This is a genomic window from Pseudomonas sp. Con_6, from assembly GCF_059379395.1.
In genome coordinates, this window is sequence record NZ_CM182011.1 from 6501394 (window position 1) to 6729025 (window position 227632).

Genomic DNA, 227632 nt, shown 5'->3' on the forward strand with positions numbered 1-227632 from the left:
ATGAACACCGCATCGAATCCTTCATCGCGCAGGCGCCGGGTGACGACCGCGCCGGAGGTAATGATTCTGGCCCAGGGCAGCTTGCTGTAATGCTCGCTGAACTTTCCGGTGTATTTGCACGGGATGTAGTTCTGGTAGGCGTCGTGTTCCAGGATCACCAGGTTCGGCAAGGTGCGGATGAAAGCGACCTGGCGGATCTCCTTCTTGAAGCGCAGGAAGAACAGGATGCGGTCATACTGCTCGACCTTGACGTGCTCGCGGAAGTAGGCGCGCAGGTTGTCCTGCTCGGCATCGCTCAGCCAGCGGATGTCGCAGTCGCACTCGGCCGCGATACCGTCGTAGAGACGGTCAAGGATTGCACGTTGGTCTTTCTGAACCAGAAAAAGGACTTTCACCGTTGTTCTCTCTTGTCGGCACGCGTTACGACCCAGAAGAGTTCGTGCCGGCGAACTGCCTTGCGAAAAAATTCGTTCTCACCGAAGGCTGGCCATTTCCGGCCCGCCAGGTAACGTTGCAGCAAGCGTCGCAGACGCCGCTTGAGCGGCAGGCGAGGCTGAAGGTCGTGCATCATGCCTAACGACATGGCCTTTTGCCACTGGCTTTGTGTGGAGACTGGCCGTGCCCATGGCCGCAGCGCCACGCCGCTGTCGAAATACGGCGGAAGCGCCACGCCGCTGCCGGCATCGCCCATGGGCCAACGGTCGTTGTCATGCAGGTGATTGGCGTAGTGCATGAGCACGTCTGGCTGCCACAGGGTCTGCGCCAGTGCCTCGAGCACCGCGTCACGGGCACAGACATGGTCGGGATGAGGATCGAGTGTCGGCTCGGGCAGGACGATGCTCGCCGGGCGGATGCGCTCGATCAGTTCGCACAGGTCCTGCACCAGGTTCTGCCAGGACGGGGTGCCGTTGGCGTCGCTCTTCAGCGCCACACTGTTGAAACGACGGAACAGGCGGGTATCCAGCAAGTCCGCCTCGCGGGAGCCGACGGCCTGCTCCGGGTCGGCCTTCATTGCCGGCAATTGCAGGCAGAAATAGCCAAGTTGCACACAGCGCGCCTGGGGCACGCCGGCCCAGAGTGGCACGCTGAGACTGTCCCAGGCCCGCAATTGGCCCTTGAGGCGGGCAGCGGAAACCGGGTCCAGACCCATGTCACGGTAGTGCTCGGCCTCGATTTCACCGGCGGTCAGGGTCACGATCCAGCTTTCCTGCGCCTCGGCATAGGTAGCGAAGGCAGCCAGTTCGGCATCGTCGGCATGCGGCGCGATCACCAGCAATGGCCCGGCCAGGTAGTCGGGATGGCGGCACACGAACAGCTCGGCGTCGTCGTCCAGGCGACAGTATTGCCCCGCCAGGCGCAAGCGCCCCTCACCCAGGGCCTGGGAATGGCCGGTCAGGTTCAGGTAGCGAATACCTGCCACACAACGCTCGAAGACCTGGCAATCGTCTTCGTCACCGTGGATCTTCACCGCCGGGTCGAAAAAGCGACCCAGCCAGCCGGCACGCAGGCGAACCTTGAGGACCAGGGTATCTTGCGCATCCAGCCGGCACGCCTCGGGCACCGTCACGCAGCCATCGCGCAGCCCCACGGCATGGCGCTCATCGGCATCGAGCCGGTAGTCGTAGTCAGTGGCAGGGGGATAGAACAGGTGATCGGCGAACCACGCCTCATGCGCGACCCAGGCCAGCAATGCGAGCACCAGCGCAAGCCACCAGGCCACCAGCACCCCGACCACCACCAGCAGCGCCAGGCCAAGCAATAGCCCAAGCCGCTTGTTGCGCCGATGGCGCTTGAGCAACTGCTGCTTGCGATTCAAGACTGGAACACCGGCACGGGGTTGCACCATCGATCCTTGTACTCGCGATCGGAACGGCCAAAGGAGAAACGCAACGGTTTGTTGCGCGCCCTGGCGTCTTCCCAGGCGGCCTGGGTGTTAAGGAAACTGAGCACGCTGCCCGGACTGAACTCGCGGGTCTCGGGATCTACCCCACCGTTGACGTACTCAACACTGATCCAGTCTGGCGCATCGACCCTGTACACCAGCTGAATGGCGATCGGTGCGTCATTGAGGAACACAACCGAACCGATCAACAGCGAGCGAAGGCGCTCGATCGCCTCGGCCATGCGCTCGGCACCGGTGGCCGGGAACCCCCAGCGCCGCTGGAACAGATCGCAGTACATCGCCGCGATCTCGGCGCTGGTGAAATCAGTGACCGGCCGCACCGTACCGCCCGCCTCCTCCAACAAGCGCAGTTCACGCCGCTGGTTGTAGCGGAACTTCTTCGACAGCTCTTCCGGCTGACGGGCCATGGCCAGTGCTTCGGCTTGAGCCTTCAGACCGCTGAAGCGGCCCTGGTTGAGCTCGGACAGGTAACGCGCGGCATGGCGCAGTGGTGCCTGAGCATCGGCAGCGGCCGGCAGGATGATCTCGGCATTACCAAGGTCGAACAGACCTTTCTTGCCCTTGCGTTTGAGAACGTCCTTGGACAGGGCCAGGTACCGCCCCCAGGTCGGGATCGCCGCCTTGATCTCGCCACCCTGTTGCCAGGCCAGGTAGCGCACGGGGATGTCAGCCATCTCCGCCAGTTGCGCGACCACCAGCGGATGGGTGGCAACACTGCCACCAAAGCGCAACCAGGCTTGTTCGTAGGTACGCGCGTCGATGACGCTCCAGCCACGCTCGCGCCAGCCTTGAATATGGTTGAGCATCAAGCCTCCGCGGTCAGCGCGACGACATGGGGCAAGCGCCAGAAGACCTCGCGGACCGCCTCGTCGGAAAAGCGCTGGCGCAGGCGTTCGAGCATGCGCGAGCGACATTCGTCGAGCTGTGCCTCGTCCATGCTGGCGAGCACTTGCAACGACTGCGCGAGTCCGGCGGCATCCGCCAGCGGGAACAGCACGCCGACGCCTTCCACCACTTCCGGAGCACCACCACAGGCGGTCGCCGAGACAGGCACGCCGGCCACCATGGCCTCCAGCAGGACCATGCCGAACGGCTCGTGGTCCGAGCTCAGGGCAAAGGCATCGAATGCAGTGAAATAACGGCGAGCATCGGGCACCTGGCCGAGAAAGTCGACCTGCCCGGCAATGCCCAGCTCGGCAGCCAGGGCCTTGAGCGAAGCCGCCAGGCGGCCCTTGCCGAGTATCGCCAGGCGAGCACCTTCCGGCAGATTGGGCCGCGCCTGGGCGAAGCCGCGCAGCAGGGTGGCCTGGTCCTTGTCAGGATGCAGGCGACCGACGTTACCGACGATCCATGCCTGCGGGTCCAGCTTCAGCGCGGCACGGGCCTCGGCAGCGGGTACCAGTTGGCCTTGCAAGGCTTCGATATCGATACGGTTGTACAGCGTCTGGATACGCTCGGCCGACCACTTCTTCAGCGCGCCGCGCATGTCGTCGCGTACTGCATCGGAGACACCGAGCAAGCTCAGGCGCTTGCGGAACAGGTTGGCCAGAAGCTGGCGACTGCCACGCTTGTAGTCATCGAACGCATGATGCACGCCGATGACCGGCAGACGGGTGCCCAGCAGGGCGATGTAGACGGGCTTGAAACGGTGGGCGATGCAGAAGCTGAACGCGCGCGTCGCGGCGATCTTGCGCAACGCGGCGATCGCACCCAGCTTCAGGCCACGAATGGCGCTGGAGCTGAATTCGAGGAACAGCACCTCATCGCTGGCGCAGCCTTCGGCCACGCGCGGATCGGCCTTTCCCGTGAGAAAAACCGTGGTGACCTTGTAACCGCTGCCGGCGAACAGGCTGGCGTACTGACGGGCACAGTCGAGAAAGGGCCCGTCATAGCCATGGCAGAACTGCAGGACGCGCTTGTCAGTCGAGCGTGTCATAGGCTTTCGCGCCGTCCTTCACCACCAGGATGTCTTCCATGATCAGGTACTGGAGGTCGGAACCGAAGAACATGTTCAACGCATCGGTCGGCGAGCAGATCATCGGCTCGCCACGACGGTTCAGCGAAGTGTTCAGCGACACGCCGTTGCCGGTCAGGCCTTCCAGGGCCTTCATCATGTCGTAGTAGCGCGGGTTGTACTCGCGCTTGAGCACCTGGGCGCGGGAGGTGCCGTCCTCGTGGACCACTTCCGGCACGCGGGTCTTCCACTCTTCCGCCACTTCGAAAGTGAAGGTCATGAACGGCGCCGGGTGATCGACCTTGATCATCTGCGGACCGACGGTGTCCAGCATGGACGGGCAGAAAGGCCTCCAGCGCTCGCGGAACTTGATCTGCTCGTTGATGCGGTTGGCCACGCCCGGCACGCTCGGGCAGCCAATGATGGAGCGACCGCCGAGGGCACGCGGACCGAACTCCATGCGGCCCTGGAACCAGGCCACCGGGTTGCCGTCGACCATGATCTGGGCGATGCGCTGTGGCATGTCGTCGATCTTGCGCCATTTCGGTGCACTCGGATGACGGGCACAGGCAGCGATCACGTCTTCGTTTGAGTAGGACGGGCCGAGGTAGACGTGCTCCATCTTCTCCACCGGCACGCCACGGGCGTGGGACACGTAGGCAGCAGCACCGACCGCAGTACCGGCGTCGCCGGAAGCCGGCTGGACGAACAGCTCGGTGACATCCGGACGGGCGATGATCTTCTGGTTCAGCTTGACGTTCAGCGCGCAGCCGCCGGCGAAGGCCAGCTTGCCGGTTTCCTTGAGGATGTCGCCCAGATAGTGGTCGATCATCTGCAGCGCCAGCTTCTCGAACAGCGCCTGCATGCTCGCGGCGTAGTGGATGTACGGCTCGTCGGCGATGTCGCCTTCGCGCTTCGGACCCAGCCACTCGATCAGCTTCGGCGAGAAGTAGAAGCCCTTGCCCTTCTCTTTATAACGGCGCAGGCCGATGACGTTGGCGTACTCGGTGTTGATCACCAGTTCGCCGTTTTCGAAGCTGGCCAGACGCGAGAAGTCGTACTTGCTGGCGTCGCCGTACGGCGCCATGCCCATGACCTTGAACTCGCCGTCGAGCATCTCGAAGCCGAGGAACTCGGTGATCGCGCCATACAGGCCACCCAGCGAATCCGGATCGAAGAATTCCTTGATCTTGTGGATCTTGCCGTTCTCACCGTAGCCGAAGAAGGTGGTGGCGTACTCGCCCTTGCCGTCGATCCCGAGGATCGCGGTCTTCTCCTTGAAGCCAGAGCAGTGGTAGGCGCTGGAAGCGTGGGCCAGGTGGTGCTCGACCGGCTCGATCTTGATCTTCTTCGGATCGAAGCCCAGTTGCTCCAGGCACCAGACGATCTTCTTGCGGTAGCGCTTGTATCGACGGTTGCCCATCAGGATCGCGTCGAGGGCGCGGTCCGGGGCGTACCAGTAGCGCTTGGCGTAGTGCCAGCGCGCCTCGCCGAACAGGCTGATGGGGGCGAACGGGATCGCGACTACGTCGACATCAGATGGCTTGATGCCAGCCTGTTCGAGGCAGAACTTCGCCGATTCGTAGGGCATGCGGTTCTTTGCATGTTTGTCGCGCACGAAGCGCTCTTCTTCAGCGGCGGCGATCAGCTTGCCGTCGATGTACAGGGCCGCGGAAGGATCATGGCTAAGGGCGCCGGACAGGCCAAGAATCGTCAATGCCAAGGGTCTAGCCTCTTCATTCGGTAAAAATGCGCCCCGGCCTCATGGGCGGGCGGCGGCGAAAGGGCGGGATTATAACGCAAAGCGGGTGGGCAATAGGAGGTGCTGACCTCAAGGGCCTCATCGCTGGCAAGCCAGCGCCCACAGGTACTGCATACACCGTCCCTGTGGGAGCTGGCTTGCCAGCGATGAGGCCCTCAAGAACAACACAAGAGCCAGGATTACTCGGCGATCAGCCAGTCCATCCGCCAGCTACCGCCCGTCTGTCCCAGGCACTCGGCCAGCCACGGCAGGAAGGCACGCAGCTCCTCCTCCAGCCCCCATGGCGGGTTGGCGATGGCCAAGCCAGAGCCATTCAGGCAGTCCGGCGTGTCCTGAGGATGCACGTACAGCTCCACCCGCAGCAGCTTCGGCGCGCCAGTGCTGGTCAGGTCCTGGTAGAAACGCACCAACTGGCGCTGATCCTTGATCGGGTACCAGATCGCCGCGACGGTCTGGCGCATGCGGCCGATCGCCTCTTTCATCGCGGTGGTGCAGCGTTTCAGCTCGTCCGGTTTCTCGAACGGCGGGTCGATCAGCATCACCGCGCGCTTCTCCTGCACCGGCAACAGCGCCCGCGGCACATGCCAGCCCTCGCCCAGGTGCACGGCGACGCGCGGGTCCTTCTTCATGTTGTCCTTGAGCAGGCGCCCGTCTTCCGGGTGTTTCTCGTTGAGCAGCACGCGGTCCTGCTGGCGTGCCATGCGTCGCGCCAGTTCGGGCGAGCCCGGGTAGTAGCGCAGCTCGCCGTCGGCATTCAGGCGCTTGACGATACGCAGGTAGTCCGCGGCGATCTCCGGCAGGTCGTCGCGCCCCCAGAGCCGGCCGATACCTTCGATCCACTCGCCGGTACGGGTCGCCTGGTCACCCTGCAGGTCGTACAGGCCGAGGCCGGCATGGGTATCGATGTAGGCGAACGGCTGCTCCTTGCGCGACATCAGCGCAATGAGACGGGTCAGCACGATGTGCTTGAAGACGTCGGCATGGTTGCCGGCATGGAAGGCGTGACGATAGTTCATGGCAACTCCTGAAGGACCGGGAAGTTTACCCGTTCAGGCGCGCGGCGTCAGGTTGCACCCGCTGAAACGAACCGGGGCCGCGTTGCGGCCCCAGAACGCTAGACGGAAATTACTTGTTGGCGTGGTAGTCCGCGTCGGCTTTCTCGAAGCGCGCAACCATGCTGGACGACGCACGACCGGCCTTGCTCACCAGCACGATGGCGATGGTAGCGAAGATGAAGCCGGGGATGATCTCGTACAGGCTGGTGCCCGAGTAGTTCTTCCACAGGATCACGGTCAGGGCACCGACCACGATGCCGGCCAGCGCACCATTGCGGGTCATGCCTTTCCACAGCACGGAGAGCAGAACCACCGGACCAAAGGCGGCACCGAAGCCGGCCCAGGCGTAGGCGACCAGGCCCAGCACGCGGTTTTCCGGGTTGGCGGCCAGAGCGATGGCAATCAGGGCAACAGCCAGAACCATCAGGCGGCCGACCCAGACCAGCTCACCTTGGGAGGCGTTCTTGCGCAGGAAAGTTTTGTAGAAGTCTTCGGTCAGGGCACTGGAGCAGACCAGCAGTTGGCAGCTCAGAGTACTCATGACCGCGGCCAGGATGGCCGACAGCAGAACTCCGGCGACCCACGGGTTGAACAGGATCTTCGCCAGCTCGATGAACACGCGCTCATGGTTCTCGGTCACGGGACCGGCCACTTCAGGGTGAGCCGAGAAGTAGGCGATGCCGAAGAAGCCCACGGCACAGGTACCGGCCAGGCACAGGATCATCCAGGTCATGGAGATGCGACGGGCCTTGGCGATGGATTTCACCGAGTCGGCTGCCATGAAGCGCGCCAGGATGTGCGGCTGGCCGAAGTAGCCCAGCCCCCAGCCCATCAGCGAGATGATGCCAACGAAGGTGGCGTTGCGGAACATGTCGAAGTTGGCCGGGTTCTGCGCTTCGATGGCGAGGAAGGTGGTATCCACGCCGCCAGTGGCCAGCAGAACGAAGATCGGCGTCAGCAGCAGGGCGAAGATCATCAGGCCGGCCTGCACGGTATCGGTCCAGCTCACGGCCAGGAAACCGCCGACGAAGGTGTAGGCGATGGTCGCGGCAGCACCGGCCCACAGCGCGGTCTCGTAGGACATGCCGAAGGTGCTTTCGAACAGGCGGGCACCGGCGACAATGCCGGAAGCGCAATAGATGGTGAAGAACACCAGAATCACAACCGCGGAGATGATCCGCAGCAGGCCGCTATGGTCTTCGAAACGACTGGCGAAGTAGTCCGGCAGGGTCAGCGCATCGCCGTTGTGTTCGGTCTGTACTCGCAGGCGACCGGCGACGAACAACCAGTTCAGGTAGGCACCGACGGTCAGGCCGATGGCGATCCAGGCTTCCGACAGACCGGACATGTAGATGGCGCCCGGCAGACCCATCAGCAACCAGCCGCTCATGTCAGAGGCACCGGCGGACAACGCGGTGACCACGCTGCCGAGGCTGCGACCGCCGAGGATATAGTCGGAAAGGTTCTTGGTGGAGCGATAGGCCATGAAGCCGATCAGCACCATTGCCGCGATATAGATCACGAAAGTGATCGTGATGGGATTACTTGCAGTCATGTATTGCGCCCTGGCGTTTGTTTTTATGTAGCAACAACCCTCGTGGGGGTTGCACCCAGGCGGCGAACCCTATGCCACAACCCAAATACGGTGCAACCTTTTTTACAAAGGCAGTTGCACCTTGTACGAAAAATCCCACAACAACGCCTTTTTGCTCCTTTTTGGCACAAAAAAATCAGTTTTCATAAGTAAATGCACACTAAAAAGCCATTTCCGTCGTATGGGTTTCCCGCCTCGGACGAGTTGCACCTCCGCCCGTAAAAATTTGGGTTGCACTAGGTTGCACCCGGAAACGCGCACGGCTAATCTTGGCGCCAGCTTAGCCACAGCCCAGTGGCAATAAAGAGGATAAGAAATGGCGACGACCACCCTTGGGGTCAAACTCGACGACCCGACCCGTGAGCGACTCAAAGCAGCTGCGCAGTCCATCGACCGCACGCCGCACTGGTTGATCAAACAAGCGATCTTCAATTATCTGGAGAAGCTCGAGGGTGGCGCCACCCTGACCGAACTCAACGGTCAGCCCGGCAACCTGGCCGATGACGCGGGCGACGTGCAGCCCGACCACAGCCATCAGTGCTTCCTCGAATTCGCCGAAAGCATCCTTCCGCAATCGGTCCTGCGCGCTGCCATCACCGCCGCCTACCGTCGCCCCGAGCAGGAAGTGGTGCCGATGCTGCTGGAGCAGGCGCGCCTGCCGGCCGCCCAGGCCGAAGCCACCAACAAGCTGGCCGCCGGCATCGCCGAGAAGCTGCGTAACCAGAAGAGCGCCAGCGGTCGTGCCGGCATCGTCCAGGGCCTGCTGCAGGAGTTCTCCCTGTCGTCCCAGGAAGGTGTGGCCCTGATGTGCCTGGCCGAAGCCCTGCTGCGCATCCCCGACAAGGGCACCCGCGATGCCCTGATCCGCGACAAGATCAGCACCGGCAACTGGCAGCCGCACCTGGGCAACAGCCCGTCGCTGTTCGTCAACGCTGCCACCTGGGGCCTGCTGCTGACCGGCAAGCTGGTCTCCACCCACAACGAATCCGGCCTGACCTCATCCCTCAGCCGCATCATCGGCAAGAGCGGCGAGCCGATGATCCGCAAGGGCGTCGACATGGCCATGCGCCTGATGGGCGAGCAGTTCGTCACTGGTGAGACCATCGCCGAAGCCCTGGCCAATGCGAGCAAGTTCGAAGCCAAGGGCTTCCGCTATTCCTACGACATGCTCGGCGAAGCCGCACTGACCGAGCACGACGCGCAGAAATACCTGGCGTCCTACGAGCAGGCCATCCACTCCATCGGCAAGGCCTCCCATGGCCGCGGCATCTATGAAGGCCCAGGCATCTCGATCAAGCTTTCCGCCCTGCACCCGCGCTACAGCCGCGCCCAGTACGAGCGCGTGATGGACGAGCTGTACCCGCGCCTACTGTCCCTGACCCTGCTGGCCAAGCAGTACGACATCGGCCTGAACATCGACGCCGAGGAAGCCGACCGCCTGGAGCTGTCCCTCGATCTGCTCGAGCGCCTGTGCTTCGAACCGCAACTGACCGGCTGGAACGGCATCGGCTTCGTCATCCAGGCTTACCAGAAGCGCTGCCCGCATGTGATCGACTACGTCATCGACCTGGCCCGCCGCAGCCGTCACCGCCTGATGATCCGCCTGGTGAAAGGCGCCTACTGGGACAGCGAGATCAAGCGCGCCCAAATCGAGGGCCTGGAAGGCTACCCGGTGTACACCCGCAAGGTGTACACCGACGTGTCCTACATCGCCTGCGCACGCAAACTGCTGTCGGTGCCGGAAGTCATCTACCCGCAGTTCGCCACCCACAACGCCCACACCCTGTCGGCCATCTACCAGATCGCCGGTCAGAACTACTACCCAGGCCAGTACGAGTTCCAGTGCCTGCACGGCATGGGCGAACCGCTGTACGAACAGGTCGTGGGCAAGGTCGCCGATGGCAAGCTGAACCGTCCGTGCCGCGTGTACGCCCCGGTCGGTACCCACGAGACCCTGCTGGCCTACCTGGTCCGCCGCCTGCTGGAAAACGGCGCGAACACCTCGTTCGTCAACCGCATCGCCGACCACTCGATCTCGATCCAGGAGCTGGTCGCCGACCCGGTCGCCACCATCGAACGCATGGCCACCCAGGAAGGCAGCGTCGGCCTGCCTCACCCGCGCATCCCGATGCCACGGGACCTGTATGGCAGCGAGCGGGCCAACTCCGCAGGCATCGACATGGCCAACGAGCATCGCCTGGCCTCGCTGTCCTGCGCCCTGCTGGCCACCGCGCACACCGACTGGAAAGCTGCGCCGCTGCTCGGTTGCGCCGCCAGCCAGGAAGCTGCCGCACCGGTGCTCAATCCGGCAGATCATCGCGATGTGGTCGGTCATGTCCAGGAAGCCACCGTCGGCGACGTCGACAACGCCATCCAGTGCGCGCTGAATGCCGCACCGATCTGGCAGGCCACCCCACCAGCCGAGCGCGCCGCGATCCTCGAACGCGCCGCCGATCTGATGGAGGCCGAGATTCAGCCACTGATGGGCCTGCTGGTCCGCGAAGCGGGCAAGACCTACGCCAACGCCATCGCAGAAGTCCGCGAAGCCGTCGACTTCCTGCGCTACTACGCGGTGCAGGCACGCAACGACTTCAGCAACGACGCCCACCGCCCACTGGGCCCGGTGGTGTGCATCAGCCCGTGGAACTTCCCGCTGGCGATCTTCAGCGGCCAGGTGGCTGCGGCCCTCGCCGCCGGCAACCCGGTACTGGCCAAGCCCGCCGAACAGACCCCGCTGGTCGCCGCCCAGGCGGTGCGCCTGCTGCTCGAAGCCGGCATTCCGGAAGGCGTGGTGCAACTGCTGCCAGGCCGCGGTGAAACCGTCGGCGCCCGCCTGGTAGGTGACGAGCGCGTCAAGGGCGTGATGTTCACCGGTTCCACCGAAGTCGCGCGCCTGCTGCAACGCAACATCGCCGGTCGCCTGGATACCCAGGGCCGTCCGATCCCGCTGATCGCCGAAACCGGTGGCCAGAACGCCATGATCGTCGATTCCTCGGCGCTGACCGAACAGGTGGTGATCGACGTGGTCTCGTCGGCCTTCGACAGCGCCGGTCAGCGTTGCTCGGCCCTGCGCGTACTATGCCTGCAGGAAGATTCCGCCGACCGTGTCATCGAAATGCTCAAGGGCGCCATGGCCGAAAGCCGCCTGGGCAACCCGGAGCGCCTGTCCGTGGACATCGGCCCGGTGATCGACGCCGAAGCCAAGGCGGGCATCGAGAAGCACATCCAGGGCATGCGCGAGAAAGGCCGTTCGGTCTATCAGGTGGCCCTGGCCAACAGCGACGAATGCAAGCGCGGCACCTTCGTCATGCCGACCCTGATCGAGCTGGAAAGCTTCGACGAGCTGAAGCGCGAGATCTTCGGTCCGGTACTGCACGTCGTGCGCTACAACCGCAAGGACCTGGACCAGTTGATCGAACAGATCAACGCCTCCGGCTACGGCCTGACCCTCGGCGTGCATACCCGCATCGACGAGACCATCGCCAAGGTCATCGACAATGCCCATGCCGGTAACGTCTACGTCAACCGCAACATCGTCGGTGCAGTGGTCGGCGTGCAGCCATTCGGTGGTGAAGGCCTGTCCGGTACCGGTCCGAAGGCAGGTGGCCCGCTGTACCTGTACCGCCTGCTGTCGACCCGTCCGGCCGATGCCATCGAGCAATCGTTCCAGCGCGGCGACGCCGGCAATACCCCGGACAGCCGTCTGCGCGAAGCCCTGCTCAAGCCGCTGGAAGCCTTCAAGGCCTGGGCCGCCAGTGCGCAGAACAACGAGCTGGTGCAGACCTGCGAGCGGTTCGCCCGCCAGTCGCAGAGTGGTATCACCCGCCTGCTGGCCGGCCCGACCGGTGAGCGCAACAGCTACACCATCCTGCCGCGCGAGCATGTGCTGTGTCTGGCGGACAACGAAGGCGACCTGCTGACCCAGTTGGCTGCGGTGTTCGCGGCGGGCAGCTCGGCGGTGGTCCTCGACGGCGAGCCGGGCAAGAGCGTGCGTTCGCGTCTGCCGAAGGAGCTTCAGGCGCGGATCAAGCTGGTGGCCGACTGGAACAAGGAAGACGTGCTGTTCGACGCCGTCCTGCACCACGGCGACTCCGACCAGTTGCGCGGCATCTGCGAGCAGATCGCCAAGCGTCCGGGTGCGATCGTTGGTGTTCATGGCCTGTCCTCGGGTGAAACCGCGGTGGCGCTGGAGCGTCTGGTGATCGAGCGGGCGTTGAGCGTGAATACCGCTGCGGCCGGTGGTAACGCGAGTCTGATGACGATCGGCTGATAGCAAGCGGGAAAACGAAGCGGGGCGGGTTTTAGGAACTCAATCAAGAGTTCCGCAAAGCCCGCCCCGCTTCATTTTTAAGCGACCCGCTGGAAACGGACAGCTATCGGAAGGCGATCGACAAGTTCATTGCAAATACGATGAAGAAAAACATCCAGAGAGTGACCCCGAGCATCATCCAGCCATTATTGGCCCTGGTGGAACGCGAGTTTGACTCTCCCCGGGGGTCGCATTCGACAACATTGATAGCTAGCTGAATTCTGCACATGACCCAAAGGCTCGCTACCAACTGCAGTATCACTTCGATCATGCCCCTGAGATTGATAAGCGCGTCATGTTTCAAGTCCCCAATAGGCAGGGGAGTCAATAGACCCGACCCGACGCTGACAACCATGATCAGCCACATGGCAACTCCCAGCAGCCTGGGTGACCAGTCGTACTGACTTCTCGAATGCTCAAGGCTTTGATCGACCCGACGGAGCAAGGGGAATACGAAAAATACCGGAAGAATGCTGCGCAGCACGGGGCTCACATCGTCTCCCGTAGCGCTCCTGTACGTCGCCCAATTCCTGTAAAACCAGTAGAACGCATAAAGTCCGGTGGTCAGGAGCGTCATGTAGATCAACTTTCTGATCGAAATCACGTAGAACAACGGTTTTGCTGACTTTTCCTCAACCGACTTGGATAGGGAAACAGTGTTCGTAGACATGGTTGGCGCCTTGTTGTAATGGGCCGGCCATCAAATACCCTCAATAAAGCAAATGATGTAGTCCAAATCGACAGACTAGTAAGGAACCTTCGGAACCTACGGCAGGCCAAATTTCCACTAGGGCTACGTAGCAATGCGGCGGCTCGCTCCCATAAGCTTTGCAGTCAGACGTCCCAAGTTGCACAGGGCGGGAAGCACTTCAACAGGACTACCCCACCAGCAGCACCCACCCCGACGTCACCATCGATATCCACAACCAGTTCACCACCGTGAACTGCGCATTCGCTGTGCCCTCCGGATCCCTCTCGCAAAAATTGATGGCACGCTGGACTGCTCCAAGCACGAGCAACGACAGCGCAAACATGAGCGCGGCGCACTTGGCTACCCCGGGCATGGGCAGCGACACCACACCCAGAACGATGCACAGAATCGACGTCAGCAACATCCCGCACGCCAACCACCAGGGCGACCAGACGTAGTTGCGCCCCGACGCACGGATACGCAGGTCGACCCGGCTCAACAGCGAATACAGGAAGAACTCCGGCCACAGCATGTACAACACCGCTATGCCGCCGCCGGCCCGGTAATGGATGTCCCAGTTGCGCTGGTACCAATAAAACCCGTAGAGGCCGCCGGTGAGCAGTGTCATCAGGATCAGCTTTCGCACAGCCACCACGAAGAAGGCTGGCTCATGAGCGCCTGCAGGGGAAAAGGTGCTTGTAGACATGAAAAGGACCGTCGTGTTGGGGCGCTCCATGAGAACGTTTAGCGGGGGTTGCAAGCTGCCGGCTCTGCTCCCGATCAAGAGAGCGAAGTTTCCCGCAAAGGATGAGAACTGGACTACAAAGCTGAACGTCTAGTGAGAAAGTGCATGAAGGACGCAATTCCTGCCCCCAGCATGCCCATCCCCTCCCCCCCATCATCATCCCCATCAATCATGCTGGCGCCCCCTCCCCCCCCTTCCTAGACTCGCCCCATCCCGAATCAAAGGACCGCCGCCATGACCGAGACCCTGCTCAGCGCCCGCAACCTGGCGTTCGAACTCTACGAAGTGCTGGATGCCGAAGCCCTGACCCGCCGCGAGCGCTTTGCCGAGCACAGCCGCGAGACCTTCGACGCGGCGCTGTCCACCGCGCGCAGCATCGCCGAGAAATATTTCGCCCCGCACAACCGCAAGGGCGACGAGAACGAGCCGCGCTACGAGAACGGCGCAGCGGTCCTGATTCCTGAAGTGAAGCCTGCCGTGGACGCCTTCCTCGAAGCCGGCTTCCTCAATGCCAACCGCGATTTCGACGTCGGCGGCATGCAGCTCCCTACCCTGCTCTCGCAAGCCTGCTTCGCCCACTTCCAGGCGGCCAACGCCGGGACCACGGCCTACCCGTTCCTGACCATGGGCGCCGCCAACCTGATCGAGAGCTTCGGCACCGAGGAACAGAAGCGCCTGTTCCTACAGCCGATGATCGGCGGCCGTTTCTTCGGCACCATGGCCCTGACCGAACCCCATGCCGGCTCGTCCCTGGCCGATATCCGCACCCGCGCCGAACCCGCCGCCGACGGCAGCTACCGCCTGCGCGGGAACAAGATCTTCATTTCCGGCGGCGACCATCCGCTGTCGGAAAACATCGTGCACATGGTCCTGGCCAAGCTGCCGGACGCACCGCCCGGGGTGAAGGGCATTTCCCTGTTTATCGTGCCCAAGGTCCTGGTCAATGCCGACGGCAGCCTCGGCGAACGCAACGACGTAACCCTGGCCGGGCTGTTCCACAAGATGGGCTGGCGCGGCACCACCTCGACCGCGCTGAACTTCGGCGACAACGGCCAGTGCGTCGGCTACCTGGTTGGCAAGCCGCACCAGGGCCTGGCGTGCATGTTCCAGATGATGAACGAGGCACGCATCGGTGTCGGCATGGGCGCCGTGATGCTGGGCTATGCCGGCTACCTGTACTCCCTCGACTACGCTCGCCAGCGCCCGCAAGGCCGTCTGCCGGACAACAAGGATCCGTCCACCGCCGCCGTGCCGATCATTGCCCACAGCGATGTGAAACGCATGCTCCTGGTGCAGAAGGCTTATGTAGAGGGCGCCTTCGACCTCGGGCTGTACGCCGCGCGCCTGTTCGACGACACCCAGACCGCCGAGACGCCCGAGGCCCGCCAGCAGGCCCACGAACTGCTCGACCTGCTCACCCCCATCGTCAAATCCTGGCCTTCGGAGTTCTGCCTCAAGGCCAACGAGTTGGCGATCCAGATCCTCGGCGGCCACGGCTACACACGCGAGTACCCGGTAGAGCAGTACTACCGCGACAACCGCCTGAACCCGATTCATGAAGGCACCCACGGCATCCAGTCCCTCGACCTGCTCGGGCGCAAGCTGGCGCAGAACGGCGGTGCCGGGCTCAAGCAACTGGTGCGACTGATCGCCGGCACCTGCGAGCGGGCCCATCAGTTCCCCGGCCTGGACGCCCTGCGTCAGCCACTGGAGCAACTGCTGAACCGCCTGCAAGGCGTGACCCTAGGCCTGCTCGGCGACCTGGCGACCGGCAAGATCAACGCCGCCCTGGCCAACTCGGCGCTGTACATGAAAGCCTTCGGCCATTGCGTAGTCGGCTGGCGCTGGCTCGAACAGGCGATCCGCGCCGAGGCAGGCCTGGCCACAGCGAACGAGGCCGACCGCGACTTCTATCGCGGCAAGTTGCAGGCGGCGCGATTCTTCCTCACCTGGGAAGTACCGCCCTGCCATAATGACCTCGCATTGCTCGAAGCACGCGACGACACCTGCCTGGGCATGCATGAGGAGTGGTTCTGAACCAGGGCCACCGTCACCGGAGGCCCGTTCATGTTCGATTTCACCGCGCCGCTGCGCCAGCGCTTCACCAGCCTGCGCTGCGGCGGCGAGTTCTTCTCCCTGCGCCATGTGCGCCAGTCCCATCAGCACCTGTCGGTGCGCAAGAATGTCGCCGAGCCGCCCAGCCTGGGCCGTGACGAAGGCGCCATGCTCACCGTGCGGGTCAGCGGCGTAGAAGCCTACGCGGCCACCGCCGACCTGTCCCAGGCCGGCCTGCAACGCGCGCTGGACCGCGCCGAAGCCTTGGCCCGGCAGATCGCCGCACACTCGCTGCTGGACCTGCGCGACCAGCCCATCGCTACCGCTCGCGCCGACTACTGCTCGCCCAATCTGGAACAGGCGTTCCCCTCCCTCGCCGACTGCTACGACCTGCTCAACCGCGAGTCTGCCTCGGTGCCAAGCGACGAGCGCCTGGTCAGCTGGCAGGCCAGCCTGGGGCTGAGCGATGTCGAACAGATCTACTTCAACAGCGCTGGCGCCGAGCTGCGTCAGGCGCAACGCTTCGTCTTCCCTGGCATGAGCGTCACCGCTTTCGGCAATGGTGACAGCCAGACCCGCACCCTTGGCCGCGAGAACTTCGGCCAGCAGGGCAGCCTCGATGTGATCCAGCGCTGCGGCCTGGTCGGTGCCGGCGCACGGATTGCCGACCAGGCCCTGCAACTGCTGCTGGCGCCCAACACGCCGGGCGGTGTGCGCGACCTGCTGCTGATGCCGGATCAGATGATGCTGCAGATCCACGAATCCATCGGCCACCCGTTGGAAATGGACCGCATCCTCGGCGACGAGCGCAACTACGCCGGCACCAGCTTCGTCAAGGCGCAGGACTTCGGTCACCTGCAATACGGCTCGACGCTGCTCAACGTGACTTTCGACCCGGAAATCCGCGAGGAACTGGCCAGCTATGGCCATGACGACGACGGCACTCCAGCGACACGCCAGTTCCTGATCCGCGACGGCCTGCTGGTGCGACCGCTGGGCGGCGCGCTGTCGCAGTTCCGCTCGGGCCTCGACGGTGTCGCCAACAGCCGCGCCTGTGGCTGGAACCGCGCGCCCATCGACCGCATGGCCAACCTCAATGTCGAGCCGGGGGACAAGTCCCTGGAGCAACTGATCGGCGGTATCGAGCAAGGCATCCTGATGCGCACCAACCGCTCCTGGTCCATCGACGACGCACGTAACAAGTTCCAGTTCGGCTGCGAATGGGGTCAGTTGATCGAAAACGGCGAACTCAAGGGCGTGGTGAAGAACCCCAACTACCGCGGCATTTCCGCCAGCTTCTGGCGCAACCTCAGCGCCGTCGGCGATGCCAGCACCTTCCAGGTCCTTGGCACGCCGAACTGCGGCAAGGGCGAGCCGAACCAGGTGGTGCGGGTCGGCCACGCCTCGCCCGCCTGTGTGTTCAGCCAGATCGACGTATTCGGAGGAGACGCCTGATGGCCGACCGCTTCCTGCACACTTTCCAGACCCTGGTCGACTGGCTGCGCGAGCAGGTCCGGGCCCCCGAGCACTTCACCCTGAGCTACGCCGGCGAGCACTCCCGGTTCATTCGCTTCAACCACGCCAAGGTGCGCCAGGCGGGGGATGTCCAGCAGTCCGACGCCAGCCTCAAGCTGATCGCCGATGGCCGCCAGGCCGACCTCAACCTGACCCTCAGCGGCGATGCCGAACTCGACCTGCAACGTCTGGCCGAAGCCCTGGAACAACTGCGCCAGACCTTGCCACTGATTCCCGCCGACCCTTACCTGCTGCTCAACGAAAGTGCCTGGGACAGCCGACACCAGCAGGATCAGGCCCTGCCCGACAGCGCCAGCGTGCTGCGGCAGATCGAAGCCGGCGCCGGTGATCTCGACCTGGTCGGCATCTATGCCGCCGGACCGGTCTGCCGCGGCTTCGCCAGTTCGTTCGGCGCCTTCGGCTGGCACCAGGCGAACAGCTTCAACTTCGACTGGAGCCTGTTCCACGCCAATGGCCAGGCGGTAAAGGCCAACTATGCCGGCCAGAAATGGGATGACGCCCAGTTCGCAGCGCGTCTGGTTCAGGCACGGCAACAACTCGACTATCTTGACCGCCCGCTGAAGACCCTTGCCCCCGGGCAGTACCGCGCCTACCTGGCCCCGTCGGCCCTCGACGAGATCGTCGGCATGCTTGGCTGGGGTGGTTTCTCGGCGCAATCCATCGCGACCAAGAACAGTCCGCTGCAACGCCTGTACGACGGCGAAGCCGCACTGAGCCCGCTGGTGAGCCTGGACGAGCGGGTCAGCGGCTCGCTGAGCCCGGCGTTTTCCAGCGAGGGCTATCCACGCAGCGACTTGCACCTTGTCGACCGCGGCGCGGCGCGGGAACAACTGACCAATGCCCGCAGCGCTGCGGAATTCCAGCGCGAGGCCAACGGTGCCGAAAGCTGGGAGGCGCCTACCGCGCTGAACATGTCAGCGGGCGACCTGCCTTTGGATCAGGTACCGGAACGGCTGGGCACCGGTTTGTACATCAGCAACCTGTGGTACCTGAACTACTCGGACCAACCGGCCGCGCGGCTGACCGGCCTGACCCGCTTCGCCACCTTCTGGGTGGAAGATGGAGAAATCCAGGCGCCGGTGAGCACGATGCGTTTCGACGACAGCGTCTACAGTCTGCTGGGTACGCAACTCGAAGCATTGACGCAGGAACGTGAGCTGATGCTGTCCACCGGCACCTATGGCCAGCGCCAGACCGCATCGAGTCATTTGCCGGGGGCACTGGTCAAACGGCTGACCCTGACCCTTTGAGGGTGTCGCTGACGGCCTCATCGCGGGCAACACACGCACACAGGGTTCGGCGGTGTACGCAATCCTTGTGGGAGCGGGCGTTGCCCGCGATGAGGCCCGACCAGACAACATCATTGTTCCTGCTGCGGATAAAAGGACACCCATGCCAGACCGCACACCGCTGGACCCCACCACCGCCCGCTGGATTCCCTGGGTCGTGGCCATCGCCTTCTTCATGCAGTCCCTCGACGGCACCATCCTCAACACCGCCCTGCCGGCCATGGCCCGTGACCTGGCAGAAGACCCGCTGCGCATGCAGTCGGTGATCATCGCCTACATGCTCACCGTGGCCCTGCTAATCCCCGCCTCGGGATGGATTGCCGACCGCTTCGGCACCAAACGGATCTTCTTCGGCGCGATCCTGCTGTTCAGCCTCGGCTCGTTGCTCTGCGCCCTGGCCGGCAGCCTCGGCATGCTGGTGGCGGCACGGATCATCCAGGGCCTGGGCGGCGCGCTGATGCTGCCGGTCGGGCGCCTGGTAGTGCTGCGCGCCTACCCGCGCTCGGAACTGGTGCGGATCATGAGCTTCATCACCATCCCCGGCCTGCTCGGCCCGCTGATCGGTCCGACCATGGGCGGCTGGCTGGTGGAAATCCTCAGCTGGCACTGGATCTTCCTGCTCAACCTGCCGGTCGGCGCCCTCGGCTGCTACGCCGTGTGGAAATACATCCCCGACCTGCGCGGCTCGGCGCGCACGCGCTTCGACAGCGTTGGCTTCCTGCTCTTCGGCGCAGCGATGGTGCTGATCACCATCGCCATGGAAGGCCTGGGCGAGCTGCACCTGCCGCACCTGCGGGTGATGCTCCTGCTGTTCGCCGGCATGGCCTGCCTGGCCGCCTACTGGCTGCGCGCCGGGAGCATCGACAACCCGCTGTTCTCGCCCAGCCTGTTCCGCGTGCGCACCTTCTCCGTGGGCATCCTCGGCAACCTGTTCGCGCGCCTGGGCAGCGGCGCCCTGCCGTTCCTCGTCCCCCTGCTGCTGCAGGTGGCGCTGGGCTACTCGCCGGCCGAAGCGGGGATGAGCATGATCCCCCTGGCCGCCGCGGCGATGCTCGCCAAGTCCATCGCCCGGCCGCTGATCGAGCGCTTCGGCTACCGCACCATCCTCACCGGCAACACGCTGTTGCTGGGGATCATGCTGGCCAGCCTCGGCCTGGTCGACGAAAACACGCCGCACGCGGTGCTGCTGGTGCAACTGGGGATGCTCGGGGCGATCAACTCGATGCAGTTCACCGCGATGAACACCGTGACCCTGATCGACCTCGACGACGCCAGCGCCAGCAGCGGCAACAGCCTGCTGTCGGTGGTCGCGCAGCTGTCGCTGAGCCTGGGCGTGGCCTGCGCCGGGGCCCTGCTCGGCGGTTTTACCGCGGCGGGCAGCGCCGAGGGCGTGGAAACCACCCTCGGCGCGTTCCAGCTGACCTTCGTCACCATCGGCCTGATGGCCATGCTGGCGGCGGCGATCTTCCTGCAACTGGCGAAGACCGATGGAAGGCGTGCCCCTCGTCAGGAAGCCGAGATCGAGCCTTAGGGCGAATGGCCATGAGGCTGGTACACTGCGCGACATTTTGTTTTGCAGGCCCGCCTCGTGACCACCAACGCCACCGCTTTCGCCACCTTGCCGCTGTCCGCCGCCATGCTGGCCAACCTGGACGCCCTCGGCTATACCGAGATGACCCCGATCCAGGCACAGAGCCTGCCGGTCATTCTCAAGGGCCAGGACCTGATCGCCCAGGCCAAGACCGGCAGCGGCAAGACCGCCGCCTTCGGCATTGGCCTGCTCAACCCGATCAACCCGCGCTACTTCGGCTGCCAGGCACTGGTGCTGTGCCCGACCCGCGAGCTGGCCGACCAGGTGGCCAAGGAACTGCGCCGCCTGGCCCGCGCCGAGGACAACATCAAGATCCTCACCCTGTGCGGCGGCGTGTCCCTCGGCCCGCAGATCGCCTCGCTGGAACATGGCGCGCACATCATCGTCGGTACCCCGGGCCGGGTGCAGCAGCACCTGAGCAAAGGCACCCTGGTGCTGGACGGTCTCAACACCCTGGTCCTCGATGAAGCCGACCGCATGCTCGACATGGGTTTCTTCGACGCCATCGCCGATATCGTCGGGCAGACCCCAAAGCGCCGGCAGAGCCTGCTGTTCTCCGCCACCTACCCGGCCGGGATCAAGCAACTGGCCTCCTCGATCATGCGCGATCCGCAGCAGGTAAAGGTCGAGGCGCTGCACAGCGACAGCCAGATCGAGCAGCATTTCTACGAGATCGACGCCGAAGATCGCCTGAGCGCCGTCACCCGCGTGCTCGGGCATTTCCGTCCACAGTCCTGCGTGGCGTTCTGCTTCACCAAGCAGCAGTGCCAGGAGCTGGTGGATCACCTCAAGGCCAAGGGCATTGCCGCCGAGGCGCTGCACGGCGACCTGGAACAGCGTGACCGCGACCAGGTCCTGACCGTGTTCGCCAACCGCAGTACCTCGGTACTGGTAGCTACCGACGTGGCCGCCCGCGGCCTGGATATCGATGCACTGGACATGGTGATCAACGTCGAGCTGGCGCGGGATGCGGAGATTCACGTGCACCGTGTCGGGCGTACCGGTCGTGCTGGCGAGAAAGGCCTGGCAGTGAGCCTGGTGGCCCCGGCCGAGGGCCATCGCGCCCAAGCCATCGAGGCCCTGCAGAAATCCCCGCTGCGCTGGGAACAGCTGGACAGCCTGAAGAGCAAGGGTGGCGAGCCGCTGGTGCCGCCGATGTCGACCCTGTGCATCGCCGCCGGGCGCAAGGACAAGCTGCGTCCGGGGGATATCCTCGGCGCACTGACCGGCGATGCCGGGATTCCAGGCAAGCAGGTGGGCAAGATCGCCATCTTCGATTTCCAGGCGTTCGTGGCCGTGGAGCGCGCGGTGGCCAAGCAGGCCATGCAGCGGCTGAACAGCGGCAAGATCAAGGGTCGCTCGCTCAAGGTCCGGATCATCTAAGAGCGACGCGTAGCCCTGTGGGAGCGGGTTTACCCGCGATTACGATGGTGAATCCACTACCGCAATCGCGGGTAAACCCGCTCCCACAGGGTCCGCGTCGCTTCAACAAAATTTGTTGCTCCAGAGAAAAATCATGCACTCCACCGATGTGATCATCATCGGCGCCGGCGCCGCCGGCCTGATGTGCGCCCGCACCGCCGCCCTGCGCGGCCGCCGGGTCGTGCTGCTGGACCACGCCAACAAACCGGGCAAGAAAATCCTCATGTCCGGCGGTGGCCGCTGCAATTTCACCAACATGTACACGGAGCCGGCCAACTTCCTCTCGCAGAACCCGCATTTCTGCAAATCCGCCCTGGCCCGCTACACCCAGTGGGACTTCATCGAGATGGTCGCCAAGCACGGCGTGCCGTACCACGAGAAGAAACTCGGCCAGCTGTTCTGCGACAACAAGTCCAGCGACATCCTGCAGATGCTCCTCGATGAGTGCGACAGCGCCGGCGCAACCCTGCGCACGGACACCCGCATCGACAACATCGAGAAGCTCGAACACGGCTACCTGCTGAACACCAGCGCCGGCCCGTTCCAGTGCCAGTCGCTGGTGATCGCCACTGGCGGCCTGTCGATCCCGACCCTGGGCGCCACCGGCTTCGGCTACCAGGTCGCCCGCCAGTTCGGCCACAGCCTGCTACCGACCCGCGCCGGCCTGGTACCGTTCACCATCACGGACCAGCTCAAGGCCCTGTGCACCGAGCTGTCCGGCACCTCGGTAGACTGCATCGCCAGTTGCAACGGCCAGAGCTTCCGGGAAAACCTGCTGTTCACCCACCGCGGCCTCAGTGGCCCGGCGATCCTGCAGATCTCGTCGTTCTGGGAAGCTGGCGACACCGTGGCAATCAACCTGCTGCCGGACCACGACGCCCTCACCTGGCTGCAACAGCAGCAGGCCGAGCGCCCCAACAGCGAACTGAAAACCCTGCTTGGCGAAGTGTTCACCAAGAAGATGGCCAACCTGCTGGCCGACGCCTGGTTCGTCTCCAAGCCGATGAAGCAGTACACCCCGGCGGAACTGGCCCAGGTCGCCGACAAGCTGGGCAACTGGCAACTGGTTCCCGCCGGTACCGAGGGCTATCGCACCGCCGAGGTGACCCTGGGCGGCGTCGATACCCGCGAGGTGTCGTCCAAGACCATGGAGTCGCTGAAGAGTCCGGGGCTGTACTTCATCGGCGAAGTGCTGGACGTCAGCGGCCACCTTGGCGGTTTCAACTTCCAGTGGGCCTGGGCCTCCGCATACGCCGCCGCGCAGTTCGTCTAGAATCAGCGTCCATCACGGAACGCATTTTGCTGGTACGTGACACCGCGACGGTTTGACGTCGCGGTGACCGCTCACTCAGACCCCGCCCAGCAGGCCTGCCCGTCACCATGCCGTCTTCTTCTTTCAGCCAATCGTTGCGTCGTTTGTGGGCGCTGGACAAGTTCAGCTACAGCATCCGGGTTCTGATCGCCCTTACCGGCAGCATGGCGCTGTGCTGGTATCAGGACCAGATGAACCTGCTGATCCCGCTGTTCCTCGGTATCATCGCCAGCGCCCTGGCCGAGACCGACGACAGCTGGCAGGGGCGCCTCAACGCCCTGGCAGTAACCCTGGTGTGCTTCACCGTGGCCGCGCTGGCGGTGGAGCTGCTGTTCCCCTACCCGTGGATCTTCGTCACTGCCATGGCCCTGGCGGCCTTCTGCCTGACCATGCTCGGCGCCCTTGGCGAACGCTACGGGGCGATCGCGCAGGCCACGTTGATCCTCTCGGTGTACACCATGATCGGCGTCGACCAGCGCGGCGGCGAGGTGACCGACTTCTGGCACGAGCCGCTGCTGCTGGTGGCCGGCGCGGCCTGGTACGGCCTGCTCTCGGTGCTCTGGCAGGCGCTGTTTTCCAACCAGCCGGTGCAGCAGGCGCTGGCCCGGCTGTTCCGCGAACTGGGCATCTACCTGAAGCTGAAGTCCAGCCTGTTCGAGCCGATCCGCGGCCTCGACGTCGAGGCCCGGCGCCTGGAACTGGCGCAGCAGAACGGCAAGGTGGTGGCGGCGCTGAACACCGCCAAGGAAATCATCCTGCACCGGGTCGGCGGTGGCCGGCCCAGCTCCAAGGTCAGCCGTTATCTCAAGCTGTACTTCCTCGCCCAGGACATCCACGAGCGCGCCAGTTCCTCGCACTACCCGTACAACGCCCTGACCGAAGCCTTCTTTCACAGCGATGTGCTGTTCCGCTGCCAGCGCCTGCTGCGCCAGCAGGGCAAGGCCTGCCATGAACTGTCGGCGTCCATCCAGTTGCGCCAGCCGTTCGTCCTGAGAACCGGTTTCGCCGAAGCCCTGGAAGACCTGCACGCCTCGCTTGAGCACCTGCGTATCCAGAGCAACCCGGCCTGGCGCGGCCTGCTCCGCTCGCTGCGCGCTCTGGCCGCCAACCTGGCGACTCTCGACCGCCTGCTCAGCGACGCCAGCAACCCCGACAGCCTGGCCGACAACACCGACCCGAGCCTGCTCGACCGCTCGCCGCGCAACCTGGCGGACGTGTGGAGCCGCCTGCGCCAGCAACTGACGCCGACCTCGCTGATCTTCCGCCACGCCCTGCGCCTGCCCCTGGCACTGGCCGCCGGTTACGGCATGGTGCACCTGATCCACCCGACCCAGGGCTACTGGATCATCCTCACCACCCTGTTCGTTTGCCAGCCCAACTACGGGGCGACGCGACGCAAACTGGTGCAGCGGATCATCGGTACTGCCATCGGCCTGACGGTCGGCTGGGCGCTATTCGACCTGTTCCCCAACGCGCTCATCCAGTCGCTGTTCGCCGTGGCCGCCGGGGTGGTGTTCTTCGTCAACCGCACCACCCGCTACACCCTGGCAACGGCAGCGATAACGCTGATGGTGCTGTTCTGCTTCAACCAGATCGGCGACGGCTACGGCCTGTTCCTGCCACGCCTGTTCGATACCCTGGTGGGCAGCCTGATCGCCATTTCCGCGGTGTTCCTGTTCCTCCCGGACTGGCAGGGCCGGCGCCTGAACAAGGTGCTGGCCAACACCCTCACCTGCAACAGCGTGTACCTGCGCCAGATCATGCAGCAATATGCCCAGGGCAAGCGCGATGACCTCGCTTACCGCCTGGCCCGACGCAACGCGCACAACGCCGATGCGGCGCTGTCCACTACCCTGGCCAACATGCTCATGGAACCGGGGCATTTCCGTAAGGAGGCGGACGTCGGCTTCCGCTTCCTGGTGCTCTCGCACACCCTGCTCAGCTACCTCTCGGCCCTCGGCGCGCACCGCGAAAGCACCCTGCCCGCCGAGGCCCGCGAACAGCTGATCGACGCCGCCGGAGAGAAACTGGCGCAGAGCCTGGAAGAGATCGCCGGCGGCCTGGCCGGCAAGCAGCCGGTGGCAATCCACAGCGACGCCGAGGAAGCCCTGGCCGGCGAGCTGGAGCAGATGCCCGAGGAAATGGACGAGAACCTGCGGACGGTACAGACCCAGCTGGCCCTGATCGCCCGCCACCTGGGCCCGCTGCGCACCCTCGCCGCGCACCTGATCAAGGGGACGCCGCCGGCCTGAGGCCATAGCTGTCGACGATCCGCGCGTAGCTGCCGTCGGCCTTCATCTCGGTGATGGCCTGGTCGAAATCGGCAACGATCTGCTCGTGCCGGGGGTGCTTCAGGCTGACCAGGATATGCAGGTCGTTCTCGCTGACCGGCTTGCCGAAGAACTCCACCATGTCCTTGACGTTGCTGTGCTCGCGCTGGAGAAACCAACTGGCGACGTACTCGTCTTCCACCGCCAGACTCACCCGCCCGGCAGCCAACATGCCGATGGCCACGGAAAAACTGCGCACCGGCACTTTTTGCAGGCGCATATCGTTATCGAAGTCGTCGGAATAGGCGTAATCGCGAACCACAGCGATGGAATGCGGGTAAAGATCGGAGAGGCTTTCAAACTGGATCGCGTCGACCTTGCGCTTGAGCAAGCGGATGCGATTGGTGAGATAACCGCCGGAGAACTGGCCGATGCGCGTGCGCGAATCGTTGTACCAAGCGTTGACCAGCACATCGTAGCGGCCATCGTTGATGCCCATCAGGGCCCGCGCCCAAGGCACCTGCTCGAACTCGCTGATATAGCCTGCACGCTTGAGCGCCGCCTTCACGATGGCAGTGGCGAGCCCACCCTGTTCCAGGCTGGCATCGGTAAAGGGCGGCCAGGCATCGGCGACCAGGCGCAGGGTTTCGGCGTGAACCGGGGTAACTGACAACATTCCAAGCAAACACAAGACTCGGAGCAAGTGCCGCATGCTCAAATCCTATAGCGGAGGCTTTCCGCGTTCTGGTTTGACCGCTGGGAATTTCAGTGCCAACAAATTCAACCGCGATGGCCAGATTACACAAACATCCGTCCGTGTGGCATCAGTAGATAATAGCCATGTGCCTCTATTCTTGCCGGTTTTGCGGGCTCTTTGACTTTCGGCCGCGTATTACACCGGGCTATGCTCGGGGTCGAACCCTTTGAGAGAGTTGCCCATGTCCATCGACTGGATCTGCAAGCACCACAACGACCTTGGCAAGGAACAGCTGTATGCCGTGCTGCGCCTGCGCAACCAGGTATTCGTGCTGGAACAGAAATGCCCGTATCAAGACCTCGACGGCCAGGACCTGGCCGGTGATACCTGCCACCTGATGGCCTGGCGCGATGACCAGTTGCTAGGTTACCTGCGCTTGCTGGACCCGATTTCCCAGGGTGGCGACGTGGTGATCGGCCGGGTGGTGGTGTCCGAGGCCGGACGCGGCCATGGGCTGGGGCATGAGCTGATGGTCCGCGCGCTGGAGCAAGCCCAGGAGAACTGGCCGGATGTGCCGGTGTACCTCTCGGCGCAGGCGCACCTGCAGGGGTATTACCGCAAGCATGGCTTCGAGGTGGTGGGTGAGGCTTACCTGGAAGATGGGATTCCGCATATCGGGATGCGACGGGGATAGGCCAGTTTCGAAAGCACCACTTCCCCCTGTGGGAGCTGGCCTGCCAGCGATGAGGCCCGACCAAGCAACATCATCGCCCATGCCGGCCATTCGCTCGCAAGCCCGCTCCCACAGGATCCAATGCAGGCCGAAGAATCGCGGGGTATCAGGGATATCCCAACACTTCGCGGATCGTGCGCAGATGCTGGATGATCCACCCCTTGTCGATCGCCCCCCAATCGCGGATCCGGTAATGCCCGGCGTGATTCCGCGCCCCCGCCTGCTGCTCGAACTCACAGACGATATCCAGGTCCGCCAGCGCCGCGATGGTGTCCTGCGCGGTGCGCCGGGGCATGCCGGTGGCGGCCATCAAGGCCGGGACGCTGCTGGCGGTCTGGCTGTCAATCAGCCAGGCGACGTACAGGCGACGGTAGAAACTGCTCTTGGTCTTGCTCACTTCCATGCGAAAAAATCCCTTTGGTTCACTGATTGCCCAGCAAGTCTCGCCAGGTCAGGTAGACACGCAAATCGAATTCAAGCTGGTGGTAACCAGGCTGCATGTATTCACAAAGTTGGTAGAAAGCCTTGTTGTGATCGGCTTCCTTGAGGTGCGCCAGCTCGTGCACCACGATCATCCGCAGGAACTCCGGCGCTGCCTCGCGGAACAGCGAGGCAATGCGGATTTCCTTCTTCGCCTTGAGCTTGCCACCCTGCACACGTGACACTGCGGTATGCAGGCCGAGGGCCCGATGGGTCAGGTCGAGGCGGTTGTCGAACAGCACCTTGTCCAAGTTCGGCGCATTGCGCAGGTGTTCCTGCTTGAGGTTCTGGGCGTAGGTGTACAGCGCCTTGTCACTCTGCACCTCATGCCGGCCCGGATAGCGCTTCTCCAGGTAATCGCCCAACTGACCACGGGCAATCAACTGGCGCACCTGGTCTTGCAGCGCGGGCGGGTAGGCTTGCAGGTACTTGAGAACGGTCATGGCTGCGGCGGATAACGGGGCAAAGCCGGCAGTGTACCGAACTACAGGGTGCACCAGTCAAAAAACGCCGGGAAACGCCCCGCCTCGTCGGCGGTGATCGGCCGCGCCACCAGGAAGCCTTGGACGTACTGGCAGCCATTCTCGCGCAGCCACTCGGCCTGGGCCAGGGTTTCCACGCCTTCAGCGATAACGCTGATGTTGTACTGCTGGCATAGCTCGATGACGCAGCGCACCAAGGCCACATTGGCCTGTGACTCCGGCAGCAGCGCCACCAGGTGCCGGTCAAGCTTGAGGGTATCGATAGGCAGATCGCGCAGCAGGCGCAACGAGCAGTCACCTGCGCCAAAGTCGTCCAGCGCCACCCGCACGCCCAGCTCGCGCAGCTTGTGCAACTGACGCAGGGCGGCGTCGAGGTTATCAGTCAGCGAGGTCTCGGCAATCTCGACCTCCAGTTGGCTGGCGGACAACCCGGCGCTGGCGATGACCTGGGCCAGTTCGTCGACCAGATTGGGCATGGCGAACTGCACCTTGCTCAAGCTGATACCGAGGGTGATCTCGTCGGGGAAGTGCCCGCACCAGCGCCGCCGCTGTTCGGCACCCTGGCTGTAGATCCAGCTGGCGAGGCGGCTGATCAGCCGCGCTTCCTCCAGCAACGGCAGGAACAGCCCCGGCGGCACGTCGCCGACGCTGGGGTGACGCCAGCGCAACAATGCTTCGAAACCGCGCAGGCGACCGTCGCTGAACGCCACCTGGGGCTGGAACACCAGGGTGAATTCCTGGTTATCCACAGCGGCACGCACGCTGTCTTCCAGCATCAGCCGGGAACGGGCGCGGCCGTTGAGGTCTTCGTCGTAATAACGGTATTGCTGGCGCCCGGCCTGCTTGGCGGCGTACATCGCCGTGTCGGCCGCGCGCAGCAGATTGTCGAGGTTGGCACCACAATCGGGGTAGATGGCAATGCCGATGCTGACCCCGAGAATCACCTCCAGCCCGTCGATGTGCTGGCGGATGGACATGCGCTCGATGCATTTCTCGGCGAATCGCGCGGCCTGCTCCGGATAGTCGAGGTCGTCCAGCAGCGCGGTGAATTCATCGCCGCCCATGCGCGCCAGGATGCCGTGGCCGCCCAGGCAGTCCTTCAACTGCTCGGCGACCCAGTGCAGCACCTGGTCGCCGGTCTCGTGGCCCAAGGAGTCATTGACCCGCTTGAAGCCGTCGAGGTCGAGGTAAATCAACGCGTGATGCTTGTCCGAATGTTCGCTGCGCACCAGTGCACTTTCCGCCGCCTGGTAGAAGCCGCGACGATTGAGCAGGCCGGTCAGTGGATCGGTGACCGCCTGCTGCTCCAGTTGCTGGTGCAGGCTGCGCACCACCGACATATCCAGCACAGTCACCACCATGGCCCGCTGCTCGCCGGGCAACGCCGCGCAGGACAGCGCCACCGACAAGGCCTGGCCGTTGCTGGTGCGCAGCACAGCGTCGTGCAGGCGGTAGATATCCCGTTCCAGATAGGCCTGGTAGAAGGCCGATTCGCGCCACTGCGTGGCGGCCGGCGACAGCACGAACTCCAGCAGGCAAGCGCCCTGCAACTGGTCCACCGACGCCGTGAGCAGGCGCGAAATGGCCGGATTGGCGAAGCGGATGACACCGTCCTCGGCCACCACCAGGATGCCCTCGGCGGCGTTTTCCAGGACCGAGGCGTTGAAGGCGCGGGCCGCTTCCAGGTCGCGGGTCAGACGCTGCAAGGCGCGGCGGTTGCGCTGCTGGTCGAGCAGGGCCTGCACCTTGGGTTTGAGAATCTGCGGATCGAAAGGTTTGAACAGGTAGTCCACCGCACCGCTGGCGTAACCCTTCAGTACCGCAGCCTGGCTCTGTTCGTTGGCGGTAAGGAAGATGATCGGCGTCAATCGCGTGCGCTGGCTGCCACGCATCAGGCGGGCGACTTCAAAGCCGTCCATTTCCGGCATCTGCACATCCAGCAGGACCAGATCGACCTCATGTTCGAGCAAGGTGCTCAGGGCTTCGATGCCAGAGCTTGCGGTCAACACCTGCCAGTCCTGGCGTGCCAACAGCGCCCGCATGCTGATCAGGTTCTCCGGGTAGTCATCAACCACCAGTAGCGTTGAGCCGCCCTCTTGTACGGGGGTTTGAGCGCATTCCATGCTGCTTCTCTTTTGGCAACCGCGTCAGTTGTCCGAATGAAAATCTGCCGGTTTTCACTCTAGACCCGAGTGTTACAAATCTAAAGCTGGCCAAAGGCCAATAGATCGTTCGCCGACTAACGGTCTAGTCGAATGGCGAATTGATATCGGACCAGATGGATGTGATGGAGTTCACAAAACTCGGTGAGGGTAGTCGTCGTGGCCTGAGGTCGCCATTTTCGCAGCGACATCGGTCCATGTGGGGACCGCTCCCACAGGGTCCGCGCTGGATCCATGAGGCATGTGGTTCCATAAAAAAGGTTCTTCACGGTATATCGGGAAACTTGGGGGTTGAATGTTCGGTGTCGGTGTCGGTGTCGGTGTCGGTGTCGGTGTCGGTGTCGGTGTCGGTGTCGGTGTCGCGAGCTTATCCATTGCGGGCGGTGACGCCACCGGCCCCTTCCGCCTTTACGGCGGGTCCATTTTGTTGCGGCAAAATGGACGAAAACCGCTCGCTCCCACAGCCGGCCCTGCGCTTCGCTCCGGGTCCCCTCCTTCCGGCGCCTTGCGTGGGCCCGCGGTCTACGACTTGCTTCGCAAGTCTTCACCTCGCGCTTCGGCTTCGCCGAAGGGTGCTGCGCACCTGCCCCCGCAAGACACCTCCACTCGGCCGGCTGAGGTCGCAATTTGCGGCGCCTGAACCTTCGCGCACATAACAGCAAAAGCAAGAGCGCGGCGTCTTGTTATGTTGGGCTACCGATGCCGATCTTGTTTTCGAAGATGGGTCTTTCGTGTCGCCACCCGTAACTCGCGACGTCAGGAGGCCGAGCGGAGGTGCCTGCCGGGGCTGTGCGCAGCACCTTCGGCGCAGCCGAAGACGCGAGGTGAAGACTTGCGAAGCAAGTCGTAGGCCGCGTAGCCCCGGCAGGCGCCGGAGGGAGGGGACCCGCAGCGCAGCGCAGGGCCGGATGCAGGAGCAAGCGGTTTTCGTCTATTTTGCCAAGACAAAATGGACCCGCCGTAGAGGCGGAAGGGGCCGGTGGCTTCGCCGCCCGCAATGGATAAGCTCGCGATACCGATACCGCCACTAAACCCAAAGCTTCCCGGTATTCCGTGATGAACCATAAAAAAGGGACCGCTTTTGGCGGTCCCCCTTTCTTTACGCAACCCGGACTCAGTTGACCTTGGCGGCCAGCTCGCCCTTGGCGTAGCGCAGGTACATCTCGTCCAGCGACACCGGCTTGATCTTCGAAGCGTTGCCGGCGGTGCCGAAGGCTTCGTAACGGGCGATGCAGATGTCACGCATGGCTTCGACGGTCTTGGCGAAGTATTTGCGCGGGTCGAACTCGGACTTGTTCTGCTCCAGGAAGCGACGGATCGCACCGGTGGACGCCAGACGCAGGTCAGTGTCGATGTTGACCTTGCGCACGCCGTGCTTGATGCCTTCGACGATTTCCTCGACCGGCACGCCGTAGGTCTCTTTGATGTCGCCGCCGAACTCGTTGATGATCGCCAGCCAGTCCTGTGGAACCGAGGACGAACCGTGCATCACCAGGTGGGTGTTCGGAATGCGCTGGTGGATCGCCTTGATGCGGTCGATCGCCAGGATGTCGCCGGTAGGCGGCTTGGTGAACTTGTAGGCACCGTGGCTGGTACCGATGGCGATGGCCAGGGCGTCGACCTGGGTCTTCTTGACGAAGTCCGCGGCTTCTTCCGGGTCGGTCAGCATCTGGCTGTGATCCAGGATGCCTTCGGCGCCAACGCCGTCTTCTTCACCGGCCTGACCGGTTTCCAGGCTGCCCAGGCAACCCAGCTCGCCTTCCACGGAAACGCCGCAGGCGTGGGCGAATGCCACGGTCTGCTGGGTCACGCGGACGTTGTACTCGTAGTCGGACGGGGTCTTGCCGTCTTCACGCAGCGAGCCGTCCATCATTACCGAGCTGAAGCCCAGCTGGATCGAGCGCTGGCAGACGTCGGGGCTGGTGCCGTGGTCCTGGTGCATGCACACCGGGATGTGCGGGAATTCTTCGATAGCGGCCAGGATCAGGTGGCGCAGGAACGGCGCACCAGCGTATTTGCGGGCACCGGCGGAAGCCTGGACGATCACCGGGGAGTCGGTCTTGTCGGCCGCTTCCATGATGGCGCGCATCTGCTCGAGGTTGTTGACGTTAAAAGCCGGAACGCCGTAACCGAATTCGGCGGCGTGGTCCAGCATCTGGCGCATGCTAATGAGTGCCATTGTGTATCTCTCTCCCGACAAGCGTCGTTATTTCGTGCAAGCCTGCCGCAACGGCGGATTGCTGTTCAAGTTGTGTGGGCCGCCGCAAGGCCGGCCCGGCCAGTCACGGTGCCTTGCAGCCCCGCCCTATCAGATCGTTGGTCGCCACCCAGTACACCAGGCCCTCATCGCCCTTGGTGTGCAAGGCCAGCACGCCATCGCTGTACAGCGCCCCGGAACCCGCCGGCTCAGGTTTGAGCCGGTAGACCTGGTCGCCGCCGCCAAGGCGCACGTCCATGTCGTTGCCGACCTGGCGCCAGAGCACCTGGGCCTTGCTATCGCAGACCCAGGTGGTCCAGTTGTCGGCCACCGGGGGCTCGGACTTGAAGCTTGCGCATCCGGCGAGCACTGCCATGGCCACCACGGCCAGAACACCTTTCATCCAATCCCTCCAGCAGACCACAAAGCGGGTGACAGGTTGTCGCGAACCGATCAAGGGCATCCCTTGGCCCGGCGTTGGTGTTCGTCGTCGTACTTTTCCAGGCCGTCAGGGCCGAGGCGCTTGTTGATCACCGGCGCGGTCTCGGCCTGCCATTCGGACTGGTAGCAACCGCCCTTCTCGGCGGCGGGCGTACCGGGAGCGGCGTCCGGCGTGCTGGAGCAGGCGCCCAGCGCGGCGGTCATGACCAACAGTGACAGTCGCTTGATCATTGCTTCGCTCCCTTTCCCTGGTGCCGGACGCTTCAGGCCTTGGCCCGCTGTTCCAGCACTTCGACCGCTGGCAGGACCTTGCCCTCGACGAATTCGAGGAAGGCGCCGCCACCGGTAGAAATGTAGGAGATATCGGCTGCCACGCCATATTTGTCGATGGCCGCCAGGGTGTCGCCGCCACCGGCGATGGAGAATGCGGCGCTGTCAGCGATGGCCTTGGCCAGGGTCTTGGTGCCGTTGCCGAACTGATCGAACTCGAAGACGCCGACCGGACCGTTCCACAGGATGGTCTTCGACGATTTCAGCAGTTCAGCGAACTGCTCGGCAGTTTTCGGGCCAATGTCCAGGATCATGTCGTCGTCGGCCACATCAGCCACGGATTTGACGGTCGCTTCGGCGTCTTCGGCGAAGGCCTTGGCCACCACCACGTCGACCGGCAGCGGCACGTTGACCTTGGCCGCGATGGCCTTGGCGGTGTCGACCAGGTCGGCTTCGTACAGCGACTTGCCGACCTTGTGGCCAGCAGCAGCGAGGAAGGTGTTGGCGATGCCGCCGCCGACGATCAGCAGGTCGCAGATCTGGCTCAGGCTGTTCAGCACGTCCAGCTTGGTGGAAACCTTGGAGCCGGCGACGATGGCCGCCATCGGCTTGGCCGGGGCCTTCAGGGCCTTGCCCAGGGCATCCAGCTCGGCAGCCAGCAGCGGGCCGGCTGCGGCGACCTTGGCGAACTTGGCGACGCCATGGGTCGAACCCTCGGCACGGTGCGCGGTACCAAAGGCGTCCATGACGAACACGTCGCACAGCGCGGCGTATTTCTGCGCCAGCTCGTCGGCGTTCTTCTTCTCGCCCTTGTTGAAGCGCACGTTCTCGAACAGGACGATGTCGCCGGCCTTCAGCTCGACGCCATCCAGATAGTCGGCCACCAGCGGCACTTCACGACCGAGGGCCTTGCTCAGGTAGTCGGCGACCGGTTTCAGGCTGTTCTCGGCAGAGAACTCGCCTTCGGTCGGACGACCCAGGTGCGAGCAGACCATCACCGCCGCGCCCTTCTCCAGGGCCAGCTTGATGGTCGGCAGCGAAGCGAGGATGCGCGCATCGCTGGCAACCACACCGTCCTTCACAGGGACGTTGAGGTCTTCGCGGATCAGTACGCGCTTACCTTGCAGGTCGAGGTCGGTCATCTTCAAAACGGTCATGAATGCAGTCCTTCAGGGCTGTTTGGCGGTGGTGCGGTGGGTGTCAACGACGCGCAGATAATGGTCGGCGACGTCGAGCATACGGTTGGCGAACCCCCATTCGTTGTCGAACCAGGCCAGCAGGTTCACCAGGCGTGGGCCGGAAACTCGGGTCTGGCTAGCATCGACGATGGCCGAATGCGGGTCATGGTTGAAATCGCAACTGGCATGGGGCAGCTCGGTGTAAGCCAGCAATCCCCGCAGCGGGCCGCTGGTGGCGGCTTCGCGCAACACCTGGTTGACCTCGGCGGCCGTGGTATCGCGACGCACCTGCAGGGTGATGTCCAGGCACGACACGTTGACCGTCGGCACCCGCACGGCTTTGGCCTGGATTCGCCCGACAAGTTCCGGAAGCAGGCGCTCGATGCCGCGGGCAAGACCGGTGGACACCGGGATCACCGACTGGAACGCCGAACGGGTGCGGCGCAGGTCTTCATGGTGATAGGCGTCGATCACCGGCTGGTCGTTCATCGCCGAGTGAATGGTGGTGATCGACACGTAGTCGATGCCGAAGGCCTGGTCCAGCACGCGCAGCAGCGGCACGCCGCAGTTGGTGGTGCAGGAGGCGTTGGAAACCAGGGTCTCGGCGCCGGTCAGGCAGTCCTGATTGATGCCGTAGACCACGGTGGCGTCGACATCGCCTTCACTGGCCATGGGTTGCGAGAACAATACCCGCGGCGCGCCGGCGTCGAGGAAACGCTGGCCGTCGGCACGGGTGTTGTAGGCCCCGGAGCATTCCAGCACCAGGTCGACGTCCAGCGCCGCCCAGTCGATGCCCTCGGGAGTGGCGCTGCGCAAAACCTTCACGCAGTCGCCATTGATATGCAGACAGTCGCCATCGACCTTCACCTCGCCGGGGAAACGCCCGTGGGTGGAGTCGAAGCGAGTCAGGTATTCGAGACTGGCCTGGTCGGCCAGATCATTCAGCGCGACGATCTCGAAGCCCGCCTTTGCCCCGCGTTCGACCAGTGCGCGCAGGACACAACGACCGATACGGCCGTAACCATTGAGTGCAACTTTGTAGGGACGCGGTTGGGGCATTGGGGGACTCACGGACAGATCCATCGGTACAACCTGCAGAATTCAGGGTTCCATTCGCGGGCAAGCCCGCTCCTGATGGAGCGGGCTTGTCGGGACGAGCGGACTGCAGGTCCTTACATCAGTCTTCCAGCAGCTCTTCGGCGGTACCCAGGATGTTTTCCAGGGTGAAGCCGAATTCCTCGAACAGCGCGCCGGCCGGAGCCGATTCACCGTAGGTGGTCATGCCGATGACGCGGCCTTCCAGGCCGACGTACTTGTACCAGAAGTCGGCATGGGCGGCTTCGATGGCGATACGCGCGCCAACCTGCACCGGCAGTACCGATTGCTTGTAGGCAGCGTCCTGGGTGTCGAACACGCTGGTGCTCGGCATCGACACCACGCGGACCTTGCGGCCCTGCTCGCTCAGCTTGTTGAACGCCTGGACGGCCAGGCCCACTTCGGAACCGGTGGCGATCAGGATCAGCTCAGGCTCGCCGGCGCAGTCCTTCAGGACATAGCCACCACGGGCGATATCGGCGATCTGCTGGGCGTCGCGGTCCTGATGCTGCAGGTTCTGACGCGAGAAGATCAGCGCCGAAGGGCCGTCCTTGCGCTCCAGGGCGAACTTCCAGGACACCGCCGATTCGACGGCGTCGGCCGGACGCCAGGTGTCCAGGTTCGGCGTGCTGCGCAGGCTGGTCAACTGCTCGATCGGCTGGTGGGTCGGGCCGTCTTCGCCCAGACCGATGGAGTCGTGGGTGTAGACGTGGATCACGCGCTGCTTCATCAGGGCCGACATGCGCACGGCGTTGCGGGCGTACTCCATGAACATCAGGAAGGTCGCGCCGTAAGGCACCAGGCCGCCATGCAGGGCGACGCCGTTCATGATCGCGGTCATGCCGAACTCGCGCACGCCGTAGAACATGTAGTTGCCGTTGGCATCTTCGGCGCTGACGCCCTTGCAGCCTTTCCACAGGGTCAGGTTGGAACCGGCGAGGTCGGCGGAGCCGCCCAGCAGTTCAGGCAGCAGCGGGCCGAAGGCATTCAGGGTGTTCTGGCTGGCCTTGCGGCTGGCGATGGTCTCGCCCTTGGCAGCGACTTCCTGGATGTAGGCGGCGGCCTTCTCGGCGAAGTCGGCTGGCAGCTCGCCGTTCAGGCGGCGCTTCAGCTCGCTGGCCAGCTCAGGGAACGCGGCGGCGTAGGCGTCGAAGCGCTTGTTCCACTCGGCTTCGAGCTTGGCGCCGGCGTCGCGGGCATTCCACTCGGCGTAGATGTCGGCAGGGATTTCGAACGGACCGTGGTTCCAGTTCAGTTCCTTGCGCGCCAGGGCGATTTCGTCGTTGCCCAGCGGAGCGCCGTGGCAGTCTTCCTTGCCCTGCTTGTTCGGCGAGCCGAAGCCGATGATGGTCTTGCAGCAGATCAGGGTCGGCTGCGCGCTCTTGCGCGCGGTCTCGATGGCGGTCTTGATCTCGTCGGCGTCGTGGCCGTTGACGTTGCGGATCACCTGCCAGTTGTAGGCTTCGAAACGCTTCGGCGTGTCGTCGGTGAACCAGCCTTCGACTTCGCCGTCGATGGAGATGCCGTTGTCGTCGTAGAAGGCGATCAGCTTGCCCAGGCCCAGGGTGCCGGCCAGCGAAGCGACTTCGTGGGAGATGCCTTCCATCATGCAGCCGTCGCCGAGGAACACATAGGTGTTGTGGTCGACGACGTCATGGCCTTCACGGTTGAACTGGGCGCCCAGCACCTTCTCGGCGATGGCGAAGCCCACGGCGTTGGCCAGGCCCTGGCCCAGCGGGCCGGTGGTGGTCTCGACGCCCGGGGTGTAGCCGAACTCCGGGTGGCCCGGGGTGCGGCTGTGCAACTGGCGGAAGCTCTTCAGGTCGTCGATCGACAGGTCGTAGCCGGTCAGGTGCAGCAGCGAATAGATCAGCATGGAACCGTGGCCGTTCGACAGGACGAAACGGTCGCGGTCGGCGAAGGCCGGGTTGTTCGGGTTGTGCTTCAGAAAGTCACGCCACAGGACCTCGGCGATATCCGCCATGCCCATTGGGGCACCGGGATGGCCGCTGTTGGCTTTCTGCACGGCATCCATGCTGAGGGCACGAATGGCGTTGGCACGCTCACGACGGCTGGGCATCGCTTGTCTCCTGGAAAACTGAAAAGGGAGTGACGGAAAAAAAGGCGGCCATTTTCGCCCAGGCACACCTCCCGGGGCAATCACGGATGGTCGAACTGGAACGATTTTCCTGCGATTGCACGGCGATTCCGTGGTTTGACCGACGAAACAGCCGAAAATGCCGGCCGCGTCGGCAGTTTTCGCTCCGCCCATCGCGCAATATCAAAACTTTTTGATATTGGTCTTGCGACGCCGGTTGGCCATGACTAGACTGCCGGCCCATGAACATTCGCGTACCCGTTCCCGAGCAGCAGCAAAGCGAACGCCTGGCGGCCCTGTGCAAGGCCGGCGGTGATCCCCTGCGCCTGAACGTGTTGCGCGCCCTGGCCAACGACTCGTTCGGCGTGCTGGAACTGGCGCAGATCTTCGCCATCGGCCAGTCCGGCATGAGCCACCACCTCAAGGTGCTGGCCCAGGCCGAGCTGGTGGCGACCCGCCGCGAAGGCAACGCGATCTTCTACCGCCGCGCCCTGCCCGACAGCCTGAGCCTGGGCGGCAAGCTGCACGCCGCGCTGCTCGAAGAAGTCGACGGCTTGCCGCTGCCCGGCGAGATGCAGGTGCGCATCGGCCAGGTCCAGCAGCGCCGCGCGGCCACCAGCCAGGACTTCTTCCTGCGCGTCGAAGAGAAATTCCGCGCCCAGCAGGACCTGATCGCCGGCCTCGCCCAGTACCGCGAAAGCCTCCTCGCCCTGCTCGACAAACTGAGCTTCGAACCCGGCGCCACGGCGCTGGAAGTCGGCCCGGGCGATGGCGAATTCCTCCCCGAACTGGCCCGCCGCTTCGCCCAGGTCACCGCGCTGGACAACAGCCCGACCATGCTCGACCTGGCGCGCCAGGTCTGCCAGCGCGAACGCCTGGCTAACGTAAACCTGCAACTGGCCGATGCCCTCAGTACGACTGACGCCCAGGCCGATTGCGTGGTGCTGAACATGGTCCTGCACCACTTCAGCGATCCGGCCGCCGCGCTCGTGCAACTGGCCGGACGTGTCAAACCAGGCGGCAGCCTGTTGCTTACCGAGTTGTGCAGCCACGACCAGGGTTGGGCCCGCGAAGCCTGCGGCGACCTCTGGCTGGGCTTTGAACAGGACGACCTGCTTCGTTGGGCGTGCGCTGCGGGACTGGCTCCCGGAGACAGCCTCTATGTGGGCTTACGTAATGGTTTCCAGCTCCAGGTCCGCCATTTCCAGCGGCCGACTGGCAACAATCACCCTTTTTAAATTCAGGAACCCGTCGAGATGAGCGAATACTCCCTTTTCACCTCCGAGTCCGTATCTGAAGGTCACCCGGACAAGATCGCCGACCAGATTTCCGACGCGGTGCTGGATGCCATCATCGCGCAAGACAAATACGCCCGCGTGGCCTGCGAGACCCTGGTGAAGACCGGTGTCGCCATCATCGCCGGCGAAGTCACCACCTCGGCCTGGGTCGACCTGGAAGACATCGTCCGTAACGTCATCACCGACATCGGCTACAACAGCTCCGACGTCGGCTTCGACGGCGCCACTTGCGCAGTGATGAACATCATCGGCAAGCAGTCCGTGGACATCGCCCAGGGCGTCGACCGCAGCAAGCCGGAGGACCAGGGTGCCGGCGACCAGGGCCTGATGTTCGGCTACGCCAGCAATGAAACCGACGTGCTGATGCCTGCGCCGATCTGCTTCTCCCACCGTCTGGTCGAGCGCCAGGCCGAAGCCCGCAAGTCCGGCCTGCTGCCATGGCTGCGTCCGGATGCCAAGTCGCAGGTCACCTGCCGTTACGAAGGCGGCAAGGTGGTCGGTATCGACGCGGTGGTCCTGTCGACCCAGCACAACCCGGAAGTCTCGCAGAAAGACCTGCAGGAAGCGGTGATGGAGCTGATCGTCAAGCACACCCTGCCGGCCGAGCTGCTGCACAAGGGCACCCAGTTCCACATCAACCCGACCGGCCAGTTCATCATCGGCGGCCCGGTGGGTGACTGCGGCCTGACCGGTCGCAAGATCATCGTCGACAGCTACGGCGGCATGGCCCGTCACGGTGGTGGCGCGTTCTCCGGCAAGGACCCGTCCAAGGTCGACCGTTCGGCGGCCTACGCCGGTCGCTACGTGGCCAAGAACATCGTTGCCGCCGGCCTGGCCGAGCGTTGCGAAATCCAGGTCTCCTACGCCATCGGCGTGGCCCAGCCGACCTCGATCTCGCTGAACACCTTCGGCACCGGCAAGATCTCCGACGAGAAGATCGTCCAGCTGGTGCGCGAGTGCTTCGACCTGCGTCCGTACGCCATCACCACCATGCTCGACCTGCTGCACCCGATGTACCAGGAAACCGCTGCCTACGGTCACTTCGGCCGTACCCCGCAGCAGAAGACCGTGGGGGACGACACCTTCACCACCTTCACCTGGGAACGTACCGACCGCGTCGACGCCCTGCGCGCCGCTGCCGGCCTGTAACACTCGGTAATCGCTGTCACGAAAGCCCCGGCCAGTGCTCTGGCCGGGGCTTTTTTGTACCTGGGAAAAATGTCCTGACAAAGCTGAACGGGCAGTTTGCGCAGGCCTTTCTAGGCTGGGGTTGTCTTCCCCGGAGCAAGGACGCTCGCCATGCCACGCCTCATCGCCCTCCTGCTGTTCTCCCTGACCCTGCCCGCGTTCGCCAGCGTCTGTCCCGACTGGCCGCAAGAGACAGCCACCGAACGGATCGGCGCCTTGCAGTCGCGCATCGACCAGTGGGACATCGACTACCACAGCCTCGGCCAGTCATCGATCAGCGACGAACTCTACGACCAGTACCGCGCCCGCCTGGAGCGGCTGCGCACCTGCTTTCCCGGCAACGGCGCGGAGGCTGGCAACCCGCTGGCCAGTGCCGCCGGACCTGTGCGCCACCCCGTGGCCCACACCGGACTGGGCAAACTCGCCGACGATCAGGCAGTCGCGGCCTGGCTGAATGGCCGCAAGCAGCTGTGGATCCAGCCGAAGGTGGATGGCGTGGCGGCCACCCTGGTGTATCGCGGCGGCCAGCTGGTGCAGGTGATCAGCCGTGGCGACGGCATCCATGGCCACGACTGGAGCCGGCATATCCCGGCGTTCCCCGTCGCCCTGCGCGAACTGGCCAAGGCCCGCGACCTGACCCTGCAGGGTGAACTGTTCTGGCGTCTGGACGGGCATGTCCAGGCCGAAGCCGGGAGCCTCAACGTACGCAGTCGCGTCGCCGGGCTGATGGCGCGACAGGTCATCAGCCCTGAAGACGCGGCAGCCCTGGACCTGTTCGTCTGGGCCTGGCCCAACGGTCCTCAGGACTTGCGCCAGCGCTTCACCCAACTGACCGCTCTCGGTCTGCCCAACACCGAGCATTTCAGCCAGCCCGTCGCCAGCCTCGAAGAGGCCGCGCACTGGCGACAGCACTGGTACCGCTCGCCCCTGCCCTTCGCCAGCGACGGCGTGGTCCTGCAGCAGGGCCGGCAACCGCCAGCGATGCGCTGGCAGGCTGGCTCGTCGCACTGGAGCGCGGCCTGGAAGTACCCGTTCGCCAAAGCGCTGGCGCAGGTGCGCGGGGTGGACTTCCGGGTCGGGCGGACCGGGCGGATCACTCCGCTGGTCCACGTCGAGCCGGTCCGCCTTGACGATCGCCTGGTGCGCCGGGTCAGTGTCGGCTCGCTGCAACGCTGGGAGGAACTGGATATCCAGCCGGGCGACCAGGTGCTCATCAGCCTGGCGGGGCTGACCATTCCCCAGGTCGACGAGGTGCTGCAACAGGGCTCGCGCGACGAGCCAGTAACGCCGCCGCAAGCGGGCGACTATCACGCCCTCAGTTGCTGGCAGCCGAGCCAGGGTTGCCAGGAACAGTTCATCGCCCGGCTGGAATGGCTGGCGGGCAAGCAGGGCCTGGACATGCCAGGGGTCGGGACGGGCACCTGGCGCAAACTGCTGGAGGCCGGGCGCCTGGACAGCCTGGATGGCTGGGTCGGGCTGCTGGCGGACGATCTGGTGCAAATCGACGGTATTGCCGAGCGCAGCAGCCAGCAACTGTACGGCGCATTCCAGGCGGCCCGGGCACAACCTTTCACACGCTGGGCCCGGGCGCTGGGGGTACCGGCGCCGACGCGGCTGGCGCTGGGAGATTCCTGGGCGTCGCTGGCCGGGCGCAGCGCAGAGCGATGGCAGGAAGAACCGGGGGTGGGGCCGCTGCGAGCACGGCAACTGGTAGCATTTTTCGAGCACCCGCAGGTCCGCAGTCTTGCTGCTCGTCTGGCTGAACAGGCAATCGAGGGTTTCTAAATCTCGTGGATCAGGGCAGCATCACAGGTTCTGCCTGCCCGATGACGGAGCCTCAAATGAAATCGACTTCCCTGCTTGCCCTGTTCAGCGCCTGCGCCCTGCTGGCCGCGCCTGCCTTCGCCATCGAGGAACAGCCAGGCCTCACCGGCTGCGCTGCCAAGCAGCAGAGCATCAGCGCACAGATCGAGCAGGCCCGCAGCCATGGCAACGCCGAGCAACAGGCCGGCCTGGAAAAGGCCCTGAGCGAAGTGCAAGCACACTGCACCGACGCCGGGTTGCGCAAAGAGCGCGAACAGAAGGTGCTGGATGCCCGCCACGAAGTGGCGCAGCGCAAGAAGGACCTGGACAAGGCCATGAAGAAAGGCGACGCGGAGAAGATCAACAAGCGCAAGGACAAGCTGGCGGAGGCCAACAAGGAACTGCAGTCGGCGTTGCAGGAGCTGGATCAGTAACCAGGTCCGACGCCATCGCGGGCAACGCCCGCTCCCACAGGTTCTAGGTCCGCCGCGATCCTTGTGGGAGCGGGCGTTGCCCGCGAAAGGACCGCAAAGCGGTCCCGGAACATCAATGGTTACGAAATTCCGTATGACAGGCTTTGCACGCCGCCTCGACCTTGTCCATCGGCGCCTGCACCGTTTCGGCCTTTAAAGGCTGGGCCTTGCTAGCCACCACCAACTCCCCCGTCGCCCCTTCCAACTGCCGCGCCAGTTCCTGGAAGCGTGCCTGTTTCTCCCAGACATCCGCCCGCGCGCTGGTATCATCCGTCTCCTTGACCTGTGGGAAATGCTTCCACGGCTCGTGGGACAGTGCATCAAGCTTCACCGCACCATCGGCGAACTTCTGCCCATCGAAGGCCAGGCGCCCGCGGAGCATGCCGCCCATGTCCTCGCTGGTCTTGAGCATTTGCTTGAAGATCGCCTTGCGCTGGCCCAGCGGCGAGTTCGGATCGACGCCGCCACAGGCGGTCAAGGTCAGGCAGGCCAACAGTACGACGGAACAACGTTTGAGCATCATGGTCATCGGCTCACGGTAAAAAAGGCGGCCAGTATCCTCGCCTGACCGGCAAAGACCAATACCCCCATGAAAAACATGGATTGTGCGCTTGCTTTCATCGGCGGCGCCGGTCCCCAAGGAAATACCCGCATGAACATCCCCCTGCGCCGCCTCGGCTGGATCCTTTCCCTGTTCGCCCTGCTCGCCGGCTGCAATGGCGGCGCCCCGGAGAAATCCAAACCGCACCCGATCGCTACCTACACCCATGCCACCTGGCAAGACCTGCCGACAGTCACCGACAGCGACCTGGTGGCTGGTTTCGAGGCCTGGCGCAGCGCCTGCCAGCGGCTGAAGAACGATGCGGTATGGGGCCCAACCTGCGCCGCCGCAGCCAACGTGCCGGCGGATGCGCGCAAGATCGGTGAATTCCTCGGTGCCCAGCTGGAGGTCTATAGCCTGCGCTCGGCGGAAAACAGCACCAACGGCCTGATCACCGGTTACTACGAACCCGTGTATCCGGGCAGCGAAACCCGCACCGAACGCGCCCATGTGCCGGTCTATGGCATCCCGGACGACCTGATCGTGGTCAACCTCGACAGTGTCTACCCCGAGCTCAAGGGCAAGCGCCTGCGTGGCCGTCTCGAAGGCCGGGTGCTCAAGCCCTACGACACCGCCGAAGTGATCCAGCGCCAGGGCCTGAATGCCCCAGTGGTGGCCTGGCTGACAGATCCGATGGACCTGCAGTTCCTGCAGATCCAGGGTTCGGGCCGGGTTCAACTGGACAGCGGCCGACAGCTACGGCTGGGTTACGCCGATCAGAACGGTCACCCTTATCGCCCGGTGGGGCGCTGGCTCGTCGAGCAGGGCCAGTTGAATAAGGAAGACGTGACCATGGGCGCCATCCATGCCTGGGCCCAGGCCAATCCGGCGCGGGTGCCGGAGCTGCTGGCGAGCAACCCGAGCTATGTGTTCTTCAGCACCCGCCCGGACAGCAACGAAGGCCCGCGCGGTTCGCTGAACGTGCCGTTGACTGCGGGCTACAGCGTGGCGATCGACCGCAAGGTGATTCCGTTGGGCAGCCTGTTGTGGCTGAACACAACGCGCCCGGATGGCAGCCCGGTGGTGCGGCCGGTGGCGGCGCAGGACACTGGTGGCGCGATTACCGGCGAGGTGCGTGCTGACCTGTTCTGGGGGACTGGCCAGGCGGCGGGGGAACTGGCGGGGAACATGAAGCAGCAGGGGCAGATCTGGTTGCTGTGGCCGAAGGGGATGGCGTTGCCTGAGATGCCGCAGACCGAATCCAAATAAGCCGGCTTGACGCGGACCTTGTGGGAGCGGGTGAACCCGCTCCCACAAGGTCCGCGTCGAGCATTCGATCTATGTTGGACTCCCACAGAGTTCGCGTATCAGACTGACGCCACAAAGAAACTCACGATCAACCCCACCCCCACGAACCACACCAGCGACCTCAACGCCGCCCAGTCCGCCAGGTAGCAGATGATGTAGAGCAACCGACTGGTGATGAACAGCACCGCCAGCACATCCTGGGTCACCTGCTCGGCATTGCCCACCACATCGGCAATCAGCACCGCAGCGATAAAGGCCGGAAGAATTTCGAAGCTGTTCAATTGCGCCGAATGAGCGCGTCGCGGCAAGCCTTCCAGGGTTTCCTGGAACGCCCGTGGATCATGGTTCTGCCGCAGGTTGAAGCGTCCACTGGCCACCTTGGCCAGGGTGGTGCACAGGTAGGGCAGAATCAGCGCGATCAGCACGCACCAGAAAGCGACAGTCATGGTCAGGTCCTTCTCAGTTGGAAAACAGGGGGCGGTCAGAGCTTCATCACCAGCATGCCAACCAGCACCAGGGCACAGGCTAAGAGCCTGGGCCCGCCGAAAGGTTCTTTGAGGTAGCGCATGCCCATCAGCACCACGAGGATCACGCTGACCTCGCGCAGCGCCGCCGCCTCCGCCACCGAGCCCAGGTGCATGGCCCAGAGCACCAGAGCGTAGCTCAGCAAGACGCAGACGCCGACCGCCAGCCCGAGCTTCCACTGGGTGCGCCAGAACATCACGAACGGCCCGCGTCGCGCCACGCTGGCGATCACCGGGAATGGCAGGGAGCAAGCCAGGGTCAGCCACACCAGGTAGTCCAGCGGCTGCGCCCAGCGGCGAATAGCCTGGCCATCGAGCCAGGTGTAGCAACCGATGCACAGGCCGATCAGTACCACCACCGGCAGCATGCTCCAGGGCAGGCGGTCACCACCGCCCCCATGCCAGAGCAGGCAAGCCATGCCGCAAGGAATCAGGAGGATGCCGAAGATCTGCTGACCACTCAGGTGCTCGCCGGCGAACATCAGAGTCAGGGCCAACACCACCAGTGGCGACAGTCCGCGCATCAACGGATAGACCAGACCCAGGTCGCCGACCTTGTAAGCCTGGATCAGCAGGAAACGGTAGAGCAGTTCGCACAGCGCCGACGCCAGCAGCCACGGCCAGATTTCCGCTGGCGGCAGGTCGACGAAACCCACCATCACCACAGCGAACACCAGCGCCACGCTGTCCATGCTGGCGATCATCAGCAAGCGCTCGCCACTGAACTTGACCAGGGTGTTCCAGGTTGCATGCAGCAGTGCCGCGACGAGCACCAGGGAGGTCGCTACCACGTTTCGATTCCTTCGCCATCCACGGACCGTGTCCGTGCACCAGACGGCGGAGTTTCAACCACTCGCAACAAAACAGCCAGCACGCTGTCAATCGCGACATTGAAAAAAACTGTGTCCCAAAGCGATCAAAAGGCCATCAAACCTTATGTCCGCCGCAAGCGGGCACAGAATCGGAAGCCAATACAGGAACCAGGATGCTCGAGTTAGTTGCCGCGTTTATCTGCCTCACCACTCTCCTCACTTACGTGAATTACCGCTTCATCGGCCTGCCGCCGGCCATCGGCGTGATGGTCACCGCCCTGCTGTTCTCCCTGATGCTCCAAGGCCTGAGCCTGATCGGCTTCCCCGGCCTGGAAGAACGGGTCGAAGGCCTGATGAACCAGATCGATTTCAACGACCTGCTGATGCACTGGATGCTGTCGTTCCTGCTGTTCGCCGGCGCCCTGCACGTCAACCTCGGCGACCTGCGCAGCTACCGCTGGCCGATCGGCCTGCTGGCCACCCTCGGCGTGCTGATCGCGACGGTGGTCATCGGTTACCTCGCCCACTGGGTGTTCGCCCTGTTTGGCTGGAACGTCAGCCTGATCTACTGCCTGCTGTTCGGCACACTGATCTCGCCGACCGATCCGATCGCGGTGCTCGGCGCGCTGCGGACCGCCAATGCCTCAAAGCCGCTGAAGACCACCATCGTCGGCGAGTCGCTGTTCAACGACGGCACCGCGGTGGTGGTGTTCACCGTCCTGCTGGGCATCATCCAGCTCGGCGAAGCGCCCAGCGTTGCCGATACTGCGGTCCTGTTCGCCCGCGAAGCCATCGGCGGAGTGATCTTCGGTGGCCTGATCGGCTACGCCACCTACCGCATGATCAAGAGCATCGAGCAGTACCAGGTCGAGGTGATGCTGACCCTGGCCCTGGTCATCGGTGGTTCGGCGATGTGCTACGAATTGCACGTGTCGGCGCCAATCGCCATGGTGGTCGCCGGCCTGATCATCGGCAACCTGGGGCGCAACCTGGCGATGAATGACATGACCCGGCGCTACATGGACGGTTTCTGGGAGTTGATCGACGACATGCTCAACGCCCTGCTGTTCGCCCTGATCGGCCTGGAACTGCTACTGCTCCCGTTCAACTGGATGCACCTGGCGGCCGGTGGCGTGCTGGCGGTGGCGGTGCTGGCTTCACGGCTGCTGACCGTGGCCCCGGCCATCATCCTGCTGCGGCGCTGGCGCAGCGTGCCGAAAGGCACCGTGCGGGTACTGACCTGGGGTGGCTTGCGGGGCGGGGTGTCGGTGGCCCTGGCGCTGTCGCTGCCGATGGGGGATGAGCGGGACCTGTTGCTGAGCATCACCTACATCGTGGTGCTGTCGTCGATCCTGGTGCAGGGGTTGACGGTGGGGCGGGTTGTGAAAGGGGTCAGCGAGCAGCCTGCAACCTGATAGACCGCTATCGCTGGCAAGCCAGCTCCCACAGGGTTCAGCGGCGCCGCGGACACTGTGGGAACTGGCTTGCCAGCGATGAGGCCCTCAAGTCAGTCACTCGACGGCGCTGTCCGGGAACTGGTCCTGGATGTACTTGATCTCGGTCCGCCCATGGGCCGCCGGCAAGCCGTCCTCGCCCAGGTTGACAAAGACCATCTTGTCCACGGTCAGGATCGCCTTGCGGGTGATCTTGTTGCGCACTTCGCACTTGAGCGTGATCGAGGTGCGGCCAAACTCGGTGGCGGTGATGCCCAGCTCGATGATGTCGCCCTGGCGCGAAGCGCTGACGAAGTTGATCTCGGAAATGTACTTGGTCACCACGCGCTGGTTGCCCAGCTGGACGATCGCGTAGATCGCCGCCTCTTCGTCGATCCAGCGCAGCAGGCTGCCACCGAACAGGGTGCCATTGGGGTTGAGGTCTTCGGGTTTTACCCACTTGCGGGTATGGAAGTTCATGCGTGCTCCTAAATCGGCCTGGCATGTCAAGAATGGGCCTTCGCGACCCTGCCACTACAGGTTAGCCCCTTTTCCCCGCGCCTTGACCATGACCTTTGTAGGCCCTTTGTCGCAAGCAGCATTTTTGTCCTTGGGCCGTCACGAAAGCCCGGCTATAATCCCCGCGTTTTTATCCGGCGCCGACCCTCTGCGGTCGACGCTCCCGCCACCCGACCGAGGGGCGCTGCAGCAGGTTCGATCCTGTCAGGCTCGGTCGGGGCGTTGTCCGCAGACCACGCGGACGCTCAACGCACAACGGCGCCCATTCGCACACTACGAATGGAGGCTCTAATGAGCGCTGTAAACACGCCTGCAGGTTTCACCGACTACAAGGTCGCCGACATCTCCCTGGCCGCCTGGGGCCGTCGCGAAACCATCATCGCCGAGTCGGAAATGCCTGCGCTGATGGGCCTGCGCCGCAAGTACCAGGAAGAGCAGCCACTCAAGGGCGCGAAAATCCTCGGCTGCATCCACATGACCATCCAGACCGCCGTGCTGATCGAAACCCTGGTTGCCCTGGGTGCCGAAGTGCGCTGGTCGTCCTGCAACATCTTCTCCACCCAGGACCAGGCCGCTGCCGCCATCGCCGCCGCCGGCATCCCTGTGTTCGCCTGGAAAGGTGAAACCGAAGAAGAATACGAGTGGTGCATCGAGCAGACCATCCTCAAGGACGGTCAGCCATGGGACGCCAACATGATCCTCGACGACGGCGGCGACCTGACCGAGATCCTGCACAAGAAATACCCGGCGATGCTGGACAAGATCCACGGCGTCACCGAAGAGACCACCACCGGCGTGCACCGCCTGCTGGACATGCTGGCCAAGGGCGAGCTGAAGATCCCGGCGATCAACGTCAACGACTCGGTCACCAAGAGCAAGAACGACAACAAGTACGGCTGCCGTCACAGCCTGAACGATGCCATCAAGCGCGGTACCGACCACCTGCTGTCGGGCAAGCAGGCCCTGGTGATCGGCTACGGTGACGTGGGCAAGGGCTCCGCCCAGTCGCTGCGTCAGGAAGGCATGATCGTCAAGGTCACCGAAGTCGACCCGATCTGCGCCATGCAGGCCTGCATGGACGGTTTCGAAGTGGTCTCGCCGTTCAAGGACGGCATCAACGACGGCACCGAAGCCAGCATCGACGCGGCTCTGCTGGGCAAGATCGACCTGATCGTCACCACCACCGGTAACGTCAACGTCTGCGACGCCAACATGCTGAAAGCGCTGAAAAAACGCGCCGTGGTCTGCAACATCGGTCACTTCGACAACGAGATCGACACCGCCTTCATGCGCAAGAACTGGGCATGGGAAGAGGTCAAGCCACAGGTGCACAAGATCCACCGCACCGGTCACGGCGACTTCGATCCGCATAACGATGACTACCTGATCCTGCTGGCCGAAGGCCGCCTGGTGAACCTGGGCAACGCCACCGGTCACCCAAGCCGTATCATGGACGGTTCCTTCGCCAACCAGGTCCTGGCGCAGATCTTCCTGTTCGCACAGAAGTTCGCCGATCTGAACGCCGAGCAGAAGGCCGAACGCCTGACTGTTGAAGTACTGCCGAAGAAACTCGACGAGGAAGTGGCCCTGGAAATGGTTCGCGGCTTCGGCGGCGTGATCACCCAGCTGACCCCGAAACAGGCCGAGTACATCGGCGTGACTGTCGAAGGTCCATTCAAGCCACACGCCTACCGCTACTAACAGCAGCTGCAAGCGGCACGTAGCAAGGCTCAAGCAGAAGCGGTTCGCGCCGCTCCTGCTTTTTTCTTGCAGCCTGCCGCTTGAGGCTTGCGGCTGAAGGAACTTCAAATGACTCAGGAACGCCGTTACAGCTTCGAGTTCTTCCCGACCAAGACCGACGCTGGACATGAAAAACTGCTGGCCACCGCTCGTACCCTGGCCAGCTACAACCCGGATTTTTTCTCCTGCACCTACGGGGCCGGTGGCTCGACCCGCGACCGCACCCTGAACACCGTGCTGCAGCTGGAAAGCGAAGTGAAGGTCCCTGCCGCGCCGCACCTTTCGTGCGTCGGCGACAGCAAGGCCGAACTGCGCGCCCTGCTGGCCCAGTACAAGGCTGCCGGGATCAAGCGCATCGTCGCCCTGCGCGGTGACCTGCCGTCGGGCATGGGCATGGCCAGCGGCGAGCTGCGCTACGCCAACGAACTGGTGGAGTTCATCCGCCAGGAAACCGACGACCAGTTCCACATCGAAATTGCCGCCTACCCGGAGATGCATCCGCAGGCACGCAACTTCGAGGACGACCTGGCCAACTTCGTGCGCAAGGCCAATGCCGGCGCCGACAGCGCCATCACCCAGTACTTCTTCAACGCCGAAAGCTACTTCTACTTCGTCGAACGCGTGCAGAAGCTCGGGGTGAAGATCCCGGTAGTGCCGGGGATCATGCCGATCACCAACTACAGCAAGCTGGCCCGTTTCTCCGACGCCTGCGGCGCCGAGATCCCGCGCTGGATCCGCAAGCAGCTGGAAGCCTACGGCGACGACGCCAAGAGCATCCAGGCCTTCGGTGAAGAGGTCATCACCCAGATGTGCGAGCAACTGCTGCAAGGCGGCGCACCGGGTCTGCACTTCTACACCCTGAACCAGGCCGAACCTAGCCTGGCGATCTGGAACAACCTGAAGCTGCCGCGCTGATCCCCCAAGCGGCGATGATGCCTGTATCCTTCAGCGTCATCGCCGCTTCCGGCCTCCCGGCCTGTCTACCATGCCCTATTTCGCCCGCCTGCTGACCGTTGTGCTGTTGAGCTGCATGAGCCTGCTGGCCCGTGCCGAACAGTTGCGCATCGTCACCGACCCCTGGGCGCCCTATGTGTACGAGGAAAACGGTGAGCCGAAGGGCATCGACTACGAGGTCACCGCAGAAGTGTTCCGCCGCCTCGGCATCGAAGTGCGCTGGGAATTCATGCCGTGGCGCCGCTGCCTGCTGATGATCGAACAGGGGCTGGCCGACGGGGTGATGGACATCTTCCAGACCGCCCACCGTGACAGCCTGCTGTACTATCCGAGCGAGCCGCTGTCGGAGGTCGAATTCGTGCTGTTCCAGGCCAACGCCCGGCCACATCCGGTGAACCGCCTGGAAGATCTCGAAGGCCTGACCGTCGGCACCTCCCCCGGCTACAACTATGGCGACGCCTTCCTCGACTCGACGCTGTTCCGTCGCGAGTCGGCGGCCACCCAGGAAGCCAACTTCGGCAAGCTGCAGCTTGGACGCATCGACCTGCTGATCACCGACCGCCGCGTCGGCCGCTTCATGGTCAACCAGCTTGGCCTGCAGGACCAGGTCACGGAGCTGCCGCTGGTGATCTACCGCCAGCCGCAATACTTCGCGGTACGCCGCAACGCCGGTATGGACCTGCTGGCCCAGCGCTTCGCCGCCGAGCTGCGGCGCTTCAAGCGCGAACCAGCCTACGCCGAGCTGCAAACGCGTTATCACGTTGTCATGCCGGTCTCTACAGAAACCGTTGAGCAGCAGGAACGCAGCACTCCCTGATTGCTCTGTTATACTCGGGCTTTTCCGCCAGGCTTACGCCCGGACGCTGGCCTCGACAGACGACATCCCAACCCCCGGATGCGCACCCTGGACCAGCAGGACCGGACGCGACAGCATCGACCCGATGCCCTTCGCGCCAGGCACGATCATCCCCATCGGGCACAGTCCCCACTAGAACAGGATTTCTCATGTCCTTTGCTTCCCTCGGTCTCTCCGAGGCTCTAGTCCGCGCTATCGAGGCTGCCGGTTATACGCAGCCGACTCCGGTGCAACAGCGGGCCATTCCCGCCGTGTTGCAAGGTCGCGACCTGATGGTCGCGGCACAGACAGGTACTGGCAAAACCGGCGGCTTCGCCCTGCCGATTCTCGAACGCCTGTTCCCCGGTGGTCACCCTGACAAGTCCCAGCGCCATGGCCCGCGCCAACCGCGCGTACTGGTCCTGACCCCGACCCGCGAACTGGCGGCCCAGGTCCACGACAGCTTCAAGATCTACGCGCGCGACCTGAAATTCGTCAGTGCCTGCATCTTCGGCGGCGTCGGCATGAACCCGCAGGTCCAGGCCATGGCCCGTGGTGTAGACGTGCTGGTAGCCTGTCCCGGGCGCCTGCTCGACCTGGCCGGCCAGGGCAGCGTCGACCTCAGCCACGTCGAGATCCTGGTCCTGGACGAAGCCGACCGCATGCTCGACATGGGTTTCATCCACGATGTGAAGAAAGTCCTCGCCCGCCTGCCGGCGAAACGCCAGAACCTGCTGTTCTCGGCGACCTTCTCCAAGGACATCACCGACCTCGCCGACAAGCTCCTGCACAACCCGGAACGCATCGAAGTCACGCCGCCGAATACCACGGTCGAGCGTATCGAACAGCGCGTATTCCGCTTGCCGGCCAGCCACAAGCGCGCCCTGCTGGCGCACCTGATCACCGCCGGCGCGTGGGAACAGGTGCTGGTCTTCACCCGCACCAAGCACGGCGCCAACCGCCTGGCCGAGTACCTGGAAAAGCACGGCCTGACCGCCGCCGCGATCCACGGCAACAAGAGCCAGAATGCCCGCACCAAGGCCCTCGCCGACTTCAAGTCGGGCGCGGTGCGGATCATGGTCGCCACCGATATCGCCGCCCGCGGCCTGGATATCGACCAACTGCCCCATGTGGTCAACTTCGAACTGCCCAACGTCGAGGAAGATTACGTCCACCGTATCGGCCGTACCGGCCGTGCGGGCCGCTCCGGCGAGGCCATCTCGCTGGTCGCGCCGGATGAAGAGAAGCTGCTCAAGAGCATCGAGCGCGTCACTCGTCAGAAGATTCCGGATGGCGACCTGATGGGCTTCGACTTCGCCGCCGTCGAGGCGGAGAAGCCGGAAGTGCGCGAACCGCGCCCGCAGAACAACCCGCGCCGTGGCCAGCGCGCCGACGGCAGCAACGCCGGTGGCCGCAAGGACAAGGGCAAGGACAAAGGCAAAGAGAAAGACGCCAGCAAGGACGCCAAGCCAGCCGGTGAGAAGCCTGCGGAGAAATCCGCTGGTGGCCGCCAGGAACAGCGCAAGCCACGGAACAAGAAGCCGCGCCAGCAGCAGAACGCCCAGCAACAAGGCAAGCCAGCGGTACCGGCGGACCGTGATCCGGAAGAGTTCCTGGATGACGACGTCGATAACTTCGGCAACCGCGCCGACTACGTCAGCCCGTATCAGAACAAGGGTGGCCAGGGTCGCAATCGTCGTCCGGGCTCCCAGGCCGGTGCCGGCAACGGTGGTGGCCAGCCGCGCAGCAATGGCGGTGCTGGTCAGTCGCGCAGCGGTGGCAGCGCCAATGGCGAAAAGCGCAGCGGTGGTGCACGCAATGGCGGTAGCGGCGGAGCCCGTGATGGCCAGCCGCGTCGCGATGGCGGCAACGCCAACCGCAATCGTCGTCCTGCCCGCGAGGAGCGTCAGGAGCCAGCAGTGCGCAGCCCGCGTGAAGGCCAGTCGCAGAACCAGCCGAAGATCATGCACAAGGAATCGAAGATCGATCGCTTCCCGTCCATGGAACAGCTGGAGCAACTGCCGAGCCGTCCGCGTGGTGAGAAGCCGGCGTTGCTGACGCGCAATCGGTAAAGCAGCTTCAAGTTTCAAGCGGCAAGCCATAAGAAAAAGCCGGCCGGTGAAATGGCTGCTTTTTCTTGCAGCTTGAAACTTTCAGCTTGCAGCTCAAAAAAAACGCCGCCCTCAAGGGCGGCGTTTTTGTTGGCGAGGCAGCAATTACTTCTGCTTCACACCTTCCAGCGAGATGTCCAGATCGAAGGTCTGGGAAGCCGGACCTGGGCCTTTGATACCGAAGTCACCCAGGTTGACGGTAGTGGTAGCGTTGAAACCGGCACGCTCGCCGCCCCATGGATCCTTGCCTTCACCGATGAAGGTGGCCTTGAAGGTCACCGGCTTGGTCACGCCGTGGAAGGTCAGGTCGCCAGTCACGTCAGCGGTCTTCTCGCCGGTGGATTTGACGCTGGTGGAGACGAACTTGGCGTCCGGGTACTTCTTCACGTCCAGGAAGTCGGCGCTGGCGATGTGCTTGTCACGCTCGGCGTGGTTCGACCACAGGCTGGCGGTTTTCACATCGACGCTGATCTTGCTCGCTTCAGGCTTGGCGGCATCCCAGGAGAAGGAGCCGTCGAAGTCCTTGAAGGTGCCGTGGATGAAGCTGTAGCCCAGGTGGCTGATCTTCCAGTCGACGAATGCGTGCTGGCCTTCCTTGTCGATCTTGTAGTCGGCAGCCATGACCTGACCAGCCGAGAGCAGAGCGGTACCCAGTGCCAGAGCGGCAAAAGTCTTTTTCAACATTCTTTCGATTCCTTTGAGTGGAGGTTGAACATCAAGCCTTGCGGCCCAGCATGCGCGTCAGGGTCGCATCACGGTCGATAAAGTGGTGCTTCAGAGCGGCCAGCCCGTGCAGGACGGCGAACACCACCAGTCCCCAGGCCAGATAGAGGTGAACCACGCCGGCGATATCAGCCTGATCAGGCAGGCCGGAAATCAGTGCGGGTACTTCGAACAGGCCGAACACCGGGATCCCCGCGCCGTCGGCGGTGGAGATCAGGTAGCCGGCGATCAGCACGCTGAACAGACCAACGTAGAGCAGCAGATGACCGAACCTGGCAGCGACGCGGGTCAGCGTGCCATGGTTGGCCGGAGCCGGTGGTGGCGGGCTGACGAAACGCCAGACCACTCGCAACAACATCAGCGCCAGCACGGTCAGGCCAATGCCCTTGTGCAACTCTGGCGCGGTGTGGCGCCAGGAACTGTAGTAATCCAGGCCGACCATCCAAAGGCCCAGCCCGAACAGACCGAACACCGCCAGGGCGACGCCCCAGTGCAGGACGATGCTGACCACGCCGTAACGAGAAGATGAATTGCGAAGCTGCATGTGCCGGGTTCCCCGTAAGAATTGCTGCCAAGACTAACCGGTTATCTATCGATATAAAGCGGAAAATTTCGCTTTGAACTATCAAAAAAATAGATATTAAGTGTGTCGCAGAGGCGTTAAGGAAACATTAACACTGGGGGAAAGACTGTAGACGTACGTCTGAAGGAATGCGAACGCGGGACCTGTGGGAGCGGGCGAACCCGCTCCCACACTGATCGAGGTGGGCCCGAAGACTTCAGCCTGCCTTGGCCTGACTGTCAGCCGCCGGCTTCTTGGCCGGCTGTGCCTTGGCCTCGGTCTTCCTGGCCGGGGCGTGGGTGGTGGTTTTCTTCGGTGCAGGCTTGCTTTCCGACTTCTTCACCGGCGCCGCTTTTGCCGGTGCCGGCCTGGCAGCAGGTACGGCCTTGGCCGGCTCTTCCTTGGCGACCGGGGCCGGTGCCGCTGGAGCAACCGGTGCAGGTGCTGGAGACGGAGCAGGCGCCGGCGCTACCGCCGTCTCTGCTGCCTTGGCGGTTTCCGCCGCTACCGGCTTGTCATCGCCACCACCGAACAGACGCGAGAAGAAGCCCGGCTTGTCATCCTTGCCCTTGTTCGCCGCTGCTGCCGCCGCCGCGCCGGCCGCTGCCGCAGCCACCGCCGGCTTGGCATCGAACGACTTGCCCGCCGCCAGGTCCTCGACCTGCCCCGCTGCACGCTTGCCACTGCGCAGCGCGCCCTCCAGGGTGCCTGGGTACAAGGCGTCGGTATGCTCGCCGGCGAAGGCGATGCGCTGCACCGGCTTCTCCCACAGGCGCCAGTATTTGCTGATCTGTCCCGGGCCATAGGCCAGGTACGAACCGCCGGTGCCCACATCGGTGCTGTAGCGACGGATCTCATAGCCGGTGAACGCGCCACGGGCCTGTGGATAGAAGGCATGCAGGCGGATCAGCACCTGGTCGACCATCTGCTTGTCGCCGAACGCCTGCATCACCCGGGCGTTGTCGCCGGACAGGTTGATCACCACGTTGGCACCGCCCTTCAGCGCCGGTTCGATCCACAGCATGCCCAGGCCGGCGTTGCTGTAGATCTCGCCGGACATGCGCGCGCGGCTTTCCCAGACCGGGTTCTTGAACTTCAGCATCAGTTGGTCGCGCCAGCCGTAGTTGGTGCCTTTCAAGGCAGCCTGATGGCGGTCGTCCAAAGCCGGGGTCAGCTGGATCTTGGCCAGGGCGCGCAACGGCACCGCCAGCACCAGGTAGTCGGCCTGGTAGCCGACCCCGCCGACCTTGACGGTGACACCGTCCTTGTCCTGGCTGATGGCGGTGACCGGCGAACTGGTCTTGATGGTCTTCAGTTGCTTGACGAAGGCCTGGGCCAGCACAGGGCTGCCGCCTGGCAGGCGTGCGGCGCGCAGGTCGCGGTCGTTGACGCCACGGTAGACACGGGTCTGCTGGGCGAAATACAGCAGCGACAGGCGCGACGGTTCGTCATAACGGGTCCGGATCTGCTGGTTGACCAGTTGTCGCGCGGTGGCCGGCAGTTGCAGCTTGTCCAGCCACGCGGAGACGTTGATCTGGTCGAGGGCGAACAAGGTGCTGTTGGCGGCCGGGTTCTCAGGGTCACTGATGGACGCGGCGAGGTCGTCGAGGGTCTTCTCGTAGCGTTTCAGCGCCTCGGCGGTGGCTGGCTGCTTGGTGGTGAGGTCGGCGGCACTGAAATACTCGCCGTCGATCAGGTAACTGGGCGTCCGAACGAACTCGGGGGCTGGCAGCGTGGTGAGCTTGAAGGCGTCCAGGTACTGGTTGAGCACCGGTTGCGCCTTGCTGTTGCCGACCCATTCACTGGTGGCCAGACCGGAACGGCCGCCGATGCCCGGCTTGGCCTCCAGCAGGGTGACCTGCCAGCCTTTGCTCTGCAACTCATAGGCTGCGGTCAGACCCGCCAGGCCGCCGCCGACCACGATCGCGGTCGGGGCCTTGGTCGCCGCCATCGCCCCCGCGCTGAACAACCCGATAAACACCAGCGCGCAGCCGCGCAGCCAACCAGCAGACATTCGTCGAACTCCGGATATAGGCAGAAAAAACGGGGAAGAATTCCCCGGGAAAGATGGGTTGCAGGATACGTCACGGCACATCAGGTCGCCAGCACGAGCGCCAGGCGGGAATGGCGTGAATAGCAGAGGAACATTGTCCTGCACCCTGGCTTTGCTTAGGCTTACGCGGGTTTACCCAACCCGCGTTGCCAGGAGTACAAGCCCATGGGCCTCAACCAACAGTGGATGGACCGCGACCTCAAGGTCCTGTGGCATCCCTGCACCCAGATGAAAGACCATGAGCAGCTGCCGCTGATCCCGATCAAGCGCGGTGAAGGCGTGTGGCTGGAGGACTTCGAGGGCAAGCGCTACCTCGACGCGGTCAGCTCCTGGTGGGTCAATGTGTTCGGCCATGCCAACCCGCGCATCAACCAGCGCATCAAGGACCAGGTCGACCAACTGGAGCACGTGATCCTCGCCGGCTTCAGCCACCAGCCGGTAATCGAGCTGTCTGAACGCCTGGTAAAGATCACCCCGGAAGGCCTGAACCGCTGCTTCTACGCCGACAACGGCTCGTCCTGCATCGAAGTGGCGCTGAAGATGAGCTTCCACTACTGGCTGAACAAGGGCCGCCCGGAGAAGAAGCGCTTCGTCACCCTGAGCAACAGCTACCACGGCGAAACCATCGCGGCGATGTCGGTGGGCGACGTGCCGCTGTTCACCGAGACCTACAAGGCGCTGCTGCTGGACACCCTCAAGGTGCCGAGCCCGGATTGCTACCTGCGCCCCGAAGGCGTGAGCTGGGAAGAGCATTCGCGGACGATGTTCGCGGCCATGGAGCAGACCCTCGCCGAGCACCATCAAAGTATCTCCGCCGTGATCGTCGAGCCGCTGATCCAGGGCGCCGGTGGCATGCGCATGTATCACCCGGTGTACCTCAAACTGCTGCGCGAGGCCTGCGACCGCTACGAAGTGCACCTTATCCACGACGAAATCGCCGTGGGCTTTGGCCGTACCGGAACGATGTTCGCGTGCGAGCAGGCCGGCATCCGTCCGGACTTCCTCTGCCTGTCCAAGGCTCTGACCGGCGGCTACCTGCCGCTGGCGGCGTGCCTGACTACCGACGAGGTGTACGGTGCGTTCTACGACGACTACCCGACGCTGCGCGCCTTCCTGCACTCCCACAGCTACACCGGCAACCCGCTGGCCTGTGCCGCGGCGCTGGCGACCCTGGATATCTTCGAGCAGGACAACGTGATCGAGGCCAACAAGGCGCTGAGCCAGCGCATGGCCAGTGCCACGGCGCATCTGGTGGATCATCCGCATGTAGCCGAAGTGCGCCAGACCGGCATGGCCGTGGCCATCGAGATGGTGCAGGACAAGGCGAGCAAGAGCGCCTATCCGTGGCAGGAACGGCGCGGGATGAAGGTGTTCGAGCATGCCCTGACCCGGGGGGCGCTGTTGCGGCCGCTGGGTAGCGTGGTGTATTTCCTGCCGCCTTATGTGATTACACCGCAGCAGATCGATTTCCTGGCCGAGGTGGCCAGCGAGGGGATCGATATCGCGACGCGGGACAAAGTCAGCGTGGCGGTGCCGGCAGACTTCCATCCGGACTTCCGGGATCCGGGCTAGGTAATTTCAGTGGTCTCTCGGGCCTCATCGCGGGCAACGCCCGCTCCCACAAGGATCTGCGGTGCATGCGGTTCCTGTGGGAGCGGGCGTTGCCCGCGATGAGGCCCGAGAGGTCAAAGCAGAACTTTTGAACAGTAGAGCCCCCAATGCGCCTCTCCCGCTTTTTCATCGATGCCCCGCTGAGCCTTGGCGAGCACGACCTGCCTGAAGCCCAGGCCCACTACATCGGCCGTGTCCTGCGCATGAGCGCCGGCGACGCCGTGCAACTGTTCGACGGCAGCGGCGAGGAATTCCTCGGCGAGTTGCTCGAAGTCGGCAAGAAAACCGTGCGTGTGCGCCTCGACCAGGCCCTCCCCGGCCAGGCCGAATCGCCCCTGCATATCCACCTCGGCCAGGGCCTGTCCCGCGGCGAGCGCATGGACTGGGCGATCCAGAAAGCCACCGAGCTGGGCGTCAACGTCATCACGCCAATCGTCAGCGAACGCTGCGAAGTACGCCTCAAGGATGAACGCGCCGACAAGCGCCTGGCCCACTGGCGCCAGGTGGCGATCAGCGCCTGCGAGCAGTGCGGTCGCTCCAGCGTGCCGCGCATCGAGGCGCCGGTGACCCTGGCCGAATGGCTGGCCGCCCGCGACGAAGCCCTGAAACTGGTGCTGCACCCGGTGGCCGAGCCGCTGGTCAGCCACGAACGCCCGGCCAGCCTGGCCTTCCTGATCGGCCCGGAGGGCGGCCTGTCGGACGCAGAAGTGACGCAGGCCAAGACCAGCGGCTTCCATTCCGCCCGCCTCGGCCCACGGGTCCTGCGCACGGAAACCGCGCCGGTGGTGGCGCTGGCCGTGGCCCAGCAGCTGTGGGGCGACTTTTCGTAAAAAAACCTAGTTCGACGGCAGGAGTTTTTCCAGGGCCACCAGGTCCGGCACCCGGGCAACCTGCTCGCCCACCTGCACCGCCGCCAGCTCCAGCGCGCCGAGCGGCACGTCAACATAGTTGAGCTGGCTGTCGAGCTTGCAGGAGCGTGGAATGCCCTGCACCAGCAGGGCGAAGAAGCTGCGCGAAGTGCCGCCAAGCGCATTGAGCACGACGATCCGCGCCCGCTCCCCAACCTGGGTCTGACCACCACAGGCCGCCTCGAAGCTCAACAGCGGCAAGCGCAGGCCGCGCCAGTCGATCCAGCCCAGCAGCCAGGCGGGCTGGTCGGGCGCCGGTGCACAGTGCTGGTAGCCGATCAGCTCGGCCACCGCCACGTTGGGCAGCACCAGACTGCGGTCGCTCAGCGGCAGCAGCAGCCCGGTCAGGCTGCTGCGTCGGCCGCTGCGGGTAACTTGTTCAAGCATGGGAATGACTCCAGCGGGCGATGCTCTGCAGCAGCACGGATTCCTGGTATGGCTTGCCCAGGTAGTCGTTGACGCCGATGGCCATGGCCCGGTCGCGGTGCTTCTGGCCGGTCCGCGAGGTAATCATGATGATCGGCAGGTTGTGCAGTTGCGGATCCTGGCGCACCTGGGTGGCCACCTCGAAGCCGTCCATCCGCGGCATCTCGATATCCAGCAGCAGTACGTCGGGCCGGTGCTCGGCCAGCACCGCCATGGCGTCGACCCCGTCCTTCGCCGTCAGCACGTGCATGCCGTGACGCTCCAGCAGGCGTCCGGTGACTTTTCGCACGGTCACCGAGTCGTCCACCACCAGCACCAGCAACGGCCGGGCCGGACCGCTGCCCGCCAGCAGCGGCACGTCCCGCTCCGGTCGCCCGGCCTGCTGCGCCAGGCGCAAGTGCAGGCCGCGCAGTTGCGTCAGGACGTCGAGAATCAGCACCACCCGACCATCGCCGAGCAAGGTTGCCCCGGCCAGGCCCTGCACCGCGGCAAATTGCGGGCCGAGGCTCTTGACCACGATCTCGCGGCTGGCCGACAGGCTGTCCACCTGCAACGCAAACTGCTGGTCATGGGCATGCACCAGCAACACCGGCAGCGGCAGGCTCTGACCGAGCAGGCGTGGCTGGCGCTCGCCCTGCAGCAGCTCACCGAGGTAGCGCAGTTCATACCCGCGCCCGGCATATTCGTAGCGCGGCGGATCGAGGCGATAGCAGGCCTCAAGCTCTGCCGGCGGCACCCGCACCACGCCGTCGATGGCGTTCAGCGGTACGGCGTATTGCTCCTCGCCACAATGCACCATCAGCGCGCGGTTCATCGAGACGGTGAACGGCAGGCGAATCAGGAAGCGCGCCCCCTTGCCCGCCACCGAGCTGATGACCATCGAACCACCAAGCTGCTTGACCTCTTCATGGACCACGTCCATGCCCAGGCCGCGCCCGGAAATCTGGGTGATCTTCTCGGCGGTGGAAAAGCCCGGCTGGAGGATGAACTGCATCACCTCGTGGTCGCTGAGTTCGCTGCGCGGATCGAGCAGGCCGCGCTTGATCGCCTTCTTGCGCACGGCTTCCAGAGGTACCCCGGCACCGTCGTCGAACATCTCGATAACGATATCGGCGCCCTCGTGGAGCAGATTCAGGGCGATCATGCCCTGTTCCGGCTTACCCGCGGCCAGGCGCACCTCGCGACTTTCCAGACCGTGGTCGACGGCATTGCGCAGCATGTGCTCCAACGGCGCCACCATGCGTTCGAGAACGCTGCGGTCCATCTCGCCCTCGGCGTTGCCCACCACCAGTTCGACCTGCTTGCCCAGCTCGCTGGCAGTTTGCCGCACCACTCGCTGCAAACGCGGCACCAGGCGCTCGAAGGGCACCATGCGGGTACGCATCAGGCCCTCCTGCAGCTCGCTGTTGACCCGCGCCTGCTGCGACAACAGGCTCTGTGCCATCTGGTTGCGGGCGCCGAGGGTCTCCTTCAGGTCGAGCAGGTCCGAGGCCGACTCCGACAAGGCCCGGGAAAGCTGCTGCAACTGCGAGTGACGGTCCATCTCCAGCGGGTCGAAGTCTTCGTAAGCATCGCCGTCGATCTGCAGGCGACCCAGCAGGCTGCCCTGGGTTTCGGTGTCGAGGCGACGCAACTGGTCGCGCATGCGCTCCAGCGTGGTTTCCATCTCGTTGAGGGCAACCTGGGCGTCGTTTATCTGCTGCTCCAGGCGCCCGCGCAGAATCGAGGTCTCGGCGGCCTGGTTGCCGAGGTCGTCGAGCAGTTCAGCGTTGACCTTGACCATGTCCAGCGCCGCCCGCTCCGGCGCCGGCGCCGGTGCTTCGGCGGGCGTGCTGTCATTGCCCGGCGCGGCGGCAGCGCTGTCGCTGAGGGCTGCGCTGCTGAAGTTGCGGATGTAATCGATCAGCGCCGTGGCCGCGTGCAGCGGCTGCTGCAGGCGCACCGCATCGAGCATGTGGGCGAGACGGTCGTGGCAGTTCTGCAACAGGCTGAACAGCGCCGGACTCGGCTGCAGTTGCCCGGCGGCGAGGTGTTCGTAGAGGAATTCCAGTTCGTGGGCAAGGTCGCCGATCGGCGCGATTTCCACCATGCGCGCGCCACCCTTGAGGGTGTGCAGGTCGCGCAGCAGGTTCTCCACCTCGACGCTACTGCGCGGGTCGGCCTGCCAGCGGGTCAAAGCCGCAGCAGCGCTTTCGACGATATCCACGCCTTCTTCGAGGAAGATATCCAGCAGTTCCTTGTCGCCCTCCTGCTCCGGCTGCTCGGCCTTGGCCGCAGCACTGGCCGGCTGGGTGTGATGGCGGAACTCGCGCAGGGCGGCGAGGCTTTCCACCACCGAGTCCAGTGTGTGGCCCTGGCTCAGTTGCGCCAGCAGCCGGGCCAGCAGGGTGTGGCTGCCGCGAAGCAAGCTGGCGAGTTCCAGCGACGGGCTGAAGCGGCGGTCCACCAGGCCTTCGTAAAGCAGCTCCAGCTCGTGGGCGAGCACGTCGAGCGGGCCGATCCCGGCCATGCGCGCGCCACCTTTGAGGGTGTGCAGGTCGCGCTGTAGCGAGGACAGCACCGAGGCGTTGTCCGGTTCGTCGATCCAGCGCTTGAGGGCCTGGTCGGCACTGTCCAGCACATCGATGGCTTCTTCGAGGAACAGCGCTACCAATTCATGATCGGTTTCCTCGTCAGCAAGCTCGCGGGTTGCCGTGTCCAGCGCGACGACGCTCGACGTGCCGTCGCCGTGCTGTCGTACCAGGCCCATGGCGGCGGGATCCAGCCCCTGTTCCAGCAGTTCGCGCAGGGCGTGCAGGCGCTCCGGGCAAGGTTCCACCTCCTGGCCGGCGGCAATCTGGTCGAGCATGTTGATCAAGGCTTCATGGGCCTGTTGTGCTTCGTCGAAGAAGCGCGCATCAGCCACCAGGCTGCTTTCTTCCACCGCACCGTAGAGGTCCAGCAGGGCTTCGCACAGTTCGTCGACCTGCCACAGGTTGGCCAGGTGCGCGCTCTGCCCGAGGGTGGTCAGTTCGTCCAGCAGCGAATTGAGTTCGTGGCGCTCGCCGGGATGCTCCTGCCAGCGCAGCAGCAGAGATTCGGCGTCGAGCAGGATGTCCATGCCCTGTTCGAGGAAGCTGGCGATCAGTTGCGGGTCGCGCTTGATGCGCAGGCTCTGGTCCGGCGAGTCGAACAGCGCCTGGAGCCGCGCACTGACCACCTGCTCGACCTGCTCGATCAGGATTTCCGCGCCCTTGATCGGCGCCAGCGGCGTCGTGCCGAGCTGGTCCAGGCCGCGGCGCAGCAGCGGCTCGGCCATTTGCAGGAGGTAGATTTCATCGAGATCGAAGCCCACCTGATGGGCCTTGAACTCACGGGCCAGCAGGTCCAGGGCCGTGGCCAGCTCGGCGATCGGCGTGACCCCGGCCATCGCCGCGCTCCCCTTCAGGGTGTGCAGGGCCCGTTGCAGATCGTCGCTGACCGGCGCCGGCAGGTACAGCTCGGCGCCTTCGAGAAAGGCGTCGAGGCTCGCCAGGTGGGTCTGCGCCTCGTTGCGGAAGATCTCCAGCAGTTGCGGGTCGAGGGCCTCGGCATTTTCCTCGTCGCCGGCGCCATCGTTCATTGCCAGGGCGTGCAGGTGGCTGGCCAGGTGCTCGACATGGGCGTGGGCATGTACCTCGCCGCTTGCGAACTCGGCGACCAGCGGCGGCATCAGCGTCATGGCCTGGCCGATCGCCTTGAGCACATCATCGCGGCTGCCGACGCGGCCTTCGAGCATGCGGTTGAGCAGGTGCTCGCCAGCCCAGGCCAGTTCGGCCAGGACCAGGGCACGGACCATGCGCCCGCTGCCCTTGAGGGTATGGAAGCCGCGACGCAGCTCAATCAGCGCCTCGCGCGGATGCCCTTCGCTGCGCCAGCGGCGCCAGTGCTCGTCCATCTGGCCGAGGACTTCCTCGGCTTCTTCGAGGAAGACCTCGCGCAATTCTCCGTCCACCGGCTCCGGCGCGGCGATGGCCAGCGGCGCCAGTTGCACCGGCCGCGCCAACACCGGGAAGCCAAGCGCCGCCAGGGCCCGACGCGCGCGGGCGAGCAAGGCGTCGACATCGGCCTGCAGGTCGATACTCAGGGCTTGCAGATAACAGTCGAGGCTACCGATGACGTCGGCCAGGTGCTCCAGCTCGATCTCGCCGGGCAGGGATTCGGCCTGCAGCACATGGGCCTGCAGGTAGTCGGTGCAGCGCTGCACCACCGCGGCGGGCTGCGGCAGCATGAGCATGGCCAGGGCGCCGCGGATCTGCCCGAGCAGGTCCGGCAGCGGTTGCAGGCGCTGGCGTTCCCAGCCGGCTTCGAGGCAGTCGGCGATCAGGTCGCGGGCCTGCAGCAGCACGCCATGGGCCTCGTCCAGTACAAGCTGGCGAATCTCGCTGATATCGGTGCCGGCAGGCGGGCTCTGGTTGGCGGACTCCATGGAGCCGACCATGCCGCCGAGGGTCGCCTCGGCGTACTGCAAGGCCCCGGACACGTCCAGCAGCAGTGGCAGCTCCGTGGCACGCTGGCCGCTGACCATGCCCTGCAGGGTCGCCACCTGGTCGAGGATTACCCGGCGCGGTTGGTTGAAGCCGAGCACGGCGAGGGTATCGGCGATCTGCCGCAGTGGCGCAAGCAGCGGTTCCAGTTCTTGCGCCTGTTGCTGATCACCACGGACGAACTGGTCGATACGCTCCTTGATGCGCAGCAGGTCCTCGCTGATCGCCGCCATCACCGAGCGCATGGCATCTCGCCCGGGCATGTCGGAGAGGCGGCCGTGCAGGGCGTCCAGGGACAGTTCGAAACTTTCCCCGGCACCGCCCAGCGCGCTTTCCCCCAACGCCTCGACGCCACGGGCGGCGCGCAGCTGGTTGAGCAGCGGCAGGACCAGCAGCGGCAGGTCGCGGCGGGCGCCGCGCAGGCGTTCGAGGTACAGCGGCAACTGGGTCAGCGCCCGGAACAGAGCGCCCTGAGCCTCGCCATGACCAGCGGCCTTGCCCGCGGCCAGGGCCCGGGCCAGCAGCTCCATTTCCTCGGCCAGCAAGGCTGCGCCCTTGAATTCCAGGAGCACCAGGCAGCCGCGCACCTGGTGCAACGGTTCGATACCGTTGTCCAGGTTGTCGCTTTCACCTGCGACGAATTGCTCCAGCGCTTGGCGCGCCTGCGCGAGACTCTCGTCGATCGCCTCCCTGACCCACGCCAGAGCGACGAAATCTTGCCGGTCAGCCATGTCTGCTCTCATAGAACAAAATATTTCTTACTGATACACACAAAACCTGTGGGAGCGAGCTTGCTCGCTCCCACAGGAAAAATCAGCGCGGCTCCGCTGATGCAGGCAACGTAAAGCCCGACACCGAACGCCGCATCTCGCTGGCCATGCGCGCCAGGTCGCCGATGCTTTCGGCGGTGGCAGTGGAGCCGGACGAGGTCTGCGAGGTGATCTGCTGGATGATCGCCATGGTGTGGGAAATCTGCCCGGCGGACGAGGTCTGCAACTGCGCCGCGTCGGAAATGCTCAGGATCAGGTCGGCCAGGGTCTGCGACACGCCCTCGATCTCTTCCAGGGCCACCCCGGCGTCCTGAGCCAGACGCGCACCGCGCACCACCTCGGCGGTGGTCTGCTCCATGGAAATGACCGCCTCGTTGGTGTCGACCTGGATCGCCCGCACCAACGCCTCGATCTGCCGGGTGGCCGAAGACGAACGCTCCGCCAGGCGCTGTACTTCGTCGGCGACCACGGCAAAGCCGCGCCCGGCCTCACCGGCCATGGACGCCTGGATCGCCGCATTGAGGGCGAGGATGTTGGTCTGGTCGGCAATGTCGTCGATCAGGCCGACGATATCGCCAATCTCCTGGGAAGACTCGCCCAGGCGCTTGATCCGCTTGGCGGTGTCCTGGATCTGCTCGCGGATGTTGTCCATGCCGCGGATGGTGTTGTGCACCACCTCGTTGCCCTTGTTGGCGATGGCCACCGAGCGCTCGGCAACCTTGGCCGACTCGTAGGCATGCCCGGACACGCGGTCGATGGATTCGGCCATGTCGCCCACTGCCATCGACGCATCGGCGATCTGCTGGGCCTGGTGCTCGGAGGCCTTGGCCAGTTGGTGCGCGGTGTTCTGGGTGTCTTCCACGGCGGAGGCGACTTCCTCCGCGCTGAGGTTGATGGTCGCCACCAGGTCGCGCAATTGGTCGATGGAATAGTTGATGGAATCGGCGATGGCCCCGGTGAAGTCCTCGGTGACCGAAGCCGTGACGGTCAGGTCGCCGTCGGCGAGGTCTTCGATCTCGTCGAGCAGGCGCATGATCGCCTGCTGGTTGCGCTCGTTCTTTTCCGCGGTCTCGCTGAGCTGACGGTGGGTCTCGCGGACCATCACCAGGCCGATAAGAATGATCGAGGCCAGCGCCAGCAGGCCCAGCACGTAGCCTCCGACGGTATCCAGGGTGCGTCCGCTGGCCAGGTTCTCGAAACCGTTGGCCAGGCGCGAGGCTTCGTCGAGCAGGGTCTGCGACAGACTGAAGATGTTGCCGGCGGCCTCGCGCACGCGGAACAGCTCCGGCGAAGTCTCGAGGATTTCGTCCACGGAGCCGGCGACAAACTGGAAGAGCTCGGCGATTTCACCCAGACGTGCTCGAGCGTCGGGGTCCTGGACGCGGGTGATCTGCAGGGTCGGGTTACCGCCGAGCATGCCCTCCAGCACCTGGCCGAAACGACTGGCATCGCGGCCGAAGGCATCGGCGGCCTGCACAGAGGTGTCGTCGCCGGCCAGCACGGTGTTCACCGAGCCGAGGATGCGCTCGGCGAGCAGCGCCTGGCGCTGGGCCATGGCCACCTGATTCGCCGGGGCACCGCTCTGCAGGAGGATTTCCACCACTTTCTCGTACTCGACCTGCAACTGCGGCACGGTCTCGGCCAGGGTCGCAGCAACCTGGTGCAGGGACAGCACGGTCTGTTCGCTGGCGAGGATCACGTCGGTGTTTTTGCGCAGGGTCTCCCAGTCACGCTGCACCGCGGCCATCTCATCGCGAACCGCCACCGGCGCCGATGGCAGGCCGGTGCTGTGGTCGCCTTTCTTCAGGTAGCCCCAACGCTGCTCGAAATCGTTGCGCGCCTCGCTCAGCAAACGGAACGCCACGGTCTTGCCGGAGGCCGCTTCAGTGGCGTTCTTGGCGATGCGCTGGGACAACACGCGCAGCTCGCCAGCGTGGCCGATGTATTGCTTGTCGTGGTTGGCCTGGGTATTGAGGTAGGCGAAGTTGGCGAACAGCAGGATGATCGAGAGGATCAGCACGACGAACAGTGCGGCGATCTGCGCGCTGCTGCGCGAACTTTTGACGGCACTGGCGAACTTGGGCTGGGTCACGGGTCTGGCGTTCCTTTACAGCGCGACATCGAGAAAGCCCTGGGCCTGGACCAGGGCGAAGGGGCTGAAGATTCCCCAGCAGTTCTCCCGCTGGAAATGCCCTTGGATATAAGGTGCGGCGCTGCCAAGCAGGGGCGACGGCGGCGCCAGCTCCAGACTGTCGAGGGCGAAATGCTGCAAACCGAGCACTTCGTCCACCAGCAGGCCGGCGAGCAGTTCGTCATGGTCGACCACCAGCACCCGCCTTTGCTTGCGACCGGTGCCTGGTTCCAGGCCGAGGAAACCGCCAAGGTCGGTGACCGGCAGCAACTGGCCGCGCAGGTTGGTGACCCCGGCGACCCACGGTTTGACTCCGGGAATCCGGCTCAGGCGCGGCGCCGTGAGCACTTCGGCGACCTCACCCATGGGCGCGACGAAACAGTGCCCGCCCAAGCGAAAGCCGATGCCGCTCCAGGTTTGCAGCCGGGTTTCCTGAAGGGGCAGGTCGGCGGCCAGCAGCCGGCAGCGCCGGTCGATGTCCAGCAGCAGCTCGAAGGCCGTCAGCGACTCGCCCATGGCCTCGCGGATCAAGCGTTGAGGACGTCGTTGAGGACGCGGATCAGGTCGTCTTCGTCCACCGGCTTGACCAGGTAGCTCTTGGCGCCCTGGCGGGTGCCCCAGACCTTGTCGGTTTCCTGGTCCTTGGTGGTGACGATGATCACCGGGATGTCCTTGGTCGCCGGATCCTTGCTCAACTGGCGGGTGGCCTGGAAGCCGTTCATGTTGGGCATGACGATGTCCATCAGCACCGCGTCGGGCTTCTCCTGGGCAGCCAAGGCCACGCCGTCGGCGCCATTGGCCGCCTTGAGCACCTGGTGCCCGTGCTTTTCCAGCATGCCGCTGAGCTTGTACATTTCGGTCGGCGAGTCGTCGACGATGAGAATTCGGGCCATCTTGTTCCCCATGAAAGGCAAGACGCCGGCGCGCGGGCGCTGGCGTCAGGGTGCGTGTTGTTCTTCGGCGGTGAAACCCGGCACATGGGCACGGATCGCCTCCAGCAGTTCTTCCTTGCTGAACGGCTTGGTGAGGAACTGGTCGGAACCGACGATACGCCCGCGGGCCTTGTCGAACAGACCGTCGCGGGACGAAAGCATGATCACCGGGGTGTCCTTGAAGGCACTGTTGTGCTTGACCAGCGCGCAGGTCTGGTAACCATCCAGGCGCGGCATCAGCACGTCGACAAAGATGATCCCGGGACGGTGGTCGACGATCTTGGCCAGGGCATCGAAGCCGTCGATGGCGGTGATGACCTCGCACCCCGCTTCGCTCAGGAGCATCTCGGCGGTGCGGCGAATCGTCTTGGAGTCGTCGATCACCATCACTTTCAATGCCGCGTCGGGCTGAACCATATTCGCTCTACCATTCCTGTCGGATAGCGCCATGCCGGCCACCTGCCACGCATTTTTAGCACACTCAGGGGGTGCATTCCATCGAGCCACGCCGGCGGCGTTTTTCCCTTGACCGCCGGCGTCGCGAGCGCCACCCTGAGCCACTTTTCATTCGAACCACTGCGGCCCCGCGCCGCCGAGAGGATTTACCCCCATGAGCGTTCGCCTCGGCATTGTCATGGACCCCATCGCGTCCATCTCCTACAAGAAGGACAGCTCGCTGGCCATGCTGCTGGCCGCCCAGGAACGCGGCTGGGAACTGTTCTACCTGGAGCAGAAGGACCTTTACCTGGGTGCCGGCCAGGCCCGCGGGCGGATGCGTCCGCTGAAAGTCTTCGCCAACCCGGAAAAATGGTTCGAGCTGGAAGCCGAGCAGGACAGCCCGCTGGCCGAGCTGGACGTGATCCTGATGCGCAAGGATCCGCCCTTCGACCTGGAATTCGTCTATAGCACCTACCTGCTGGAGCAGGCCGAGGCCGAGGGCGTGCTGGTGGTCAACCGCCCGCAGAGCCTGCGCGACTGCAACGAGAAGCTGTTCGCCACGCGTTTCCCGCAGTGCATGGCGCCGACCCTGGTCAGCCGCCGCGCCGATATCCTGCGTGAATTCGCCGCCACCCACGGCGACGTCATCCTCAAGCCGCTGGACGGCATGGGTGGCGCCTCGGTGTTCCGCCACCGTCCGGGCGATCCCAACCTGTCGGTGATCCTCGAGACCCTGACCCAGCACGGCCAGCAGCAGATCATGGCGCAGGCCTTCCTGCCCGAGATCAAGGACGGCGACAAACGCATCCTGATGATCGATGGCGAGCCGGTGCCCTACTGCCTGGCGCGCATCCCGGCCAGCGGCGAGACCCGCGGCAACCTGGCCGCCGGCGGCCGTGGCGAGGCCCGTCCGCTGACCGACCGCGACCGCTGGATCGCCGCCCAGGTCGGCCCGAGCCTGCGCGAGAAGGGCCTGCTGTTCGTCGGCCTGGACGTGATCGGCGACTACCTCACCGAGATCAACGTCACCAGCCCGACCTGTATCCGCGAGATCGATGCTGCCTACAACACCAACATAGGCGGGCAACTGATGGACGCCATCGATCGCCAGCTGAAGGCACGCTGACCGACGACAAGAGGAAACACCGCGGAGTGGGTTATCATGCCGGTCCTTTGCCACCAGGCTCCCCGCTCCGCCGGTTGTTGACTATCAGATGACGCTGCCCGCCGATATCCCTGCCGACTTCGCTCCGCCCCGCGTCCGCGCGGCGGACCGCTTGGGCTTTACCCTGTTCGTGGCGGCGCTGTTGCACCTGGCGCTGATCCTCGGGGTGAGCTTCAGCTATACCAAGCCGGAGGAGATCCGCCGCACCATGGACATCACCCTGGCGATGTTCAAGAGCGAGGAGAAGCCCAAGCAGGCTGACTTCCTCGCCCAGGAGAACCAGCAGGGCAGCGGCACCCTGGACAAGGCGGAAGTACCGAAGACCACCGAGGTGGCGCCGTTCCAGGACAGCAAGGTGAACAAGGTCACCCCGCCGCCGGCCTCGCGCAAGGAAGACGTGCCGCCTCCACCGGCCAAGGCCGCGGTCACCACCGTCGCACCAAAAGCCCAGAAAGTGCAGCCTGCACCCAAGGAAGCCAAGCCCAAGGAAGCACCGAAGACACCGGCCCCGGATTTCGACAGCTCGCAGCTGTCCGACCAGATCGCCAGCCTGGAAGCCGAACTGGCCAACGAGCAGCAGTTGTACGCCAAGCGCCCGCGCATCCACCGCCTCAGCGCCGCTTCGACCATGCGCGACAAGGGCGCCTGGTACAAGGACGAATGGCGCAAGAAGGTCGAGCGCATCGGCAACCTCAACTATCCCGACGAAGCCCGCCGCCAGCAGATCTACGGCAGCCTGCGACTGATGGTCTCGATCAACCGCGACGGCTCGCTGTATGAAGTGCTGGTGCTGGAGTCGTCCGGCCAGCCGCTGCTGGACCAGGCTGCACAGCGCATCGTGCGCCTGGCCGCGCCTTTTGCACCGTTCACCGGCGATCTGTCGGACATCGACCGGCTGGAGATCATCCGCACCTGGCGCTTTGCCCGGGGCGACCGTCTGTCCAGCAATTAACGACAGCGCAGCTTGTCAGCCCGGCGCCTCACCGCCACACTACCGGGTATGAAAAATTTCAGCCCGACTTACCTCAAGCATCAGTTCCTGATTGCCATGCCGCACATGGCGGACCCGAACTTCGCCCAGACCCTGACCTACATCGTCGAGCACAACGCCAACGGTGCCATGGGCCTGGTGATCAACCGTCCGCAGGAGCTGAACCTGGCCGACATCCTCGAACAGCTGCGTCCCGAGGAGGAACCGTCGCCCTCCAGCCTGAACGTGCCGATCTACATCGGCGGGCCGGTGCAGACCGATCGCGGTTTTGTGCTGCACACCAACGAGAAGTCCTACCAGGCCACCATCCAGCTCGATGACCTGGCGCTCTCCACCTCGCAGGACGTGCTTTTCGCCATCGCCAACGGCACTGGCCCGCGGCAGAGCCTGATCACCCTCGGCTACGCCGGCTGGGAAGCCGGGCAACTGGAGGCCGAACTGGCCGACAATGCCTGGCTGAACTGCCCGTTCGATCCCGAGATCCTCTTCGGCATGGCCACCGAACTGCGCCTCGATGCTGCCGCTGCGCGCCTGGGCATCAACCTGCACCTGCTGACCAGCCAGGCGGGGCACGCCTGATGGCCGAGCTTCGACTGCTGCTGGGTTTCGACTACGGCAGCAAGCAGATCGGCGTCGCCGTCGGCCAGGTCATCACCGGCCAGGCCCGTGAGCTATGCACGCTGAAGGCGCAGAACGGCGTGCCGGACTGGAACCAGGTGGAAAAGCTGATCAAGGAGTGGAAGCCAGACGCCCTGGTGGTCGGTCTTCCCCTGAACATGGACGGCACCCCCAGCGAAATGAGTGACCGCGCGGAGAAATTCGCCCGCCGCCTGAACGGCCGCTTCAATCTGCCGGTCCACACCCACGACGAGCGCCTGACCACCTTCGAGGCCAAGGGCGAGCGCATGGCCCGTGGCGGCCAGCGTGGCAGCTATCGCGACAACCCGGTGGATGCCATCGCCGCCGCCCTGCTCTTGCAAGGCTGGCTGGAGGCCAATACCGCGTCGTAATCCCCCGAATCTTTGGTTTCAAGTCGGGCCAGCCCACTGCCCCGGCGTTTTGAGGAGCAAGCATGAGCCTACCCAATCCCGCCGACCTGATCCGGCAGATGGCCGTCGATCTTCGCGCCCATCTGAGCCGCCGCAACATCACTGAGCCGCGCTTCATCGGTATCCGTACCGGTGGCGTCTGGGTAGCCAAGGCCCTGCTGGACGAACTGGGCAGCGACGAGGCCATGGGCACGCTGGACGTGTCCTTCTACCGCGATGACTTCAGCCAGAACGGCCTGCACCCGCAGGTGCGTCCTTCGGAGCTGCCGTTCGAGATCGAAGGCCAGCACCTGGTGCTGGTGGACGACGTGCTGATGAGCGGCCGGACCATCCGCGCCGCACTCAACGAGCTGTTCGACTACGGCCGTCCGGCCAGCGTGACCCTGGTCTGCCTGCTCGACCTGGATGCCGGCGAGTTGCCGATCCGCCCCAACGTGGTCGGCGCAACCCTGTCCCTGGCCCCCCATGAACGGGTAAAATTGCTCGGCCCCGCGCCGCTCGCCCTCGAGCGCCAGGACCTCGCCTCCGCTTCCGCCCTTTAAGAGTCCCCCGCGATGACGCCAATCGACGCCAAGCGCCCGCTGCAGCTCAACGATCAGGGCCAGCTGCGCCACTTCCTCTCGCTCGACGGCCTGCCCCGCGAGCTGCTCACCGAAATCCTCGACACCGCCGACTCGTTCCTCGAAGTCGGTGCCCGGGCGGTGAAGAAAGTCCCGTTGCTGCGCGGCAAGACCGTATGCAACGTGTTCTTCGAGAACTCAACTCGTACCCGCACCACCTTCGAACTGGCCGCCCAGCGCCTGTCGGCGGACGTGATCACCCTGAACGTGTCGACCTCCTCGACCAGCAAGGGCGAAACCCTGTTCGATACCCTGCGCAACCTCGAAGCCATGGCCGCCGACATGTTCGTGGTGCGCCACGCCGACTCCGGCGCCGCGCACTTCATCGCCGAGCACGTGTGCCCGGACGTGGCGATCATCAACGGTGGCGACGGACGCCACGCCCACCCGACCCAGGGCATGCTCGACATGCTGACCATCCGTCGCCACAAGGGCGGCTTCGAGAACCTCTCGGTGGCCATCGTCGGCGACATCCTGCACTCGCGGGTGGCGCGTTCGAACATGCTCGCACTCAAAGCCCTGGGTTGCCCGGACATCCGCGTGATCGGCCCGAAGACCCTGCTGCCGGTGGGTATCGAGCAATACGGGGTGAAGGTCTACACCGACCTGGCCCAAGGCCTGAAGGACGTCGACGTGGTGATCATGCTGCGCCTGCAGCGCGAGCGCATGGCCGGCGGCCTGCTGCCGAGTGAAGGCGAGTTCTACCGCCTGTTCGGCCTGACCACCGCGCGCCTGGCCGGGGCCAAGCCGGACGCCATTGTCATGCACCCGGGTCCGATCAACCGCGGCGTGGAGATCGAATCCGCCGTGGCTGACGGCGCCCACTCGGTGATTCTCAACCAGGTTACCTACGGCATCGCGGTGCGCATGGCGGTACTGTCCATGGCCATGAGCGGGCAGAACGCCCAACGTCAATTCGAGCAGGAGAACGCCCAGTGACTCTCAGCATCCTCGGCGCCCGGGTCATCGACCCCAACAGCGGCCTGGACCAGGTCACCGACCTGCACGTCGACAGCGGCAAGATCGTCGCCATTGGCGCCGCACCCACCGGTTTCAAGGCCGTACGCAGCATCGACGGCGCCGGCCTGGTGGTCGCACCGGGCCTGGTCGACCTCAGCGTGTCCCTGCGCGAGCCGGGCTACAGCCGCAAGGGCACCATCGCCAGCGAAACCCGCGCCGCCGCCGCCGGTGGCGTGACCAGCCTGTGCTGCCCGCCACGCACCAAACCGGTGCTGGACACCCCGGCCGTCGCCGAACTGATCCTCGACCGCGCCCGCGAAGCCGGCCATGCCAAGGTGTTCCCGATCGGAGCCCTGAGCAAGGGCCTGGAGGGCGAGCAACTGGCCGAGCTGGTGGCCCTGCGCGACACCGGCTGCGTGGCCTTCGGCAACGGCCTGGAAAGCTTCCGCAACACCCGCACCCTGGCCCGGGCGCTGGAATATGCGGCCACCTTCGACCTGACCGTGGTCTTCCACTCCCAGGACCGTGACCTGGCCGCCGGCGGCCTGGCCCATGAAGGCGCCATGGCCAGCTTCCTCGGCCTGCCGGGCATCCCGGAGACCGCGGAAACCGTGGCCCTGGCCCGTGACCTGCTGCTGGTGGAACAGACCGGTGTGCGCGCCCACTTCAGCCAGCTCACCAGCGCCCGTGGCGCGCAACTGATCGCCCAGGCCCAGGCCCGCGGCCTGCCGGTGACCGCCGACGTGGCGCTGTACCAGTTGATCCTCACCGACGAAGCGCTGGTGGACTTCTCCAGCCTGTACCACGTGCAACCGCCGCTGCGCACCCGTGCCGACCGCGACGGCCTGCGCGAGGCGGTGAAATCGGGGGTGATCCAGGCGATTTCCAGCCATCACCAGCCTCATGAACGGGACGCCAAGCTGGCGCCGTTCGGGGCCACCGAGCCGGGCATCAGCAGTGTCGAAGTGTTGCTGCCTCTGGCCCTGACCCTGGTGGAAGACGGCCTGCTCGACCTGCCGACCCTGCTCCAGCGCCTGTCCGCCGGCCCGGCTGCGGCCATGCGTCTGCCAGCGGGTGAACTGCGCGTTGGCGCGGCGGCCGACCTGGTGCTGTTCGATCCGAAGGCCTCCACCGTGGCAGGTGAGCAATGGCGCTCGAAGGGCGACAACTGCCCGTTCATCGGCCACTGTCTGCCGGGCGCGGTGCGCTACACCGTGGTGGACGGCCACATCAGCCACGAGGGCTGAGTCTCTAAAAGCATCGCTGGCAAGCCAGCTCCCACAGGTTCACTGCAAGGCTCAGGCCTGAGGTGATCCCTGTGGGAGCTGGCTTGCCAGCGATTGGGGGCACCGCGGTCTCCGACCAAGGTCGCGCCGCCCGTCCCTCAAGGTTGAAATCCTTCCCCGCACCCCCATATGAGTCTGCACAGGCATTTTCGCCCCGCTGCGTGGAGACTCTCCCTTGACCACCATCGTTTCTGTTCGTCGCCACGGCAAAGTCGTCATGGGCGGCGACGGCCAGGTTTCCCTCGGCAACACCGTGATGAAAGGCAACGCCAAGAAGGTCCGTCGCCTGTACCACGGCCAGGTCATCGCCGGTTTCGCCGGTGCCACCGCCGACGCCTTCACCCTCTTCGAACGCTTCGAAGGCCAACTGGAAAAACACCAGGGCCACCTGATCCGTGCCGCCGTCGAGCTGGCCAAGGAATGGCGTACCGACCGCTCCCTGAGCCGCCTGGAAGCCATGCTGGCAGTCGCCAACAAGGATGCCTCCCTGATCATCACCGGCAACGGTGACGTGGTCGAGCCGGAAGACGGCCTGATCGCCATGGGCTCCGGTGGTTCCTACGCCCAGGCCGCCGCCCGCGCCCTGCTGCAGAAGACCGACCTGTCGGCCCGGGAAATCGCCGAGACCGCCCTGAATATCGCCGGTGACATCTGCGTGTTCACCAACCACAACCTGACCATCGAGGAGCAGGACCTGGCCGAGTGATTCAGCTGTTCTGGCGCCCGGATACACCGCCGGGCTTTTCCACGCTGAATGCATTGCCACGGGACCACCACATACCATGTCCATGACCCCCCGCGAGATCGTCCACGAACTCAACCGCCACATCATCGGCCAGGACGACGCCAAGCGCGCCGTGGCCATCGCCCTGCGCAACCGCTGGCGGCGCATGCAGCTCCCTGCCGAGCTGCGCGCCGAGGTGACGCCGAAGAACATCCTGATGATCGGCCCGACCGGCGTCGGCAAAACCGAGATCGCCCGCCGCCTGGCCAAGCTGGCCAACGCGCCGTTCATCAAGGTCGAAGCGACCAAGTTCACCGAAGTCGGCTACGTCGGCCGTGACGTCGAGTCGATCATCCGCGACCTCGCCGATGCCGCGATCAAGATGCTCCGCGAGCAGGAAATGGTCCGCGTGCGCCACCGCGCCGAGGACGCTGCCGAGGACCGCATCCTCGACGCCCTGCTGCCACCAGCCCGCGCCGGCTTCAACGAAGACCCGGCCCCGACCCAGGACTCCAACACCCGCCAGCTGTTCCGCAAGCGCCTGCGCGAAGGCCAGCTGGACGACAAGGAAATCGAGATCGAAGTGGCCGAGGCCATGGGCGTCGACATTTCTGCGCCGCCGGGCATGGAAGAGATGACCAGCCAGTTGCAGAACCTGTTCGCCAACATGGGCAAGGGCAAGCGCAAGAGCCGCAAGCTCAAGGTCAAGGAAGCGCTCAAGCTGGTGCGTGACGAGGAAGCCGGACGCCTGGTCAACGAGGAAGAACTCAAGGCCAAGGCCCTGGAAGCGGTCGAGCAGCACGGCATCGTGTTCATCGACGAGATCGACAAGGTGGCCAAGCGCGGCAACGTCGGCGGCGCCGATGTCTCCCGCGAAGGCGTGCAGCGCGACCTCCTGCCGCTGATCGAAGGCTGCACCGTCAACACCAAGCTGGGCATGGTCAAGACCGACCACATCCTGTTCATCGCCTCCGGCGCGTTCCACCTGAGCAAGCCGAGCGACCTGGTTCCTGAGCTGCAAGGCCGCCTGCCGATCCGTGTCGAACTCAAGGCCCTGAGCCCGGAAGACTTCGAGCGCATCCTGAGCGAACCGCACGCGTCGCTGACCCTGCAGTACAGTGAGCTGCTGAAGACCGAAGGCCTGAACATCGAGTTCGTCCCGGAGGGCATCAAGCGCCTGGCCGAGATCGCCTGGCAGGTCAACGAGAAGACCGAGAACATCGGTGCCCGTCGCCTGCACACCCTGCTCGAACGCCTGCTCGAAGAGGTGTCGTTCAGCGCCGGCGACCTGGCAAGCAGCCACAGCGAAGCGCCGATCCGTATCGACGCCGAGTATGTGAACAGCCACCTCGGTGAACTGGCACAGAACGAAGACCTGTCGCGCTACATCCTGTAAGCGCAACGCGTCAGGCGGTAAGCTGCTCGCAGCCTACCGCCTGTATCAGGAAGCCCGCCATGTCCCGCCTGCCCACCGCCATCAACCTACACAAAGCCTCCAAGACCCTGCGCCTCACCTACGGGCCGAACGAGGTCTACACCCTCCCCGCCGAATTTCTCCGCGTCCATTCGCCGTCTGCCGAAGTGCAGGGCCACGGCAATCCGATCCTGCAGTTTGGCAAGATCGGCGTAGGCCTCGACAAGATCGAACCGGCCGGCCAGTACGCACTGAAACTGAGCTTCGACGACGGCCATGACAGCGGCCTGTTCACCTGGGAATACCTCGAGCAACTCTGCCTGCGCCAGGACGAACTGTGGGCCGAATACCTCAAGGATCTCGCCGTCGCCGGCAAGTCCCGCGACCCGTCCGAGTCTGTCATCAAGCTGATGCTCTAGTCCGGCACTCTCCTGTTTTAGAGCGCATTTTCTAACTCGATCTGCTTGAATGCGTCGGGCACCGGCCGCCATCTGGCCGGCTTGCGCATTGATGGAAAGTCGGGTAACCAATGGATCTGGCAGGTTCTCTGCATCCTTGAGCAGAGGACGGAGAACGGGCCGGTTGGTCGAGAACGCGAGCGAAAGCAGGCAGTCTTCACACGCGGCAACTACCCGCAAACGCTCACCGCTGCTCACCACCGGCCGCAGGATCGCAATTCGTTATCACTGGTCACCCGAGCAGCAGTACCGGGCTTCGAACAGCTGGTCCGGTACTCGTCTCAGGACAACGGAGCGTCGTAGATGAGCAACAAGAGTAACGATGACCTGCAGCGCCAAGCCTCGGAAAACACCCTGGGTCTGAACCCGGTCATAGGCTTGCGCCGCAAGGATCTGCTGACTTCTGCCCGCATGGTGCTGCGCCAGGCCATCCGGCAACCGCTGCACAGCGCCAAGCACGTCGCGCACTTTGGCATGGAGCTGAAGGACGTGATCTTCGGTAAATCCAGCCTGCAACCGGAAAGCGACGACCGTCGCTTCAACGACCCGGCCTGGAGCCAGAACCCTCTTTATCGCCGCTACCTGCAGACCTACCTGGCCTGGCGCAAGGAACTGCATGACTGGGTCGGCGACAGCAGCATGTCCGAGACCGATATCAGCCGCGCCCATTTCGTCATCAACCTGATGACCGAAGCCATGGCACCGACCAACACCATGGCCAACCCGGCGGCGGTCAAGCGCTTCTTCGAGACCGGCGGCAAGAGCCTGCTCGACGGCCTGTCCAACCTGGCCAAGGACATGGTCAACAACGGCGGCATGCCGAGCCAGGTGAACATGGACGCCTTCGAGGTCGGCAAGAACCTCGGCACCAGCGAAGGCTCGGTGGTGTACCGCAACGACGTGCTGGAACTGATCCAGTACAGCCCGATCACCGAGCAGGTCCACGAGCGTCCGCTGCTGGTGGTGCCGCCGCAAATCAACAAGTTCTACGTCTTCGACCTCAGCCCGGAAAAGAGTCTGGCGCGTTTCTGCCTGCGTTCCACCCAACAGACCTTCATCATCAGTTGGCGCAACCCGACCAAGGCACAGCGCGAGTGGGGCCTGTCCACTTACATCGATGCACTGAAGGAAGCGGTCGACGTGGTCCTGGAAATCACCGGCAGCGACGACCTGAACATGCTCGGCGCCTGCTCCGGCGGCATCACCTGCACCGCGCTGGTGGGCCACTACGCGGCGCTGGGCGAGCGCAAGGTCAACGCCCTGACCCTGCTGGTCAGCGTGCTCGACACCACCCTCGACACCCAGGTCGCCCTGTTCGTCGACGAGCAGACCCTCGAAGCGGCCAAGCGCCACTCCTACCAGGCCGGGGTCCTGGAGGGCCGCGACATGGCCAAGGTGTTCGCCTGGATGCGCCCCAACGACCTGATCTGGAACTACTGGGTCAACAACTACCTGCTGGGCAACGAGCCACCGGTGTTCGACATCCTGTTCTGGAACAACGACACCACGCGCCTGCCGGCCGCCTTCCACGGCGACCTGATCGAGATGTTCAAGAACAACCCGCTGACCCGGCCCAATGCCCTGGAAGTCTGCGGCACGCCGATCGACCTGAAGCAGGTCACCACCGACATCTTCTGCGTCGCCGGCACCGCCGACCACATCACGCCGTGGCAGTCCTGCTACAAATCGGCGCAGCTGTTTGGTGGCAACGTAGAGTTCCTGCTGTCCAACAGTGGACACATCCAGAGCATCCTCAACCCGCCGGGCAACCCCAAGGCGCGCTACATGACCAGCAAGGAAATGCCCGCCAACGCCAACGACTGGCAGGAAAGCTCCAACAAGCACACCGACTCCTGGTGGCTGTACTGGCAGAACTGGCTGGGCGAGCGCTCCGGCGAGCTGAAGCCGGCGCCGGGCGTACTGGGCAACAAGGCGTATCCGGCCGGCGAAGCGTCGCCGGGCACCTACGTCCACGAACGTTGAAACCACCGCGCCGCCGGCCTCACACCGGCGGCGTGCCATTAGCCAACAGGGTCCGCGCATGCCGCAACCGTACATCTTCCGAACCGTCGACCTGGATGGCCAGACCATCCGCACCGCGGTTCGCCCCGGCAAGCCGCACTTGACGCCGTTGCTGATCTTCAACGGCATCGGTGCCAACCTTGAGCTGGTCTTTCCCTTCATTCAGGCCCTGGATCCGGACCTCGAAGTCATTGCCTTCGACGTGCCCGGGGTCGGCGGCTCGTCCACGCCCAAGCACCCGTACCGCTTCCCCGGGCTGGCCAAGCTCACCGCACGCATGCTCGATTACCTCGACTACGGCCAGGTCAACGCCATCGGCGTGTCATGGGGCGGTGCCCTGGCCCAGCAGTTCGCCCACGACTACCCCGAGCGTTGCAAGAAGCTGGTGCTGGCGGCCACTGCCGCCGGGGCGGTGATGGTCCCGGGCAAGCCCAAGGTGCTGTGGATGATGGCCAGCCCGCGGCGCTACGTGCAGCCGTCCCACGTGATCCGCATCGCTCCGCAGATCTATGGCGGCGCCTTCCGCCGCGACCCCGAACTGGCCCTGTCCCACGCGGCCAAGGTCCGTTCGGGCGGCAAGCTCGGCTACTACTGGCAACTGTTCGCCGGCCTCGGCTGGACCAGCGCACACTGGCTGCACAAGATCCAGCAACCGACCCTGGTGCTGGCCGGTGACGACGACCCGCTGATCCCGCTGATAAACATGCGCTTCCTGGCTTGGCGAATTCCCAATGCCCAGCTACACATAATCGACGATGGACATTTGTTTCTGATTACCCGTGCCGAGGCCGTGGCGCCGATCATCATGAAGTTCCTCCAGCAGGAGCGCCAACGCGCCGTCATGCACCCTCGGCCCGCCCCGAGCGCCTGAACCGCACCTCATCGCCCGCACGTCCGGCAGGAGCGCCGGAGTACGCGGACGCATGGTCGAGGTGGAGTCGCTCATTTGCCCTGGTTCAGTTTGTCGATGGCTCGACGACGGAGTGTTGCCTGATGAAAGACAAACCAGTGAAAGCGGTGGTCAGTACCCCCGCCACCACGATCAACATCCAGAACGCGATCACCGGCCTGCGTGGTCGCGACCTGGTCTCGACCCTGCGCAACGTCAGTCGCCATGGCCTGCGCCATCCGCTGTACACGGCGCGGCACATGCTCGAACTGGGCGGCCAGTTGGGCCGCGTGCTGCTTGGCGACACCCTGCACCAGCCCAGCCCGCGGGACAGTCGTTTCAGCGACCCGGCCTGGAGCCTCAACCCGTTTTACCGACGTGGCCTGCAGGCCTACCTGAGCTGGCAGAAACAGACCCGCCAGTGGATCGACGAAAGCCAGCTGGCCGAGGACGATCGCGCCCGCGCGCATTTCCTCTTCACCCTGCTCAACGACGCCGTGTCGCCGAGCAACACCCTGCTCAATCCGCTGGCGCTGAAGGAGCTGTTCAACTCTGGCGGGCTGAGCCTGGTGCGCGGTCTCGGCCATCTGCTCGACGACCTGCGCCACAACCACGGCATGCCGCGCCAGGTGGCCCGGGATGCTTTCGAGGTCGGCGGCAACCTCGCCACAACCCCGGGCGCGGTGGTGTTTCGCAACGAGCTGCTGGAACTGATCCAGTACCGCTCGATGAGCGAGAAACAGTACGCCCGGCCGCTGCTGGTGGTGCCGCCGCAGATCAACAAGTTCTACATTTTCGACCTCAACCCGACCAACAGTTACGTGCAATACATGCTGAAGAACGGCCTGCAGGTGTTCATGGTCAGCTGGCGCAACCCGGACCCGCGGCATCGCGAGTGGGGCCTGTCGAGCTATGTCAGCGCGCTGGAAGAGGCGCTGAACGCCTGCCGCTCCATTACCGGCAGCCGCGACGTCAACCTGATGGGCGCCTGCGCCGGCGGCCTGACCATGGCCGCGCTGCAGGGCCATCTGCAGGCCAAGCGGCAACTGCGCCGGGTGCACAGCGCCAGCTACCTGGTCAGCCTGCTCGACAGCCAGATGGAAAGCCCGGCCAGCCTGTTCGCCGACGAGCAGACCCTGGAAGCAGCCAAGCGCCGCTCCTACCAGCACGGCGTCCTCGACGGCGCCGAGATGAGCCGGGTATTCGCCTGGATGCGGCCCAACGACCTGGTATGGAATTACTACGTCAACAACTACCTGCTGGGCAAAACTCCGCCGCCGTTCGACATCCTCTACTGGAACAACGACAGCACGCGCCTGCCCGCAGCCTTCCACGGTGACCTGCTGGATTTCTTCAAATACAACCCGCTGGCCCATCCGGAAGGGCTGGAAGTCTGCGGCACGCCGATCGACCTGCAAAAGATCACGGTCGACAGCTTCCACGTGGCGGGCCACAACGACCACATCACGCCGTGGGACGCGGTGTACCGCTCGGCACTGCTGCTGGGTGGCGACAAGCGCTTCGTGCTATCCAACAGTGGCCACGTACAGAGCATCATCAACCCCCCCGGCAATCCCAAGGCGCACTACGTGGTCAATCCCAAGCTCAGCAGCGACCCGCGTGCCTGGTACTACGACGCCGAGAAGACCGACGGCAGCTGGTGGCCTCTGTGGCTGGACTGGATCCAGGCGCGCTCCGGATCCCTGCGTGAGACCGGCACCACCTTGGGCAGCGCCAGCTACCCGGCCATGGAACCCGCACCCGGCCAATACGTGCTGGTGCGCTGATCAGAGGACTGGATGAAGACCCGCGACCGCATCCTCGAATGCGCCCTGCTGCTGTTCAACCAGCAGGGCGAACCGAATGTCTCGACCCTGGAGATCGCCAACGAACTGGGCATCAGTCCCGGCAACCTCTACTACCACTTCCACGGCAAGGAGCCGTTGGTGCTGGGGCTGTTCGAGCGTTTCGAGGAAGAGCTGACGCCGTTGCTCGACCCACCGCTGGAGGTGCGCCTGGATGCCGAGGACTACTGGCTGTTTCTGCACCTGATCGTCGAGCGCATGGCGCAGTACCGTTTCCTGTTCCAGGACCTGTCGAACCTCACCGGACGTTTGCCGAAGCTGGCGCGGGGCATGCGCAGCCTGCTCAACTCGCTGAAGCGCACGCTGGCGGCGTTGCTCGCCAGCCTCAAGGCCCAGGGCCAGGTGACCAGCGATACCCGGGCACTGGGGCAACTGGTGGAGCAAATCACCCTGACCTTGCTGTTCTCGCTGGATTACCAGCGGGTACTGGCGCGGGAGGCGGAGGTGGGTGTGGTGGTGTACCAGATCATGATGCTGGTGGCGCCGCATCTGGAAGCGCCGTCGCGGGAGGCGGCGGAGCAGTTGGCCTTGAGATACCTGGAAGGCTGAGAACGCGGACCCTGTGGGAGCGGGTTTACCCGCGATAGCGTCGGTGAATTCACTACCGCAATCGCGGGTGAACCCGCTCCCACAGGGTTCGCGGTGTCAGTTCCAAAGGGCTAAGCAAAACGCCCGGCACTGAGCCGGGCGTTTTGTTTGCAGCCGCCTGTGATCAGGACTGGCTGGATGCTGCCGGTGCTGCTGCCGGAGCCACTGGCGCCGGTGCGCTGCTGGCAGCCGGGGTAGCAGCCGGAGCCGAGGCGCTGGCCGGAGTAGCCAGTTTCAGCGCTTCCTGCTTCGGTGCCGCGGCCTTCTTCACTGCCGGCTTCTTCGCCGCCGCCGGCTTGGCGGCAGCAGGCTTGGCCGCTGCTGGCTTGGCCGCCGGTTTCACGGCTGGCTTGGCAGCAGGCTTCGCAGCCGGTTTGGCAGCGGCGGTTTTCGCCGCAACCGGCTTGGCTGCTGGCTTGGCGGCAGCAGGTTTGGCCGCTGCGGTCTTGGCTGCAGGCTTGGCCGCCGCAGTTTTCGCAGCCGGTTTAACCGCAGGCTTGGCCGCTGCCGCCTTGGTCGCCGGAGCACGCTTGGAGATCGGGGTCACCGAAGCACCGGTGAGTTTCTCGATCTGCTTGGTCAGGGTATCGACCTGCTTGTGCAGCGCCTTGACCTCATTGCGGCTCGGCACGCCAAGACGCGAGATCGCGCTGTTCAGGCGCTTGTCGAAGGCCTCTTCCAGCTCGCTCCACTTGCCCAGCGCGCGATCCTTCACGTCGGTCACCCGCGAGGTCGCCGCCTTGGCGCCATCTTTCGCTGTGTCTTTCGCAGAGTCGACGCCTTTCTTGGCCTGCTTCTCGGCTTTTTCGCCATCCTTGACCAGGGTGTCGAACAGCTTGGAGCCGTCCTGATCGATCTTCGAGTAGATACCCAGGCCCGCCAGCCAGATCTTGCGGGAGTACTTTTCGATTCCCCCGATCCAGGAGCTGCTTTCTTTATCAGTAGTCTTCTTGTCAGCCATCCCGCTCTCCTTAATGTTTGCCCGTAACGCGTTCGAGCAACGCCGTCAGCTCTTCGAGCTTGACGGAAAGTGCCTCCACGTCATGTTTAGACGGAATGCCGATGCGATTCAAGGCGCTGGCTACCCGCGCGTCGAAAGCCTTTTCGATTTTGTCCAGTTGAACTTCGACCTTGCCCTTGACGCTGAGCAGTTCGTCCTTCGCCGAATCGATCTCGCTGTTGGCGGCTTCGACTTCGCGGTCGATGCGTTTCTTGCCACGTTTCTCGACCTGCTCGCCCGCCTTGATCAGGTCCTTGACGTAATCGGCGCTCTCCTGGCCCACGCGGGCATAGGCCCCGAGACCGGCCAGCCAGATCTTGCGGGCATAGCCACGCACTTCACCCAGGCTGCTCTGAACGTCGTCTTTTTTCTTCAGGATCGCTTTGGCCATGCTCTGCACCTCGCACTCATGACGGAATGGAAGAACTACCCACGGATCGGGGATTGAGGGCCAAGGTACGGAGAAAAATTAGAATGGGCACCCTAAAGGGCAGTGGAACAGGCGGGATGCATTGCACACCCCGCCGCGACGGATTCAGGCCAGTGCCTTGTCCAGCGCACGCTCGATCTCGGCCTTGATGGTGCCGCCCATCATCGACAGCATCATGCCCAGCTTCAGCTCGACGCGGATGCTGTCGTCGCCGATCTCCACGCTGCCGTTGGCGCCGCTGCGCTTGACCTCGACCCGGTCGCCCTTCCACTCGGCCTTGAGGTCGTACTCGCGGGACAGCTTGTCGACCAGGGCTTCGGCCTTCTGGCGGGCGGCTTCGCGGCCGAGGCCGTGTTTACGTTCAACGCTGATCTGGGTCATTCATCAAGTCCTGGCTGCAAGGGCATACTCGCGCATTATGCCTACGCCTTGCGCCGCGACACACCCCGCCAAGACAAATGCAGTCGCACGCCCTAGAATGGCGAGTAATTTTTCCCGGTGAAGCGATATGAACGAGCAGCGCAAAGGCGATAACGCCGAACCCACCACTCATTTCGGTTACCAGAACGTTCCGGAAAGCCAGAAGGCCGACAAGGTCGCCGAGGTCTTCCACTCAGTAGCCGCCAAATACGACCTGATGAACGACGTCCTTTCCGGCGGCATGCACCGCCTGTGGAAACGCTTCGCCATCGAGCTGTCCGGTGTGCGCAGCGGCAACCGGGTGCTGGACATCGCCGGCGGCACCGGCGACCTGACCCGCAAGTTCTCCCACCTGGTCGGCCCTGCCGGCCAGGTCGTGCTGGCCGACATCAACGCCTCGATGCTCAAGGTCGGCCGTGACCGCCTGCTCGACCTGGGCGTTGCCGGCAACGTCGAGTTCGTCCAGGCCGACGCGGAGAAACTGCCGTTCCCGGACAATCACTTCGACTGCGTGACCATCGCCTTCGGCCTGCGCAACGTGACCCACAAGGACGAGGCCCTGCGCTCCATGCTGCGCGTCCTCAAGCCGGGCGGTCGCCTGCTGGTGCTGGAGTTCTCCAAGCCGACCAGCAAGCTGATGTCCAAGGTCTACGACGCCTACTCCTTCGCCTTCATGCCGCTGGCCGGCAAGCTGATCACCAACGACTCGGAAAGCTACCGTTACCTGGCCGAATCGATCCGCATGCACCCCGACCAGGAAACCCTCAAGGCCATGATGGTCGACGCCGGCTTCGACCGCGTCACCTACCACAACATGACCAACGGTATCGTCGCCCTGCACCGCGGTATCAAGCCCTGATGCTGCTGGCCGGCCTTCTCGCCAGCGTCGAGCACGGTCTCAACCGTGTCCTGCGCCTGGACAGCACCGCGCTGCCGCGCCTGGCCCCGCTCGATGGCAAGGTGATTGCCATCGACTGCCGCCAGCCGGCCCTGCAACTGTTCGTCCTGCCCAGCGATGAGGGCCTGCTCCTGGCAAGCCAGTGGGCCACGCCCGCCGACTGCACCCTGCGCGCCCCGGCCAGCAGCCTGGTGCAACTGGCCCTCAGCCAGGACAAGACCGCCGTGCTGCACAGCCCGCAGGTAGAGCTGGACGGCGATAGCACCGTGTTGCTGGACCTGGTCGGCGTGCTGCAGGACCTGGAGCTGGACTGGGAGTACGAAGTTTCCCGCTGGCTCGGCCCGGTGGCCACCCAGTTGCTCAGCGGCCACCTGCGCAGCCGCGCGCGCTGGACCCGGCAGAGCCTGGCCAGCCTCAGCCGAACCGCCTCCGAGTACCTGGCCGAAGAATCGCGGACCCTGGTGGGCATACGCGAAGCCGAAGCCCGCTTCGGCGAGCTCGACAGCCTTAAACTCGACATTGAACGCCTCGAGGCGCGCATCGAGCGCCTTGCCCGATCCCTTGAATCCAGCGATAACGCATGAAGCTGCTTGCCGTCCGCCGTCTGTTGCGCATCCAGCGCGTCGTGATCCGCTACCGTCTCGATGACCTGCTGTTCGACCTGCCCCTGCCCTGGTGGCTCGCCTCCCTGCGCCTGCTCATGCCGTGGCGCTGGCTGCCGCGCAAAAAGCTCGACCTGAGCCGTGGCGCACGCCTGCGCCTGGCCCTGCAGGACCTCGGGCCGATCTTCATCAAGTTCGGCCAGTTGCTCTCGACCCGCCGCGACCTGCTGCCGGCGGACATCGCCGACGAACTGATGCTGCTGCAGGACCGCGTACCGCCGTTCGACCCGCAAAAGGCCGTGGCGCTGATCGAGGAGCAACTGGGCGCCAAGGTCGGTGAGGTATTCTCGCGCTTCGACGTCGAGCCACTGGCTTCGGCCTCGGTGGCCCAGGTCCATGCCGCACGCCTCAAGAGCGGCGAGGAAGTGGTGGTCAAGGTGGTACGCCCGGGTCTGAAGCCGGTGATCGCCCAGGACCTGGCCTGGCTGTTCCTCATCGCCCGGGGTGCCGAGCGGGTTTCCGCCGACGCACGTCTGCTGCACCCGGTGGACGTGGTCAGCGACTACGAGAAGACCATCTACGACGAACTCGACCTGCTCCGCGAGGCGGCCAACGCCAGCCAGCTGCGGCGCAACTTCGAGGGCTCGGACATGATGTACGTCCCCCAGGTGTACTGGGACTGGTGCCGGCCGAAGGTGCTGGTGATGGAGCGCATCTACGGCATCCAGGTCACCGACCTTGCCACCCTCGCCGACCAGCGCACCGACATGAAGATGCTCGCCGAACGTGGCGTGGAGATCTTCTTCACCCAGGTGTTCCGCGACAGCTTCTTCCACGCCGACATGCACCCCGGCAACATCTTCGTCAGCACCGTGAAGCCGTGGAGCCCGCAGTACATCGCCATCGACTGCGGCATCGTCGGCAGCCTGACCCCGGAAGACCAGGACTACCTGGCGCGCAACCTGTTCGCCTTCTTCAAGCGTGACTATCGTCGCGTGGCGCAGTTGCACATCGATTCCGGCTGGGTCCCGGCGCAGACCAAGCTCAACGAATTCGAAGCGGCGATCCGCACCGTGTGCGAGCCGATCTTCGAGAAACCGCTCAAGGACATCTCCTTCGGCCAGGTGCTGATGCGCCTGTTCCAGACCGCGCGGCGCTTCAACATGGAAGTCCAGCCGCAGCTGGTATTACTGCAGAAAACCCTGCTCAACATCGAAGGCCTGGGCCGCCAGCTGTACCCGGACCTCGACCTGTGGACCACCGCCCAGCCGTTCCTGGAACGCTGGATGCGCGACCGGGTCAGCCCCAAGTCCCTGCTGCAGAACCTGCACAGCCAGGTCGAGCAGGTGCCGCACCTGGCCAACATGACCCGCGACCTGCTCGAACGCCTGTCGCAGCCGCACCGCAACGACCCGCCAGCGCCTTGGAAACAGCAGGACCACTGGGCCCTGCGCCTGCTCGGTGCGGTGCTGCTAGGCGGCGGCGCCACCCTGGCAGCCGGTGCCGAACCGCTGACCGCCGTATCGTCCTGGCCGGCGTGGCTGATGCTGGCCGCAGGCCTCTATCTGGTGGTTCGCCGATAGCCAGCCGCGTTCCCGGCTGGCACACTAGCCGGCGGTATCGGCGCGGGGCCGTGGCCTGATTTGGGAGTCGAACATGAAAGACTGGCTGGACGAGATCAAGTGGGACAGCAACGGCCTGGTGCCGGCCATCGCCCAGGACCACAAAACCGGGCGTGTATTGATGATGGCCTGGATGAACCGCGAATCCCTGGCCCTGACTGCCGCCGAGCAGCGCGCCATCTACTGGTCGCGCTCCCGTGGCAAACTGTGGCGCAAGGGCGAGGAGTCCGGCCACGTGCAGAAGCTGCATGAACTGCGCCTGGACTGCGACGCCGATGTGATCATCCTGATGGTCGAGCAACTGGGCCACATCGCCTGCCATACCGGCCGCGAAAGCTGCTTCTACCGCGTCTTCGAGGACGGCCAGTGGAAAATCGTCGATCCTGTCCTCAAGGACCCGCACGCCATCTACAACGCAGGACACTGACATGAGCGACACCTTGAGCCGCCTGGCCGAAGTACTGGAAACCCGCAAGGGCGCGGCCCCCGACAGTTCCTACGTCGCCAGCCTCTACCACAAGGGCCTGAACAAGATCCTGGAGAAGGTCGGCGAGGAATCGGTGGAAACCATCATCGCCGCCAAGGACGCCGCTGCCAGCGGGGATTACAGCGATGTCATCTATGAAACCGCCGATCTGTGGTTCCATAGCCTGGTCATGCTCAGCGCCCTGGGCCAGCACCCGCAAGCCGTGCTGGACGAGCTGGAGCGGCGTTTCGGCCTGTCCGGCCACGACGAGAAAGCCGCGCGCCAGCCATCGGCCTGACTGAATACTATTCGAGGAAAGCACCATGGGTATTTTTGACTGGAAACACTGGATTGTCCTGCTGGTCGTCGTGGTCCTGGTCTTCGGGACCAAGAAGCTGAAGAACTTCGGCAGCGACCTGGGCGAGTCCATCAAGGGCTTCAAGAAGGCCATGAACGAAGAAGAAGCCAAGCCGGCGGAGCCAACTGCCCCTGCGGCCCAACCGACCCAGCCGGTCCAACCGCAGGCCGCCCCGCTGAACCAGCCGCACACCTATGACGGCGAGGTCCAGAAGGTCCAGGAACCTGCAAGGAAAGAGTGATTCCATGTTCGGCATCAGCTTCAGTGAGTTGCTGCTCGTCGGCCTGGTCGCCCTGGTGGTGCTCGGCCCCGAGCGCCTGCCTGGCGCGGCGCGTACTGCCGGCCTGTGGATCGGGCGGCTCAAGCGCAGCTTCAACGCGATCAAGCAGGAAGTGGAACGCGAGATCGGCGCCGACGACATCCGCCGGCAACTGCACAACGAGCACATCCTGTCGATGGAACAGGAAGCCCGGCGCATCCTCAATCCGCAAAGCGTGACGCCCGACCCGGCCACCACGCCGGGCAGCGAACCGGTAGCGCCGGTTGCCAGCGCAGCCCCTGAAGCGACGCCCGTGCCTCCCGCGACAGCCGCCGCGGCACCGGTTGCCACGCCGCAGCCCGCACCGAAGCCCACCGAACCGACCCAACCGCCGCGAGCCCCATGAGCGATATCCCGGAAAACGACCAGCCGATGCCCCTGGTGTCGCACCTCACCGAATTGCGTACCCGCCTGTTGCGCTGCGTCGCTGCGGTATTCCTGATCTTCGCCGGGCTGTTCTCCTTCGCCCAGCAGATCTACACCCTGGTCTCGGCACCGCTGCGCGCGCACCTGCCGGCCAACGCGACGATGATCGCCACCGACGTGGCCTCGCCGTTCCTGACGCCGTTCAAGCTGACCATGATCGTCTCGCTGTTCCTGGCGATCCCGTACATCCTCTTCCAGATCTGGGGTTTTATCGCGCCAGGCCTGTACCGTCATGAAAAGCGCGTCGCCGTACCGCTGCTGGTGTCGAGCATCCTGCTGTTCTACGCCGGCATGGCCTTCGCCTACTTCCTGGTATTCCCGCTGATCTTCGGCTTCTTCGCCAGTGCCACCCCGGAAGGCGTGTCGATGATGACCGACATCGCCAGTTACCTCGACTTCGTCATGACCCTGTTCTTCGCCTTCGGCGTGGCCTTCGAGATTCCGGTCGCAGTGGTGCTGCTGGTGTGGATCGGCGTGGTCGACGTGCAGTACCTGCGCAAGATCCGCCCCTACGTGATCATCGGCTGTTTCGTGGTCGGCATGGTCCTGACCCCGCCGGACATCTTCTCGCAGACCCTGCTGGCCGTGCCGATGTGGATGCTGTTCGAGATCGGCGTGCTGTTCGGCGCCCTCGTGCGCAAGCGCAGCGAGGCCCGCCAGGCCAGCAACGATACCCCTGACGACCAGCCGCCAGCGACACAACAGTGAACCTGCTGTTGCTCGAGGAGGCCGACTTCATCGCGGCCGACCGGGCGGTCCTCAGCGACCGCCGCTTTACCCACATGCAGGACATCCACCGCGTCGCGGTCGGCGACAGCCTGCGCGTCGGCCGCCTCGGCGGGCTGATGGGCCAGGCCCGGGTAGAACGCCTGGAAGGCCATGAGGCCGAGCTGTCGCTGAGCTTCGACCAGCCGCCGCCGGCCAAGCTGCCACTGACCCTGGTGCTGGCCCTGCCCCGGCCGAAGATGCTTCGCCGGGTGTTCCAGACCGTCGCCACCATGGGCGTGGCGAAACTGGTGCTGGTCAATAGCTACCGGGTGGAAAAGAGCTTCTGGCAGACGCCCTTCCTCGATCCCGGGGCCATCCGCGAAAACCTCATCCTCGGCCTGGAACAGGCCCGCGACACAGTGCTACCCGAGGTGATCATCGAGAAGCGCTTCAAGCCCTTCGTCGAGGACCGCCTGCCCGCCATCGTCGAAGGCACCCTGGGCCTGGTCGGCCACCCCGGCAAGCACCCGCCCTGCCCCCGCGGTGTCAGCGAGGCAGTGACCCTGGCCATCGGTCCGGAGGGCGGCTGGATCCCCTATGAAATCGACCTGCTGAGCAAGGCCGGGCTCGCTCCGGTCCAGCTCGGCGAGCGCATCCTGCGCGTCGAGACGGCCGTGACAGCCCTTCTGGCCCGTCTTTTCTAGGCACATAACCATACAGTCCATAAGACCATTGGCTAGCCCCTCAGCCCCGGTTTAGACACTTTTGCCACCTTCAGTTTTGTAACGTCAGGCCGATGCAGGATGACCAGAATAAAAACCTGTCCGCCTGATCGAACTGGAGTAACCGCATGTACCGATGGATGGCCCAACACCTGGGAAATGTAAGCGTCAGCCGCAAGTTGGGCATCGGCTTCGGCATCGTCCTGCTGCTGACCCTGGCGATCACCCTCACAGGCTGGTCCGGCCTGAGCGGCGTGATCGATCGCGGCGACAAGCTCGGCGAGATTTCCGAGGTGTACCAGGCCACCCAGGTCCTGCGCATTTCCCGCCAGACCTACGAACACAAGCGTGACGCCGACTCCATCGCCCTGGTGGAAAAGGCCTTGGTATCGCTGGACGCCGAGGTGAGCAAGGTGGCCAGGCTCATCAGCGAAGGCAAGGACCATGAGCGCCTGATGCAGCAGAGCGAGGCGGTGCGCGAGTACCAGCGCAATTTCGGCGAGTTGAAGCAGTCTGCGGATGCCCGCGAAGCGGCGCGCGCCGCGCTCGGTGCCAATGCCGACCAGGCCGCGGCGCTGATCGCCAAGGTCCAGCAGGCGCTGCTGCAAGGCAGCGACATCCAGCTCTTCGGCAGCGTGGTGGACGCGGCGAACCTGCTGCAGCAGGCGCGCTTCCAGGTGCGCGGCTACACCTACAGCGGCGAGGAAAAGTACCAGTCCACCGCCCTGACGGCCATTGACCAGGCCCTGAACCTGATCAAGGCGCTGCCGGAGCGCGTGCCGGCGGAACACCGTGGTGACCTGGGCAGTGCCGCCGAGGCGCTGGCCGCCTACCGCGGCGCCGTGGTGCAGTTCGGCACTGCCCAGGAGCGCAGCGCACAGGCCCTGGCCCAGATGGGCCAGCACGGCACTCGCCTGCTCGACCTGAGCACCGAACTGACCGTCTCGCAGACCAAGATGCGCGACGCGGAATCGCAAAAGGCCAAGTCGACCCTCGGCCTGGCCACCGTACTGGCTCTGTTCTTCGGCATCCTTGCCTCCTGGGCCATCACCCGGCAGATCATCGTGCCGTTGCGCCAGACCCTCACCGCCGTTGACCGCATTGCCGGTGGCGACCTCAGCCACGACCTCAACGAACAGCGCCGCGACGAACTGGGCCAGTTGCAGCGCAGCATGCAGCGCATGACCCTGAGCCTGCGCGAGCTGATCGGCGGTATCGGCGATGGCGTCACGCAGATCGCCAGTGCGGCCGAAGAGTTGTCCGCGGTCACCGAGCAAACCAGTGCCGGGGTCAACAACCAGAAGGTCGAGACCGACCAGGTAGCCACGGCCATGAACGAGATGGCGGCCACCGTGCATGAGGTCGCGCGCAATGCCGAGGAAGCCTCCGAGGCGGCGAAGATGGCCGACAACCAGGCCCGCGAGGGTGATCGGGTGGTGGCACAGGCGATCGCGCAGATCGAACGCCTGGCGGCGGAAGTCGGACGCTCCAGCGAAGCCATGGGCCAGCTCAAGACCGAAAGCGGGAAGATCGGCAGCGTCCTCGACGTGATCAAGTCGGTGGCAGAACAGACCAACCTGCTGGCCCTCAATGCCGCCATCGAAGCGGCACGGGCCGGAGAAGCCGGACGGGGCTTCGCCGTGGTCGCTGACGAGGTGCGCAGCCTGGCGCAGCGTACCCAGCAATCCACCGAAGAGATCGAAGAGCTGATCGCCGGCTTGCAGAACGGCACCCAGCAGGTGGCTGCGGTGATGGACAACAGCCGTAACCTGACCGAGAGCAGTGTCGAGTTGACTCGTAGTGCCGGGGTTTCGCTGGAGACCATTACCAGGACGGTGTCGTCGATCCAGTCGATGAACCAGCAGATTGCTGCGGCGGCGGAGCAGCAGAGTGCGGTGGCGGAAGAGATCAACCGCAGCGTGATGAGCGTGCGGGATGTGTCTGACCAGACGGCGTCGGCCAGTGAGGAAACAGCGGCGTCCAGCGTGGAGCTGGCACGGCTGGGAACGCATTTGCAGGGACTGGTTTCCCGCTTCCGCCTGTAATTTCAGGCCGGCCCCCACAGAACAACACATAACTCATTGATTTAGCAGGGACCTGTGGGAGCGGGTTCACCCGCGATTGCGGTAGTGAATTCACCGACGCAATGGCGGGTGAACCCGCTCCCACAGGGTCCGTGGCGCCCTTAGAGAACCTGGCGCAGGAAGGCCTGGGCCCGCAGATCCTTCGGCGCAGTGAAGAACTCCTGCGGCGGCGAATCTTCCAGCAGCTTGCCGTGATCGAAGAAAAGCACCCGATCCGCCACTTCCCGGGCAAAGCCCATCTCGTGGGTCACGCAGACCATGGTCATGCCTTCCTGGGCCAGGGTCTTCATCACATCCAGCACTTCACCCACCATCTCCGGGTCCAGCGCCGAGGTCGGTTCATCGAACAGCATCACCTTAGGGTCCATCGCCAGCGCCCGGGCGATCGCCACCCGCTGCTGCTGGCCACCGGACAACCGCGATGGGTACTCGTTGGCCTTCTGGCCGATCCCCACCTTCTCCAGCAACGCCTTGGCCTTGGCTTCGCGCTCGGCCTTGCCGCGCTTGCGCACGACCTTCTGCGCCAGACACAGGTTCTCCAGCACGGTCATATGCGGGAACAGGTTGAAATGCTGGAACACCATACCGACTTCGCGGCGATAGGCGTTGATATCGGTCTTCGGGTCTGCCAGTTGCAGACCGTCGATGGCCACGCTGCCGGCATCGAACGACTCCAGGCCGTTCAGACAGCGCAGGAAGGTCGATTTGCCCGAGCCGGAAGGGCCGAGCACCACCAGCACCTCGCCGCGGGCCACCTGGGTGGAAACGTTATCCACAGCCCGCACGACCATGCCGCGGGTGTCGAAGACTTTGGTCAGGTCACGGACTTCAATCACTTTGCGCAAGCCTCCGCTCAAGCCGGCTGGCGAAATGCGACAGCGGCAGGTTGATCACCAGGTACAGGCCGGCGACGCAGAACCAGATCTCGAAGGTCGAGAACGAGGTGGTGATCGCTTCGCGGCCGCTCTTGGTCAGTTCGGTGATGGCGATCACCGAGACCAGCGAAGTGTCCTTTACCAGGCTGATGAACTGCCCGGCCAGCGGCGGCAGCACGCGCTTGAACGCCTGCGGCAGGACCACGTGGCGCATCGATTGGGCGGCGTTGAGGCCCAGCGAACGCGCAGCCTCGCTCTGGCCCTTGGCGATGGACTGCACGCCGGCCCGGACGATCTCGGCCACGTAGGCACCGGTGAACAGCGCCAGCGCCGCCACCCCGGCGAACTCGCGGGACAGGTTGAGCACGGTACCGATGAAGAAGTAGAAGATGAAGATCTGCACCAGCAGCGGCGTGCCGCGCACCAGCTCGACATAGACCGTCGACAGGTCGCGCAGGGTCGGGTTGCTGGACAGTCGGCACAGGCCGGCGAACAAGCCGATCAGCAGGCCGATGGCGCCAGACGCCACGGAGATCCACACCGTGGTCCACAGGCCCCAGGCCAGCGGACCGGCGGCCCAGTGGTGGGTCAGGCCGACCACGTCGCCTTCGGACACGTCATCGCCCTTGGACAATTGCAGTGTGCCCTGCTCGACCTCCAGGACCTGGTCGTTGCCGTCTTCGTCACGCAGGGTCACCCGCGCCGTGTCGCCCTGCTGCACGATGTCCTGCACCGTGCCGTAGGCCGTCGCGCGATGGGCTTCCTCAGCCTGGTAGGCGAAGTACTGCGGTACCCGGTTCCAGCGCCACTCGTAGGAAATCATGGAGGTGGCGAAATACAGACTCAGTGCCAGTCCCACCAGGACCAGCGCGGTCAGCCCGTGCCAGGGCCACTGGGCTTTCTTGTGTTTGATCACGTGAGGCGTTCCGTAAATGAGAACGCGCAGGACATGCCTGCGCGTCGGGTTTCAAGCCTGGCGTGGGGCCGGAGGCCTTATTCCATGTCCTTCAGCCACTCTTTCTTCTTGAACCACTTGTCGTGGATGCGATCGTAGGTGCCGTCGTGCTTGATCTGGTGCAGGAAGTTGTTGATGAAGTTCAGGCTGTCGTGGTCGCCCTTCTTCAGGCCGAAGGCCAGTGGCTCGTAGGTGAACGGCTCGTCCAGGTAGACCAGCTTGCCGTTGCCAACCTTCTCCACCGCGACAACGTTGTACGGCGCGTCGTAGACGAAGGCATCGGCCTTGCCGTTGACCACGTCCATCACGCCTTCCTGCTCGTTGTCGTAGCCGTGGTACTGGGCCTTGCTGATCATCTTCTTGGCGATCATCTCGCCGGTGGTGCCCAGCTTGGAGGTCAGGCGGTATTCAGCATTGTTCAGGTCCTTGTACGACTTGACCTTGTCTGCCAGTTCCTTGCGGATCAGCAGGGTCTGGCCGACGACGATGAAGGGCTCGCTGAAGTTCAGCTTGAGGTTGCGCTCCTGGGTCAGGGTCATGCCGCTGCCGATCATGTCGAACTTGTCGGTCATCAGCGCCGGGATGATGCCGTCATAGGCGGTGGAGACCAGCTCCAGCTTGACGCCCATGGACTTGGCCATGGCCTTGAGGATGTCGACTTCGAAACCGATGATCTCGCCACGCTTGTTGGTCATCTCGAACGGCATGTAGGTCGGATCCATGCCCACCCGCAGGGTGCCGCGCTTGACCGCGTCATCGATCACGCCGGCCTGTGCGGTAGTGACCGCAACGGTGGCCGCGACGCCAGCCAGCAGCATCGAAAGATACTTCTTGAACATCACCAGGTTCCCCCAACAAGAAAACGCTTCGAATTTTATTGTGTGCGCGAAAAGTCCTACAGACCTTGCGGCATAGTCGGGGTGGGATGCTAACGCATGAGCGGCACGGGACCTAGCGTCCGTGAAGACTTTGTTACTTATTGATACCAGAAAGAACAACGGGGCGACGAATGTCGCCCCGTTGCGGGTCAGGCGTTGGCCAGGGCCGGTTGCGGCGCCGGCTCGGGATGCAGCGGCAGCAACGGCGAGTGCGGATCGCTGGCGATGGATTTGCGCCAGACGTCCAGCCAGGCCGGGGTCTGCTCGGCCCAGATCTGCTCGTGCAAACGGGCCAGGGCGACCGGATCGCTGAGCAGGGCCAGGCGGGTGTTGCCATCAAGCCCGGACGGGCCGACCTGCAGAGCCTTGGCAATACGCTCGGCGCGAAGCGCCTCGATCGGTGCGGCTTCACGGTGACGGGCAGTGGCCAGGGCGCACGCCAGGGCATTCTGCTTCGGATCGACCACGGCGCGGACGAAACCGTCCTTCAACGCATGCCAGCGGTTCTCGTGGGTGTACTGGTCGGTCGCCAGCAATTCCTGTGGCGTGGCGTACTCCTCGGGAATCAGGAACAGCTTCTCGTCCTTGGCGCGCAAGCCCAGGTTGACCCGGCTGGAGATCACCGAGACCGGAATCGACAGGGTCAGCGAACCGACGATAGGCACCAGCCACCACAGGAAGCTCGGGTTCAGCCAGGCCACCAGCAATGCCCAGGCTACGCCCAGCAGGGTCTGCGGACCATGACGGCGCACCGCTTCGCTCCACGGCGTGGAGTCATCGTCACGCTGCGGCGAGTTCCAGGTCGCGGCCCAGCCGAGGAACGCGGCGAGGACGAAGCGGGTGTGGAAGATCATCCGCACCGGCGCCAGCAGCATCGAGAACAGCATCTCCAGCAGCATGGACAGGGTGACTTTGATCCGCCCGCCAAACTCTTTCGCGCCCTTGGCCCAGATCAGGATGACGCTGAGCAGTTTGGGCAGGAACAGCAGCACGATGGTGGTGGAGAACAGCGCGATCGCCTTCTCCGGGTGCCACTGGGGCCACAGCGGATAGAGCTGCCGCGGTTCGAGGAAGTACTGCGGCTCCATCAGGGTGTTGGTCGCCAGCAGCGCCGTCGACAGCACCAGGAAGAAGAACCACAGCGGCGCCGACAGGTAGGACATCACCCCGGTAAGGAACACCGCGCGGTGCACCGGGTGCATGCCCTTGACCAGGAACAGGCGGAAGTTCATCAGGTTACCGTGGCACCAGCGCCGGTCGCGCTTGAGCTCGTCGAGCAGGTTCGGCGGCAATTCCTCGTAGCTGCCCGGCAGGTCGTAGGCGATCCACACGCCCCAGCCGGCACGGCGCATCAGCGCGGCTTCGACGAAGTCGTGGGAGAGGATCGCACCAGCGAATGCGCCCTTGCCCGGCAGCGGCGCCAGGGCGCAATGCTCGATGAAGGGTTTCATGCGGATGATCGCGTTGTGGCCCCAGTAGTGCGACTCGCCCAACTGCCAGAAGTGCAGGCCGGCGGTGAACAGCGGGCCGTAGACACGGGTGGCGAACTGCTGCATGCGCGCATACAGGGTGTCCATGCCCGAAGCCTTAGGCGCGGTCTGGATGATCCCCGCGTCGGGGTTGGCTTCCATCAGGCGCACGAGGCTGGTGAGGCATTCGCCGCTCATCACGCTGTCGGCGTCGAGCACCACCATGTAGCGGTAATCACTGCCCCAGCGACGGCAGAAGTCGTCGAGGTTGCCGCTCTTGCGCTTCACGCGACGACGGCGGCGACGGTAGAAGATCCGCCCGAAACCGTTGGTTTCGCGGCAGACATCCAGCCACGCCTGTTGCTCGGCAACGGCGATGTCGGTGTCGTTGGTGTCGCTGAGGACGAAGAAGTCGAAACGGTCGAGGTCACCGGTGGCGGCCACCGATTCGAAAGTCGCACGCAGGCCGGCGAATACCCGTGGTACGTCTTCGTTGCAGATCGGCATGACCAGCGCAGTGCGGGCGCCCTTCTCGATCGGCTCGTTGCCGGCGCTGCTCCCGGAAATGCGGTACTTGTCACGCCCGGTGAGCAGCTCGAGGAAGCCCATCAGCGCGGTCCAGAAGCCTGCCGACACCCAGCAGAAGAGGATGCCGAACAGAATCAGGATGCTGGTCTGCAACGCATACGGCCAGACCTGTGCGGCGGTCTGCAGCAATGGCTGGTGCAGGACTTCGTCGAGGTCGACGAACGACCAGCCCTGGTACGGCAGGATGCCCTTCATATACCAGCCGGCGACCAGGGTCTGGCCGATCATCAGGGCCAGCAGGATATAGCGGCGCATGGAACCGACCCAGCGCCAGCGCGCGGCCGGCAGCTCGCGCTTTTCCGGGGCTGGGGCGTTGGTGCGCCCGGTCAGCCGGCGCCAGCCACGCACCAGGATATTGGTCCGCCATGGCTCGGGAACGACCCGGGTCCGACGGATCGGCGGGGTCGCCTTGAGGCAGACCCGGCCGCTGGCGTCGAGGCCGAGCATCTCGACCTCTTCCATATCGGTCGCCGACAGCAGGTTCAGCCGGCTGCCTACCGAACCCTGGGTGGGTTCGGCATCGGCAGGGGCCGGGTGCGCCGACAGGCGCTGGTGCAACTCGCTGAACGAGTTGCAACTGGCGAGTTCCGCCCGCTGCTCATCGCTCAGAGGTAGGTGGGCCAGATACTCGACGAGTGGTTCCGGCCGTACTGAAGAGTTACTCATCGGCAGGCAACTGATAGCTCCAGGTCTCGGTCAGCACCTGTTCGGTGGTGGCCGGGGCCTCGGTGGTGGGCGCCGCTTCGGCGGCAGGCTGCTCGGCAGGTTGCTCGGCCTTCGCGGTTTTCGCCGCGGCCTTGTCATGCTTCGCAGGTTTTTCCTGTTTCTTCGGCTCTTCCTGCTTTTCAGGCTTGGCCGGTTCGACCGGCACATCGCGAACCAGGGCCGCGCGCATTTCCACGGCCTTGCCCGGATCCTTGACCTTCATCCGCAGAGTCAGGCGCCAGCCCTTGATTTCAGGGTTGTAGCGTAGATTGTTCTCGACCACTTCGGCGTTGTCGCCGACGCTGATCTGGCTGCGTACCGCGGTGTCTTCCGGCAGCTTGGCCAGGGCCGGGCCTTCGAAGTCGACCAGGAAGGCTACGCTGCCGTCCGGCTGGCGAATCAGGTTGGACTGCTTGACGTCGCCGGTGGAACGCATGGTCTGCTTGACCCAGCCGAGGTCCGGCGAGTGGTAGGCCGACTCGTCCATGGTCCAGTGCAGGCGGTATTCGTAGTCGATCGGGGTACCTGGCTCCGGCAGTTTCTCCGGGCTCCAGAAGGCGACGATGTTGTCGTTGGTCTCATCCGCAGTCGGGATCTCGACCAGGTCGACGGTGCCCTTGCCCCAGTCGCCCTTCGGCTCGATCCAGGTGCTCGGGCGCTTCTGGTAGTTGTCATCCAGGTCTTCGAAGAAGCTGAAGTCGCGGTTGCGCTGCAGCAGACCGAAGCCGCGCGGGTTCTCCACGCTGAAGTTGCTCACGGCCAGGTGTTTCGGGTTGTTCAGCGGACGCCACAGCCACTCGCCGTTGCCGGCATGGATCGACAGGCCTTCGGAGTCGTGCAGCGAAGGACGGTAGTTCGGCACGCGGGACGGCTGGTTGCTGCCGAACAGGTACATGCTGGTCAGCGGGGCGATGCCCAGGCGGCTGACGTGGTCACGCAGGAACACCTTGGACTGTACATCGACGATGGTGTCGGTGCCCGGACGCAGGATCAGCTTGTAGGCGCCGGTGGAACGTGGCGAGTCCAGCAGGGCGTAGATCACCAGGTGCTTGTCGGCCGGGTTCGGACGTTCGATCCAGAACTCGGTGAAGCGCGGGAATTCCTCGCCGGACGGCAGCGCGGTGTCGATGGCCAGGCCACGGGCGGACAGACCATAGACCTGACCCTTGCCGACCACGCGGAAGTAGCTGGCGCCGAGCAGGGTCATGATCTCGTCCTGCTTGTCCGCCTTGTTGATCGGGTACAGCACGCGGAAACCGGCATAGCCCAGCTGTTCGGTGGCCTTGGCGTCGAATTGCAGGTCGCCGAAGTCGAAACGGCTCGGATCGTACTTGATCTCTTCGACGGTGGTGGCGGTGACTTCGTTGATCTTCACCGGCGTGTCGAAGTGCATGCCCTGGTGATAGAAGGACAGCTTGAACGGGGTCTTCTCATCGGCCCACTCGGCCTTTTCGGCACGGAAGCGGATCTTCTGGTAGTCGCCGAACTTCATGTCGCGGAAGACGGCCGGCAGGTTGCTTTTCGGTGCTTCGTACTTCTGTCCGGCCAGGTCCTTCGCCTTGGCCGCTACGTCGTCAAGGTTGAACGCCCAAAGCTGGCCGGCGCTGAGCAGGCAGACCAGTGCCGAACCGGCGAGCAGGGCCTTGCGCAACCGACTGGCAGGCGTTCTTGGAGCATCAAAGGGACTAACAATCACGAGCAACCCTCGCCGAAAAACAGATCTAAAGAACCAACGGCCAGCGACACATGCCGGGTTGGCGAGCACTGTTCGGACTCCGAAAGGGCTCAATGATTCCCCAAACGGTTCCGGACAGTTCTCGAGTCAGAGTGAAACAGGCCGTCGAACGCCGGCCCCATGTAGCGCGCGATTATCTAGCAGGCTGCGTTACAACGCATCAGGGCCAACCAACTATTTTTGCTGTAGAACCCCTTGTTTTCCTGCGAACAGGGGGTTTTTTGACGTCATATTTGTAACATAAATGTTACGGGGCCATCATTGACCAGGTGGACCTGCATGTCGGCACCGAAGCGGCCACTGGCGACAGTCCCGTGCTTGAGCCTCGCCTGGGCCAGCAGGTAGTCGAACAGCTCGGCACCAAGGGCCGGCGGCGCAGCGGTGGAAAAGCTCGGACGCAGGCCACTGCGGGTGTCGGCGGCGAGGGTGAACTGGGACACCAGCAGCAGGCCGCCGTCGATGTCCTTGAGGGACAGGTTCATCTTGCCCTGCGGGTCGCTGAAGACCCGGTAGTTGAGCAATTTGTGCAGGAGCTTGTCGGCGTGCTCGGGGGTGTCCCCCGGCTCGACCGCGACCAGTACCAGCAGGCCCTGGTCGATAGAACCGACGATCTCCCCCTCTACCTCCACCCGCGCGCCACGCGCACGTTGCAGCAGGCCCTTCATGCCTCTTCCAGAGGCAGGTCGAGCAGGCGCCGGGCCATCTGGTCGGCGGCACGCACCAGGGCGTCGGTGATGCCAGGCTCGGACGCGGCATGGCCGGCGTCGCGGATCACCTTCAGTTCGCTGTTCGGCCAGGCCTGGTGCAGTTCCCAGGCGTTGTCCAGCGGGCAGATCACGTCGTAGCGACCGTGCACGATCACCGCCGGCAGGTGGGCGATCTTTGGCATGTCGCGGATCAGTTGGTTTTCTTCGAGGAAGGCATTGTTGACGAAGTAATGGCATTCGATCCGGGCGATCGACAGCGCGCGCTGCGGCTCGGAGAAGCGGTCGACCACCAGCGGGTTGGGACGCAGCGTGGCGGTGCGGCCTTCCCAAGTGGACCAGGCCTTGGCCGCGTGCATCTGAGCGATCTGGTCGTTGCCGGTAAGGCGCTTGTGGAAGGCCTGGACCAGGTCGTTGCGCTCATCCGCCGGGATCGGCGCGATGTAGTCCTGCCAGTAATCGGGGAACAGGCGGCTGGCGCCACCAGTCTGGTAGAACCACTCGATCTCCTGCGGGCGGCAGAGGAAGATGCCGCGCAAAATCAGGCCATGCACGCGCTCGGGGTGGGTCTGGGCGTAGGCCAGGGACAGGGTCGAGCCCCAGGAGCCGCCGAACAGTACCCATTTTTCGATGCCGAGGTGCTTGCGGATGCGCTCGAGGTCTTCGACCAGGTGCCAGGTGGTGTTGTTTTCGAGGCTGGCATGGGGGGTGGAACGGCCGCAGCCACGCTGATCGAAGGTAATGATGCGGTAGACCGTGGGGTCGAAGTAGCAGCGGCTCTGGGCATCGCAGCCGGCGCCGGGGCCTCCGTGAATGAACACCACCGGCAGACCTTCCGGGGAACCACTTTCATCGACGTACAGTACATGCGGTGCTTCGACTGCCAGATCGTGCCGGGCGTAGGGTTTGATCTGTGGGTACAAGGTCTGCATTACGCACTCCGTGTGGGAATTATTCTGCCGTTGGGCATCATAAACCTGAAATGCGCTTTGAGCATGCCCCCTTGGGTCAAGTGTTCTTCAGGTAACCATGTGCTGCTCTCAGGGGCCCCATCGCTGGCAAGCCAGCGATGGCGTCAGTCGTATCGCCGCTGAGCCCAGGCCAGAACCTCTTCGAGCAATCCCCGCAATACCACTTGGGTAGGCCCTGCCAGATCCTCCCGATAGGCAAACGGCTCCACCTCCTCCATATAAGTGCTCTGCGCCAGCTCCAGCTGCACCGCATGGATATCCCTGGCCGGATCCCCGTAATGCCGGGTGATATGACCGCCCTTGAAGCGCCCGTTCAGCACATGGGTGTAGTCCGGCGCGCCGGCACACACCGTCTTCAGTCGCTCGGCCAGCTCGGGGTCACAGCTCGCCCCGTTGAACGTCCCCAGGTTGAAGTCCGGCAGTTTCCCGTCGAACAGATGCGGCACATGGGAGCGGATCGAATGCGCATCCCACAACAGCGCATAGCCGAACTTCTCCTTCAACCGCGTCAGCTCGTTGCGCAGGGTGTCGTGATACGGCCGCCAGATGCCCTCCAGATAGCCGGCGCGCTCTGCGCAAGACGGCACCCGCCCCTCCTCGAACAGCGGACTGCCATCGAACAGCGTCGCCGGGTACAACCCGGTGGTCGCGCCTACGTATAAAGGTTGGTCATCCTCCGGCCGGTTCAGGTCGATGACGAACCGCGAATACTCGGCCGCCACCACGCTCGCGCCCATCTCACGGACGAAGTCATACAGCTGCGGAATATGCCAGTCGGTATCCGGCAGGCTGCGCGCCGGCGCCACCAGGCCGTCGCGCACCGCCGGGGTGAGCTTCAGGCCGGCGTGGGGCATGCTGACCAGCAGCGGCAGCGTGCCCTGGTGGAAATTCAGAACCTTGTCCATCGTCGTTGCCTCAATCAGTCAGTTCGATGCCGTGGCGCACCACGCGCTTGTCCAGTTCGCCGCCCAGCCAGTAGGCAAGGTCGGCCGGACGCTCGATCTCCCAGGCGACGAAGTCGGCGACCTTGCCCACCTCCAGCGAACCATGGCTGTCACCCAGCCCCAGCGCCGTGGCGGCGTGCAGGGTGACGCCGGCCAGGGCTTCCTCCGGGGTCATGCGGAACAGCGTGCAAGCCATGTTCAGCATCAGACGCAACGACAGCCCCGGCGAGGTGCCAGGGTTGAGGTCGCTGGCAATGGCGATCTTCACCCCGTGCTTGCGCAAGGCGTCCATCGGCGGCAGCTGGGTTTCACGCAGGTAATAGAAGGCACCGGGCAGCAGCACAGCGACCGTACCGGCGGCGGCCATGGCGATGGCGTCGTCCTCGGTCATGAACTCCAGGTGATCGGCGGACAGCCCGTGATAACGTGCCGCCAGACTGGAGCCGGCCAGCGAAGACAACTGCTCGGCATGCAACTTGACCGGCAGCCCCAGTTCCTTCGCCTTGATAAACACCCGCTCGACCTGCGCCGGGGAAAACGCCAGGTACTCGCAGAAGGCATCCACCGCATCCACCAGCCCTTCGGCGGCCAGCGCCGGGAGCATGACCTCGCAGATATGGGCGATGTAGTCGTCGCTGCGGTCCTTGTACTCAAGCGGCAGCGCGTGGGCTGCCAGGCAGGTCGCGCGCACGGTCAGCGGCAGCGTCTCGCCCAGGCGCCGGGCGACCTTGAGCATCTTGCGCTCGTTGTCGAGGTCCAGGCCGTACCCGGACTTGATCTCCAGGGTGGTCACGCCATCGCGCATCAACGCCCGTACCCGGCGCAGGGCGCTGGCGTACAGCTCGTCTTCGCTGGCAGCACGGGTCGCCCGCACGGTGCTGGCGATGCCGCCGCCCTGGGCGGCGATCTCGGCATAGCTGACACCCTGCAGGCGCTGCTCGAACTCGCCGCTGCGGTTGCCGCCGAACACCGCGTGGGTGTGGCAGTCGATCAGGCCCGGGGTGACCCAGGCACTGCCCAGGTCCACCTGATGCTGCACGTCCAGGTCCGGCAGGGCCTGGCGCGCGCCGATCCAGACGATGCGCCCGGCCTCGGTGACGATCGCCGCGTCCTCGATGATCGAGTAGCTGCCCTGGGCCATGCTCGCCACATGGCAGTGCTGCCAGAGGGTCTTCATGCGCGTTCCTCCGTTCACGACAGGCTTGGCAGCACGCCAGCCGGCAGCAGCGCGGTCAGGCGGTTCTCGGCCAGCAGTTGCACGGCGATCTCGATGTCCGGGGCGAAGAAGCGGTCCTTGTCGTAGTGCGGCACGCGATCACGCAGGACCTTGCGCGCCTGCTCCAGCTTGACCGAGGTCTTCAGCCCGGTACGCAGGTCGATGCCCTGGCAGGCGCCGAGCCATTCGATGGCGAGGATGCCGCGGGTGTTCTCGGCCATTTCCCACAGACGCTTGCCGGCAGCCGGGGCCATGGACACGTGGTCTTCCTGGTTGGCGGAGGTCGGCAGGCTGTCGACGCTGTGCGGATGGGACAGGGCCTTGTTCTCGCTGGCCAGGGCCGCAGCGGTGACCTGGGCGATCATGAAGCCGGAGTTGACCCCGCCGTTTTCCACCAGGAACGGCGGCAGCTGGGACATGTGCTTGTCCATCATCAGCGAGATGCGCCGCTCGCTCAGCGAACCGATCTCGGCGATGGCCAGCGCCATGTTGTCGGAGGCCATGGCCACCGGCTCGGCGTGGAAGTTGCCACCGGAGACGACATCGCCCTGCTCGGCGAACACCAGCGGATTGTCGGAGACGGCGTTGGCCTCGACGGCCAGCACTTCGGCGGCCTGGCGCAACTGGGTCAGGCAGGCGCCCATGACCTGTGGCTGGCAGCGCAGCGAGTAGGGATCCTGGACCTTGCCGCAGTGTTCGTGGGAAGCGGAAACCTCGGTGCCCTCGGTGAGCAGGTCGCGGTAGCAGGCAGCCGCGTCGATCTGCCCGCGCTGGCCGCGGGCGGCGTGGATGCGGGCGTCGAACGGCGAACGCGAGCCGAGCACCGCTTCCACGGTCAGGCCGCCACAGGCGATGGCGGCGGCGAACAGATCCTCGGCTTCGAACAGGCCGCGCAGGGCATAGGCGGTCGAGGCCTGGGTGCCGTTGAGCAGCGCCAGCCCTTCCTTGGCCGCCAGGGTCAGCGGTTCCAGGCCGGCCACGGCCAGGGCGTCCACCGCAGGCAACCATTCGCCCTTGTGCCGCGCCTTGCCTTCGCCAAGCAGCACCAGCGACATGTGCGCCAGCGGTGCCAGGTCGCCGGAAGCGCCGACCGAGCCTTTCAGCGGGATATGCGGGTAGACCTCGGCGTTGACCAGGGCGATCAGCGCGTCGATCACCTTGCGCCGGATCCCGGAGAAACCGCGGCTCAGGCTGTTGATCTTGAGCACCATGATCAGGCGCACCATGGCGTCGTCCAGCGGCGCGCCGATGCCGGCGGCATGGGACAGCACCAGCGAGCGCTGCAGGTTTTCCAGGTCGTGGCTGGCGATGCGGGTCGAGGCCAGCAGGCCGAAACCGGTGTTGATGCCGTAGGCGGTGCGGTCCTCGGCGAGGATCTGCTCGACGCAGGCGACGCTGGCGTCGATCTGCGCCGCGGCGCTGGCCACCAGGCTCAGGCGCGCCGGCTTCTCGTAGATGCCACGCAGTTCGGCGAGGCTGACCTGGCCGGGAATCAAATTGAAGACTTGCATGTTCTGGCTCCTTGTCGTTGTTCAGAGCAGCGCCGGCAGCACGTGCCGGGGCAGTCGGGGCTGTTTGAGCAGCGCGGCAGTGGTGGCGATATCCGGCGCCAGCCAGCGGTCCTGCACGTAGGCCGGCACCTGCTCGCGCAGTAATTGCCAGGCGCGGCCGGTGCCCGCGCCGAAGCGCTGCTCCTTGAGAAATTCGAAGGCCTGGGCCGCCAGCAGGTACTCGATGGCGAGGATCTGCGTGCAGTTCTCCAGGGCCCGGTGCAGCTTGAGCGCGGCACTGGTGCCGAGGCTCAGGTGGTCTTCCTGCAGGCCCGAGGTGACGAAGTTGTCCACCACTGCCGGCTGTGCCAACTGGCGGTTCTCGGCGCACAGCGAGGCAGCGACGTACTGGACGATCATCATCCCCGAGTTGACCCCCGGCTCGGCCACCAGGAACGCCGGCAGCCCGCTGACATGCGGATTGACCAGCCGATCCAGGCGGCGCTCGGCGATGGAGCCGATCTCGGCGACTGCCACGGCCAGCAGGTCAGCGGCCATGGCCACGGACTGGCCGTGGGGGTTGGCCTGGGACATGACCCGGAAGTTGTCCGGGGTGCCCAGCAGCAGCGGGTTGTCGGTGGCCGAGTTGAGCTCGGTCTCGACCTGCCGCGCGGCGTGGGCCAACTGGTCGCGGGAGGCGCCGTGGACTTGCGGGATGGAACGGATGCTCAGGGCGTCCTGGGTGCGGATGCCCTTGCTGCTGGCGATCACTTCGCTGCCTTCGAGCAGCGCCCGCAGGTTGGCGCCGACCTGCTGCATGCCTGGATGGGGCTTGAGGGCGATGATCTCCTCGTCGAACGCGGCGATCTGCCCGCGCTGCGCCTCGAAGCTCATGGCCGCGATGATGTCGGCCCACTCCAGCAGGTGGCTGGCGTCGGCCAGGGCCAGGCAGCTGAGGCCGGTCATGCACGGCGTGCCGTTGACCAGGCACAGGCCGTCCTTGGCACCCAGTTGCACCGAGGCCAGGCCCTCTTCAGCCAAGGCGACGGCGGCATCGACCACCTGCCCGCGATAGCTGACCTTGCCCACGCCCAGCAGGCAGATGCCGACATGGGCCATATGGGTCAGGTAACCCACCGAGCCCTGGGACGGCACTTGCGGGGTGATACCGCGCTCCAGCAGGGCCAGCAGCGCTTCCACCACCGGACGCTGGATCCCCGACTTGCCGTGGCTGTAGTTGACGATGGCGGCGCAGATGATCGCCCGGGTCTGCTCGTCACTGAGCACCGGACCGACGCCGCAGGCATGGCTGAGCAGGGTGTTGCGCGAAAGCTGGCTGAGCTGCTCGCCTTGCAGGGCGACGTTGCACAGCGCGCCGAGGCCTGTGTTCACGCCATAGGCGCGCTCACCACTCTCGACGATGCGCCGGACGATGCCCTGGGCATTGTCGATCCGTGCCCAGGCGCTGTACGACAGTTCCAGGCTGGCGCCGTGGCGGGCCACGGCGACGATGTCCTGCCAACGCAGCGGGGCGTCGGCGATCACGACCTTGTGTTGCGGCATGGCGGTCCTCATACGGTGGCGGCGCGGCGCTGGACGAAGCGGTCGACGTACTCGTCAGCCGGCTCATGGAGGATCTCCCGTGGCGTGCCGACCTGGATCAGGCGACCGTCCTTGAGGATCGCGATGCGGTTGCCGATGCGCACGGCTTCATCGAGGTCATGGGTGATGAACACGATGGTCTTGTGCAGGGTTTTCTGCAGTTCCAGCAACTGGTCCTGCATTTCCGCGCGGATCAGCGGATCGAGGGCGCTGAAGGCTTCGTCCATGAGGATGATGTCGGTGTCCGCCGCCAGGGCCCTGGCCAGGCCGACGCGCTGACGCATGCCGCCGGAGAGCTGGTGCGGGTAGGACTTCTCGTAGCCCTTCAGGCCCACGGTGGTGATCCAGTGCTGGGCGCGCTCGGCGCAGACCTGCTTGCTCTCGCCGCGGACCTTGAGGCCGTAGGCGACGTTTTCCAGCACGGTCTTGTGCGGCAGCAGGCCGAAGCTCTGGAACACCATGCTGATCTTGCGCCGGCGGAATTGGCGCAGGGCCTCCATGTCGTACTGCAGGATGTCCTCGCCATCCACCAGGATCGCCCCGCTGGTGGGGTCGATCAGGCGGTTGAAGTGACGCACCAGGGTCGACTTGCCAGAACCGGACAGGCCCATGATGACGAAGATCTCGCCGGCACCGATGGACAGCGACAGGTCGTTGACCCCCACCACGCAGCCGGTCTTGGCCAGCACCTGCTCTTTGGTGTGGGACTCGCCGATCAGTTTCAGCGCCTCTGCGGAGCGCTCGCCGAAGATCTTGAAGACGTTCTTCACTTCGATCTTGTTCATCGCCGCCGTACTCATCTGCTCACCTCATGCCGCGCCCGGCCGTAGGCCTGGGTAATGCGGTCGATCACCACTGCGAGAATCACGATTGCCAGGCCGGCTTCGAGGCCGCGGCCGACGTTCAGGGTCTGGATACCCACCAGCACGTCCTCGCCGAGGCCGCGGGCGCCGATCATCGAGGCGATCACCACCATCGACAGGGCCATCATGGTGGTCTGGTTGATGCCGGCCATGATGCTCGGCAGGGCCAGCGGCAACTGCACGCCGAACAGTTGCTGCCAGCGGTTGGCACCGAAGGCGTTGATCGCTTCCATGACCTCGCCGTCGACCTGACGGATACCCAGGTCGGTCAGGCGGATCAGCGGCGGCGCGGCGTAGATCACGGTGGCGAAGATCGCCGGGACCTTGCCCAGGCCAAACAGCATCAGCACCGGGATCAGATACACGAAGCTGGGCATGGTCTGCATGATGTCGAGCAGCGGCATCAGCACCGCGCGCAGGCGGTTGCTGCGCGCCGAGAGAATCCCTAGCGGGATGCCGATCAGCACCGAGATCAGCGTCGCCACCAGCATCAGCGCCAGGGTCTGCATGAGCTTGTCCCACAGCCCCACCGCCCCTACCAGGAACAGCAGGCCGACGATCACCAGGGTGGGCAGCACGCGGCGGGTGGCATGCCAGGCGATCAGCCCGACCACCGCCAGCATCAGCCACCAGGGCGTGGCCCGCAGCAGGCCTTCGAGGTTGACGATGGCCCAGAGCAGGGTGTCGGAGATCTGCCGGAACACATCACCGTAGTTGGTCACCAGCGCATCGACCCAGCCGTTGACCCAGTCGGCGATGGAGAAGGTAAAGTTTTCGGGGAACATAGGGTTCACTCATCAGGTGGAAACGGAAGCTCAGAGCGCTGCGTCGATTTTCTTCGCCGCGTCTTCGCTCACCCACGCATGCCAGATTTCAGGATGTTCCTTGAGGAAGGCTTTGGCCAGTTTCGGCGACTCGATACGCTCCTTGGTCATGCGCGCCAGATTCTGGTTGAGCACATCGATTGGCAGGTTGACCTTCTCCAGTACCGCCACCAGCTCCGGGGCACCTTCGTGGAAGGCCTTGGACAGGCCGACCTTGATGCTCACGCTCTTGTCGACACCCGGCTTCTCGTCCAGCTTGACCAGGTCCACCTGGCCCATCAGCGGGGTCGGGGTCCAGTAATAGAAGAGGATCGGCTCGCCGCGCTTGTAGCTCGACAGCACCGCCGCATCCAGGGCCGGGCCGGTGCCCGGGCGGAAGTTGGTGTAGCTGCCTTCCAGGCCGTAGTCCTTGAGCATTTCGCTGTTGTCCAGCTCGCAGGTCCAACCAGCCGGGCAGTTATAGAAGCGGCCCTTGGACGGTTCTTCCGGGTCCTTGAACACCGCCGAGTACTGGCCCAGATCGGCGATAGCCTTGAGGTTGGGCGCCTTGGCTTCAAGCTTGCGCTTGGCATCGCCCTCGATCACGTAGCGCGGCACGTACCAGCCTTCGACCGCCCCCACCACCGGGGCACCGACACCCACCACCTTGCCGGCGGTCTCGGCCTTCTTCCACACCTCGCTGCGGCCCACCCATTCTTCAGCGAAGACCTGGATGTCATTGGTGCTCAGAGCGTTCTCCATGGTGATGGAGTTACCCGGCAGGCTGTCGGTCTGACAGCCATAGCCATTCTTCAGGACGAACTGCATGACGTCGGTCAGCAGCATCCCGCTTTCCCAGTTCAGCCCGGCGAATTTCACCGGCTTGCCGGATTCGCACCAGCCGGCCGCCTGGCTCATTCCGGACAGGCCCATCAGGCCAAGGGCACACAGCGACGCAAGCAGGGTCTTGTTGGTTTTCATTGCATGACGCTCCCAAACAGGAAAGTGGATATCGGCAGTTCAGCGGCATTCCCAGCCATGCGTCCGGTCGTCCCTTCCATGAAACGCCGCGGCGCGGGGGCCGTTTCCACCGCCCCCGCGACGCGGATCAGCCGGTGATCATCGGCAGGTTCAGGCCCTGCTCTTTGGCACAGTCGATTGCAATCTGGTAGCCGGCGTCGGCATGACGCATCACGCCGGTGCCCGGGTCGTTGGTCAGCACGCGGGCGATACGCTCGGCCGCTTCGTCGGTACCGTCGCAGACGATGACCATGCCCGAGTGCTGCGAGAAGCCCATGCCCACGCCACCGCCGTGGTGCAGGGACACCCAGGTGGCGCCGCTGGCGGTGTTGAGCAGGGCGTTGAGCAGCGGCCAATCGGACACGGCATCGGAACCGTCCTGCATCGCTTCGGTCTCGCGGTTCGGGCTGGAGACCGAGCCGGAGTCGAGGTGATCGCGACCGATAACGATAGGCGCGGAAAGCTCACCACGACGGACCATTTCGTTGAACGCCAGGCCGAGCTTGGCGCGCTGGCCCAGGCCAACCCAGCAGATACGCGCCGGCAGGCCCTGGAAACTGATGCGCTCGCGAGCCATGTCCAGCCAGTTGTGCAGGTGGGCGTCGTCCGGGATCAGTTCCTTGACCTTGGCGTCGGTCTTGTAGATGTCCTCGGCGTTGCCCGACAGCGCGGCCCAGCGGAACGGCCCGATGCCGCGGCAGAACAGCGGACGGATATAGGCCGGCACGAAGCCGGGGAAGTCGAAGGCATTGGCCACGCCCTCTTCCTTGGCCATCTGGCGGATGTTGTTGCCGTAGTCGAAGGTCGGGATGCCTTGTTTCTGGAACTCCAGCATGGCCTGGACGTGCACGGCCATGGACTGCTTGGCAGCCTTGACCACGGCAGCCGGCTCGGTCTTGGCGCGATCGCGGTACTGGTCCCAGGTCCAGCCTGCCGGCAGGTAGCCGTTGAGCGGGTCGTGGGCGCTGGTCTGGTCGGTGACCATGTCCGGGCGCACGCCACGCTTGATCAGCTCGGGCAGGATTTCCGCAGCGTTGCCCAGCAAGGCGATGGAAATGGCCTTGCCTTCGGCGGTGTACTTGGCGATACGTGCCAGGGCGTCATCGAGGTCCTTGGCCTGCTCGTCGACGTAGCGGCTGGACAGGCGGAAGTCGATGCGGCTCTGCTGGCACTCGATGTTCAGCGAGCAGGCGCCGGCCAGGGTCGCGGCCAGTGGCTGGGCGCCGCCCATGCCGCCGAGGCCGGCGGTCAGTACCCATTTGCCCTTGAGGTCGCCGTTGTAGTGCTGGCGGCCGGCTTCGACGAAGGTTTCGTAGGTGCCCTGGACGATGCCCTGGCTACCGATGTAGATCCAGCTGCCGGCGGTCATCTGGCCGTACATGGCCAGGCCCTTGGCATCCAGTTCGTTGAAATGTTCCCAGTTGGCCCAGTGCGGCACCAGGTTGGAGTTGGCGATCAGCACGCGCGGGGCGTTGGCGTGGGTCTTGAACACGCCGACCGGCTTGCCGGATTGCACCAGCAGGGTCTCGTCGTCGTTCAGGTGGGTCAGGCTCTCGACGATCTTGTCATAACAGGCCCAGTTGCGCGCCGCACGGCCGATACCGCCATACACCACCAGCTCTTTCGGGTTTTCCGCCACTTCCGGGTCGAGGTTGTTCATCAGCATGCGCAGCGGGGCTTCGGTCAGCCAGCTCTTGGCGGTGAGCTTGTTGCCGCGGGGGGCGCGGATTTCGACGTCACGGAATTTGTTCAGGTTGTTGTCAGTCACGAAAAGGGCTCCTCAAGCGATCCATCCAATCCCAACCCAGGCAGTGGGCCAGCGGTGTTTACGAACAGCGCGGAGGGGACGGCCTATCCACTCATACGCACACATATTTACTTGTACATACAAGCATATGCAATTGGATTGCCAACCCGCGAAACGACTTCATGAAAAAACGCGCGGGATAGCTACAGCCCTTGTGGAACAAGGCCGGGAAATCTTGCAGAGGGCGAGGGAAGAATCAGGCGGGAGGGGCGTGACCCAAGGCAGCATTGCGCCACCCTGGGGCGTTCGGTAACAAAATGTGCGCTAGCGGTGCGTTACCCGGAAACAGCGATGAGTTCGATCAGGCAGCAGCGGCCGGTGATGTCCAGGGTGCGCAGTTGATCGTTGTCTTTCAGATAGAGGCAGTCGTACAGGCCCAGGGTCTGCTCGTTCTCGCCACTGACGCCGATCTGCAGCGCAGCCTGGGCGCTGAACAGCAGCACGGTGCTGGCAGAGGTGAATACCCGGCTGTAGCCGCTGAACCACTGCAATCGCGCGCGATAACGCTGCGGCGCGTAGATCAGGTTGAAGTCGCGGATCGGTCCGCCCAGCAGTCGGCAACTGACCTGGCTTTCACCACTGAACACATAGGCATCGAACGGCAGCAGTGCGCGGCTCGGCTGGCCGTCGACCTGCAGGACCATGCCGTCACCCTGGAGCACGCTGATGATCCGCTGGTAGCCGGCGAAGCTGGAAAAGTCGCCGGACTCGCCGATATCGGCAATCGACAGGCGCCAGCCGAAACCGTCGAGGCCCTGGCCCGCGTCGCGGGTGATCTCTTCGGTGCTGCCACCGCCGTTCTTCCACGGCATGCGCGGGTAGTCGGCGGCGCGTAACAGGGTCAACTCGGTCATTTGCTGAAGCGTCCTTCGAGGCGATGGCGGGAACCGGGATGAATCAACCGCGCGGCGGTGACCGGCTGGCGGCCGGACCAGGTGCGGCGGCGGATGAGCAGGCAGGGCTCGCTGTGCTCGATCTGCAGCAGGCTGCACTCATAGGCATCGGCGAGGATCGCCTCGACCACGTGCTCGCCTTCGGTCAGCGGCGCGACCTGGGACAGATAGGCGTAGGGCGTCTGCTTGGTGAAGTCCTGCTTGAGATAGTCCGGGGCGATCTGCGCGTTGACGTAGCGGTCCTCGATCTGCACCGCGACGCCGTTTTCGTAATGCACGATCAGCGAATGGAAGACCCGCTGGCCTTCGCGCACATCCAGGGCCAGGGCGCGCTCGGAGCCGGCCGGCTCCTCGGCCAGGGTCACCACCTGGCAGCTGTGCCGGTGGCCGCGGGCGGCGATCTCGTCGGCGATGTTGTGCACGTCGAACAGCGCCGAATGGGTCTTCGGCTCGGCGACGAAAGTACCAACGCCTTGCATGCGCACCAGCAGCCCCTCGGCGGTCAGTTCGCGCAGGGCACGGTTGATGGTCATGCGGCTGAAGCCCAGTTCGTTGACCAGCTCGCTTTCCGAGGGCACCCGATGGTGCGGCGGCCAGGTGCCGCTCTCGATCTGCTGCACGATCATCTGCTTGACCCGGGCATACAGCGGCGCCGGCCCCTCGCCCATCTGGGCAACCAGCTTGGAGACAGGAGGTTTCGGCACAGGAAAAGTCCTTGTTCTATTGAATGAACGGTAGCTTGCCGGAGTTTACCCAGCAGGCAAACGTCTGTATATGTATATACAAATAAACAGAACGAGGTGCCGTGTCGATGTCTGTCTTCTTTGCCGAACGTGCGCTGTTGCCCACAGGCTGGGCTGAAAAGGTCAGGATCGAGGTCGGCGCCGATGGCTTGCTGGCATCGATCCAGGCCAACGCTTCGCCGGACGGCGCGGAAAAGCTCGCAGGGCCCTTGCTGCCCGGCATGCCCAACCTGCACTCCCACGCCTTCCAGCGCGCCATGGCCGGGCTGGCGGAAGTGGCCGGCAATCCCAACGACAGCTTCTGGACCTGGCGCGAGCTGATGTATCGCCTGGTCGGCAAGATCAGCCCGGAACAACTGGAAGTGATCGCCCGCCAGCTGTATATCGAGATGCTCAAGGCGGGCTATACCTCGGTCGCCGAATTCCATTACGTGCACCACGACACCCAGGGCCAGGCCTATGCCGACCCGACCGAGCTGTCCCGGCGCATCAGCGCGGCGGCCAGCCAAAGCGGCATCGGCCTGACCCTGCTGCCGGTGCTCTACAGCCATTCCGGGTTTGGCGGACAGGCGCCGAATGATGGCCAGCGTCGCTTCATCAATAGCACCGAGCAGTACCTCGACCTGCAATCACGGCTCAAGCCCCTGCTCGCCGCGCAACCGGCGCAGGCGCTGGGACTGTGCTTCCATTCGCTGCGCGCGGTGACGCCAGAGCAGATCGCCGCGGTACTGGCCGCCAGCGACAAGGCCTGCCCGGTGCATATCCACATTGCCGAGCAGCAGAAGGAAGTCCAGGACTGCCTGGCCTGGAGCGGGCGCCGGCCGATTCAGTGGCTGTACGACAATGTCGAGGTGGACCAGCGCTGGTGCCTGGTACATGCGACCCATGCCGAGGCCGATGAAGTGACGGCGATGGCCAGGAGCCGGGCGATTGCCGGGCTGTGCCTGACCACCGAGGCGAACCTGGGTGACGGGATCTTCCCGGCCGTGGACTTCCTCGCCCAGGGCGGGCGCATGGGGATTGGGTCGGACAGCCATGTGTCGCTGAGCGTGGTGGAAGAGCTGCGCTGGCTGGAATACGGGCAGCGCCTGCGGGATCAGCGGCGCAACCGGTTGTATGGCGCGGAGCAACCGATGGTCGGGCGGACGCTGTTCGATGCGGCGCTGGAGGGTGGGACCCAGGCGCTGGGGCAAGCCATCGGCCAGCTGGCAGTAGGCAAGCGCGCGGACTGGCTGGTGCTGGATGGGGTGGATCCATACATCGCCACGGCAGATGGCGACAACATCCTCAACCGTTGGCTGTTTGCCGGCGGGGATCGACAGGTGCGGGATGTGATGGTGAATGGGCAGTGGGTGATCAGGCAGGGCCGACATGCCGATCAAGAAGAAAGCGTCTCTGCATTTACCGCCGTATTGAAGGAATTGCTGGGCTGAACTCCAGGGCGCTATCACTGGCAAGCCAGCCCCCACAGGGTTAGCGGTGCACGCGATCCTTGTGGGAGCAGGCTTGCCAGCGATGAGGCACTGAAAGTCGATCAGGGTTTGCGGGCCATATCCCGATCCGCAACCCGCCACACCAGCCGCGTCGTGTCATACCCCTGCTGCCGCGCCTTGGCCAGCAGGCTCTCGCGCTCCACCGCCGGTAAGGTCGGCGTCCGCGACAGGATCCACAGGTAGCGCCGGTCCGGATTGCCCACCAGCGCCGTCTGGTAGCCCTCATCTACGTACAGCACCCAGTAGTTGCCCTTCACGCCCCCTGGCACCAGCTTGCTGAACCAGTTATCGAACACTACCCACAACTTGTCGGTCTTGCCCGGCTCCTGCGGCGTGGCGCTGCCACTGACTTCCTGCCATTTGCCGTCGAGGGTCAGGCAGCGGTTGAGCACGCCGACGGTGCCATCGGTGCGCAGGTTGTAGTGCGCCTCGGACTGCGCGCAATCACTCTGGAAATACATCGGCAGCCGGGCCAGCTCGTACCACTTGCCCTGGTAACGCGTGAGGTCGACGTGATCCACCGTCTTCGGCGGCACCGGTCCGACGTCCTGGGTCGCACAACCACCCAGCAGCAACGCCGCAGCCAATACCAGCAGCGAACGACGGATCATTTCAGGCCCTGCCCCGCGTACATCAACACTTTGTCACCTGCGTACTGGACACTGATGAAGGTCTTCTCATCACCCCAGGTACAGCTGGACACACCAAGGGCGCCGGAACATTCCGTCGGGCTCCCCAGCAGGCTCTCGACCTCGGCCTTGGTCATACCGGTCTTGAGCTTGGAATAGTTTTCCTGGTTGAGCTTGCTGCACGCAGCCAGCAACACGCACAGGGACAACAGGGCGAGGGAACGCAACGACATGAAGGGGTACTCCTGGGAATGAAAGTGACAGGGCCAGACCACTGCCGACAGCTTAGAAGGATAAATCTCACTCCGGTTCCCGAAGGCGCCCGCTTTCAGTCCAGCGTAATCACTCACCTTTGGTCGATTTGATTGCGGAACCGATTAATCTTTTTCGTGCGACGGACGACACAGGAGGCGCTGCGGCGGATTGCCGCGCCTCCTCCGTAGATTGCGTGACCTCGAAATGACCAAAAACCTGAAATTCAGCCACAAGATCCTGCTGGCCGCCGCCCTGATTGTGATGGTGGCCTTCACCTGCTTCGTCCTGTTCAACGACTATCGCCAGCGCCAGTCGCTGGAGGTCAGCACCGAAGCCTCGATGCAGGAACTGGGTACCCTGACGGCGGGCAACATCCGCACCTGGCTGGACAGCCGCATCCAGATCCTCGACTCCTTCGCCCAGCAGGTGGCCGTCGACGGCCCCGGCAAGGACGCCCTCGCCCGCAGCCTGGCCCTGCCGGTGTACAACGCCAACTTCGCCCTCACCTACTTCGGCGGCAAGGACGGCGCCATGCAATCGGTACCGGCGGGCAATCGCGCCTCCGACTACGACCCGCGGGTACGCGGCTGGTACAAGAACGCCAGCGCCGCCGGCCAGACCATCGTCACCGAACCCTACATCTCCGCCTCCATGGGCAAGCTGGTGGTGACCATCGCCACCCCGGTGCAGCAGGCCGGGCAACTGCTTGGCGTCGCCGGCGCGGACACCGCGCTGGACACCATCAGCGCCATCATCAACTCGCTGAACTTCGACGGTCATGGCCACGCCTTTATCGTCAATGGCGAGGGCAAGATCCTGATCCACCCCAACGGCGAACTGGCCCTGAAGGCCCTGGCGGAGGCTTATCCACAGGGTGCGCCGGTGATCGGCAAGGGCCTGAAGGAAGTCGAGGTCGACGGCCGCAAGCAGTTCATCAACTTCACCCATGTCGACGGCGTGCCATCGGCGGACTGGTACGTCGCCCTGGTGCTCGACCAGAACGCCGCCTTCGCCATGCTCGGCGAACTGCGCAACTCCGCCGTGGTGGCGACGATTGCTGCGGTGCTGATCATCATCGCCCTGCTCGGCCTGCTGATCCGCGTGCTGATGGAGCCGCTGCACGTGATGGGCCGGGCCATGCACGATATTGCCGAGGGCAAGGGCGACCTGACCCGACGCCTGAACATCCACGCCCACGATGAGTTCGGCACACTGGGCCAGTCGTTCAACCGCTTCGTCGAGCGTATCCACGAGTCGATCCGCGAAGTGTCCTCGGCCACCGGCCAGGTCAACGAAGTCGCGCTGCGGGTGATCAGTGCCTCGAATGCCTCGATCCACAATGCCGACCAGCAATCCAGCCGCACCAGCAGCGTGGCTGCGGCGATCAATGAGCTGGGCGCCGCCGCCCAGGAAATCGCCCAGAACGCCGCCCTCGCCTCGCAGCACTCCAGCGATGCGCGCAACCTCGCGGAAGACGGGCAGCAGGTGGTCGAGCAGACCATTCAGGTAATGAACCAGCTATCGACGAAAATCAGCGACTCCTGCGGCAATATCGAGACGCTGAACGCCAACACCGTGAATATCGGCCAGATCCTCGAAGTGATCGCCGGGATTTCCCAGCAGACCAACCTGCTGGCGCTCAACGCAGCCATCGAGGCGGCGCGGGCTGGTGAGGCGGGCCGCGGGTTCGCGGTGGTGGCGGACGAGGTACGCAACCTGGCCCATCGGACCCAGGACTCGGCGCAGCAGGTGCAGCGCATCATCGAAGAGCTGCAGTCCGGCGCCCAGGTGGCGGTCAGCACCATGACCGAGAGCCAGCAGCAGAGCCAACATAGCGTGGGCATCGCCAACCAGGCGGGCGAGCGCCTGGGCAGCGTGACCCAGCGTATTGGCGAAATCGACGGTATGAACCAGTCGGTAGCCACGGCGACCGAGGAACAGACGGCCGTGGTGGAGTCGATCAATGTCGACATCACCGAGATCAATACGCTGAACCAGGAGGGTGTGGAAAACCTGCAGGCGACGTTGCGTGCCTGTAACGACCTGGAGCATCAGGTCGAGCGGTTGAAGCATCTTGTGGGTAGCTTCAGGATCTGATGATGGCCTTCAGGGCCTCATCGCTGGCAAGCCAGCGATAGGGCCCTGAAGAACAGCAAAAGAGTCAGGTCAGAAGCGGGAGCCGGGCTCCAGCAGGAAGTCCATCTCTTCACTGGTGCTCGGCCGCCCCAGCACCAGGTTGCGGTGCGGGAAGCGGCCGAACCGGGCAATCACCCGCTGATGCTGCTCGGCATAGTCGAGGAAGCCCTCGAACAACCGCCGGTCTGCCGTTGGCTGCGCCGCCAGCAGGTCCTGGTAGCGCTCAACACAGGTGTTCTGCCAGTCCAGCACCTCGGCATGCTCAAGCACCAGCAGGATGAACACGCGCTGCAGCGGCAGCAGTTGGTAGTCCCAGGCCCGGTCCAGGCCCTGCATCACCAGCACCTGCGCCCGGCGGTCGCCGTCGAAGGCGCGCGGGGTGTCGCGATAAATCATCCGCGGCAGCTGGTCCAGCAACAGGACCAGCCCCAGCCAGCCCTGCGGGCTTTCCAGCCACTCTTCCAGACCGCCAGCCAGCGCCTGCTCGACCAGCGGGCCGAAGCGCTCGTGCGCCTCGGCGTCGTGCTGCTTGCCGAACCACAGCGTGCTCTTCTCGTCAGCCACGTCCTGGGGACTGGTGCCCCAACCGAACCACCACTCCAGCAACGGCTGCCAAGGTGCGAGCATGGCCTGGTTACTCCTGGTGATAACCGGTAACGCGCTGGACTTCCTCTTTCGAACCGAGGAAGACCGCCACGCGCTGGTGCAGGCTGTCCGGCTCGATGTCGAGGATCCGCTGGGTACCGTCGGTGGACGCGCCACCGGCCTGCTCGATGATGAAGGACATCGGGTTGGCTTCGTACATCAGGCGCAGCTTGCCCGGTTTGGAGGGCTCACGGGCGTCGCGCGGGTACATGAACAGGCCGCCGCGGGTCAGGATGCGGTGCACGTCCGCGACCATCGAGGCGATCCAGCGCATGTTGTAGTTCTTCTTCAACGGGCCGGTCTCGCCTTCCAGCAGTTCGCCGACGTAGCGCTTGACCGGGGCTTCCCAGTGGCGCTGGTTGGACATGTTGATGGCGAATTCGGCGGTGGTTTCCGGAACCTTGATGTTCTCGTGGGTCAGGACGAAGCTGCCCAGCTCGCGATCCAGGGTGAAGCCTTTGACGCCGTTGCCCAGGGTCAGGATCAGCATGGTCTGCGGGCCGTAGATGGCGTAGCCGGCGGCGACCTGCTTGGTGCCTGGCTGGAGGAAGGCCTTTTCGTTCAGGCTTTCGTTCTGGCTCAGGTACTCGTTAGGGCAACGCAGTACCGAGAAGATGGTGCCGACGGAGACGTTGACGTCGATGTTCGACGAGCCGTCCAGCGGGTCGAAGACCAGCAGGTACGCGCCTTTCGGGTACTTGCCCGGGATCTGGTAGGCGTTGTCCATCTCTTCCGACGCCATGCCGGCCAGGTGGCCGCCCCACTCGTTGGCTTCGAGAAGGATGTCGTTGGAAATCACGTCCAGTTTCTTCTGGACTTCGCCCTGCACGTTTTCGGTGCCCATGCTGCCCAACACGCCGCCGAGGGCGCCCTTGGACACGTTGTGGCTGATTTCCTTGCATGCACGCGCCACCACTTCGATGAGGAAGCGCAGATCGGCAGGGGTGCTGTTGCTACGGGTCTGCTCAATCAGATAGCGACTCAGGGTAACGCGGGACATGTATGGCTCCGGAGGAATGGGAAAAAAATCCCACGCAGTTTACAGGGAGAGCACGGCGCGGGCGAGCAGTAGGACAACCCTGCCCGATCAGACGACACATTCGGCGTCTGGTTCCCGCGCCGGCCCCGGTCATTCCAGGGCGGTCCAGATTTCCCGGGCGTACTCGCCGATGGTCCGGTCCGAGGAGAACCAACCCATCCGCGCCGTATTGAGCACCGCCGAGCGCCACCAGCGGTTGGGCTCGTGCCAGAGCTCGTCGACCCGCCGCTGGGCTTCCCAATAAGCGTCGAAATCCGCGCACAGCAGGAAGCGGTCGTAGGCCACCAGCGAATCCACCAGGCCGACATAGCGCGCAGGATCGTCCGGCGAGAACACCCCTCCGCGGATCGCCTGGAGCACGTCGTTGAGGCGATGCGAGGCGCCGATGATCGGGCCGGCGGAGAAATCGCCGTTACGCTTGCGGCTTTCCACCTGCTGCGCGGTAAGGCCGAAGATGAACATGTGCTCGGCACCGACCTGCTCGCACATCTCCACATTGGCGCCGTCGAGGGTGCCGATGGTCAGCGCGCCGTTCAGGCCGAACTTCATGTTGCTGGTGCCCGAGGCCTCGTAGCCGGCGGTGGAGATCTGCTCGGAGAGGTCCGCCGCCGGAATGATGCTTTCCGCCAGGCTGACGTTGTAGTTGGGCAGGAACACCACCTTGAGCAGGCCGCGCACGGTGGGGTCGTTGTTGACCACCTTGGCGATGTCGTTGGCCAGCTTGATGATCAGCTTGGCCTGGTGATAGCTGGCCGCCGCCTTGCCGGCGAAGATCTTCACCCTCGGCACCCAGTCGGTGCCCGGCTCAGCGCGGATCGCCTGGTACAGGGCCACGGTATGCATCAGGTTGAGCAACTGACGCTTGTACTCGTGGATGCGCTTGACCTGGACGTCGAACATCGCCTCGGGATTGACGGTGATGCCCAGGCGTTCCTGGATGATGCTGGCCAGGGCACGCTTGCTGTGCAGGCGCTGCTCGGCGAATTTCTTGCGGAATGCGGCCTTGTCGGCGAAGGGTTCGAGACCGCGCAGCTTGGTCTCGGGGTTGTCCAGCAGGTCCTTGCTCAGGGCATCCACCAGCATGGCCGTCAGTTGCGGATTGGCCTGGTACAGCCAACGGCGGAAGGTGATGCCGTTGGTCTTGTTGTTGATCCGTTCGGGATACAACTTGTGCAACTCGGAGAACACCGTGCTGCGCATCAGTTTGGTGTGCAGTGCCGACACCCCGTTGACGCTATGGGAGCCGAGGAACGCCAGGTTGCCCATGCGCACCCGGCGGCCGTTGTCTTCCTCGATCAGCGACACGGCCCGCAGCACGTCGAAGTCGTGGATGCCTTTGGCCCGCAGCGCATCTATATGGTAGGCGTTGATCAGGTAGATGATCTGCATGTGCCGCGGCAGCATGCGCTCCATCAGGCCCACCGGCCAGGTTTCCAGCGCTTCCGGCAGGAGGGTGTGGTTGGTGTAGGCCAGGGTCTCCACGGTCAGGCGCCAGGCGGTGTCCCACGGCACTTCGTGCTGGTCCACCAGCAGGCGCATCAGCTCGGCCACGGCGATCGACGGGTGGGTGTCGTTGAGCTGGATGGCGGCCTGGTCGGGCAGGTTGAGCAGGCTGTCGTGCATGTTCAGGTGGCGGCGCAGCAGGTCTTGCAGCGAGGCCGAGACGAAGAAGTATTCCTGGCGCAGGCGCAGCTCCTGGCCGGCCTCGGTGCTATCGGCCGGGTACAGGACCCGGGAAATGCTCTCGGCCCGGGCCACCTCGGCTACGGCGCCGAGGTGGTCGCCGGCGTTGAAGCGCTCCAGGTGCAGTTCTTCCAGAGCTCGTGCCCGCCACAGGCGCAGGGTATTGACGCTCGCGCCACGCCAGCCGACCACCGGGGTGTCATAGGCCACGGCGCGCACGGTTTCCGCCGGCCACCAGACCTGGCGTGGCTCGCCATCGCCGACGCTGATGGTCTCGACGCGGCCGCCGAAGCTGATCGGGTAGATCACCTCGGCGCGCTCGAACTCCCAAGGGTTGCCGAAGTCCAGCCAGTTCTCGGTCTGCTCCTGCTGCCAGCCATCGACCACCGCCTGGCGGAACAGGCCGTGCTCGTAGCGGATGCCGTAGCCGTGGGCGGCGATGCCGAGGGTCGACATGCTTTCCATGAAGCACGCCGCCAGGCGGCCGAGACCGCCATTGCCCAGCGCCGCGTCCGGCTCCAGCAGGCGGATGCGCTCCAGGTCGACATCCAGCCCTTCCAGGGCCTCCCGGGCCACGTCGAGCAGGCCGAGGTTGCTCAGGCTGTCGTAGAGCAGGCGGCCGATGAGGAATTCGAGGGAGAGGTAATAGACGCGCTTCTGGCTCTTGCGATAGATCTGCCGGGTGTGGTCCATCCAGTGATCGACCATATGGTCCCTGGCAGCCAGGGCGATGGCTTCGAACCAGTCGTGGTCGAAGGCGTGTTCCGGGTCCTTGCCGACCGCATAGGTCAGTTTTTCCAGTACGGCGGTGCGAAACGCGGCCACCTCTGCGTCACGAGCGTTCGTTTCCTGAGACATGCGGTGTCCTCGGGCGAGTTTGACGATTGCGGATGGAGATCTGACAGCCTAGACGGTTCGACACAGCGCGTAGGCGCTGGTTCGCCGGTTGCGTTGCAAAAGCGGGACCGGTTGTGGGTGATTTCGCAAATGGTTGTTCACATTTTGATCAACTCCGGTATGATCGCGCGCCCTCCTATACCTATATGCCTGACCCTGATGAAACCGACCCTGATCGCCGCCGCCGAGCTTGACCGTCTCGAAACGTGGCAGAAGTACGCCAGCCATATGTGCGGCGGCTGCATGTCCACCTGCTGCACCTTGCCGGTGGAAGTGAAGTTGAAAGACCTGATTCGAATTGGCGTGGTGGATGAGTTCGAAGTCGGCGAACCGCCGAAGAATATCGCCAAGCGTTTGCAGAAGGATGGCATCGTCGAGCGCTTCAACCAGAAGTCGGGAATCTTCACCCTGACCCGGATGAGCAACGACGATTGCCTCTATCTGGACCGCAAGACCCGGCTGTGCACCATTTACGACAAGCGCCCGGACACTTGCCGCAATCACCCGCGGGTGGGGCCGCGGCCGGGGTATTGCGCGTACAAGCCGAAGCCGGCGAGCCGCTAAAGGCATCGCTGGCAAGCCAGCTCCCACAGGTCCGGCGGTGCACGCAGACCCTGTGGGAGCTGGCTTGCCAGCGATGAGGCCCTGAAAGACAGCACAAGAATTTCAGGAAAAAAAAGCCCCCGGCCTTTCGACCGGGGGCTTTTTCATTTCAAGCCGGGCTTAGTTGGCCTTGGCTTTCTTGGCAGCGCGGGTACGCTCGCCTTCGTCGAGGATCTTCTTGCGCAGACGGATCGACTTAGGAGTCACTTCGCACAGCTCGTCGTCCTGGATGAATTCCAGGGCCTGTTCCAGGGTGAAACGAACCGGCGGAACCAGGGCGATGGTCTCGTCCTTGCCCGAAGCACGCATGTTGTCGAGCTTCTTGCCTTTGGTTGGGTTCACGCCCAGGTCGTTGTCACGGCTGTTCAGACCGACGATCTGACCGTTGTAGATCTCCTGGCCGTGCTCGACGAACAGCTTGCCGCGCGCCTGCAGGGTTTCCAGAGAGTAGGTCAGGGCCTTGCCGGTTTCGACGGAAACCAGAACACCGTTCAGACGGCCGGACATGTGGCCGGACTTCATGGTGTCGTAGCGATCGAAGATCGAGGTCAGGATGCCAGCACCGTTGGTCAGGGTCAGGAACTGGTTACGGAAACCAATCAGACCGCGAGCAGGAATGTTGTACTCCAGACGTACACGGCCCTTGCCATCCGGCGCCATGTTGGTCAGGTCGCCCTTACGCAGACCCATTTCTTCCATGACCTTGCCCTGGGATTCTTCAGGGATGTCGATGGTGACGTTTTCGAACGGCTCGTGCTTGGCGCCGTTGACTTCGCGGATGATCACTTCAGGACGGCCAACAGCCATCTCGAAGCCTTCGCGACGCATGGTTTCGATCAGAACCGACAGGTGCAGCTCACCACGGCCGGAAACCTTGAACTTGTCAGCCGAGTCGCCTTCTTCAACGCGCAGTGCAACGTTGTACAGCAGTTCCTTGTCCAGACGCTCCTTGATGTTACGGGAGGTCACGAACTTGCCTTCCTTGCCGCAGAACGGCGAGTCGTTCACCTGGAAGGTCATGGAAACGGTCGGCTCGTCGACGGTCAGCGGCTTCATCGCTTCGACGGCGTCTGGCGAGCAGAGGGTGTCGGAGATGAACAGTTCGTCGAAACCGCTGATGCAAACGATGTCGCCAGCCTGGGCTTCTTCAACGTCGACGCGGTGCAGGCCGTGGTGACCCATCAGCTTCAGGATACGACCGTTGCGGCGCTTGCCTTCGGTGTCGATGGCGACGACGGGGGTGTTCGGCTTGACGCGGCCACGAGCGATACGGCCAACGCCGATGACGCCCAGGAAGCTGTTGTAGTCCAGAGCGGAGATCTGCATCTGGAACGGACCATCGCGGTCAACGGCCGGTGCCGGCACGTTGTCGACGATCGACTGGTACAGCGGGGTCATGTCTTCGGCCATGGCGGTGTGGTCGAGACCGGCGATGCCGTTCAGGGCCGAGGCGTAGACGACCTGGAAGTCCAGTTGGTCGTCGGTGGCGCCGAGGTTGTCGAACAGGTCGAAGATCTGGTCCAGAACCCAGTCAGGACGCGCGCCCGGACGGTCGACCTTGTTGATCACGACGATCGGCTTCAGACCGGCTTCGAAGGCCTTCTTGGTCACGAAGCGGGTTTGCGGCATAGGGCCGTCCTGGGCGTCGACCAGCAGCAGCACGGAGTCGACCATCGACATCACGCGCTCTACTTCACCACCGAAGTCGGCGTGGCCGGGGGTGTCGACGATGTTGATGTGGTAGCCATTCCAGTTGATGGCGGTGTTCTTCGCCAGAATGGTAATGCCGCGCTCTTTTTCCTGATCGTTGGAGTCCATGACGCGCTCGTCGTTGAGCTCGTTACGCTCCAGGGTGCCGGACTGGCGCAGGAGTTTGTCGACCAGGGTGGTTTTACCATGGTCAACGTGGGCGATGATGGCGATGTTGCGCAGATTCTCAATCACTGTGTGTATCTCGATCTCAGGTATTCGGTGCCGCCGCCAGGGCAGCGGGTTTCAGTAAACGGAGCAGGAAATCCGGTCGGGAGGACGATGGCGAGAACGGTCGCCATCGTGCTTCCTAGGCGGGGCGATAAACGCGCACATTGGCGTGTCCCTCACTGAGCAGGTGATGAGCATGCAGGCGGCTCATGACACCTTTATCGCAATAGAGCAAATATTGACGGTTGGCATCCAGGTGCTTGAAGCGACTGTTCAGGGCGTAGAACGGCACGGCCTGGACTTCGATGCCGTCGAGCTGCAGAGGTTCGTCTTCCTGGGCATCCGGGTGACGGATGTCGATGACGATCTGGCCCGGCAGGGCTTCGCTCAGCTCTTCGACCTGGATGTCCTGGCCCAGTTCGTCGATCACGTTGTCGATGGAAATGAAACGGGCGCGTTCCAGCGCACGGTCCAGCACTTCCATGTCGAACTGCTTTTCTTCGTGGGCGACGCGGTGGCGCTTGGCACAGGTGGTCGGGTTCACCGAAATCACGCCGCAGTATTCCGGCATGTGCTTGGCAAACTCGGCGGTGCCGATTTCGTAGGCCTGGTCGATGATGTCCTGCTTGTGGCTGGCCAGCAGCGGACGCAACACCAGTTTCTCGGTGGCCGAGTCGATCACCGCAAGGTTGGGCAGGGTCTGGCTGGAAACCTGGGAAATCGCTTCGCCGGTGACCAGCGCATCGATTTCCAGACGGTCGGCAACCCGTTCAGCGGCACGCAGCATCATGCGCTTGAGGGTCACGCCCATGTAGCTGTTGTCGACCTTGCCGAGGATCTCGCCAACCACTTCCTCGAACGGCACGCTGACGAACAACACGCGCTGACTGCTGCCGTACTTCTTCCACAGGTAGTGGGCGACTTCCATCACCCCCAGTTCGTGGGCACGGCCGCCGAGGTTGAAGAAGCAGAAGTGGGTCATCAGGCCGCGGCGCATCATCTGGAAGGCCGCCACGGTGGAGTCGAAGCCACCGGACATCAGCACCAGGGTCTGCTCCAGCGCACCCAGCGGGTAGCCGCCGATGCCCTTGTGCTGGTTGTGGATCACGTACAGGCGCTTGTCGCGGACCTCGATGCGCACTTCCACTTCCGGGGTACGCAGGTCGATACCGGCGGCGCCGCACTGCTGGCGCAGCTGGCTGCCGACATAGCGGTCGACGTCCATCGAGGTGAAGTCGTGGTGGCCGCCACGTTTGCAGCGCACGGCGAAGCGCTTGCCGGCCAGCAGATGGCCGAAATGCGCCTTGCACTTGGCGACGATGTCGTCGAAGTCGCCCAGCGGATATTCGTCGACCTGAAGGAAGTGGGCGATGCCCGGCATGCAGGTCAGGCGCTCGGTCATCTCGCGCAGTACTTTCTCGTCCTCGATGCGGGTGACCACTTCGAGGTTGTCCCAGACGCCGTCGACCTTGACCTCAGGGTCGAGTTCGCGCAGCACGGCACGGATGTTACGGCCGAGCTGACGAATGAACCGCTTGCGGACCGGGCGGCTCTTGATGGTGATTTCCGGAAAAACTTTGACGATCAGTTTCATTGAAAACAGCGCGCGAGCGGCCAGTCGAAAAAGGGGGGCGCGGATTATAGCGGAAATTGCTCAAGGTTTGACCAACTTTTGTCCGATCGCTTTATCGCGCACCAATTTGGTTCATTTCGACTTTTTTACGCATCCAAAGAGTGCAGAAAAAATCGAGATTTCTTACAGAAAGGGCTGAAACGCGAGAAAACGGGGCATAAATCCCATTTCCGGGCACTGGCATGCAATTTGCTCCCTTGTGATGCAGGTTGCCCTGGCCGACTATTCGCGCCCGGCATCACCCAAATTGAAGGGCTGCACAGGCACGCTCTACCCCACCCGGAGGACACTATGTCGAAGTCGGTTCAACTCATCAAAGATCATGACGTCAAGTGGATTGATCTGCGCTTCACCGATACCCGCGGCACTCAGCACCACGTGACCATGCCAGCCCGTGACGCGCTGGATGACGACTTCTTCGAAGTCGGCAAGATGTTCGACGGTTCCTCCATCGCTGGCTGGAAAGGCATCGAAGCCTCCGACATGATCCTGATGCCGGTCGACGACACCGCCGTCCTGGACCCGTTCACCGAAGAGCCGACCCTGATCCTGGTCTGCGACATCATCGAACCTTCCAGCATGCAAGGCTACGATCGCGACCCACGTGCGATCGCCAAGCGCGCCGAGGAATACCTGAAAAGCACCGCTATCGGTGACACCGTGTTCGCAGGTCCGGAGCCTGAGTTCTTCATCTTCGACGAAGTGAAGTTCAAGTCCGACATCTCCGGCTCGATGTTCAAGATCTTCTCCGAGCAAGGCTCCTGGATGTCCGACCAGGACGTCGAAGGCGGTAACAAAGGCCACCGTCCAGGCGTCAAAGGCGGCTACTTCCCGGTTCCGCCGTTCGACCACGACCACGAAATCCGTACCGCCATGTGCAACGCACTGGAAGAAATGGGTCAGGTCGTCGAAGTTCACCACCACGAAGTGGCGACTGCCGGCCAGAACGAAATCGGCGTCAAGTTCAACACCCTGGTGAAGAAAGCTGACGAAGTTCAGACCCTGAAGTACGTCGTGCACAACGTTGCCGATGCCTACGGCCGCACCGCGACCTTCATGCCGAAGCCACTGTACGGTGACAACGGTTCGGGCATGCACGTGCACATGTCGATCTGGAAAGAAGGCAAGAACACCTTCTCCGGCGAAGGCTATGCCGGCCTGTCCGACACCGCCCTGTACTTCATCGGCGGCATCATCAAGCACGGCAAGGCACTGAACGGCTTCACCAACCCGTCGACCAACTCCTACAAGCGTCTGGTCCCAGGTTTCGAAGCGCCGGTCATGCTGGCCTACTCGGCTCGCAACCGTTCCGCCTCGATCCGTATTCCTTACGTCGGCAGCCCTAAAGCCCGCCGTATCGAAGCCCGCTTCCCGGATCCGGCTGCCAACCCGTACTTGGCCTTCGCAGCGCTGCTGATGGCCGGCCTGGACGGTATCCAGAACAAGATCCACCCAGGCGACGCAGCGGACAAGAACCTGTACGACCTGCCACCAGAAGAAGCCAAGGAAATCCCGCAGGTTTGCGGCAGCCTGAAAGAGGCCCTGGAAGAACTGGACAAAGGCCGTGCGTTCCTGACCAAGGGCGGCGTGTTCTCCGACGACTTCATCGATGCCTACATCGCGCTGAAATCGGAAGAAGAAATCAAGGTTCGTACCTTCGTACACCCACTGGAATACGAGCTGTACTACAGCTGCTGATCCCGTGACGTACGCGCAAGCGACGTAAGTGGAAAAGGCCTCCTTCGGGAGGCCTTTTTCTTACAGGTTCAGGCGCTCCGGCTGATAGTTCAGCATTTCCCCGTCACCCATGCTGCCCCGCTCACTCAAGCGAGGCTGTCCTATGCGATTTACCCTGTTATTTCCCCTTGTCGCCCTGATCGGGTACAGCGCCCAATCAGTCGCTGTCGAACAGCGCTTTGGCCCAGTCATCCCGGAAGGCGACCTGAACCACTACGAAGCGGCGGCTCCACTCGACATACCACCGGAACTGACCAGGCTTATGCGCGCGGTCGAGCAGCGAAACTCCACCTCTCGCTTGGTGGCTATTTACAAATCGAAGGCTCGCTTGCCTCTCGAGGACCTCAAGCGTGAACAGGAAGTCATCGCCAATGCCGTCGAGGCAGGCAAGCGTCATGGCCTGAGCGAGGAACGCGTGCGCACCTTCTTTGCCGATCAGATAAAAGCCAGCAAATTTGTCCAGTCCTACATTATGACCACCAGGCGATATGAGACGCTGCCTGAGCTCGCCCCCGGAGACGATCTCGCTTCACTGCGCCTCGTTCTCGACCAGATACAGGAAGAGCTGTTGTCCAGCCTCGCCGCCTTCGATAGCGCCAACTACCGGGAGCAATGCCAAGTCCTGGTCGGCAGCGCAATAGATAGAGAAAGGGGATATCCCCTGCCAATGAGGGCCGCAATGCTCCAAGCCACCATCAGCCTGTGCAAAAGGGATTGAGTCCCGGCCTATGCTCTATATTGGTGCGCATAATCATGCGCACCTTCGAACTCCATCCCATTTTGGGTCACAAAATCTCCATCAGCAGGGCTTTGTAGACTTTTTTCGGGCAAACCCAGGCGTATTTCCGGGATTTCCGCTTCTTTTCGGAGCCTTGGTTTGCTTTTTGCATTTTCTCCGCATCAGCGCATTACCAGCGTTCGCGCCCCTGGCCGTTGCCGGGTCCGACATGTGCCAAAAGAGGTCAAAGACGCCACATGACCATCAGCGATGCACTGCACCGACTACTACTGGACAACCTGACCACCGCCACCATCCTGCTCAATGCCGAATTGCGCCTTGAGTACATGAACCCGGCGGCGGAAATGCTCCTGGCCATCAGCGGCCAGCGCAGCCATGGCCAATTCATCAGCGAGCTGTTCACCGAGTCCGTCGAGGCCCTGAACTCCCTGCGCCAGGCGGTGGAGCACGCGCACCCGTTCACCAAGCGCGAGGCCCAACTGACCTCGCTGACCGGCCAGAGCCTGATCGTCGACTACGCCGTCACGCCGATCCTCAACAACGGCCGCACCCTGCTTCTGCTCGAAGTCCATCCCCGTGACCGCCTGTTGCGCATCACCAAGGAGGAGGCCCAGTTGTCCAAGCAGGAAACCACCAAGATGCTGGTGCGCGGCATGGCCCACGAGATCAAGAATCCTCTCGGCGGCATCCGCGGCGCCGCCCAGCTGCTGGCCCGGGAGCTGCCCGACGAAGGGCTCAAGGACTACACCAACGTCATCATCGAGGAAGCCGACCGCCTGCGAAACCTGGTGGACCGCATGCTCGGCTCGAACAAGCTGCCGCTGTTGGCGCCGACCAACATCCACGAAGTGCTGGAGCGGGTGTGCAGCCTGGTCGAGGCGGAAAGCCAGGGCGGCATCACCCTGGTGCGCGACTACGACCCGAGCCTGCCGGACGTGCTGATCGACCGCGAACAGATGATCCAGGCCGTGCTCAATATCGTGCGCAACGCCATGCAGGCGATCAGCGCGCAGAACGAGCTGCGCCTGGGCCGCATCACCCTGCGCAGCCGGGCCATGCGCCAGTTCACCATCGGCCATGTGCGCCATCGCCTGGTGGCCAAGATCGAGATCATCGACAACGGTCCGGGCATTCCTGCGGAACTGCAGGACACCCTCTTCTATCCCATGGTCAGCGGCCGCCCTGACGGTACCGGGCTGGGCCTGGCCATCACCCAGAACATCATCAGCCAGCACCAGGGCCTGATCGAGTGTGACAGCCACCCGGGCCACACCACCTTCTCGATCTTCCTGCCACTGGAACAAGGAGCCGCTTCCTCATGAGCCGTAGTGAAACCGTCTGGATCGTCGACGACGACCGCTCCATCCGCTGGGTTCTGGAAAAAGCCTTGCAACAGGAAGGCATGACCACCCAGAGCTTCGACAGTGCCGATGGCGTCATGAGTCGCCTGGCCCGCCAGCAGCCGGACGTGATCATCTCGGACATCCGCATGCCAGGGGCCAGCGGCCTCGACCTGCTGGCGCAGATCCGCGAGCAGCATCCACGCCTGCCCGTGATCATCATGACCGCCCATTCCGACCTGGACAGCGCGGTAGCGTCCTACCAGGGCGGTGCCTTCGAGTACCTGCCCAAGCCGTTCGACGTCGACGAGGCGGTGTCGCTGGTCAAGCGCGCCAACCAGCATGCCCAGGAGCAACAGGGCCTGGACGTTGCCCCGACCCTGACCCGCACCCCGGAAATCATCGGCGAGGCGCCGGCGATGCAGGAGGTGTTCCGCGCCATCGGCCGCCTCAGCCATTCCAACATCACCGTGCTGATCAACGGTGAGTCCGGTACCGGCAAGGAGCTGGTGGCCCATGCCCTGCACCGCCACAGCCCGCGTGCCGCGGCGCCGTTCATCGCCTTGAACATGGCGGCGATCCCCAAGGACCTGATGGAGTCCGAGCTGTTCGGCCACGAGAAAGGCGCCTTCACCGGCGCGGCCAACCTGCGTCGTGGTCGTTTCGAGCAGGCCGATGGCGGCACCCTGTTCCTCGACGAGATCGGCGACATGCCTGCCGACACCCAGACCCGCCTGCTGCGGGTGCTGGCCGATGGCGAGTTCTACCGCGTCGGCGGCCATACCCCGGTGAAGGTGGACGTGCGCATCATCGCCGCGACCCACCAGAACCTGGAAACCCTGGTTCAGGCCGGCAAGTTCCGCGAAGACCTGTTCCACCGCCTGAACGTGATCCGCATCCATATCCCGCGCCTGGCCGACCGTCGTGAGGACATTCCGACCCTGGCCCGTCACTTCCTCGGCCGTGCCGCCCAGGAGCTGGCGGTGGAACCGAAGCTGCTCAAGGCAGAAACCGAGGAGTTCATGCGCAACCTGCCGTGGCCCGGCAATGTGCGCCAGCTGGAGAACACCTGCCGCTGGATCACCGTCATGGCCTCCGGCCGCGAAGTGCATGTCGGCGACCTGCCGCCGGAGCTGCTGAGCCTGCCGCAGGACGCCGCACCGGTGACCAACTGGGAGCAGGCGCTGCGCCAGTGGGCCGACCAGGCCCTGACCCGTGGCCAGTCGAGCCTGCTCGACAGCGCGGTGCCGAGTTTCGAGCGGATCATGATCGAAACCGCCCTCAAGCACACCGCCGGCCGCCGCCGCGATGCGGCCGTGCTGCTGGGCTGGGGTCGCAACACCCTGACCCGCAAGATCAAGGAACTGGGCATGAAGGTGGACGGTGGTGACGACGGGGAAGACGAAGAGTCCTGATTCGCCCGCCACAAATGAACGCGGGGCCGGCGCCTGTCTTCAACAGGCCCGGCCCCGCGGTCGTTTCAGCCGTACTGCGGCGCGAATGCCCCATTCCTGAACCGAAATGGGCCCCCACGCACCGCCGCAAGGCAAAAACCCTGAAAATCCCCCCTGAAAACCCCGCCATATACGCTGGAAGCCTTGATTTCACTGGGTTTCGCAAAGTTGGCACAGCGCCTGCATTAATACAGACATCTCCAGTTTTGGGGACCTTGGTACAGGCAGGCCGGGGAATCCCCTCTTTTATTCGTGCAGTCTCACCTGCACTCGCCAGCGGTCCTCCACTGACTCGCCCGCCCAGCGGGCCTGCAGTGGACGGGCCGCCACCAGGCTCAGCAACAATCCTCCATCCGTCTTGCGCAGCCGCCAGCTCACCGGTTTCCCGTCGTAGCTCAGTTGGCCTTTCTGACCTTTCCCTTCCGAATCGAACAACAGCGCCACGGTGCCGTCGACCATCTCGCCGTGCAGCTTGGGCTCTTCGTTGAACCACAGGTCCAGGCCACCGGCGACCACCTCGATGCGTTCCAGCACCCGGGGCTCGGGCGCGGTAATGCGGCCGATCATCAGCCCCACCAGCATGCCGAACAGGGCCAGGGAGAACAGGACGCGCGGCCATGATTTCGAACGCGGGTCCGGCTCGTCGGGAGTAGAATGCGCATCATCTTTATGCTCGGAGCCGTGCATGTTTCACGTGATCCTTTTTCAACCAGAAATTCCACCGAATACCGGCAACATTATCAGGCTCTGCGCCAACAGCGGATGCGACCTGCACCTGATCGAGCCGCTGGGCTTCGAGCTGGACGACAAGCGCCTGCGCCGCGCGGGCCTGGACTATCACGAGTACGCCACGCTCAAGCGCCATGCCGACCTGGCCTCGTGCCTGGAGAGCCTGGGGCAGCCGCGTCTGTTCGCCTTTACCACCAAAGGATCGCAGCCGTTCCATGAGGTGGCGTTCGAGCCGGGGGATGCCTTCCTGTTCGGGCCAGAGAGCCGTGGCTTGCCGGCGGAGGTGCTGGACGCCCTGGAAACCGGGCAGCGCCTGCGCCTGCCGATGCGGCCAGGGTGCCGCAGCCTGAACCTGTCCAATACCGTGGCGGTAGCCGTCTACGAGGCCTGGCGCCAGCAAGGCTTCGCCTGATGGCTCATCGCTGGCACAAATCCCACTGCCATAAAAAAACGCCCCGAAGGGCGTTTTCTCAAACCACCACCGCTTACTGCAGCGAAGGCGCTTCGCCGGCTTCCTGCATGCGCTGCATTTCCTGCGCGTACAGGGCGTCGAAGTTGACCGGGGACAGCATCAGCGCCGGGAACGAACCACGGGTGACCAGGCTGTCCAGGGCTTCGCGAGCGTACGGGAACAGGATGTTCGGGCAGAAGGCACCCAGGGTGTGGCTCATCGAAGCCGCGTCCAGGTTCTTGATCAGGAAGATACCCGCCTGCTGGACTTCAGCGATGAAGGCCACTTCATCACCGTTCTTCACGGTGACCGACAGGGTCAGGACCACTTCGTGGAAGTCGCCTTCCAGACCTTTCTGCTTGGTGTTCAGGTCCAGGGAAACGCTCGGCTCCCACTGCTGGCGGAAGATCGCCGGGCTTTTCGGCGCTTCGAACGACAAGTCACGCACGTAGATGCGCTGCAGGGAGAATTGTGGTGCGCTGTCTTCGGCAGCGCCGTTGTTTTGCTCGGTCATGGCAGATCCTTCCTTGCAGGGTCTTTAGAGGGTTTGGGAGTTCAAGCGTTGAGCAGGGCGTCCAGCTTGCCGGCGCGCTCCAGCGCATAAAGGTCGTCGCAACCACCGACGTGGGTTGTGCCGATCCAGATCTGCGGCACCGAGGTGCGGCCGGCCTTCCGGGCCATTTCCGCACGCAACTGGGGCTTGCCGTCGACCTTGATTTCTTCGAAGGCCACATCCTTGCTCGCCAGCAACTGCTTGGCGCGCATGCAGTAAGGGCAGTAGTCGCTGGAGTAGACGATGACCTGGGCCATATCACTTCACCAGCGGCAGGTTGTCGGCTTTCCAGCTGGACACGCCACCGGACAGCTTGGCAGCGGTGAAGCCGGCCTTGAGCAGGTCGCGGCAGATGGCGCCGGAATGCTGGCCCATGTTGTCGACGATGATCAGGGTCTTGCTGGCCTTGTGCTTTTCCAGCTCGCCGGTGCGGGCCGCGAACTTGTCCTGCGGGATGTTGATCGCACCCACGATGTGGCCGGCGGAGAATTCCTTGCTTGGGCGGATGTCGATCACCAGGCCCTTGTCGCCGTTGACCAGTGCGGTGAGCTCGCCGTTGCTCAGGCTGCGGCCGCCTTTGCGGGCTTCGTAGACGATCAGCAGAACCAGCAGAACCAGGAAGAGAGCAACCAGCAGGTAGTGATTTGTCGCGAATTCAATCAGATGAGCAACCATCGGAGGGTGTTCCAGGTCATAGAAAATGGCGGCCAGTATACACAGCAGCCATGGGCCGCCAAACCCCGTCGACAGGGGTTGTCGACAATAGTTCTCATCTTCCCGGTGCAGCCCGTCGGCCCGGCGATACGCGGAATTCGTCACGGCTGGCCAATTTGCCCTAAAATGCGGTCCTTTCTCATCTACAACCGTGAGTAGATATTTGATGACGAGCACGCCCAAGCCTTTGGTCCTGATCATCCTGGATGGTTTCGGTCACAGCGAAAGCCCTGAGTACAACGCCATCTTCGCCGCCAACACCCCGGTCTACGATCGTCTGCGCGCTACCCAGCCGCACGGTCTGATCTCCGGGTCCGGCATGGATGTCGGCCTGCCCGACGGGCAGATGGGCAACTCCGAGGTCGGCCACATGAACCTCGGCGCCGGCCGGGTCGTGTACCAGGACTTCACCCGCGTGACCAAGGCCATTCGCGACGGCGAGTTCTTCGAAAACCCCGTGCTCACCGGCGCGGTGGACAAGGCAGTGGGCGCCGGCAAGGCCGTGCACATCCTCGGCCTGCTTTCCGATGGCGGCGTGCACAGCCATCAGGACCACCTGGTCGCCATGGCCGAACTGGCCGCGCAGCGTGGTGCCGAGCGCATCTACCTGCACGCCTTCCTCGACGGCCGCGACACCCCGCCACGCAGCGCGCAATCCTCCATCGAACTGCTCGACGCCACCTTCGCCAAGCTGGGCAAGGGCCGCATCGCCAGCCTGATCGGCCGCTACTACGCCATGGACCGCGACAACCGCTGGGACCGCGTCAGCGCCGCCTACAACCTGATCGTCGACAGCGTTGCCGACTACAGCGCCGACACCGCCGTGGCCGGCCTGGAAGCGGCCTACGCCCGTGACGAGAGCGACGAGTTCGTCAAAGCCACCCGCATCGGCGAAGCGGTGAAGGTCGAGGACGGCGACGCCGTGATCTTCATGAACTTCCGCGCCGACCGCGCCCGCGAGATCTCCCGCGTGTTCGTCGAGCCTGACTTCAACGAATTCCCACGTACGCGCCTGCCGAAGCTGGCAGCCTACATCGGCCTGACCCAGTACTCGGCGAAGATCCCGGCCCCGGCGGCCTTCGCCCCGGCCAGCCTGCACAACGTGCTTGGCGAATACCTGGCGAACAACGGCAAGACCCAGCTGCGAATCGCCGAGACCGAGAAATACGCCCACGTCACCTTCTTCTTCTCCGGTGGCCGCGAAGAGCCGTTCGAAGGCGAAGAGCGCATCCTGATCCCGTCGCCGAAGGTCGCCACCTACGACCTGCAGCCGGAAATGAGCGCACCGGAAGTCACCGACCGCATCGTCGAGGCCATCGAGCAACAGCGTTACGACGTGATCGTGGTCAACTACGCCAACGGCGACATGGTCGGCCACACTGGCGTGTTCGACGCTGCGGTCAAGGCCGTGGAAGCCCTGGACGGCTGCGTTGGCCGGATCACCGAAGCGCTGGACAAGGTCGGTGGCGAAGCCCTGATCACCGCCGACCACGGCAACGTCGAGCAGATGGAAGACGAGTGCACCGGCCAGGCGCACACCGCCCACACCACCGAGCCGGTGCCGTTCATCTATTACGGCAAGCGCCCGCTGAAGGTCCGTGAAGGCGGCGTGCTGGCGGATGTGGCGCCGACCATGCTGACCCTGATGGGCATGGAGATTCCGGCGGAGATGACCGGTACCTCGATCCTCGTCGAGGCCTGATTTCCCGACGCTGGACTCGCTGGCCAGCGCGGACTTGTGGGAGCGGGTTCACCCGCGATTGCGATAGTAAATTCACCACCGTAATCGCGGGTGAACCCGCTCCCACAGGGTCCGCGTCGCCCAATAGACCCTTGTTCCAGACCAATGCCCCATCGGGGCGTTTTTTTTGGCGCCAGCGGCGGGCATACTAGGCCGGTCTCCATCCCCTGGTTATCACCATTCCATGCTCCGCGCCCTGATCGTTCTAGCCCTGACCTGCCTGCTCGGCCCGGCCTTCGCCGACGAGCGCGCGCAAACCCAGCAACAACTGGACGCCACGCGCCAGGACATCGCCGAGCTGAAAAAGAAGCTCGGAGCGCTGCAGGAAGAGAAATCCGGCGTGCAGAAAGACCTGCGCGGTACCGAAACCGACATCGGCAAGCTGGAGAAGCAGGTAGAGGAGCTACAGAAAGAACTAAAAAAGAGCGAGGGCGAACTGGAGCGCCTCGACACTGAAAAGAAAAAACTCCAGTCCGCCCGCACCGAACAGCAACGACTGATCGCCATCCAGGCCCGTTCCGCCTACCAGAACAACGGCCGCGAGGAATACCTCAAGCTGCTGCTCAACCAGCAGAACCCGGAGAAATTCGCCCGCACCCTCACCTATTACGACTACCTGAGCAAGGCGCGCCTGGAACAACTGCGCAGCTTCAACGAAACTCTGCGCCAGCTGGCCAACGTCGAGAAGGACATCGCCCAGCAGCAGGCCCAGTTGCTGGTCCAGCAAGGCACCCTCGACGCTCAGCGCCAGGAACTGGAAAAAACCCGCGCCGAGCGCCAGGAAATCCTCGCCAAACTCAACAGCAACCTGAAGAACAACGACCAGAAGCTCGCCGCCCGAGAGCAGGAGCAGGCCGAGCTGGGCAAGGTGCTCAAGACCATCGAAGAAACCCTCGCCCGCCAGGCCCGCGAAGCTGAGGAAGCGCGCCAGCGTGCGCTACTGGCCGAGCAGGAAGCCGAGAAGAAACGCCAGCGCGAAGCCGCCCTGGCCGCGCGCGAGGCCCGCGAGCCGCGCAATGACGACGAACCGAAGAAGCCCGTGCGCACCCCGGGCCCGCTGGTTTCCAGCGACGGCGCGGTATACGGTGGCGCATTTTCCGCGGCGCGAGGAAAACTTCCATGGCCGGTCAATGGTCGATTGTTGGCACGTTTCGGTGAAAGCCGCGGCGAGGACTCGCGGGCCAAATGGGACGGCGTGATGATCAGCGCTTCGGCCGGCAGCCAGGTGCATGCGGTGCACGGCGGGCGCGTGGTGTTCGCCGACTGGTTGCGCGGGGCTGGACTTCTGGTCATTCTCGACCATGGTAACGGTTACCTCAGCCTGTACGGTCACAACCAGACCCTGCTCAAGGGCGCTGGTGACATCGTCAAGGCTGGCGAGGCCATCTCCACCGTTGGCAACAGCGGTGGGCAGAGCAGTCCGGCGTTGTACTTCGCCATCCGCCAGCAGGGTCAACCGACCGACCCCACGCAGTGGTGCCGCGGTCAAGGATAGGCTTTACCTCATTTTTAACGCGTCAGCCGCCTGGCGCGAGGCTCCTCACGGGGCACACACAGGATCAGGAGTTCGTTCGACATGCTGCATTCGCCTCGCCTTACTTCGCTGGCCCTGGCCGTCGCATTGGTCAGCGGCGCGTCCCTGGCCATCGCCGCCGAGCCGGCCAAGCCCGCGGCGGCGGTCGCGCCGACCACGGTGACGGCCAAGGCGCCACTGCCGCTGGACGAGTTGCGCACCTTTGCCGAGGTGCTGGACCGGGTCAAGGCCGCCTACGTCGAACCTGTGGATGACAAGACCCTGCTGGAAAACGCCATCAAGGGCATGCTCAGCAATCTCGACCCGCACTCCGCCTACCTCGGCCCGGAAGACTTCCAGGAGTTGCAGGAAAGCACCAGCGGCGAATTCGGCGGCCTCGGCATCGAGGTCGGCATGGAAGACGGCTTCGTCAAGGTAGTGTCGCCGATCGACGACACCCCGGCGTCCCGCGCCGGCATCGAGGCCGGCGACCTGATCGTCAAGATCAACGGTGCTCCGACCCGCGGCCAGACCATGACCGAAGCCGTGGACAAGATGCGCGGCAAGATCGGCGAGAAGATCACCCTGACCCTGGTTCGTGACGGCGGCACACCGTTCGACGTGACCCTGGCCCGCGCCACCATCCAGGTGAAGAGCGTGAAGAGCCAGTTGCTGGAGTCCGGCTACGGCTACATCCGCATCACCCAGTTCCAGGTCAAGACCGGCGAGGAAGTCGGCAAGGCCCTGGCCAAGCTGCGCAAGGACAACAACGGCAAGCTGCGCGGCCTGGTCCTCGACCTGCGCAACAACCCCGGCGGCGTGCTGCAGTCGGCGGTGGAAGTGGCCGACCACTTCCTGACCAAGGGCCTGATCGTCTACACCAAGGGTCGCCTGCCCAACTCCGAACTGCGCTTCTCCGCCGACCCGGCCGACGCCAGCGAAGGCGTGCCATTGGTGGTGCTGATCAACGGCGGCAGCGCCTCGGCGGCAGAAATCGTCGCCGGCGCCCTGCAGGACCAGAAACGCGGCGTGCTGATGGGTACCGACAGCTTCGGCAAGGGCTCGGTGCAGACCGTGCTGCCGCTGAACAACGACCGCGCCCTGAAGATCACCACCGCGCTGTACTACACCCCCAACGGCCGTTCGATCCAGGCCCAGGGTATCGTTCCGGACATAGAGGTCAGCCGGGCCAAGATCACCCGCGAGCAGGATACCGAGAACTTCAAGGAAGCCGATCTGCAGGGCCACCTGGGCAATGGCAACGGCGGCGCCGACCGTCCGTCCAGCAGCAAGTCCGGTGGTTCGGGCAAGAAGGAGCGTCCACAGGACGACGACTTCCAGCTCAGCCAGGCCCTCAGCCTGCTCAAGGGACTGAGCATCACCCGCGACAAGTGATGCGCACCGTCTGTCTTGCCCTCTTCTGTCTGCTGGCCGGTGCCGTTCACGCGGCGCCGGCCACGCAGCAGAAGGCCTACCTCAGCGTGATCATCGACGACCTTGGCCAGAGCCCGGCCAAGGATTCGCGCACCCTGGCCCTGCCCGGCCCGGTGACCATGGCGATCATGCCCGACACCCCTCACGCCACCGACTTCGCCCGTCAGGCCCACAAGGCCGGACGCACGGTGATCCTGCACATGCCCATGGACCCGGCCACCGGGCCCTACGCCTGGCACCCGGGCACGCCGCTGCCGGAACTGGAGCAGCGCCTGAATGCGGCACTCTCCAAGGTTCCCTACGCTGCCGGGGTCAACAACCACATGGGCAGCCGCATGACCGCGCAGCCCGAGGCGATGGCCTGGCTGATGGGCGAGTTGCAGCGGCGTGATCTGTTCTTCGTCGACAGCCGCACCAGCGCCGCTACCGTGGCGGCGGCGAAGGCCCAGGCTATCGGTCTGGCCAGCGTGTCGCGGGATGTGTTCCTGGATGACGAGCGCACGCCCGAGGCGATTGCCGGGCAGCTACGCCTGGCGGTGGAACTGGCGCGCAAGCAGGGCACGGCGGTGGCTATCGGGCATCCTTATCCACAGACCCTGGAAGTGCTGGAACGCGAACTGCCCCGGCTCAAGGCCCAGGGCGTGGAGCTGATCGGCATCCGCCAGATCATCGGCGAGCGCAGCAACCGCGCCATGCCCGCCCATGGCAAGGGCGGGATCTACAGGTAGCGGGAGAAAGTGGCGTCGACGAAGCCGTCTTCGCGCATCTGGTCCAGGCTCTCCTGGAGTTTCTTCACCACCTCGTCCGGCACGCTCTTGTTCAGTGCCAGGTAGAGCTGCGTGCCGTTGAAGCGCAGCACGGTCTTGAACGCGGTCATGCCGATCTGCCGCGCCAGGTAGCGGCCGGCGGGGTCGCCGGTGGCCCAGAGGTCGATTTCGCCTGTGGACAACTTTTTCGCGTTGTCCTGGTCACGCAGGACCAGCACAGGTTTCAGTCCACGCGTCTGCAGGCTTTCGGCGATGGCGTCGCCCTTGTAGGCGCCGATGCGCAGGCCCCTGGCCTGCTCCAGGCTGTCCAGTTGCAGCGTGCTGCCGGCGCGAGCCAGCAGGACCCAGTCGTCCGGGCCCAGCGGGCCGACCCACTTGAACAGCGCTTCGCGGTCCGGCTGGCGGGCAAGGACGAAGACGCCGTGGTTGGGGGTGTCCTTGGCCTGTTGATAAACCCGGGTCCAGGGGAAGCGCAGGGTCATGCTGTAGGGGATGTCGGCGCGGCGGAACATCTCGCGCACCAGGTCGGCGGCGATACCCTGGATTTCAGGTTCGCGGGCGAAGCTCTTGCCGTCGCTGGACATGTTGTAGGGGGGGAAGTTTTCGGTGAGCAGGACCAAGGGGTCGCTGGCTTGGGCGGCGGTGGTCAGGGAGAGGAGAAAGAGGAGTTCGGTCAGCATCGAGAGGGATCTGATTTTTGGGGGGATGCTGATTGCCTCATCGCTGGCAAGCCAGCGATGAGGCCCTGGAGGTCAGCGCACAACGATCCCGCGCTGAGCCATGTAGGCCTTGGCCTCCGGCACGGTGTACTCGCCGAAGTGGAAGATGCTCGCCGCCAGCACCGCACTGGCGTGGCCTTCGAGAATACCATCGGCCAGGTGCTGCAGGTTGCCCACGCCACCGGACGCGATCACCGGGATGCCCAGAGCATCGCTGATAGCCCGGGTCACGCCGAGGTCGAAGCCGCTCTTCATGCCGTCCTGATCCATGCTGGTGAGCAGGATCTCACCGGCACCCAGGCCTTCCATCTTCTTAGCCCACTCCACCGCGTCCAGCCCGGTAGGCTTGCGCCCGCCGTGGGTGAAGATCTCCCAGCGCGGGGTCTCGCCCGGGCCGGAAACCTTCTTGGCGTCGATGGCAACGACGATGCACTGCGAACCGAAATGCGCCGCCGCTTCGCCGACGAACTCCGGATTGAACACCGCCGCCGTGTTGATCGAGACCTTGTCGGCCCCGGCATTGAGCAGGTTGCGGATGTCCTGCACGGTCCGCACGCCACCGCCCACGGTCAGCGGGATGAACACCTGGCTGGCCATGCGCTCGACGGTATGCAGCGTGGTGTCACGACCATCGACGCTGGCCGTGATGTCGAGGAAGGTGATCTCGTCGGCACCCTGCTCGTCGTAGCGACGGGCGATTTCCACCGGGTCACCGGCATCGCGGATGTTCTCGAACTTGACGCCCTTGACGACCCGGCCGTTGTCCACGTCCAGGCAAGGGATGATGCGTTTGGCCAGGGCCATGGCGTTCTCCTCAGCCTTTGTAGCTGTCGCAGAAGGCTTGCGCCTCGGCGACATCCAGGGTGCCTTCGTAGATCGCGCGGCCGGTGATGGCGCCGATGATGCCCGGGGCCTTGGCGTCCAGCAGGGCCTTGATGTCGCCCAGGTTGTGGATGCCGCCCGAGGCGATCACCGGGATCCTGGTGGCTTCGGCCAGGGCCTTGGTGAAGGGCACGTTGCAGCCCTGCATCATGCCGTCCTTGGCGATGTCGGTGTAGACGATCGCCGAGACACCATCGGCCTCGAAACGCTTGGCCAGGTCGATGACCTGCACCGAGCTGACCTCGGCCCAGCCGTCGGTGGCGACGAAGCCATCCTTGGCGTCCAGGCCGACAATGACCTTGCCCGGGAAGGCGCGGCAGGCTTCGGCAACGAACTCAGGCTGCTTGACCGCCTTGGTGCCGATGATCACGTAGCTGACGCCAGCCTTGACGTAGTGCTCGATGGTGTCCAGCGAGCGGATGCCGCCACCGATCTGGATCGGCAGGTTCGGATAGCGCTTGGCGATGGCGGTGACCACTTCACCGTTGACCGGCTGGCCTTCGAAGGCGCCATTCAGATCGACCAGATGCAGACGGCGGCAGCCCCCTTCCACCCATTTGGCGGCCATGCTCACCGGGTCGTCGGAGAATACGGTGGAATCTTCCATGCGGCCCTGGCGCAGACGTACGCAGGCACCGTCCTTGAGATCGATAGCGGGGATAATCAGCATCTGGAAAACCTGTCTATTTCGGTAAACAGCGATGCCCGGGAAGTCAGTTCTTCTCGAGCGCCCACAGGTCGCTCTCGATGCTCTCGAAGCGCTCCTTGAGCTGCGCCTGAACATCGAAGATCGCCCTGTTGTAGTAGTGCGGTGCGATTTCTTTGCCGATCAGTTCAAGGACCTCGGCCACCTCGAACGACCCCAGTTGCAGCTCGAAACGGTCTTCGAGGAAGCGCTTGAGGGTGTCCAGAGCCTCACGCTCCTGCTCGGAGCTGAGGGTCATGACCGGGGTCTTGTTCCGGGAACGGCTCATTACCAGCGCCCATCCCAAGCGGCGAAGTTCTGCAGAAGCTGCAGCCCGTGGGTGTGGCTTTTCTCCGGGTGGAACTGGGTGGCGAAGCGCGACCCATCGGCCAGCACCGCGGCGAAATCCACGCCGTAGTGACCGCGACCGACCACCTGGGTCGGCTTGCCGGATTCGATGTAGTAGCTATGCACGAAGTAGAAGCGCGCGCGGTCGGGGATGTCGTGCCAGAGCGGGTGGTCGACCACCTGGCTGACTTCGTTCCAGCCCATGTGCGGCACTTTCAGGTGCTCGCCATCTTCATGCAGGTCCTTGCCGAAGAAACGCACCTTGCCGGGGAACAGGCCGATGCCGTCGACCCCATCGTTTTCCTCGCTGTGGTCGAGCAATGCTTGCATGCCGACGCAAATGCCGAGGAACGGACGGTCCTGGCTGACCTCGCGGACCAGGGCATCGAAGCCCAGGCGGCGGATCTCGCCCATGCAGTCGCGCATCGCGCCGACGCCTGGGAACACCACGCGATCAGCTTCGCGGATGACGTTGGCATCGCTGGTGATCAGCACCTTGCCGGCGCCCACGTGCTCCAGGGCCTTGGCCACGGAGTGCAGGTTGCCCATGCCATAGTCGATAACAGCGACTGTCTGCATTACAGGCATCCCTTGGTGGAAGGCATCTGCCCGGCCATGCGCTCGTCCAGCTCGATGGCCATGCGCAGCGCCCGGCCGAAGGCCTTGAACACGGTTTCGATCTGGTGGTGGGTGTTGTGCCCGCGCAGGTTGTCGATGTGCAGGGTGACGTTGGCGTGGTTGACGAAGCCCTGGAAGAATTCCTGGAACAGGTCGACGTCGAAGCCGCCAACGCTGGCGCGAGTGTATGGCACGTGCATCTGCAGGCCGGGGCGGCCGGAGAAGTCGATCACCACGCGCGACAGCGCTTCGTCCAGCGGCACATAGGCGTGGCCGTAGCGATAGATGCCTTTCTTGTCGCCGATGGCCTGGCTGAAAGCCTGGCCGAGGGTGATACCGACGTCCTCGACGGTATGGTGATCGTCGATATGCAGGTCGCCCTTGCACTCGATGTCCAGGTCGATCAACCCGTGACGGGCGATCTGATCCAGCATGTGCTCGAGGAAAGGCACGCCGATATCGAATCGGGCCTTGCCAGTGCCATCCAGGTTGATCGAGGCCTTGATCTGGGTTTCCAGGGTATTGCGCTCGACGGATGCCTTACGTTCGACCATCACCAGCTCCGCAAAATCATTGGGCGAAAAAGGCGGTCATTATAGGCCGAGAACGTCGCATCTTGAAACGAAGATGACGTGTGGTGGTGGGGTTTTGCGCCCGATCTTCGGGCTGATGGGGAATTCGAGGGCCTCATCGCTGGCAAGCCAGCTCCCACAGGGTCCGCGGTGCATGCGATCCTTGTGGGAGCTGGCTTGCCAGCGATTGGGCCGCAAGAGCGACCCAAAACCCCGAATCAGTGGAACAAAACGGCCGTCTTCTGCAACGTCACCCAGACACCCCAGGCCAGCGGAATCCCCACTGCCAGCCACGCCGCGATCACCAGCGGCTTGCTCGCCGGCGACGCCGACCACTCCAGCACGGTGCTGCTGTCGGCCCCCTTGTCATGGCCCAGCGCCTGCTCGGCCGCCAGTTGCTCCTCGGTCATGAAGTGCTTGTCGGCCACCGGACGCACCAGGGCGTTGCAGATGAAGCCCAGCACCAGCAGGCCGGCGAGGATGTACAGGGTGATGTCGTAGGCTGCAGCCCGCTCGACGCCGATCTTCAGCTGGTACTCGCGCAGGTAGTTGACCAGCACCGGCCCCAGCACGCCCGCCGCGGCCCATGCAGTCAGCAGGCGCCCGTGGATCGCGCCGACCATCTGCGTGCCGAACAGGTCGGCCAGGTACGCCGGCACCGTGGCGAAGCCACCGCCGTACATCGACAGGATGATGCAGAACGCCGCCACGAACAGGGCGATGTTGCCCAGGTGGCCCATGTTCGGCACCAGCGCATACAGGGCGAAGCCCAGCGCGAAGAAGGCGAAGTAGGTGTTCTTGCGCCCGATATAGTCGGAGAACGACGCCCAGAAGAAGCGCCCGCCGATGTTGAACAGGCTGAGCAGGCCGGTGAAGCCCGCGGCGATCGCCGCGATCTGGCCCAGTTGCGCGGTATCCAGCTCACTGAAGGTCAGGTTGTTGCCCAGCAACTTGCCGGCGAAGACTTCCTGCAGCAGCGGCGAAGCCATGCCGAGGATGCCGATACCGGCGGAGACGTTGAGGCACAGCACCAGCCAGATCAGGGCGAACTGCGGGGTCTTCCAGGCCACGCTGACGTGCACGTGACGGTGGGTAATCATCGCGTTGTTGACCTTCTTCGCCGGCGCGATCCAGCCTTCCGGTTTCCAACCGGTAGGCGGCACGCGGTAGGAAAGGGCGCCGCCGATCATGAAGACGAAGTAGATTGCCGCCATCACCACGAAGCTCTGCCACACGCCCACGCCTTCAGGGCTGGCGAAGTGGTTCATCAGCGCCGCAGCCAGTGGCGCACCGACCATCGCACCGCCACCGAAGCCCATGATCGCCATGCCGGTGGCCATGCCGCGCTTGTCCGGGAACCACTTGATCAGGGTCGAGACCGGCGAGATATAGCCCAGGCCCAAGCCGATACCGCCGATCACGCCCGAACCGATCCACATCAGCCAGATCTGATGGGTATAGACCCCAAGCGCGGAAATCAGCAGGCCGCCGCACCAGCACAGCGCCGAAACCACACCGGCCTTGCGCGGACCGGCGTGCTCCAGCCAGCCGCCCCAGATCGCCGCCGAGCAGCCGAGGAAGATGAAGAACAGGGTGTAGATCCAGCCGAGCATGGAGATCGGCCAGTCACAGGTGGACGAGAAGACCTGGGCGAAGAAGCCCATATCCGCCGAACAAGCGACCGGCGCGGTGATGCCGATGGCCTTGGACAGTGGCAGCCAGAACACCGAGAAGCCATAGGCCATGCCGATGCACAGGTGGATGGCCAGGGCCGCCGGTGGAACCAGCCAGCGGTTGAAACCGGGTCGAGCGACGATGCGCTCCTTGGAGAGGAAGCCTGGCGTGCTGTCGACGGCTCCCGCAGTGATGGTGCTCATTATTATTGCCCTCGTAGATAGATGGTCCCCTCGGGCCACAACCGGAAGCCCCTCGACTTTGGCGCACGCAGGCAGCGAGTCGTTTTTCGGGCAGCCGGCCCTGTCGCGACAAACCGTCGCAGCAAGACCCGGGAACGGTGCAAGAGTAGCATTTAGCTAGCTAACAGAATTCAAACTGACATCACTGATTCTTTCGCAACTGAGACTTTATTCCGCGAAACCTTCGGCTTGGGCAGGGTCGAAACCCCACCACGGAGCAATCGCGGTGGCCAAGGCCGCAAGGCTATACTCTGCGGCTGACTTAAAAGACATCGGACTACAAGGACTCGCCCATGAAAGCGTTCGGCAAAATCCTGGGGCTGGTGGTTCTCGGGCTGTTGCTGATCGTGGTGGCCGCAGGCTTCGCCCTCACCCACCTCTTCGATCCCAACGACTACAAAGACGAGATCCGCCAGTTGGCTCGCGACAAGGCTCATGTCGAGCTGACCCTCAATGGCGATATCGGCTGGAGCCTGTTCCCCTGGCTCGGCCTGGAGCTGCACGAGGCGAGCGTCGCCACCCTGAACAAGCCCACCGAACCCTTCGCCGACCTGCAGATGCTCGGCCTGTCGGTGCGCGTGCTACCGCTGTTGCGCCGTGAAGTGCAGATGAGCGACGTGCGTGTGGAGGGCCTGAACCTGACCCTGAACCGTGACGAAAATGGCCATGGCAACTGGGAAGACATCGGCAAGCCGCTGCCGGCCAGCACCCCGGTGACCAGCACCGAGAGCGCGCCGGGCACCTCTGCGCCGGTCGAAGGCGAGGCCAAGCCGGCCGCCGCCGAGCGTCCTCTGAAACTGGATATCGACAGCCTCACCGTCAACAACGCCCGGGTGCAATACAACGACGCCCGCAGCGGCCAGAGCTTCAGCGCCGAGAGCATCCAGCTGAGCACCGAGGCCGTGCACGACGGCGTCAACATTCCACTCAAGCTGACCGCCTTCCTCAGTTCCGGCCAGCCCGTCCTGCGCGCCCGCGTCGAACTCAAGGGCGAAGCCCGCTTCGATCGCGCCCTGCGCCGCTACCAGCTGGAAGACATGAAGGTCACCGGCGAACTGTCCGGCGAGCCACTGGCGCAGAAGAGCATGACCTTCTCCGCCCAAGGCCAGTTGCTGGCCGACCTGGCGGCCAACGTCGCCGAATGGAACGGTCTGAAGCTCTCCGCCAACCAGTTGCGCGCCCTCGGCGAGTTGCATGTGCGTGACCTGAGCAGCGAGCCGAAGCTCACCGGTGGGATCTCCATCGCCCAGTTCGACCTGCGCAAGCTCCTCGATAGCGTCGGCGTAGAACTGCCGGCGATGAACGATCCGACCACCCTTACCAGCGTCGAGCTGGTCGGCCGCCTGGAAGGCACCAAGACCAGCCTGGCCCTGGAAGACCTGGCCCTGAAACTGGACGCCAGCACCTTCACCGGTCGCCTTGCGGTGGAAGACTTCGCCAAACAGGCCCTGCGCATCCAGTTGAAGAACGACAAGTTCGACGCCGACCGCTACCTGCTGGCCAAGAGCGAAGCCGCCGCCAGCGCCGGTGCCGCCCGCCAGGCCGAAGTGAAGAGCAGCGAAGCCGCCGCCATCTCCGGCCCGGGCACCTCGCCCTTGCCGGACGCGCCGACCCAGGTCGCCTGGAGCAACGACAAGCTGCTGCCGGTGGACCGCCTGCGTGCCCTCGACCTGCAGGCCGACCTGAGCTTCGGCGTACTGACCCTCAACAAGCTGCCGATCCAGAACGCCGAGCTGAAAGCCAACGGCCAGGGCGGCCTGATCACCCTCGAAGCCCTGCGCGGTGGCCTGTACAACGGCACCTTCGACAGCCGTGGCACCCTCGATGTGCGTCCTGCCGTGCCGCAGATCGGCGTCAACGCCAAGATCAGCCGCGTCCCTGTGGAGCACTTCATCAAGCACGACGGCGACACCCCGCCGGTCAAGGGCCTGCTCACCCTGAACAGCGACCTGACCGCCAGCGGCAACAGCCAGAAGGCGCTGATCGACACCCTCAACGGCAACGCCGACTTCGTCATCAACAACGGTGTGCTGGTCAACGCCAATCTGGAACAGCAACTGTGCCAGGGCATCGCCATGCTCAACCGCAAGCCTCTCAGCGGCGAGCCGCGCGGCAAGGACACGCCGTTCCAGGAGCTCAAGGGCAGCCTGGTGCTGCGCAACGGCGTGGCCAGCAACCCGGACCTCAAGGCCCGCATCCCTGGCCTCACCGTCAACGGCAATGGCGATATCGACCTGCGCGTGCTGGGCATGGACTACCGCGTCGGCGTCATCGTCGAAGGCGACAAGCGCGAGATGCCGGACCCGGCCTGCCAGGTCAACGAACGCTTCGCCGGGCTGGAATTCCCGCTGCGCTGCCGTGGCCCGCTGGAGCTGGGCGCACGGGCCTGCCGGGTCGACCAGGAAGGCGTCGGCAAGCTGGCCGGCCAGGCGCTGGGCAACCGCATCAACGAAAAACTCAATGAGAAACTCGACGAGAAGCTGGGTGACAAGGTCAGTCCCGAGCTCAAAGACGCACTCAAAGGCCTGTTCAAACGATGACACCCGAGCAGTTTTCCACCGCGGTCCTCGACTGGTTCGACCGCAACGGCCGCCACGACCTGCCCTGGCAACAGGGCATCAACCCGTACCGGGTCTGGGTTTCCGAGATCATGCTGCAGCAGACCCAGGTCAGTACCGTGCTCAATTACTTCAGCCGCTTCATGGACGCGCTGCCGGACGTCCAGGCGCTGGCTGCGGCACCGGAAGACGAAGTGCTGCACCTGTGGACCGGGCTGGGCTACTACACCCGCGCGCGCAACCTGCAGAAGACCGCGAAGATCGTGGTCGAGCAGTACGGCGGCGAGTTCCCCCGTGATGTGGAAAAGCTCACCGAGCTGCCCGGCATCGGCCTGTCCACCGCCGGCGCCATCGCCAGCATCAGCATGGGCCTGCGTGCGCCGATCCTCGACGGCAACGTCAAGCGCGTGCTGGCCCGCTACACCGCGCAGGAAGGCTATCCGGGCGAGCCCAAGGTGGCCAAGGCGCTGTGGGCCAATGCCGAGCGCTTTACTCCACACAGCCGGGTCAACAACTACACCCAGGCGATGATGGACCTGGGTGCCACCGTGTGCACCCGCAGCAAGCCCAGTTGCCTGCTGTGTCCGCTGGAGCGGGGCTGCGAGGCGCACATGCTCGGCCAGGAGATCCGCTATCCGCTGCCCAAGCCGCGCAAGGAGCTGCCGCAGAAGCGCACGCTGATGCCGCTGCTGGCCAACGACGAAGGCGCCATCCTGCTTTACCGGCGCCCGTCCACGGGCCTGTGGGGCGGGCTATGGAGCCTGCCGGAGCTGGACGACCTGGACGACCTCGAACACCTCGCCGACCAGCACCAGTTGCACATCGAGACCCGTCACGCCCTCGATGGCCTGACCCACACCTTCAGCCATTTCCAGCTGGCCATCGAGCCGTGGCTGGTGCGTGTCGGCCAGTCCGGCGAGCACGTGGCCGAGGCCGACTGGCTCTGGTATAACCTCGCCACCCCGCCGCGCCTGGGCCTCGCCGCCCCGGTCAAGAAGCTGCTGAAACGCGCGGCCGACGTATTGATTGCAGGAGAGTCGCGATGACCCGCACCGTAATGTGCCGCAAGTACAAAGAAGAACTGCCAGGCCTGGAGCGCCCGCCGTATCCGGGGCCGAAGGGCCAGGACATCTACGAGCACATCTCGCAGAAGGCCTGGGCCGACTGGCAGAAGGAGCAGACCATGCTCATCAACGAGAAGCGCCTGAACATGATGAATGCCGATGACCGCAAGTTCATCCAGGGCGAGATGGACAAGTTCTTCTCCGGCGAGGATTTCGAGAAGGCTGAGGGCTACGTTCCACCGAGCGCCTGACCCCCGAAAAACGTAAGCGTCGGTATTAATTAAAAAATTTTTGAAATTGTTGTTGACGCAAACCTGAAAAAGCCTTTTAATGCGCCCCGTTGCCCAGATAGCTCAGTCGGTAGAGCAGAGGATTGAAAATCCTCGTGTCGGCGGTTCGACTCCGTCTCTGGGCACCAAGACAACGCAAAGCCCCTGAATCGAAAGATTCAGGGGCTTTTTGTTTTGCGCCGAAAAAACCCATACCGCGGAGCCTGTGGGAGCGGGTTTACCCGCGATTGCGGTGGTGGCCTCACTGACGTCATCGCGGGTAAACCCGCTCCCACAGGGGGCGCGTCGCATCGCCATGCATTGACCGACATCAATACGCCATCACCCATTCTATGTAAGTTGTCGGATTGGACAGTCGAAGGAACAGAAGGCCCAATCCCATGAGTGAAGAAACCCCCGTACTGCCGCTCCCAGAGCCCGGGGTCAACACGCACCACGTCACACCACACAACCCTGCCACCGCACGCCCGCACCGCCGCCCTCGCAAGCCTGCCCCGATCGTCGAGACCGATATCGAGGCCGACAGCCCAGCCGCCATCGAAGTTGCCCAGGCCCCCCACGGCACCAGCGAGGACAGCTCGTCCGCCAAGCTGCCCCACAACTATCCGTACAGCACACGCATGCGCCGCGCCGAATACGACAAGGCCAAGCACGCGCTGCAGATCGAGCTGCTGAAGGTGCAGAACTGGGTCAAGGAAACCGGCCAGCGCGTGGTCATCCTCTTTGAAGGCCGCGACGCTGCGGGCAAGGGCGGGACCATCAAGCGCTTCATGGAGCACCTCAACCCGCGGGGTGCACGGATCGTCGCCCTGGAGAAGCCTTCCGAGCAGGAAAAGGGCCAGTGGTACTTCCAGCGCTACATCCAGCACCTGCCGACCGCCGGCGAGATGGTCTTCTTCGACCGCTCCTGGTACAACCGCGCCGGCGTCGAGCGGGTCATGGATTTCTGCTCGCCGCTGCAATACCTGGAATTCATGCGCCAGGCCCCGGAGCTGGAGCGCATGCTGTGCAACAGCGGCATCCTGCTGTTCAAGTACTGGTTCTCGGTGAACCGCGAGGAGCAGCTGCGCCGCTTCATCTCGCGCCGCGACGATCCGCTCAAGCACTGGAAGCTGTCTCCCATCGACATCAAGTCGCTGGACAAGTGGGGCGAATACACCGCAGCCAAGGAAGCCATGTTCTTCCACACCGACACTGCCGATGCGCCGTGGACGGTGATCAAGTCCGATGACAAGAAGCGCGCCCGACTCAACTGCATCCGTCACTTCCTGCATTCGCTGGACTACCCGGGCAAGGACTTCCGTGTCGCCCACGAGCCCGATCCGCTGCTGGTGGGCCGCGCGTCGCGGGAGATCGAGGAAGACCTGCGCGATGAGGATGAAGTGGAGCTGCGTGGCCGGGTCAGCGCACTGACGCTGCCGCGCTAGAAGTTGGCGAGCTTGCTGCAGTAGTCGGCCTTGGTGGCCTTCACCGGCTCCGGCTTCGCGCCATCGATGCGCTCGAACTGCAGGCCGCAGGTGCTGTAGCCGCGCACCGTCAGCTCGTAGTCAGCGCCCGCCTTGGGGATGAAGGTGAACATCCCCAGGCAGTTGGTGGTCGAGTTGTAGCTGTTCGGGCGACCGCCATCGAGGAAGGCCAGGGTCATCGGCTTGCCCGCCGCCACCAGCACCTCGCTGCTCACCGCGCCCGCCGGCACCTCCCTGGCGGCGGGCATGCCCAGATGCTCGCCATTGCGATCGGCGAAGCCCTTCTGCGGCACCACGATCACCCCGGCGCCGGGGCTGTACCAGTCGACGCACTCCAGACCCGGCACTCCACGCACCATACCGTCGGCGACCACCCGCAGGCGCGCTGTCTCGCCGCCGCTGGGCGAGACGAACTTCGAATTGAAGGATTTGACCGCAGCGATGTTGCCGCAGCCGCTCAGGACGGCGCTGGCGAGGCATAGCGAGGCGATGGCTTTCATGAGGATCCCTTCCTGTGGTCCGATAACCAGCCTGTGACCGCCCTCCCCGGCTTGGGTTTCCCGGCCAACTGCGATTCAATACGCGCAATTTGACTGACTTCGCAAAAAGGAACACCCCGATGGCCTCGAATACCAAGCAACAGAAACGCGCCAAGCGCGCCGCCGCCAAGGCCCGCGAGAACCGCATGGTGCGCAGCGGCCAGGCGGTCAAGGGAGGTGGCGAACAGTCCAGCGCCAGCGTCCAGCAGGTGTTCGACAAAGCCATGAGCTCGAACAGCTATGCCGGCCTGTTCGACAAGATGAAAAGCGCCCAGGAAACCAGCCTGGAAGCGATGATCGCGGTGTTCATGGTCGACCCGCTGCTGACCCTGGTACTCAAGGGCCACAAGGAAGAGCACGCGACCGACTACATCTGCATGGTCTTCTGCGCCTACCGCAAATGGCTGGATGGCACCGAGGAAGCCGAGGCCATGGCCTGGCTGGAGAGCGAAGAGTTCCAGGATGCCTATGTGGCAGCCTCGGAGCTGGTATCCAAGCAGAAGAAGTTCGGCTGATGCGATCCCTGGGGGAGCTGGCTTGCCAGCCCCACAGAGTCCGAGTGGAGCCCAAATATCCGCCAAACAAAAAGGCCGCGATCGTCGCGGCCTTTTCATTTCAGTTATCCATCACCAATCGCCCAGCCTTCTCGGCCTTGCGCTTGCGTGCCACCAACAGCCCGGCAGCCACCACGGCAATGCTCAGCAAGCCCGTGGAAATCACCTCCGCCCGATGATCCGGACGCACCAGCATCAAGGTCAGCACACCGATGATGAAGAAGATGGTGGCCCAGGTCAGCACCGGGAACGCCCACATCTTGAAGGCGATCTGCTCGCCGCGCGCCATGCGCTGGCGACGCATGCGCAGTTGCGACACGGCGATCACCAGGTACACCAGCAGTGCGATCGCCCCGGAACTGGCCAGCAGGAATTCGAACACCTCGGCCGGCGCCACATAGTTGGCGAACACGGTCAGGAACGCCGCAGCAGTCGACAGCAGCACCGCCCAGTGCGGCGTACCGCTGCGGTTGGTGCGCTGGGCCACCGCAGGGGCGTCACCGCGCTTGCTCAGGGAAAACAACATGCGCGACGAGGTGTACAGCGCCGAGTTCAGGCAGCTGGTCACGGCGATCAGCACGACGATATCGACGATCAGCTTGGCATGGGGCACGCCCACCAGTTGCAGCACGGTCTGGTACGAACCGACTTGCGCCAGCTCACTGGCATTCCACGGCACCAGGGCGACGACGATGAAGATCGACACCAGATAGAACAGCGCGATCCGCCAGATCACCGAGTTGGTCGCCTTGCTGATCTGCCGGCCCGGGTCCTTCGACTCGGCGGCGGCGATGGTGACGATCTCGGTACCCATGAACGAAAACATGGTGGTCAGCATGGCGCCGAGCACCGCGCCGAGGCCGTTGGGCATGAAGCCCTGGGTGTCGAACAAGTGGCTGACACCGCTGACCTGGCTGTTGGGCATGAAACCGAAGATCGCCGCCAGGCCGAGGATGATGAAGCCAATGATCGCCACCACCTTGAGCAGTGCGAACCAGAACTCGAATTCACCGTAGTTCTTCACGCTGAACAGGTTGGTCACGGTCAGCAGCAGGGTGATGACCAAGGTGAAGGCCCAGATCGCCACGCCGGGGAACCAGGCGTGAAGGATGGTCGCGGCAGCGTTGGCCTCCAGCGGGATCACCAATACCCAGAACCACCAGTACAACCAGCCGATGGTGAAGCCGGCCCAGTGGCCGATGGCCCGGTCGGCGTAGGTGGAGAAGGAACCGGTATCCGGCGAGGCCACGGCCATTTCGCCGAGCATGCGCATCACCAGTACCACCAGCGTGCCGGCGGCGGCGTAGGCCAGCAGCACGGCCGGACCGGCGGCAGCGATGGCGTGGCCGGAGCCGACGAACAGACCGGCGCCGATCACGCCTGCGATGGACAGCATGGTCACATGCCGTTGCTTGAGCCCCTGAGCGAGGTCATTGGAATTGTGCTTACCGCTCATAAAACTACCTATGCAAAGAATGGGGGATCTTCCCGCGTTCGAGGCCGCATGCCCTTTTGAGGCGCCTGGGTCCCGTGGGAGGTAGATGGCAATAAGCGGGCCAGGGTGATGAACCGTTTATGTCGAAATACCCCGCAACCACGACACATAAGGCCTGCGGCGCTTTCAGCCAGCCATTGGCCGAAAGGTCGCCAAACTTGCCAGACTTCACCGGATTACTGAAATACCCACTTACAATTAGAAATGGGTGCTCCATAACCAATCACAGGTAACACCTTGTGCAACTTTATGGATCAACCGGGGTGCAACCACACATCCGTGCCAGCCTCCGCACTGGCGCTACCGACAATCGCCGCGACCAAATACGCCTTTCCAGCAGCGGCCAAAACTGGCACCATCGCGCCTTTTTTCATCATGGCTCCGGCCCCGCGAAGCGAAACGGCGGACAGCGACGCGACAGTCCACTGCGACGATGCGACACCTGCCTTTCCCATGGCCGACCACTCTGCTCGACCTTCTTGGCTGCGATCCGAGCGCTATGCTAGCGTGGCGCCTCGCCAGGACGGCCGCCAACAAGCAGAACGCACAGAACATATGAGGACCGCACATGGCCCAGGCCACGCCCGCGCTGGAAATCCGCAACCTGCACAAACGCTACGGTGAGCAGGAGATTCTCAAGGGCATTTCCCTCACCGCCCGTGACGGCGACGTGATCTCCATCCTCGGTTCCTCCGGTTCCGGCAAGTCGACCTTGCTGCGCTGCATCAACCTCCTGGAAAACCCGCACCAGGGCGAAATCCTCGTCGCCGGCGAGGCGCTCAAGCTCAAAGCCGCGCGCAACGGCGAACTGGTCGCTGCCGATGGCAAGCAGATCAACCGGATGCGCAGCGAAATCGGCTTCGTGTTCCAGAACTTCAACCTGTGGCCGCACATGACCATCCTCGACAACATCATCGAGGCGCCGCGCCGGGTACTGGGGCAGAGCAAGGCCGAGGCCATCGAGCACGCCGAAGCGCTGCTGGACAAGGTAGGCATCCACAACAAGCGGCACAGCTACCCCACCGAACTCTCGGGCGGCCAGCAGCAACGCGCGGCCATCGCCCGCACCCTGGCGATGAAGCCCAAGGTCATCCTGTTCGACGAACCCACCTCCGCGCTGGACCCGGAAATGGTCCAGGAAGTGCTCAACGTCATCCGCGCGCTGGCCGACGAAGGCCGCACCATGCTGCTGGTGACCCACGAGATGAACTTCGCCCGGCAAGTCTCCAGCGAAGTCGTCTTCCTTCATCAAGGCCTGATCGAAGAGCAGGGATCGCCGCAGCAGGTTTTCGAAAACCCGACCTCGGCGCGTTGTAAACAATTCATGTCCAGCAACCGCTAACGGAGCAACACGCATGCAGAACTACAAGAAATTCCTCCTGGCCGCTGCCGCCTCGCTGGTGTTCTCGGCCAATGCCATGGCCGCCGAAAAACTCAAGATGGGTATCGAAGCGGCTTACCCACCGTTCAACAGCAAGGACGCCAGCGGCCAGGTGGTCGGCTTCGACAAGGACATCGGCGACGCCCTGTGCGCCAAGATGAAAGTCGAGTGCGAAGTGGTGACCTCCGATTGGGACGGCATCATTCCTTCGCTGCTGGCCAAGAAGTACGACTTCATCGTCTCCTCGCTGTCGATCACCGACGAGCGCAAGCAGGCCGTCGACTTCACCGACCGCTACTACTCGAACAAGCTGCAGTTCATCGCGCCGAAAAAGGTCGACTTCAAGACCGACAAGGACTACCTGAAGGGCAAGACCATCGGCACCCAGCGCGCCACCCTGTCCGGTACCTGGCTGGAAGACACCTACGGCAACGACATCACCCTGAAGCTGTACGACACCCAGGAGAACGCCTACCTGGACCTGACTTCCGGTCGTGTAGATGCCCTGCTGGCCGACAAGTACGTCAACTATGACTGGCTGAAATCCGAAGCCGGCAAGGACTACGAGTTCAAGGGCGAGCCGGTACTGGAAAGCGACGAGATCGGCATCGCCGTGCGCAAGGGTGATCCGCTGAAAGCCAAGCTGAACGCCGCGCTGAAGGAAATCATCGCCGACGGCACGTACAAGAAGATCAACGACAAGTACTTCCCGTTCAGCATCTATTGATTCGCCCCGACCGGGCACCGCCTCGCGCGGTGCCGGTCCCTTGAACAATCCTGCCCATGACTATTGATCTACACGGATTCGGTCCGGCGCTGGCCGCTGGCACGCTGATGACCGTCAAACTGGCGCTGTCGGCGCTGTGCCTGGGCCTGGTGCTCGGCCTGCTCGGCGCACTGGCAAAGACCTCACCGTACAAACCCCTGCGCTGGGTTGGCGGCACCTACTCGACCATCGTGCGCGGCGTACCGGAACTGCTCTGGGTACTCTTCATCTATTTCGGCTCGGTCGCACTGATGGGCAAGCTCGGTGACCTGCTGGGCATTCCCGGGCTGGAACTGAGCGCCTTCGCCGCCGGCGTCATCGCTCTTGGCCTGTGCTTCGGCGCCTATGCCACCGAAGTGTTCCGCGGCGCGCTGCTGGCGATCCCCAAGGGGCACCGCGAGGCGGGCATGGCCCTTGGCCTGTCGAAGGGCCGGATCTTCTCGCGCCTGGTCCTGCCGCAGATGTGGCGCATCGCCCTGCCCGGCCTGGGCAACCTGTTCATGATCCTGATGAAGGACACCGCGCTGGTATCCGTGATCGGCCTTGAAGAAATCATGCGCCAGTCGCAGAACGGCGTGACCACCACCAAGGAACCGTTCACCTTCTACATGGTGGCGGCCATGATCTACCTGGGCCTGACCATCCTCGCCATGACCGGCATACACTTCATGGAAAAACGCGCCGGACGCGGTTTCGCGAGGGCCAACTCATGAATTGGGAAGTCATCATCAAGTGGCTGCCGCGCCTGGCCCAGGGCGCGACCCTGACCCTGGAACTGCTGGCCATCGCCGTCATCATCGGCCTGATCATCGCCATCCCGCTGGGCATCGCCCGTTCCTCGCGGCTGTGGTACGTGCGCGCGCTGCCGTATGGCTACATCTTCTTCTTCCGTGGCACGCCGCTGCTGGTGCAGCTGTTTTTGGTGTACTACGGCCTGGCGCAGTTCGACGTGGTGCGTTCCAGCTCGCTGTGGCCGTACCTGCGTGATCCGTTCTGGTGTACCGCGCTGACCATGACCCTGCACACCGCCGCCTATATCGCCGAGATCCTGCGCGGTTCGCTGCAGGCCATCCCGCGGGGCGAGATCGAAGCGGCGCGGGCGCTGGGCATGTCCCGGGCCAAGGCGATGCTGCACATCATGCTGCCGCGTGCCGCGCGCATCGGCCTGCCGGCGTACAGCAACGAAGTGATCCTCATGCTCAAGGCCAGCGCCCTGGCCAGTACCGTGACCCTGCTGGACATCACCGGCATGGCCCGCACGATCATTGCCCGGACCTACATGCCGGTGGAGATCTTCTTTGCGGCGGGCGTGTTCTACCTGGTGATCTCGTTCGTGCTGGTGCAAGGCTTCAAGCTGCTGGAGCGCTGGTTGCGGGTGGATGCGGCGCAAGGACGGTAAATCGACCCCCACAGGCTCGTGCCTGTGGGGGCGAACTTGCACACTCCGTAGACACCAGGCTGGCCCATGATCCCTTATCTGGAAAACGACCAACTTTTCCCCCGCTTCCAGGCCCTGGACCACTTCCTGCGCCAGCACCAATCCCTCTGGCACCCGCGCCCCTTCACCACCTTGCACCTGCCCTGGGAATCCACCCACCCGGAGCTGGCCGAATGGCTGCGTAACCAGACCCTGACCGACGCCGAATCCGCCCACAACGACCCCTACAGCGTCCCGGCGCCGGCCCCTTATCCACAACTGGCCGCGCAAGCCCGCGACCTCGCCACCGTCGGCGACTTGTCCACAACGTCTATCGCACCCGCCAGCCCACGCCTCAACGTCGACGTACCCGGCCGCAAATGGCAACAGATCGAAGCCTTCGCCGAACACCTCGACTTCGCCCGCCGTCCACGGCACTGGCTCGACTGGTGTTCCGGCAAGGGTCATCTCGGCCGCCGCCTGCTGAACGCGGACCAGCAACTCACCTGCCTCGAATACGACCCGGCACTGGTCGCCGCCGGTGAACAGCTCAGCCAGCACCATCACCTGGCTGCCGAACACCGCCTGCAGGACGTCATGGCCGAAAGCGCCGCCACCTCCTTGAGCGCCTCCCACACCCCCGTCGCCCTGCATGCCTGCGGAGACCTGCATGTGCGCCTGATCCAGCTCGCCAGCGCCACCGGCTGCCAGCAACTGGCGATCGCCCCCTGCTGCTACAACCGCACCACTGGCCCCTACTACCAACTCTTATCCACAGCCGCCCGCGCCTCGACACTGCAACTCGACCTCGACGACCTCGGCCTGCCCCTGAGCGAAACGGTGACGGCCGGCAGCCGAGTGCGTCGTCAGCGGGATCAGTCCATGGCCTGGCGGCTGGGCTTCGACTTGCTCCAGCGCCGCCTGCGGGAAAACGACGACTACCTCCCCACGCCGTCCCTGCCGAGCGGCTGGCTACAAAAGCCCTTCGCCGACTACTGCCAGGACCTCGCTGCCCTCAAGGGTCTCCTTATAAAGGAAGCCCCCGACTGGCCAGCCCTCGAAGCCGCTGGCTGGCAGCGCCTGGCCCAGGTCCGCAACCTGGAGCTGGTGCGCAACCTCTTCCGCCGCCCCCTCGAACTCTGGCTCGTCCTCGACCGGGCCTTGTACCTGCGGGAACAGGGCTACACCGTCCGCCTCGGCACCTTCTGCCCCCACCACCTGACCCCGCGCAACCTCATGCTGCTGGCGGAACAAGCTGTGGATAAGTCTGTGAGCAACTTCACGGCGCCAGGCTGAAAAATCGCCTGCCCGTGGAGAGTCCCGTGCTTGAGCGGTTTTTGCGGACCTGTTAAAGGCTTGAGAAAACAGCCGTTTTCAGCGGCGTCAATGCGGCGGGGGAGCGCGCTTGCATGGGGTGCAAGGGGGCGATGTGGTTTGTGCATAAGCGTTAAAGGGAATTAGGCGGGGGTGGTTCAGATCGGGTTGGGCGGGGGCTGTATCGGCTGCGCGCGAAACTCGCGCTGCGCTGTCGAATAAAGAACCAAGCCCATAAGCGCGCCGCGATCGGTGTGGGAGCGGGTTCACCCGCGATCGGCGGCGCAGCCGCCGTAGAACCTGAATCCCGAATCTGCCTGACACACCTGGGTATCGGCTTCATGCCCGCTCCGATCCCGCTCGCGGCGGTTTGCCATCCCGCCGGCTCAGCTCCCACAAAGCCCCGGATCACCAGCCCTCCCAACCCAACCCCCACAGCGCCGAAAGCCCCGAAATACGGGGCTTCCACGACTCTCACAAGGAATAGGTTTACAGAACCAAACCGATCGCTATAATAGCGCGCCTACCGGCCGGTATAGCTCAGATGGTAGAGCAACTGACTTGTAATCAGTAGGTCCCGGGTTCGATTCCTGGTGCCGGCACCATTCAAGGTTCCATAGAAAGCTTTCAAAATCTCTGGAACCCCCGAAAAACCCGCCTTCTGGCGGGTTTTTTCGTTTTGGCGTTCCGTCGGATTCCGAGGGTAGCCAGCGCTAATAAGGGTACTTTTAAGGATACCTACCAATTCGACATTGGAAAGTACCCTTATGGCTCGCACAACGGCTCCCCTTACCGACAACGCCTGCCGCACTGCAAAGGCTCGCGAACGTGAGTACAAGCTCTTTGACGGCGATGGCCTTTACCTGCTCGTGAAGCCCAACGGTCGCAAAGGCTGGCGGCTCAGGTACGTGAAGCCCGATGGTCGCGAGGGCCTGACCTCACTCGGCAATTACCCGGTGGTCGGGCTGGCTGACGCTCGCCACAAGCGCTTCGAGCTCAAGCAGCAGCTCGCCAACGGCATTGACCCCATCCAATCCAAGCAGCAGGCTAAGGTGCAAGCCGTAATCAATGGCCGTACCTTCGAAAGCGTCGCGCTCGATTGGTATGCCGGGATGGTGCCCAAGTGGGCGCCGGGCCACGCCAAGACTGTGCTCAGCCGGTTGAAGACTCACGTATTTCCTTTGCTCGGTGCCAGGGCAATCGTCGAGCTCGATACCCACGACCTCATGCAGCCTCTAGAAGCAGTGACGAAACGCGGCACCATCGACGTGGCGCTTAGGATCAAGAACTACCTTCAAAGCATCATGCGCGAAGCCAAACGGCTGCGGCTGATCACCGCGAACCCGGCTCACGACCTCGACGGCTCGATCAGAGCACCACGGGTTACACATCGACCCGCACTACCCTTATCGCGGCTGCCAGAGCTGCAAGTACGCATCGACGACTACAAAGGTCGGCCACTCACACGCCTTACCGTGATGCTGTCGCTGCACGTGTTCGTACGCTCCAGTGAGCTGCGCTTCGCCCGCTGGAACGAGTTCGACCTCAATCGCGGCATCTGGGAGATCCCCGACACTCGCCCGGCGCTCGACGGCGTACAGTTTTCCACAAGGGGTACGAAGATGGCCGGGGACATTCACGTTGTACCCTTATCGCCGCAGGCAGTGGCCTTGCTTGAGCAGATCCACGCGATCACCGGCAAGTTCGACCTGGTTTTCGCGGGGGATGCCAAACCGTGGAAACCGATGTCTGAGAACACGGTGAATGCCGCGCTAAGGACGATGGGCTATGACACCAAAGTGGATATCTGCGGCCACGGGTTCCGAGCCATGGCGTGCAGTGCGCTGGTCGAGTCCGGGCTGTGGTCGGAGACGGCTATCGAGCGGCAGATGAGCCACAAGGAACGCAACAACGTGCGGGCCGCCTATACCCACAAGGCCGAGTTCCTCGAAGAGCGCCGGATGATCATGACGTGGTGGAGCCGGTTTCTGGAGGCGAACCGCGAGGACCATGTGACGCCGCATGAGTTTGCCAAGCAAACGGGCGAGAACGTCACGCGGCTTCGCAGTGCCAAGAGGACCGAGTAACCCGCCGCACCACCACCTCAACTAGCTGTGAAGTTACCCACAGCACCGCATGAAGCTCCTCCGCGCGGGTCCTTTCAAACGGGGCTGCAAAGCCGCCCCGTTTGAAAGGACCATACCTAAGAAAAAAACTGCTGGCACAGCTTACGTCTGTGGAAAACCACTGATGTCCACCGGGGGATAGTTTTATCCACAGGCGCTAAATCCCTGATATCGCGCTGCTTGACGAATATTGTCCACAAGCGTAGACCGGGAGTCGCAAGAGCTGTCGATGACAGCACCCCAGGTGACCCGAACCTTAAAGGTCACGCCGCTCCTGCGGTGGTTCACCCGCAAGTACGATTCGCGTCCGGCAGCTCGTACGGTCACTACCCATGTGATGGATGCCAACTCAATATCGTTGCCCCTGCGGCAACCACCCTACACATCTGCTCAGCAGCAACCTATTCGCTTGGCCATTTCGCGTGCGCCAACCTGTGCCCGTCTCTTTCACTGGAAAGAGACGGGCGCTCCTGACACTGCTGCAGCCCTGATCGCACATGGCTCAGCGGCAATTCCCCTCGTGACAATTGACGTGACAAACGCCGATGTCACCAGCAACAGCCATGCAGATGATGGTGCCGCAGACCAGGGAATGGACTGCACCTGACTGACAGTCAGGCATGCCCCGGTCATCTTATCGCTGCGTTCACCCGGCTCAGGATCTCGCGGCACTGGTCTCGTCAGCCAATGCAGCCTCCACCCGCCCACCGGCAACGGTGCTCAGGGGGCCAGATCATGAGATGCCCTTGCTCCCGGTCGTAAGGAGCCGCCAGTCCCGCGTTAGAGGACATCCCCACAGGTCGCAGAGGCCTTGAACCCTGATAACACTCAGCACTCTTGGCGGGATGACGTGGGGCGAGGATCGGAGAGCGGACGATGAGGTAATCGACATGGCATTGGTGGGTAGGCGTGACGGCCGTAATTTTGGCTACGGCAGACAACTGAGCTACGCAGGGCCGCAGGCGCTGAAAGATATGTTCGGACGTGGCCACTACGGCTCGGTCAAGTCGCACTGTGGTCGGTGGCAGGCATTCGTCAAATGGTGCCGTTCCGAACAGGGGCCCGGTATCAATGATGCGCGGCAGATTGACCGAAAGGTGTTGGCCGACTATGCAGCGTATCTGCGCGACATGATTAGGCGCGGTGACGTCGCCGTAAGCACCGCACAAAACCGCCTATCCAGCGTTAACAGGACAATGGCAGCGCTTCGCGGTGATCAGTACGTGAAGTTGCCAAGTCCGAGCAAGGCGTTGGGTATGCAGCGCACTAGGGTTCGCCAGTCGGTGCCGCAGGGCCAAGACCGCGAACAGATTAAACAGATCGTCGATGCGCTTTGCCTCCATCATCAGCAACGGTCCGCCGCGATTGTTCTGTTGGCGCGAGCCACCGGCATGCGTTTGCGTGAGGCTATCTTGGCCGACCTGCCACGGCTAAGCCGTGAGGCTCGAGATATTGGCAAGGTTAACATCCAGGACGGCACTAAAGGCGGCCGTGCCGGCGCTTCAGCGCCCCGTTGGATTGCGGTGGACGAACATGTTCGAGGTGCCCTTGAGTTTGCACGGCAGGTGTCGCCTGCGGGTAGCCCCAATCTGATCGCCCTCGACGAAAGCTACGTGAGCGTTTTGCAACAAGTAATACGTCCCGCACGGGATGTCCTGCACACACATGACCTCAAAGGCTTCCATGAACTGCGAGCGGCTTACGCATGTGAGCGCTATGAGCAGATCACCCATCACCGAGCTCCTATCAACGGCGGTCGCTGCTACGAGAAAGATAGATACCTTGACGGTGATGCCCGAACGCAAATCAGTTATGAGCTGGGACATGGCCGGATCGATGTAGTCGCGGCCTATATAGGTGGCCGGCATGAGTAAGCCATTTGATATGGAGCTGTTCTTGGCTGGCGTGCTGGCAGGCTCGCACGCGAGCCGGAAACGCCATTTGCGCCAAGCAAAAATCATCCAGGCAGAAATCGCAGCTCGCTGGCAGCGAGAAACACCTTGGGCTTGGCAGAGAAAGCATCTGGCTTGGTTTCTGGAACACCACCTGAGCCAACGGAGTGAGGCGACACGGTATTACTACCTCCTGACAATCCGGCTTCTCGCTCAACATCTGCAAACGTCATGGGTTTTCAAGCCCTGAAGGGAACCTGACCCTAAGGAAACTCCGAACAAGTTGCTCATCAGCCGGAAATGGGCGGCTTGGGCACGCCGAAAAGCCCGATTTTCAGCCGCTGATTATTGGATAACCAAGGCAACGCCTTGATTATCTGCCCTCATGGGCGCACCTCTCCCGCAGCAGGCAATAATTGCCGGCGTACCATCCACAGATTCGACAGGGCAAACAGCGTGGTCAGTTGTGCCGTGTTCTTGGCCAAGCCACGGAAGCGGGTTTTCACATAGCCAAATTGGCGCTTGATCACACGGAATGGATGTTCGACCTTCGCTCGTGCCTGCGCTTTGACCTTCTCGATCTTGCGCCTGACTTTGTAGAGCACGCTGCGTTTGCTCAAGCGCTTGTAGGTGCTGCGACGGGCCGCAATCTGCCAGATCACCGGCCGCCCTTCATGCTCCGGCCGTTTCTCCACGCCGGTATAACCTGCATCGGCACAGATAACATTCTCATCGCCATGCAACAGGTGAGCGACCTCCGTTACATCAGCCACATTCGCCGCTGTGCCGTGGACGTGGTGCACCAGGCCCGACTCAGCATCGGCACCGATATGCGCCTTCATGCCGAAGAAAAACTGATTACCTTTCTTCGTCTGATGCATTTCAGGATCGCGTTTGCCTTCCTTGTTCTTGGTCGAACTGGGTGCGTGGATGATGGTGGCGTCGACGATAGTGCCCTGGCGCAACGACAGGCCCTTGTCTCGCAGGTAATTGTTGATGGTTTCCAAAATTCCCGCCGCCAACTGATGCTTCTCCAGCAGGTGCCGGAAATTCATGATCGTCGTGTCTTCGGGGATCGGAGCGCTGAGTGTCAGACGAGCAAACTGGCGCATCGAAGTAATCTCGTACAGCGCCTCTTCCATGGCTGGGTCGCTCAGCGAGAACCAGTTCTGCAGCAGGTGAATGCGCAGCATGGTTTCCAGTGGATACGGCTTGCGGCCACCGCCAGCCTTTGGGTAGTGAGGCTCGATCAACGCCACTAACCCACTCCACGGAACCACCTGTGAACCGCCCCGGGTATCGCGGAGGCTGTTTTGTTTGAGTCAGGCTGCAATTGGGCTTGTTGTCTGACTCTGTTCGTATAGTGCCTCAAACTCAGCCGGCGGCCTATTTCCAATCGGCTCCAGCAGGCGCTGATGGTTGAACCAAGCCACCCATTTCAGCGTTTCCCATTCCAAGCTTTCAACACTTTTCCATGGCCCTCGTTTGTGAATCAGCTCGGTCTTGTAAAGGCCATTGATGGTCTCTGCCATTGCGTTGTCGTAGCTGTCACCGGTATTGCCAACTGACGGCTCAATACCCGCTTCTCCCAGCCGTTCGCTGTAACGAATCGACAGATATTGCGAGCCTCTGTCGCTGTGGTGAACCAGTCGATGAGGCTCAGGCCGACGGGCGTGAAGGGCTTGTTCTAGTGCATCCAGAACAAACTCTGTACGCATGTGTCGGCTGACACGCCAGCCAACGATGAACCGTGAATAGACATCCACGATGAACGCGACATAGGCAAACCCCTGCCAGGTTGAAACGAACGTGAAGTCGGCGACCCAGAGCTGATTGGGGCGTTCAGCAGTGAACTGACGCTTGACCAGATCCCTGGGATTGGCATGGTCAGGATCCGCTTGTGTGGTTTTCACCGTTTTGCCCCGGGTCACGCCGCAAAGCCCCCTCTCACGCATCAACCGCTCCACTGTGCAGCGCGCTACTGCCTGATGTTCGCGATGCATCTGCCGCCAGATTTTCCTGGCCCCATAGACCTCGTAGTTTTCCTGCCAGACACGATGAATCTGTACGGCAAGTGCCTCGTCACGAATCGCTCGGGCAGAGCGCCGTGAGCGATCACGTAACCGTACAGCATGCCGCCGGTAAGCCGATGGAGACACTTGCAACACGCGGCACAGTGGCTCGACTCCAAAGCGCTGTCGATGCTCGTCGATCAGACGCCAGATCACTTCAAACGACGGTCGAGCTCCGCCTGGGCGAAAAAAGCGCTGGCGACCTTGAGGATCTCATTGGCTCGCTTGAGCTCACGAACCTCGCGCTCCAGCTCTTTGATCCGGGGATCAGCCGGGGCACTAGACGTTGCGGGGGAAGAGGCCTTGCGGATCCAGTTGCTCAAGGTCTGGGCTGTACATCCGATCTTGCTGGACACAGCCTCGATGGCTGCCCACTGAGAATCGTGCGACTCGCGGACTTCGTAGACCATCCGCACAGCACGCTCACGGACTTCGGGGGAAAATTCAGGTGGTTTTGGCATAGTGGCTCCAGTTTCTCAAAAGGTGGAGCCTCCGCGATACCCGGGGCGGTTCACCTGCTCCATCTCGGCCAGGAAACGCTCGCGACGGGTTTGCTTGCGCTTACCGGCGTACTCGAAATCGGAAAAGCTCATCTGACTCATGGGATGGAGGGCTTGTAGAGGGCAGTTGGACGGAAGGCTATTTCAGCACAGGTCAGATGGCCTGTGCTGACTTGATCGGAGAATCCCTAATGATCAAGATATACAACTATTGCTGCCCAAAGCAGACTGTCAGCCCAGTAAATAAATTTGTTTCTTTTTCCGCACACTATTATTTTTGGTTGGTCATGTGCGAACCCAAACCCCCAGCTTCTACAAGATACTCGGCATTGTTTCACCATTTTCTCGATATTGAATTTTCGCTGTACAGAACCTCTTCAGATCTTTATTAGAATTCGGAATTCTCACTATGTTTTTAGCTCTCCGTTGTAGCTTGCGATAAATCCAAGGCAAATACTGCTGCGTATTTTGAGAGAGCTACATTTCTATTTTTAATATGCATAACGATTAAGCGAGCGGATGGCAAAAGCGCAGCTTTGGGACCTCCAGCGAACGGGGTGAGCGGTAGTTTAGCGCATTGTTAGCGGCTTATGTGCCAGGATCTGAGTAAAAAATTTCAAACATAATGGATACTGCCTCCTTTGCAATGACTTCCAATTTTTCTCTTTCATCCCACTGCTGATCCACTGTTAGTGCTGGCGCATCGTGCTTGGCGTGTACCAAGCTGTTTCTTAATTTTCGTACGCTTTGCACTCGTTCGCCGAACCCTCTTTCCTCAAGAAGAACGTGCGATAGCTTTTTTGAAGAGTCTGGGTTCGTTTCTCTTATGTGAGCTTCAATTACGGCAAAGGAGATGACGATTACGCTAGCCCATGCGCCAGCGCAGAAACAGGCTTGAGTGTCACTTATTAGTGCGCACGCTTGTTCTCCGACAAGATAGCTGCCGAGTTCCTCATAGTGAAAGATATGACTTTCATACCATTCGCGCCGCGCTTCCCATACATCAGGTCTTGGAATTTCTAAGTGATCCATAGATAATCCGCTAACTATAAATAGACACCAACTTATGTATCATCCCAGGATGGTCGTGGCGTATGCGCACAGCGACAAATACTCAGATGAGGCTGGACAACACTTTACGCAATGCGCTGCCTGGAGCAATCTTCAAAAAAAACTGCGGCGGATTGAAGCGACCAACTTTCTGGCGAATAGAGTCTAAAGAAATCCCTCTCTCCAATACATTCACATTTTTCAAGCCGATAGCGGTCACCTGCTCTCTACCATCCGTATATCGATCAAAATCCTCTCTTGAAATGCAAATGTTTTGGCCATGCATACTCCAGATCTCCTCTGGAGTCGAACTTTCTATAAAATCTATTTGCGCATGTAGACCAATTTCCCCTACGGGAAGCGTCGTATAGATCCAAAGCCTAGAATCAACTGGTAGATTAATAGGCTTAACCCGCAGCTCCACAGTCTTCGCACCAGACTTTATATTTCTCACATGCTGAGGCTTAATAGATAGTAAAGCATCAATCATTATAGGCCTCTTTAATCAGAACCCTGAGCTTTTCAACGCCTATCCGCTCGGGCGAGACCAGATTGGCATTACTAATAAGGCCTAGCTCTTTTGCCCTTGAAAATGAAACTCGTCGATCAAACTCAATAAAATTATCAAACGTGAACACATGGATGTTGCCAGCGCCATCACTAATCTCGAGCAATTCTTGCTTCGAAAGCACACCTTGCCGATCAAACTTAACCGCCGCATCTTCAAGCTTTACGACACCTGAAAATGTAATTCTAGCAAAGCCTATAATCTCCTGAATACTCTTCGTTCCCGAGACGTAGAAAGCGATGATTCCGCCTCGTGAGAAAAAAGATTCTTTGACAGTTGACCTAAAATAAGCTTTCTCTAGTAAAAATAATTGCTGATTACTTGAAAGCAACGACAACTGATTTTTTACATTACCAATTAAACCGTTCGCAAAGTTTTCGCGTATAGGGACTATCACGCAATCCCTGTCAGCACTAATAATAAATCTCGGCCCAATAATAGTTTCAAAATCAAACCATGAAAAAACTTGAGATTCGTTATTTGAATCAGTGACAAATACCCCGGTATTCTGAAGCTCTTTTTTAACCGGAAGGTTTTCCGGAATACTCAACTCACACAGCTTTTTTATGGCCTTAGCGAAATCAGGCCATTTTTTACGATCCAAAAAGCTGTCACTTACTATTTTAACGAAATGATCAGCAGACTTGAAAAAGCCTTTCTTAGCCAGCGTATCTGACGTTAAAACCTGGTCATTGCCCATGTAAAAATCGATGCGATATGGAAATGCGCATTTATATCTCAATGCCATTTCAACGAAATGGTCAATTGCTGCAATTGACTGAGGAAGACTTTCATCCAAAAACAAAGCGGCTAAAGCATGCGAAGTTGACTTGACTGGATTTTGAAAAAAATATACCCCGAACAGTTCATCGTCCAACCTAGCCTCATATAAAACTGGTCCGTTGGTGGTCGGTGATATCGTGTCCAGTACCAAACGTACAGGTTCAGGGATGATGAAGCTTCTTAAAAAATCTTTCAGCTCTTCTGTCAAACTAGAGCTTGAAAATGAAAAGTCTGAGTTTAAGGGCTTATTAGTGTCTAATGTACCACCATCGGTGATCAGCTCATCCGGCGACAGTATCGCACATCCATATTTATATTTTATATTATTGCAAGCTCGCAGTAATGCTTTCTCACGCGTGATAAATCCATCTATCTTCGCAGATATACAATAAGCCAAGTGCCTAAGATCAGATTCGTCATTTGAAGCAGATTTTCCATGAATAGCTCGTGCTGGAAAAATTTCCTGCCTCAAAGCATCTGATATTTCCTGCAAGTCAGCATTGGCCTTTAGCTCCGGGAATGCTCCTGCCAGCCGTAAAACTGGATCGTCTGAGAACTTACTAGCTTGCCTTTCCAGCTCAGCTTTAAACTCTGGAGTTATACAGATGGAAAAACCGCCTTGAAATCCAACCTGCATTATCTTAACTATCTTCTCATAACCAGACCTGCCTTTGGATACGTCTAGTAGGAGGTTCAGATCCAATGCAAATGTCTGCTTCCTAAGCACAGGACCTATCGGTTTCACGCCCGTCGACTCCAAGGCCAACCCACCAAATAGATCATTATCTCGGACTGAGAAACCGCGTACATTTATTATCCGCTTTGTAGTTTCACCGCCTCTGATTTGTTTATGAACCTGAAACCCAAGCTTTTTCCAAAATTCGTTAGCCGGCAAATCTGAAGCAACTCTCGCAACTATCGAATGATATCCATTATCTCTAGCGAATTTTTTCAGCTCATCAATCAACCGCGATCCTAGCCTAAGCTTACGAACGGTATGACAAGAATAGATTTGAAATACCTTCACGCTTGGCATAGTACCGCCAAACATCAGGTAGCCTTTCAAATCCAACTGCGCATTAACCAAGATCCATAGCTGGCCTTTAGATGCCATCTGCTCATATACAGAATTAGCCAAAAACCCAAAAGAAGATTTATTATTGTCGGCAATTTTTGAAATCTGGCTGAGATAGGGAAATACTGCATCAAACTCTTTTAAAATAACGTAATCCATTACTAACCAATCTCTTCTTTGAATTTTTAGTGGTGGCGAAAATATCGTATCACAAAACAGAAAATTTCTCACGCACCTTCAGGCACAAGCCTATAAATTTTTAATCTCTGAGTTACTCACACCTACCTGCAGTACTTAAATATAGATTTATCCCAATGAAAACCGAGAACAAGCCACCTATCAGACTTTCGACCTTTATAGTCTCCAACCATGATGACTCTGAAAATTGAACAGCGAGCAATTCGAACTACAGCAAAGAGGAGTACCTCACAGCAAAGAGGAATACCTAAAGACAAGCAGCATAATTAAGAAGTTTCAACGCACCGTAAGCCACGCCATAGAATGGCGTATGAAACTTAAGGGTAGCCTTAGGGGTATAGCGAGACAATCGAAAAAATTAAGTCCTTTAAACACAATACTTTAAAGCGCCTTTCGACTCCTGGTGCCACAACATATCAAAAGCCCACACCGAGCAAGGGCTTTGACAATTCTAACCAACTTTATTTTTACCCACTTAATACTAACTATCAGTCAATTCAAGGAGACTTAGATAGAAATACCGTCTTCGCTTCATACTCATGAACTCTGTCCGCCACCATTTCCGCGAATCGCGCAGCTACGTGATCGTCACTATCTGCACATGCGTAAAGCGCATCAATTACCGCCATCCGCTCTTTAAGCTCCGCATCATCCTTGATCTCAACCTGACAAGCGGTCAACAACCAAGACATCGTCGCAATGTGCTCACCCAGCGCATCGAACATCGCTGAAATACTGCTGACGACAACGCGCTCATCGATGATTACGGGATTTTCAGTTTTCATGCATCACCTCTCAAAGAAATAGAAGGCTCAACCGCAGTTAGCCTACGTCAACCCCCTATACGCTCGACTGCTTTCCGATACACCTGCTCCCGCTCACGCTTATCCACAGCCACCACGAAGACGATCACTTCTTGATCGATCACCTGATAAACCAAGCGATATCCGCTACTGCGCAGCTTGATTTTGTAACAGTCGGGCAGGTTACGAAGGCGATTCGATTCAATCCTCGGATCCAGCAAAATAGCTGCAAGCTTCTTCTTGAACTGAACCCGTACGGTGTCGCCGAGCTTGTGCCACTCCTTCAGTGCCCTCGCATCGAATTCAAGGCTATAGGTCATCCAGGGAGACCTTCACTCGCTGCGGATCAGCAAGTCGCTCGCGCACTGTCGCCAGCAACGCTTCGTCATCTTCCGTCAGAAGCGCCGGCTTGAAGGGTAGCTGTCCGCGATCTGCCACATATTGCAATGCCTGGCGCATCAGTTCAGAAGGGGTGACGCCAAGTTTTTCCAACTCACGGTAGGCGCGCATCTTGAGATCGTCATCGATGCGAACGTTGATTGAGGCCATGACTCCACCTTATACGTAATGACAAACGTCTTTACAGTGACTTAAAGCGAGCTGATGAGCAACCCCGCTCGGGATTCTCCCGACAGGTAGCTATCCAATCTGGAAGCCCTGCCCAAAGGCCTCGGAACTTAATCAACCAAACCAATGGCTAAACCAGTAACAAACCGGCAACCCCCAAGCGAGCCCCCACCGTGAGCGAACCCCCAACCCTCCCCGCCGGCCTCCACTATGTCGACGACACCACCCCCGGCCTCACCCGCCGCAAGCTCCGTGGCAAATTCGCCTACTTCGACCCACAGGGCGACCGCATCCGTGACCCCGACGAAATCAAGCGCATCAACGCCTTGGCCATCCCCCCGGCCTACACCAGCGTATGGATCTGCCCCGACCCCAACGGCCATCTCCAGGCCACCGGCCGCGACGCCCGGGGTCGCAAGCAGTACCGTTATCACCCACGCTGGCGCGAGATCCGCGACGAGGACAAGTACGGTAGCCTGCTCGCTTTCGGCAAAGCCCTGCCCTCCCTGCGCGAAACCCTGCAACAGCACCTCGCCAAACCCGAACACAGTCGCGAAAAAGTCCTGGCCACCGTGATCTACCTTCTGGACGAAACCCTCATCCGCATCGGCAATGCCCGCTACGCCGAGCAGAACCGCTCCTACGGCCTCACCACCCTGCGCAACCGTCATGTCGATGTCAGTGGCAGCACCATCCGCTTCCACTTTCGCGGCAAGAGCGGCATCGAGCACGAAGTCAGCGTCAACGACCGTCGCCTCGCCCGCATCATCAAGCGCTGCCTGGAGCTACCCGGCCAGCAACTGTTCCAGTACCTGGACGAAAACGGCGAGCGCCACAGCGTCACGTCCAGCGATATCAACCGCTACCTGCAGGAACTGACCGGCGCCGAGTTCACCGCCAAGCACTACCGCACCTGGGCCGGCAGCGCCCTGGCCCTGACCCTGCTGCGGGAACTGGAATGGCAACCGGAAACCACGGCGAAGAAACATGTGGTGTCGATCATCAAGGAAGTCGCCAGCGAGCTGCGCAACACCCCGGCAGTTTGCCGCAAGTGCTACATCCATCCGGCGCTGATCGAGGCGTTCCATGCGGGGGAATTGGCTGGCCTGCGGATGGCGGCCGCGCGCAAGGGACTGCGGGATGAAGAAAGTTTGCTGATGCGTTTTCTGGAAAAGCTGGCTCAGGTCTGAAATCCCGGGGCTGCTTTGCAGCCCTTCGCGAGCAAGCTCGCTCCCACAGAGATCGCCTTTAAGCCCGGAAACCATCTTTATCAGTGATGGCCTCATCGCGGGCAACGCCCGCTCCCACAATGTCCGTGTCGAGACTGGATCTTGCGGACTAGCCGGGAATCCTGTGGGAGCGGACGTTGCCCGCGATGGCATCAGCACGGACACCACCTTTGCCAGCCACGACCTCATCGCTGGCAAGCCAGCTCCCACAGGGTCCGTGTCGTACCTAGTTACTCACTCCCACACGCCCCATCTCCATGCCATCGAGCACCGCATCCACCAACCCCTTCGCCATTTCCGCCGAGTACAGCGACGAGAAGAGCAGCCCGTTCTTAGGCACGTCTTCGGCAAATTCGGTGAGTTGCTGGAGGGTGTCGTAGAGCCCCTTGAGCAACAGGGACGTATGGACCAGGGCATCTTCCGCGTCGATTTCCGCGCGGACAGTGAACATGGGACTGTGACCGGCCTTGCAGTGCCCGAAGGCAACCATGGCCGTTTTGCCAACGAGGGCGGAGGGTGGATCTGGAACGATCTTGTTCATAGTGCAACTCCTTGCTTTTTTTCGCATGAAGCCATCACCGTTCCGCGACCAAACAGATTGGTGACGACTGTGTACAGGTTGGTCGACCGGGAAAAAGCAAAGCAAAACCCGGCAGGCACGAATGCCTCCCGCACACAGCCGCCATAGCACGCAGCCGACGCAACAGCGCCAGCAAGCATTGGAGGGTGTATCCGTTCGCAAGCTTTTATTCGGGCGACCAAACCCGATCGCCAAACCGCAGCGACCGCGAGAGCCTAACGTCCAACCCCGGATGAGGCAAGGAAACCCTGCCATCGGCATCAATCGCCGGGGATGTCACCGGGGAAGTCGCGAAGCTTGTTAGCGCGTTGCGCGGAGTGATTTGTCATTGTCCGTGAGCCGAATAGCTTTTCCTAATCGGTTCAATGGCATCAGTGCCAGCCAATACCAGGCCGTCGCCAAGGTGAGCAAGGCGACGGCAACGCGGCATCTGACGGATTTGCTGGAAAAACGTGTGCCAAGTGGCAGGCGCAGCACGCGCTACCAGATCGCTGCCCCCACGCAACTTTGATCCTGCTCATGTGCCCGCAAAAACCCCGTAATAACGACGAAACACCCAACTGAAGGTATGGCACAATGAAATCACAGGCCTCATTGTGCCTGTCCTTCATTTCTTATTCGTAAAAAGGATTTTCAATGCGTAACAGCATCAAGCTGCTGAGCACTGCCCTGGGCTTCGCCATCCTGACCGGTTGCGCCTCGGTACCCATGGGTTCCACCGAAGCAGACGCGCAACTCAAGGCCTTCGCCGCCCCGCCAGCCGACAAGTCCGGCCTGTACATCTACCGTGACAGCTTCGTCGGCCAGGCGCTGAAGAAGTCGCTGACCGTCGACGGCCAAGTGATCGGCGAAACCGCCAAGGGCGTGTACTTCCACCGCTTCCTGGCACCGGGCAAGCACGTGATCGGTACCGAGTCCGAGTTCAGCGACAACACCCTGACCCTGGTCACCGAGCCGGGCAAGAACTACTACCTGCGCCAGTACATCAAGATGGGTGCCTTCGTGGGTGGCGCGAACCTGGAGCAGATCTCCGAAGCCCAGGCCCAGCGTGACCTGAAGGACTGCTGCAAGCTGGCGGCTTCGAAGTAAGTTCTTCGCTGCAGTGTGATCAGCTTTCGGAAGGCGGCCGCTGGCGGCCTTTCGAAAGTCTTTCCGATACAGAGCGCACTCAAGTACCTCAGCGCTCCCCGCCCAACACCTCACACCCCTTCTTCGTCAACCTGAGCTGCCGATACTTCGCGATCTCCAGCCCATCCAGCAGTTCCATGCACGCCTGGGGCTCATTCAACGGCAACGTCTTCAACTGCTCGAAATCCCGCTCCCACCAGCGACTCGCCAGCAACCGCTCGATCATGTCCTCGGAATAGCGGTAGCGAATGACCTTCGCCGGTACCCCGGCGACGATGGCGTAGGGCGGTACGTCCTGAGTCACCAGCGCACGGGTGGCGATCACGGCGCCGGTGCCGATGTGCACGCCTTCGAGGATCAGCGCCTCATGGCCGATCCAGACGTCGTGGCCAATGGTGGCCATGTCGATAGGCGCGTCGTATTCCCAGTCGGTGTCGGTGTATTGGAACGGGTGGGTGCTGAGCCAGTCGGTGGGGTGATTGCGCTTTTCCTGGCCGAGCACCACGCCATTGCCGATGGAGCAGTAGCGGCCGATACGGCTGACGAACTGCAGCTTGGTGTCACCCCGCAGGTAGCTGTGGGCGCCGATGGAGAGGTCGTGGCAAACGACCTCCACGCTGCCCATGCGCACGTCCTCCTCGACGGTGAGGACGGACTTGCGGTGGAATTTGCTCAAGCGGCTGCCGAGCTTGCAGCCGTTGCGGCGAATCCAGCGGTTCCAGTACCAGTCAGTTAGGGCCATCCATTACTCCAGCGCCGTTACGAAGCCCTTGAGCCTAGCTGCAAGGGCCGGGAATGGTAGCGGCAACTGACCCTCGACAGCCAGCTTTCCAGCCAGGAATCCCAGGCCGCGCCGTCCGTGGTAATGGAGCTTTCATCGAGCATATCCTGCAGCGACGCCTGCAACGCAGTGCCGAAGCGATCCTGCAAAGCGAGAGGAAGATCACCCCTATCGCGCTGAGCTGGGGGGTTCAAGGAACTGAGCCATTTTCCCGGGCGTTCAAGAGTGAATTCGGTGTTTCGCCGAGGAGGTATCGGGAACAGCGAAGCTGACGGCCCCTCCCGATGTCGCGTAAACGTGACAAACACCTTGGAAAGTCACGTTTACGTGACACGCGGCATAGCGCTTCACAACCCCCTCCCCGATAAAACACTTTTACCAAATCCCCGGTTTTTCCCCCGCTCTCCTTCCCCCATCCTTGCGCCGATGTACAGCCCCACGGAAACCCCATGAAAGCGTCGCTCCCAAGCCGTTACGCCTGCCTGGCCGGCTGCCTGGTCTTCACTGTCGCCAGCCTGCCCTTTCTGCCGGCCCACGCCTGGCTCTGGCCCTTGACCCTGGTCACTGCGGCGCTGAGCCTGGTGGGCCTGAACGACCTGCGCCAGACCCACCACAGCGTGCGGCGCAACTACCCGATCCTCGGCAACCTGCGCTACCTGATCGAAACCATCCGCCCGGAAATCCGCCAGTACCTGATCGAGGGCGACGACGAGCAACTGCCCTTCTCCCGCTCCCAGCGCTCGCTGGTCTATGCCCGGGCCAAGAACGAGAGCGCAGAGAAGGCCTTCGGCACACTGAAGGACGCCTATCGCCCCGGCTTCGAGTTCATCGGCCATTCCATGCTGCCCGTGGCGACCCCGGACCCGGCTTCGTTCCGCATCGCCATCGGCGGGCCGCAGTGCCGGCAGCCGTACTCGGCGTCGATCTTCAATATCTCGGCCATGAGCTTCGGCGCCCTCAGCGCCAATGCCATCGCCGCGTTGAACAAAGGCGCGCGGCTCGGGCGCTTCGCCCACGATACCGGCGAGGGCAGCATCAGCCCCTACCACCGCGAACACGGCGGCGACCTGATCTGGGAAATCGGCAGCGGCTATTTCGGTTGCCGCACCGCCGACGGCCGCTTCGATCCGCAGCGCTTCGCCGAACAAGCCCGCGATCCGCAGGTGAAGATGATCGAGATCAAGCTGAGTCAGGGCGCCAAGCCAGGGCACGGCGGGATCCTGCCGGGGCACAAGGTCAGCACGGAAATCGCCGCGACCCGTGGCGTGATGGTCGGCGAGGACTGCATCTCACCGGCGGCGCACACGGCCTTCTCCACGCCGATCGGCCTACTGGAATTCGTCGCACAGCTACGCGAGTTGTCCGGTGGCAAGCCGGTGGGTTTCAAGTTCTGTCTCGGTCATCCGTGGGAGTTCATGGGCATCGCCAAGGCCATGCTGGCCACCGGCATTACCCCGGACTTCATCGTCGTCGATGGCAAGGAAGGTGGCACCGGCGCAGCGCCAAGGGAGTTCAGCGACAACATCGGCGTACCGATGCGCGAAGGCCTGATGTTCGTCCACAACACCCTGATCGGCCTCAACCTGCGCGACAAGGTACGCATTGGCGCGGCGGGCAAGATCGTCAGTGCATTCGATATCGCTAGCGTGCTGGCCATCGGCGCCGACTGGGTCAACTCGGCCCGGGGCTTCATGTTCGCCATCGGCTGCATCCAGTCGCAGAGCTGCCACACCAACGCGTGCCCGACCGGCGTCGCCACCCAGGACCCGCTGCGCCAGCGCGCCCTGGTGGTGCCGGAGAAGGCCGAGCGGGTGCACAGCTTCCACCGCAACACCCTGCATGCGCTGGCGGAAATGCTCGCGGCAGCCGGGCTGGAGCACCCTGGGGAACTGAAGCCGAAGCACCTGGTGCGGCGCATCAGCCCGAGCGAGATCCGCCTGTTGTCCCAGGTGCATCTGTTCCTCAAGCCGGGGGAATTGCTCAGTGGCTCGATCGACAGCGAGTTCTATGCGCGGATGTGGCGGATGGCGCGTAGCGACAGCTTTGCGCCGGAGACAGGGGAGCGAGTAGTGATACGGCAGGAAGAAATGGAAGTCGCCTGAAAACGAAAAAGGGGCCGCATGAGCGGCCCCTTTTTCGTGCGGCATCAGAATCAGAAGATGCTGATCGGGTACTCGACGAAGATACGGACTTCGTTGCCGTCGTCGTTGTAGCCGTTGTCGCGGACGTTGTCCGAAGTACGCAGCCAGGAGCCACGCAGCTTCAGGCTCAGGTCCTTGGCAGGGCCTTCCTGTACGACGTATTTGACCTGGTTGAAGATTTCGCGCTCGGTGCCGCGGCCTTCAGCAGTGCGGATGTTGTCACCACGCACGTAAGCGATGTTGTAGGTCAGGCCCGGTACGCCGAAGGCGCCGAAGTCCAGACCGTAGGCGATCTGCCAGGAGCGCTCGTCTTCAGCGTTGAAGTCGGACCAGTAGGAGTTGGCCAGGTAGATGGTCGAACCACCGTCACCCACGCCGCCCTTGTTCTGATACCAGCCGTACTGGTAGCCGGTGCTGCCGGTGCTGCGCTGGTGCGCCAGGGTCACCGAGTGAGGACCGAAGGCGTAGGTGGCCGCCAGGCTCCAGATGGTGTTGTCGTTACCGCTCAGTTCGGCCTTCTGTACGTACTTCTTGTCGATGTTCGACTTGTAGCCGTTGAAGTCCAGGGTCAGGGACTGGTCCTTGGCGATGGCGTGGACGTAGTTGACGCCCAGGTAGTGCTTCTTCAGCACGTCTTCGACATCGGAGGTGTACAGCGAGGCGGTCAGGTTCGGCATGAACTTGTAGCTACCGCCGAAGACGTTGATCGACTTCAGGCCGCTGTCGCGGGTCTCGCCGCTCTTGCGTGCTTCACGGGTGAAGCGACCAGCGTTCAGCTCCAGACCTTCGATTTCCTTGGAGTTGATCGAGGTACCGGTGTAGCTCTCTGGCAGCAGGCGGGCGTCGTCGTATTGCAGAACCGGCAGCGCTGGCATCTGGTCGCCGTACTTCAGCACGGTGTTGGAGACGCGGAACTTGACCGCTGCGCCGGCACGAGCGATGTCGTCCGGGGAGTTCTTGCTGTCGCCGCCACGAGGGAAGAAGTCGATGCCCGGAGCGTTGTTGTGACCGCTACCGCCATCCAGGCGCAGGCCGTACAGGCCGAAGGCATCGACGCCGACACCAACTGTGCCCTGGGTGAAGCCGGAGGTGAACTTGCCGATGAAGCCCTGACCCCACTGCATCTGGTCATTCGCGGTGTGCTTCTTGTCGCGGTTCATGTAGGCATTGCGCAGCAGCAGGGTAGCGCTGCTGTCTTCAACGAAGCCTTTGGAAGCTTCCTGATCGTTGGCCATTGCTTGAGTAGCGGCCATGAGCCCCAGTGCGAGCAGACTGATCCGGGTTTTCAACATCTTGTTTTCCTTATTACGTGATTTGATACGCGCTGTGGCCAAACGCCAGACCACGCCCCCTGCGTGGGTTGACGCTCACGGACTGAAAATAAAAAGCCCGCGTGCGAGTGATCGCAGCGGGCCTTTTATTATTTGAGTCTTGGCCTATGGGCCTACAGGCGTAGGGGCCGAATCCTAGCCGCGGGCGGAATGGCCTGTCAAAAAATCGTGAACGAATGATGGCAAGTTTCATCTTTTTTGCTACCGATGGCGCAGTTTCCGACAAAGTCGAGCGACTTCCGCCAATCCCCTCAGGGCGAAATCCACGAAGATGGATCCAAAACACCGGTGAACGTGCAGCGTTCTTGAGAGAAACTCTAAAAATTCAAATCTGAGACATTTAGATACAAATAGCCATCAAGCAAACGACTAAAGAGTTAACGTTTGCAAATGCCAAGCATTATCATCCGCGCATTTCCATATTCAATAACATCGCCGGATATCCACTTAAATGCCTTCCCCTTGCCGCCTCACCCCCTTGTCCCTGGGCTTATCCCTGTTGTTCGGCTCCAGCCTGGCCATTGCCGCCACGACCACCCTGCCAGAGCTGTCGGTCACCGCCGACAGCGATAGCGAACGCGATGATCCGCGGGTCAAGGAAGTCACCACGGCCACGCGCACCTCGACCCCGGTACGCTACGTGCCGCAGGCCATCGACTCGATCAAGACCAGCAATACGCTGGACTACGGCACCACCGAGCTGGGCAAGGCCTTGAGCGGCCTGCCCAACGTCAGCAGCGGCGCCGACACCCGCTTCGACAGCGTGCGCATCCGCGGCTTCGACGCGAGCAACGACTTCTACCTGGACGGCATCCGCGACGACAGCCAGTACGTCCGCGACCTGAACAACATCGAACGGGTGGAGGTACTCAAGGGCCCTGCGGCGGTGCTCTATGGCCGGGGCAGCCAGGGCGGGATCATCAACCGGGTGAGCAAGGCACCAGAGGCCGGGCGCCGTTCATCCATCGAAGTCCAGGGTGGCAGCGAAGACCTGCGCAGCCTGTACGCCGACCTCAGCGCCGACCCGAGCGACACCCTCAGCCTGCGGCTGAACCTGGGCAACCGCGACAACAACAGCTTGCGCGACGGCGTCGATGGCAGCCGCCAGTTGTTCGCACCGTCCATGAGCTGGCAGTTGACCCCGGACCTGAACTGGCTCGTGCAGTACGAATACAGCCGCTTCAACCGCACCCCGGACCGTGGCATTCCCGGCAACACGCTGACCGGCCGTCCGGCAGACGTCAGCCGCAGCACCACCTACGGCGACAGCCAGCGCGACTACATCGACGACCGCGCCGAATCGCTGCGCTCGCGCCTCAACTACCAGTTGAATGAAAACTGGCAACTGCGCCACACCCTCGGCCTGTTCACCCTGGCCAGCGACTTCGACAACACCTACCTGACCGGTTACACCCCGGCCACCGGCGTGGTCACCCGCCAGCGCTGGCAGCAGGACCTGGACACCCGCAACCTGTTCAACAACCTGGAAGCCGAGGGCCGGCTAGATACCTACGGCCTGGAACACACCCTGCTGGTCGGGCTGGAACTGGGCGAGCAACGCCGCAATTCGCTGCTGCGCAGCGGTGTTGGCGTGCCTTCGGTGAACATCTACAACCCGAAACAGGGCCTGCAACACACCGGGCGCATGAACATTTCCAGCGACAACCACACCCGTGTGGAAAGCAGCGGCCTGTACGTGCAGGACCAGATTCGCCTGAACGACCAGTGGCAGGTCCTGGCCGGCGTGCGCTTCGACCGATTCGAGGTGGAAACCACCAGCAAGGTCAGCGGCCGCAGCGAGAAGCAGGACAGCACCGGCACCAGTCCGCGCCTGGGCGTGGTCTATACGCCGTGGAAGGAGCACTCCTTCTATGCCTCGTGGAGCAAGACCTTCTCGCCACCGGGCGGCGGCCTGATCGGCATCACTCCGGGTGCGGCGGGCAACACCAACTCGACCGATCCGGAAACCACCCGGCAGAAGGAAATCGGGGTCAAGAGCGACTGGCTGGATGAGCGCTTGAGCACCACCCTCGCGGTGTACGAACTGGAACTGTACAACCGCCGCAACCGCGACCCGCTGGATCTGGAGCGCTGGATCCTCACCGGCCTGCAACGCTCGCGCGGCATCGAGCTGACTGCCACCGGCAAACTCGGTGGCGACTGGTACATGCGCGGCGGCATCGGCCTGCAGGACGCGATCATCGTCGACGACACCGATGGCAATGCCGGCAACCGTGTGTCCGACGTGGCCAAGCGCAACGGCAGCGTGTTCATCACCTGGAAACCGGAGATGGGCTGGTATGCCGAGACCGGCCTGACCTTCGTTGGCGAGCGTTATGCGGATACGAAGAACAGCATCGTCCTGCCGGGCTACGGCACCTGGGATGCGCTGGCGGGCTACCGGACCAAGGACTGGGACCTGCGCGCGGCGCTGAGCAACATCACCGACAAGACCTATTATGCGTCAGCGACCAGTGCCGCGCAGATCCAGTTCGGTGATCCGCGCAGCCTGGTGGTGACCGGGACCTACAGCTTCTGACCTCGATGGCCTCATCGCGGGCAACGCCCGCTCCCACGGGTATCGCATGCACCGCCGACCTTGTGGGAGCGGGCGTTGCCCGCGATGAGGCCCTCAAGTCCTGATCCGGACAACGAAAGAAGGGCGCCACCGTCCACCGGTGGCGCCCTTCTTTCGTTTCAACCACTGCCCTTTCAGCCGTGCCAGATCCCTGCCAGAGCATCGAGCTCCGCTTCGGTAATCAGGCCAGCTGGATAACGTTCCGCCAGCAGACGCCGTGGATCGGTCTTCCTGACCCGGATTGGTCCATTGTGCTTCAACCACTGCGCCAGTACCTGGAGCGCTTCGTGATTCATGACTGTCGGGTGCATAGCCGTCTCACGTGCTGCATTCATTTCACACGTACTCCCCCAGAGGCGTGAGCGACTAAATTACTCAACTTTTGTGACAACTCCGTGCGGAGCAAGCGCCGCCCATCTGCCGAGTAACACATCGAAATAAATACAAGAGCTGTGCCATTCCCCACGCCGACCGTCGTCCGGGCAAAAAAAAGCCCGTCGTCGGACGGGCTTTTTTTCATTGGTTTTTCAACGCTTTACTGGCGCCGGCTGCTGCTGGGTCAAGCAATGGATGTTGCCACCACCGAGCAACAGTTCACGCCCGGGCACCATCACCACTTCGTGCGCCGGGAAGAGACGCGCGAGGATCGCTCTGGCCTCGGCATCGGCAGGGTCGTTGAAGCTCGGCGCGATGATGCCGCCGTTGACGATCAGGAAGTTGACGTAGGAACCGGCCAGGCGCACCGACGGGTTGCGCTCCTGGCTGCCGGCGACCAGGTCGACGCCGTCGCACTCGTCCTGGGTGGCGTACAGCGGGCCCGGGATCGGCATCTTGTGCACCACGAACGAGCGGCCCTTGGCATCGCGCTGGCTTTCCAGAACCGCCAGGGCGGCACGGCAGCGGCTGTAGTTGGGGTCCTTGGAATCATCGGTCCAGGCCAGTAACACTTCGCCCGGGCTGACGTAACAGCAGAAGTTGTCGACATGACCGTCGGTCTCGTCGTTGTACAGGCCGTCCGGCAGCCAGACGATGGTGTCCACCGCCAGGTTGTCGCGCAGGATGGCTTCGATCTGTTCGCGATTCAGGTGCGGGTTGCGGTTGGCATTGAGCAGGCATTCTTCGGTGGTGATCAGGGTGCCTTCGCCATCGACGTGAATCGAGCCGCCCTCAAGCACGAAGCCCTCGGTGACGTAGCGCGCGGTACGCTCCAGGCCCATGATCTTGCCGGCCACCTGCTCGTCACGGTTCCACGGCGCATACAGACCGCCATTGAAGCCGCCCCAGGCATTGAAGCCCCAGTCGACGCCTCGCACTTCGCCGTTGTCGTTGATGACGAAGGTCGGCCCGGTGTCGCGCACCCAGGCGTCGTCGTTGCTGATTTCCACCACGCGGATGTTTGGCTCGTTACCCAGGCGCGACACGGCATTCTCGTACTGTGCCGCGGACACACCGACGGTCACCGGCTCGAAGCGGGCAATGGCCTTGGCCACGGCGGTGTGGGCGGCCTGTGCCGGCTTGCCGCCGAGACGCCAGTTGTCCGGACGCTCCGGCCAGATCATCCAGACCTGGGTTTGCGGCGCCCATTCGGCGGGCATGTGGAAGCCATCGGCACGGGGAGTGGAGGTCAGCGTCTTCATGGTTCGGGCCTTGGGTTGGAGGTTCAGTAAGTCGATTTATATCCGATAAATATCGACATTGAAAGCTGTAAAACAAAACAATCATGCACAAAAAAGCCGGGCAGTCCGATAGAAATCGAACTGCCCGGCTCCGATTCACGACCTAGAGCTCTTCTGACAACACCCGGGCAATACTGTCGACGAAGTAGTCGACACTTTCCCGCGTGGTGCACATCGGCGGCTTGATCTTGAGGATGTTCAGGTAGTCGCCGGTCGGCTGCATGAAGATGCCCAGGTCACGCAGGCGGTTGCACAGGTACATCGTTTCCTCCGTGGCCGGCTCCAGGGTGTCCGGGCTACGCACCAGTTCCAGACCCAGGTAGAAGCCAGAACCGTGCACCGCGCCGGCCAGCGGATATTCATCGACCAGTTGCTGCAGGCGCGCCTTGAAATAGCCGCCGACCTCCCGAGCGTTCTCCCACAGGCCTTCCTCGGCCATCACGTCGAGCACCGCCATGCCGATCCGGCAACTCACCGGACTGCCGCCGGCGGAGGAGAAGAAATAGCCCTCGGCTTCAAGCGCCTCGGCGATCTCGCGACGGGTAATCACAGCACCCAGCGGGTGGCCGTTGCCCATGCCTTTGGCCATGGTGATGATGTCCGGCACCACGCCCTGCTCTTCGAAGCCCCAGAAATATTCGCCCATGCGCCCGTAGCCAACCTGCACCTCGTCGGCGATGCACACGCCGCCACGCTCGCGCACGCGGCTGTAGACCTGTTCCAGATAGCCCGGCGGCAGCGGGATGCCCCCGGCGTTGCCATACACCGGTTCGCAGATGAAGCCGGCCAGCTGACGCCCGGTGGCATCCACTTCGGCCAGGGTGGCGTCGACATCGCGCACGTAGTCGGCGGTGCTTTCGCCACCGCGGTACTTGCCGCGATAGGTATTCGGCGCGGTCACCGGGTGCACCCATTCCGGGCGGGTGGTCAGTGCCTGCGGATTGTCGGCGATGGAGGTGGAGATCGCGTCGGTGGCCACCGACCAGCCGTGATACGCCTCCAGCACACTGAGCACTTCGCGCCCGCCGCTGGCGGCCCAGGCCAGACGGATCGCCAGGTCGTTGGCCTCGGTGCCGCTGTTGACCAGGAACACCCGGTCCATACCCTTCGGCGCCAGGGCCAGCAGGCGCTCGGAAAATTCGGCGATGGCTGCGTAGTGGAAGCGCGAGTTGGTATTGAGCAGCGACCACTGCTTCGCGGCTTCGCTGACCATACGCGGGTGGCCGTGGCCGAGTACCGCGACATTGTTGAGCATGTCCAGGTAGGAGCGGCCCTGCAGGTCGATCAGGTAGTTGCGCCAGCCGCGCTCGATCTGCGGCGGCTGCTGATAATAGTGCTTCTGCGAACGGGCGAAGCTGGCATCGCGGCGCGCCAGTAAAGCCTTGGCGTCGCTCAGCGGCTCAGCGTCGCAATCGAAGCCGAGCAACGCTGCCGGCGACGGACAGACCACGCGCCAGGCTTCGGCGCGCGATGGCGTGACAAAGGCTGGCGGACGCAGGCCCGGCACCCGGCACAACTGCACGGTGATGCTGCTGCCACTGCGTCCGATCGCTTGTCCTGCTTCAACGACCTGGCCCTCGGCCAGGCCATCGCCGCCCCCCCACAGCCACAGGCTGGCCGACGCGCCTTGCAGGCAACCACCCTTCGGCCCGTCCGCGTGCCAGATGCCTGCGAAGGGCGCACGCAGTTCGCTGTCGGGCTGCAGATGCAGCTCGACCTGCAGGGCGAACGTGTCCGGCTCGCGTGGATTGTCGATATGGGTCCGCGACAGACGGTACTGCCCGTACAACGACGAGGCCGGTGCCGGATGCTGCAACAGCAACTGCTGGTCGATACCCGGCGTTTCCCAGTTGCCCGCGCTGAAATGTTCGCTGAGTACACCGAGATCGACACGCGTCACTGCCTGCCCGCTCAAGGCCGGCAACAGCCCCGTGCAACCACCCAGATCCAGCGCCGCGGGTACAAGGCCCGCAGCCTGCAGGATCGCGGCTTCCATCAGGGCGAACGGCACGCTGTCGGCAACCTCGAATATTTCCCACTCGTGGGCCAGGTTGGCGCGGCTGTATTCATTGTCCGGATCGATGCTCACCTGTTGCTCGCCGCTAAGCACCAGGACGGCAGCGCGAGCGACGATCAGCGGCCACAGGGCCTTTAGTTCGGCCTCGCTCAGCGGATTGGTGGCGTGATAGGCGGACACTGCCGGAAGAATGCGCAGCGGGTCACCCTCGGCGTGGTGCAGCAGCGCGGCGCAGGTCACCGACAGGTCGGCGATGCGCCAGGTGTGCAGCAGGTCGCCGAAGTCGATCACCCCTTGCAGTTGCCACTGGCGGTCGGCATCGCGCTGCCAGACGGCGTTGTCGTCGGTGATATCGAGGTGCACGGCCTGCTTCGGCAGGTCGTGCTGGACCAGCGCCAAGGCCTGTTCTGCCTGGGCTGCCGCGGCGGCTACACGTACCTTGCGCGGGCCGTCGGCCAGCACCGGCAAGAGATGAGCGATCAGCGCCTGGGCATGCTGCGGATCCCATTGCAGGGTGCGAGTGAGGCCCGGGTGGCTGAAACCGGCCAGCGCCTGGTCGACCCGGGCGCACAACGCGCCCAGCTCGGCGATCAGGCGCGGCTCCATGTGCTTGAGGCGGGTCAGGGTCTGCCCGTCGATATAGTCCAGCAACCGGGCGCGGACGGCCTGGCCGTCGATGTCCAGGGACAGCAGTTGCTCACCGGACGTCGCCACGCGTACCGCCGGTACGGGAACCCCGCGTTCACCCAGGAAGCCGAGGGCAGCATGCTGGGCCTCCAGTTCCACCGCCGAATAGGCGCCATGGCAGACCTTCAGCACGAAGCGGCCGTGCTCGCTGTCGACGCGGAAATTCAGGTCCTGCTGGCTGCCCAGCGCCTGTAAACCACCGTCCAGCCCATAGTGCTGGTTGAGCAGGGCACGGGCCTGCCGTTCGCTGAGGGTCGGGCAAGGCTGGCTGGCGCGGTGGATCAGGGTGCTGAGGGGCATGGTGGAACCTCGGTTTTTTTGCGGCTTATATCGCCATTTGCCAGGGTGAAACGCAAGGGTAACGATCAAAATACCGCACAGTTTTCCTAAAGTTCGTTGCATAAAGCATGACAAAGAGGTTACCCGGCACAATCTGCTTGCGTGCCCGGCGGCGGCACACAAGTATGTAGCCGTTGCTCAACCTGAGTTCTGGAGAAAGGCATGCGCATCCTCATCACCGGTGGCGCCGGTTTCATCGGCTCGGCACTGGTACGCCACCTGATCGCACACACCGATCATGAAGTGCTCAACCTGGACAAGCTGACCTACGCCGGCAACCTGGAGTCGCTGGCCCCTATCGCAACCAACACACGCTACGAGTTCGTCCAGGCCGATATCGTCGACCAGACGGCGGTCGCGGCGGTGCTGCAGCGCTTCCAGCCCCAGGCGATCATGCACCTGGCGGCGGAGTCCCATGTCGATCGTTCCATAGACGGCCCGGCGGCCTTCATCCAGACCAATATCGTTGGCACCTACAGCCTGCTGGAGGCCACCCGCGCCTGGTGGTCGACGCTGCCCCCCACCGAGCGCGAGGCTTTCCGCTTCCATCATGTGTCCACCGACGAAGTCTATGGCGACCTGCACGGTGCCGATGACCTGTTCCGCGAAACCACACCCTACGCGCCCAGTTCACCCTACTCCGCCAGCAAGGCCGCGTCCGATCATCTGGTCCGCGCCTGGCACCGTACCTATGGCCTGCCGGTACTGCTGAGCAACTGCTCGAACAACTACGGGCCGTATCATTTCCCGGAAAAGCTCATTCCGCTGGTGATCCTCAGCGCCCTGGCCGGCAAGCCACTGCCGGTCTACGGCGACGGCCTGCAGGTGCGTGACTGGCTATTCGTCGAGGACCACGCCCGGGCCTTGCTCACGGTGGTGACCGCGGGCAAGGTCGGCGAAACCTACAACATCGGCGGCCACAACGAGCAGAAGAACATCGATGTGGTCCGCGCCATCTGCGCCCTGCTCGAAGAACTGGCACCGCAGCACCCGCAAGGCGTGAGCCGCTATGCCGACCTGATCACCCACGTACGCGACCGCCCGGGCCATGACCTGCGCTATGCAATCGATGCCGGCAAGATCGAGCGCGAGCTGGGCTGGGTGCCTGTGGAAACCTTCGAAACCGGCCTGCGCAAGACCGTCCAGTGGTATCTGGACAACCTGGAGTGGTGCCGTCATGTCCAGGACGGCAGCTACCAGGGGCAGCGGCTGGGCAATTCCGATTTCAAGGACCTCATTGCATGACCAAAGGTATCGTCCTGGCGGGCGGCTCCGGCACCCGCCTGCACCCCATCACTCTCGGCGTATCCAAGCAACTGCTGCCGATCTACGACAAGCCGATGATCTACTACCCGATCTCGGTGCTGATGCTGGCCGGGATCCGCGAGATCCTGGTGATTTCCACCCCGCAGGACCTGCCGCAGTACCGCCAGTTGCTCGGCGACGGCAGCCAGTTCGGCCTCGCCATCAGCTATGCCGAGCAGCCCACCCCCGACGGGCTGGCCCAGGCCTTCCTGATTGGCGAGCAATTCATTGGCAATGATGCGGTGTGCCTGGTGCTCGGCGACAACATCTTCCACGGCCAGGGCTTCACCGCGCAGTTGCTGCGCGCCGCCGCCCATCCGCATGGCGCCACGGTGTTCGGCTATTGGGTCAAGGGTCCCGAGCGCTTCGGCGTGGTCGAGTACGACACCGATGGTCGGGTGCTGTCCATCGAGGAAAAACCGGCGGTGCCGAAGTCCAACTACGCGGTCACCGGCCTGTACTTCTATGACAACGACGTGATCGAGATCGCCAGGTCGGTGCGCCCTTCCGCCCGCGGCGAACTGGAGATCACCGACGTCAACAATGCTTACCTCAAGCGCGGCGACCTGCGCGTCGAACGCTTCGGCCGTGGCTTCGCCTGGCTCGACACCGGTACACACGACAGCCTGCTGGAGGCCTCGCAGTACGTGCAGACCATCGAGCATCGCCAGGGCCTGAAGGTAGCCTGTCTGGAAGAAATCGCCTTCCAGCAGGGCTGGATCAGCGAAGCACAACTCACCGCCCGCGCGGAAGCGCTGAGCAAGACGGGCTACGGCCAATATCTGCTTGGATTGATGAGCAAATGAAAGCCATTGCCACTTCTCTGCCCGAGGTGCTGATCCTCGAACCGACCGTGTTCGGCGACGCCCGCGGCTTTTTCTACGAAAGCTTCAATGCCCGGGTGTTCGCCGAACTCACCGGGGTAGACGCGCCCTTTGTCCAGGACAACCACTCGCGCTCGCAGAAAGGCGTGCTGCGCGGCCTGCACTACCAGATCGAAAATGCCCAGGGCAAGCTGGTGCGGGTCGCGGCAGGCGAAGTCCTCGATGTCGCCGTCGACCTGCGCAAAGGCTCGCCGTCGTTCGGGCGCTGGACCAGTGTGCGCCTGTCCGCCGAGAACAACCGTCAACTGTGGGTGCCGCCAGGCTTCGGCCATGGCTTCGTGGTACTGAGCGATGTCGCAGACTTCCTCTACAAGACCACCGATTACTACAACCCGGCCGCCGAGCGCTGCATACGCTGGGACGATCCTGACCTGGCCGTCGACTGGCAACTCGAGGCAGAACCGCTGCTCTCAGCCAAGGACCAGAACGGCAAACTGCTCAAGGACGCTGACCTGTTCCCATGAAGATCCTCATCAGCGGCCGCAACGGCCAGGTGGCCCAGGCCCTGCACCAGGCGCTGGGCGACCTGGGTGAGCTGCACGTCCTTGGCCGCGACCAGCTCGACCTTGCACACCCCGAGCGCATTGCCGAACGGGTCCGCGCCCTCACTCCCGACCTGATCGTCAACGCCGCCGCACACACGGCAGTGGACCAGGCAGAAAGCGAGCCGGAACTGGCCTTCGCGATCAACGCTCGTGCCCCCGGCGTGCTCGCCGAAGAAGCCGCCCGCCTGGGCGTCCCGCTGATCCACTACTCCACCGACTACGTCTTCGACGGTGAAAAGGCCGCGCCCTACACCGAAGACGACGCGCCCAACCCGCTGGGTGTCTACGGTCAGAGCAAACTGGCCGGCGAACAGGCGATCGCCGCGGTCGGCGAGCAGCACCTGATCCTGCGCACCAGCTGGGTGTACTCGACCCACGGCCGCAATTTCCTGCTGACCATGCAGCGCCTGTTGCAGGAAAAGCCGGAACTGCGGGTGGTGGCCGACCAGATCGGCGCGCCGACCTGGGCCGGGACCATCGCCACCAGCACCCGCCAACTGATCGACCGCTGGCAGGCCGGCCAGGCGGGTGCCTGGGGCACCTACCACCTGACCGCGCAGGGCGAAACTTCGTGGTTCGGCTTCGCACAGGCCATCAGCGAGCAGTTGAAGGTCCAAGGCAAACCCTGCGCCAACCTCGTCCCGATCCCGTCCAGCGAGTACCCGACGCCAGCCCGCCGGCCGCTCAACTCGCGCCTCGATTGCAGTCGCCTGCAACGCGAGTGGCATGTCAGCCAGCCCGACTGGCGCCAGGCGCTGATCGACTGCCTCAAGTAGCGCATAATGCGCCAGACCTCTCTGGCGCATTTTTTCGCGATGACCATGACCCCCAGCCTCCCCCGCCGTCCCCGCTGGCGCAGCCTCGCCCTCCTGGCCCTGTGCCTGGCGCCGCTGCTCTGGCCGCTCAAGCACCTCGCCGAACACTACTACCAGGAAGAGCTGGCCAGCCAGAACCGCCAGACCCTCGACCTCTACGTCGCCAACCTGCTCGGCACCCTGCACCGCTACGAGGCCCTGCCGCAGATCCTCGGCGACCTGCCGACCCTGCGCGCCGTGCTGGCCGACCCGCTGCGCCTCGAGCTGTTGACCAACGCCAACCGCCGTCTCAAGGAGATCAGCAGCCAGACCGGCGCCGAAGTGATCTACCTGATGGACGCCAAAGGCAACACCCTGGCCGCCTCCAACTGGGACAAGAAGGACAGCTTCATCGGCCGCAACTTCGCCTTCCGCCCCTACTTCAGCGATGCCACCGCCGGGCGCCTGGGGCGTTTCTTCGGCCAGGGCACCACCTCCGCCAAGCGTGGCTACTTCTTCGGCGCGCCAGTGTGGGACAACGGTGAAGTGATTGGCGTGCTGGTGGTCAAGGTCGACCTCGATCACACCGAAACCCTCTGGGGCAAGAGCCCGGAGCAACTGCTGCTGACCGACAGCAACGGCGTGGTGGTGCTGACCTCGCGCCCGGAATGGCGTTTCCGCGCCACCCGCCCGCTGAGCGATGAAGAGCGTCAGGCGATCACCGCGATCCAGCCCTACCCGACCCAGGAGCCGCAACCGCTCAACCTCAACCGTCAGGCCTGGCTGGTGCAGACCCGCTCGATCCCGGAAACCGGCTGGGAAGTGAACATCCTCGCGCCGCGAGTGCTGGTGGACCGCTCCGTCAGCACGGTGATGGCCGTGGGCGGCGCCACCTTGCTGGTGGTGATGTTGCTGGTCGGCCTGGTGATGCAGCGCCGCCGTCACTACATGGACCGTATCGACTTCGAGGCCCACGCCCGCCACGACCTGGAAAAGCGCGTAGCCGAACGCACCGCCGACCTCGAAGGCCTCAACAGCCGCCTGAAGTCCGAGGTCCTGGAACGCGAACACGCCCAGCAGGAAGCCGCCCGCGCCCAGGACGAACTGGTCCAGGCCGGCAAGCTGTCGGTGCTCGGCACCATGTCAGCGAGCATCAGCCACGAACTCAACCAGCCGCTGGCGGCGATCCGCAGCTACGCGGAAAACGCCGAGGTCCTGCTCGATCACCAGCGCACCGAGGACGTGCGCGGCAACCTCAAGCTGATCAACGAGCTGACCGGGCGCATGGCATCGATCATCGCCCACCTGCGCGCCTTCGCCCGCCGCGACCGCCACGCGCCGGAAAGCGTGGCCCTGCAGCCGGCGCTGGACGATGCCCTGGCCATGCTGGCCAAGCGTCGCCGGGCCATGGCCGTAGAACTGGTGCGCGACCTGCCGGAAGCCACCCTGTGGGTACAGGCCGGGGAAACCCGCCTGCGCCAGGTGCTCGGCAACCTGCTGGCCAACGCCCTCGACGCCCTCACCGAGAAGGCCAACCCGCGCAAACTGTGGATAAGTGCCGAACGCCGTGAAGACTGCGTCTACCTGACGATCCGCGACAACGGCCCGGGCTTCACCAGCCAGGCCCTGGCCCGTGCCCGCGAACCCTTTTTCACCACCAAGACCCGCACCCAGGGCCTTGGCCTGGGCCTGGCGATCTGTGACACGCTGATGCGTGCCCTGGGTGGCGAGTTGCTGCTGGCCAACCATCCGGAGGGCGGTGCCTTGCTGACCCTGCAACTGCGCGTGGCCAAGCCCGGCGCCAATCTTCAGACTTCGGAGGACCTCTCGGCATGAGTGCAGAGCCCCTGATCGACAGCCGCACCCAGGTGATCCTGGTCGACGACGACCCGCACCTGCGCCAGGCCCTCAGCCAGACCCTCGACCTCGCCGGCCTGCGCGTGCTGCCGCTGAGCGACGCCCAGGGCCTGGCCGGGCGCATCGAGGCCGACTGGCCGGGCGTGGTGGTCAGCGATATCCGCATGCCTGGTATCGACGGTCTGCAACTGCTGGAGCAACTGCACGGCCAGGACCCGGAGCTGCCTGTGCTGCTGATCACCGGCCACGGCGACGTGCCGCTGGCGGTGCAGGCGATGCGCGCCGGGGCCTATGACTTCCTGGAAAAACCCTTCGCCAGCGACGCCCTGCTCGACAGCGTGCGCCGCGCCCTGGCCTTGCGCCGCCTGGTGCTGGACAACCGCAGCCTGCGCCTCGCCCTGAGCGACCGCCAGGAGCTGAGCGGGCGCCTGGTTGGCCATTCGCCGTCGATCCAGCGCCTGCGCGAGCAGATCGGCGCCCTCGCCGCGACCCGCGCCGACGTGCTGATCCTTGGCGAGACCGGCGCCGGCAAGGAAGTGGTGGCCCGCGCCCTGCACGATCTGTCAGGCCGCCGCGACGGCCCGTTCGTGGCGATCAACGCCGGTGCCCTGGCCGAGTCGGTGGTGGAAAGCGAGCTGTTCGGCCACGAACCTGGCGCCTTCACCGGCGCGCAGAAACGCCGCATCGGCAAGTTCGAGTTCGCCAACGGCGGCACCCTGTTCCTCGACGAAATCGAGAGCATGAGCCTGGACGTGCAGGTCAAGCTCCTGCGCATGCTCCAGGAGCGGGTGCTGGAGCGCCTCGGCGGCAACCAGCAGATTCCCCTGGATATCCGTGTGATCGCCGCGACCAAGGAAGACCTGCGCCAGGCCGCCGATCAGGGCCGCTTCCGCGCCGACCTGTATTACCGCCTCAACGTCGCGCCGCTGCGCATCCCGCCGCTGCGCGAGCGCGGCGACGACATCCTCGTGTTGTTCCAGCATTTCGCCGATGCCGCCAGCGAACGCCACGGCCTGCCCGCCCACGCACTGCAACCGGCGCAACGGGCAATGCTCCTGCGGCACAACTGGCCGGGCAACGTGCGCGAGCTGCAGAACGCCGCCGAACGCTTCGCCCTCGGCCTGGAGCTGGCGCTCGACGGCCAGCCGGACAGCCCCGCCACAGCGCAGGATCTGCCGCCGGCCAATGGAAACCTCAGCGAACAGGTCGAGCATTTCGAGCGCTCGCTGATCGCCGCCGAGCTGGCCCGTCCGCACAGCTCCATGCGCAGCCTCGCCGAAGCCCTCGGCATCCCGCGCAAGACCCTGCACGACAAGCTGCGCAAGCACGGCCTGAGCTTCGCCGACAGCAACGCCAGTGCCAACGACGACCTGGAGGATCACCGCTGATGAGCAGCGACAGCCAGTACCTGGAAAACGTCCTGCACCAGGACATCCCGCTGACCCGCGAGATGGACATGCAAGTGCTCGACTGGGAGGAGCAACGGCTGCGCCTGCGCCTGCCACTGGAGCCCAACGTCAACCACAAGAGCACCATGTTCGGCGGCAGCCTGTACTGCGGCGCGGTGCTGGTGGGTTGGGGCTGGCTGCACCTGCGCTTGCGCGAGGCAGGGATCGATGACGGGCATATCGTCATCCAGGAAGGCGCGATCAGCTATCCGCTGCCGGTGACCGGTGCGGCGATCGCGGTGTGCGAGGCGCCGGAAGAGAAGGTCTGGACGCGTTTCGTCAACACTTACCAGCGCTATGGCCGCGCGCGCCTGACGCTGCACACGCGGATCTTCAATGAAAACGCAGAACTGCCCGCCGTGGCATTCGACGGGCAGTACGTTCTACATCGCTGAGGCAAGGGCCAGCAGCTTGCCGCGCCATGGCGCGGCGGCGGGCAGGCCGAGGAAGAACGCATTGCGCAGGGATTCCCGCGCCGGGTAGACGAAGGCCTCGCCGTCCAGGCCCAGCACTTCGCCGCCCGCCCCTTCCAGCACGCCTTGGGCTGCGGCGGTGTCCCACTGCGAGGTCGGCGCCAGACGCGGATAGCAGTCGGCGGCACCTTCGGCCAGCAGACAGAACTTCAGCGAACTGCCGATGTTGGCCAGTTCCAGCTCGCCCAGCGCCTCGCCAAGGCCGGCCAGCAGGCGCTCCTGCTCCGGGCTGGAATGGCGGCGGCTGGCAACCACGGTGAACGACTCACCGGCCGGCGGCGCCAGGCGTACCTGGATCGGTTCGACACTGCCGTCGGCTTCGGCACGCCAGGCGCCAATGCCCTGCCCGCCGTAGTAGCAGCGGCCATTGACCGGCATCGCCACTACGCCGAACACCACCCGGCCCTGTTCGATCAAGGCGATGTTGACGGTGAACTCGTCGGTGCCGGCGATAAACTCCTTGGTTCCGTCCAGCGGGTCCACCAGCCACCAGCGCTTCCAGGCCTGGCGCGCTTCCAGCGCAATATCGCAATCTTCCTCGGACAGTACCGGGATTTCCGGGGCCAGGGCCTTCAGGCCTTCGGCGATGACCTTGTGCGCAGCCAGGTCGGCAGCAGTGACCGGCGATTCGTCGGCCTTGGTCACCACCTCCACGCCAGCCCGCCAGAACGGCAGGATCGCAGTGCCTGCACGACGGGCCAGGTCCACCACGTGTGGCATCAGATCGACGTCATTCATGCCTTGAACACTCCACGTTGAGTCAGCAGGTCGCGCACCAGGTACAGCGCCGCCAGCGCCCGCCCCTCGGAGAACTGCGGATGCTGGGCCAGTGCCGACAGCTCGCGCAGGCTCACGCTGTCGACCCGCATCGGCTCTGGCTCGTCCCCCGGGAGGTGTTCTTCGTAGAGGTCGGTGGCCAGCACCACCTGGATCTTCTGGCTCATGTAGCCAGGGGACAGCGACAGCTCGGTGATGTGCTCCAACTGGCGAGCGCCGTAGCCGGCTTCTTCCTTCAGTTCACGGTTGGCAGCAGCCAGCACGTCCTCGCCCGGTTCGATCAGGCCCTTGGGCAGGGACATCTCGTATTCGTCGGTGCCGCCGCAGTATTCCTCGACCAGCACCGCATGCTCGCTGTCGAGCATCGCCACGATCATCACCGCGCCATAGCCATTGCCGCGGCCCACCAGGCGTTCGTAGGTGCGCTCGACGCCGTTGGAAAAGCGCAATTGCACGGCTTCGACACGGAACAGGCGGCTGCTGGCGACGATCTCGCTGGAAAGGACGGTGGGTTTCTGGCGCATGGGGGGGCGGCTCCTTGGCGGTAACGGGGTACTATAGCGCCCACAACGGCCCGACCGAACGAGAATCTTGCACATGCCTGCCCTTGCCTGGCGCGATATCGACACCGTCCTGCTGGACATGGACGGCACCCTGCTCGACCTGCACTACGACAATCACTTCTGGCTCGAACACCTGCCCCGCCGCTATGCAGAGCTCCACGGCATCAGCCGAGCCATGGCCGAGCTGGAAATCCAGCCGCTGTTCGAGCGCCATGCCGGCTCGCTGAACTGGTACTGCCTGGACTTCTGGACCGCCGAGCTGAAGCTGCCAGTGCGTGAACTGAAACTGGAAACCGCTGACCTGATCGCCCTGCGCCCGGATGCCGATGTGTTTCTGGCGGCACTGCGGGACGCCGGCAAGCGGGTGATCCTGATCACCAATGCGCACCGCGACTCGCTGTCACTGAAGCTGGAGCGCGTGGCGCTGGCGCCGTATTTCGAGCGGATGATCAGTTCTCATGACTATGGCTATCCCAAGGAGAGCCAGCAGTTCTGGAGCGCATTGCAGGCCGATACCGGATTCGATCCGGCGCGCAGCCTGTTCATCGACGACACCCTGGCGATCCTGCGCAGCGCCCGCACCTTCGGCGTCACCCACCTGCTGGCGGTGAGTCAGCCGGACAGCCGCAAGCCTGCGCGCGATACCGAGGAATTCGCGGCGCAGGAAGACTACCGGGTGTTGCTGGAAGGTCTTTGAAAGACGACGCGGACTTTGTGGGAGCGGGTTCACCCGCGATTGCGGCAGTGAATCCACCATCGCAATCGCGGCTGAACCCGCTCCCACAGGGTCCGCACAACGCTCGCGAGAATGCGCTATTCCGGAATGCGCAGCGACTGCCCCGGATAGATCTTGTCCGGATGGCTGAGCATCGGCTTGTTGGCCTCGAAGATCTTGTTGTACTGGTTGGCATTGCCATAGACCGCCAGCGAGATGGCGCTGAGGGTGTCGCCCTTCTTCACCACCACGAACCGCGCTGCAGCGACAACCGGCCCGGTCACCGTGATCTGGTCATCCACCGTCTCCACTCCGGCGATATTGCCCAGGGCCAGAAGGATCTTCTCTTTCTCTTCCTGGCTCGCCACCTCGCCGGTGACCGTCACCGTGCTGCCATTCACCGTGGCCTGGACATTCGGATTGCCCAACCCCACCTTCGCCACATGCTCCTTGAGCTGTTCACCGGCATTGGCATTGCCCGGTGTCAGCAGATCGATGAGCTTTTCTCCCGCTTCTTTCACGAAACTGAACAGACTCATGACGCTCTCCCTGGTTGAAGGAATCTCGGAGCCCAAAGTCTAGGTCAGGTTAGAATGCCTCGCCCGCCAGCCCCGAGACGACGATGGACATCAAACAGCTGAAATTCCTCATCGCCCTGGACGAAACCCGCCACTTCGGCCAGGCCGCAGCGCTGTGCCACGTGACCCAGCCGACCCTGTCGATGCGCCTGCGCAACCTCGAGCGCGAACTGGGGCTGGAGCTGGTCAATCGCGGCCAGCGCTTCGAAGGCTTCACCGCGCAGGGCGAACGGGTGCTGGCCTGGGCGCGCTCGGTACTGGCCGCCTACGACGGCCTGCAGGCGGAGGCCGCCGCCTGTCGCGGGCATCTCGCCGGCACCCTGCGCCTGGGCATGGTGCCGCTGTCCAGCTTCGACCCGCTGCCACTGCTGCAACGCCTGCACCGCCAGCACCCGGACCTGGCGTTCGAACTCAGCGCCCTGAGCTCCGAGCAGATCCTCGAACAACTCACCAGCAATCGCCTCGACCTCGGCCTGTCCTACCTGGAACGCCTCGACCAGGAGCGTTTCGAAGCCCAGCCGCTGGGTGAATCGCCCATGGGCCTGCTGTACAACCCGGCGCACTTCCACTTCGACGACGCCCCGCTGCTCTGGCAAACCCTGGCCGAGCTGCCGCTGGGCCTGCTCACCGCCGGCATGCATTTCCGCCAGTCGGTGGACCACAACTTCCACAGCCGCGGTCTCAACCCGCGCCTGCTGCTGCAGACCGATGCCGTCCATCAGTTGGTCCAGGCCGTGCACGGCGGCCTGTGCTGCGCGGTGATGCCACTGGGCAGCGGCCTCGAAGCGATGACGGGCGGACTGCGCCTGCAGCCCATCGAAGCGGCCAGCACCCTGGCCCCGCTGGGGCTGATCATGCGTCGCACGGCGCCACGCTCGGCGCTGGCCGAGGCGTGCATTGCCGAATACCGGAAATTGCTCGACGAGGCATGATCGACCGCCTCTATCAAGGCATCGGCACAAGCGATTAGACGATACCCGAGCACAGGCCTAGGCTTAAGACTGATCAGCCTTCGGGTAAGCCCAATAAAATGAGCAGCAAACCACCGGTTTGCGCGGCTTCCACCACAACACTGGAAGCCCCTGCCGCCAGCGTGCGATACGAGTACAGCCAGCTAGAAGATTGCTCCCCTGCCAGCGCCGACCTCGCCGAGGAAGTGGCCCTGGCCATCGCCTACAACGGCATCAGCCAGGCGGTGATGCTGGTCAGTCCCACCGACCTCGACGACTTCGTGGTCGGCTTCAGCATTGGCAGCGGCATCGTCGACAGCGCCGACGACATCTACGACATCAGGCTGGCCGGCAGCGGTTCGGCCCTGCACGCTCAGGTGGAAATCGCCAGCCGCGCGTTCTGGAACCTCAAGACCCAACGTCGCCAACTGGCCGGCACCAGCGGTTGCGGCCTGTGCGGCGTCGAGGCCGTGGAGCAGGCCCTGCCCGACCTCAAGGTCCTGCCCGGCGCACCTTTGCCACCCGCCGAATGGCTGGCCGGCCTGCGCCAGCGCATCAGCGCCTTCCAGCCCCTCGGCCAGCACTGCGGTGCAGTGCATGCCGCGCTGTTCATGGATTCAACGGGTGAACTGCTGCTCGGCCGCGAAGACATCGGTCGGCACAACGCCCTCGACAAGCTGATCGGCGCCTTGATCCGCCAGCGCATCGACACCCATGGCGGCCTCGCCGTGGTCACCAGCCGCTGCAGCCTGGAACTGATCCAGAAGGTCCTGCGCGCCGGCATCCAGACCCTGGTCAGCCTGTCGTCGCCCACCGGCCTGGCCCTGCAATGGGCCCGGCGGCACAACCTGAACCTCATCCACCTGCCGCAACACAGTGCGCCACGGGTCTTCAGCCCGGCGCGGGAGAAGCGATCGTGAGCCTGCATCATCAAGCCGACCAGAAACCCGTTCCGCGCTACAAGCCCTACCACGGCGCCGCCGGCGGCTGGGGCGCGCTGCGCAGCGTCGCGCAGGCGTGGATCGGCAGCGACAACGCCCTGAAGAACATCCGCGCCCTGCTCAAGACCAACCAGAACGGCGGTTTCGACTGCCCCGGCTGCGCCTGGGGCGACTCGCCGGAATCCGGCATGGTCAAGTTCTGCGAGAACGGCGCCAAGGCGGTGAACTGGGAAGCGACCAAGCGCCGCGTCGACCCGGCCTTCTTCGCCCGCCACAGCATCACCTCGCTGCTCGCCCAGAGCGACTACTGGCTCGAATACCAGGGCCGCCTGACCGAGCCGATGGTCTACGACCCGGCCAGCGACCGCTACAAGCCGATCAGCTGGGACGACGCCTTCGCCGTCATCGCACGCCACCTCAAGGCGCTGGAAAGCCCCGACCAGGCCGAGTTCTACACCTCGGGCCGGGCCAGCAACGAAGCGGCGTACCTGTACCAGCTGTTCGTCCGCGCCTACGGCACCAACAACTTCCCCGACTGCTCGAACATGTGCCACGAGGCCAGCGGCGTGGCCCTGGGCCAGAGCGTCGGCGTGGGCAAGGGCACGGTGACCTTCGACGACTTCGAGCACGCCGACGCCCTGTTCGTCTGGGGCCAGAATCCCGGCACCAACCACCCGCGCATGCTCGAACCGCTGCGCGAGGCAGTACAGCGCGGTGCCCAGGTGGTGTGCATCAACCCGCTCAAGGAGCGCGGCCTGGAACGCTTCCAGCATCCGCAGCACCCGATCGAGATGCTCACCAACGGCGACCGCCCGACCAACACCGCTTTCTTCCGTCCGGCCCTGGGCGGCGACATGGCGATGATGCGCGGCATGGCCAAGTTCCTCCTGCAGTGGGAACGCGAGGCCCTGGCCAAGGGTGACGAACCCGTGTTCGACCACGCCTTCATTGCCGAGCACACCGCCACCGTCGACGAGTACCTGGCGGTGGTCGACGCCACACCGTGGGAGCAGATCGAAAGCCAGTCCGGCCTGCCGCTGGGCGAGATCGAGCTGGCGGCGCGGATGTACGTGAAGGCCAGGAAAGTCATCATGTGCTGGGCCATGGGCATCACCCAGCATCGCCACTCGGTGCCGACCATCCAGGAAATCGCCAACCTCATGCTGCTGCGCGGCAACCTCGGCCAGCCGGGCGCCGGCCTGTGCCCGGTGCGCGGCCACAGCAACGTGCAGGGCGATCGCACCATGGGCATCAACGAGCGTCCGCCGGTGGCCCTGCTCGACTCCCTGGAGCGGCATTTCGGCTTCCCGGTGCCGCGGCACAACGGCCACAACACCGTCGAGGCGATCCACGCCATGCTCGAAGGCCGTGCCAAGGTGTTCATCGGCCTTGGCGGCAACTTCGCCCAGGCCACCCCGGACACCGACCGCACCGCCCAGGCCCTGCGCAACTGCGACCTGACCGTGCATATCAGCACCAAGCTCAACCGCAGCCACCTGATCCATGGCAAGGAAGCGCTGATCCTGCCGTGCCTGGGCCGCACCGACATCGACCAGCAGGGCGAAGGCCCGCAGGCGGTGACCGTGGAAGACTCGTTCAGCATGGTCCACGCCTCCAATGGCCAGCTCAAGCCGCTGTCGCGGCACATGCGCTCGGAGCCGGCGGTGATCGCCGGCATCGCCGCAGCGACCCTGGGCAACCACCCGGTGGACTGGAACTGGCTGATCGCCGACTACGGGCGTATCCGCGACCTGATCATGCACACCATCCCGGGCTTCGAGCAGTTCAATGAACGGCTGCAGCATCCGGGTGGTTTCTACCTGGGCAACAACGCCGGCAAGCGCATCTGGAAGACCGCCAGCGGCAAGGCCAACTTCAAGGCCAACCGCCTGCCGGACGACCTGCTCCACGAAGGCGTGCGCGCGACCGGCAAGCTGCCGGACCTGATCATGCAGTCGATGCGTTCCCACGATCAGTACAACACCACCATCTATGGGCTGGATGACCGTTATCGCGGGGTGCGCGGGCAGCGCAACGTGCTGTTCGCCAACGAGGCCGACATCATTCGCCTGGGCTTCAATCCGGGGGACAAGGCCGACATCGTGTCGTTGTGGGGAGATGGGCTGGAGCGACGGGTGACGGGCTTTACCCTGCTGGCCTTCGATATCCCGGCAGGGCAGGCGGCGGCCTACTATCCGGAGGTGAATCCGCTGGTGCCGCTGGAGAGTGTCGGGGATGGCAGCCATACGCCGACGTCGAAGTTTGTGGCGATCCAGTTGAAGCCGGCCACTGTCGAGGCCCGAATCATCTAAAGGCCGTACGCGGACCTTGTGGGAGCGGGTTTACCCGCGATTGCGGTGGTGAATTCACTATTGCAATCGCGGGTGAACCCGCTCCAACAGGGTTCGCGGTGGCTTTGAAATCTCAGAAGGGCACATCTCCAAGGATCGTCGCCCGATGCATCACCCGCCGCTGCGGCCGGTAATCATCCACCGCGTAATGCTGGGTCACCCGGTTATCCCAGAACGCCACGTCATTCTCCTGCCAGCGCCAGCGAATGGTGAACTCCGGCCGCGTTGCATGGGCGAACAGCAACTTCAGGATCGCCTCGCTCTCCAGCTCGCTCAGCTCATTGATCCGCGTCGTGAACCCGTCACTGACGAACAACGACTTGCGCCCGCTCACCGGGTGCGTGCGGATCACCGGATGGGAAATCGGCGGATTGGCCTTGCGCGTGGCCTCCCAGCGCGCCAGGTCTTCCGGGGTGCTGCCAAAACGCGCCAGGGGGAAGGACTTGGTGAAGTCATGGGTCGCGGTCAGCCCGTCGAGCAGCTGCTTCAACGGCTCCGACAGCGCCTCGTAGGCGGCGATGCCACTGGCCCACAGCGTGTCGCCGCCATAGGCCGGCAGTTGCTTGGCCGCCAGCACCGCCCCCAGCGCCGGGGTCGGCAAAAAGGTCACGTCGGTGTGCCAGATGGCGTTGTCGCGCACATCGGTCACGGCGGTATCCAGCACCAGCACCTGTGGGGTGTCCGGCACGTTCGGGTAGATCGGATGGATATGCAGGTCGCCGAAGCGCGCGGCGAAATCCGCCTGCTGGCGCGGGTTGATCGCCTGCTCGCGGAAGAACAGCACCTGGTGCGCGAGCAGGGCCTGCTCGATGGCATCGCGGGTGTCGGCGTCGAGCTCGCGGCTCAGGTCCACGCCACTGATTTGCGCGCCGAGCGCGGTGCTCAGCGGGGTAATGATCAGGCTCATGTCTGTCTCACTAATGAATTCGTTTCAGTGGCTCTGGCCGTGCCACGGCACCAGTTTGCGTTGCAGGGCGCGCAGGCTCATTTCCAGGGCGAAGGCGATCAGGGCGATAACCAGGATGCCCAGCACCACCACGTCGGTGACCAGGAACTGCGCCGCCGACTGGACCATGAAGCCCAGGCCGCTGGTGGCCGCGATAAGCTCGGCAGCGACCAGGGTCGACCAGCCCACACCCAAACCGATGCGCACGCCGGTGAGGATGTCCGGCAAGGCGCTGGGCAGGATCACGTGGCGGATCAGTTGCGCCTTGCTCGCACCCAGCGACTGCGCCGCACGCAGCTTGGCCGGGTCGACGGTGCGCACGCCGGTGGCGGTGGCAATGGCGATGGGGGCGAAGATCGCCAGGTAGATCAGCAGCACCTTGGACAGCTCGCCGATGCCGCACCAGATCACGATCAGCGGCAGGTAGGCCAGCGGTGGGATCGGCCGGTAGAACTCGATCAGCGGGTCGAGAATGCCGCGGGCGATGCGGTTGTGGCCGATGGCGATGCCGATCGGGATCGCGGTGAGGATCGCCGCGCCGAGGGCCAGGCCGATACGGCCGAGGCTGGCACCGAGATGCTGCCACAGGGTCGATTCCATGTAGCCCTGGGTCAGCAGCACCCAGGCCTTGCCCAGCACCGCTTCCGGCGAGGGCAGGAACAGCGGTTCGATCCACTCCGCCGCGGTCACCAGCCACCACAGGGCGAGCAGGCTGCCGAGGGTCAGACCGCTGATCCAGCGGGTGCTCAGGGTGCGCCGCACGCGGGGGGAGACGGTGGTGGGTTTTGCCGTCACCGGCAGTTCGAGGCTGCTCATGCGGACTCCCTGCGTTGCGAGAAGACCCGCGCCAGCACGTGCTCGCGGGTTTCGATGAAGGACGGATCAGACTTGATCGAACGCGCCGACTCGCCGGCCGCATAGCGCTGGCCGAAGTCCAGGTGCAGGCGCTCCACCACCCGCCCGGGATTGGGCGCGAGGAGGATCAGGTCGGTGGCGAGGAAGACCGCTTCCTCGATGTCGTGGGTAATCAGGAACACCGGCTTGGCCGTGCGCTGCCAGACCTGCAGCAGCAGTTCCTGCATCTGCTCGCGGGTGAAGGCATCGAGAGCGCCGAAGGGTTCGTCCATCAGCAGCACGCGGGGATCGGCCGCCAGCGCGCGAGCCAGGCCGACGCGCTGTTTCTGGCCGCCGGAGAGCTGCCAGATACGCCGGTCGGCGAAATCGGCAAGGTCCACCAGCGCGAGCATTTCCCGCGCCTTTTTCTCACGCTGTGCACGGGGCACGCCGGCCAGTTCGAGGCCGAAGGCGACGTTGGCCAACACATCCTGCCAGGGCAGCAGGGCATCATCCTGGAACACCACGCCGCGCTCGGCGCCCGGCCCTTGCACCGGCACCCCGTCGAGGGTGATGCGTCCGGCGCTCGGGCTGACAAAGCCGGCGATCAGGTTGAGCAGCGAGGTCTTGCCGCTGCCGGAAGGGCCGAGGGCCACCAGCAGTTGCTGCGGGCCCAGGCTCAATGAGATGTCGGCGAGCACCGGTTCGGCGGCGCCGGGATACTGTGCGCTGATGCGCTCCAGCTGTAGCAGGGCCATGACGACTCCGTGACTCAGTTGGTGATGAACTGCGAGCTGACGTACGGCGAGTAGTCCGGCAGGACTGCTTCGACCTTGCCCTGCTCTTTCAGGAATTTCGCGGTCTCGGTGATCGCCTGGGTGGTCGGCGCGCCAAGGGCGGCGACCTGGTCGGCGGCCAGCGGGAACACGTTGCCTTGCAGCAGGCCAGGGATGTCGCTGGTCTTGGCGCCGGAGAGCTTGGCCAGCTTGTCGACGTTGGCCTTGTCCGCCAGCCAGGCTTGCGGGTCCTTGCGGTAGTCGGCGTAGGCGTCGAGGGTCACCTTGGCGAAGGCCTTGACCACTTCCGGGTGCTTGGCGGCAAAGTCCTTGCGCACGATCCAGGCGTCGAAGGTCGGCGCGCCTTTCTTGGCCAGGTCACCGGAGGTGATCAGCACCTTGCCGTTTTCCTTGGCCACGCCCAGAGCCGGGTCCCAGACGTAGGTGGCGTCGATGTCACCGCGTTTCCAGGCGGCGGTGATGGCGGGCGGCGCGAGGTTGAGGATCTGCACCTTTTTCGGGTCGATGTTCCACTGCTTCAGTGCGGCCAGCAGGCTGTAGTGGCCGGTGGAGACGAAGGGCACGGCGACTTTCTTGCCGACCAGGTCCTGCGGCGAGTTGATGCCGGCGCCGTCACGGGCAACCAGGGCTTCGGCGGCGCCGATCTGGGTGGCGATCAGGAAGGTTTCCACCGGCAGCTTGCGGCTCGCGGCGGCGGCCAGCGGGCTGGAGCCGAGGTAGCCGATCTGCACGTCGCCCGAGGCCACGGCGGTGATCACGTCGGCACCGTTATCGAATTTGCGCCAGTCGATGCTGGCCTTGCTGGCCTGCTCGTAGCGGCCATCGACCTGAGCCACCTTGGCCGGGTCGACAGTGGTCTGGTAGGCGACGGTGAGGTCGGCGGCCTGCACGAACATGGCGGCACCGGCCAGGGTCAGGGCAGAAAACAGGCGCAGCGGGGCGAAGAAGGTCATGGTGGACTCCTGGCGGGCGGATTCGGTGGTGAGTGGTTGAAAGACTAATTGATCTAAGAAACTAGAAATAAATAACTTTTTCGAATTAGCTTAGGAGACAAACATCCAAGGCCTTGCGCGGACCTTGTGGGAGCGGGTTCACCCGCGATTGCGTCGGTGAATTCACTACCGCAATCGCGGGTGAACCCGCTCCCACAGGGGCCCGCAGCGTCTGTTGATTCTGTGTTGCCACAGCAACAACTGGTTTTCTATTCATATCCCCAATAGTTATTTCAAATATTTTTTATGCGCATTTACGGTATATGAACCGGACCACCGGACCCCATTGCACCACCGCCATCCAACAATGAGGTCAGGTATGTCCAATCTCGCCACCACCACCGTCCACAGCGACCTGGACACCGCGCCGCTGCTGCTCCCGGCCACCGTGCTGCAGAGCGACGCCGAGGCTATCGCGGCTGCCCATGAACTGGCCGCCAGCGCCCGCCTGCAGGCCGGCAAGCGCGACCAGCAACGCAAGCTGCCTTGGGCCGAAGTCGAGCAGTTCACTCGCAGCGGCCTCGGCAGCATCAGCATTCCCCGCGAATACGGCGGCCCGGAAGTGTCCTTCGTGACGATCGCCGAAGTCTTTCGCATCATCAGCGCCGCCGACCCGGCGCTGGGCCAGATCCCACAGAACCAGTTCGGCCTCTTGCAACTGCTGCGCGGTGCCGCCAGCGAGCGGCAGAAGCAGGTGCTGTTCAAGTCCGTGCTGGACGGCTGGCGCATCGGCAACGCAGGCCCGGAACGCGGCACGAAAAACACCCTGGAGCTGAAAGCACGTATCGTCCGTGACGGCGACGTGCACCTGATCAGCGGCCAGAAGTTCTATTCCACCGGCGCCCTGTTCGCCCACTGGGTCGCGGCCAAGGCCCTGGACGAAGACGGCCGCCTGGTGCTGGCCTTTATCCGTCGCGGTAGCCCGGGGCTGCGTATCGTCGACGACTGGTCCGGCTTCGGCCAGCGCACCACCGCCAGCGGCACCGTGCTGCTCAACGAAGTGCCGGTGGACGCCGAACTGGTCGTGGAAAACTGGCGCATCGGCGAAACCCCGAATATCCAGGGCTCGGTGTCGCAACTGATCCAGGCCGCCATCGATGCCGGCATCGCCGAGAACGCCATCGACGACGCCATTGCCTTTATCCGCGAACGCGCCCGTCCGTGGATCGATGCCGGCGTCGACAAGGCCGGCGACGATCCCTACGTGATCGCCGATATCGGTCGCCTGAAGCTCGAACTGCACGCCGCCCAGGTCCTGCTGGCGAAGGCCGGCAAGGTCCTCGACGAGGTCAATGCCGCACCGGTGGACGCCGCTTCCGCCGCCCGCGCCTCCATCGCCGTGGCCGAGGCCAAGGTGCTGACCACGGAAATCTCCCTGCTCGCCAGCGAGAAGCTGCTGGAGTTGTCCGGCAGCCGCGCCACCCTTGCCGAATTCAACCTCGACCGCCACTGGCGCAACGCCCGGGTGCACACCCTGCACGACCCGGTGCGCTGGAAATACCACGCGGTGGGCGCCTACCACCTCAACGGCACCCTGCCCGCCCGGCATTCCTGGATTTGACCAGACCACTGGAGCCCGCTTCATGAGCCACGTTTCCCTCCCGCACTACGACGTGCCGGTGATCGCCGACGACGCCCAGGCCCTGGCCATCGCCGAGCAGATCGCCACCCGACTGCAGCAGGACAGCATCCTTCGCGACCGCGAACGCCGACTGCCCCATGCCGAACTGGAGCTGTTCTCACGCTCCGGGCTGTGGGGCATCAGCGTGCCAAAAGCCTACGGTGGCGCCGGCGTGTCCAACGTCACCCTGGCCAAGGTGATCGCCCGGATTGCCCGGGCCGACAGTTCTCTGGGGCAGATCCCACAGAACCATTTCTATGCCCTGGAGGTGCTCCGGGTGAACGGCAGCGAGGCGCAGAAGCAGCGCCTGTACGCCGAGGTCCTGAAGGGCGTGCGTTTCGGCAATGCCCTGGCCGAACTGGGCACCAGGACCGCCAACGATCGCACCACCGCCCTCACCCGCGACGGCGACGATTTCCGCATCAACGGCCGCAAGTTCTACGCCACTGGCGCGATCTACGCTCAGCGCATCCCCACCTCGGTGGTGGATGAAAACGGCGTGCAGCAACTGGCTTTCGTGCCTGCCGACAGCACCGGCCTGAAGGTGATCGACGACTGGAGCGGCTTCGGCCAGCGCACCACCGGCAGCGGTTCGGTGCTGTTCGACGACGTCGCGGTTGCCGCCGCAGACGTGGTGCCGTTCCAGAGCGCCTTCGAACGCCCGACCCCGGTCGGCCCGCTGGCGCAGATCCTCCACGCTGCCATCGACACCGGCATCGCCCGCGCCGCCTACGAGGACGCCCTGCACTTCGTGCGCACCCGCACCCGGCCGTGGATCGACGCCACCAGCGACAAGGCCAGCGAAGACCCGCTGACCCTGAAATCCTTCGGCCACCTGGCGATCCGTCTGCATGCCACCGAGGCCCTGCTTGAACGCGCTGGCGAATTCCTCGACCACGCCCAGGCGCAGACCAATGCCGAAACCGTGGCCGCCGCCTCCATCGCAGTGGCCGAAGCCCGTGCCATCAGCACCGAGATTTCCCTGGCCGCCGGCAGCACCCTGTTCGAACTGGCCGGCAGCCAGGCCACCCTCGCCGAGCACGGCCTCGATCGCCACTGGCGCAACGCGCGCACCCACACCCTGCACGACCCGGTGCGCTGGAAGTACCACGCCATCGGCAACTACTACCTCAACGAGCAGAATCCTCCACTGCGGGGGACCATCTGATGGCGAAGAAGAAGATCCTCCTCAACGCCTTCAACATGAACTGCGTCGGGCATATCAACCACGGCCTGTGGACCCATCCGCGGGACACGTCGAGCCAGTACAAGACCATCGAGTACTGGACCGAACTGGCCAGGCTGCTGGAGCGCGGGCTGTTCGACGGGCTGTTCCTGGCCGATATCGTCGGCGTCTACGACGTCTATCAGCAGTCGGTGGACGTGCCGCTGAAGGAGTCGATCCAGTTGCCGGTGAACGACCCGCTGCTGCTGGTCTCGGCCATGGCCGCCGTGACGAAAAACCTCGGTTTCGGCCTCACCGCCAACCTCACCTACGAACCGCCGTACCTGTTCGCCCGGCGCCTCTCGACCCTCGACCACCTGAGTCGCGGCCGGGTCGGCTGGAACATCGTCACCGGCTACCTGGACAGCGCCGCCAAGGCCATGGGCCTGGACGCGCAGCCCGAGCACGACCGCCGCTACGACCAGGCCGACGAGTACCTGGAAGTGCTCTACAAGCTGTGGGAAGGCAGTTGGGAAAACGACGCGGTGATCGAGGACCGCCAGCAGCGCATCTACGCCCGGCCAGAGAAAGTGCACAAGGTTCGTCACCAGGGCGAGTTCTACAAGGTCGAGGGTTATCACCTCTGCGAGCCGTCGCCGCAGCGCACGCCGGTACTGTTCCAGGCGGGCGCTTCCGAGCGTGGCCTGGGCTTCGCCGGCCAGCATGCCGAATGCGTGTTCATCAGCGGCCAGACCAAGGCCGCGACCCGCGCCCAGGTTGACAAGGTGCGCGCTGCCGCCGTGGCCGCCGGCCGTGATCCCGAGGCGATCAAGGTGTTCATGGGCATCACGGTAATCGTCGCCGCCAGCGAAGACGAAGCCCGCGCCAAGCATGCCGAGTACCTGCGCCATGCCAGCGCCGAGGCCGGCGTCGCGCACTTCTCCAGCTCCACCGGCATCGACTTCTCCGCCTACGAACTGGACGAACCGATCCAGTACGTGAAGAGCAACGCCATCCAGTCGGCCACCAAGCACCTGCAGAACAACGACTGGACCCGCCGCCGCCTGCTCGACCAGCACGCCCTCGGCGGACGCTACATCACGCTCATCGGCTCGCCCGAGCAGGTCGCCGACGAACTGGAAAGCTGGATCGCCGAGACCGGTCTGGACGGCTTCAACCTGGCCCGTACCGTCACCCCGGAAAGCTACGAAGACTTCATCGACCTGGTGATTCCCGAGCTGCAAGCACGCGGCTCGTACAAGACCGCCTACGACCCGGGCAGCCTGCGGCAGAAACTCTTCCCCGCCGGCACCGCCCACCTGCCCGCCGAGCATCCCGGCGCCGGCTATCGCCACAACACCGAAACCGTCACCACGACCGGAGCGCTCCAGCATGCTTAAGACCCTTATCGGCCGCCCCGTCGCGGCACTGGCCCTGTCCCTCGGCCTGATCGGCGCCAGCCACGCTGCCGAGGCCCTGAAAGTCGGCACCACTGCGGCCTTCGCCGTGCCCCTGGAAGCAGCGGTGAGCGAAGCGAAGAAACAAGGCCTGGAAGTCGAGCTGATCGAGTTCAGCGACTGGATCGCGCCCAACGTCAGCCTCAATGCCGGCGATATCGACGTGAACTACTTCCAGCACATCCCCTTCCTGGAAAACGCCAAGGCTGCCGGCGGCTTCGACCTGGTGCCATACGCGCCGGGGATCATCAACAACGTCGGGCTGTATTCGAAGAAGTACAAATCCTTCGACGAGCTGCCGAAAGGCGCCACCGTGGCCATCGCCAACGACCCGATCAACAGCGGCCGCGGCCTGCAACTGCTGGCCAAGGCAGGCCTGATCACTCTCAAGCCGGGGGTCGGCTACAAGGCCACCGAGGAAGACATCGTCGCCAACCCGAAAGGCATCAAGATCCTTCAGGTCGAGGCCGTGCAACTGGTGCGTGCCTACGATGACGCCGACCTGGTGCAGGGTTATCCGCACTACATCCGCCTGGCCAAGACCTTCGATGCCGAGTCGGCGCTGCTCTTCGACGGCATCGACCACAAGGAATACGTGATCCAGTTCGTGATCAAGCCGAAGAGCAAGGATGACCCGCGCCTGGCGAAGTTCATCGATATCTACCAGCACTCGCCAGTGGTCCGTGCGGCGCTGGACAAGGCCCACGGCAAGCTCTACCAGCCGGGCTGGGAGAGCTGAGATGAGCACTGCCAACGCCCGTGTGGCGCCGGATGCGCCACCGCTCGAAGCTGTTCGCCGGGCGCTGCATCCGGAGCTGAACAGCGCCCATATCCGCTTCATCGGCCTGCACAAGACCTACCCGGGGCAGGACGCCCCGGCCCTGGCCGATATCGACCTGAACATCCAGCACGGCGAGATCTTCGGCATCATCGGCCGCAGTGGCGCCGGCAAGTCGTCGCTGATCCGCACCATCAACCGCCTGGAGCAACCCAGCGGCGGGCGGGTGCTGATCAACCAGGTGGATATCGCCGACCATGACGAAGACAAGCTGGTGGCCCTGCGGCGGCGCATTGGCATGATCTTCCAGCACTTCAACCTGATGTCGGCCAAGACCGTGTGGCAGAACGTCGAGCTGCCGCTCAAGGTGGCCGGAGTGCCCAAGACCGAGCGGCGGCGCAAGGTGGAAGCACTGCTGGAACTGGTGGGGTTGCAGGAGAAGCACCACGTGTACCCGGCGCAGTTGTCCGGGGGGCAGAAACAACGCGTCGGGATTGCACGAGCGCTGGTGCATGACCCGGCGATCCTGCTGTGCGACGAGGCCACCTCGGCGCTGGACCCGGAGACCACGGAATCGATCCTCGGCCTGCTGCGGGATATCAACCAGCGGCTGGGGCTGACGATTGTCCTTATCACCCATGAAATGGCGGTGATCCGCGATATCTGCCACCGCGTGGTGGTGCTGGAACGCGGACGCATCGTCGAGCAGGGCGAGGTGTGGCAGGTGTTCGGCGATCCCCGGCATGAGGTCAGCAAGACCTTGCTCGCGCCGTTGCAGCCGGCGCTGCCGGCGTCCTTGCTGGAGCGTCTGCTGCCGGACGCGCCGAATGCGCGGGCGGCGCTGGTGCTGCGCCTGCGCATCAGCGGTGCGGACCGCGAGGCGCCGGACCTGGCGGCGCTGTTCGCCGCGCTGGGTGGGCGGGTCAGCTTGTTGCAGGGCGGGATCGAGCCGATCCAGGACCGGGCCCTGGGGCAACTGGTCATCTCCGTGTCCGGCTCGCCGCACACGCCCGCAGAAATCATCCAGCGCGCCCGCAACTGGGCGGCGCAGGTGGAGGTGCTGGGCCATGTGGTTTGATCGTTTGTTGCAGGGGGTGATCGACACCCTGCTGATGGTCGGCGTGTCGTCGCTGATCGCTTTGCTGGTGGGGATTCCACTGGCCGTGATCCTGGTCACCAGCGGCAAGGGCGGGATCTTCGAGGCGCCCAACGTGAACCGGGTGCTGGGAGCGTTCGTGAATCTGTTCAGGTCGATTCCGTTCCTGATCCTGATGGTGGCGTTGATTCCGTTTACCCGGTTGATCGTCGGCACCACCTATGGCGTGTGGGCGGCGGTGGTGCCGCTGACCATTGCAGCGACGCCGTTCTTTGCGCGGATTGCCGAGGTGAGTCTGCGCGAGGTGGATCATGGGCTGATCGAGGCGGCGCAGGCGATGGGGTGCCGGCGTTGGCATATCGTCTGGCATGTGTTGTTGCCGGAGGCGCTGCCGGGGATTGTCGGGGGATTCACCATTACCCTGGTGACCATGATCAACTCGTCGGCGATGGCGGGGGCCATTGGTGCGGGGGGGTTGGGGGATATTGCGTATCGGTATGGGTATCAGCGGTTCGATAGTCAGATCATGTTGACGGTGATCGTGATGCTGGTGGCGTTGGTGGCGGTGATCCAGGTGAGTGGGGATCGGTTGGCGAGGCGGTTGAACAAGCGGTGAGTCAGGGAGATTTGGGACTCAGGTTTTATGGCCGCTTTGCGGCCAATCGCGGATTAATCCGCTCCCACGCCGATCGCGGTTACAGCCAAATTGCGTCCCAGTGGGGGTAGTCTCCTACCTTGCTGACAAGCCCGGCTCTCAGGGGATTGGCGATGATGTAGCGGGCCACGGCACGCAAATCCTCTTCTCGGCGCAAGGCGCGGTCGTGAAATCCGGATTGCCATAAACGCCCGCGAGAACCACGGGTTTTATTGATTTCCAAGGCACTACGGGCTTTGAACCGGCGCATCAGGACATCGAGCGTGATCTCGTTCAATTGCACCAGCCAGTGAACATGGTCGGGCATCACGACCCAGGCCAGCGACTCAACTGCACCTTCTGTTTGTGCCGCACGGAGTTGCTGAACAACCAGACGGGCCAGTTTCAAATCATCGAACAGCGGTTTGCGGTCACTGACAACACAGGTCAGAAGATACATGCGTCCACGTTCGGAATAGCGGCCTGTGCGAAGACGCTCGGAGGCGGGATAGGGCATGAGGTGAGTCCTTGAAAAGGAGAGTTTTCAAGGTAGTTCGGTGAACAACGCTGCGCCGGACACACATGGTTCCGGATATGTACTCACCCTCATGGAACAACACATAACTCATTGATCTAGCGGGGACGGCGTGGGAGCGGATTCATCCGCGATTGGGCGCGAAGCGGCCATAAAACCTGTATCTGCGGTGTGTCAGGAGAACTCGGTACTCAGGTTTTACGACGGCTGCGCCGCCGATCGCGGATGAATCCGCTCCCACGCCGATTGCAGACACCCATAAAGATTACGCAGTGCGCTCTGGCTCCTTGATCTTGTACCAGGCCACATACAACGCCGGCAGGAACAGCAACGTCAGCAACGTCGCGACAATGATCCCGCCAATCATCGCGTACGCCATCGGCCCCCAGAACACCTCGCGCGCGATCGGGATCATCCCCAGGCTCGCCGCCGCCGCCGTCAGCAAGATCGGCCGGCGCCGGTGGTTGGTCGCTTCCACCACAGCATCCCACGGCGCATACCCCTGCGCCTCGTACTCGTCGATCTGCGTCACCAGGATCACCGAGTTGCGGATGATGATGCCGATCAGCGCCAGGATCCCGAGAATCGCCACGAAGCCCATCGGCGTCCCCGTCGGCACCAGCGCCAGCACCACGCCAATCAACCCCAGGGGCGCCACGCTGGCCACCAGAAACAGCTTCTGCACGCTGTGCAACTGGATCATCAGGAAGGTCGCCATCAGGAACAGCATCAGCGGAATCACCTTGGCAATCGGCCCCTGCGCCTTGCCGCTCTCCTCCACCGTACCGCCCGTCGCTACCTCGTAGCCCGTGGGCAGCTTGCTGGCGAATTCGTCGATCTGCGGCTTGAGCTGCTTGACCAGGTCGGTCGGCTGGATCTCGTCACGCACCGAGGCCTTGATGGTGATGGTCGGCTTGCGATCCCGCCGCCATACCAGCGGTTGCTCAAGCTCATAGCGCACCGTGGCGAACGCCAGCAGTGGAATCGAGGTGCCGCTGGGGGTGACGATCTGCAGGTTCTGCAAGGTCTGCGGCGAGCCGCGCTCGCTGTCCTCGGCCCGCGCCACCACGTCGATCAGGTAGATGTTGTCGTGCACTTCGGTCACCGGCGCACCGCTGACGATGGCCTGCATCACATTGGCCACATCCTCCGACGACAAGCCAAGCTGCCGCGCCTTGTCCTGGGCGATCTCGATGCGCAGCACCTTACCCGGCTCGTTCCAGTCATAGATCATTTCGCCGATATGCGGGTTGCTGTCCAGCAGGGTTGCCAGGTCGATGGCGTGCTTGCGCACCAGGTCGATGTCCTTGCCGCTGACCCGGTACTGGATCGGCCGCCCCACAGGCGGGCCCATTTCCAGCGACTGGACGTTGCTGCCGATGCCGACAAAATCATCCCGCAGGCGTTTCTCCAGCCGCGCCTTGAGCGCTTCCCGCGATTCGAAGCCCTTGCTCACCACCACCAGTTGCGCGTAGTACGGGTTCTGCAACTGCTGGTCCAGCGGCAGGTAGAAACGCACCGCGCCCTGGCCGATGTAGGTGCTCCAGTGGGCAATGTCCGGGTCGTCCTTGAAGGTCGCCTCAAAGCGGTCGACCACCTTGCGCGTCTCCTCGATCGAAGCGTTCTGCGGCAGGTTGATGTCCACCAGCAGCTCCGGCCGGTCCGAGGACGGGAAGAACTGGTTCTGCACGAAGCGCATGCAGAAGATCGACAACGCGAACAGCAACACCGTGCCGACAATGGTCAGCCAGCGATGGCGCATGCACCACAGCAGGCCGCCATGGAAGGCCTTGCCGACCCGCCCGGGCTCGGCCTCGTGCTTCTTCAGGTTGCTGTTCAGCAGATGCACGCCCAGCACCGGGGCGAACAGCACCGCGACGATCCATGACACCAGCAACGCCACGGCGATCACCGCGAACAGGGTGAAGGTGTACTCCCCCGCCGAACTGGCATTGAGGCCGATGGGCACGAAGCCGGCCACGGTCACCAGGGTGCCGGTGAGCATGGGGAAGGCCGTCGAGGTGTAGGCGAAGGTCGCCGCCTGTTCCTTGCTCTCGCCCATTTCCAGGCGGGTGACCATCACCTCCACGGTGATCATCGCGTCGTCCACCAGCAAGCCCAGGGCGATGATCAACGCGCCGAGGGAAATCCGCTGCATGGTGATGCCGCTGTACTCCATGAACACGAACACCATGGCCAGCACCAGCGGAATCGAGCAAGCCACCACCAGCCCGGCGCGCACGCCCAGGCTGACGAAGCTCACCAGCAGCACGATGATCACCGCTTCGAACAGCGCGCTGGTGAAGCCGCCGACGGCCTCCTTCACCACCACCGCCTGATCGGACACCGTGTGCACGCCGACGCCCACCGGCAGCTCGGTGATGACCTGGTCCATCTTCTCCCGCAGCAACTGGCCGAACACCTGCATGTTGCCGCCGGACTTCATGCCGATCGCCAGGCCGATGGCCTGCTGCCCGTTGTAGCGGAACTGCACCGTGGGCGGATCGGCGTAGCCACGGCGGATCTCGGCGATATCGGCGAGGCGGTAGAAGCGGTCGTCGAGGCGCAGGTTGACCTCGGCCAGGTCCTTCTCCGAGGCGAACTGGCCGCTGGTGCGCACGGAAATCCGCTCCGGTCCGGCCTCGATCACCCCCGCCGGGGTCACCGCGTTCTGCGCCTGCAGGGCCTGCACCACCTGGCGCTGGTCGATGCCCAGGGCCGCCAGCTTGCGGGTGGAGAAGTTCAGGTAGAGCACTTCGTCCTGGGTGCCGATCATCTCGACCTTGCCCAGGTTCGGCACCTCGCGGATCTCGGCGCGCACCTGCTCCACGTAATCGCGCAGCTCGCGCATGCTCAGGCCGTCGGCGGTAAAGGCATAGATCGAACCGAACACATCGCCGAATTCGTCGTTGAACCCCGGCCCCTGGATGCCCTGGGGAAACTCGCCGCGGATGTCCTGGACCTTCTTGCGCACCTGGTACCAGATCTGCGGGATGTCCGCGGCCTTGGTAGTGTCGCGCAGGTACACGTAGACGGTGGATTCCCCCGGTCGGGTGTAGCTCTTCACGTAGTCGAGGGAGTCCAGTTCCTCAAGCTTCTTCTCGATGCGATCGGTGACCTGCAGCAAGGTCTCGTCCTGGGTCGCGCCGGGCCAGCGGGTCTGGATCACCATGGTCTTGATGGTGAACGACGGATCTTCCTCACGCCCGAGGTTGAAGTAGGAAAACACCCCCATCAGCAGAGCGACGAACATCAGGTACCAGACGAACGACTGGTGGCGCAGGGCCCATTCGGAGAGGTTGAAGCTTCCTTTCATCGCGTTCCTTCCTCATCGAGCCTGACCTTCTGCCCCGGCTTGAGGCTGTTCACCCCGGCAGTCACCACCCGTTCGCCAGGTTGTACACCCGACGCCAGCAGCACTCTTTCCGGCCCTCGCTCCAGCACCTGTACATCCCGTGGATTGACCACCTTCTGTTGCGTGTCGACGATCCACACCCGAGTCTTGCCATCCACCTCCTGCACCGCACTGGGCGGTACCTCGCTGCGCGGGGTCACTGCCGATTTGAGGGCAACGCTGATAGAGGTACCGAGGCGCAAGCCCGCAGGTGTTTCATTCAGGGTCAGGCGGGTACGCCGGGTACGCGTGCTGGCGTCGGCCTGGGGCTCGATCTCGCGGACCACGGCGTTGGTGCGGATGCTGTCGTCCAGTTGCGCCATCACGGTGAATTCCACACCCTGGTCCAGGGCATCGGCGAGGGAGGTCGGCAGATCGATCACCGCTTCCTTGATGTCCGGCCGCGCCAGGGTCACCACCGCCTGCCCGGCGGCCACGGTCTGCCCGGCTTCGGCTTGCCAGTTGGTCACCACGGCGCCGTGGTCGGTGCGCAATTGCGCATAACCCAACTGGTCGCGGGCCTGCTGCACCGCGGCCTTTGCCTGTTCGAGGGTGGCGCCGGTGGTCTTCAGGTCGGTCTGGGCGATATCCAGTTGCGCCTGGGCGCCGACGCCGCGGTCATACAGCTGTTGCTGGCGACGGGCATTGGCCTGGGCATTGATCCACTGCGCCTGGACCCGAGCCAGATCGCCCTCGGCGGCACGCAGCTGGTTCTGCTGGTCGGTGGGATCGAGGCTGGCGAGCACATCACCGGGCTTCACCGTGGCGCCCACGTCCACCCAGCGCCGGGCGATACGACCGCCGACGCGAAAGCCCAGGGTACTTTCATAGCGGGCCTGGATGGTCCCGGCGAAACGCCCGAGGTTGAGGGCGTCCTGGGTCTGCACCTGCATCGACAGCACCGGACGGATCGGCTCCGGCGCCTCCTTTTCTCCGCCACAGGCCACCAGCAGCAGGCAACCTGCCACAACCACACTGGCCTTCATGGCTTAACCCCCGCGTTATCGGCGATTTCCACCTGCATGCCGGGGTGCAGCAACTGGCCGCCACGGATCACCACTGACTGACCGCTCTGCAACCCATCGCTGACCACCACCTTGCCCGTCAGATAACGCCCGACGGTGACCTTCTGCAGCTGCACCTTGTTACCTTCGCCCACCAGCCAGACGGCAGGCTCGCTCAGCTCCTTGGTCAGCGCCGACCAGGGCAGCTCGATGCCAGGACGGCCCTTGGGATTGCCGGTAGCACTCACCGCCGCGCCCAACACCATGCCTTCGGGGACCGCGTCGAGACCGATCTTGACCTGCACCGTGCCGCTCTGCGCCGACACCGTCGGGGTGACTTCGCGCACGTGCCCGGTGGTCTGAACCTTGGGATCGTCGATCAGGCTGACGGTGATCGCCTTGCCGCTGTCCGGCGACAGCAGCAGCGACTCGTAGACGTTGAACACCGCATCGCGCCCGCCATCCCGGGCCAGGCTGAAGATCGGTACCGTGGCCTGGACCACCTGGCCGACCTCGGCCTGGCGCTCGGTGATGATTCCGGGGGCATCGGCGACCAGCGCCGTGTAGCTCAGTTGCTCCCTGGCATTGGCCAGTTGCGCTTCAGCCGCTTTCAGCGCGCTCTGGCTGCTGCGCAGCGCAGCCTGGGCCGAGTCGTACTCGCTCTGGCTGGTGTAGCCCTTGGGCAGCAGCTTCTGCTGGCGCACGAAGGCCGCCGAGCTCTGCGTCACCCGCGCCCGCGCTGCCAGCACCTCGGCGTTGGCCGAGTCGACATTGGTCTGCAGGTCCTTGGGATCGAGCCGCGCCAGCACCTGGTTGGCCTTGACGTGGTCGCCCACGTCGACGCTGCGGGAAATGATCTTGCCGCCCACGCGGAACGACAGGTCACTGTGTACCTGGGCCTGCACATCGCCGGAGAGGGTCACCTGCGCGGCAAAGTCGCCCGGCTCGACCTTCTGCACCGCCACCCGCGGGTGCTGTGGCGCTTGCGCAGGCTTCTCGCGACAACCCACCAGCCCTAGCGCCAGGCCCAGGCACAAAATCGAACAAGAACGCGACAGCTTCATGCGAGCTCCTTTGCATGTGCCGGTGCGATGGGGAACGTGATTAATGCGATTGTTAGCGTAGATCAGGGTATGGATGCTGCCCACGCAAAAATGAGAACGCCCCTACACGGAGTTGAGATAAATCAGTCAACTTCGCAGGTGGTTGGTTCAACTTGGCTTTCTGCATCTGCAAGCCCATCGGCCATGGAGCGCGGTAGGTGCCAGAACGACGGATCGCCTCAATAGCCACTCCTGCTGAACGCCTGGGTCACTCGGTAATAGCGGCGCCACCACAGGCTCCAAAAAGGGCTGTCCATGCGCTGCAGCTTCAGATCGTGAGCCTGCGCGTCCCTGACGAACTGCTTCTCACGAGCGAAGTTGGTGTCGCTCCACTCGATTACTCGTCGGGTCGTGCTGCGCAGATGCGGCTCGCGAGCCACGCGCGACGGCAGGTAGCCCTTCACCTTGCCGAGCGCAATACCTCGCAAAGCATCGACATCGCTCTGTGACCTTGCCTCCGGCAGGAAGGTGCGGACATTGTTATCCACACGGTTCTTTACTCCATGAGAAGTACGAGAGAGGTTGACCAGATCATCGCCTTGCAAACGGTGGACAATTTCCCTGAGGGGCACGTCTGGCAACTGCTGAAGCATCGGATAGGGCTGCTGGCCTGCTCCCACAGGAAGAGCACTTCCAGCCTGGCGACCTGGCCTGAACATCTGCCACCCATGGCTGAAGCCGCCTGCGATCCTTCCTCCCAGCATGCTGGCTCCTGACGCCACGGACCTGGCCGCAGCGAAAGCTAAAGTGTTCGCGCCCCGCCCCAGAAACTGGAACACCCACCCAAGCGAGAAATGTCCGCTCGGATCCTGCCGATTGACCGGATCATCCAGGCAATAGACGTAGGCGTTCAAACCACCGCGTCCGAACGGACTCCAGCTGTCAGGGCTGTTGAAGCGCATGAGGATGGGGTTGTAGGCGCGGTAGCCATTACCCAGCACGTAGTGGCCATGCAAGCGTGGCAGCAATGGTCGGGCATCACGGGGCAGCAGCGTGTTGTTCATCGACAGGGTACCTGAGGGGCAGGAACGATCAGCTGTCAGCATACAAACGACGACACAAGGACATAACTGACAGAACTGCCAGTACCGAACGGCCATACTGGGCACCTTTTCCCCTGCGGAACACCGTCGATGCTCACCACCCTCGCCGTCGCCAACTACCGCTCGATCAATCGCCTGGTGCTGCCGCTGGGTCGCCTGAACCTGATCACCGGCCCCAATGGCAGCGGCAAGTCCAACCTGTACAAGGCCCTGCGCCTGCTGGCCGAGACCGCCCAGGGCGGTGTCGTGAATGCGCTGGCCAGCGAGGGCGGCCTGGAGTCGACCTTCTGGGCCGGGCCGGAACGCATCAGCCGGCGCATGAGCCAGGGCGAGGTGGCGGTCGAAGGCGGGCCGCGGCAGCAGGCAAAGCGTCTGTGGCTGGGCTTTGCCAGTGAGGACTTCGGCTATGCCATCGGCCTCGGCCTGCCGACACCCTCGTCGGTCACCCGCTTCGCCCTCGATCCGGAAATCAAGCGCGAAAGCCTGTGGGCAGGACCAGTGTGTCGACCCTCGAGCCTGCTGGTGGACCGCCGCGCCACATTGATCAAGGCCCGTGAAGGCCGCCAGTGGGACGTGCTGGCGCAGCATGCGTCCTGTGCCGACAGCCTGTTCGACCAGGTCGGCAACCTGCGTTCATCGCCGGAAGTGCTGGTGCTGCGCGAGCAGATCCGCGGCTGGCGCTTCTACGACCATCTGCGCACCGATGCCCAGGCGCTGGTTCGCTCTCCCCGCCTGGGCACGCGCACGCCGGTGCTGCACCACGATGGCCGTGATCTGGCCGCGGCGTTGCAGACCATCATGGAAGTGGGCGACGTACAGGCCCTGCACGACACCATCGCCGATGCCTTCCCCGGTTCACGGCTAGGCATCGATGGGATACCCGGAGGCCTGTTCAGCGTGCAGTTGCACCAGGAAGGGCTGCTGCGGCCACTGTCGGCAGCGGAGCTGTCGGACGGCACCCTGCGCTACCTGCTGCTGGTGGCGGCGCTACTGACCCCGCGCCCGCCGACCATGATGGTGCTGAACGAGCCGGAAACCAGCCTGCACCCGGACCTGATCCCGGCGCTAGCGCGCCTGATCATCAAGGCTTCGCAGCAGTGCCAGGTGTGGGTGGTGTCGCACTCGCGCGGGTTGATGGAGGCGCTGGAGGGCGATGCGACCTGCAACTCCATCGTGCTGGAGAAGCACCTGGGGCAGACCCGGGTGGTGGGCCAGGGGATGCTGGATGAGCCGATGTGGAACTGGCCAGAGTGAGGTTTTTCGAGAGTTAGCGCTCATTCCACATGGGGGGGAGGAAGGTGGTTATCAAGATTTTTCTGCGAATACACATCGACCCTTTCCCGAACGCCAGGCGAAATCTTGCGAAGCTCCGCCAACTGCACCGGGCTGAATTCCTGCAACACTTTGTCAGTAAAGATAAAGTCGAACGTCGAACCCGGCTTGAGTGGCGGCTTTGGTTTCGGCAAAAGCCACTTGAATGCGGACCCCGGCATTTGCTACGGAAACAAGCGAGCCATCTTCAGGCCGAACCAGGGAATATGCCCACTCGGATCCATCCCGTTCCTCGGGTCTGTTGCCTGGCTGGCAGAATCATAAGGTACGGGTGACTACTCAGCGACGCGGACATTGACGGCGATGCTGGATGCGCCGGACAGCAAGCGGCAGACGCCAGACTATGCTCTCTTCACCCTCACCATGACGTGTGTTTGCGGTTTGGCCCCTCCGAGGAAAGTCTCTTCCCGTCGCAAGATACCCACTCTCACGGTCAAGTTCGCGTTGTGCATATTCTTGTAAAGAGCCTTGGCGGTACTCAGCGACATTTGTTTGCTGGCTTGGGATATGGCAATGCCAGGGAGTTCGCCCATTCCCGCCGCGATAACATTTTCGACAGGCGACGCCAGGCCTTTCTCGTGCGATGGCCGAAAGCCTGCGGGCCTTGTGTTGTACTCGTCAAAGTTCTTTTGAGAGAACGCATCTACCTGATCACGAGCAGATCGAGACGTACTACGAACCGACGTGAGGTCTCGAGGATTCAAGTGCTTCAGCACGTCGGGGGGAAAATGGACGTTGTTTCCATTGTTCGCTTGCAGGACTGCTGCTGGACTGACGTGCTCGACACTGGGAAATGAAGATAATGAAGTGGTCGTGGTCGCGGTCGACGACGAGCGACCCTTTCTTGCGCCAAGAGGCGTTTCAGGCACCGTTTCAATCTTCAAGGCAGGAAAGGGCAGCGTGTTTTTTGCGCGTGGTCGACGATGCAAAAAGCGAGAAAACAGTTTAACGATCCACGGAGCATGCCCACTCGGATCCACGGCATTTACCGGATCCCCCAGGCAATAGGCATAGGCATTCAACCCACCTCGCCCAAAGGGGCTCCAGCTATCTGCACTGGTAAAGCGCATCAACACCGGGCTATAGGCACGATAGCCCTGGCCCAGCAGGTAGTAGCCCGTATTCCGGGCGGAGAGATCCGGAGATTGCGCGGTCTTTTCGTTCACGACTGACATGGGCGGCACCTGAGGGGCTGTAGGCTGGCTTGCCTCCAGCATATCCGTCGGTGCCGCCCTGCCTAGCTGGCAGATCTATCAGGTTGACCATGACACCTGACAATAGCTATCTGTGTCAGCCCTGCCACTTGCCCCCTTCGACGATCACGCTTTCCGGCTTGGTGTCATCGCTCAGTTCCTTGCGCACGTACTGGTCATACAGCTTGAGCAGGTACTTCTGCTCGCCCAGGCGCGCCAGCTCGGCGTTGACCCAGTCGCGCAACTCGATATTGCCCTTCTTCACCGCCGGTGCGATCGGTGCTTCCTCTCCCAGCAGCTGCGGCAGCACGCGGTAGCCCGGGTTCTGCTTGGACCAGCTGAACAGGATCAGGTTGTCCTGCGCATAGGCATCGCCACGCCCATTGGCCAGGGCCTGCAGCGACTCGCTGTTCTTCTCGAACTTGAGCAGTTTCCAGTCCGGATGGTTCTTGGTCAGCCAGATATCGGCGGTGGTGCCGGTAGTGACGATGGTGGTCTTGTCCGCCAGGTCGTCGAGCTTCTGCACGCTGCTGCCGTCCGCCACCAGGGCCTGCACCGCCACGCGCAGGTTGGGGTTGGTGAACTCCACCGCTTCCTTGCGCTCCGGGGTCACGGTCATGTTGGCCAGGATCAGGTCGACCTTGTCGCTCTGCAGGAAGGGAATGCGGCTGGCCGGTTCGACGGCAACGAACTCCACCTTGTTCTCGTCGCCCAGCAGCGACTTGGCGAAGGCACGGCCGATATCGGTATCGAAGCCAACGTAGCGGCCAGTCTCATCGACGAAGCCGAACGGCGGCTTGTCGGTGAATACGCCGACGATCAGCTTGTCACGGGCCTTGATGGTGTCCAGGTAGCTGGAGGTGGCCGGCGCCGGGGTGGCGGCGGCGGATTTTGGCGGTTCTTCAGCCTTGTTGCAGCCGGCGAGCAAGGCCAGGCCGAACAGGGACAACAGCAGTTTCGAGGTCTTGGCAGTCTTCATATCAGTTCCTTTTGAGGTCGCTCCGGCAGGTTTTCGACGTAGGAGAATTTCTCCAGGAACTGCTGCGCGCGTGCGGTCTGCGGGTTCGTGAAGAAGCGCTCGGGGGGACTCTGTTCAAGGATCCTGCCGGACTCCATGAACACGATCCGATCGGCCACCGCGCGAGCGAAGGCCATTTCGTGGGTAACGATAAGCAGCGTCATGCCGTCGCGGGCCAGGCCCTGGATCACCTGCAGGACTTCCTTGACCATCTCCGGGTCGAGGGCTGCGGTAACCTCATCGAACAGCATCACCCGCGGGTTCATGCACAGCGAACGGACAATGGCGATACGTTGCTGCTGGCCGCCGGAGAGCTGGCGCGGGTAGGCGTCGCGCTTGTCCAGCAGGCCGACCCGGGCCAGCAGCGCCTCGGCCTGGGCCTGGGCTTCGTGGCGCTCGCGCTTCTGCACCTTGAGCGGGCCGAGCAGCAGGTTATCCAGCACGGTCATGTGGCCGAACAGGTGATAGCTCTGGAACACCATGCCGACCTGCTGGCGGATTTCGCGCCAGTCGGTCTTCGGGTCCAGCAATTCGCGGCCTTCCAGGCGCAGGCTGCCGCTGTGGGCGGTTTCCAGGCCGTTGAGGCAGCGCAGCAGGGTGCTCTTGCCGCAGCCGCTGGGGCCGAGGATCACCACCGTTTCGCCGGCCTGCACGGCCAGGTCGAGGTCCTTGAGCACCTGCTGCTCGCCGAAGTACTTGTTGAAACCCTTGAATTCGATCAATGCGCTCATGCGTGCGTCCAGCGCCGCTCAAGCGCCCTGGAGGCGGCCGAGAGCGGGTAGCAGATGAAGAAGAAGAACAGGAACAGCGCACCGTAGATCAGCACCGACTCATAGGTGCGCTCGATGATCTGCTGGCCGACCTTGATTACGTCCACCACGCCGATCAGTACGGCCAGGGAGCTGGTCTTGATGATGCGCGTGTAGATGTTGATGGTCGGCGGGGTCATGCGCTTCAGCGCCTGGGGCAGCAGCACGTAGCCGTACAGCTGCCAGCCGGCCAGACCGATGGACAGGCCCGCCTCGCGCTGGCCGCGGGGCAGCGATTGCAGCGCACCCCGCACCACTTCGCCGACTTCGCTGGCGCCCCACAGCGCCAGCACCAGCACCGCGCACCAGAAGCTAGGCAGGCTGACGCCAAGGAAGATCGGCAGACCGAAGAACAGCAGGTACAGCCAGACCAGCACCGGAATGGCGCGGAACAGCTCCAGGTAGATCCGCAGCGCCACGTTCACGCTGCGCTTGCCAAGGGTCGCCAGCACGCCGTAGAGCACGCCGCCCAGGGTCGCGAAGGCGATGCCCAGCCCCGAGATCGCCAGGGTTTGCGCGGCGCCCTTGCCCAGTTGCGGCAAGGACACCAGCAACAGTTCAAGACCCGAACTGGCCATGTTGCAGCCTCCTTTCCAGGCGGCTCAGCAGCAGCGACAGCGGCAGGAACAGCAGGACGCAGATCAGCGTCATCACCGCGAGCATCTCGTAGGTCTTGTAGTAGAGGGCGATGTAGCTCTTGGTCGTGTAGAGGATCTCCGGCACCGCCACCGCCGAGACCACGGTGGTTTCCTTGAGCAGGAAGATGAAGTTGGCGAACAGCGCCGGCAGGCTGAGGATGCCGGCCTGGGGCAGGATCACATGGCGCAGCAACTGGCCTTCGGACAGGCCGATGGAGCGGCCGGATTCCAGCTGTGCGGCAGGCACCGCTTCGACGCCGGCACGCAGCACCTCGGTGAGGTAGGCACCACCAAGGAAGGTCATGGTGATGATCGCGGCGGCGAAGCCGGAGATCTTCACCCCCAAGGCCGGCAGGGCGAAGTAGACGAAGAACAGCTGGATCAGCAGCGGGGTGTTGCGTGCCAGTTCGATGTAGAGGGCAACCAGGCGGTGCAGGACCGGTGTGCGGTAAAGCAGGATCGGGGCGTTGACCAGTGCCACCAGCAGCGAGGTGGCGATGGCGATCAGGCCGACCTGCAGAGTGACACCCACGGCCTTGAGAAAGGCGGGGAGCGTGCCGAGGATGAAAGCGAAATCGAAGCTCATGAAGGGAAGTCTTTTCCAAACCGGCCCGGGGTAGACGGGTGGTTATCCACAGGGTTCGAGGCGGGTAAGCCTCACTGAAAAGACTTTAAAGACATAAAAAACTTTATTTAAATACTTTTATTGCATATGCATATGCACTCGCTCATCTCACTCTCCTGATAGCAAGTGAGATACCTGCAAGGAATTTCGTGAGTTTCGCGTCCCTTTCCTGAGATATCACGTTGTTACGATCCGTGGCCGTGAACTTGTGGCTAGTGTCCATAGGCCGGTTTGTAGGAGGCATCTTCGTATTCAGTATTCTCATAGAGAGAACACCATTACCGCGTGCCATCGAAAAGCGGTTGAACCCCTCGACGTTCCTGGTCTCGATCGCACGGACAAAGTCATCAAAACCTTTTGGTTTCCGACGAGGCCGTTCGGGGCTAGCCTGACGGGGTGGAGTCTGGGGAGATGCATCAGGGGGGACAGCAGGAGACGTCGAGGGGCGACGCGACCTTGTCCGTGCCAGCACGTGAGATGTCGATTCGGAAGGCATTTGCGATGGCCGGTCAGGCCCGGATCTGCTCAGCCCTTGGTGCACTTGTTCATCGAGACCGAAGGCTTGCGCATGCGTTCTCTTGAGCTCGGATAACCTTCTTCCGGCAATTATCCGCGGGTCGTAGTAAATCTGCCGGTTACCCACGGGGCCCGCCCGAAACAGGTGGCTCCAAGGCATATGCCCGCTGGGATCACTCTGATTGACCGGTTCGCCACCACAATAACAGTAAGGGTTGAGACCACCCCACCCGAAAGGACTCCAGCTGTCCGGCTGGAGGAAGCGCATCAGCACCGGGCTGTAGGCACGGTAGCCGTTGCCCAGCAGGTAATGGCGGCTGGCTGATTCGGACAGTCTCGGCATGTCCATCGCGCTCTTTCGAACAAAGGAGACTCAAGTGTATCGCCGTATCTGCCAGCTCATAACTGGTAGAAATGTCAGGTCCGGATGTGCATCGGGGCCGCTAAGCGGCCCCAACTGCCAAGGACAATCAGAACGCCGGCAGAACCGCGCCGCTGTATTTCTTCTCGATGAACTGCTTCACCTCAGGCGACGTCAGCGCCTTGGCCAGCTTCTGGATGGCGTCGCTGTCCTTGTTGTCCGGACGGGCCACCAGGAAGTTCACGTAAGGCGAGTCGCTGCCTTCGATCACCAGCGCGTCTTTCGCCGGGTTCAGGCCGGCTTCCAGGGCGTAGTTGGTGTTGATCATGTCCAGGTCGACCTGGTCCAGCACACGCGGCAGCATGGCCGATTCCAGTTCGCGGAATTTCAGCTTTTTCGGGTTCTCGGCGATGTCTTTCGGGGTCGCCAGGGCGTTTTGCGGATCCTTCAGGGTGATCAGGCCAGCCTTCTGCAGGAGCAGCAGGGCGCGACCGCTGTTGCTGCCTTCGTTCGGGATGGCGACGGTGGCGCCGTCCTTCAGCTCGGACAGGCTCTTGACCTTCTTCGAGTAGCCACCGAACGGCTCGACGTGAACACCGATCACGGTGACCAGGTTGGTGCCCTTGCCTTCGTTGAAGTTCTTCAGGTACGGCAGGGTCTGGAAGTAGTTGGCGTCCAGGCGCTTCTGGTCGACCTGCACGTTAGGCTGCACGTAGTCGGTGAAGACCTTGACTTCCAGGTCCACGCCCTCTTTGGCCAGGGTCGGCTTGATCAGCTCCAGAATCTCGGCATGCGGAACCGGGGTAGCGGCTACCACCAGTTTCTCGGCAGCCTGGGCAAAACCGGCAACCGACAGCGCGGCAGCCAGGGCAGTCATCAACAGAGCTTTTTTCATGTGCAGTCCTTATTGGTATTCCGCGCCTCGTGGGCGTCGATCGTGTTGGCTGGCCGGGCCCGTATTGCCCGGCGTGAGGCGGACAATATCGGGATTTTTTATTCCCGAACAATATCTTTTGGTTAGCCGCTTATTCCTTTTTTGAAAATTCTCGTCATGCAGGGAGCGCAACGCTCTAGCTCGCGACTTGCGTCAGGCGCAACAGGGTTTGCTCCAGCAGCTTCTGCAAGGCGCGTCGCTCCTGGGCGTCGCCCAGCGCGGTGATGCGCTCCAGGCGCTGGGCCAGGGCGTGCAGCGGGGTGGGCAGGTTCAGGTGCTCGGCGAGGATCTCGTCGCCGCTGCCTTGCAGCAGGGCAAAGTGGATGACGTTCTCCAGCTCGCGGGTGTTGCCCGGCCAGTCGTGCAGTTCCAGCACGCGCTGGGCTTCTTCGCTGAGCAGCGGCACCGGGCGGTTGAGCTTGGGGCTGTAGATGCCGACGAAGTACTCGGCCAGCGGCAGGATATCGCCGACCCGCTCGCGCAGCGCCGGCAGCTCCAGGCGGCCTTCGTGCAGGTAGTCGAACAGCCGCGGGTGGAAGTGCCCGGCAGCCACCGCCTCGGCCAGGTCGATGCTCGACGCGGCGACCAGGCGCACATCCACCGGATGCGGCTGTTGCGCGCCGACGCGGTAGACCTCGCGGTTTTCCAGGGCGGCCAGCAGCTTGACCTGAATCGGCAGCGGCAGGTCGGCGATTTCATCGAGGTAGAGGGTTCCGCCATTGGCCGAGCCGAACCAGCCGGCGCGGCTGCTGGCGGTGCCGCTGTGGCTGCCGGCGGTATAGCCGAACAGCTCGGCGTCGGCGTAGGTCGGGCTGATCGCCCCGCAGTTGACCGAGACGAACAGACCGCCGCGGTCACTGGCGCGGTGGATCTGCCGGGCCAGCAGCTCCTTGCCGGTGCCGCTTTCGCCGCGGATCAACACCGGCAGGGCCAGCGGCGCCAGCAGTTCCAGTTCCTCGCGCAGCTGGCGCGAGCGCGGATCGACGAACACCAGCGCCTTGGCGCGGATGCTCAGCGGGCTCTTGTCGAGCTCGGGGAAGGTCAGCAGCGGCTGGCCGAATGTGTCTTGTGCAGTCATGGCAAAGCTCCCGCCCGGGCTCCTGGCCCGGGCGTTGCGAAAGAGGAAATAAGGAAAGCGGGTAGCGGATCAGGCGCGGCGCAGGGCGCCCTGTTCCATTCGGCTCTGCAGGCGGTAGAGGTAGGCGAAGCCCTGCTCCCAGGTGTGGTGGCCGGACTTGACGTTGATATGCCCGGCGCCGCCGAGCACCCCGGCCTCGGCGCCCCAGGCGCGGGCCAGTTGCATGGCACGCGGCGCGCTGACGGCGGGGTCGTTGTCAGAGGTGACCACCTGGCTGGGGAACGGCAGCAGGTCCATGGGGATCGGGGCGAAGTTGCGCAGGGCCGGCGAGCAGGCCGGGCGCTCGACATCCGCCGGCGCTACCAGCAGCGCGCCACGCACCCGGCGGCGCAAGGCCGGGCTGGCCTGGGCGGCCCAATGGGCGACGGTGATGCAACCCAGGCTGTGGGCGATGAGGATCACCGGCGCGTCATCGACGGCAATCGCTTCCTCCAGCGCCGCAACCCAGTCCCCGCGCTTCGGCGTCAGCCAGTCGGCCTGTTCGACACGGGCGCTGTTGGGCAGCGTCTTGTGCCAATGGCTTTGCCAGTGCTGCTCGGGCGAACCCTGCCAGCCCGGCACAATCAGGTAACGGATCGACTCGTTGCGCATGGGGAATTGCCTCCTGCTGCGGTTGCTTGCATGCGAGGAAGTATTGGCGAGGGAGTTATATCCGTAAAGGAATAAGAAGCTATTTATTAATAACCATATTGAAAGCGGGACCGGCAGGCGGTCCCGCGTGCCGTCAGTTGACGGTCTGGTTCCACTCGGCGGTTTCGTAGCCTTCGATCAAGGCGTCGATCAGGCTTTTCGCGGCTTCCACGGCGTGCAGGGTCAGCCAGGGGAAGCTGCTGGTGCCGGGGGCCGGGGTCAGGGCGAGTTGAGTGGATTCGTAGGCGCAGCGCAGGAACATCGAGGCGTGGATCAGGGTGCTGCGGGGGTCGATGCCGGGGTTTACGGTGAAGAGTGGGGGGTGGTTGGGGCATGCGCCGAAGGGGCGGGAGCAGGTTGGGGCTAAAGGTGGATCGGGGACAACTTTTTTCATCGGTAACCTCCAGTGGTCGCTTTGGGCGCCGACACCCGATCGTTTCCACACGATTTGGGTGGCAGCTGTACGCGGGGTGGAAAACCGGGTCACTGGAAAACCCGGCAGACCCGAAGGTCTCCCGCGCACAGCCGCCGTAGAGGCTGTTTTCCAAGTGACTACCAATGGGTTTCCACACCCACTCGCCAGTGCATCAGCGAACGCAGAAGACTAGAAGGTGGGGTTTCCATGGGCAAGGAAGACAGTACCGACAGAACGCGTAGGTTACGTCCTAGGATTTTCAGGTGCCAGAAACTTTATGTTTGGAGGTGTCTGGAATGCGGTCTCTGTAGGAGTCCACTCAGCCCGCCGGGCTGCGCTGTCGCGCAGAGAACTAGACCGCAAGTGCGCAGCAGTCGGCGTGGGAGCGGATTCATCCGCGATCGGCGGCGCAGCCGTCGTAAAACCTGAGTCCCAAGTTCTCCTGACACACTGCAGACTCAGGTTTTATGGCCGCTTCGCGCCCAATCGCGGATGAATCCGCTCCCACACCGTCCCTGCTAAATCAATGAGTTATGTGGTGTTCCATGAGAGAAAAAAGCAAAACAAAAAATGGATTTTGCGAATCACCTTGATTAGCTGTACAGCTAAACAAGCAAAATCCAAAAAATCTTTACAGCCATAGCACCACCATCACCCCCAAAAAAAAGCCAGCCCCTGCCACAGGACCGGCCTCAAGTTTGCCTGAGTTGCGTGTTGCTCAGCGGGCGGTGATCACCGACAACTTGGTAATCCCCGCACGTTCGATCGAGGCCATGGCGCGCGCCACTTCCCCATAATTCACTCCATCATCCGCCTGCAGTTGCACCCGCACCTCGGGGTCCTTGGCCTTGGCCGCCTGCAGGTTGGTTTCCAGCAGATCCGGCTGGATTTCATCCTTGTTGATGAACAGCTTCCCTGCCCCGTCGATGCTCACCACCAACGGATCCTTCTGTTCCACCGGGGCCACGGCCTCGGTCTTGGGCAGGTTGATCGGGATGGCGTTGGTCAACAGCGGCGCGGTGACGATGAACACCACCAGCAGCACCAGCATCACATCCACCAGCGGCGTCACGTTGATCTCGCTGAGTACCTCGTCGCTGTCCTGGGTCGAAAAGGCCATGTCACACCGCCTCTTTCACAGGCTGGCCCGCGGCGTTACCGGCCTTGAGCAGCGTTGGGTGGGCGATGACGCGGAAGGCGCTCTTCTGCGCGAGGCTGTAGAAGTCGTGGGCAAAGTCGTCCAGATCTGCCGCCGTGAGCTTGAGGCGACGCAGGAAGTAGTTGTAAACCAGCACCGCCGGCACGGCGACGGCGATACCCACGCCCGTGGCAACCAGCGCCGCACCGATAGGACCAGCCACGGTTTCCAGGCTCGCCGAGCCCGCCGCGCTGATGCCCTTGAGCGCTTCCATGATCCCCCACACGGTGCCGAACAGACCGATGAAGGGCGAGGTGCTGCCGATACTGGCGACCACGGCCAGGCCGGTTTCCAGCGAGCGGCGCTCCCGCACGATCTGCTGGCGCAGGGCACGCTCAAGACGGTCCTGATGGTTGATGGCGTGGCTCAGGTCGGTGGCCTGACCCGGTTCGCCGACGGCGATGGCGGCATAGCCGGCCTGGGCGACACGGGCGGCGGAACCCGGTTGCGAGTGGGCCAGTTCGGCCGCCGAATCAAGACTGGAGGCGGCCCAGAATTGCTTGTGGAAACGCTTGTCCTGGTTCTTCAGGCGGACGAACTGCACGGTCTTGACCAGGGCCAGGCCCCAGGTGACGACGGAGAAGCCCACCAGCAGCCAGATCACCGCGCTTTCGATGGACTCAAGGGGGGAAGCCAATACGCTCATGATGTGTTCTCTCTCGGGTTGCGCGAATTTGGGTTAGCGAATCTTGAAATCAATGGGCACGCTCACCCAGCCTTCCTGGGGTACATCGCCCTGCTTGGCCGGCACGAAGCTCCAGCGCTTCACCGCGGCCAGCGCGGCGTCATCGAGTTGCTGGCGACCGCTGCTTTTCTGAATCTGGATCTCGCCGGGCTTGCCGGTGGCGAGCACCTTGACCCTCAACAGCACGGTGCCTTCCCAGCCGCGACGCTGGGCCAGCGACGGGTATTCCGGCGCCGGGTTCTTCAGGTACGCGGCGTTGGCCGAGGCCGGGGTTACCGGGGCCGGCGCAGGTGGCGCTGGCGGTTGTGGCGCGGCGACCGGCGGGGCCGGGGTTGGCGGCTGTTCCACCGGTTTCGGCTCGGGCTTGGGCGTTGGCTTGGGCACGGGCTTGGGCTTGGGTTTCGGCACCGGCTTGGGCGGCGGCGGCTTCACAGCCAGCTCGTCCTCCACAGGCGGTGGCGGCTCGACCACTGGTGGCGGCGGCTCGACAACGGGCGGAGGTGGTTCCACCACCGGCGGCGCCGGCTGGGAGAATTCGATGGTCATCGGCGGAATTTCCGGTGGCACCACGGGCAACACCGGGGTCGGCTTCTGGCTGATCCAGTAAGCGGCCGCGCCATGCAGAACCAGGGCGAAGATCCCCAGCAGGACTTTCTCGCGGCCTTTCAGCGCACTGCGAGGCGCCTGCTGCAAGCGCTGCTGCCCGAGCGGCGAACGGTGCGGCCGGCCAATATCGACCAGTTCGCCCGGCGTCGGGCGCCACAGCACGTCACGGGCGCTGGCGGCGGTCTGGACATTACCCATTGATCAACTCCTGGGGGTTCGGTGCATTCCATCGAAGGCGGTTGAAGTGGCCTTCGCTTGACAGGAATGATCCGGCGCAGACGCTTATCTCCGAAAGTAATCTTTAAAGTTATGAATAGAATTTTCAGGAATATATTGTTTTCGAGGATCGCTGGAGCCCTTGCGGATCAAGGGCTCCAGCGAACAAGGCTTTTTGCCATGCCTTTGCTGCATGGAAAATATTCCCCAAAGGCATGGGAAATCGGCGCTTTTGCTGACTGAAATCATATGCATTTCAGTTCTTTATTTATGTTTTTACATGCTTTTACTGAATAAAAGATTGCCTTTATAAGGTGTGCCATGCACATCGACCTGCGCCAGTTGCGCCACCTCCTCGCCCTCGCCGAACACCGCAGCTTCGTGGCTGCGGCGGGTTCCGTGCGCCTTTCACAATCCGCCTTCAGCCGGAGCATCCAGGCGCTGGAGCTGAGTGTCGGCTGCCAGCTGGTGGACCGCGCGAGCAAGGACCTGGCGCCGACCCGGCAAGGGCTGGTGGTGCTGGAGCATGCGCGGCGGCTGATCAGCGGTGCACATCAGTTGAGCAACGAGATTCGGCAGTTCAATGACCTGGAGGCCGGGGAACTGTGCTTCGGGCATTCACCGGCAAGTAGGCTGGTGACGCGGGCCATGACCGGATTTGT

Annotated in this window: 202 protein-coding genes, 2 tRNA genes, 7 pseudogenes, 1 riboswitch and 1 other annotated feature (2 of these 213 running past the window's edge); of the genes and pseudogenes, 100 read left to right on the plus strand and 111 right to left on the minus strand. The window is 63.5% G+C overall.

Annotation, left to right across the window (positions count from 1 at the left end):
- From AC5QPF_RS29385 to putP, 7 genes are all read right to left on the minus strand, one after another.
- Positions 1-395: the 5' end (the start) of a glycosyltransferase family protein gene (locus tag AC5QPF_RS29385; protein WP_494961092.1), read on the minus strand. Its footprint begins 562 nt before the window's first position; 395 of the gene's 957 nt are visible here — the first part of the coding sequence; it begins with the start codon at positions 393-395; its stop codon lies beyond the left edge, outside the window.
- On the minus strand, positions 392-1816 hold the full coding sequence (locus AC5QPF_RS29390) for a PIG-L family deacetylase (protein ID WP_494961093.1): 1425 nt from the start codon (positions 1814-1816) through the stop codon (positions 392-394). The genes AC5QPF_RS29385 and AC5QPF_RS29390 overlap by 4 nt, the downstream gene beginning before the upstream one ends.
- Entirely contained in the window at positions 1813-2709 is an 897-nt protein-coding gene (locus AC5QPF_RS29395; protein WP_494961094.1) for a GNAT family N-acetyltransferase, read from the minus strand. Before AC5QPF_RS29395 ends, AC5QPF_RS29390 begins: the two co-directional genes overlap by 4 nt.
- Entirely contained in the window at positions 2709-3839 is a 1131-nt protein-coding gene (locus tag AC5QPF_RS29400; protein ID WP_494961095.1) for a glycosyltransferase, read from the minus strand. Before AC5QPF_RS29400 ends, AC5QPF_RS29395 begins: the two co-directional genes overlap by 1 nt.
- Positions 3823-5580, minus strand: coding sequence for a carbamoyltransferase C-terminal domain-containing protein (locus AC5QPF_RS29405; RefSeq protein WP_494961096.1), 1758 nt, complete (start codon positions 5578-5580; stop codon positions 3823-3825). Before AC5QPF_RS29405 ends, AC5QPF_RS29400 begins: the two co-directional genes overlap by 17 nt.
- A 218-nt stretch (positions 5581-5798) precedes the next feature.
- A complete protein-coding gene (locus AC5QPF_RS29410; RefSeq protein ID WP_494961097.1) occupies positions 5799-6635 on the minus strand; it encodes a 23S rRNA (adenine(2030)-N(6))-methyltransferase RlmJ in 837 nt (278 codons plus the stop codon).
- Positions 6636-6744: 109 nt separating this feature from the next.
- Positions 6745-8229 (minus strand): sodium/proline symporter PutP, encoded by a 1485-nt coding sequence (putP, locus tag AC5QPF_RS29415; RefSeq protein ID WP_494961098.1) that lies wholly within the window; start codon positions 8227-8229, stop codon positions 6745-6747.
- A 355-nt stretch (positions 8230-8584) separates the two neighbouring features.
- Between putP and putA the strand changes: the two genes are divergently transcribed.
- On the plus strand, positions 8585-12538 hold the full coding sequence (putA, locus tag AC5QPF_RS29420; protein ID WP_494961099.1) for a trifunctional transcriptional regulator/proline dehydrogenase/L-glutamate gamma-semialdehyde dehydrogenase: 3954 nt from the start codon (positions 8585-8587) through the stop codon (positions 12536-12538).
- A gap of 103 nt (positions 12539-12641) precedes the next feature.
- On the opposite strand, the gene AC5QPF_RS29425 is transcribed toward putA, so the two are convergent.
- Together AC5QPF_RS29425 and AC5QPF_RS29430 are read right to left on the minus strand one after the other, a co-directional pair.
- Complete coding sequence (locus AC5QPF_RS29425; RefSeq protein ID WP_494961100.1) at positions 12642-13247, minus strand: hypothetical protein; 606 nt, start codon at positions 13245-13247, stop codon at positions 12642-12644.
- A 208-nt stretch (positions 13248-13455) separates the two neighbouring features.
- On the minus strand, positions 13456-13974 hold the full coding sequence (locus tag AC5QPF_RS29430) for a hypothetical protein (protein ID WP_494961101.1): 519 nt from the start codon (positions 13972-13974) through the stop codon (positions 13456-13458).
- Positions 13975-14247: 273 nt separating this feature from the next.
- Here AC5QPF_RS29430 and AC5QPF_RS29435 point away from each other — a divergent pair, with 273 nt between their 5' ends.
- The 7 genes from AC5QPF_RS29435 (at position 14248) to yccS (ending at position 25470) form a co-directional block, all read left to right on the plus strand.
- Positions 14248-16050 carry an acyl-CoA dehydrogenase C-terminal domain-containing protein gene (locus AC5QPF_RS29435; protein ID WP_494961102.1) on the plus strand — a complete coding sequence of 601 codons (1803 nt, stop codon included), beginning with the start codon at positions 14248-14250 and terminating at the stop codon, positions 16048-16050.
- 30 nt (positions 16051-16080) lie between these two features.
- Entirely contained in the window at positions 16081-17523 is a 1443-nt protein-coding gene (locus tag AC5QPF_RS29440; protein WP_494961103.1) for a metallopeptidase TldD-related protein, read from the plus strand.
- Positions 17523-18854: a metallopeptidase TldD-related protein gene (locus AC5QPF_RS29445; RefSeq protein WP_494961104.1), complete on the plus strand. Its 1332-nt coding sequence runs from the start codon at positions 17523-17525 to the stop codon at positions 18852-18854. The genes AC5QPF_RS29440 and AC5QPF_RS29445 overlap by 1 nt, the downstream gene beginning before the upstream one ends.
- Before the next feature lie 142 nt (positions 18855-18996).
- Entirely contained in the window at positions 18997-20424 is a 1428-nt protein-coding gene (gene mdtD, locus AC5QPF_RS29450; RefSeq protein ID WP_494961105.1) for a multidrug transporter subunit MdtD, read from the plus strand.
- A 105-nt stretch (positions 20425-20529) separates the two neighbouring features.
- Positions 20530-21867: an ATP-dependent RNA helicase DbpA gene (dbpA, locus tag AC5QPF_RS29455; protein WP_494964273.1), complete on the plus strand. Its 1338-nt coding sequence runs from the start codon at positions 20530-20532 to the stop codon at positions 21865-21867.
- A 133-nt stretch (positions 21868-22000) separates the two neighbouring features.
- Positions 22001-23179, plus strand: coding sequence for an aminoacetone oxidase family FAD-binding enzyme (locus AC5QPF_RS29460; protein WP_494961106.1), 1179 nt, complete (start codon positions 22001-22003; stop codon positions 23177-23179).
- 107 nt (positions 23180-23286) lie between these two features.
- The gene (gene yccS, locus AC5QPF_RS29465) at positions 23287-25470 is read left to right on the plus strand and encodes a YccS family putative transporter (protein WP_494961107.1); all 2184 of its coding nucleotides are present in this window, start codon (positions 23287-23289) and stop codon (positions 25468-25470) included.
- Here yccS and AC5QPF_RS29470 read toward each other — a convergent pair.
- The gene (locus tag AC5QPF_RS29470) at positions 25448-26200 is read right to left on the minus strand and encodes a transporter substrate-binding domain-containing protein (RefSeq protein WP_494961108.1); all 753 of its coding nucleotides are present in this window, start codon (positions 26198-26200) and stop codon (positions 25448-25450) included. The genes yccS and AC5QPF_RS29470 overlap by 23 nt on opposite strands.
- Positions 26201-26426: 226 nt before the next feature.
- Here AC5QPF_RS29470 and AC5QPF_RS29475 point away from each other — a divergent pair, with 226 nt between their 5' ends.
- Positions 26427-26879 (plus strand): GNAT family N-acetyltransferase, encoded by a 453-nt coding sequence (locus tag AC5QPF_RS29475; protein WP_494961109.1) that lies wholly within the window; start codon positions 26427-26429, stop codon positions 26877-26879.
- A gap of 145 nt (positions 26880-27024) precedes the next feature.
- On the opposite strand, the gene AC5QPF_RS29480 is transcribed toward AC5QPF_RS29475, so the two are convergent.
- From AC5QPF_RS29480 to tkt, 9 genes are all read right to left on the minus strand, one after another.
- Positions 27025-27321 (minus strand): winged helix-turn-helix domain-containing protein, encoded by a 297-nt coding sequence (locus AC5QPF_RS29480; protein ID WP_330077536.1) that lies wholly within the window; start codon positions 27319-27321, stop codon positions 27025-27027.
- Between the two features lie 19 nt (positions 27322-27340).
- Positions 27341-27841, minus strand: a complete 501-nt coding sequence (locus AC5QPF_RS29485; protein ID WP_494961110.1) for a YgjP-like metallopeptidase domain-containing protein — start codon at positions 27839-27841, stop codon at positions 27341-27343.
- Between the two features lie 41 nt (positions 27842-27882).
- On the minus strand, positions 27883-30003 hold the full coding sequence (locus AC5QPF_RS29490) for an EAL domain-containing protein (RefSeq protein ID WP_494961111.1): 2121 nt from the start codon (positions 30001-30003) through the stop codon (positions 27883-27885).
- A 1153-nt stretch (positions 30004-31156) separates the two neighbouring features.
- Positions 31157-32221, minus strand: coding sequence for a class II fructose-bisphosphate aldolase (fba, locus tag AC5QPF_RS29495; RefSeq protein ID WP_009399343.1), 1065 nt, complete (start codon positions 32219-32221; stop codon positions 31157-31159).
- A gap of 103 nt (positions 32222-32324) precedes the next feature.
- Positions 32325-32642, minus strand: coding sequence for an MliC family protein (locus AC5QPF_RS29500; RefSeq protein ID WP_494961112.1), 318 nt, complete (start codon positions 32640-32642; stop codon positions 32325-32327).
- 50 nt (positions 32643-32692) lie between these two features.
- Positions 32693-32911 (minus strand): hypothetical protein, encoded by a 219-nt coding sequence (locus AC5QPF_RS29505; RefSeq protein WP_458979442.1) that lies wholly within the window; start codon positions 32909-32911, stop codon positions 32693-32695.
- 32 nt (positions 32912-32943) lie between these two features.
- Complete coding sequence (locus AC5QPF_RS29510) at positions 32944-34107, minus strand: phosphoglycerate kinase (protein WP_494961113.1); 1164 nt, start codon at positions 34105-34107, stop codon at positions 32944-32946.
- 12 nt (positions 34108-34119) lie between these two features.
- Positions 34120-35187, minus strand: coding sequence for an erythrose-4-phosphate dehydrogenase (gene epd, locus AC5QPF_RS29515; protein ID WP_494961114.1), 1068 nt, complete (start codon positions 35185-35187; stop codon positions 34120-34122).
- Positions 35188-35305: 118 nt separating this feature from the next.
- Positions 35306-37303 carry a transketolase gene (tkt, locus tag AC5QPF_RS29520; protein ID WP_494961115.1) on the minus strand — a complete coding sequence of 666 codons (1998 nt, stop codon included), beginning with the start codon at positions 37301-37303 and terminating at the stop codon, positions 35306-35308.
- Between the two features lie 260 nt (positions 37304-37563).
- Between tkt and AC5QPF_RS29525 the strand changes: the two genes are divergently transcribed.
- From AC5QPF_RS29525 to AC5QPF_RS29540, 4 genes are all read left to right on the plus strand, one after another.
- Positions 37564-38559, plus strand: a complete 996-nt coding sequence (locus AC5QPF_RS29525) for a metalloregulator ArsR/SmtB family transcription factor (protein WP_494961116.1) — start codon at positions 37564-37566, stop codon at positions 38557-38559.
- 18 nt (positions 38560-38577) lie between these two features.
- Positions 38578-39768: a methionine adenosyltransferase gene (gene metK / locus AC5QPF_RS29530; protein ID WP_009399333.1), complete on the plus strand. Its 1191-nt coding sequence runs from the start codon at positions 38578-38580 to the stop codon at positions 39766-39768.
- Positions 39769-39918: 150 nt separating this feature from the next.
- Positions 39919-41592 carry an NAD-dependent DNA ligase LigB gene (ligB, locus tag AC5QPF_RS29535; protein ID WP_494961117.1) on the plus strand — a complete coding sequence of 558 codons (1674 nt, stop codon included), beginning with the start codon at positions 39919-39921 and terminating at the stop codon, positions 41590-41592.
- A 56-nt stretch (positions 41593-41648) separates the two neighbouring features.
- Positions 41649-42044 carry a DUF1090 family protein gene (locus AC5QPF_RS29540; RefSeq protein ID WP_494961118.1) on the plus strand — a complete coding sequence of 132 codons (396 nt, stop codon included), beginning with the start codon at positions 41649-41651 and terminating at the stop codon, positions 42042-42044.
- Positions 42045-42156: 112 nt separating this feature from the next.
- Here the strand turns inward: AC5QPF_RS29540 and AC5QPF_RS29545 are convergent, their stop codons facing one another.
- Positions 42157-42606: a cytochrome c gene (locus tag AC5QPF_RS29545; protein ID WP_494961119.1), complete on the minus strand. Its 450-nt coding sequence runs from the start codon at positions 42604-42606 to the stop codon at positions 42157-42159.
- A gap of 129 nt (positions 42607-42735) precedes the next feature.
- Here AC5QPF_RS29545 and mltA point away from each other — a divergent pair, with 129 nt between their 5' ends.
- On the plus strand, positions 42736-43893 hold the full coding sequence (gene mltA / locus AC5QPF_RS29550) for an MltA domain-containing protein (protein ID WP_494961120.1): 1158 nt from the start codon (positions 42736-42738) through the stop codon (positions 43891-43893).
- Between the two features lie 98 nt (positions 43894-43991).
- On the opposite strand, the gene AC5QPF_RS29555 is transcribed toward mltA, so the two are convergent.
- Positions 43992-44378: an MAPEG family protein gene (locus tag AC5QPF_RS29555; protein ID WP_494961121.1), complete on the minus strand. Its 387-nt coding sequence runs from the start codon at positions 44376-44378 to the stop codon at positions 43992-43994.
- Positions 44379-44413: 35 nt separating this feature from the next.
- A complete protein-coding gene (locus tag AC5QPF_RS29560) occupies positions 44414-45247 on the minus strand; it encodes an EamA family transporter (RefSeq protein WP_494961122.1) in 834 nt (277 codons plus the stop codon).
- A gap of 194 nt (positions 45248-45441) precedes the next feature.
- Here AC5QPF_RS29560 and AC5QPF_RS29565 point away from each other — a divergent pair, with 194 nt between their 5' ends.
- Positions 45442-46683, plus strand: a complete 1242-nt coding sequence (locus AC5QPF_RS29565) for a cation:proton antiporter domain-containing protein (protein WP_494961123.1) — start codon at positions 45442-45444, stop codon at positions 46681-46683.
- 96 nt (positions 46684-46779) lie between these two features.
- On the opposite strand, the gene AC5QPF_RS29570 is transcribed toward AC5QPF_RS29565, so the two are convergent.
- A complete protein-coding gene (locus AC5QPF_RS29570; protein WP_003257757.1) occupies positions 46780-47181 on the minus strand; it encodes an acyl-CoA thioesterase in 402 nt (133 codons plus the stop codon).
- A 209-nt stretch (positions 47182-47390) separates the two neighbouring features.
- A riboswitch (S-adenosyl-L-homocysteine riboswitch) is annotated at positions 47391-47491 on the plus strand.
- A 20-nt stretch (positions 47492-47511) separates the two neighbouring features.
- On the opposite strand from AC5QPF_RS29570, the gene ahcY reads away from it, so the two are divergent.
- The 4 genes from ahcY to rhlE2 all read left to right on the plus strand — a co-directional run bounded on the left by ahcY (position 47512) and on the right by rhlE2 (position 52821).
- Complete coding sequence (gene ahcY / locus AC5QPF_RS29575) at positions 47512-48921, plus strand: adenosylhomocysteinase (RefSeq protein WP_494961124.1); 1410 nt, start codon at positions 47512-47514, stop codon at positions 48919-48921.
- A 108-nt stretch (positions 48922-49029) separates the two neighbouring features.
- Positions 49030-49875: a methylenetetrahydrofolate reductase [NAD(P)H] gene (gene metF, locus AC5QPF_RS29580; RefSeq protein ID WP_494961125.1), complete on the plus strand. Its 846-nt coding sequence runs from the start codon at positions 49030-49032 to the stop codon at positions 49873-49875.
- Between the two features lie 70 nt (positions 49876-49945).
- Positions 49946-50731, plus strand: a complete 786-nt coding sequence (locus AC5QPF_RS29585) for a transporter substrate-binding domain-containing protein (RefSeq protein WP_494961126.1) — start codon at positions 49946-49948, stop codon at positions 50729-50731.
- A 188-nt stretch (positions 50732-50919) separates the two neighbouring features.
- Positions 50920-52821 (plus strand): RNA helicase RhlE2, encoded by a 1902-nt coding sequence (gene rhlE2 / locus AC5QPF_RS29590; protein WP_494961127.1) that lies wholly within the window; start codon positions 50920-50922, stop codon positions 52819-52821.
- Positions 52822-52965: 144 nt separating this feature from the next.
- Here rhlE2 and AC5QPF_RS29595 read toward each other — a convergent pair whose 3' ends face one another.
- From AC5QPF_RS29595 to AC5QPF_RS29605, 3 genes are all read right to left on the minus strand, one after another.
- Positions 52966-53544 (minus strand): YceI family protein, encoded by a 579-nt coding sequence (locus tag AC5QPF_RS29595; protein ID WP_494961128.1) that lies wholly within the window; start codon positions 53542-53544, stop codon positions 52966-52968.
- A 31-nt stretch (positions 53545-53575) separates the two neighbouring features.
- A complete protein-coding gene (locus tag AC5QPF_RS29600) occupies positions 53576-54127 on the minus strand; it encodes a cytochrome b/b6 domain-containing protein (protein ID WP_494961129.1) in 552 nt (183 codons plus the stop codon).
- Positions 54128-54362: 235 nt separating this feature from the next.
- Complete coding sequence (locus tag AC5QPF_RS29605; RefSeq protein WP_494961130.1) at positions 54363-56159, minus strand: FAD-dependent oxidoreductase; 1797 nt, start codon at positions 56157-56159, stop codon at positions 54363-54365.
- Positions 56160-56363: 204 nt separating this feature from the next.
- Here AC5QPF_RS29605 and AC5QPF_RS29610 point away from each other — a divergent pair, with 204 nt between their 5' ends.
- Positions 56364-57770 carry an adenosylmethionine--8-amino-7-oxononanoate transaminase gene (locus tag AC5QPF_RS29610; RefSeq protein ID WP_494961131.1) on the plus strand — a complete coding sequence of 469 codons (1407 nt, stop codon included), beginning with the start codon at positions 56364-56366 and terminating at the stop codon, positions 57768-57770.
- A gap of 146 nt (positions 57771-57916) precedes the next feature.
- On the plus strand, positions 57917-58639 hold the full coding sequence (locus AC5QPF_RS29615) for a 16S rRNA (uracil(1498)-N(3))-methyltransferase (RefSeq protein ID WP_494961132.1): 723 nt from the start codon (positions 57917-57919) through the stop codon (positions 58637-58639).
- Positions 58640-58645: 6 nt separating this feature from the next.
- Here AC5QPF_RS29615 and AC5QPF_RS29620 read toward each other — a convergent pair whose 3' ends face one another.
- The 6 genes from AC5QPF_RS29620 to pilG form a co-directional block, all read right to left on the minus strand.
- Positions 58646-59104: a chemotaxis protein CheW gene (locus AC5QPF_RS29620; RefSeq protein WP_330076075.1), complete on the minus strand. Its 459-nt coding sequence runs from the start codon at positions 59102-59104 to the stop codon at positions 58646-58648.
- Entirely contained in the window at positions 59097-64379 is a 5283-nt protein-coding gene (locus AC5QPF_RS29625) for an Hpt domain-containing protein (protein WP_494961133.1), read from the minus strand. Before AC5QPF_RS29625 ends, AC5QPF_RS29620 begins: the two co-directional genes overlap by 8 nt.
- An 82-nt stretch (positions 64380-64461) precedes the next feature.
- The gene (locus tag AC5QPF_RS29630; protein WP_494961134.1) at positions 64462-66510 is read right to left on the minus strand and encodes a methyl-accepting chemotaxis protein; all 2049 of its coding nucleotides are present in this window, start codon (positions 66508-66510) and stop codon (positions 64462-64464) included.
- A gap of 15 nt (positions 66511-66525) precedes the next feature.
- A complete protein-coding gene (locus tag AC5QPF_RS29635) occupies positions 66526-67065 on the minus strand; it encodes a chemotaxis protein CheW (RefSeq protein WP_494964274.1) in 540 nt (179 codons plus the stop codon).
- Between the two features lie 11 nt (positions 67066-67076).
- On the minus strand, positions 67077-67442 hold the full coding sequence (pilH, locus tag AC5QPF_RS29640) for a twitching motility response regulator PilH (protein WP_494961135.1): 366 nt from the start codon (positions 67440-67442) through the stop codon (positions 67077-67079).
- 45 nt (positions 67443-67487) lie between these two features.
- Positions 67488-67898, minus strand: a complete 411-nt coding sequence (gene pilG, locus AC5QPF_RS29645) for a twitching motility response regulator PilG (protein WP_330076071.1) — start codon at positions 67896-67898, stop codon at positions 67488-67490.
- 193 nt (positions 67899-68091) lie between these two features.
- Between pilG and gshB the strand changes: the two genes are divergently transcribed.
- The 14 genes from gshB (at position 68092) to AC5QPF_RS29715 (ending at position 81911) form a co-directional block, all read left to right on the plus strand.
- A complete protein-coding gene (gshB, locus tag AC5QPF_RS29650) occupies positions 68092-69045 on the plus strand; it encodes a glutathione synthase (RefSeq protein ID WP_494961136.1) in 954 nt (317 codons plus the stop codon).
- Between the two features lie 88 nt (positions 69046-69133).
- The gene (locus AC5QPF_RS29655) at positions 69134-70036 is read left to right on the plus strand and encodes a TonB family protein (protein ID WP_494961137.1); all 903 of its coding nucleotides are present in this window, start codon (positions 69134-69136) and stop codon (positions 70034-70036) included.
- A gap of 48 nt (positions 70037-70084) precedes the next feature.
- A complete protein-coding gene (locus AC5QPF_RS29660) occupies positions 70085-70654 on the plus strand; it encodes a YqgE/AlgH family protein (protein WP_494961138.1) in 570 nt (189 codons plus the stop codon).
- Positions 70654-71085 carry a Holliday junction resolvase RuvX gene (ruvX, locus tag AC5QPF_RS29665; RefSeq protein ID WP_494961139.1) on the plus strand — a complete coding sequence of 144 codons (432 nt, stop codon included), beginning with the start codon at positions 70654-70656 and terminating at the stop codon, positions 71083-71085. The genes AC5QPF_RS29660 and ruvX overlap by 1 nt, the downstream gene beginning before the upstream one ends.
- Positions 71086-71147: 62 nt before the next feature.
- Positions 71148-71666, plus strand: coding sequence for a bifunctional pyr operon transcriptional regulator/uracil phosphoribosyltransferase PyrR (gene pyrR, locus AC5QPF_RS29670; protein ID WP_494961140.1), 519 nt, complete (start codon positions 71148-71150; stop codon positions 71664-71666).
- Between the two features lie 12 nt (positions 71667-71678).
- Positions 71679-72683: an aspartate carbamoyltransferase catalytic subunit gene (locus AC5QPF_RS29675; protein WP_494961141.1), complete on the plus strand. Its 1005-nt coding sequence runs from the start codon at positions 71679-71681 to the stop codon at positions 72681-72683.
- A complete protein-coding gene (locus AC5QPF_RS29680; protein WP_494961142.1) occupies positions 72680-73951 on the plus strand; it encodes a dihydroorotase in 1272 nt (423 codons plus the stop codon). The genes AC5QPF_RS29675 and AC5QPF_RS29680 overlap by 4 nt, the downstream gene beginning before the upstream one ends.
- Before the next feature lie 214 nt (positions 73952-74165).
- Positions 74166-74696: an ATP-dependent protease subunit HslV gene (gene hslV / locus AC5QPF_RS29685; RefSeq protein ID WP_458979473.1), complete on the plus strand. Its 531-nt coding sequence runs from the start codon at positions 74166-74168 to the stop codon at positions 74694-74696.
- A gap of 76 nt (positions 74697-74772) precedes the next feature.
- Positions 74773-76110 carry an ATP-dependent protease ATPase subunit HslU gene (gene hslU, locus AC5QPF_RS29690; protein ID WP_494961143.1) on the plus strand — a complete coding sequence of 446 codons (1338 nt, stop codon included), beginning with the start codon at positions 74773-74775 and terminating at the stop codon, positions 76108-76110.
- A gap of 59 nt (positions 76111-76169) precedes the next feature.
- Complete coding sequence (locus AC5QPF_RS29695; RefSeq protein WP_494961144.1) at positions 76170-76547, plus strand: gamma-butyrobetaine hydroxylase-like domain-containing protein; 378 nt, start codon at positions 76170-76172, stop codon at positions 76545-76547.
- A gap of 342 nt (positions 76548-76889) precedes the next feature.
- Positions 76890-78569: a class II poly(R)-hydroxyalkanoic acid synthase gene (phaC, locus tag AC5QPF_RS29700; RefSeq protein ID WP_458979476.1), complete on the plus strand. Its 1680-nt coding sequence runs from the start codon at positions 76890-76892 to the stop codon at positions 78567-78569.
- A gap of 58 nt (positions 78570-78627) precedes the next feature.
- A complete protein-coding gene (gene phaZ / locus AC5QPF_RS29705; protein ID WP_494961145.1) occupies positions 78628-79479 on the plus strand; it encodes a poly(3-hydroxyalkanoate) depolymerase in 852 nt (283 codons plus the stop codon).
- A gap of 122 nt (positions 79480-79601) precedes the next feature.
- Entirely contained in the window at positions 79602-81284 is a 1683-nt protein-coding gene (gene phaC / locus AC5QPF_RS29710; protein ID WP_494961146.1) for a class II poly(R)-hydroxyalkanoic acid synthase, read from the plus strand.
- Between the two features lie 12 nt (positions 81285-81296).
- Complete coding sequence (locus tag AC5QPF_RS29715) at positions 81297-81911, plus strand: TetR/AcrR family transcriptional regulator (protein WP_494961147.1); 615 nt, start codon at positions 81297-81299, stop codon at positions 81909-81911.
- Positions 81912-82074: 163 nt separating this feature from the next.
- On the opposite strand, the gene AC5QPF_RS29720 is transcribed toward AC5QPF_RS29715, so the two are convergent.
- The 3 genes from AC5QPF_RS29720 to AC5QPF_RS29730 all read right to left on the minus strand — a co-directional run bounded on the left by AC5QPF_RS29720 (position 82075) and on the right by AC5QPF_RS29730 (position 83761).
- On the minus strand, positions 82075-82911 hold the full coding sequence (locus tag AC5QPF_RS29720) for a phasin family protein (protein ID WP_494961148.1): 837 nt from the start codon (positions 82909-82911) through the stop codon (positions 82075-82077).
- Positions 82912-82921: 10 nt separating this feature from the next.
- Entirely contained in the window at positions 82922-83341 is a 420-nt protein-coding gene (locus AC5QPF_RS29725; protein WP_494961149.1) for a phasin family protein, read from the minus strand.
- Positions 83342-83485: 144 nt separating this feature from the next.
- The gene (locus AC5QPF_RS29730) at positions 83486-83761 is read right to left on the minus strand and encodes a polyhydroxyalkanoic acid system family protein (protein WP_494961150.1); all 276 of its coding nucleotides are present in this window, start codon (positions 83759-83761) and stop codon (positions 83486-83488) included.
- Positions 83762-83888: 127 nt separating this feature from the next.
- Here AC5QPF_RS29730 and ubiE point away from each other — a divergent pair, with 127 nt between their 5' ends.
- From ubiE to AC5QPF_RS29785, 11 genes and pseudogenes are all read left to right on the plus strand, one after another.
- Complete coding sequence (gene ubiE / locus AC5QPF_RS29735; RefSeq protein ID WP_494961151.1) at positions 83889-84659, plus strand: bifunctional demethylmenaquinone methyltransferase/2-methoxy-6-polyprenyl-1,4-benzoquinol methylase UbiE; 771 nt, start codon at positions 83889-83891, stop codon at positions 84657-84659.
- Complete coding sequence (locus AC5QPF_RS29740) at positions 84659-85282, plus strand: SCP2 sterol-binding domain-containing protein (RefSeq protein ID WP_494961152.1); 624 nt, start codon at positions 84659-84661, stop codon at positions 85280-85282. The genes ubiE and AC5QPF_RS29740 overlap by 1 nt, the downstream gene beginning before the upstream one ends.
- On the plus strand, positions 85279-86883 hold the full coding sequence (ubiB, locus tag AC5QPF_RS29745; protein ID WP_494961153.1) for a ubiquinone biosynthesis regulatory protein kinase UbiB: 1605 nt from the start codon (positions 85279-85281) through the stop codon (positions 86881-86883). Before AC5QPF_RS29740 ends, ubiB begins: the two co-directional genes overlap by 4 nt.
- Before the next feature lie 73 nt (positions 86884-86956).
- On the plus strand, positions 86957-87349 hold the full coding sequence (gene hisI, locus AC5QPF_RS29750) for a phosphoribosyl-AMP cyclohydrolase (protein ID WP_494961154.1): 393 nt from the start codon (positions 86957-86959) through the stop codon (positions 87347-87349).
- 1 nt (position 87350) lies between these two features.
- Positions 87351-87686, plus strand: coding sequence for a phosphoribosyl-ATP diphosphatase (locus tag AC5QPF_RS29755; protein WP_494961155.1), 336 nt, complete (start codon positions 87351-87353; stop codon positions 87684-87686).
- 25 nt (positions 87687-87711) lie between these two features.
- A complete protein-coding gene (locus tag AC5QPF_RS29760) occupies positions 87712-87987 on the plus strand; it encodes a twin-arginine translocase TatA/TatE family subunit (protein ID WP_494961156.1) in 276 nt (91 codons plus the stop codon).
- A gap of 4 nt (positions 87988-87991) precedes the next feature.
- Entirely contained in the window at positions 87992-88411 is a 420-nt protein-coding gene (tatB, locus tag AC5QPF_RS29765; RefSeq protein WP_494961157.1) for a Sec-independent protein translocase protein TatB, read from the plus strand.
- Positions 88408-89199 (plus strand): twin-arginine translocase subunit TatC, encoded by a 792-nt coding sequence (tatC, locus tag AC5QPF_RS29770; RefSeq protein ID WP_494961158.1) that lies wholly within the window; start codon positions 88408-88410, stop codon positions 89197-89199. The genes tatB and tatC overlap by 4 nt, the downstream gene beginning before the upstream one ends.
- Positions 89196-89903 carry a 16S rRNA (uracil(1498)-N(3))-methyltransferase gene (locus AC5QPF_RS29775; RefSeq protein WP_494961159.1) on the plus strand — a complete coding sequence of 236 codons (708 nt, stop codon included), beginning with the start codon at positions 89196-89198 and terminating at the stop codon, positions 89901-89903. The genes tatC and AC5QPF_RS29775 overlap by 4 nt, the downstream gene beginning before the upstream one ends.
- A gap of 158 nt (positions 89904-90061) precedes the next feature.
- Positions 90062-91063 (plus strand): annotated as a pseudogene (locus tag AC5QPF_RS29780) (methyl-accepting chemotaxis protein); the annotation flags it as partial.
- Between the two features lie 198 nt (positions 91064-91261).
- Positions 91262-91966 (plus strand): methyl-accepting chemotaxis protein, encoded by a 705-nt coding sequence (locus AC5QPF_RS29785; protein WP_494964275.1) that lies wholly within the window; start codon positions 91262-91264, stop codon positions 91964-91966.
- Between the two features lie 140 nt (positions 91967-92106).
- Here the strand turns inward: AC5QPF_RS29785 and AC5QPF_RS29790 are convergent, their stop codons facing one another.
- The 17 genes from AC5QPF_RS29790 to hutC form a co-directional block, all read right to left on the minus strand.
- Complete coding sequence (locus AC5QPF_RS29790; RefSeq protein ID WP_458980406.1) at positions 92107-92841, minus strand: amino acid ABC transporter ATP-binding protein; 735 nt, start codon at positions 92839-92841, stop codon at positions 92107-92109.
- Complete coding sequence (locus tag AC5QPF_RS29795; protein WP_494961160.1) at positions 92834-93796, minus strand: ABC transporter permease subunit; 963 nt, start codon at positions 93794-93796, stop codon at positions 92834-92836. Before AC5QPF_RS29795 ends, AC5QPF_RS29790 begins: the two co-directional genes overlap by 8 nt.
- Before the next feature lie 77 nt (positions 93797-93873).
- On the minus strand, positions 93874-94674 hold the full coding sequence (locus tag AC5QPF_RS29800; RefSeq protein ID WP_494961161.1) for a transporter substrate-binding domain-containing protein: 801 nt from the start codon (positions 94672-94674) through the stop codon (positions 93874-93876).
- A 188-nt stretch (positions 94675-94862) separates the two neighbouring features.
- Positions 94863-97436 carry a glucans biosynthesis glucosyltransferase MdoH gene (gene mdoH / locus AC5QPF_RS29805; protein WP_494961162.1) on the minus strand — a complete coding sequence of 858 codons (2574 nt, stop codon included), beginning with the start codon at positions 97434-97436 and terminating at the stop codon, positions 94863-94865.
- Positions 97429-99171, minus strand: coding sequence for a glucan biosynthesis protein (locus AC5QPF_RS29810; protein WP_494961163.1), 1743 nt, complete (start codon positions 99169-99171; stop codon positions 97429-97431). The genes mdoH and AC5QPF_RS29810 overlap by 8 nt, the downstream gene beginning before the upstream one ends.
- Positions 99172-99437: 266 nt before the next feature.
- Positions 99438-99875 (minus strand): D-aminoacyl-tRNA deacylase, encoded by a 438-nt coding sequence (gene dtd, locus AC5QPF_RS29815; RefSeq protein WP_494961164.1) that lies wholly within the window; start codon positions 99873-99875, stop codon positions 99438-99440.
- Positions 99872-100846, minus strand: a complete 975-nt coding sequence (gene pip, locus AC5QPF_RS29820; RefSeq protein ID WP_494961165.1) for a prolyl aminopeptidase — start codon at positions 100844-100846, stop codon at positions 99872-99874. The genes dtd and pip overlap by 4 nt, the downstream gene beginning before the upstream one ends.
- A 143-nt stretch (positions 100847-100989) precedes the next feature.
- Complete coding sequence (gene hutG / locus AC5QPF_RS29825; RefSeq protein ID WP_494961166.1) at positions 100990-101790, minus strand: N-formylglutamate deformylase; 801 nt, start codon at positions 101788-101790, stop codon at positions 100990-100992.
- 10 nt (positions 101791-101800) lie between these two features.
- On the minus strand, positions 101801-103006 hold the full coding sequence (gene hutI / locus AC5QPF_RS29830) for an imidazolonepropionase (protein ID WP_494961167.1): 1206 nt from the start codon (positions 103004-103006) through the stop codon (positions 101801-101803).
- 14 nt (positions 103007-103020) lie between these two features.
- On the minus strand, positions 103021-104556 hold the full coding sequence (gene hutH, locus AC5QPF_RS29835; RefSeq protein WP_494961168.1) for a histidine ammonia-lyase: 1536 nt from the start codon (positions 104554-104556) through the stop codon (positions 103021-103023).
- A gap of 21 nt (positions 104557-104577) precedes the next feature.
- Positions 104578-106098, minus strand: a complete 1521-nt coding sequence (locus AC5QPF_RS29840; protein WP_494961169.1) for a histidine ammonia-lyase — start codon at positions 106096-106098, stop codon at positions 104578-104580.
- Between the two features lie 8 nt (positions 106099-106106).
- The gene (locus AC5QPF_RS29845; RefSeq protein WP_494961170.1) at positions 106107-106937 is read right to left on the minus strand and encodes a betaine/proline/choline family ABC transporter ATP-binding protein; all 831 of its coding nucleotides are present in this window, start codon (positions 106935-106937) and stop codon (positions 106107-106109) included.
- On the minus strand, positions 106934-107785 hold the full coding sequence (locus AC5QPF_RS29850) for an ABC transporter permease (RefSeq protein WP_330076033.1): 852 nt from the start codon (positions 107783-107785) through the stop codon (positions 106934-106936). The genes AC5QPF_RS29845 and AC5QPF_RS29850 overlap by 4 nt, the downstream gene beginning before the upstream one ends.
- 30 nt (positions 107786-107815) lie before the next feature.
- Positions 107816-108784 carry a glycine betaine ABC transporter substrate-binding protein gene (locus AC5QPF_RS29855; RefSeq protein ID WP_494961171.1) on the minus strand — a complete coding sequence of 323 codons (969 nt, stop codon included), beginning with the start codon at positions 108782-108784 and terminating at the stop codon, positions 107816-107818.
- Positions 108785-108911: 127 nt separating this feature from the next.
- On the minus strand, positions 108912-110591 hold the full coding sequence (gene hutU / locus AC5QPF_RS29860; RefSeq protein WP_494961172.1) for a urocanate hydratase: 1680 nt from the start codon (positions 110589-110591) through the stop codon (positions 108912-108914).
- A 314-nt stretch (positions 110592-110905) separates the two neighbouring features.
- Entirely contained in the window at positions 110906-111484 is a 579-nt protein-coding gene (locus AC5QPF_RS29865; RefSeq protein ID WP_494961173.1) for a HutD family protein, read from the minus strand.
- Entirely contained in the window at positions 111481-112191 is a 711-nt protein-coding gene (gene hutC / locus AC5QPF_RS29870; RefSeq protein WP_494964276.1) for a histidine utilization transcriptional repressor HutC, read from the minus strand. Before hutC ends, AC5QPF_RS29865 begins: the two co-directional genes overlap by 4 nt.
- A gap of 143 nt (positions 112192-112334) precedes the next feature.
- Between hutC and AC5QPF_RS29875 the strand changes: the two genes are divergently transcribed.
- Positions 112335-113699: a formimidoylglutamate deiminase gene (locus AC5QPF_RS29875; RefSeq protein WP_494961174.1), complete on the plus strand. Its 1365-nt coding sequence runs from the start codon at positions 112335-112337 to the stop codon at positions 113697-113699.
- A 101-nt stretch (positions 113700-113800) separates the two neighbouring features.
- Here AC5QPF_RS29875 and AC5QPF_RS29880 read toward each other — a convergent pair whose 3' ends face one another.
- Positions 113801-114370 carry a lipocalin family protein gene (locus AC5QPF_RS29880; RefSeq protein ID WP_494961175.1) on the minus strand — a complete coding sequence of 190 codons (570 nt, stop codon included), beginning with the start codon at positions 114368-114370 and terminating at the stop codon, positions 113801-113803.
- Positions 114367-114621, minus strand: a complete 255-nt coding sequence (gene bamE, locus AC5QPF_RS29885) for an outer membrane protein assembly factor BamE domain-containing protein (protein ID WP_330076028.1) — start codon at positions 114619-114621, stop codon at positions 114367-114369. Before bamE ends, AC5QPF_RS29880 begins: the two co-directional genes overlap by 4 nt.
- 361 nt (positions 114622-114982) lie before the next feature.
- Between bamE and AC5QPF_RS29890 the strand changes: the two are divergent.
- Both AC5QPF_RS29890 and AC5QPF_RS29895 read left to right on the plus strand, forming a co-directional pair.
- Positions 114983-115837: pseudogene (locus tag AC5QPF_RS29890) on the plus strand (cache domain-containing protein); the annotation flags it as partial.
- 177 nt (positions 115838-116014) lie between these two features.
- Positions 116015-116740, plus strand: coding sequence for a methyl-accepting chemotaxis protein (locus AC5QPF_RS29895; RefSeq protein ID WP_494964277.1), 726 nt, complete (start codon positions 116015-116017; stop codon positions 116738-116740).
- Between the two features lie 69 nt (positions 116741-116809).
- On the opposite strand, the gene AC5QPF_RS29900 is transcribed toward AC5QPF_RS29895, so the two are convergent.
- From AC5QPF_RS29900 to AC5QPF_RS29910, 3 genes are all read right to left on the minus strand, one after another.
- A complete protein-coding gene (locus tag AC5QPF_RS29900) occupies positions 116810-117406 on the minus strand; it encodes a DUF924 family protein (RefSeq protein ID WP_494961176.1) in 597 nt (198 codons plus the stop codon).
- Between the two features lie 7 nt (positions 117407-117413).
- Positions 117414-118424 (minus strand): class 1 fructose-bisphosphatase, encoded by a 1011-nt coding sequence (locus AC5QPF_RS29905; protein WP_494961177.1) that lies wholly within the window; start codon positions 118422-118424, stop codon positions 117414-117416.
- A 129-nt stretch (positions 118425-118553) separates the two neighbouring features.
- Positions 118554-121004 (minus strand): glycogen/starch/alpha-glucan family phosphorylase, encoded by a 2451-nt coding sequence (locus tag AC5QPF_RS29910; protein ID WP_494961178.1) that lies wholly within the window; start codon positions 121002-121004, stop codon positions 118554-118556.
- A gap of 198 nt (positions 121005-121202) precedes the next feature.
- On the opposite strand from AC5QPF_RS29910, the gene AC5QPF_RS29915 reads away from it, so the two are divergent.
- On the plus strand, positions 121203-121607 hold the full coding sequence (locus tag AC5QPF_RS29915) for a YkgJ family cysteine cluster protein (protein WP_009396120.1): 405 nt from the start codon (positions 121203-121205) through the stop codon (positions 121605-121607).
- A gap of 159 nt (positions 121608-121766) precedes the next feature.
- On the opposite strand, the gene typA is transcribed toward AC5QPF_RS29915, so the two are convergent.
- Together typA and thiI are read right to left on the minus strand one after the other, a co-directional pair.
- The gene (gene typA, locus AC5QPF_RS29920; protein WP_494961179.1) at positions 121767-123590 is read right to left on the minus strand and encodes a translational GTPase TypA; all 1824 of its coding nucleotides are present in this window, start codon (positions 123588-123590) and stop codon (positions 121767-121769) included.
- A gap of 115 nt (positions 123591-123705) precedes the next feature.
- A complete protein-coding gene (thiI, locus tag AC5QPF_RS29925; RefSeq protein WP_494961180.1) occupies positions 123706-125160 on the minus strand; it encodes a tRNA uracil 4-sulfurtransferase ThiI in 1455 nt (484 codons plus the stop codon).
- Between the two features lie 330 nt (positions 125161-125490).
- On the opposite strand from thiI, the gene glnA reads away from it, so the two are divergent.
- The 4 genes from glnA (at position 125491) to ntrC (ending at position 130430) form a co-directional block, all read left to right on the plus strand.
- Positions 125491-126897, plus strand: coding sequence for a type I glutamate--ammonia ligase (gene glnA, locus AC5QPF_RS29930; RefSeq protein WP_494961181.1), 1407 nt, complete (start codon positions 125491-125493; stop codon positions 126895-126897).
- A gap of 142 nt (positions 126898-127039) precedes the next feature.
- On the plus strand, positions 127040-127654 hold the full coding sequence (gene aroQ / locus AC5QPF_RS29935) for a gamma subclass chorismate mutase AroQ (RefSeq protein WP_494961182.1): 615 nt from the start codon (positions 127040-127042) through the stop codon (positions 127652-127654).
- Positions 127655-127911: 257 nt separating this feature from the next.
- A complete protein-coding gene (gene glnL / locus AC5QPF_RS29940; protein WP_494961183.1) occupies positions 127912-128997 on the plus strand; it encodes a nitrogen regulation protein NR(II) in 1086 nt (361 codons plus the stop codon).
- A complete protein-coding gene (gene ntrC / locus AC5QPF_RS29945; protein ID WP_494961184.1) occupies positions 128994-130430 on the plus strand; it encodes a nitrogen regulation protein NR(I) in 1437 nt (478 codons plus the stop codon). Before glnL ends, ntrC begins: the two co-directional genes overlap by 4 nt.
- Before the next feature lie 285 nt (positions 130431-130715).
- Here ntrC and AC5QPF_RS29950 read toward each other — a convergent pair whose 3' ends face one another.
- The gene (locus AC5QPF_RS29950; RefSeq protein ID WP_494961185.1) at positions 130716-131156 is read right to left on the minus strand and encodes a hypothetical protein; all 441 of its coding nucleotides are present in this window, start codon (positions 131154-131156) and stop codon (positions 130716-130718) included.
- On the opposite strand from AC5QPF_RS29950, the gene trmL reads away from it, so the two are divergent.
- Positions 131155-131610 carry a tRNA (uridine(34)/cytosine(34)/5-carboxymethylaminomethyluridine(34)-2'-O)-methyltransferase TrmL gene (gene trmL, locus AC5QPF_RS29955; protein WP_494961186.1) on the plus strand — a complete coding sequence of 152 codons (456 nt, stop codon included), beginning with the start codon at positions 131155-131157 and terminating at the stop codon, positions 131608-131610. The two genes, AC5QPF_RS29950 and trmL, sit on opposite strands and share 2 nt — an antisense overlap.
- Before the next feature lie 73 nt (positions 131611-131683).
- Here trmL and secB read toward each other — a convergent pair whose 3' ends face one another.
- Genes secB through AC5QPF_RS29970 form a run of 3 tightly spaced genes read right to left on the minus strand, consistent with a single transcriptional unit; the run spans position 131684 to position 132877 of the window.
- Entirely contained in the window at positions 131684-132163 is a 480-nt protein-coding gene (gene secB, locus AC5QPF_RS29960; RefSeq protein WP_009396097.1) for a protein-export chaperone SecB, read from the minus strand.
- A gap of 41 nt (positions 132164-132204) precedes the next feature.
- Complete coding sequence (gene grxC, locus AC5QPF_RS29965; RefSeq protein WP_494961187.1) at positions 132205-132459, minus strand: glutaredoxin 3; 255 nt, start codon at positions 132457-132459, stop codon at positions 132205-132207.
- Between the two features lies 1 nt (position 132460).
- Entirely contained in the window at positions 132461-132877 is a 417-nt protein-coding gene (locus AC5QPF_RS29970) for a rhodanese-like domain-containing protein (RefSeq protein WP_494961188.1), read from the minus strand.
- A 205-nt stretch (positions 132878-133082) separates the two neighbouring features.
- On the opposite strand from AC5QPF_RS29970, the gene gpmI reads away from it, so the two are divergent.
- The 4 genes from gpmI to AC5QPF_RS29990 all read left to right on the plus strand — a co-directional run bounded on the left by gpmI (position 133083) and on the right by AC5QPF_RS29990 (position 138332).
- On the plus strand, positions 133083-134618 hold the full coding sequence (gene gpmI / locus AC5QPF_RS29975) for a 2,3-bisphosphoglycerate-independent phosphoglycerate mutase (protein WP_494961189.1): 1536 nt from the start codon (positions 133083-133085) through the stop codon (positions 134616-134618).
- 223 nt (positions 134619-134841) lie between these two features.
- Positions 134842-136152, plus strand: coding sequence for a peptidoglycan DD-metalloendopeptidase family protein (locus tag AC5QPF_RS29980; RefSeq protein ID WP_494961190.1), 1311 nt, complete (start codon positions 134842-134844; stop codon positions 136150-136152).
- 81 nt (positions 136153-136233) lie between these two features.
- Entirely contained in the window at positions 136234-137565 is a 1332-nt protein-coding gene (locus tag AC5QPF_RS29985) for a S41 family peptidase (RefSeq protein ID WP_494961191.1), read from the plus strand.
- On the plus strand, positions 137565-138332 hold the full coding sequence (locus AC5QPF_RS29990) for a divergent polysaccharide deacetylase family protein (RefSeq protein WP_494961192.1): 768 nt from the start codon (positions 137565-137567) through the stop codon (positions 138330-138332). Before AC5QPF_RS29985 ends, AC5QPF_RS29990 begins: the two co-directional genes overlap by 1 nt.
- On the opposite strand, the gene AC5QPF_RS29995 is transcribed toward AC5QPF_RS29990, so the two are convergent.
- The 7 genes from AC5QPF_RS29995 to AC5QPF_RS30025 form a co-directional block, all read right to left on the minus strand.
- On the minus strand, positions 138323-139051 hold the full coding sequence (locus AC5QPF_RS29995; RefSeq protein ID WP_494961193.1) for a substrate-binding periplasmic protein: 729 nt from the start codon (positions 139049-139051) through the stop codon (positions 138323-138325). The two genes, AC5QPF_RS29990 and AC5QPF_RS29995, sit on opposite strands and share 10 nt — an antisense overlap.
- Before the next feature lie 72 nt (positions 139052-139123).
- Entirely contained in the window at positions 139124-139894 is a 771-nt protein-coding gene (gene hisF / locus AC5QPF_RS30000) for an imidazole glycerol phosphate synthase subunit HisF (protein WP_042120547.1), read from the minus strand.
- Positions 139895-139904: 10 nt separating this feature from the next.
- Positions 139905-140642: a 1-(5-phosphoribosyl)-5-[(5-phosphoribosylamino)methylideneamino]imidazole-4-carboxamide isomerase gene (hisA, locus tag AC5QPF_RS30005; RefSeq protein WP_494961194.1), complete on the minus strand. Its 738-nt coding sequence runs from the start codon at positions 140640-140642 to the stop codon at positions 139905-139907.
- A 43-nt stretch (positions 140643-140685) separates the two neighbouring features.
- Positions 140686-140946 (minus strand): DUF2164 domain-containing protein, encoded by a 261-nt coding sequence (locus AC5QPF_RS30010; protein WP_042120550.1) that lies wholly within the window; start codon positions 140944-140946, stop codon positions 140686-140688.
- Entirely contained in the window at positions 140946-141584 is a 639-nt protein-coding gene (gene hisH / locus AC5QPF_RS30015; protein ID WP_494961195.1) for an imidazole glycerol phosphate synthase subunit HisH, read from the minus strand. Before hisH ends, AC5QPF_RS30010 begins: the two co-directional genes overlap by 1 nt.
- Positions 141584-142177 carry an imidazoleglycerol-phosphate dehydratase HisB gene (hisB, locus tag AC5QPF_RS30020; protein ID WP_458979525.1) on the minus strand — a complete coding sequence of 198 codons (594 nt, stop codon included), beginning with the start codon at positions 142175-142177 and terminating at the stop codon, positions 141584-141586. The genes hisH and hisB overlap by 1 nt, the downstream gene beginning before the upstream one ends.
- A 236-nt stretch (positions 142178-142413) precedes the next feature.
- Positions 142414-144072 (minus strand): MFS transporter, encoded by a 1659-nt coding sequence (locus AC5QPF_RS30025; protein ID WP_494961196.1) that lies wholly within the window; start codon positions 144070-144072, stop codon positions 142414-142416.
- 332 nt (positions 144073-144404) lie between these two features.
- Here AC5QPF_RS30025 and AC5QPF_RS30030 point away from each other — a divergent pair, with 332 nt between their 5' ends.
- The 5 genes from AC5QPF_RS30030 (at position 144405) to ppk2 (ending at position 149450) form a co-directional block, all read left to right on the plus strand.
- Positions 144405-146651, plus strand: a complete 2247-nt coding sequence (locus tag AC5QPF_RS30030) for an AsmA family protein (RefSeq protein ID WP_494961197.1) — start codon at positions 144405-144407, stop codon at positions 146649-146651.
- Positions 146648-147715: an A/G-specific adenine glycosylase gene (gene mutY / locus AC5QPF_RS30035; RefSeq protein WP_494961198.1), complete on the plus strand. Its 1068-nt coding sequence runs from the start codon at positions 146648-146650 to the stop codon at positions 147713-147715. Before AC5QPF_RS30030 ends, mutY begins: the two co-directional genes overlap by 4 nt.
- Complete coding sequence (locus AC5QPF_RS30040; protein WP_494961199.1) at positions 147712-147984, plus strand: oxidative damage protection protein; 273 nt, start codon at positions 147712-147714, stop codon at positions 147982-147984. The genes mutY and AC5QPF_RS30040 overlap by 4 nt, the downstream gene beginning before the upstream one ends.
- A 91-nt stretch (positions 147985-148075) precedes the next feature.
- Positions 148076-148151 (plus strand) — tRNA-Phe (locus AC5QPF_RS30045).
- 252 nt (positions 148152-148403) lie between these two features.
- Positions 148404-149450, plus strand: a complete 1047-nt coding sequence (ppk2, locus tag AC5QPF_RS30050) for a polyphosphate kinase 2 (RefSeq protein ID WP_494961200.1) — start codon at positions 148404-148406, stop codon at positions 149448-149450.
- On the opposite strand, the gene AC5QPF_RS30055 is transcribed toward ppk2, so the two are convergent.
- A complete protein-coding gene (locus AC5QPF_RS30055) occupies positions 149447-149989 on the minus strand; it encodes a hypothetical protein (protein WP_494961201.1) in 543 nt (180 codons plus the stop codon). The two genes, ppk2 and AC5QPF_RS30055, sit on opposite strands and share 4 nt — an antisense overlap.
- Before the next feature lie 119 nt (positions 149990-150108).
- Between AC5QPF_RS30055 and AC5QPF_RS30060 the strand changes: the two genes are divergently transcribed.
- Entirely contained in the window at positions 150109-150543 is a 435-nt protein-coding gene (locus AC5QPF_RS30060) for a hypothetical protein (RefSeq protein WP_494961202.1), read from the plus strand.
- 100 nt (positions 150544-150643) lie between these two features.
- On the opposite strand, the gene gabP is transcribed toward AC5QPF_RS30060, so the two are convergent.
- Complete coding sequence (gene gabP, locus AC5QPF_RS30065; RefSeq protein ID WP_494961203.1) at positions 150644-152038, minus strand: GABA permease; 1395 nt, start codon at positions 152036-152038, stop codon at positions 150644-150646.
- Positions 152039-152645: 607 nt separating this feature from the next.
- Here gabP and AC5QPF_RS30070 point away from each other — a divergent pair.
- From AC5QPF_RS30070 to AC5QPF_RS30115, 10 genes are all read left to right on the plus strand, one after another.
- Complete coding sequence (locus tag AC5QPF_RS30070) at positions 152646-153419, plus strand: ABC transporter ATP-binding protein (protein ID WP_330077576.1); 774 nt, start codon at positions 152646-152648, stop codon at positions 153417-153419.
- 13 nt (positions 153420-153432) lie between these two features.
- Entirely contained in the window at positions 153433-154185 is a 753-nt protein-coding gene (locus AC5QPF_RS30075) for a transporter substrate-binding domain-containing protein (protein ID WP_494961204.1), read from the plus strand.
- A gap of 56 nt (positions 154186-154241) precedes the next feature.
- Positions 154242-154937, plus strand: a complete 696-nt coding sequence (locus AC5QPF_RS30080; RefSeq protein WP_494961205.1) for an ABC transporter permease subunit — start codon at positions 154242-154244, stop codon at positions 154935-154937.
- Positions 154934-155623: an ABC transporter permease subunit gene (locus tag AC5QPF_RS30085; RefSeq protein ID WP_494961206.1), complete on the plus strand. Its 690-nt coding sequence runs from the start codon at positions 154934-154936 to the stop codon at positions 155621-155623. Before AC5QPF_RS30080 ends, AC5QPF_RS30085 begins: the two co-directional genes overlap by 4 nt.
- A 66-nt stretch (positions 155624-155689) precedes the next feature.
- Positions 155690-156937: an adenovirus L4-33K/L4-22K family protein gene (locus AC5QPF_RS30090; protein WP_494961207.1), complete on the plus strand. Its 1248-nt coding sequence runs from the start codon at positions 155690-155692 to the stop codon at positions 156935-156937.
- A 547-nt stretch (positions 156938-157484) separates the two neighbouring features.
- Positions 157485-157560, plus strand: a tRNA-Thr gene (locus AC5QPF_RS30095).
- A 162-nt stretch (positions 157561-157722) separates the two neighbouring features.
- The gene (locus tag AC5QPF_RS30100) at positions 157723-159042 is read left to right on the plus strand and encodes an integrase arm-type DNA-binding domain-containing protein (RefSeq protein WP_494961208.1); all 1320 of its coding nucleotides are present in this window, start codon (positions 157723-157725) and stop codon (positions 159040-159042) included.
- Positions 159043-159310: 268 nt separating this feature from the next.
- Positions 159311-159688, plus strand: a complete 378-nt coding sequence (locus AC5QPF_RS30105; protein WP_494961209.1) for a hypothetical protein — start codon at positions 159311-159313, stop codon at positions 159686-159688.
- 283 nt (positions 159689-159971) lie between these two features.
- Positions 159972-160955 (plus strand): integrase domain-containing protein, encoded by a 984-nt coding sequence (locus AC5QPF_RS30110; protein WP_494961210.1) that lies wholly within the window; start codon positions 159972-159974, stop codon positions 160953-160955.
- Positions 160948-161223, plus strand: coding sequence for a hypothetical protein (locus AC5QPF_RS30115; RefSeq protein ID WP_494961211.1), 276 nt, complete (start codon positions 160948-160950; stop codon positions 161221-161223). Before AC5QPF_RS30110 ends, AC5QPF_RS30115 begins: the two co-directional genes overlap by 8 nt.
- Positions 161224-161356: 133 nt before the next feature.
- On the opposite strand, the pseudogene AC5QPF_RS30120 reads toward AC5QPF_RS30115, so the two are convergent.
- The 8 genes and pseudogenes from AC5QPF_RS30120 to AC5QPF_RS30155 form a co-directional block, all read right to left on the minus strand.
- Positions 161357-162256, minus strand: a pseudogene (locus tag AC5QPF_RS30120) (IS5 family transposase); the annotation flags it as partial.
- Positions 162257-162295: 39 nt separating this feature from the next.
- A protein-coding gene (locus AC5QPF_RS30125) for an IS3 family transposase (protein WP_494961212.1) occupies positions 162296-163506 on the minus strand; the annotation gives its coding sequence in 2 pieces (ribosomal slippage) (positions 162296-163239 and positions 163239-163506; 1212 coding nt in all).
- Positions 163124-163240, minus strand: a sequence feature (AL1L pseudoknot). (Overlaps the previous gene by 117 nt.)
- A gap of 627 nt (positions 163507-164133) precedes the next feature.
- Positions 164134-164577: a hypothetical protein gene (locus AC5QPF_RS30130; RefSeq protein WP_494961213.1), complete on the minus strand. Its 444-nt coding sequence runs from the start codon at positions 164575-164577 to the stop codon at positions 164134-164136.
- A gap of 82 nt (positions 164578-164659) precedes the next feature.
- Positions 164660-165085 (minus strand): ASCH domain-containing protein, encoded by a 426-nt coding sequence (locus tag AC5QPF_RS30135; protein ID WP_494961214.1) that lies wholly within the window; start codon positions 165083-165085, stop codon positions 164660-164662.
- Positions 165078-167180, minus strand: a complete 2103-nt coding sequence (locus tag AC5QPF_RS30140) for a GNAT family N-acetyltransferase (RefSeq protein WP_494961215.1) — start codon at positions 167178-167180, stop codon at positions 165078-165080. The genes AC5QPF_RS30135 and AC5QPF_RS30140 overlap by 8 nt, the downstream gene beginning before the upstream one ends.
- 536 nt (positions 167181-167716) lie before the next feature.
- Positions 167717-168004 (minus strand): hypothetical protein, encoded by a 288-nt coding sequence (locus AC5QPF_RS30145; RefSeq protein ID WP_494961216.1) that lies wholly within the window; start codon positions 168002-168004, stop codon positions 167717-167719.
- Between the two features lie 47 nt (positions 168005-168051).
- On the minus strand, positions 168052-168342 hold the full coding sequence (locus AC5QPF_RS30150; RefSeq protein ID WP_494961217.1) for a type II toxin-antitoxin system mRNA interferase toxin, RelE/StbE family: 291 nt from the start codon (positions 168340-168342) through the stop codon (positions 168052-168054).
- Positions 168332-168571 carry a type II toxin-antitoxin system RelB/DinJ family antitoxin gene (locus tag AC5QPF_RS30155; RefSeq protein ID WP_494961218.1) on the minus strand — a complete coding sequence of 80 codons (240 nt, stop codon included), beginning with the start codon at positions 168569-168571 and terminating at the stop codon, positions 168332-168334. Before AC5QPF_RS30155 ends, AC5QPF_RS30150 begins: the two co-directional genes overlap by 11 nt.
- A gap of 191 nt (positions 168572-168762) precedes the next feature.
- Here AC5QPF_RS30155 and AC5QPF_RS30160 point away from each other — a divergent pair, with 191 nt between their 5' ends.
- Positions 168763-169779 carry a DNA topoisomerase IB-related protein gene (locus AC5QPF_RS30160; RefSeq protein ID WP_494961219.1) on the plus strand — a complete coding sequence of 339 codons (1017 nt, stop codon included), beginning with the start codon at positions 168763-168765 and terminating at the stop codon, positions 169777-169779.
- A 265-nt stretch (positions 169780-170044) separates the two neighbouring features.
- Here the strand turns inward: AC5QPF_RS30160 and AC5QPF_RS30165 are convergent, their stop codons facing one another.
- Positions 170045-170359, minus strand: a complete 315-nt coding sequence (locus AC5QPF_RS30165) for a DUF3077 domain-containing protein (protein ID WP_494961220.1) — start codon at positions 170357-170359, stop codon at positions 170045-170047.
- 406 nt (positions 170360-170765) lie between these two features.
- Between AC5QPF_RS30165 and AC5QPF_RS30170 the strand changes: the two are divergent.
- Positions 170766-170909: pseudogene (locus AC5QPF_RS30170) on the plus strand (DUF4172 domain-containing protein); the annotation flags it as partial.
- Between the two features lie 125 nt (positions 170910-171034).
- Entirely contained in the window at positions 171035-171487 is a 453-nt protein-coding gene (locus tag AC5QPF_RS30175) for a DUF2846 domain-containing protein (protein ID WP_494961221.1), read from the plus strand.
- An 88-nt stretch (positions 171488-171575) separates the two neighbouring features.
- Here the strand turns inward: AC5QPF_RS30175 and AC5QPF_RS30180 are convergent, their stop codons facing one another.
- Complete coding sequence (locus tag AC5QPF_RS30180; protein ID WP_494961222.1) at positions 171576-172268, minus strand: DapH/DapD/GlmU-related protein; 693 nt, start codon at positions 172266-172268, stop codon at positions 171576-171578.
- A gap of 53 nt (positions 172269-172321) precedes the next feature.
- Between AC5QPF_RS30180 and AC5QPF_RS30185 the strand changes: the two genes are divergently transcribed.
- Both AC5QPF_RS30185 and AC5QPF_RS30190 read left to right on the plus strand, forming a co-directional pair.
- The gene (locus AC5QPF_RS30185) at positions 172322-172579 is read left to right on the plus strand and encodes a helix-turn-helix domain-containing protein (protein WP_494961223.1); all 258 of its coding nucleotides are present in this window, start codon (positions 172322-172324) and stop codon (positions 172577-172579) included.
- A gap of 177 nt (positions 172580-172756) precedes the next feature.
- The gene (locus AC5QPF_RS30190; RefSeq protein ID WP_494961224.1) at positions 172757-174409 is read left to right on the plus strand and encodes a glutamate synthase-related protein; all 1653 of its coding nucleotides are present in this window, start codon (positions 172757-172759) and stop codon (positions 174407-174409) included.
- Between the two features lie 50 nt (positions 174410-174459).
- Here AC5QPF_RS30190 and AC5QPF_RS30195 read toward each other — a convergent pair whose 3' ends face one another.
- A complete protein-coding gene (locus AC5QPF_RS30195; protein WP_494961225.1) occupies positions 174460-175740 on the minus strand; it encodes an OprD family outer membrane porin in 1281 nt (426 codons plus the stop codon).
- Positions 175741-176230: 490 nt separating this feature from the next.
- Here AC5QPF_RS30195 and AC5QPF_RS30200 point away from each other — a divergent pair, with 490 nt between their 5' ends.
- Entirely contained in the window at positions 176231-178318 is a 2088-nt protein-coding gene (locus AC5QPF_RS30200) for a TonB-dependent siderophore receptor (protein ID WP_494961226.1), read from the plus strand.
- 173 nt (positions 178319-178491) lie between these two features.
- Here the strand turns inward: AC5QPF_RS30200 and AC5QPF_RS30205 are convergent, their stop codons facing one another.
- The 3 genes from AC5QPF_RS30205 to AC5QPF_RS30215 all read right to left on the minus strand — a co-directional run bounded on the left by AC5QPF_RS30205 (position 178492) and on the right by AC5QPF_RS30215 (position 183037).
- Positions 178492-178692 carry a hypothetical protein gene (locus AC5QPF_RS30205; RefSeq protein ID WP_330077596.1) on the minus strand — a complete coding sequence of 67 codons (201 nt, stop codon included), beginning with the start codon at positions 178690-178692 and terminating at the stop codon, positions 178492-178494.
- Between the two features lie 192 nt (positions 178693-178884).
- On the minus strand, positions 178885-179994 hold the full coding sequence (gene aguA, locus AC5QPF_RS30210; protein ID WP_494961227.1) for an agmatine deiminase: 1110 nt from the start codon (positions 179992-179994) through the stop codon (positions 178885-178887).
- Between the two features lie 142 nt (positions 179995-180136).
- On the minus strand, positions 180137-183037 hold the full coding sequence (locus AC5QPF_RS30215) for an aminotransferase (protein WP_494961228.1): 2901 nt from the start codon (positions 183035-183037) through the stop codon (positions 180137-180139).
- Positions 183038-183238: 201 nt separating this feature from the next.
- On the opposite strand from AC5QPF_RS30215, the gene rfbB reads away from it, so the two are divergent.
- From rfbB to AC5QPF_RS30250, 7 genes are read left to right on the plus strand one after another with little or no spacing between them, the layout of a single operon-like run.
- Positions 183239-184321: a dTDP-glucose 4,6-dehydratase gene (gene rfbB / locus AC5QPF_RS30220; protein ID WP_494961229.1), complete on the plus strand. Its 1083-nt coding sequence runs from the start codon at positions 183239-183241 to the stop codon at positions 184319-184321.
- Positions 184318-185187, plus strand: a complete 870-nt coding sequence (gene rfbA / locus AC5QPF_RS30225) for a glucose-1-phosphate thymidylyltransferase RfbA (RefSeq protein WP_494961230.1) — start codon at positions 184318-184320, stop codon at positions 185185-185187. The genes rfbB and rfbA overlap by 4 nt, the downstream gene beginning before the upstream one ends.
- Positions 185184-185729 (plus strand): dTDP-4-dehydrorhamnose 3,5-epimerase, encoded by a 546-nt coding sequence (rfbC, locus tag AC5QPF_RS30230; RefSeq protein ID WP_494961231.1) that lies wholly within the window; start codon positions 185184-185186, stop codon positions 185727-185729. The genes rfbA and rfbC overlap by 4 nt, the downstream gene beginning before the upstream one ends.
- Positions 185726-186586 (plus strand): dTDP-4-dehydrorhamnose reductase, encoded by an 861-nt coding sequence (gene rfbD / locus AC5QPF_RS30235; protein WP_494961232.1) that lies wholly within the window; start codon positions 185726-185728, stop codon positions 186584-186586. The genes rfbC and rfbD overlap by 4 nt, the downstream gene beginning before the upstream one ends.
- Before the next feature lie 39 nt (positions 186587-186625).
- Complete coding sequence (locus AC5QPF_RS30240) at positions 186626-188440, plus strand: ATP-binding protein (protein ID WP_494964278.1); 1815 nt, start codon at positions 186626-186628, stop codon at positions 188438-188440.
- A complete protein-coding gene (locus AC5QPF_RS30245) occupies positions 188437-189849 on the plus strand; it encodes a sigma 54-interacting transcriptional regulator (RefSeq protein WP_494961233.1) in 1413 nt (470 codons plus the stop codon). The genes AC5QPF_RS30240 and AC5QPF_RS30245 overlap by 4 nt, the downstream gene beginning before the upstream one ends.
- The gene (locus AC5QPF_RS30250) at positions 189849-190304 is read left to right on the plus strand and encodes a YiiD C-terminal domain-containing protein (protein ID WP_494961234.1); all 456 of its coding nucleotides are present in this window, start codon (positions 189849-189851) and stop codon (positions 190302-190304) included. Before AC5QPF_RS30245 ends, AC5QPF_RS30250 begins: the two co-directional genes overlap by 1 nt.
- Here AC5QPF_RS30250 and cysQ read toward each other — a convergent pair.
- Together cysQ and nudE are read right to left on the minus strand one after the other, a co-directional pair.
- The gene (gene cysQ, locus AC5QPF_RS30255) at positions 190293-191120 is read right to left on the minus strand and encodes a 3'(2'),5'-bisphosphate nucleotidase CysQ (RefSeq protein WP_494961235.1); all 828 of its coding nucleotides are present in this window, start codon (positions 191118-191120) and stop codon (positions 190293-190295) included. The genes AC5QPF_RS30250 and cysQ overlap by 12 nt on opposite strands.
- Positions 191117-191683 carry an ADP compounds hydrolase NudE gene (gene nudE / locus AC5QPF_RS30260; RefSeq protein WP_494961236.1) on the minus strand — a complete coding sequence of 189 codons (567 nt, stop codon included), beginning with the start codon at positions 191681-191683 and terminating at the stop codon, positions 191117-191119. Before nudE ends, cysQ begins: the two co-directional genes overlap by 4 nt.
- 73 nt (positions 191684-191756) lie before the next feature.
- On the opposite strand from nudE, the gene yrfG reads away from it, so the two are divergent.
- Positions 191757-192419 (plus strand): GMP/IMP nucleotidase, encoded by a 663-nt coding sequence (gene yrfG, locus AC5QPF_RS30265; RefSeq protein WP_494961237.1) that lies wholly within the window; start codon positions 191757-191759, stop codon positions 192417-192419.
- Positions 192420-192535: 116 nt separating this feature from the next.
- Here yrfG and lysM read toward each other — a convergent pair whose 3' ends face one another.
- Complete coding sequence (gene lysM, locus AC5QPF_RS30270) at positions 192536-192976, minus strand: peptidoglycan-binding protein LysM (protein ID WP_494961238.1); 441 nt, start codon at positions 192974-192976, stop codon at positions 192536-192538.
- Between the two features lie 83 nt (positions 192977-193059).
- Between lysM and AC5QPF_RS30275 the strand changes: the two genes are divergently transcribed.
- The 3 genes from AC5QPF_RS30275 (at position 193060) to AC5QPF_RS30285 (ending at position 197218) form a co-directional block, all read left to right on the plus strand.
- Positions 193060-193947 carry a LysR substrate-binding domain-containing protein gene (locus AC5QPF_RS30275; RefSeq protein WP_494961239.1) on the plus strand — a complete coding sequence of 296 codons (888 nt, stop codon included), beginning with the start codon at positions 193060-193062 and terminating at the stop codon, positions 193945-193947.
- Between the two features lie 98 nt (positions 193948-194045).
- Positions 194046-194885, plus strand: a complete 840-nt coding sequence (gene fdhD, locus AC5QPF_RS30280) for a formate dehydrogenase accessory sulfurtransferase FdhD (protein WP_494961240.1) — start codon at positions 194046-194048, stop codon at positions 194883-194885.
- On the plus strand, positions 194882-197218 hold the full coding sequence (locus tag AC5QPF_RS30285) for an FdhF/YdeP family oxidoreductase (protein ID WP_494961241.1): 2337 nt from the start codon (positions 194882-194884) through the stop codon (positions 197216-197218). Before fdhD ends, AC5QPF_RS30285 begins: the two co-directional genes overlap by 4 nt.
- 112 nt (positions 197219-197330) lie before the next feature.
- On the opposite strand, the gene tauD is transcribed toward AC5QPF_RS30285, so the two are convergent.
- The 4 genes from tauD to tauA are packed head-to-tail and all read right to left on the minus strand — an operon-like array spanning position 197331 to position 200787.
- Positions 197331-198164, minus strand: coding sequence for a taurine dioxygenase (tauD, locus tag AC5QPF_RS30290; RefSeq protein WP_494961242.1), 834 nt, complete (start codon positions 198162-198164; stop codon positions 197331-197333).
- Positions 198165-198188: 24 nt separating this feature from the next.
- Entirely contained in the window at positions 198189-199019 is an 831-nt protein-coding gene (gene tauC / locus AC5QPF_RS30295) for a taurine ABC transporter permease TauC (RefSeq protein WP_494961243.1), read from the minus strand.
- Entirely contained in the window at positions 199016-199795 is a 780-nt protein-coding gene (gene tauB, locus AC5QPF_RS30300; protein WP_494961244.1) for a taurine ABC transporter ATP-binding subunit, read from the minus strand. The genes tauC and tauB overlap by 4 nt, the downstream gene beginning before the upstream one ends.
- 14 nt (positions 199796-199809) lie before the next feature.
- Positions 199810-200787, minus strand: coding sequence for a taurine ABC transporter substrate-binding protein (tauA, locus tag AC5QPF_RS30305; RefSeq protein WP_494961245.1), 978 nt, complete (start codon positions 200785-200787; stop codon positions 199810-199812).
- A gap of 358 nt (positions 200788-201145) precedes the next feature.
- Between tauA and AC5QPF_RS30310 the strand changes: the two genes are divergently transcribed.
- Genes AC5QPF_RS30310 through AC5QPF_RS30335 form a run of 6 tightly spaced genes read left to right on the plus strand, consistent with a single transcriptional unit; the run spans position 201146 to position 207559 of the window.
- Complete coding sequence (locus AC5QPF_RS30310) at positions 201146-202387, plus strand: SfnB family sulfur acquisition oxidoreductase (protein WP_494961246.1); 1242 nt, start codon at positions 201146-201148, stop codon at positions 202385-202387.
- A 22-nt stretch (positions 202388-202409) separates the two neighbouring features.
- Entirely contained in the window at positions 202410-203615 is a 1206-nt protein-coding gene (locus AC5QPF_RS30315; protein ID WP_494961247.1) for an SfnB family sulfur acquisition oxidoreductase, read from the plus strand.
- Complete coding sequence (locus tag AC5QPF_RS30320) at positions 203615-205012, plus strand: NtaA/DmoA family FMN-dependent monooxygenase (protein ID WP_494961248.1); 1398 nt, start codon at positions 203615-203617, stop codon at positions 205010-205012. Before AC5QPF_RS30315 ends, AC5QPF_RS30320 begins: the two co-directional genes overlap by 1 nt.
- Positions 205005-205808: a MetQ/NlpA family ABC transporter substrate-binding protein gene (locus tag AC5QPF_RS30325; RefSeq protein WP_494961249.1), complete on the plus strand. Its 804-nt coding sequence runs from the start codon at positions 205005-205007 to the stop codon at positions 205806-205808. The genes AC5QPF_RS30320 and AC5QPF_RS30325 overlap by 8 nt, the downstream gene beginning before the upstream one ends.
- A gap of 1 nt (position 205809) precedes the next feature.
- Positions 205810-206925: an ATP-binding cassette domain-containing protein gene (locus AC5QPF_RS30330; protein WP_494961250.1), complete on the plus strand. Its 1116-nt coding sequence runs from the start codon at positions 205810-205812 to the stop codon at positions 206923-206925.
- Complete coding sequence (locus AC5QPF_RS30335; RefSeq protein WP_494961251.1) at positions 206915-207559, plus strand: methionine ABC transporter permease MetI; 645 nt, start codon at positions 206915-206917, stop codon at positions 207557-207559. The genes AC5QPF_RS30330 and AC5QPF_RS30335 overlap by 11 nt, the downstream gene beginning before the upstream one ends.
- Positions 207560-207638: 79 nt before the next feature.
- Here AC5QPF_RS30335 and AC5QPF_RS30340 read toward each other — a convergent pair whose 3' ends face one another.
- The 5 genes and pseudogenes from AC5QPF_RS30340 to AC5QPF_RS30360 form a co-directional block, all read right to left on the minus strand.
- Positions 207639-208094 (minus strand): REP-associated tyrosine transposase, encoded by a 456-nt coding sequence (locus tag AC5QPF_RS30340; RefSeq protein ID WP_494961252.1) that lies wholly within the window; start codon positions 208092-208094, stop codon positions 207639-207641.
- A 283-nt stretch (positions 208095-208377) separates the two neighbouring features.
- Positions 208378-211428, minus strand: a complete 3051-nt coding sequence (locus tag AC5QPF_RS30345; RefSeq protein ID WP_494961253.1) for an efflux RND transporter permease subunit — start codon at positions 211426-211428, stop codon at positions 208378-208380.
- Positions 211425-212492, minus strand: a complete 1068-nt coding sequence (locus tag AC5QPF_RS30350; protein ID WP_494961254.1) for an efflux RND transporter periplasmic adaptor subunit — start codon at positions 212490-212492, stop codon at positions 211425-211427. Before AC5QPF_RS30350 ends, AC5QPF_RS30345 begins: the two co-directional genes overlap by 4 nt.
- Positions 212489-213574 carry an efflux RND transporter periplasmic adaptor subunit gene (locus AC5QPF_RS30355; protein ID WP_494961255.1) on the minus strand — a complete coding sequence of 362 codons (1086 nt, stop codon included), beginning with the start codon at positions 213572-213574 and terminating at the stop codon, positions 212489-212491. The genes AC5QPF_RS30350 and AC5QPF_RS30355 overlap by 4 nt, the downstream gene beginning before the upstream one ends.
- A 770-nt stretch (positions 213575-214344) precedes the next feature.
- Positions 214345-214563: pseudogene (locus tag AC5QPF_RS30360) on the minus strand (RHS repeat-associated core domain-containing protein); the annotation flags it as partial.
- Between the two features lie 183 nt (positions 214564-214746).
- Between AC5QPF_RS30360 and AC5QPF_RS30365 the strand changes: the two are divergent.
- Entirely contained in the window at positions 214747-215910 is a 1164-nt protein-coding gene (locus tag AC5QPF_RS30365) for an AAA family ATPase (RefSeq protein ID WP_494961256.1), read from the plus strand.
- 1040 nt (positions 215911-216950) lie between these two features.
- Here the strand turns inward: AC5QPF_RS30365 and AC5QPF_RS30370 are convergent.
- The 13 genes and pseudogenes from AC5QPF_RS30370 to AC5QPF_RS30430 all read right to left on the minus strand — a co-directional run.
- A pseudogene (locus tag AC5QPF_RS30370) lies at positions 216951-217109 on the minus strand (RHS repeat-associated core domain-containing protein); the annotation flags it as partial.
- Positions 217110-217278: 169 nt separating this feature from the next.
- Complete coding sequence (locus AC5QPF_RS30375; protein ID WP_494961257.1) at positions 217279-218160, minus strand: transporter substrate-binding domain-containing protein; 882 nt, start codon at positions 218158-218160, stop codon at positions 217279-217281.
- Entirely contained in the window at positions 218157-218930 is a 774-nt protein-coding gene (locus AC5QPF_RS30380) for an ATP-binding cassette domain-containing protein (protein WP_494961258.1), read from the minus strand. Before AC5QPF_RS30380 ends, AC5QPF_RS30375 begins: the two co-directional genes overlap by 4 nt.
- Complete coding sequence (locus AC5QPF_RS30385; RefSeq protein WP_494961259.1) at positions 218927-219586, minus strand: ABC transporter permease subunit; 660 nt, start codon at positions 219584-219586, stop codon at positions 218927-218929. Before AC5QPF_RS30385 ends, AC5QPF_RS30380 begins: the two co-directional genes overlap by 4 nt.
- Positions 219567-220232 (minus strand): ABC transporter permease subunit, encoded by a 666-nt coding sequence (locus AC5QPF_RS30390; RefSeq protein ID WP_494961260.1) that lies wholly within the window; start codon positions 220230-220232, stop codon positions 219567-219569. The genes AC5QPF_RS30385 and AC5QPF_RS30390 overlap by 20 nt, the downstream gene beginning before the upstream one ends.
- A 709-nt stretch (positions 220233-220941) precedes the next feature.
- Positions 220942-221136: pseudogene (locus AC5QPF_RS30395) on the minus strand (RHS repeat-associated core domain-containing protein); the annotation flags it as partial.
- A gap of 121 nt (positions 221137-221257) precedes the next feature.
- A complete protein-coding gene (locus AC5QPF_RS30400) occupies positions 221258-222043 on the minus strand; it encodes a MetQ/NlpA family ABC transporter substrate-binding protein (RefSeq protein WP_494961261.1) in 786 nt (261 codons plus the stop codon).
- A 175-nt stretch (positions 222044-222218) separates the two neighbouring features.
- Complete coding sequence (locus AC5QPF_RS30405) at positions 222219-223160, minus strand: sigma 54-interacting transcriptional regulator (protein WP_494961262.1); 942 nt, start codon at positions 223158-223160, stop codon at positions 222219-222221.
- A gap of 69 nt (positions 223161-223229) precedes the next feature.
- Positions 223230-223811 (minus strand): alpha/beta hydrolase, encoded by a 582-nt coding sequence (locus AC5QPF_RS30410; protein WP_494961263.1) that lies wholly within the window; start codon positions 223809-223811, stop codon positions 223230-223232.
- Between the two features lie 133 nt (positions 223812-223944).
- Positions 223945-224244, minus strand: coding sequence for a DUF3077 domain-containing protein (locus AC5QPF_RS30415; RefSeq protein ID WP_494961264.1), 300 nt, complete (start codon positions 224242-224244; stop codon positions 223945-223947).
- Between the two features lie 739 nt (positions 224245-224983).
- Positions 224984-225385: an ExbD/TolR family protein gene (locus tag AC5QPF_RS30420; RefSeq protein WP_009041659.1), complete on the minus strand. Its 402-nt coding sequence runs from the start codon at positions 225383-225385 to the stop codon at positions 224984-224986.
- 1 nt (position 225386) lies between these two features.
- Positions 225387-226109: a MotA/TolQ/ExbB proton channel family protein gene (locus tag AC5QPF_RS30425; protein ID WP_042130055.1), complete on the minus strand. Its 723-nt coding sequence runs from the start codon at positions 226107-226109 to the stop codon at positions 225387-225389.
- Between the two features lie 33 nt (positions 226110-226142).
- Positions 226143-226952 (minus strand): TonB family protein, encoded by an 810-nt coding sequence (locus AC5QPF_RS30430; RefSeq protein ID WP_494961265.1) that lies wholly within the window; start codon positions 226950-226952, stop codon positions 226143-226145.
- A 339-nt stretch (positions 226953-227291) separates the two neighbouring features.
- Here AC5QPF_RS30430 and AC5QPF_RS30435 point away from each other — a divergent pair, with 339 nt between their 5' ends.
- Positions 227292-227632, plus strand: partial view of a LysR family transcriptional regulator gene (locus AC5QPF_RS30435; protein ID WP_494961266.1) — the beginning only. The gene runs 508 nt beyond the window's last position; only the first 341 of its 849 coding nucleotides appear in the window; it begins with the start codon at positions 227292-227294; the stop codon falls past the right edge of the window.

Bases quoted from the DNA above. Each gene is read 5' to 3' on its own strand.
- AC5QPF_RS29395 (WP_494961094.1), bottom strand. From the start codon at position 2,709: ATGCTCAACCATATTCAAGGCTGGCGCGAGCGTGGCTGGAGCGTCATC.
- AC5QPF_RS29400 (WP_494961095.1), bottom strand. From the start codon at position 3,839: ATGACACGCTCGACTGACAAGCGCGTCCTGCAGTTCTGCCATGGCTAT.
- AC5QPF_RS29410 (WP_494961097.1), bottom strand. From the start codon at position 6,635: ATGAACTATCGTCACGCCTTCCATGCCGGCAACCATGCCGACGTCTTC.
- putP (WP_494961098.1), bottom strand. From the start codon at position 8,229: ATGACTGCAAGTAATCCCATCACGATCACTTTCGTGATCTATATCGCG.
- putA (WP_494961099.1), top strand. From the start codon at position 8,585: ATGGCGACGACCACCCTTGGGGTCAAACTCGACGACCCGACCCGTGAG.
- AC5QPF_RS29425 (WP_494961100.1), bottom strand. From the start codon at position 13,247: ATGTCTACGAACACTGTTTCCCTATCCAAGTCGGTTGAGGAAAAGTCA.
- AC5QPF_RS29430 (WP_494961101.1), bottom strand. From the start codon at position 13,974: ATGTCTACAAGCACCTTTTCCCCTGCAGGCGCTCATGAGCCAGCCTTC.
- AC5QPF_RS29435 (WP_494961102.1), top strand. From the start codon at position 14,248: ATGACCGAGACCCTGCTCAGCGCCCGCAACCTGGCGTTCGAACTCTAC.
- AC5QPF_RS29440 (WP_494961103.1), top strand. From the start codon at position 16,081: ATGTTCGATTTCACCGCGCCGCTGCGCCAGCGCTTCACCAGCCTGCGC.
- AC5QPF_RS29445 (WP_494961104.1), top strand. From the start codon at position 17,523: ATGGCCGACCGCTTCCTGCACACTTTCCAGACCCTGGTCGACTGGCTG.
- mdtD (WP_494961105.1), top strand. From the start codon at position 18,997: ATGCCAGACCGCACACCGCTGGACCCCACCACCGCCCGCTGGATTCCC.
- dbpA (WP_494964273.1), top strand. From the start codon at position 20,530: ATGCTGGCCAACCTGGACGCCCTCGGCTATACCGAGATGACCCCGATC.
- AC5QPF_RS29460 (WP_494961106.1), top strand. From the start codon at position 22,001: ATGCACTCCACCGATGTGATCATCATCGGCGCCGGCGCCGCCGGCCTG.
- yccS (WP_494961107.1), top strand. From the start codon at position 23,287: ATGCCGTCTTCTTCTTTCAGCCAATCGTTGCGTCGTTTGTGGGCGCTG.
- AC5QPF_RS29470 (WP_494961108.1), bottom strand. From the start codon at position 26,200: ATGCGGCACTTGCTCCGAGTCTTGTGTTTGCTTGGAATGTTGTCAGTT.
- AC5QPF_RS29475 (WP_494961109.1), top strand. From the start codon at position 26,427: ATGTCCATCGACTGGATCTGCAAGCACCACAACGACCTTGGCAAGGAA.
- AC5QPF_RS29480 (WP_330077536.1), bottom strand. From the start codon at position 27,321: ATGGAAGTGAGCAAGACCAAGAGCAGTTTCTACCGTCGCCTGTACGTC.
- AC5QPF_RS29485 (WP_494961110.1), bottom strand. From the start codon at position 27,841: ATGACCGTTCTCAAGTACCTGCAAGCCTACCCGCCCGCGCTGCAAGAC.
- AC5QPF_RS29490 (WP_494961111.1), bottom strand. From the start codon at position 30,003: ATGGAATGCGCTCAAACCCCCGTACAAGAGGGCGGCTCAACGCTACTG.
- fba (WP_009399343.1), bottom strand. From the start codon at position 32,221: ATGGCACTCATTAGCATGCGCCAGATGCTGGACCACGCCGCCGAATTC.
- AC5QPF_RS29500 (WP_494961112.1), bottom strand. From the start codon at position 32,642: ATGAAAGGTGTTCTGGCCGTGGTGGCCATGGCAGTGCTCGCCGGATGC.
- AC5QPF_RS29505 (WP_458979442.1), bottom strand. From the start codon at position 32,911: ATGATCAAGCGACTGTCACTGTTGGTCATGACCGCCGCGCTGGGCGCC.
- AC5QPF_RS29510 (WP_494961113.1), bottom strand. From the start codon at position 34,107: ATGACCGTTTTGAAGATGACCGACCTCGACCTGCAAGGTAAGCGCGTA.
- epd (WP_494961114.1), bottom strand. From the start codon at position 35,187: ATGCCCCAACCGCGTCCCTACAAAGTTGCACTCAATGGTTACGGCCGT.
- tkt (WP_494961115.1), bottom strand. From the start codon at position 37,303: ATGCCCAGCCGTCGTGAGCGTGCCAACGCCATTCGTGCCCTCAGCATG.
- AC5QPF_RS29525 (WP_494961116.1), top strand. From the start codon at position 37,564: ATGAACATTCGCGTACCCGTTCCCGAGCAGCAGCAAAGCGAACGCCTG.
- metK (WP_009399333.1), top strand. From the start codon at position 38,578: ATGAGCGAATACTCCCTTTTCACCTCCGAGTCCGTATCTGAAGGTCAC.
- ligB (WP_494961117.1), top strand. From the start codon at position 39,919: ATGCCACGCCTCATCGCCCTCCTGCTGTTCTCCCTGACCCTGCCCGCG.
- AC5QPF_RS29540 (WP_494961118.1), top strand. From the start codon at position 41,649: ATGAAATCGACTTCCCTGCTTGCCCTGTTCAGCGCCTGCGCCCTGCTG.
- AC5QPF_RS29545 (WP_494961119.1), bottom strand. From the start codon at position 42,606: ATGATGCTCAAACGTTGTTCCGTCGTACTGTTGGCCTGCCTGACCTTG.
- mltA (WP_494961120.1), top strand. From the start codon at position 42,736: ATGAACATCCCCCTGCGCCGCCTCGGCTGGATCCTTTCCCTGTTCGCC.
- AC5QPF_RS29555 (WP_494961121.1), bottom strand. From the start codon at position 44,378: ATGACTGTCGCTTTCTGGTGCGTGCTGATCGCGCTGATTCTGCCCTAC.
- AC5QPF_RS29565 (WP_494961123.1), top strand. From the start codon at position 45,442: ATGCTCGAGTTAGTTGCCGCGTTTATCTGCCTCACCACTCTCCTCACT.
- AC5QPF_RS29570 (WP_003257757.1), bottom strand. From the start codon at position 47,181: ATGAACTTCCATACCCGCAAGTGGGTAAAACCCGAAGACCTCAACCCC.
- ahcY (WP_494961124.1), top strand. From the start codon at position 47,512: ATGAGCGCTGTAAACACGCCTGCAGGTTTCACCGACTACAAGGTCGCC.
- metF (WP_494961125.1), top strand. From the start codon at position 49,030: ATGACTCAGGAACGCCGTTACAGCTTCGAGTTCTTCCCGACCAAGACC.
- AC5QPF_RS29585 (WP_494961126.1), top strand. From the start codon at position 49,946: ATGCCCTATTTCGCCCGCCTGCTGACCGTTGTGCTGTTGAGCTGCATG.
- rhlE2 (WP_494961127.1), top strand. From the start codon at position 50,920: ATGTCCTTTGCTTCCCTCGGTCTCTCCGAGGCTCTAGTCCGCGCTATC.
- AC5QPF_RS29595 (WP_494961128.1), bottom strand. From the start codon at position 53,544: ATGTTGAAAAAGACTTTTGCCGCTCTGGCACTGGGTACCGCTCTGCTC.
- AC5QPF_RS29600 (WP_494961129.1), bottom strand. From the start codon at position 54,127: ATGCAGCTTCGCAATTCATCTTCTCGTTACGGCGTGGTCAGCATCGTC.
- AC5QPF_RS29605 (WP_494961130.1), bottom strand. From the start codon at position 56,159: ATGTCTGCTGGTTGGCTGCGCGGCTGCGCGCTGGTGTTTATCGGGTTG.
- AC5QPF_RS29610 (WP_494961131.1), top strand. From the start codon at position 56,364: ATGGGCCTCAACCAACAGTGGATGGACCGCGACCTCAAGGTCCTGTGG.
- AC5QPF_RS29615 (WP_494961132.1), top strand. From the start codon at position 57,917: ATGCGCCTCTCCCGCTTTTTCATCGATGCCCCGCTGAGCCTTGGCGAG.
- AC5QPF_RS29620 (WP_330076075.1), bottom strand. From the start codon at position 59,104: ATGCTTGAACAAGTTACCCGCAGCGGCCGACGCAGCAGCCTGACCGGG.
- AC5QPF_RS29625 (WP_494961133.1), bottom strand. From the start codon at position 64,379: ATGGCTGACCGGCAAGATTTCGTCGCTCTGGCGTGGGTCAGGGAGGCG.
- AC5QPF_RS29635 (WP_494964274.1), bottom strand. From the start codon at position 67,065: ATGGGCGAGTCGCTGACGGCCTTCGAGCTGCTGCTGGACATCGACCGG.
- pilH (WP_494961135.1), bottom strand. From the start codon at position 67,442: ATGGCCCGAATTCTCATCGTCGACGACTCGCCGACCGAAATGTACAAG.
- pilG (WP_330076071.1), bottom strand. From the start codon at position 67,898: ATGGTTCAGCCCGACGCGGCATTGAAAGTGATGGTGATCGACGACTCC.
- gshB (WP_494961136.1), top strand. From the start codon at position 68,092: ATGAGCGTTCGCCTCGGCATTGTCATGGACCCCATCGCGTCCATCTCC.
- AC5QPF_RS29655 (WP_494961137.1), top strand. From the start codon at position 69,134: ATGACGCTGCCCGCCGATATCCCTGCCGACTTCGCTCCGCCCCGCGTC.
- AC5QPF_RS29660 (WP_494961138.1), top strand. From the start codon at position 70,085: ATGAAAAATTTCAGCCCGACTTACCTCAAGCATCAGTTCCTGATTGCC.
- ruvX (WP_494961139.1), top strand. From the start codon at position 70,654: ATGGCCGAGCTTCGACTGCTGCTGGGTTTCGACTACGGCAGCAAGCAG.
- pyrR (WP_494961140.1), top strand. From the start codon at position 71,148: ATGAGCCTACCCAATCCCGCCGACCTGATCCGGCAGATGGCCGTCGAT.
- AC5QPF_RS29675 (WP_494961141.1), top strand. From the start codon at position 71,679: ATGACGCCAATCGACGCCAAGCGCCCGCTGCAGCTCAACGATCAGGGC.
- hslU (WP_494961143.1), top strand. From the start codon at position 74,773: ATGTCCATGACCCCCCGCGAGATCGTCCACGAACTCAACCGCCACATC.
- AC5QPF_RS29695 (WP_494961144.1), top strand. From the start codon at position 76,170: ATGTCCCGCCTGCCCACCGCCATCAACCTACACAAAGCCTCCAAGACC.
- phaC (WP_458979476.1), top strand. From the start codon at position 76,890: ATGAGCAACAAGAGTAACGATGACCTGCAGCGCCAAGCCTCGGAAAAC.
- phaZ (WP_494961145.1), top strand. From the start codon at position 78,628: ATGCCGCAACCGTACATCTTCCGAACCGTCGACCTGGATGGCCAGACC.
- phaC (WP_494961146.1), top strand. From the start codon at position 79,602: ATGAAAGACAAACCAGTGAAAGCGGTGGTCAGTACCCCCGCCACCACG.
- AC5QPF_RS29715 (WP_494961147.1), top strand. From the start codon at position 81,297: ATGAAGACCCGCGACCGCATCCTCGAATGCGCCCTGCTGCTGTTCAAC.
- AC5QPF_RS29720 (WP_494961148.1), bottom strand. From the start codon at position 82,911: ATGGCTGACAAGAAGACTACTGATAAAGAAAGCAGCTCCTGGATCGGG.
- AC5QPF_RS29725 (WP_494961149.1), bottom strand. From the start codon at position 83,341: ATGGCCAAAGCGATCCTGAAGAAAAAAGACGACGTTCAGAGCAGCCTG.
- AC5QPF_RS29730 (WP_494961150.1), bottom strand. From the start codon at position 83,761: ATGACCCAGATCAGCGTTGAACGTAAACACGGCCTCGGCCGCGAAGCC.
- ubiE (WP_494961151.1), top strand. From the start codon at position 83,889: ATGAACGAGCAGCGCAAAGGCGATAACGCCGAACCCACCACTCATTTC.
- AC5QPF_RS29740 (WP_494961152.1), top strand. From the start codon at position 84,659: ATGCTGCTGGCCGGCCTTCTCGCCAGCGTCGAGCACGGTCTCAACCGT.
- ubiB (WP_494961153.1), top strand. From the start codon at position 85,279: ATGAAGCTGCTTGCCGTCCGCCGTCTGTTGCGCATCCAGCGCGTCGTG.
- hisI (WP_494961154.1), top strand. From the start codon at position 86,957: ATGAAAGACTGGCTGGACGAGATCAAGTGGGACAGCAACGGCCTGGTG.
- AC5QPF_RS29755 (WP_494961155.1), top strand. From the start codon at position 87,351: ATGAGCGACACCTTGAGCCGCCTGGCCGAAGTACTGGAAACCCGCAAG.
- AC5QPF_RS29760 (WP_494961156.1), top strand. From the start codon at position 87,712: ATGGGTATTTTTGACTGGAAACACTGGATTGTCCTGCTGGTCGTCGTG.
- tatB (WP_494961157.1), top strand. From the start codon at position 87,992: ATGTTCGGCATCAGCTTCAGTGAGTTGCTGCTCGTCGGCCTGGTCGCC.
- tatC (WP_494961158.1), top strand. From the start codon at position 88,408: ATGAGCGATATCCCGGAAAACGACCAGCCGATGCCCCTGGTGTCGCAC.
- AC5QPF_RS29785 (WP_494964275.1), top strand. From the start codon at position 91,262: ATGGCGGCCACCGTGCATGAGGTCGCGCGCAATGCCGAGGAAGCCTCC.
- AC5QPF_RS29800 (WP_494961161.1), bottom strand. From the start codon at position 94,674: ATGTTCAAGAAGTATCTTTCGATGCTGCTGGCTGGCGTCGCGGCCACC.
- mdoH (WP_494961162.1), bottom strand. From the start codon at position 97,436: ATGAGTAACTCTTCAGTACGGCCGGAACCACTCGTCGAGTATCTGGCC.
- dtd (WP_494961164.1), bottom strand. From the start codon at position 99,875: ATGAAGGGCCTGCTGCAACGTGCGCGTGGCGCGCGGGTGGAGGTAGAG.
- pip (WP_494961165.1), bottom strand. From the start codon at position 100,846: ATGCAGACCTTGTACCCACAGATCAAACCCTACGCCCGGCACGATCTG.
- hutG (WP_494961166.1), bottom strand. From the start codon at position 101,790: ATGGACAAGGTTCTGAATTTCCACCAGGGCACGCTGCCGCTGCTGGTC.
- hutI (WP_494961167.1), bottom strand. From the start codon at position 103,006: ATGAAGACCCTCTGGCAGCACTGCCATGTGGCGAGCATGGCCCAGGGC.
- hutH (WP_494961168.1), bottom strand. From the start codon at position 104,556: ATGCAAGTCTTCAATTTGATTCCCGGCCAGGTCAGCCTCGCCGAACTG.
- AC5QPF_RS29840 (WP_494961169.1), bottom strand. From the start codon at position 106,098: ATGCCGCAACACAAGGTCGTGATCGCCGACGCCCCGCTGCGTTGGCAG.
- AC5QPF_RS29845 (WP_494961170.1), bottom strand. From the start codon at position 106,937: ATGAGTACGGCGGCGATGAACAAGATCGAAGTGAAGAACGTCTTCAAG.
- AC5QPF_RS29850 (WP_330076033.1), bottom strand. From the start codon at position 107,785: ATGTTCCCCGAAAACTTTACCTTCTCCATCGCCGACTGGGTCAACGGC.
- AC5QPF_RS29855 (WP_494961171.1), bottom strand. From the start codon at position 108,784: ATGAAAACCAACAAGACCCTGCTTGCGTCGCTGTGTGCCCTTGGCCTG.
- AC5QPF_RS29865 (WP_494961173.1), bottom strand. From the start codon at position 111,484: ATGACCGAGTTGACCCTGTTACGCGCCGCCGACTACCCGCGCATGCCG.
- hutC (WP_494964276.1), bottom strand. From the start codon at position 112,191: ATGGGCGAGGGGCCGGCGCCGCTGTATGCCCGGGTCAAGCAGATGATC.
- AC5QPF_RS29875 (WP_494961174.1), top strand. From the start codon at position 112,335: ATGTCTGTCTTCTTTGCCGAACGTGCGCTGTTGCCCACAGGCTGGGCT.
- AC5QPF_RS29880 (WP_494961175.1), bottom strand. From the start codon at position 114,370: ATGATCCGTCGTTCGCTGCTGGTATTGGCTGCGGCGTTGCTGCTGGGT.
- bamE (WP_330076028.1), bottom strand. From the start codon at position 114,621: ATGTCGTTGCGTTCCCTCGCCCTGTTGTCCCTGTGCGTGTTGCTGGCT.
- AC5QPF_RS29900 (WP_494961176.1), bottom strand. From the start codon at position 117,406: ATGCTCGCACCTTGGCAGCCGTTGCTGGAGTGGTGGTTCGGTTGGGGC.
- AC5QPF_RS29905 (WP_494961177.1), bottom strand. From the start codon at position 118,424: ATGTCCCGCGTTACCCTGAGTCGCTATCTGATTGAGCAGACCCGTAGC.
- AC5QPF_RS29910 (WP_494961178.1), bottom strand. From the start codon at position 121,004: ATGTCTCAGGAAACGAACGCTCGTGACGCAGAGGTGGCCGCGTTTCGC.
- AC5QPF_RS29915 (WP_009396120.1), top strand. From the start codon at position 121,203: ATGAAACCGACCCTGATCGCCGCCGCCGAGCTTGACCGTCTCGAAACG.
- thiI (WP_494961180.1), bottom strand. From the start codon at position 125,160: ATGAAACTGATCGTCAAAGTTTTTCCGGAAATCACCATCAAGAGCCGC.
- glnA (WP_494961181.1), top strand. From the start codon at position 125,491: ATGTCGAAGTCGGTTCAACTCATCAAAGATCATGACGTCAAGTGGATT.
- aroQ (WP_494961182.1), top strand. From the start codon at position 127,040: ATGCGATTTACCCTGTTATTTCCCCTTGTCGCCCTGATCGGGTACAGC.
- glnL (WP_494961183.1), top strand. From the start codon at position 127,912: ATGACCATCAGCGATGCACTGCACCGACTACTACTGGACAACCTGACC.
- ntrC (WP_494961184.1), top strand. From the start codon at position 128,994: ATGAGCCGTAGTGAAACCGTCTGGATCGTCGACGACGACCGCTCCATC.
- trmL (WP_494961186.1), top strand. From the start codon at position 131,155: ATGTTTCACGTGATCCTTTTTCAACCAGAAATTCCACCGAATACCGGC.
- AC5QPF_RS29950 (WP_494961185.1), bottom strand. From the start codon at position 131,156: ATGCACGGCTCCGAGCATAAAGATGATGCGCATTCTACTCCCGACGAG.
- secB (WP_009396097.1), bottom strand. From the start codon at position 132,163: ATGACCGAGCAAAACAACGGCGCTGCCGAAGACAGCGCACCACAATTC.
- grxC (WP_494961187.1), bottom strand. From the start codon at position 132,459: ATGGCCCAGGTCATCGTCTACTCCAGCGACTACTGCCCTTACTGCATG.
- AC5QPF_RS29970 (WP_494961188.1), bottom strand. From the start codon at position 132,877: ATGGTTGCTCATCTGATTGAATTCGCGACAAATCACTACCTGCTGGTT.
- gpmI (WP_494961189.1), top strand. From the start codon at position 133,083: ATGACGAGCACGCCCAAGCCTTTGGTCCTGATCATCCTGGATGGTTTC.
- AC5QPF_RS29980 (WP_494961190.1), top strand. From the start codon at position 134,842: ATGCTCCGCGCCCTGATCGTTCTAGCCCTGACCTGCCTGCTCGGCCCG.
- AC5QPF_RS29985 (WP_494961191.1), top strand. From the start codon at position 136,234: ATGCTGCATTCGCCTCGCCTTACTTCGCTGGCCCTGGCCGTCGCATTG.
- AC5QPF_RS29990 (WP_494961192.1), top strand. From the start codon at position 137,565: ATGCGCACCGTCTGTCTTGCCCTCTTCTGTCTGCTGGCCGGTGCCGTT.
- AC5QPF_RS29995 (WP_494961193.1), bottom strand. From the start codon at position 139,051: ATGCTGACCGAACTCCTCTTTCTCCTCTCCCTGACCACCGCCGCCCAA.
- hisF (WP_042120547.1), bottom strand. From the start codon at position 139,894: ATGGCCCTGGCCAAACGCATCATCCCTTGCCTGGACGTGGACAACGGC.
- hisA (WP_494961194.1), bottom strand. From the start codon at position 140,642: ATGCTGATTATCCCCGCTATCGATCTCAAGGACGGTGCCTGCGTACGT.
- AC5QPF_RS30010 (WP_042120550.1), bottom strand. From the start codon at position 140,946: ATGAGCCGTTCCCGGAACAAGACCCCGGTCATGACCCTCAGCTCCGAG.
- hisH (WP_494961195.1), bottom strand. From the start codon at position 141,584: ATGCAGACAGTCGCTGTTATCGACTATGGCATGGGCAACCTGCACTCC.
- hisB (WP_458979525.1), bottom strand. From the start codon at position 142,177: ATGGTCGAACGTAAGGCATCCGTCGAGCGCAATACCCTGGAAACCCAG.
- AC5QPF_RS30025 (WP_494961196.1), bottom strand. From the start codon at position 144,072: ATGAGCACCATCACTGCGGGAGCCGTCGACAGCACGCCAGGCTTCCTC.
- AC5QPF_RS30030 (WP_494961197.1), top strand. From the start codon at position 144,405: ATGAAAGCGTTCGGCAAAATCCTGGGGCTGGTGGTTCTCGGGCTGTTG.
- mutY (WP_494961198.1), top strand. From the start codon at position 146,648: ATGACACCCGAGCAGTTTTCCACCGCGGTCCTCGACTGGTTCGACCGC.
- AC5QPF_RS30040 (WP_494961199.1), top strand. From the start codon at position 147,712: ATGACCCGCACCGTAATGTGCCGCAAGTACAAAGAAGAACTGCCAGGC.
- ppk2 (WP_494961200.1), top strand. From the start codon at position 148,404: ATGAGTGAAGAAACCCCCGTACTGCCGCTCCCAGAGCCCGGGGTCAAC.
- AC5QPF_RS30055 (WP_494961201.1), bottom strand. From the start codon at position 149,989: ATGAAAGCCATCGCCTCGCTATGCCTCGCCAGCGCCGTCCTGAGCGGC.
- AC5QPF_RS30060 (WP_494961202.1), top strand. From the start codon at position 150,109: ATGGCCTCGAATACCAAGCAACAGAAACGCGCCAAGCGCGCCGCCGCC.
- gabP (WP_494961203.1), bottom strand. From the start codon at position 152,038: ATGAGCGGTAAGCACAATTCCAATGACCTCGCTCAGGGGCTCAAGCAA.
- AC5QPF_RS30070 (WP_330077576.1), top strand. From the start codon at position 152,646: ATGGCCCAGGCCACGCCCGCGCTGGAAATCCGCAACCTGCACAAACGC.
- AC5QPF_RS30075 (WP_494961204.1), top strand. From the start codon at position 153,433: ATGCAGAACTACAAGAAATTCCTCCTGGCCGCTGCCGCCTCGCTGGTG.
- AC5QPF_RS30080 (WP_494961205.1), top strand. From the start codon at position 154,242: ATGACTATTGATCTACACGGATTCGGTCCGGCGCTGGCCGCTGGCACG.
- AC5QPF_RS30085 (WP_494961206.1), top strand. From the start codon at position 154,934: ATGAATTGGGAAGTCATCATCAAGTGGCTGCCGCGCCTGGCCCAGGGC.
- AC5QPF_RS30090 (WP_494961207.1), top strand. From the start codon at position 155,690: ATGATCCCTTATCTGGAAAACGACCAACTTTTCCCCCGCTTCCAGGCC.
- AC5QPF_RS30100 (WP_494961208.1), top strand. From the start codon at position 157,723: ATGGCTCGCACAACGGCTCCCCTTACCGACAACGCCTGCCGCACTGCA.
- AC5QPF_RS30105 (WP_494961209.1), top strand. From the start codon at position 159,311: ATGACAGCACCCCAGGTGACCCGAACCTTAAAGGTCACGCCGCTCCTG.
- AC5QPF_RS30110 (WP_494961210.1), top strand. From the start codon at position 159,972: ATGGCATTGGTGGGTAGGCGTGACGGCCGTAATTTTGGCTACGGCAGA.
- AC5QPF_RS30115 (WP_494961211.1), top strand. From the start codon at position 160,948: ATGAGTAAGCCATTTGATATGGAGCTGTTCTTGGCTGGCGTGCTGGCA.
- AC5QPF_RS30130 (WP_494961213.1), bottom strand. From the start codon at position 164,577: ATGGATCACTTAGAAATTCCAAGACCTGATGTATGGGAAGCGCGGCGC.
- AC5QPF_RS30135 (WP_494961214.1), bottom strand. From the start codon at position 165,085: ATGATTGATGCTTTACTATCTATTAAGCCTCAGCATGTGAGAAATATA.
- AC5QPF_RS30140 (WP_494961215.1), bottom strand. From the start codon at position 167,180: ATGGATTACGTTATTTTAAAAGAGTTTGATGCAGTATTTCCCTATCTC.
- AC5QPF_RS30145 (WP_494961216.1), bottom strand. From the start codon at position 168,004: ATGAAAACTGAAAATCCCGTAATCATCGATGAGCGCGTTGTCGTCAGC.
- AC5QPF_RS30150 (WP_494961217.1), bottom strand. From the start codon at position 168,342: ATGACCTATAGCCTTGAATTCGATGCGAGGGCACTGAAGGAGTGGCAC.
- AC5QPF_RS30155 (WP_494961218.1), bottom strand. From the start codon at position 168,571: ATGGCCTCAATCAACGTTCGCATCGATGACGATCTCAAGATGCGCGCC.
- AC5QPF_RS30165 (WP_494961220.1), bottom strand. From the start codon at position 170,359: ATGAACAAGATCGTTCCAGATCCACCCTCCGCCCTCGTTGGCAAAACG.
- AC5QPF_RS30175 (WP_494961221.1), top strand. From the start codon at position 171,035: ATGCGTAACAGCATCAAGCTGCTGAGCACTGCCCTGGGCTTCGCCATC.
- AC5QPF_RS30180 (WP_494961222.1), bottom strand. From the start codon at position 172,268: ATGGCCCTAACTGACTGGTACTGGAACCGCTGGATTCGCCGCAACGGC.
- AC5QPF_RS30185 (WP_494961223.1), top strand. From the start codon at position 172,322: ATGGTAGCGGCAACTGACCCTCGACAGCCAGCTTTCCAGCCAGGAATC.
- AC5QPF_RS30190 (WP_494961224.1), top strand. From the start codon at position 172,757: ATGAAAGCGTCGCTCCCAAGCCGTTACGCCTGCCTGGCCGGCTGCCTG.
- AC5QPF_RS30195 (WP_494961225.1), bottom strand. From the start codon at position 175,740: ATGTTGAAAACCCGGATCAGTCTGCTCGCACTGGGGCTCATGGCCGCT.
- AC5QPF_RS30200 (WP_494961226.1), top strand. From the start codon at position 176,231: ATGCCTTCCCCTTGCCGCCTCACCCCCTTGTCCCTGGGCTTATCCCTG.
- AC5QPF_RS30205 (WP_330077596.1), bottom strand. From the start codon at position 178,692: ATGAATGCAGCACGTGAGACGGCTATGCACCCGACAGTCATGAATCAC.
- aguA (WP_494961227.1), bottom strand. From the start codon at position 179,994: ATGAAGACGCTGACCTCCACTCCCCGTGCCGATGGCTTCCACATGCCC.
- AC5QPF_RS30215 (WP_494961228.1), bottom strand. From the start codon at position 183,037: ATGCCCCTCAGCACCCTGATCCACCGCGCCAGCCAGCCTTGCCCGACC.
- rfbB (WP_494961229.1), top strand. From the start codon at position 183,239: ATGCGCATCCTCATCACCGGTGGCGCCGGTTTCATCGGCTCGGCACTG.
- rfbA (WP_494961230.1), top strand. From the start codon at position 184,318: ATGACCAAAGGTATCGTCCTGGCGGGCGGCTCCGGCACCCGCCTGCAC.
- rfbC (WP_494961231.1), top strand. From the start codon at position 185,184: ATGAAAGCCATTGCCACTTCTCTGCCCGAGGTGCTGATCCTCGAACCG.
- rfbD (WP_494961232.1), top strand. From the start codon at position 185,726: ATGAAGATCCTCATCAGCGGCCGCAACGGCCAGGTGGCCCAGGCCCTG.
- AC5QPF_RS30240 (WP_494964278.1), top strand. From the start codon at position 186,626: ATGACCATGACCCCCAGCCTCCCCCGCCGTCCCCGCTGGCGCAGCCTC.
- AC5QPF_RS30245 (WP_494961233.1), top strand. From the start codon at position 188,437: ATGAGTGCAGAGCCCCTGATCGACAGCCGCACCCAGGTGATCCTGGTC.
- AC5QPF_RS30250 (WP_494961234.1), top strand. From the start codon at position 189,849: ATGAGCAGCGACAGCCAGTACCTGGAAAACGTCCTGCACCAGGACATC.
- cysQ (WP_494961235.1), bottom strand. From the start codon at position 191,120: ATGAATGACGTCGATCTGATGCCACACGTGGTGGACCTGGCCCGTCGT.
- nudE (WP_494961236.1), bottom strand. From the start codon at position 191,683: ATGCGCCAGAAACCCACCGTCCTTTCCAGCGAGATCGTCGCCAGCAGC.
- yrfG (WP_494961237.1), top strand. From the start codon at position 191,757: ATGCCTGCCCTTGCCTGGCGCGATATCGACACCGTCCTGCTGGACATG.
- lysM (WP_494961238.1), bottom strand. From the start codon at position 192,976: ATGAGTCTGTTCAGTTTCGTGAAAGAAGCGGGAGAAAAGCTCATCGAT.
- AC5QPF_RS30275 (WP_494961239.1), top strand. From the start codon at position 193,060: ATGGACATCAAACAGCTGAAATTCCTCATCGCCCTGGACGAAACCCGC.
- fdhD (WP_494961240.1), top strand. From the start codon at position 194,046: ATGAGCAGCAAACCACCGGTTTGCGCGGCTTCCACCACAACACTGGAA.
- tauD (WP_494961242.1), bottom strand. From the start codon at position 198,164: ATGAGCCTGATCATTACCCCGCTGAGCACCGCGCTCGGCGCGCAAATC.
- tauC (WP_494961243.1), bottom strand. From the start codon at position 199,019: ATGAGCAGCCTCGAACTGCCGGTGACGGCAAAACCCACCACCGTCTCC.
- tauB (WP_494961244.1), bottom strand. From the start codon at position 199,795: ATGGCCCTGCTACAGCTGGAGCGCATCAGCGCACAGTATCCCGGCGCC.
- tauA (WP_494961245.1), bottom strand. From the start codon at position 200,787: ATGACCTTCTTCGCCCCGCTGCGCCTGTTTTCTGCCCTGACCCTGGCC.
- AC5QPF_RS30310 (WP_494961246.1), top strand. From the start codon at position 201,146: ATGTCCAATCTCGCCACCACCACCGTCCACAGCGACCTGGACACCGCG.
- AC5QPF_RS30315 (WP_494961247.1), top strand. From the start codon at position 202,410: ATGAGCCACGTTTCCCTCCCGCACTACGACGTGCCGGTGATCGCCGAC.
- AC5QPF_RS30320 (WP_494961248.1), top strand. From the start codon at position 203,615: ATGGCGAAGAAGAAGATCCTCCTCAACGCCTTCAACATGAACTGCGTC.
- AC5QPF_RS30325 (WP_494961249.1), top strand. From the start codon at position 205,005: ATGCTTAAGACCCTTATCGGCCGCCCCGTCGCGGCACTGGCCCTGTCC.
- AC5QPF_RS30330 (WP_494961250.1), top strand. From the start codon at position 205,810: ATGAGCACTGCCAACGCCCGTGTGGCGCCGGATGCGCCACCGCTCGAA.
- AC5QPF_RS30335 (WP_494961251.1), top strand. From the start codon at position 206,915: ATGTGGTTTGATCGTTTGTTGCAGGGGGTGATCGACACCCTGCTGATG.
- AC5QPF_RS30340 (WP_494961252.1), bottom strand. From the start codon at position 208,094: ATGCCCTATCCCGCCTCCGAGCGTCTTCGCACAGGCCGCTATTCCGAA.
- AC5QPF_RS30345 (WP_494961253.1), bottom strand. From the start codon at position 211,428: ATGAAAGGAAGCTTCAACCTCTCCGAATGGGCCCTGCGCCACCAGTCG.
- AC5QPF_RS30350 (WP_494961254.1), bottom strand. From the start codon at position 212,492: ATGAAGGCCAGTGTGGTTGTGGCAGGTTGCCTGCTGCTGGTGGCCTGT.
- AC5QPF_RS30355 (WP_494961255.1), bottom strand. From the start codon at position 213,574: ATGAAGCTGTCGCGTTCTTGTTCGATTTTGTGCCTGGGCCTGGCGCTA.
- AC5QPF_RS30365 (WP_494961256.1), top strand. From the start codon at position 214,747: ATGCTCACCACCCTCGCCGTCGCCAACTACCGCTCGATCAATCGCCTG.
- AC5QPF_RS30375 (WP_494961257.1), bottom strand. From the start codon at position 218,160: ATGAAGACTGCCAAGACCTCGAAACTGCTGTTGTCCCTGTTCGGCCTG.
- AC5QPF_RS30380 (WP_494961258.1), bottom strand. From the start codon at position 218,930: ATGAGCGCATTGATCGAATTCAAGGGTTTCAACAAGTACTTCGGCGAG.
- AC5QPF_RS30385 (WP_494961259.1), bottom strand. From the start codon at position 219,586: ATGGCCAGTTCGGGTCTTGAACTGTTGCTGGTGTCCTTGCCGCAACTG.
- AC5QPF_RS30390 (WP_494961260.1), bottom strand. From the start codon at position 220,232: ATGAGCTTCGATTTCGCTTTCATCCTCGGCACGCTCCCCGCCTTTCTC.
- AC5QPF_RS30400 (WP_494961261.1), bottom strand. From the start codon at position 222,043: ATGAAAAAAGCTCTGTTGATGACTGCCCTGGCTGCCGCGCTGTCGGTT.
- AC5QPF_RS30405 (WP_494961262.1), bottom strand. From the start codon at position 223,160: ATGACTGCACAAGACACATTCGGCCAGCCGCTGCTGACCTTCCCCGAG.
- AC5QPF_RS30410 (WP_494961263.1), bottom strand. From the start codon at position 223,811: ATGCGCAACGAGTCGATCCGTTACCTGATTGTGCCGGGCTGGCAGGGT.
- AC5QPF_RS30415 (WP_494961264.1), bottom strand. From the start codon at position 224,244: ATGAAAAAAGTTGTCCCCGATCCACCTTTAGCCCCAACCTGCTCCCGC.
- AC5QPF_RS30420 (WP_009041659.1), bottom strand. From the start codon at position 225,385: ATGGCCTTTTCGACCCAGGACAGCGACGAGGTACTCAGCGAGATCAAC.
- AC5QPF_RS30425 (WP_042130055.1), bottom strand. From the start codon at position 226,109: ATGAGCGTATTGGCTTCCCCCCTTGAGTCCATCGAAAGCGCGGTGATC.
- AC5QPF_RS30430 (WP_494961265.1), bottom strand. From the start codon at position 226,952: ATGGGTAATGTCCAGACCGCCGCCAGCGCCCGTGACGTGCTGTGGCGC.